This window comes from Streptomyces sp. NPDC005004 (assembly GCF_053600675.1).
This window is the reverse complement of record NZ_JBSGAH010000002.1, coordinates 225,165-436,884: the sequence shown is the minus strand read 5'-3', so window position 1 is coordinate 436,884 and position 211,720 is coordinate 225,165. Positions and strand designations below refer to the sequence as shown.

At 72.2% G+C, this 211,720-nt stretch carries 203 protein-coding genes, 2 tRNA genes and 2 pseudogenes (1 of these 207 running past the window's edge); 78 read left to right on the top strand and 129 right to left on the bottom strand.

Annotated features, from left to right (window positions below):
- Nucleotides 1-408: 408 nt before the first annotated feature.
- The 7 genes from proC to ACWEEU_RS04375 all read right to left on the bottom strand — a co-directional run bounded on the left by proC (nt 409) and on the right by ACWEEU_RS04375 (nt 4,962).
- Nucleotides 409-1,221: a pyrroline-5-carboxylate reductase gene (proC, locus tag ACWEEU_RS04405; RefSeq protein WP_385751487.1), complete on the bottom strand. Its 813-nt coding sequence runs from the start codon at nt 1,219-1,221 to the stop codon at nt 409-411.
- A gap of 68 nt (nt 1,222-1,289) precedes the next feature.
- The gene (locus ACWEEU_RS04400; protein ID WP_451728309.1) at nt 1,290-2,051 is read right to left on the bottom strand and encodes an ABC transporter permease; all 762 of its coding nucleotides are present in this window, start codon (nt 2,049-2,051) and stop codon (nt 1,290-1,292) included.
- Complete coding sequence (locus ACWEEU_RS04395; protein ID WP_385751483.1) at nt 2,048-2,833, bottom strand: ABC transporter ATP-binding protein; 786 nt, start codon at nt 2,831-2,833, stop codon at nt 2,048-2,050. Before ACWEEU_RS04395 ends, ACWEEU_RS04400 begins: the two co-directional genes overlap by 4 nt.
- A 105-nt stretch (nt 2,834-2,938) precedes the next feature.
- Nucleotides 2,939-3,727: a class I SAM-dependent methyltransferase gene (locus ACWEEU_RS04390; RefSeq protein ID WP_385744350.1), complete on the bottom strand. Its 789-nt coding sequence runs from the start codon at nt 3,725-3,727 to the stop codon at nt 2,939-2,941.
- A gap of 70 nt (nt 3,728-3,797) precedes the next feature.
- A complete protein-coding gene (locus ACWEEU_RS04385) occupies nt 3,798-4,310 on the bottom strand; it encodes an EamA/RhaT family transporter (protein ID WP_451728305.1) in 513 nt (170 codons plus the stop codon).
- Nucleotides 4,311-4,353: 43 nt separating this feature from the next.
- Nucleotides 4,354-4,695, bottom strand: coding sequence for an SH3 domain-containing protein (locus ACWEEU_RS04380; protein WP_451728302.1), 342 nt, complete (start codon nt 4,693-4,695; stop codon nt 4,354-4,356).
- Between the two features lie 21 nt (nt 4,696-4,716).
- A complete protein-coding gene (locus ACWEEU_RS04375; RefSeq protein ID WP_451728299.1) occupies nt 4,717-4,962 on the bottom strand; it encodes a peptidase in 246 nt (81 codons plus the stop codon).
- A 183-nt stretch (nt 4,963-5,145) separates the two neighbouring features.
- Here ACWEEU_RS04375 and ACWEEU_RS04370 point away from each other — a divergent pair, with 183 nt between their 5' ends.
- Nucleotides 5,146-7,278, top strand: coding sequence for a serine/threonine-protein kinase (locus tag ACWEEU_RS04370; protein ID WP_451728296.1), 2,133 nt, complete (start codon nt 5,146-5,148; stop codon nt 7,276-7,278).
- A 55-nt stretch (nt 7,279-7,333) separates the two neighbouring features.
- Here the strand turns inward: ACWEEU_RS04370 and ilvD are convergent, their stop codons facing one another.
- The 4 genes from ilvD to ACWEEU_RS04350 form a co-directional block, all read right to left on the bottom strand.
- Nucleotides 7,334-9,187: a dihydroxy-acid dehydratase gene (ilvD, locus tag ACWEEU_RS04365; RefSeq protein WP_385744344.1), complete on the bottom strand. Its 1,854-nt coding sequence runs from the start codon at nt 9,185-9,187 to the stop codon at nt 7,334-7,336.
- Between the two features lie 216 nt (nt 9,188-9,403).
- Nucleotides 9,404-10,009: a TetR/AcrR family transcriptional regulator gene (locus ACWEEU_RS04360; RefSeq protein ID WP_451728292.1), complete on the bottom strand. Its 606-nt coding sequence runs from the start codon at nt 10,007-10,009 to the stop codon at nt 9,404-9,406.
- Entirely contained in the window at nt 10,006-10,818 is an 813-nt protein-coding gene (locus ACWEEU_RS04355) for a sugar phosphate isomerase/epimerase family protein (protein ID WP_385744340.1), read from the bottom strand. The genes ACWEEU_RS04360 and ACWEEU_RS04355 overlap by 4 nt, the downstream gene beginning before the upstream one ends.
- A 111-nt stretch (nt 10,819-10,929) precedes the next feature.
- Complete coding sequence (locus tag ACWEEU_RS04350) at nt 10,930-11,862, bottom strand: Ppx/GppA phosphatase family protein (protein ID WP_385744338.1); 933 nt, start codon at nt 11,860-11,862, stop codon at nt 10,930-10,932.
- Between the two features lie 71 nt (nt 11,863-11,933).
- On the opposite strand from ACWEEU_RS04350, the gene ACWEEU_RS04345 reads away from it, so the two are divergent.
- Entirely contained in the window at nt 11,934-12,791 is an 858-nt protein-coding gene (locus ACWEEU_RS04345; RefSeq protein WP_451728288.1) for a hypothetical protein, read from the top strand.
- A 74-nt stretch (nt 12,792-12,865) separates the two neighbouring features.
- Here the strand turns inward: ACWEEU_RS04345 and ACWEEU_RS04340 are convergent, their stop codons facing one another.
- The gene (locus ACWEEU_RS04340) at nt 12,866-14,554 is read right to left on the bottom strand and encodes a BACON domain-containing protein (protein WP_451728285.1); all 1,689 of its coding nucleotides are present in this window, start codon (nt 14,552-14,554) and stop codon (nt 12,866-12,868) included.
- Nucleotides 14,555-14,805: 251 nt separating this feature from the next.
- Between ACWEEU_RS04340 and radA the strand changes: the two genes are divergently transcribed.
- Both radA and disA read left to right on the top strand, forming a co-directional pair.
- Entirely contained in the window at nt 14,806-16,215 is a 1,410-nt protein-coding gene (gene radA / locus ACWEEU_RS04335; RefSeq protein ID WP_385747153.1) for a DNA repair protein RadA, read from the top strand.
- Between the two features lie 79 nt (nt 16,216-16,294).
- Nucleotides 16,295-17,419: a DNA integrity scanning diadenylate cyclase DisA gene (gene disA / locus ACWEEU_RS04330; protein WP_385747155.1), complete on the top strand. Its 1,125-nt coding sequence runs from the start codon at nt 16,295-16,297 to the stop codon at nt 17,417-17,419.
- A gap of 164 nt (nt 17,420-17,583) precedes the next feature.
- Here the strand turns inward: disA and ACWEEU_RS04325 are convergent, their stop codons facing one another.
- A complete protein-coding gene (locus tag ACWEEU_RS04325) occupies nt 17,584-18,432 on the bottom strand; it encodes a hypothetical protein (protein WP_451728281.1) in 849 nt (282 codons plus the stop codon).
- 181 nt (nt 18,433-18,613) lie between these two features.
- Between ACWEEU_RS04325 and ACWEEU_RS04320 the strand changes: the two genes are divergently transcribed.
- From ACWEEU_RS04320 to cseC, 5 genes are all read left to right on the top strand, one after another.
- Nucleotides 18,614-19,489: an HhH-GPD family protein gene (locus ACWEEU_RS04320; RefSeq protein WP_385747159.1), complete on the top strand. Its 876-nt coding sequence runs from the start codon at nt 18,614-18,616 to the stop codon at nt 19,487-19,489.
- A gap of 267 nt (nt 19,490-19,756) precedes the next feature.
- Nucleotides 19,757-20,296 carry a SigE family RNA polymerase sigma factor gene (locus ACWEEU_RS04315; RefSeq protein WP_199587552.1) on the top strand — a complete coding sequence of 180 codons (540 nt, stop codon included), beginning with the start codon at nt 19,757-19,759 and terminating at the stop codon, nt 20,294-20,296.
- A 41-nt stretch (nt 20,297-20,337) separates the two neighbouring features.
- Nucleotides 20,338-20,934, top strand: a complete 597-nt coding sequence (locus ACWEEU_RS04310; RefSeq protein ID WP_385747162.1) for a hypothetical protein — start codon at nt 20,338-20,340, stop codon at nt 20,932-20,934.
- Nucleotides 20,935-20,990: 56 nt separating this feature from the next.
- Nucleotides 20,991-21,692, top strand: coding sequence for a two-component system response regulator CseB (gene cseB / locus ACWEEU_RS04305; RefSeq protein ID WP_385747164.1), 702 nt, complete (start codon nt 20,991-20,993; stop codon nt 21,690-21,692).
- A gap of 11 nt (nt 21,693-21,703) precedes the next feature.
- Nucleotides 21,704-23,062 carry a two-component system sensor histidine kinase CseC gene (gene cseC / locus ACWEEU_RS04300; RefSeq protein ID WP_451728275.1) on the top strand — a complete coding sequence of 453 codons (1,359 nt, stop codon included), beginning with the start codon at nt 21,704-21,706 and terminating at the stop codon, nt 23,060-23,062.
- Between the two features lie 66 nt (nt 23,063-23,128).
- On the opposite strand, the gene ACWEEU_RS04295 is transcribed toward cseC, so the two are convergent.
- The 3 genes from ACWEEU_RS04295 to ACWEEU_RS04285 form a co-directional block, all read right to left on the bottom strand.
- A complete protein-coding gene (locus tag ACWEEU_RS04295) occupies nt 23,129-23,575 on the bottom strand; it encodes a VOC family protein (protein ID WP_385747168.1) in 447 nt (148 codons plus the stop codon).
- A gap of 36 nt (nt 23,576-23,611) precedes the next feature.
- A complete protein-coding gene (locus ACWEEU_RS04290) occupies nt 23,612-24,076 on the bottom strand; it encodes a helix-turn-helix transcriptional regulator (protein WP_385747170.1) in 465 nt (154 codons plus the stop codon).
- Between the two features lie 97 nt (nt 24,077-24,173).
- Nucleotides 24,174-25,766, bottom strand: coding sequence for an MDR family MFS transporter (locus ACWEEU_RS04285; protein WP_451728270.1), 1,593 nt, complete (start codon nt 25,764-25,766; stop codon nt 24,174-24,176).
- Nucleotides 25,767-25,885: 119 nt separating this feature from the next.
- Between ACWEEU_RS04285 and ACWEEU_RS04280 the strand changes: the two genes are divergently transcribed.
- A complete protein-coding gene (locus ACWEEU_RS04280; RefSeq protein WP_451728267.1) occupies nt 25,886-26,485 on the top strand; it encodes a TetR/AcrR family transcriptional regulator in 600 nt (199 codons plus the stop codon).
- 61 nt (nt 26,486-26,546) lie between these two features.
- Here the strand turns inward: ACWEEU_RS04280 and ACWEEU_RS04275 are convergent, their stop codons facing one another.
- Nucleotides 26,547-27,095 (bottom strand): M23 family metallopeptidase, encoded by a 549-nt coding sequence (locus tag ACWEEU_RS04275; RefSeq protein ID WP_385747176.1) that lies wholly within the window; start codon nt 27,093-27,095, stop codon nt 26,547-26,549.
- Nucleotides 27,096-27,570: 475 nt separating this feature from the next.
- On the opposite strand from ACWEEU_RS04275, the gene ACWEEU_RS04270 reads away from it, so the two are divergent.
- A complete protein-coding gene (locus tag ACWEEU_RS04270) occupies nt 27,571-28,182 on the top strand; it encodes an HAD family acid phosphatase (protein ID WP_385747178.1) in 612 nt (203 codons plus the stop codon).
- Nucleotides 28,183-28,275: 93 nt separating this feature from the next.
- Here the strand turns inward: ACWEEU_RS04270 and ACWEEU_RS04265 are convergent, their stop codons facing one another.
- The gene (locus tag ACWEEU_RS04265; protein WP_385747180.1) at nt 28,276-30,804 is read right to left on the bottom strand and encodes an ATP-dependent Clp protease ATP-binding subunit; all 2,529 of its coding nucleotides are present in this window, start codon (nt 30,802-30,804) and stop codon (nt 28,276-28,278) included.
- Nucleotides 30,805-31,234: 430 nt separating this feature from the next.
- Here ACWEEU_RS04265 and ACWEEU_RS04260 point away from each other — a divergent pair, with 430 nt between their 5' ends.
- Entirely contained in the window at nt 31,235-31,900 is a 666-nt protein-coding gene (locus ACWEEU_RS04260; RefSeq protein ID WP_451728262.1) for an SCO3374 family protein, read from the top strand.
- Between the two features lie 5 nt (nt 31,901-31,905).
- Here ACWEEU_RS04260 and ACWEEU_RS04255 read toward each other — a convergent pair whose 3' ends face one another.
- From ACWEEU_RS04255 to ACWEEU_RS04210, 10 genes are all read right to left on the bottom strand, one after another.
- The gene (locus ACWEEU_RS04255; RefSeq protein ID WP_385747184.1) at nt 31,906-32,241 is read right to left on the bottom strand and encodes a histone-like nucleoid-structuring protein Lsr2; all 336 of its coding nucleotides are present in this window, start codon (nt 32,239-32,241) and stop codon (nt 31,906-31,908) included.
- A gap of 203 nt (nt 32,242-32,444) precedes the next feature.
- Nucleotides 32,445-32,996, bottom strand: coding sequence for an amino-acid N-acetyltransferase (locus ACWEEU_RS04250; protein ID WP_385747186.1), 552 nt, complete (start codon nt 32,994-32,996; stop codon nt 32,445-32,447).
- Between the two features lie 9 nt (nt 32,997-33,005).
- A complete protein-coding gene (locus tag ACWEEU_RS04245; RefSeq protein ID WP_385747187.1) occupies nt 33,006-33,410 on the bottom strand; it encodes a BlaI/MecI/CopY family transcriptional regulator in 405 nt (134 codons plus the stop codon).
- Between the two features lie 426 nt (nt 33,411-33,836).
- On the bottom strand, nt 33,837-34,010 hold the full coding sequence (locus ACWEEU_RS04240) for a hypothetical protein (protein WP_385747189.1): 174 nt from the start codon (nt 34,008-34,010) through the stop codon (nt 33,837-33,839).
- A 103-nt stretch (nt 34,011-34,113) separates the two neighbouring features.
- Nucleotides 34,114-35,043, bottom strand: a complete 930-nt coding sequence (locus tag ACWEEU_RS04235) for a hypothetical protein (RefSeq protein WP_451728257.1) — start codon at nt 35,041-35,043, stop codon at nt 34,114-34,116.
- A 97-nt stretch (nt 35,044-35,140) separates the two neighbouring features.
- Nucleotides 35,141-35,938 carry a type III pantothenate kinase gene (locus tag ACWEEU_RS04230; protein WP_199587565.1) on the bottom strand — a complete coding sequence of 266 codons (798 nt, stop codon included), beginning with the start codon at nt 35,936-35,938 and terminating at the stop codon, nt 35,141-35,143.
- 4 nt (nt 35,939-35,942) lie between these two features.
- Entirely contained in the window at nt 35,943-36,926 is a 984-nt protein-coding gene (nadC, locus tag ACWEEU_RS04225) for a carboxylating nicotinate-nucleotide diphosphorylase (protein ID WP_385747195.1), read from the bottom strand.
- A gap of 43 nt (nt 36,927-36,969) precedes the next feature.
- Nucleotides 36,970-38,667 (bottom strand): L-aspartate oxidase, encoded by a 1,698-nt coding sequence (locus ACWEEU_RS04220; protein ID WP_451728253.1) that lies wholly within the window; start codon nt 38,665-38,667, stop codon nt 36,970-36,972.
- The gene (gene panC, locus ACWEEU_RS04215) at nt 38,664-39,665 is read right to left on the bottom strand and encodes a pantoate--beta-alanine ligase (RefSeq protein ID WP_451728250.1); all 1,002 of its coding nucleotides are present in this window, start codon (nt 39,663-39,665) and stop codon (nt 38,664-38,666) included. The genes ACWEEU_RS04220 and panC overlap by 4 nt, the downstream gene beginning before the upstream one ends.
- Complete coding sequence (locus ACWEEU_RS04210) at nt 39,662-40,618, bottom strand: Rossmann-like and DUF2520 domain-containing protein (protein ID WP_385747200.1); 957 nt, start codon at nt 40,616-40,618, stop codon at nt 39,662-39,664. The genes panC and ACWEEU_RS04210 overlap by 4 nt, the downstream gene beginning before the upstream one ends.
- 161 nt (nt 40,619-40,779) lie before the next feature.
- Between ACWEEU_RS04210 and ACWEEU_RS04205 the strand changes: the two genes are divergently transcribed.
- Entirely contained in the window at nt 40,780-41,982 is a 1,203-nt protein-coding gene (locus ACWEEU_RS04205; RefSeq protein ID WP_451728246.1) for a threonine aldolase family protein, read from the top strand.
- A 91-nt stretch (nt 41,983-42,073) separates the two neighbouring features.
- Here ACWEEU_RS04205 and ACWEEU_RS04200 read toward each other — a convergent pair whose 3' ends face one another.
- Nucleotides 42,074-42,286 (bottom strand): hypothetical protein, encoded by a 213-nt coding sequence (locus tag ACWEEU_RS04200; protein WP_385747204.1) that lies wholly within the window; start codon nt 42,284-42,286, stop codon nt 42,074-42,076.
- A 99-nt stretch (nt 42,287-42,385) separates the two neighbouring features.
- Here ACWEEU_RS04200 and ACWEEU_RS04195 point away from each other — a divergent pair, with 99 nt between their 5' ends.
- Nucleotides 42,386-43,492 carry a DUF5937 family protein gene (locus ACWEEU_RS04195; RefSeq protein WP_451728242.1) on the top strand — a complete coding sequence of 369 codons (1,107 nt, stop codon included), beginning with the start codon at nt 42,386-42,388 and terminating at the stop codon, nt 43,490-43,492.
- A 51-nt stretch (nt 43,493-43,543) separates the two neighbouring features.
- On the opposite strand, the gene ACWEEU_RS04190 is transcribed toward ACWEEU_RS04195, so the two are convergent.
- On the bottom strand, nt 43,544-44,215 hold the full coding sequence (locus tag ACWEEU_RS04190) for a response regulator (RefSeq protein ID WP_199587573.1): 672 nt from the start codon (nt 44,213-44,215) through the stop codon (nt 43,544-43,546).
- A 59-nt stretch (nt 44,216-44,274) separates the two neighbouring features.
- Nucleotides 44,275-45,480: a sensor histidine kinase gene (locus ACWEEU_RS04185; RefSeq protein WP_385747208.1), complete on the bottom strand. Its 1,206-nt coding sequence runs from the start codon at nt 45,478-45,480 to the stop codon at nt 44,275-44,277.
- 211 nt (nt 45,481-45,691) lie between these two features.
- On the opposite strand from ACWEEU_RS04185, the gene ACWEEU_RS04180 reads away from it, so the two are divergent.
- Together ACWEEU_RS04180 and ACWEEU_RS04175 are read left to right on the top strand one after the other, a co-directional pair.
- On the top strand, nt 45,692-46,525 hold the full coding sequence (locus ACWEEU_RS04180; protein WP_451728238.1) for an NAD(P)H-binding protein: 834 nt from the start codon (nt 45,692-45,694) through the stop codon (nt 46,523-46,525).
- Between the two features lie 69 nt (nt 46,526-46,594).
- Nucleotides 46,595-47,620 (top strand): SAM-dependent methyltransferase, encoded by a 1,026-nt coding sequence (locus ACWEEU_RS04175; RefSeq protein WP_451728235.1) that lies wholly within the window; start codon nt 46,595-46,597, stop codon nt 47,618-47,620.
- A 21-nt stretch (nt 47,621-47,641) separates the two neighbouring features.
- Here the strand turns inward: ACWEEU_RS04175 and ACWEEU_RS04170 are convergent, their stop codons facing one another.
- The 3 genes from ACWEEU_RS04170 to ACWEEU_RS04160 form a co-directional block, all read right to left on the bottom strand.
- The gene (locus ACWEEU_RS04170) at nt 47,642-48,790 is read right to left on the bottom strand and encodes an NADH-quinone oxidoreductase subunit D (RefSeq protein ID WP_385747214.1); all 1,149 of its coding nucleotides are present in this window, start codon (nt 48,788-48,790) and stop codon (nt 47,642-47,644) included.
- Between the two features lie 97 nt (nt 48,791-48,887).
- Nucleotides 48,888-50,198 carry a hypothetical protein gene (locus ACWEEU_RS04165; protein ID WP_451728230.1) on the bottom strand — a complete coding sequence of 437 codons (1,311 nt, stop codon included), beginning with the start codon at nt 50,196-50,198 and terminating at the stop codon, nt 48,888-48,890.
- 96 nt (nt 50,199-50,294) lie between these two features.
- The gene (locus tag ACWEEU_RS04160; protein WP_385749776.1) at nt 50,295-51,428 is read right to left on the bottom strand and encodes an alpha/beta hydrolase; all 1,134 of its coding nucleotides are present in this window, start codon (nt 51,426-51,428) and stop codon (nt 50,295-50,297) included.
- A 204-nt stretch (nt 51,429-51,632) separates the two neighbouring features.
- Here ACWEEU_RS04160 and ACWEEU_RS04155 point away from each other — a divergent pair, with 204 nt between their 5' ends.
- The 6 genes from ACWEEU_RS04155 (at nt 51,633) to ACWEEU_RS04130 (ending at nt 56,779) form a co-directional block, all read left to right on the top strand.
- A complete protein-coding gene (locus ACWEEU_RS04155; protein WP_385749779.1) occupies nt 51,633-53,471 on the top strand; it encodes a phosphatidylglycerol lysyltransferase domain-containing protein in 1,839 nt (612 codons plus the stop codon).
- Between the two features lie 126 nt (nt 53,472-53,597).
- Complete coding sequence (gene folP, locus ACWEEU_RS04150; RefSeq protein ID WP_451728225.1) at nt 53,598-54,500, top strand: dihydropteroate synthase; 903 nt, start codon at nt 53,598-53,600, stop codon at nt 54,498-54,500.
- A complete protein-coding gene (locus ACWEEU_RS04145) occupies nt 54,497-55,027 on the top strand; it encodes a nuclear transport factor 2 family protein (protein WP_385749783.1) in 531 nt (176 codons plus the stop codon). Before folP ends, ACWEEU_RS04145 begins: the two co-directional genes overlap by 4 nt.
- A 233-nt stretch (nt 55,028-55,260) precedes the next feature.
- Nucleotides 55,261-55,620: a dihydroneopterin aldolase gene (folB, locus tag ACWEEU_RS04140; RefSeq protein WP_199587583.1), complete on the top strand. Its 360-nt coding sequence runs from the start codon at nt 55,261-55,263 to the stop codon at nt 55,618-55,620.
- Nucleotides 55,617-56,228, top strand: coding sequence for a 2-amino-4-hydroxy-6-hydroxymethyldihydropteridine diphosphokinase (gene folK, locus ACWEEU_RS04135; protein ID WP_385749785.1), 612 nt, complete (start codon nt 55,617-55,619; stop codon nt 56,226-56,228). The genes folB and folK overlap by 4 nt, the downstream gene beginning before the upstream one ends.
- Nucleotides 56,229-56,290: 62 nt before the next feature.
- Nucleotides 56,291-56,779: a DUF3180 domain-containing protein gene (locus tag ACWEEU_RS04130; RefSeq protein ID WP_385749788.1), complete on the top strand. Its 489-nt coding sequence runs from the start codon at nt 56,291-56,293 to the stop codon at nt 56,777-56,779.
- 3 nt (nt 56,780-56,782) lie between these two features.
- On the opposite strand, the gene ACWEEU_RS04125 is transcribed toward ACWEEU_RS04130, so the two are convergent.
- The 7 genes from ACWEEU_RS04125 to dacB all read right to left on the bottom strand — a co-directional run bounded on the left by ACWEEU_RS04125 (nt 56,783) and on the right by dacB (nt 65,803).
- Nucleotides 56,783-57,775 (bottom strand): hypothetical protein, encoded by a 993-nt coding sequence (locus ACWEEU_RS04125; RefSeq protein ID WP_451728220.1) that lies wholly within the window; start codon nt 57,773-57,775, stop codon nt 56,783-56,785.
- 69 nt (nt 57,776-57,844) lie between these two features.
- A complete protein-coding gene (folE, locus tag ACWEEU_RS04120; protein WP_361778873.1) occupies nt 57,845-58,450 on the bottom strand; it encodes a GTP cyclohydrolase I FolE in 606 nt (201 codons plus the stop codon).
- Between the two features lie 109 nt (nt 58,451-58,559).
- On the bottom strand, nt 58,560-60,599 hold the full coding sequence (gene ftsH, locus ACWEEU_RS04115; protein WP_385749793.1) for an ATP-dependent zinc metalloprotease FtsH: 2,040 nt from the start codon (nt 60,597-60,599) through the stop codon (nt 58,560-58,562).
- 192 nt (nt 60,600-60,791) lie between these two features.
- The gene (hpt, locus tag ACWEEU_RS04110) at nt 60,792-61,352 is read right to left on the bottom strand and encodes a hypoxanthine phosphoribosyltransferase (protein ID WP_451728215.1); all 561 of its coding nucleotides are present in this window, start codon (nt 61,350-61,352) and stop codon (nt 60,792-60,794) included.
- Between the two features lie 86 nt (nt 61,353-61,438).
- Nucleotides 61,439-62,506: a tRNA lysidine(34) synthetase TilS gene (gene tilS, locus ACWEEU_RS04105; protein ID WP_385749796.1), complete on the bottom strand. Its 1,068-nt coding sequence runs from the start codon at nt 62,504-62,506 to the stop codon at nt 61,439-61,441.
- Nucleotides 62,507-62,734: 228 nt separating this feature from the next.
- Nucleotides 62,735-63,868, bottom strand: coding sequence for a zinc-dependent metalloprotease (locus ACWEEU_RS04100; RefSeq protein WP_385749800.1), 1,134 nt, complete (start codon nt 63,866-63,868; stop codon nt 62,735-62,737).
- A gap of 363 nt (nt 63,869-64,231) precedes the next feature.
- Nucleotides 64,232-65,803, bottom strand: a complete 1,572-nt coding sequence (gene dacB / locus ACWEEU_RS04095; RefSeq protein ID WP_451728212.1) for a D-alanyl-D-alanine carboxypeptidase/D-alanyl-D-alanine endopeptidase — start codon at nt 65,801-65,803, stop codon at nt 64,232-64,234.
- Between the two features lie 124 nt (nt 65,804-65,927).
- Here dacB and ACWEEU_RS04090 point away from each other — a divergent pair, with 124 nt between their 5' ends.
- Together ACWEEU_RS04090 and ACWEEU_RS04085 are read left to right on the top strand one after the other, a co-directional pair.
- Entirely contained in the window at nt 65,928-66,419 is a 492-nt protein-coding gene (locus tag ACWEEU_RS04090) for an inorganic diphosphatase (RefSeq protein ID WP_018547987.1), read from the top strand.
- A 119-nt stretch (nt 66,420-66,538) separates the two neighbouring features.
- Nucleotides 66,539-68,191 (top strand): threonine/serine ThrE exporter family protein, encoded by a 1,653-nt coding sequence (locus tag ACWEEU_RS04085; protein WP_451728210.1) that lies wholly within the window; start codon nt 66,539-66,541, stop codon nt 68,189-68,191.
- Nucleotides 68,192-68,218: 27 nt separating this feature from the next.
- Here the strand turns inward: ACWEEU_RS04085 and ACWEEU_RS04080 are convergent, their stop codons facing one another.
- Entirely contained in the window at nt 68,219-69,244 is a 1,026-nt protein-coding gene (locus tag ACWEEU_RS04080) for a VTT domain-containing protein (protein WP_451728207.1), read from the bottom strand.
- A 141-nt stretch (nt 69,245-69,385) separates the two neighbouring features.
- Between ACWEEU_RS04080 and ACWEEU_RS04075 the strand changes: the two genes are divergently transcribed.
- On the top strand, nt 69,386-69,751 hold the full coding sequence (locus ACWEEU_RS04075; protein ID WP_385749208.1) for a YbjQ family protein: 366 nt from the start codon (nt 69,386-69,388) through the stop codon (nt 69,749-69,751).
- Between the two features lie 12 nt (nt 69,752-69,763).
- Here ACWEEU_RS04075 and ACWEEU_RS04070 read toward each other — a convergent pair whose 3' ends face one another.
- The gene (locus tag ACWEEU_RS04070; protein ID WP_451728203.1) at nt 69,764-70,525 is read right to left on the bottom strand and encodes a MerR family transcriptional regulator; all 762 of its coding nucleotides are present in this window, start codon (nt 70,523-70,525) and stop codon (nt 69,764-69,766) included.
- Between the two features lie 121 nt (nt 70,526-70,646).
- Between ACWEEU_RS04070 and ACWEEU_RS04065 the strand changes: the two genes are divergently transcribed.
- Together ACWEEU_RS04065 and ACWEEU_RS04060 are read left to right on the top strand one after the other, a co-directional pair.
- Nucleotides 70,647-71,930, top strand: a complete 1,284-nt coding sequence (locus ACWEEU_RS04065; RefSeq protein WP_451728200.1) for an ion channel protein — start codon at nt 70,647-70,649, stop codon at nt 71,928-71,930.
- Nucleotides 71,931-71,952: 22 nt separating this feature from the next.
- The gene (locus ACWEEU_RS04060; protein ID WP_385749199.1) at nt 71,953-73,359 is read left to right on the top strand and encodes a glutamate decarboxylase; all 1,407 of its coding nucleotides are present in this window, start codon (nt 71,953-71,955) and stop codon (nt 73,357-73,359) included.
- 69 nt (nt 73,360-73,428) lie between these two features.
- Here ACWEEU_RS04060 and ACWEEU_RS04055 read toward each other — a convergent pair whose 3' ends face one another.
- From ACWEEU_RS04055 to ACWEEU_RS04045, 3 genes are all read right to left on the bottom strand, one after another.
- Nucleotides 73,429-73,983, bottom strand: a complete 555-nt coding sequence (locus tag ACWEEU_RS04055; RefSeq protein ID WP_385749197.1) for a DinB family protein — start codon at nt 73,981-73,983, stop codon at nt 73,429-73,431.
- 122 nt (nt 73,984-74,105) lie between these two features.
- Nucleotides 74,106-75,566, bottom strand: a complete 1,461-nt coding sequence (locus tag ACWEEU_RS04050) for an aldehyde dehydrogenase family protein (RefSeq protein ID WP_451728196.1) — start codon at nt 75,564-75,566, stop codon at nt 74,106-74,108.
- 115 nt (nt 75,567-75,681) lie between these two features.
- Entirely contained in the window at nt 75,682-76,515 is an 834-nt protein-coding gene (locus tag ACWEEU_RS04045; RefSeq protein WP_451728334.1) for a helix-turn-helix domain-containing protein, read from the bottom strand.
- Nucleotides 76,516-76,848: 333 nt separating this feature from the next.
- Here ACWEEU_RS04045 and ACWEEU_RS04040 point away from each other — a divergent pair, with 333 nt between their 5' ends.
- On the top strand, nt 76,849-77,367 hold the full coding sequence (locus ACWEEU_RS04040) for an ATP-binding protein (protein WP_451728193.1): 519 nt from the start codon (nt 76,849-76,851) through the stop codon (nt 77,365-77,367).
- A 66-nt stretch (nt 77,368-77,433) separates the two neighbouring features.
- On the opposite strand, the gene ACWEEU_RS04035 is transcribed toward ACWEEU_RS04040, so the two are convergent.
- Nucleotides 77,434-77,700, bottom strand: coding sequence for a DUF397 domain-containing protein (locus tag ACWEEU_RS04035; RefSeq protein WP_199587597.1), 267 nt, complete (start codon nt 77,698-77,700; stop codon nt 77,434-77,436).
- 435 nt (nt 77,701-78,135) lie between these two features.
- Here ACWEEU_RS04035 and ACWEEU_RS04030 point away from each other — a divergent pair, with 435 nt between their 5' ends.
- Both ACWEEU_RS04030 and ACWEEU_RS04025 read left to right on the top strand, forming a co-directional pair.
- The gene (locus tag ACWEEU_RS04030) at nt 78,136-78,648 is read left to right on the top strand and encodes a hypothetical protein (RefSeq protein ID WP_451728189.1); all 513 of its coding nucleotides are present in this window, start codon (nt 78,136-78,138) and stop codon (nt 78,646-78,648) included.
- A gap of 202 nt (nt 78,649-78,850) precedes the next feature.
- Nucleotides 78,851-79,378, top strand: coding sequence for a DUF4232 domain-containing protein (locus ACWEEU_RS04025; protein ID WP_385749187.1), 528 nt, complete (start codon nt 78,851-78,853; stop codon nt 79,376-79,378).
- A gap of 63 nt (nt 79,379-79,441) precedes the next feature.
- Here the strand turns inward: ACWEEU_RS04025 and ACWEEU_RS04020 are convergent, their stop codons facing one another.
- Entirely contained in the window at nt 79,442-80,557 is a 1,116-nt protein-coding gene (locus tag ACWEEU_RS04020) for a DUF2786 domain-containing protein (RefSeq protein WP_385749185.1), read from the bottom strand.
- Nucleotides 80,558-80,700: 143 nt separating this feature from the next.
- On the opposite strand from ACWEEU_RS04020, the gene ACWEEU_RS04015 reads away from it, so the two are divergent.
- Nucleotides 80,701-81,492: a Clp protease N-terminal domain-containing protein gene (locus tag ACWEEU_RS04015; protein ID WP_451728184.1), complete on the top strand. Its 792-nt coding sequence runs from the start codon at nt 80,701-80,703 to the stop codon at nt 81,490-81,492.
- A 92-nt stretch (nt 81,493-81,584) separates the two neighbouring features.
- Complete coding sequence (locus tag ACWEEU_RS04010; protein WP_451728181.1) at nt 81,585-83,243, top strand: bifunctional 3'-5' exonuclease/DNA polymerase; 1,659 nt, start codon at nt 81,585-81,587, stop codon at nt 83,241-83,243.
- A gap of 71 nt (nt 83,244-83,314) precedes the next feature.
- Here ACWEEU_RS04010 and ACWEEU_RS04005 read toward each other — a convergent pair.
- From ACWEEU_RS04005 to bldG, 11 genes are all read right to left on the bottom strand, one after another.
- A tRNA-Thr gene (locus ACWEEU_RS04005) sits at nt 83,315-83,388 on the bottom strand.
- 102 nt (nt 83,389-83,490) lie between these two features.
- On the bottom strand, nt 83,491-85,128 hold the full coding sequence (locus ACWEEU_RS04000) for an alpha/beta hydrolase (RefSeq protein ID WP_451728178.1): 1,638 nt from the start codon (nt 85,126-85,128) through the stop codon (nt 83,491-83,493).
- A gap of 107 nt (nt 85,129-85,235) precedes the next feature.
- Entirely contained in the window at nt 85,236-86,441 is a 1,206-nt protein-coding gene (locus ACWEEU_RS03995; protein WP_385749176.1) for a DNA polymerase III subunit delta', read from the bottom strand.
- 180 nt (nt 86,442-86,621) lie between these two features.
- Nucleotides 86,622-89,750, bottom strand: coding sequence for a dTMP kinase (gene tmk, locus ACWEEU_RS03990; RefSeq protein ID WP_451728174.1), 3,129 nt, complete (start codon nt 89,748-89,750; stop codon nt 86,622-86,624).
- Between the two features lie 185 nt (nt 89,751-89,935).
- Entirely contained in the window at nt 89,936-92,767 is a 2,832-nt protein-coding gene (topA, locus tag ACWEEU_RS03985; RefSeq protein ID WP_385749318.1) for a type I DNA topoisomerase, read from the bottom strand.
- Nucleotides 92,768-93,004: 237 nt separating this feature from the next.
- Nucleotides 93,005-93,202 carry a hypothetical protein gene (locus ACWEEU_RS03980; RefSeq protein WP_385749320.1) on the bottom strand — a complete coding sequence of 66 codons (198 nt, stop codon included), beginning with the start codon at nt 93,200-93,202 and terminating at the stop codon, nt 93,005-93,007.
- A gap of 262 nt (nt 93,203-93,464) precedes the next feature.
- Nucleotides 93,465-94,982: a DUF7059 domain-containing protein gene (locus ACWEEU_RS03975; RefSeq protein WP_451728169.1), complete on the bottom strand. Its 1,518-nt coding sequence runs from the start codon at nt 94,980-94,982 to the stop codon at nt 93,465-93,467.
- A gap of 126 nt (nt 94,983-95,108) precedes the next feature.
- Entirely contained in the window at nt 95,109-95,699 is a 591-nt protein-coding gene (locus ACWEEU_RS03970; RefSeq protein ID WP_385749325.1) for a small secreted protein, read from the bottom strand.
- A 258-nt stretch (nt 95,700-95,957) separates the two neighbouring features.
- Entirely contained in the window at nt 95,958-98,366 is a 2,409-nt protein-coding gene (locus ACWEEU_RS03965) for a sodium-translocating pyrophosphatase (RefSeq protein ID WP_451728165.1), read from the bottom strand.
- Between the two features lie 442 nt (nt 98,367-98,808).
- Nucleotides 98,809-99,246: an ATP-binding protein gene (locus ACWEEU_RS03960; protein ID WP_385749329.1), complete on the bottom strand. Its 438-nt coding sequence runs from the start codon at nt 99,244-99,246 to the stop codon at nt 98,809-98,811.
- A gap of 151 nt (nt 99,247-99,397) precedes the next feature.
- Nucleotides 99,398-99,739 (bottom strand): anti-sigma factor antagonist BldG, encoded by a 342-nt coding sequence (gene bldG, locus ACWEEU_RS03955; protein WP_018547960.1) that lies wholly within the window; start codon nt 99,737-99,739, stop codon nt 99,398-99,400.
- 82 nt (nt 99,740-99,821) lie between these two features.
- On the opposite strand from bldG, the gene ACWEEU_RS03950 reads away from it, so the two are divergent.
- Nucleotides 99,822-102,368, top strand: coding sequence for a DEAD/DEAH box helicase (locus tag ACWEEU_RS03950; protein ID WP_451728160.1), 2,547 nt, complete (start codon nt 99,822-99,824; stop codon nt 102,366-102,368).
- Here the strand turns inward: ACWEEU_RS03950 and ACWEEU_RS03945 are convergent.
- The 7 genes from ACWEEU_RS03945 to ssd all read right to left on the bottom strand — a co-directional run bounded on the left by ACWEEU_RS03945 (nt 102,338) and on the right by ssd (nt 107,463).
- Nucleotides 102,338-102,772, bottom strand: a complete 435-nt coding sequence (locus ACWEEU_RS03945) for an Rv3654c family TadE-like protein (protein ID WP_451728157.1) — start codon at nt 102,770-102,772, stop codon at nt 102,338-102,340. The genes ACWEEU_RS03950 and ACWEEU_RS03945 overlap by 31 nt on opposite strands.
- A complete protein-coding gene (locus ACWEEU_RS03940; RefSeq protein WP_451728154.1) occupies nt 102,769-103,125 on the bottom strand; it encodes a TadE family type IV pilus minor pilin in 357 nt (118 codons plus the stop codon). The genes ACWEEU_RS03945 and ACWEEU_RS03940 overlap by 4 nt, the downstream gene beginning before the upstream one ends.
- Nucleotides 103,126-103,147: 22 nt before the next feature.
- A complete protein-coding gene (locus ACWEEU_RS03935; protein ID WP_385749336.1) occupies nt 103,148-103,348 on the bottom strand; it encodes a DUF4244 domain-containing protein in 201 nt (66 codons plus the stop codon).
- A gap of 78 nt (nt 103,349-103,426) precedes the next feature.
- Nucleotides 103,427-104,263, bottom strand: a complete 837-nt coding sequence (locus ACWEEU_RS03930) for a type II secretion system F family protein (RefSeq protein ID WP_451728150.1) — start codon at nt 104,261-104,263, stop codon at nt 103,427-103,429.
- The gene (locus ACWEEU_RS03925; RefSeq protein ID WP_385749341.1) at nt 104,260-105,135 is read right to left on the bottom strand and encodes a type II secretion system F family protein; all 876 of its coding nucleotides are present in this window, start codon (nt 105,133-105,135) and stop codon (nt 104,260-104,262) included. The genes ACWEEU_RS03930 and ACWEEU_RS03925 overlap by 4 nt, the downstream gene beginning before the upstream one ends.
- Nucleotides 105,128-106,360, bottom strand: coding sequence for a TadA family conjugal transfer-associated ATPase (locus tag ACWEEU_RS03920; RefSeq protein WP_451728146.1), 1,233 nt, complete (start codon nt 106,358-106,360; stop codon nt 105,128-105,130). Before ACWEEU_RS03920 ends, ACWEEU_RS03925 begins: the two co-directional genes overlap by 8 nt.
- On the bottom strand, nt 106,357-107,463 hold the full coding sequence (gene ssd, locus ACWEEU_RS03915) for a septum site-determining protein Ssd (RefSeq protein WP_451728143.1): 1,107 nt from the start codon (nt 107,461-107,463) through the stop codon (nt 106,357-106,359). The genes ACWEEU_RS03920 and ssd overlap by 4 nt, the downstream gene beginning before the upstream one ends.
- Before the next feature lie 582 nt (nt 107,464-108,045).
- On the opposite strand from ssd, the gene ACWEEU_RS03910 reads away from it, so the two are divergent.
- Nucleotides 108,046-108,879 carry an HAD family hydrolase gene (locus ACWEEU_RS03910; RefSeq protein WP_385746761.1) on the top strand — a complete coding sequence of 278 codons (834 nt, stop codon included), beginning with the start codon at nt 108,046-108,048 and terminating at the stop codon, nt 108,877-108,879.
- Between the two features lie 372 nt (nt 108,880-109,251).
- On the opposite strand, the gene ACWEEU_RS03905 is transcribed toward ACWEEU_RS03910, so the two are convergent.
- Entirely contained in the window at nt 109,252-110,076 is an 825-nt protein-coding gene (locus ACWEEU_RS03905) for an oxidoreductase (RefSeq protein ID WP_451728139.1), read from the bottom strand.
- A gap of 144 nt (nt 110,077-110,220) precedes the next feature.
- Between ACWEEU_RS03905 and ACWEEU_RS03900 the strand changes: the two genes are divergently transcribed.
- Complete coding sequence (locus tag ACWEEU_RS03900) at nt 110,221-111,201, top strand: ATP-binding protein (RefSeq protein ID WP_451728136.1); 981 nt, start codon at nt 110,221-110,223, stop codon at nt 111,199-111,201.
- A 37-nt stretch (nt 111,202-111,238) separates the two neighbouring features.
- Here the strand turns inward: ACWEEU_RS03900 and ACWEEU_RS03895 are convergent, their stop codons facing one another.
- On the bottom strand, nt 111,239-112,504 hold the full coding sequence (locus ACWEEU_RS03895) for a hypothetical protein (RefSeq protein WP_451728133.1): 1,266 nt from the start codon (nt 112,502-112,504) through the stop codon (nt 111,239-111,241).
- 374 nt (nt 112,505-112,878) lie between these two features.
- Here ACWEEU_RS03895 and ACWEEU_RS03890 point away from each other — a divergent pair, with 374 nt between their 5' ends.
- The 6 genes from ACWEEU_RS03890 (at nt 112,879) to ACWEEU_RS03865 (ending at nt 120,910) form a co-directional block, all read left to right on the top strand.
- Nucleotides 112,879-115,338 (top strand): SulP family inorganic anion transporter, encoded by a 2,460-nt coding sequence (locus tag ACWEEU_RS03890; RefSeq protein WP_451728130.1) that lies wholly within the window; start codon nt 112,879-112,881, stop codon nt 115,336-115,338.
- Between the two features lie 125 nt (nt 115,339-115,463).
- Nucleotides 115,464-117,419: an acetate--CoA ligase gene (gene acs, locus ACWEEU_RS03885; protein WP_385746752.1), complete on the top strand. Its 1,956-nt coding sequence runs from the start codon at nt 115,464-115,466 to the stop codon at nt 117,417-117,419.
- A gap of 230 nt (nt 117,420-117,649) precedes the next feature.
- Nucleotides 117,650-119,050, top strand: a complete 1,401-nt coding sequence (gene nhaA, locus ACWEEU_RS03880; protein WP_451728126.1) for a Na+/H+ antiporter NhaA — start codon at nt 117,650-117,652, stop codon at nt 119,048-119,050.
- A 105-nt stretch (nt 119,051-119,155) separates the two neighbouring features.
- On the top strand, nt 119,156-119,659 hold the full coding sequence (locus ACWEEU_RS03875; RefSeq protein ID WP_385746748.1) for a phage holin family protein: 504 nt from the start codon (nt 119,156-119,158) through the stop codon (nt 119,657-119,659).
- Nucleotides 119,656-120,591, top strand: a complete 936-nt coding sequence (locus tag ACWEEU_RS03870) for an alpha/beta fold hydrolase (RefSeq protein WP_385746745.1) — start codon at nt 119,656-119,658, stop codon at nt 120,589-120,591. The genes ACWEEU_RS03875 and ACWEEU_RS03870 overlap by 4 nt, the downstream gene beginning before the upstream one ends.
- A gap of 139 nt (nt 120,592-120,730) precedes the next feature.
- Nucleotides 120,731-120,910 carry a hypothetical protein gene (locus ACWEEU_RS03865; RefSeq protein WP_385746743.1) on the top strand — a complete coding sequence of 60 codons (180 nt, stop codon included), beginning with the start codon at nt 120,731-120,733 and terminating at the stop codon, nt 120,908-120,910.
- A gap of 93 nt (nt 120,911-121,003) precedes the next feature.
- Here ACWEEU_RS03865 and ACWEEU_RS03860 read toward each other — a convergent pair whose 3' ends face one another.
- The 3 genes from ACWEEU_RS03860 to nth form a co-directional block, all read right to left on the bottom strand.
- Nucleotides 121,004-122,203, bottom strand: coding sequence for a MarP family serine protease (locus ACWEEU_RS03860; RefSeq protein WP_451728121.1), 1,200 nt, complete (start codon nt 122,201-122,203; stop codon nt 121,004-121,006).
- Nucleotides 122,204-122,323: 120 nt separating this feature from the next.
- A complete protein-coding gene (locus ACWEEU_RS03855) occupies nt 122,324-123,019 on the bottom strand; it encodes an NUDIX hydrolase (protein ID WP_451728118.1) in 696 nt (231 codons plus the stop codon).
- A gap of 49 nt (nt 123,020-123,068) precedes the next feature.
- The gene (gene nth, locus ACWEEU_RS03850) at nt 123,069-123,947 is read right to left on the bottom strand and encodes an endonuclease III (protein ID WP_451728331.1); all 879 of its coding nucleotides are present in this window, start codon (nt 123,945-123,947) and stop codon (nt 123,069-123,071) included.
- Between the two features lie 275 nt (nt 123,948-124,222).
- Between nth and ACWEEU_RS03845 the strand changes: the two genes are divergently transcribed.
- Both ACWEEU_RS03845 and ACWEEU_RS03840 read left to right on the top strand, forming a co-directional pair.
- The gene (locus ACWEEU_RS03845) at nt 124,223-124,897 is read left to right on the top strand and encodes a Crp/Fnr family transcriptional regulator (RefSeq protein WP_018547939.1); all 675 of its coding nucleotides are present in this window, start codon (nt 124,223-124,225) and stop codon (nt 124,895-124,897) included.
- A gap of 164 nt (nt 124,898-125,061) precedes the next feature.
- A complete protein-coding gene (locus tag ACWEEU_RS03840) occupies nt 125,062-125,904 on the top strand; it encodes a nucleotidyltransferase domain-containing protein (RefSeq protein WP_451728114.1) in 843 nt (280 codons plus the stop codon).
- A gap of 44 nt (nt 125,905-125,948) precedes the next feature.
- On the opposite strand, the gene ACWEEU_RS03835 is transcribed toward ACWEEU_RS03840, so the two are convergent.
- The 4 genes from ACWEEU_RS03835 to ACWEEU_RS03820 form a co-directional block, all read right to left on the bottom strand.
- Nucleotides 125,949-126,779 carry an MBL fold metallo-hydrolase gene (locus ACWEEU_RS03835; RefSeq protein ID WP_451728111.1) on the bottom strand — a complete coding sequence of 277 codons (831 nt, stop codon included), beginning with the start codon at nt 126,777-126,779 and terminating at the stop codon, nt 125,949-125,951.
- Nucleotides 126,776-127,651 carry an NUDIX hydrolase gene (locus tag ACWEEU_RS03830; protein WP_451728108.1) on the bottom strand — a complete coding sequence of 292 codons (876 nt, stop codon included), beginning with the start codon at nt 127,649-127,651 and terminating at the stop codon, nt 126,776-126,778. The genes ACWEEU_RS03835 and ACWEEU_RS03830 overlap by 4 nt, the downstream gene beginning before the upstream one ends.
- Nucleotides 127,652-127,772: 121 nt before the next feature.
- Complete coding sequence (locus tag ACWEEU_RS03825) at nt 127,773-128,237, bottom strand: RidA family protein (protein WP_385746728.1); 465 nt, start codon at nt 128,235-128,237, stop codon at nt 127,773-127,775.
- Nucleotides 128,234-128,392, bottom strand: coding sequence for a DUF4177 domain-containing protein (locus tag ACWEEU_RS03820; protein ID WP_018547934.1), 159 nt, complete (start codon nt 128,390-128,392; stop codon nt 128,234-128,236). Before ACWEEU_RS03820 ends, ACWEEU_RS03825 begins: the two co-directional genes overlap by 4 nt.
- 72 nt (nt 128,393-128,464) lie before the next feature.
- On the opposite strand from ACWEEU_RS03820, the gene ACWEEU_RS03815 reads away from it, so the two are divergent.
- Nucleotides 128,465-129,442, top strand: a complete 978-nt coding sequence (locus ACWEEU_RS03815) for an ArsA family ATPase (protein WP_451728103.1) — start codon at nt 128,465-128,467, stop codon at nt 129,440-129,442.
- Nucleotides 129,439-130,806 (top strand): ArsA family ATPase, encoded by a 1,368-nt coding sequence (locus ACWEEU_RS03810; protein WP_451728100.1) that lies wholly within the window; start codon nt 129,439-129,441, stop codon nt 130,804-130,806. The genes ACWEEU_RS03815 and ACWEEU_RS03810 overlap by 4 nt, the downstream gene beginning before the upstream one ends.
- Before the next feature lie 541 nt (nt 130,807-131,347).
- Here the strand turns inward: ACWEEU_RS03810 and wblA are convergent.
- A complete protein-coding gene (wblA, locus tag ACWEEU_RS03805; protein WP_018547931.1) occupies nt 131,348-131,686 on the bottom strand; it encodes a transcriptional regulator WblA in 339 nt (112 codons plus the stop codon).
- Nucleotides 131,687-132,206: 520 nt separating this feature from the next.
- Between wblA and ACWEEU_RS03800 the strand changes: the two genes are divergently transcribed.
- Entirely contained in the window at nt 132,207-134,531 is a 2,325-nt protein-coding gene (locus tag ACWEEU_RS03800; protein ID WP_385746722.1) for a transglycosylase domain-containing protein, read from the top strand.
- Between the two features lie 87 nt (nt 134,532-134,618).
- Here ACWEEU_RS03800 and ACWEEU_RS03795 read toward each other — a convergent pair whose 3' ends face one another.
- A complete protein-coding gene (locus tag ACWEEU_RS03795; RefSeq protein ID WP_385746720.1) occupies nt 134,619-135,086 on the bottom strand; it encodes a GatB/YqeY domain-containing protein in 468 nt (155 codons plus the stop codon).
- Nucleotides 135,087-135,226: 140 nt separating this feature from the next.
- On the opposite strand from ACWEEU_RS03795, the gene ACWEEU_RS03790 reads away from it, so the two are divergent.
- From ACWEEU_RS03790 to ACWEEU_RS03770, 5 genes and pseudogenes are all read left to right on the top strand, one after another.
- Nucleotides 135,227-136,153, top strand: a complete 927-nt coding sequence (locus ACWEEU_RS03790; protein WP_385746718.1) for a metallophosphoesterase — start codon at nt 135,227-135,229, stop codon at nt 136,151-136,153.
- Nucleotides 136,154-136,236: 83 nt separating this feature from the next.
- Nucleotides 136,237-136,998: a Pr6Pr family membrane protein gene (locus tag ACWEEU_RS03785; protein ID WP_451728095.1), complete on the top strand. Its 762-nt coding sequence runs from the start codon at nt 136,237-136,239 to the stop codon at nt 136,996-136,998.
- 76 nt (nt 136,999-137,074) lie between these two features.
- A tRNA-Pro gene (locus tag ACWEEU_RS03780) sits at nt 137,075-137,148 on the top strand.
- A 212-nt stretch (nt 137,149-137,360) separates the two neighbouring features.
- Nucleotides 137,361-137,507 (top strand): annotated as a pseudogene (locus ACWEEU_RS03775) (serine/threonine-protein phosphatase); the annotation flags it as partial.
- Nucleotides 137,504-137,626 (top strand): annotated as a pseudogene (locus ACWEEU_RS03770) (serine/threonine-protein phosphatase); the annotation flags it as partial. The pseudogenes ACWEEU_RS03775 and ACWEEU_RS03770, both read left to right, overlap by 4 nt.
- Nucleotides 137,627-137,880: 254 nt before the next feature.
- Here ACWEEU_RS03770 and ACWEEU_RS03765 read toward each other — a convergent pair.
- Nucleotides 137,881-138,261, bottom strand: coding sequence for a hypothetical protein (locus ACWEEU_RS03765; RefSeq protein WP_451728092.1), 381 nt, complete (start codon nt 138,259-138,261; stop codon nt 137,881-137,883).
- A gap of 262 nt (nt 138,262-138,523) precedes the next feature.
- Nucleotides 138,524-138,982 (bottom strand): lactococcin 972 family bacteriocin, encoded by a 459-nt coding sequence (locus ACWEEU_RS03760; RefSeq protein ID WP_451728089.1) that lies wholly within the window; start codon nt 138,980-138,982, stop codon nt 138,524-138,526.
- 210 nt (nt 138,983-139,192) lie between these two features.
- Here ACWEEU_RS03760 and ACWEEU_RS03755 point away from each other — a divergent pair, with 210 nt between their 5' ends.
- Complete coding sequence (locus tag ACWEEU_RS03755) at nt 139,193-139,897, top strand: nucleotidyltransferase domain-containing protein (protein WP_451728086.1); 705 nt, start codon at nt 139,193-139,195, stop codon at nt 139,895-139,897.
- A 110-nt stretch (nt 139,898-140,007) separates the two neighbouring features.
- Complete coding sequence (locus ACWEEU_RS03750) at nt 140,008-140,832, top strand: alpha/beta fold hydrolase (RefSeq protein WP_451728083.1); 825 nt, start codon at nt 140,008-140,010, stop codon at nt 140,830-140,832.
- Nucleotides 140,833-140,835: 3 nt separating this feature from the next.
- Here ACWEEU_RS03750 and ACWEEU_RS03745 read toward each other — a convergent pair whose 3' ends face one another.
- On the bottom strand, nt 140,836-141,276 hold the full coding sequence (locus tag ACWEEU_RS03745) for a hypothetical protein (protein ID WP_451728080.1): 441 nt from the start codon (nt 141,274-141,276) through the stop codon (nt 140,836-140,838).
- Nucleotides 141,277-141,328: 52 nt separating this feature from the next.
- Entirely contained in the window at nt 141,329-142,531 is a 1,203-nt protein-coding gene (locus ACWEEU_RS03740) for a low temperature requirement protein A (protein WP_451728077.1), read from the bottom strand.
- 95 nt (nt 142,532-142,626) lie between these two features.
- On the opposite strand from ACWEEU_RS03740, the gene ACWEEU_RS03735 reads away from it, so the two are divergent.
- Nucleotides 142,627-143,097, top strand: coding sequence for a nuclear transport factor 2 family protein (locus ACWEEU_RS03735; protein ID WP_385742753.1), 471 nt, complete (start codon nt 142,627-142,629; stop codon nt 143,095-143,097).
- Here ACWEEU_RS03735 and ACWEEU_RS03730 read toward each other — a convergent pair.
- On the bottom strand, nt 143,067-144,752 hold the full coding sequence (locus ACWEEU_RS03730) for a CocE/NonD family hydrolase (RefSeq protein WP_451728072.1): 1,686 nt from the start codon (nt 144,750-144,752) through the stop codon (nt 143,067-143,069). The two genes, ACWEEU_RS03735 and ACWEEU_RS03730, sit on opposite strands and share 31 nt — an antisense overlap.
- Nucleotides 144,753-144,890: 138 nt before the next feature.
- Here ACWEEU_RS03730 and ACWEEU_RS03725 point away from each other — a divergent pair, with 138 nt between their 5' ends.
- Nucleotides 144,891-145,619, top strand: a complete 729-nt coding sequence (locus ACWEEU_RS03725) for a TetR/AcrR family transcriptional regulator (protein WP_451728069.1) — start codon at nt 144,891-144,893, stop codon at nt 145,617-145,619.
- 32 nt (nt 145,620-145,651) lie between these two features.
- Here ACWEEU_RS03725 and crcB (ACWEEU_RS03720) read toward each other — a convergent pair whose 3' ends face one another.
- From crcB (ACWEEU_RS03720) to ACWEEU_RS03685, 8 genes are all read right to left on the bottom strand, one after another.
- A complete protein-coding gene (crcB, locus tag ACWEEU_RS03720) occupies nt 145,652-146,026 on the bottom strand; it encodes a fluoride efflux transporter CrcB (protein ID WP_451728066.1) in 375 nt (124 codons plus the stop codon).
- On the bottom strand, nt 146,023-146,376 hold the full coding sequence (locus tag ACWEEU_RS03715) for a DUF190 domain-containing protein (RefSeq protein ID WP_451728063.1): 354 nt from the start codon (nt 146,374-146,376) through the stop codon (nt 146,023-146,025). Before ACWEEU_RS03715 ends, crcB (ACWEEU_RS03720) begins: the two co-directional genes overlap by 4 nt.
- Nucleotides 146,373-146,858 carry a fluoride efflux transporter CrcB gene (crcB, locus tag ACWEEU_RS03710; protein WP_451728060.1) on the bottom strand — a complete coding sequence of 162 codons (486 nt, stop codon included), beginning with the start codon at nt 146,856-146,858 and terminating at the stop codon, nt 146,373-146,375. Before crcB (ACWEEU_RS03710) ends, ACWEEU_RS03715 begins: the two co-directional genes overlap by 4 nt.
- A gap of 214 nt (nt 146,859-147,072) precedes the next feature.
- A complete protein-coding gene (locus ACWEEU_RS03705; protein WP_385742741.1) occupies nt 147,073-147,837 on the bottom strand; it encodes a TIGR03943 family putative permease subunit in 765 nt (254 codons plus the stop codon).
- Entirely contained in the window at nt 147,834-148,886 is a 1,053-nt protein-coding gene (locus tag ACWEEU_RS03700) for a permease (RefSeq protein ID WP_451728057.1), read from the bottom strand. Before ACWEEU_RS03700 ends, ACWEEU_RS03705 begins: the two co-directional genes overlap by 4 nt.
- Before the next feature lie 84 nt (nt 148,887-148,970).
- Nucleotides 148,971-149,444: a carboxymuconolactone decarboxylase family protein gene (locus tag ACWEEU_RS03695; RefSeq protein ID WP_385742737.1), complete on the bottom strand. Its 474-nt coding sequence runs from the start codon at nt 149,442-149,444 to the stop codon at nt 148,971-148,973.
- Between the two features lie 97 nt (nt 149,445-149,541).
- Nucleotides 149,542-150,348: a TIGR03943 family putative permease subunit gene (locus ACWEEU_RS03690; RefSeq protein ID WP_451728053.1), complete on the bottom strand. Its 807-nt coding sequence runs from the start codon at nt 150,346-150,348 to the stop codon at nt 149,542-149,544.
- Complete coding sequence (locus ACWEEU_RS03685; RefSeq protein WP_451728050.1) at nt 150,345-151,361, bottom strand: permease; 1,017 nt, start codon at nt 151,359-151,361, stop codon at nt 150,345-150,347. Before ACWEEU_RS03685 ends, ACWEEU_RS03690 begins: the two co-directional genes overlap by 4 nt.
- A gap of 156 nt (nt 151,362-151,517) precedes the next feature.
- Here ACWEEU_RS03685 and ACWEEU_RS03680 point away from each other — a divergent pair, with 156 nt between their 5' ends.
- Nucleotides 151,518-153,311, top strand: a complete 1,794-nt coding sequence (locus ACWEEU_RS03680; protein ID WP_385742779.1) for an NAD-binding protein — start codon at nt 151,518-151,520, stop codon at nt 153,309-153,311.
- Between the two features lie 414 nt (nt 153,312-153,725).
- On the opposite strand, the gene ACWEEU_RS03675 is transcribed toward ACWEEU_RS03680, so the two are convergent.
- A complete protein-coding gene (locus ACWEEU_RS03675; RefSeq protein ID WP_385742732.1) occupies nt 153,726-155,522 on the bottom strand; it encodes a S9 family peptidase in 1,797 nt (598 codons plus the stop codon).
- Between the two features lie 95 nt (nt 155,523-155,617).
- Here ACWEEU_RS03675 and ACWEEU_RS03670 point away from each other — a divergent pair, with 95 nt between their 5' ends.
- The gene (locus ACWEEU_RS03670) at nt 155,618-156,433 is read left to right on the top strand and encodes an SURF1 family protein (RefSeq protein ID WP_385742730.1); all 816 of its coding nucleotides are present in this window, start codon (nt 155,618-155,620) and stop codon (nt 156,431-156,433) included.
- Here the strand turns inward: ACWEEU_RS03670 and ACWEEU_RS03665 are convergent.
- From ACWEEU_RS03665 to ACWEEU_RS03635, 7 genes are all read right to left on the bottom strand, one after another.
- A complete protein-coding gene (locus ACWEEU_RS03665) occupies nt 156,403-157,926 on the bottom strand; it encodes a hypothetical protein (RefSeq protein WP_451728046.1) in 1,524 nt (507 codons plus the stop codon). The two genes, ACWEEU_RS03670 and ACWEEU_RS03665, sit on opposite strands and share 31 nt — an antisense overlap.
- The gene (locus ACWEEU_RS03660; protein ID WP_374100152.1) at nt 157,923-158,627 is read right to left on the bottom strand and encodes a SigE family RNA polymerase sigma factor; all 705 of its coding nucleotides are present in this window, start codon (nt 158,625-158,627) and stop codon (nt 157,923-157,925) included. The genes ACWEEU_RS03665 and ACWEEU_RS03660 overlap by 4 nt, the downstream gene beginning before the upstream one ends.
- 340 nt (nt 158,628-158,967) lie before the next feature.
- Complete coding sequence (locus ACWEEU_RS03655; protein WP_385742726.1) at nt 158,968-160,023, bottom strand: aspartate-semialdehyde dehydrogenase; 1,056 nt, start codon at nt 160,021-160,023, stop codon at nt 158,968-158,970.
- Nucleotides 160,023-161,300, bottom strand: a complete 1,278-nt coding sequence (locus tag ACWEEU_RS03650) for an aspartate kinase (RefSeq protein WP_018547903.1) — start codon at nt 161,298-161,300, stop codon at nt 160,023-160,025. The genes ACWEEU_RS03655 and ACWEEU_RS03650 overlap by 1 nt, the downstream gene beginning before the upstream one ends.
- Before the next feature lie 191 nt (nt 161,301-161,491).
- A complete protein-coding gene (locus ACWEEU_RS03645; RefSeq protein WP_385742724.1) occupies nt 161,492-162,154 on the bottom strand; it encodes a DUF5063 domain-containing protein in 663 nt (220 codons plus the stop codon).
- Entirely contained in the window at nt 162,147-162,746 is a 600-nt protein-coding gene (recR, locus tag ACWEEU_RS03640; RefSeq protein WP_361665160.1) for a recombination mediator RecR, read from the bottom strand. The genes ACWEEU_RS03645 and recR overlap by 8 nt, the downstream gene beginning before the upstream one ends.
- A gap of 51 nt (nt 162,747-162,797) precedes the next feature.
- Nucleotides 162,798-163,139, bottom strand: a complete 342-nt coding sequence (locus tag ACWEEU_RS03635; protein ID WP_026248919.1) for a YbaB/EbfC family nucleoid-associated protein — start codon at nt 163,137-163,139, stop codon at nt 162,798-162,800.
- A gap of 247 nt (nt 163,140-163,386) precedes the next feature.
- Here ACWEEU_RS03635 and ACWEEU_RS03630 point away from each other — a divergent pair, with 247 nt between their 5' ends.
- On the top strand, nt 163,387-164,124 hold the full coding sequence (locus ACWEEU_RS03630; RefSeq protein WP_385742722.1) for an SLATT domain-containing protein: 738 nt from the start codon (nt 163,387-163,389) through the stop codon (nt 164,122-164,124).
- 35 nt (nt 164,125-164,159) lie between these two features.
- Here ACWEEU_RS03630 and ACWEEU_RS03625 read toward each other — a convergent pair whose 3' ends face one another.
- On the bottom strand, nt 164,160-164,753 hold the full coding sequence (locus tag ACWEEU_RS03625; RefSeq protein WP_385742720.1) for a hypothetical protein: 594 nt from the start codon (nt 164,751-164,753) through the stop codon (nt 164,160-164,162).
- A 222-nt stretch (nt 164,754-164,975) separates the two neighbouring features.
- Here ACWEEU_RS03625 and ACWEEU_RS03620 point away from each other — a divergent pair, with 222 nt between their 5' ends.
- From ACWEEU_RS03620 to ACWEEU_RS03610, 3 genes are all read left to right on the top strand, one after another.
- On the top strand, nt 164,976-166,364 hold the full coding sequence (locus tag ACWEEU_RS03620; protein ID WP_385742718.1) for an aspartate aminotransferase family protein: 1,389 nt from the start codon (nt 164,976-164,978) through the stop codon (nt 166,362-166,364).
- Nucleotides 166,365-166,367: 3 nt separating this feature from the next.
- Nucleotides 166,368-166,946 carry a GNAT family N-acetyltransferase gene (locus ACWEEU_RS03615; RefSeq protein ID WP_451728037.1) on the top strand — a complete coding sequence of 193 codons (579 nt, stop codon included), beginning with the start codon at nt 166,368-166,370 and terminating at the stop codon, nt 166,944-166,946.
- A gap of 71 nt (nt 166,947-167,017) precedes the next feature.
- Nucleotides 167,018-167,719 (top strand): GntR family transcriptional regulator, encoded by a 702-nt coding sequence (locus ACWEEU_RS03610; protein WP_199581401.1) that lies wholly within the window; start codon nt 167,018-167,020, stop codon nt 167,717-167,719.
- A gap of 77 nt (nt 167,720-167,796) precedes the next feature.
- On the opposite strand, the gene ACWEEU_RS03605 is transcribed toward ACWEEU_RS03610, so the two are convergent.
- The gene (locus ACWEEU_RS03605; RefSeq protein ID WP_451728033.1) at nt 167,797-168,018 is read right to left on the bottom strand and encodes a hypothetical protein; all 222 of its coding nucleotides are present in this window, start codon (nt 168,016-168,018) and stop codon (nt 167,797-167,799) included.
- Nucleotides 168,019-168,145: 127 nt separating this feature from the next.
- Nucleotides 168,146-168,535 (bottom strand): hypothetical protein, encoded by a 390-nt coding sequence (locus ACWEEU_RS03600; protein WP_385742712.1) that lies wholly within the window; start codon nt 168,533-168,535, stop codon nt 168,146-168,148.
- 155 nt (nt 168,536-168,690) lie between these two features.
- Here ACWEEU_RS03600 and ACWEEU_RS03595 point away from each other — a divergent pair, with 155 nt between their 5' ends.
- Nucleotides 168,691-169,341 (top strand): hypothetical protein, encoded by a 651-nt coding sequence (locus tag ACWEEU_RS03595; protein WP_451728030.1) that lies wholly within the window; start codon nt 168,691-168,693, stop codon nt 169,339-169,341.
- Here the strand turns inward: ACWEEU_RS03595 and ACWEEU_RS03590 are convergent.
- The gene (locus ACWEEU_RS03590) at nt 169,334-169,747 is read right to left on the bottom strand and encodes a hypothetical protein (protein ID WP_385742708.1); all 414 of its coding nucleotides are present in this window, start codon (nt 169,745-169,747) and stop codon (nt 169,334-169,336) included. The genes ACWEEU_RS03595 and ACWEEU_RS03590 overlap by 8 nt on opposite strands.
- Before the next feature lie 116 nt (nt 169,748-169,863).
- On the opposite strand from ACWEEU_RS03590, the gene ACWEEU_RS03585 reads away from it, so the two are divergent.
- The 3 genes from ACWEEU_RS03585 (at nt 169,864) to ACWEEU_RS03575 (ending at nt 173,091) form a co-directional block, all read left to right on the top strand.
- A complete protein-coding gene (locus tag ACWEEU_RS03585) occupies nt 169,864-170,715 on the top strand; it encodes a helix-turn-helix domain-containing protein (RefSeq protein ID WP_451728027.1) in 852 nt (283 codons plus the stop codon).
- The gene (locus ACWEEU_RS03580) at nt 170,712-170,954 is read left to right on the top strand and encodes a DUF397 domain-containing protein (protein WP_451728024.1); all 243 of its coding nucleotides are present in this window, start codon (nt 170,712-170,714) and stop codon (nt 170,952-170,954) included. Before ACWEEU_RS03585 ends, ACWEEU_RS03580 begins: the two co-directional genes overlap by 4 nt.
- 304 nt (nt 170,955-171,258) lie before the next feature.
- Nucleotides 171,259-173,091: an OmpL47-type beta-barrel domain-containing protein gene (locus ACWEEU_RS03575; protein WP_451728021.1), complete on the top strand. Its 1,833-nt coding sequence runs from the start codon at nt 171,259-171,261 to the stop codon at nt 173,089-173,091.
- A gap of 61 nt (nt 173,092-173,152) precedes the next feature.
- Here the strand turns inward: ACWEEU_RS03575 and ACWEEU_RS03570 are convergent, their stop codons facing one another.
- A complete protein-coding gene (locus ACWEEU_RS03570) occupies nt 173,153-174,436 on the bottom strand; it encodes an adenylosuccinate synthase (RefSeq protein ID WP_385742701.1) in 1,284 nt (427 codons plus the stop codon).
- A gap of 207 nt (nt 174,437-174,643) precedes the next feature.
- On the opposite strand from ACWEEU_RS03570, the gene ACWEEU_RS03565 reads away from it, so the two are divergent.
- Both ACWEEU_RS03565 and ACWEEU_RS03560 read left to right on the top strand, forming a co-directional pair.
- The gene (locus ACWEEU_RS03565; RefSeq protein ID WP_385742699.1) at nt 174,644-175,453 is read left to right on the top strand and encodes a diacylglycerol kinase family protein; all 810 of its coding nucleotides are present in this window, start codon (nt 174,644-174,646) and stop codon (nt 175,451-175,453) included.
- A gap of 72 nt (nt 175,454-175,525) precedes the next feature.
- Nucleotides 175,526-176,407 carry an SDR family oxidoreductase gene (locus tag ACWEEU_RS03560; RefSeq protein ID WP_451728016.1) on the top strand — a complete coding sequence of 294 codons (882 nt, stop codon included), beginning with the start codon at nt 175,526-175,528 and terminating at the stop codon, nt 176,405-176,407.
- 96 nt (nt 176,408-176,503) lie between these two features.
- On the opposite strand, the gene ACWEEU_RS03555 is transcribed toward ACWEEU_RS03560, so the two are convergent.
- From ACWEEU_RS03555 to ACWEEU_RS03545, 3 genes are all read right to left on the bottom strand, one after another.
- Nucleotides 176,504-176,695 carry a hypothetical protein gene (locus tag ACWEEU_RS03555; protein ID WP_385742777.1) on the bottom strand — a complete coding sequence of 64 codons (192 nt, stop codon included), beginning with the start codon at nt 176,693-176,695 and terminating at the stop codon, nt 176,504-176,506.
- Between the two features lie 103 nt (nt 176,696-176,798).
- Nucleotides 176,799-178,400: an ABC transporter permease gene (locus tag ACWEEU_RS03550; RefSeq protein ID WP_451728013.1), complete on the bottom strand. Its 1,602-nt coding sequence runs from the start codon at nt 178,398-178,400 to the stop codon at nt 176,799-176,801.
- Nucleotides 178,397-179,320: an ABC transporter ATP-binding protein gene (locus tag ACWEEU_RS03545; RefSeq protein ID WP_385742693.1), complete on the bottom strand. Its 924-nt coding sequence runs from the start codon at nt 179,318-179,320 to the stop codon at nt 178,397-178,399. Before ACWEEU_RS03545 ends, ACWEEU_RS03550 begins: the two co-directional genes overlap by 4 nt.
- Before the next feature lie 73 nt (nt 179,321-179,393).
- On the opposite strand from ACWEEU_RS03545, the gene ACWEEU_RS03540 reads away from it, so the two are divergent.
- Nucleotides 179,394-179,897 carry a GbsR/MarR family transcriptional regulator gene (locus ACWEEU_RS03540; protein WP_385742691.1) on the top strand — a complete coding sequence of 168 codons (504 nt, stop codon included), beginning with the start codon at nt 179,394-179,396 and terminating at the stop codon, nt 179,895-179,897.
- A gap of 22 nt (nt 179,898-179,919) precedes the next feature.
- Here ACWEEU_RS03540 and ACWEEU_RS03535 read toward each other — a convergent pair whose 3' ends face one another.
- On the bottom strand, nt 179,920-180,339 hold the full coding sequence (locus ACWEEU_RS03535; protein WP_451728009.1) for a VOC family protein: 420 nt from the start codon (nt 180,337-180,339) through the stop codon (nt 179,920-179,922).
- Between the two features lie 108 nt (nt 180,340-180,447).
- On the opposite strand from ACWEEU_RS03535, the gene ACWEEU_RS03530 reads away from it, so the two are divergent.
- Nucleotides 180,448-181,446: a helix-turn-helix transcriptional regulator gene (locus ACWEEU_RS03530; RefSeq protein ID WP_451728007.1), complete on the top strand. Its 999-nt coding sequence runs from the start codon at nt 180,448-180,450 to the stop codon at nt 181,444-181,446.
- A gap of 9 nt (nt 181,447-181,455) precedes the next feature.
- Nucleotides 181,456-181,866 carry an Imm10 family immunity protein gene (locus ACWEEU_RS03525; protein ID WP_451728005.1) on the top strand — a complete coding sequence of 137 codons (411 nt, stop codon included), beginning with the start codon at nt 181,456-181,458 and terminating at the stop codon, nt 181,864-181,866.
- Nucleotides 181,867-182,012: 146 nt separating this feature from the next.
- On the opposite strand, the gene ACWEEU_RS03520 is transcribed toward ACWEEU_RS03525, so the two are convergent.
- The 5 genes from ACWEEU_RS03520 to ACWEEU_RS03500 form a co-directional block, all read right to left on the bottom strand.
- Nucleotides 182,013-182,453: a DUF6086 family protein gene (locus ACWEEU_RS03520; protein ID WP_451728002.1), complete on the bottom strand. Its 441-nt coding sequence runs from the start codon at nt 182,451-182,453 to the stop codon at nt 182,013-182,015.
- A complete protein-coding gene (locus ACWEEU_RS03515; protein ID WP_451727999.1) occupies nt 182,450-182,731 on the bottom strand; it encodes a hypothetical protein in 282 nt (93 codons plus the stop codon). Before ACWEEU_RS03515 ends, ACWEEU_RS03520 begins: the two co-directional genes overlap by 4 nt.
- Before the next feature lie 95 nt (nt 182,732-182,826).
- On the bottom strand, nt 182,827-183,492 hold the full coding sequence (locus tag ACWEEU_RS03510; protein WP_385742680.1) for a response regulator: 666 nt from the start codon (nt 183,490-183,492) through the stop codon (nt 182,827-182,829).
- A complete protein-coding gene (locus ACWEEU_RS03505; protein WP_385742678.1) occupies nt 183,489-184,853 on the bottom strand; it encodes a sensor histidine kinase in 1,365 nt (454 codons plus the stop codon). The genes ACWEEU_RS03510 and ACWEEU_RS03505 overlap by 4 nt, the downstream gene beginning before the upstream one ends.
- Before the next feature lie 336 nt (nt 184,854-185,189).
- Nucleotides 185,190-186,398 carry a cytochrome P450 gene (locus tag ACWEEU_RS03500; protein WP_451727994.1) on the bottom strand — a complete coding sequence of 403 codons (1,209 nt, stop codon included), beginning with the start codon at nt 186,396-186,398 and terminating at the stop codon, nt 185,190-185,192.
- A gap of 128 nt (nt 186,399-186,526) precedes the next feature.
- Between ACWEEU_RS03500 and ACWEEU_RS03495 the strand changes: the two genes are divergently transcribed.
- On the top strand, nt 186,527-186,748 hold the full coding sequence (locus ACWEEU_RS03495; RefSeq protein WP_385742672.1) for a DUF7489 domain-containing protein: 222 nt from the start codon (nt 186,527-186,529) through the stop codon (nt 186,746-186,748).
- A gap of 53 nt (nt 186,749-186,801) precedes the next feature.
- Here ACWEEU_RS03495 and ACWEEU_RS03490 read toward each other — a convergent pair whose 3' ends face one another.
- The 3 genes from ACWEEU_RS03490 to ACWEEU_RS03480 all read right to left on the bottom strand — a co-directional run bounded on the left by ACWEEU_RS03490 (nt 186,802) and on the right by ACWEEU_RS03480 (nt 189,914).
- The gene (locus ACWEEU_RS03490) at nt 186,802-187,668 is read right to left on the bottom strand and encodes an alpha/beta hydrolase (protein WP_451727990.1); all 867 of its coding nucleotides are present in this window, start codon (nt 187,666-187,668) and stop codon (nt 186,802-186,804) included.
- 199 nt (nt 187,669-187,867) lie between these two features.
- Nucleotides 187,868-189,061 carry a kynureninase gene (kynU, locus tag ACWEEU_RS03485; protein ID WP_385742668.1) on the bottom strand — a complete coding sequence of 398 codons (1,194 nt, stop codon included), beginning with the start codon at nt 189,059-189,061 and terminating at the stop codon, nt 187,868-187,870.
- Nucleotides 189,054-189,914, bottom strand: coding sequence for a tryptophan 2,3-dioxygenase family protein (locus tag ACWEEU_RS03480; RefSeq protein ID WP_385742666.1), 861 nt, complete (start codon nt 189,912-189,914; stop codon nt 189,054-189,056). The genes kynU and ACWEEU_RS03480 overlap by 8 nt, the downstream gene beginning before the upstream one ends.
- Nucleotides 189,915-190,280: 366 nt before the next feature.
- Here ACWEEU_RS03480 and ACWEEU_RS03475 point away from each other — a divergent pair, with 366 nt between their 5' ends.
- Both ACWEEU_RS03475 and ACWEEU_RS03470 read left to right on the top strand, forming a co-directional pair.
- Nucleotides 190,281-191,684: a glycosyltransferase family 39 protein gene (locus ACWEEU_RS03475; RefSeq protein ID WP_451728327.1), complete on the top strand. Its 1,404-nt coding sequence runs from the start codon at nt 190,281-190,283 to the stop codon at nt 191,682-191,684.
- Between the two features lie 52 nt (nt 191,685-191,736).
- Nucleotides 191,737-192,156: a DUF3151 domain-containing protein gene (locus tag ACWEEU_RS03470; RefSeq protein WP_385742664.1), complete on the top strand. Its 420-nt coding sequence runs from the start codon at nt 191,737-191,739 to the stop codon at nt 192,154-192,156.
- Nucleotides 192,157-192,196: 40 nt separating this feature from the next.
- Here ACWEEU_RS03470 and ACWEEU_RS03465 read toward each other — a convergent pair whose 3' ends face one another.
- The 6 genes from ACWEEU_RS03465 to ACWEEU_RS03440 form a co-directional block, all read right to left on the bottom strand.
- Nucleotides 192,197-193,693: an MFS transporter gene (locus ACWEEU_RS03465; protein WP_385742662.1), complete on the bottom strand. Its 1,497-nt coding sequence runs from the start codon at nt 193,691-193,693 to the stop codon at nt 192,197-192,199.
- Nucleotides 193,694-193,798: 105 nt separating this feature from the next.
- On the bottom strand, nt 193,799-194,821 hold the full coding sequence (gene fbaA, locus ACWEEU_RS03460; RefSeq protein WP_385742660.1) for a class II fructose-bisphosphate aldolase: 1,023 nt from the start codon (nt 194,819-194,821) through the stop codon (nt 193,799-193,801).
- 157 nt (nt 194,822-194,978) lie between these two features.
- A complete protein-coding gene (pyrE, locus tag ACWEEU_RS03455) occupies nt 194,979-195,530 on the bottom strand; it encodes an orotate phosphoribosyltransferase (RefSeq protein ID WP_018547839.1) in 552 nt (183 codons plus the stop codon).
- 9 nt (nt 195,531-195,539) lie between these two features.
- Nucleotides 195,540-196,328: an aldose epimerase family protein gene (locus ACWEEU_RS03450; protein WP_385742658.1), complete on the bottom strand. Its 789-nt coding sequence runs from the start codon at nt 196,326-196,328 to the stop codon at nt 195,540-195,542.
- Between the two features lie 54 nt (nt 196,329-196,382).
- Nucleotides 196,383-197,213, bottom strand: a complete 831-nt coding sequence (locus ACWEEU_RS03445) for an SRPBCC family protein (protein ID WP_451727982.1) — start codon at nt 197,211-197,213, stop codon at nt 196,383-196,385.
- Between the two features lie 11 nt (nt 197,214-197,224).
- Nucleotides 197,225-198,556, bottom strand: coding sequence for an RNA-guided endonuclease InsQ/TnpB family protein (locus ACWEEU_RS03440; RefSeq protein WP_385742654.1), 1,332 nt, complete (start codon nt 198,554-198,556; stop codon nt 197,225-197,227).
- On the opposite strand from ACWEEU_RS03440, the gene ACWEEU_RS03435 reads away from it, so the two are divergent.
- Nucleotides 198,527-198,808, top strand: a complete 282-nt coding sequence (locus ACWEEU_RS03435; RefSeq protein ID WP_385742652.1) for a toxin-antitoxin system HicB family antitoxin — start codon at nt 198,527-198,529, stop codon at nt 198,806-198,808. The genes ACWEEU_RS03440 and ACWEEU_RS03435 overlap by 30 nt on opposite strands.
- A gap of 75 nt (nt 198,809-198,883) precedes the next feature.
- Here ACWEEU_RS03435 and ACWEEU_RS03430 read toward each other — a convergent pair whose 3' ends face one another.
- Together ACWEEU_RS03430 and ACWEEU_RS03425 are read right to left on the bottom strand one after the other, a co-directional pair.
- On the bottom strand, nt 198,884-200,515 hold the full coding sequence (locus ACWEEU_RS03430; RefSeq protein WP_451727978.1) for a polyamine aminopropyltransferase: 1,632 nt from the start codon (nt 200,513-200,515) through the stop codon (nt 198,884-198,886).
- Between the two features lie 115 nt (nt 200,516-200,630).
- Nucleotides 200,631-201,155 carry a DUF2617 family protein gene (locus tag ACWEEU_RS03425; protein WP_451727975.1) on the bottom strand — a complete coding sequence of 175 codons (525 nt, stop codon included), beginning with the start codon at nt 201,153-201,155 and terminating at the stop codon, nt 200,631-200,633.
- Between the two features lie 1,015 nt (nt 201,156-202,170).
- On the opposite strand from ACWEEU_RS03425, the gene ACWEEU_RS03420 reads away from it, so the two are divergent.
- Nucleotides 202,171-203,355, top strand: coding sequence for a pyridoxal phosphate-dependent aminotransferase (locus ACWEEU_RS03420; protein WP_451727972.1), 1,185 nt, complete (start codon nt 202,171-202,173; stop codon nt 203,353-203,355).
- A 25-nt stretch (nt 203,356-203,380) separates the two neighbouring features.
- On the opposite strand, the gene ACWEEU_RS03415 is transcribed toward ACWEEU_RS03420, so the two are convergent.
- The 3 genes from ACWEEU_RS03415 to ACWEEU_RS03405 all read right to left on the bottom strand — a co-directional run bounded on the left by ACWEEU_RS03415 (nt 203,381) and on the right by ACWEEU_RS03405 (nt 205,048).
- On the bottom strand, nt 203,381-203,737 hold the full coding sequence (locus ACWEEU_RS03415; RefSeq protein ID WP_451727970.1) for a hypothetical protein: 357 nt from the start codon (nt 203,735-203,737) through the stop codon (nt 203,381-203,383).
- A gap of 38 nt (nt 203,738-203,775) precedes the next feature.
- On the bottom strand, nt 203,776-204,327 hold the full coding sequence (locus ACWEEU_RS03410) for a TetR/AcrR family transcriptional regulator (RefSeq protein ID WP_451727967.1): 552 nt from the start codon (nt 204,325-204,327) through the stop codon (nt 203,776-203,778).
- Nucleotides 204,328-204,511: 184 nt separating this feature from the next.
- Nucleotides 204,512-205,048, bottom strand: coding sequence for a type III secretion system chaperone family protein (locus ACWEEU_RS03405; protein WP_199581440.1), 537 nt, complete (start codon nt 205,046-205,048; stop codon nt 204,512-204,514).
- A gap of 252 nt (nt 205,049-205,300) precedes the next feature.
- On the opposite strand from ACWEEU_RS03405, the gene ACWEEU_RS03400 reads away from it, so the two are divergent.
- A complete protein-coding gene (locus ACWEEU_RS03400) occupies nt 205,301-205,615 on the top strand; it encodes a hypothetical protein (RefSeq protein WP_451727963.1) in 315 nt (104 codons plus the stop codon).
- A gap of 75 nt (nt 205,616-205,690) precedes the next feature.
- On the opposite strand, the gene clpB is transcribed toward ACWEEU_RS03400, so the two are convergent.
- On the bottom strand, nt 205,691-208,288 hold the full coding sequence (gene clpB, locus ACWEEU_RS03395) for an ATP-dependent chaperone ClpB (protein WP_385750053.1): 2,598 nt from the start codon (nt 208,286-208,288) through the stop codon (nt 205,691-205,693).
- 114 nt (nt 208,289-208,402) lie between these two features.
- Here clpB and ACWEEU_RS03390 point away from each other — a divergent pair, with 114 nt between their 5' ends.
- The gene (locus ACWEEU_RS03390; protein WP_385750051.1) at nt 208,403-208,801 is read left to right on the top strand and encodes a pyridoxamine 5'-phosphate oxidase family protein; all 399 of its coding nucleotides are present in this window, start codon (nt 208,403-208,405) and stop codon (nt 208,799-208,801) included.
- Nucleotides 208,802-209,347: 546 nt separating this feature from the next.
- On the opposite strand, the gene ACWEEU_RS03385 is transcribed toward ACWEEU_RS03390, so the two are convergent.
- The gene (locus ACWEEU_RS03385) at nt 209,348-209,683 is read right to left on the bottom strand and encodes a Rieske (2Fe-2S) protein (RefSeq protein WP_199581444.1); all 336 of its coding nucleotides are present in this window, start codon (nt 209,681-209,683) and stop codon (nt 209,348-209,350) included.
- 301 nt (nt 209,684-209,984) lie between these two features.
- Here ACWEEU_RS03385 and ACWEEU_RS03380 point away from each other — a divergent pair, with 301 nt between their 5' ends.
- Nucleotides 209,985-210,995 carry a helix-turn-helix transcriptional regulator gene (locus ACWEEU_RS03380; protein ID WP_385750049.1) on the top strand — a complete coding sequence of 337 codons (1,011 nt, stop codon included), beginning with the start codon at nt 209,985-209,987 and terminating at the stop codon, nt 210,993-210,995.
- 37 nt (nt 210,996-211,032) lie between these two features.
- Here ACWEEU_RS03380 and ACWEEU_RS03375 read toward each other — a convergent pair whose 3' ends face one another.
- Nucleotides 211,033-211,720, bottom strand: the 3' portion of a protein-coding gene (locus ACWEEU_RS03375) for a helix-turn-helix transcriptional regulator (protein WP_385750047.1). It continues 332 nt past the right edge of the window; only the last 688 of its 1,020 coding nucleotides appear in the window; the start codon falls outside the window, past its right edge — the gene reads right to left on this strand; it ends in the stop codon at nt 211,033-211,035.

Below are 211,720 nucleotides of genomic sequence, written 5' to 3'. Positions count from 1 at the left end.
CGACTCTATCAGATCTTTTTCCGATCCGATTTCCTCGGTGCTTTCCAGGTTCTCGCTTTCGCGTTTCCCTTTCCGGCGGTTCCGACTCTATCAGATCCTTTTCGGTGTCTGACCCCCAGTCAGCGGGGTTTGTCTTCCCGGCCTCGCGGCCGTTCCGACGAGTGAGACTTTAGCGGATTCCCGGCCCCCGAAGCCAATCGGGGTCCTGCGCTCTTTCGAACACGGATTCCTCATTTCGCAAATGCGCACAACGAAACAAGCGGCGCGGAAGCGCCGATGTCGAGTGGGCCTTGCGGAATGGCTGTCCGGGGACCGACCGGAGTCGGCTCTCACGTCGGACAACTCGGAGAACACTACGCACCTGGGGAGGGGGTGTCAACCCCCTCCTGCGAAGAATCTTGGTGCGGGTCAGTCCTTCTTGCCGGAGGCCAGCTCACGGCTGCGGTCGCGGGCCGCCTCCAGGGCGGCGATGAGGGCGGCGCGCACCCCGTGGTTCTCCAGCTCACGGATGGCGTTGATGGTCGTACCGGCGGGCGAGGTGACGTTCTCACGGAGCTTGACCGGGTGCTCGCCGCTGTCGCGGAGCATCGTGGCGGCGCCGATGGCGGACTGGACGATCAGCTCGTGCGCCTTGTCGCGGGGCAGGCCGAGCAGGATGCCCGCGTCGGTCATCGCCTCGACCAGATAGAAGAAGTACGCCGGGCCCGAGCCTGACAGGGCGGTGCAGGCGTCCTGCTGGTTCTCCGGGACGTGCAGGGTCTTGCCGACGGCGCCGAAGATCTCCTCGGCCGTGGCGAGGTGGGCGGCGGTGGCGTGGCTGCCCCCGGAGATGACGGACATGGCCTCGTCGACCAGGGCGGGCGTGTTCGTCATGACGCGCACGACGGGCGTGCCCTCGGCCAGGTGCTCCTCGACGAGCGAGGTGGGGATCCCGGCGGCGCCGCTGATGACCAGGCGGTCGGCGGGGACGTGCGGGGCCAGTTCGGCAAGCAGCGTGCCCATGTCCTGCGGCTTGACCGTGAGGATCAGGGTGTCGGCGGTCTTGGCCGCCTCGGCGTTGGTGACCGGGGTGACGCCGTGGCGGGCGCGGAGTTCTTCGGCGCGCTCGGGGCGGCGGGCGGTCACCAGGAGGTCGGCGGGGGCCCAGCCCGCCCGGATCATTCCGCTGAGCAGGGCTTCGCCGATCTTGCCGGTGCCGAGGACTGCGACTTTCTGGCTCATGCGGTTCATCCTCGCATCGGGGGCGCCGGGTGCGGGGTGCTGTCCGGTGGGCGGACCTCCGTCGGGGTTCAGTCCGTGCGGCGGCGCAGGGTGGCGGCGCCGAGGGTGAGGACCAGGAGGGCGCAGCCCGCGACGATCAGGATGTCGCGGAGGAAGGTCGCCGTCATGTCGGTGTGGTGGAGGACCTCGTTCATGCCGTCGACGGCGTACGACATGGGGAGGACGTCCGAGACGGCCTCGAGGGCGGGGTGCATGTCGGGGCGTGGGGTGAACAGGCCGCAGAGCAGGAGCTGGGGGAAGATCACCGCGGGCATGAACTGGACCGCCTGGAATTCCGAGGCCGCGAAGGCCGAGACGAAGAGGCCGAGGGCCGTGCCGAGCAGGGCGTCCAGGAGCGCGACCAGGAGGAGCAGCCAGGGCGAGCCGGTGACGTCGAGACCGAGGAGCCAGACGGCGAGGCCGGTGGCGAGGGCGGACTGGACGACGGCGACGGCGCCGAAGGCGAGGGCGTAGCCGGCGATCAGGTCGGCCTTGCCGAGCGGCATCGCCAGGAGGCGCTCCAAAGTGCCGGAGGTGCGTTCGCGCAGGGTGGCGATGGACGTGACCAGGAACATCGTGATCAGCGGGAAGATCCCGAGCAGGGACGCGCCGATGTTGTCGAAGGTGCGGGGGCTTCCGTCGAAGACGTAGCGCAGCAGGACCAGCATCAGGCAGGGGACCAGGAGCATCAGGGCGATGGTCCGGGGGTCGTGGCGGAGCTGGCGCAGGACGCGGGCGGCGGTGGCGGTCGTACGGCCGGGGTTCAGCGCGGCCGCGGTGGTCGTGCTCATCGGGTCGGCTCCTTGGTGCGGTCGGTGGCGGCGGCCTGGTCGACGAGGTGCAGGAAGGCGGCCTCGACGGTGTCCGTGCCGGTGCGGGTGCGCAGGTTCTCCGGGGTGTCGTCGGCGAGCACACGGCCGTCGCGCATGAGGAGGAGGTGGTCGCAGCGCTCGGCCTCGTCCATGACGTGGGAGGAGACGAGGAGGGTGGTGCCGCGCTCGGCGGCGAGGGTGTGGAAGAGGGTCCACAGGTCTCGGCGGAGTACGGGGTCGAGACCCACGGTCGGTTCGTCCAGGACGAGGAGTTCGGGGGTGCCGAGGAGGGCGACGGCGAGGGAGACGCGGCTGCGCTGGCCGCCGGAGAGGTTTCCGGCGAGGGCGTCGGCGTGGGAGGTGAGGTCCACGTCGGCGAGGGCGCGGGTGACGTGGGTGTGGCGACGGTCGGCGGCGGCGCGGCCGGGGTCGAGGATCGCGGCGAAGTAGTCGAGGTTCTGGCGGACGGTGAGGTCGTCGTAGACGGAGGGGGCCTGGGTGACGTAGCCGAGGCGGTGGCGCAGGGCGGGGTGTCCGGCCGGCCGGCCCAGCACGTCGAGGGTGCCGGTGACCTTGGCCTGGGTGCCCGCGATGGCGCGCATCAGCGTGGACTTTCCGCAGCCGGAGGGGCCGAGGAGGCCGGTGATCCGGCCGCGGGGGACGGTGAAGCCGAGGGCGTGGAGGACGGTGCGGGGACCGCGTACGACGGTGAGGGCGTCGGCGTGGACGGCCGCCGGGACCGGCGGAGGCTCATTATTCATCACCTGATGAATAATTCTCCTGTGGCGTGGCGTCGTCAAGGGCCGGGGCATACGAAACGGCGGCCCGGTACCGGTACCGGGCCGCCCTTCGTGGGTTCGGGGGTGTCACTCCTTGCGGGCGACGATCAGGTGCACGTCGTAGGTCTCCTCGACGACGCCGTCCGGGAAGACCTTCAGCAGGTGGGCGCGCTCGTCGGCCAGGAAGGCGGTGCGGTCCTCCGGCGGGGCGAGGAGGAGGGCGGAGTGACTGCCGATGTTGGCGAGGTGGACGTCGACGGGGACGTGGCGGCTCCAGCGGACCACGCGGCGCTCGAAGGCGAGGCGGCCGCTGGGGTCGGCCAGTTCCGTGCGGTCCACCGCCTTGCGCTTCTCGGCGGGGATGTCGAGGCCGAAGAAGCGTGCGGCACGCTCACCGGCCTCGGAGATCCACTCCACGTCGACGGCGTCGGTGTTCCACCACAGCGCCAGCGCGCCGCCGGGTCGCAGGACGCGCAGCGCCTCCGGGACCGAGCGGGCGGTGTCGGTCCAGTGCCATGCCTGGGCGTAGGTGATGAGGTCGGCGTGGTCGTCGGCGACCGGGAGGGCGTTGCCGTCGCCCCGGACCAGGGGGACGTCCGGCAGTGTCCGGCGGAACTCGGCGGCCATGCCCGCGCCGGGTTCGACGGCGAGGACGCGGGCGCCGCGCTCGTGCAGCAGGCGGCTCGCGATGCCGGTGCCCGCGCCGACGTCCACGACCCGCGCGCCGGCCAGGGGGCGGCCGGACAGTTCCTCCAGCGCGTCCAGGAGGGCGGGCGGGTAGGAGGGGCGGTTCGCGGCGTACTGGGCGGCCGCGGCGTTGAAGGAGTGGGCGCGGGCGGAGGCGGGCGGCTCCTGGGCGGCTTCGCGTGTGGTCATGCCGCTCATGGTGCGCGGTGTGGGGCGGGAGGGGACAGGGGATATCCGGCGGGAGGTACCCCCTGGTGCCTTACTTGCCGCGCTTCTTCTTCGCCGGGTTGCCCGTGCGGCGGGAGCGGGTGCGGTCGTGTTCGGCGCGGGCCTTGTCGTACTCGGCGCGAGCGAGCTTCTCGCCGGGGGCCTCCAGGAAGGAACGGCAGGCGTAGGCGAGGAGGGAGCCGACGAAGCCGATGGTGAGGAGGCCGCGCTGGGACGCCTGGCGGTCGGGGTCGGGGCGGCGTTCGTAGCTCTGCCAGGTGTTGCCGAAGGCGAGCGCGCTGCACACGGCGAACATGCCGACGACCAGGACGGTCACGAAGGAGCCGGTGCCCGCGATCTGGAGCCCCTGGTAGGCGAAGCGCAGGACCAGGCAGGCGACGGCCGCGGCGGCGACGGCACCGAGGGCGGTGCCGGCGCGGCGAGCGGCGTAGCCGTCGGTGTGGTCGACCCAGGAGGTGCCGTAGAAGCGCAGGGGTTCGGGGCGGGGGCCCGCGTCGCCGCCCCCGGCGCGGGTCTCGGGACTGGTGCCGGTTTCGTCGCTCACGGGATGATTATCGCGGGCGGGGGCGGCGGGGCGGGGACGGGGGTCAGGCGCAGCGGGGGGCGACGTAGCCGTCGCTGCCGGTGTGCACGTAGGCGTCGGAGACGAACTCGCCGCTGCCGATGTTGTCCCAGATGTTCGAGGTGCCGTAGTAGCCGTTCACCGTCGTGCCCGGGGTCTGGCAGTAGATCGACACGGACGAGCCTGCGGGCAGCACACGGATGATGCTGTAGCCGGTGCCGGGACCGCTGCGGACGTCGAGGCTGACGCCCGGGGCCACGGGATACGCGGCGGCCGTGGCGCTCGCCGGCGCCGCGAGGCCCGTCACCAGGAGCAGGGCTCCTGCGGCAGCCCCCAGCAGAGCGCCTCTGCGGTGGAGTGAGGTCATGTCGTTGCCTTTCTGGTGGGGTCAGCCACAGCGGCCGGCGACGTAGCCGTCGCTGCCGGTGTGCACGTAGGCGTCGGAGACGAACTCGCCGGGGGCGATGTTGTCCCAGATGTTCGAGGTGCCGTAGTAGCCGGTGACGATGGTGCCCGGGCTCTGGCAGTTGATCGAGACCTGGGCGCCCTCGGGCAGGACGCGGACGAGCGCGTAGCCGGTGCCGGGGCCGCTGCGGACGTTCAGACGGACGCCCGGGGCGACGGAGTAGGACATGGTCAACCTCCCCCATGACGCCCTCGGCAGGTGCGGGGGCGCCGGTGATTTTTCGCGGAACTGCACGTCCCCGCACAGGTGTTCGGGGCGCGCACGCGGAGAGTAGCAAGCCTCCGCCGTCTCGTACGGGCGATCGACTAGGCTCCGAGCGACGCGCGCGGACGAATGGCACGGGGGTGGTCCATGGCGCCACAGCTCAGCTCCGGGCCGGACGCGGAACCGGAACTTCCGGAGTACGCCGGTCACTACCGTCTGGAGTCGCGGCTCGGGTCGGGCGGCATGGGTGTGGTGCACCTGGCCCGCAGTGGTTCCGGGATGCGGCTCGCGGTGAAGGTCGTGCACGCCGAGTTCGCGCGGGACGAGGAGTTCAGAGGGCGTTTCCGGCAGGAGGTGGCGGCGGCCCGGCGGGTGAGCGGCGCCTTCACCGCGCCGGTGGTGGACGCCGATCCGGAGGCCGGGCGCCCCTGGATGGCGACCATGTTCATCCCCGGTCCGACGCTCGCCGAAGAGGTGAAGCGGAACGGCCCGATGGCACCCGGCGAGGTACGGCGGCTGATGGCCGGGCTCGCGGAGGCGCTGCGGGACATCCACCGGGTCGGGGTGGTGCACCGGGATCTCAAGCCGGGCAACGTGCTGCTGGCGGAGGACGGTCCGAAGGTCATCGACTTCGGCATCTCGCGCCCCAAGGACAGCGAACTGCGCACCGAGACGGGCAAGTTGATAGGGACGCCACCGTTCATGGCGCCCGAGCAGTTCCGCCGTCCGCGTGAAGTGGGCCCTGCGGCGGACGTGTTCGCCCTCGGCTCGGTGATCGTGCACGCGGCGGCCGGGCGGGGTCCGTTCGACTCCGACAGCCCCTACGTCGTCGCGTACCAAGTGGTGCACGACGAGCCGGACCTGACCGGCGTGCCCGGAAACCTCGTTCCACTGGTGCGGCGCTGCCTGGCCAAGGAACCCGAGGACCGGCCCACGCCCGACGAACTCATGCGCGCGCTGCGGTCGGTGGCGGCGTCGTACGACACTCAGGCGTTCATACCGGCTCAGCGGGAGGTGCCCCCGGCCGAGGAGGCCGAAGAGGCCGAGGACCACGCGGGGCGCGCCGAGGCCGAGGAGCCGGACAAGGACGCGGCGGGGCGGCCGCGGTGGTGGACGCGTGGCCGGGCCGCGCTCGCGGCGGGCGCGCTTGTGCTGGCGGGGAGCGTGGGGATCACCGCGGTGCACTGGTCCGGCGGCGAGCGGGCACCCCGGGTGCGTCCGACGGCCACCGGGGACCGGATCACCGAGTGGCGGTCCACGACCCTCACCGGGGGCACCGGCACGCCTCGATGCACCTACGGAGCAGGCGAGTTGCTGTGCACCGCCCCGGGCACGGCGGCCGGGCTCGACCCGCGTGACGGCACGGTGAAGTGGCGGCGCTCCTTCACGGGCGTCCGGTGGAGCGATCCGCCGGTCGTGTCGGGCGGGCTGCTCCAACTGCGCGACCAGGACGGCCGGGTGACGGCACTCGATCCGTCCTCGGGCGAGACCCGGTTGCGCCGCCGACTGCCCCGGGACACCGGGACGCTGTACGCGGACGGCATCCGTCTGGTGAGCGACACGGACGGCCGGATCACCGGCACGGACAGCGCCTCGGGGCGGACGGTGTGGCAACACGCTTTGCCGGACCGGGCGTTCACCCGCCTCTACGCCTTCGGTGCGGGCACCGGGACTGTCACCGCGTATGCGACGGCCGCCTCCGCCGACGGGAGCGGTACGCGGGTCACCGCGCTCGACCCCGCCTCGGGTGGGCGGCGTTGGAGCGCGGAGCTGTCCGGTGTGCTCCAACCCGTTGGCGCGGAGGGCGACTTCGTCTATTTCCTCGCCGCCGATCCGGTCCACGGCGACACGGACGCGGTGGTGCGCTACTCGGTGAAGTCCGGCGCGGTGCGCCGCGTGCCGCTCCCGGCCGTTTCACACGGCGCCCGGGCCGTCGTCCGGGACGGGGTGGTGTACCTGCTCTCGACGAACGGTGGGCTCGACGCCGTGGACGCGGGTGCCGGCAAGCGGCTGTGGCATCTGGAGACCTCGGTGAGCTGGGGCTCGGGGCCGGTCGCCGACGGCCGGTATCTGTACTTCTCCGCCGCCGACGGACGGCTGCTCGCCGTGGACGTCCGGCGCGGGAGCCTCGCGGGGCAGACGCGGCCGCGTTTCGGGGCGCGCACGGACCTGGTGTCGGCGGGGGTGCCGGTGCCGGTGGTCGCCCGGGGAGCGGTGTACGCGGCGGCTCCCGACGGGACGGTGTTCGCCCGGGACACGCGCGATCCCTCCGGCTGGTGACGACGACACGAAGGGGGCCGGTGTCGCGCACCGGCCCCCTCTCGTTGTCGTCCGGTCAGCCCAGCAGGGTCACGTCGCGCACGGCGCCGCGGTCGGCGCTGGTGGCCATCGCGGCGTAGGCGCGCAGGGCGGCGGAGACCTTGCGGTCGCGGTCGGCGGGGGCGTAGACGCCGCCCAGTTCCGCCTCGCGGCGGGCGAGTTCGGACTCGTCCACGAGGAGTTCGATGGTGCGGCCGGGGATGTCGATGCGGATGCGGTCGCCGTCGCGGACCAGGGCGATGGTCCCTCCGGAGGCGGCCTCCGGGGAGACGTGGCCGATGGAGAGACCCGAGGTGCCGCCGGAGAAGCGGCCGTCGGTGATCAGGGCGCAGGTCTTCCCGAGGCCGCGGCCCTTGAGGTACGAGGTCGGGTAGAGCATCTCCTGCATACCGGGACCGCCCTTGGGGCCCTCGTAGCGGATGACGACCACGTCGCCGTCCTTGACCTCCTGGGTGAGGATGCGGCGGACGGCCTCCTCCTGCGACTCGCAGACCACGGCCGGGCCCTCGAAGGTCCACACCGACTCGTCCACGCCCGCGGTCTTCACCACGCAGCCGTCGACGGCGAGGTTGCCCTTGAGGACCGCGAGGCCGCCGTCCTTGGAGTAGGCGTGCTCGGCGGAGCGGATGCAGCCGCCCTCGGCGTCGTCGTCCAGCGCCTCCCAGCGCTCGGACTGGGAGAACGCCTCGGCGGAGCGGACGCAGCCGGGCGCGGCGTGCCACAGCTCGACCGCCTCCGGGGAGGGCGAACCGCCGCGCACGTCCCAGGTCTTGAGCCAGTCGGCGAGGGACGGGCTGTGCACAGCGTGCACGTCCTCGTTGAGCAGTCCGGCGCGGTGCAGCTCGCCGAGGAGGGCGGGGATGCCGCCCGCGCGGTGCACGTCCTCCATGTAGTACGTGCGGTTCTTCGCGACGTTGGGCGCGACCTTGGCCAGGCACGGGACGCGGCGGGAGACGGCGTCGATCTGCTCCAGGCCGAAGGGGACGCCCGCTTCCTGGGCGGCGGCGAGCAGGTGCAGGATCGTGTTGGTGGAGCCACCCATGGCGATGTCCAGCGCCATCGCGTTCTCGAACGCCTGGAAGGAGGCGATGGAGCGGGGCAGGACCGTCTCGTCGTCCTGCTCGTAGTAGCGGCGGGTGATGTCCATGACCGTGCGGGCCGCGTCCTCGTACAGCGCCTTGCGGGCGGTGTGCGTGGCGAGGACCGAGCCGTTGCCCGGCAGGGAGAGACCGATGGCCTCGGTCAGGCAGTTCATCGAGTTGGCGGTGAACATGCCGGAACAGCTGCCGCAGGTCGGGCAGGCGTTCTCCTCGATGCGGAGGATGTCCTCGTCGGAGATCTTGTCGTTGACCGCGTCGGAGATCGCGTCGACCAGGTCGAGGGTGCGGACCGTGCCGTCGACCAGGGTGGCGCGGCCGGACTCCATGGGGCCGCCGGAGACGAAGACCGTCGGGATGTTCAGGCGCAGGGCGGCCATCAACATGCCCGGGGTGATCTTGTCGCAGTTGGAGATGCAGACCAGGGCGTCGGCGCAGTGGGCCTCGACCATGTACTCCACCGAGTCCGCGATCAGGTCGCGGGAGGGCAGGGAGTAGAGCATTCCGCCGTGGCCCATGGCGATGCCGTCGTCCACCGCGATGGTGTTGAACTCGCGCGGGATGCCGCCCGCCTCGCGGATCGCCTCGCTGACGATGCGGCCGACCGGCTGGAGGTGGGTGTGGCCGGGGACGAACTCGGTGAAGGAGTTGGCCACCGCGATGATCGGCTTCCGGCCGATGTCCGCACCGGGTACACCCGAGGCGCGCATAAGGGCGCGGGCGCCCGCCATGTTGCGTCCGTGGGTGACTGTGCGGGACCTCAGCTCGGGCATCGTCGCTCGCTCCTTCGGAGAATGACGGTCAGAGAGGCTTCTGACTGCTGCCGAGCGTACGCCGGTCATCCAGCGGGCGGGACGATGTGTCCGGAATGCGGGACGGGTGTCTTGCGGCGCACCGTGTCGTACGGCGCTCCGAGGTGGTCCGCGGGCTCCGTCGTACGGCGATCCCGGGCGGGCCGGGGCTCAGTCGTACGCCGTCCACGCCACCGCTCACGTGCCCGTGAGATGCCCCTGCACCACCGGCGCGAGGCGCTCCACGATCCGCTCCACGTCCGCCGAGGCCAGCGGCTCCACCTTGATCACGTACCGCAGCATGGCCGTGCCGACCAGTTGGGCGGCCGCCAGCTCGGCGCGCAGCTCGGCGTCCGGACCGCCCAGGCGCCCGGCGATGCGGTGCAGGAGCTGCGCGGCGACCAGCCGGCGGAAGACGGCGGCGGCGACCTCGTTGTTCACCGCCGAGCGGACGATGGCGAGCAGCGGGGCACGGGTCGCGGGGTTCTCCCAGATGCCGAAGACGAAGCGGGTGAACCGCTCCCCCACCGTGTCCATCGGGCCCTCGGCGATGGCGTCCGGGGCGGCGAGCGCGGGCGCGAAGGAGACGGTGACGGCCGCTTCGAAGACCTGCTCCTTGGTACCGAAGTAGTGGTGGACCAGGGCGGAGTCGACGCCCGCGGCCTTGGCGATGCCGCGTACGGAGGTCTTCTCGTAGCCGCGCTCGGAGAACTCCTCGCGGGCGGCGGCGAGGATGCGGTCGCGGGTGTCGCCGGACTCGGTACGCGGGGGACGGCCCCGGCGGCGCGCCGTGCCGTCGCTCACGGCCGGGACACCCGGGCGTCGGCCGCGAGGTGGCGGCGGGTGAACTCCAGTGCCTCGGCGAGGTCCGCCTCGCGCTCGGCGCTGGACATCGCGCGCCGGGTGTTGACCTCCAGGACGACATGGCCGTCGAAGCCGGTGCGGGTCAACCGGTCGAGGACCTCGGCGCAGGGCTGGTTGCCCCGGCCGGGGACCAGGTGCTCGTCCTTGGCGGAGCCGCGCCCGTCGGCGAGGTGGACGTGGCCGAGCCGGTCGCCCATGCGGTCGAGCATGTCGAGCGCGCTGGTGCGGGCGGTGGCGGTGTGGCTGAGGTCGATCGTGAAGTGCCGGTAGTCGTCCTTGGTGACGTCCCACTCGGGGGCGTAGGCGAGCATCTCGCGGTCGCGGTAGCGCCAGGGGTACATGTTCTCGACGGCGAACCGTACGTCCGTCTCGTCGGCCATGCGCCAGACGCCCTCGACGAACTCGCGGGCGTACTGCCGCTGCCAGCGGAAGGGCGGGTGGACGACGACGGTGGAGGCACCCAGCTTCTCGGCAGCCGACTGCGCCCGGCGCAGCTTGGTCCACGGGTCGGTGGACCAGACCCGCTGGGTGATCAGCAGACAGGGCGCGTGCACGGCGAGGATCGGCACACCGTGGTGGTCGGAGAGCCTGCGCAGGGCCTCGATGTCCTGACTGACGGGATCGGTCCAGACCATGACCTCGACACCGTCGTACCCCAGGCGCCCGGCCATCTCGAAGGCCGTCGCCGTCGACTCCGGGTATACGGAGGCCGTCGACAGGGCGACCTTCACGTCCCTTGGTTCAGCCACGGGGACACCTTACGGGGTGGGGTGAGGGGGGTGCGGGGTGTCCCCGGGCGGGTGTGGGGCAGCACACGGCGGCGGGACCTCACCGGGCGGGTGCGGGCCCACCCGACGACCTCACCCCACGCCCATGTGGTCCAGCCGCCGCAGGATCACGCCCTCGCGCAGGGCCCAGGGGCAGATCTCCAGGCTTTCCACGCCGAAGAGGTCCATCGCGCCCTCGGCGACCAGGGCGCCGGCGAGGAGCTGGCCGGAGCGGGACTCGGAGACGCCGGGGAGTTCGGCGCGCTGTTCGGCGGACATGGCGGCGAGGCGGGGCACCCAGGCTTCCAGGGACTCGCGCTTGAGTTCCCGCTGCACGTACAGCCCGTCGGCGTCGCGTGCGGCGCCCGCGAGGCGGGCGAGCTGCTTGAAGGTCTTCGAGGTGGCGACCACGTGGTCGGGGGCGCCGAAGCGGCTGAACTCCCCGACGGTGCGGGCGATCTCGGTGCGGGCGTGGCGGCGCAGGGCGCGTACGGCGTCCGGGTCGGGCGGGTCGCCCGGCAGCCAGCCCGCGGTGAGGCGGCCCGCACCGAGCGGCAGGGAGACGGCGGCGTCCGGCTCCTCGTCCAGGCCGTAGGCGACCTCCAGGGAGCCGCCGCCGATGTCGAGGACGAGCAGCTTTCCGGCGGACCAGCCGAACCAGCGGCGCACCGCGAGGAAGGTGAGCCGCGCCTCCTCGGCGCCGCTGAGCACCTGGAGCCGTACGCCGGTCTCGTCCTCGACCCGGGCGAGCACGTCGTCGGCGTTGCGGGCGTCGCGCACGGCGGAGGTCGCGAAGGGCAGCAGGTCCTCCACGCCCTTGTCCTCGGCGGCCTCCAGCGCCTCCCGTACGACCGCCACGAGCCGCTCGACGCCCTCGGCCCCGATGGCCCCGTCCCCGTCGAGGAGCTGAGCCAGCCGGAGGTCGGCCTTGTGCGAATGCGCGGGCAGCGGGCGCGCACCGGGATGCGCGTCCACGACCAGCAGATGCACCGTGTTCGAACCCACGTCCAGGACACCGAGTCTCATATACGGAACGCTACTGCCAATACGCCTGCGGACGGCCCCGATCAGGGGTTCCGTCCACTTACCCTGGACCTGTGCCAAAGACGAAGAAGGCGAAGGACGAGAAGGCCACCAAGCGCGACAAGGCGGACAAGGCGCCCAAGGCGCGCAAGAACGCCGCACCGGTGGACGACGAGCAGGGGCTCGACTTCGCGCGGGCGTGGGTGGAGTTCCCCGACCCGGCGGACGACGAGCAGGTCTTCCGCTGCGATCTGACCTGGCTGACCTCGCGCTGGAACTGCATCTTCGGCAGCGGCTGCCAGGGCATCCAGGCGGGCCGCGCGGCCGACGGCTGCTGCTCGCTGGGCGCGCACTTCTCCGACGAGGACGACGAGAAGCGGGTCGCGGAGCACGTGGCCCGGCTGACCCCGGACATCTGGCAGCACCACGACGAGGGGCTGCGCGGCGGCTGGGTCGCCGAGGACGACGAGGGCTCCCGGCAGACCCGCCCCTTCCAGGGCTCCTGCATCTTCCAGAACCGCCCCGGCTTCGAGGGCGGCGCGGGCTGCTCGCTGCACATCCTGGCCCTGAAGGAGGGCCGCGAGCCGCTGGAGACCAAGCCGGACGTGTGCTGGCAGCTGCCGATCCGGCGGACGTACGAGTGGATCGACCGCCCGGACGACACCCGGGTCCTCCAGGTGTCCATCGGGGAGTACGACCGCCGGGGCTGGGGTCCTGGCGGTCACGACCTGCACTGGTGGTGCACGTCGGCCACCTCGGCGCACGGCGCGGGCGACCCGGTCTACGTCTCCTACCGGGCCGAGCTGACCGAGCTGATGGGCAAGGCGGGCTACGAGCGGCTGGTCGAGCTGTGCGAGCAGCGGCTGGCCTCGCGGCTGCCGCTGGTGGCCCCGCACCCGGCGGACCCGGCGCGGCCGGGCGAGTCGGGCTGAGGGCGCCGGCCCCGGGCGCTCCCGGTCAGCACGTCTGATCAACCGGCCGGACGGTCGGCCGATCGGCGGCCCGGTCAGTCGGCCGCCGGGATCGACGGGTCCTCGTCGTCCGGCGGCGGTGTCTGCGTCGGCGGCGGCGAGGTCGGCGTGTCCGACGGGTCCGGGCTCGGGCTGTCGCTCGTCGGGGGCGTGCTGCTCGGCGGGTCCGTCGGCGGCGGGGTCGGGGAGGCCGGGGGCGTGCTGCTGGGCGGAGCCGAGGTGGGGGGCGGGGTCGTACGGGCCCTGCCGTACCCGGTGATGGTGACGACCGCGCCCGCCGGGGCGACGGCGACCCGGGCGCGCCAGTGCCCGGCGGGTTCGCGCAGGTGGTCCACGTACACCCGGACCGTGAGCGTGTCGCCGGGGGCGAGGGTGCCCGAGGAGCGGCTGAGGTAGAGCCAGGGCTGCCGGGTGGCGGCGGACCAGTGGACGGGCCCCGAGCCGGAGGCGCGCAGGGTGATCAGCGTGGTGTCGCCCTCGGTGGCCGCGCCGACGGTGAGCTGTCCGGCGCCCTTCTTGCCCGCGCCGGAGACGCTGACCACCTCGACCGAGACGTCCGGGTCGGCGGCGCCGCCCGGGCCCGGCTCGGGCTTCACGCTGGCGTTGCCCGCGTTCTCGTACGCCCCGGGGCGGTCGCCGTCGAGGGTGTCCGGGCCGCTCGCGCCGGGTGCGGCGGAGGGGCGGCCGTCGTCGGCGGTGGGGGCGCCGCGATAGGCGGCCCACAGGGCGAGGACGGGCGCGGCGACGACGGTGGCGACCACCGTCGTGGTGACGGCCCGCGCGCGCAGCCGGTCGCGGCGGGCCGCGCGGTCCTTGGGGTCCATGGGGAAACCGCGCCGGTCGAAGCGCGGCAGGGCGGCGCCCCGCGCGCGGGGATGGCTCGCGAGCGCCGCGTGCAGGGCGGCGCGGGGGGCCTGGAGGACGGGCAGCTCGGCGGGGGTGACCGTGGCACCGGGCCAGCGGCCGGGCACCGCGCGCTCGGCGGTGCGGCGGCAGCGCGGGCAGTCGTCCACGTGCCGGACCAGTTCGCGGCGCAGGGCCGCGCTGAGGACGAGGCGGCTGTCGCCGGTCAGATGGGCCACGCTCGGGCAGCCGCCGGTCTCGACGACGGCGAGCGCGGCGCGGGTGCGCTCGACCTCGCAGGCGGCGGAGGAGAGCAGGTCCCGGGCGGCGGCGGGCTCCAGGCCGAGCACGGCGGCGACCTCGGGGGCGGCGAGCCGGTGCCGGACGGCCAGCTCCAGGGCCTCGCGCTGCTCGGGTGTCGTACCGGCCGCCTCCGGCCACGCGAGCAGGGCGAGTTCGCGGCGGCGCCGTTCCTGGACCTCCGGGGAGGGCTGCGGCGCGGCGGACCCGGCGGGTTCGGCGCCGTGGGCGGGGCGGCCGGCCGCGTGGGTGGCCTGGCGCGTACGGCGGGCCTCGGCGAGCCCGCGCAGACAGGCCCAGCGGGCCAGCGCGTACAGCCAGGCCCTGCGGTCGGCGGTGGTCCTCGGGACGCGCGGGCCGCGCCGCTCGGCGAGGGCGAGGACCTCCCCGAGGGCGGCGGTGGCCGCGTCATGGTCGCAGAGCACCGAGAGGCAGTAGGTGAACAGACCATCCAGATACGGCTCGTGGCACGCCGAAGGGCGCCGGGCGATGTTCCGCGCGGCGGCTCGGTCACGCGCCTCCCGGTGCGCCCGGTGTGCGCCGGTCGTGCGGGTCGTGGTCTCCGGACTGCTGCTCCTCACCTGTGCGACCGTAGGCGCCCGCGGAGTGCCCCTTCTTGCACCTTGAGCACTTTTAATCCGTACGGGTGAAACGATCCCTCATAAGGGGACACGGATGCTCCGCCCGGCGGCTCCCGACCGGAGCATCCGGACCTGCCCCGGACCACCCGCGTGCACCCGGACGCCCCGCGTGCGCCCCTGGGCGACGGGGACGGCCTTCCGGAGGAGGCGGGCCAGGGCCCGTTGTCAGTGGGGCCGACTACGGTGTCCGCATGGCTGCCCGTACCAAGACCACCAAGGACCGTCCGTCCTACCGCTGCACCGAGTGCGGTTGGCAGACGGCCAAGTGGCTCGGCCGCTGCCCCGAGTGCCAGGCGTGGGGGACGGTCGAGGAGTACGGCGCGCCCGCGGTGCGGACGACGGCTCCCGGCCGGGTCACCAGCTCCGCGCTGCCCATCGGCCAGGTCGACGGCCGCCAGGCCACCGCCCGCCCCACCGGCGTGCCCGAGCTGGACCGGGTGCTCGGCGGCGGACTCGTGCCCGGCGCGGTCGTGCTGCTCGCGGGGGAGCCCGGCGTCGGCAAGTCGACCCTGCTCCTCGACGTGGCGGCCAAGTCCGCGAGCGAGGAGCACAAGACCCTCTACGTCACCGGTGAGGAGTCCGCCAGCCAGGTCCGGCTGCGCGCGGACCGCATCAACGCCCTGGACGACCACCTCTATCTCGCCGCCGAGACCGATCTGGCCGCCGTTCTCGGCCACTTGGACGCGGTGAAGCCCTCGCTGCTGATCCTGGACTCGGTGCAGACGGTCGCCTCTCCGGAGATCGACGGCGCCCCGGGCGGCATGGCCCAGGTCCGCGAGGTGGCCGGCGCCCTGATCCGCGCCTCCAAGGAACGCGGCATGTCCACGCTGCTCGTCGGCCATGTCACCAAGGACGGCGCCATCGCGGGCCCGCGCCTGCTCGAGCACCTGGTGGACGTGGTCCTGCACTTCGAGGGCGACCGGCACGCGCGCCTGCGCCTGGTCCGCGGCGTCAAGAACCGGTACGGCGCGACGGACGAGGTCGGCTGCTTCGAGCTGCACGACGAGGGCATCACCGGGCTCGCCGACCCCAGTGGCCTGTTCCTGACCCGGCGCGCCGAGCCGGTGCCGGGCACCTGTCTCACGGTGACCCTCGAAGGCCGCCGCCCGCTGGTGGCCGAGGTGCAGGCGCTGACCGTGGACTCGCAGATCCCCTCCCCGCGCCGGACCACCTCGGGACTTGAGACCTCCCGGGTGTCGATGATGCTGGCGGTCCTTGAGCAGCGTGGCCGGATCAGCGCGCTCGGCAAGCGGGACATCTACTCCGCGACCGTGGGCGGGGTGAAGCTCTCCGAGCCCGCCGCCGACCTCGCGATCGCGCTCGCGCTGGCCTCGGCCGCCAGTGACACCCCGCTGCCGAAGAACCTCGTGGCGATCGGCGAGGTCGGCCTCGCCGGTGAGGTCAGACGGGTCACGGGCGTCCAGCGCAGGCTCGCGGAGGCGCACCGGCTGGGCTTCACTCATGCGCTGGTCCCCGGCGATCCGGGCAAGATCCCGCCCGGGATGAAGGTCCTCGAAGTGGCGGACATGGGTGACGCCCTGCGGGTGCTGCCCCGCTCGCGTCGCCGGGAGGCCCCTCGGGAGGCGGAGGAGCGCCGGTAGACTTTGTGCAGGTCTCGCCCGTCCGTACGAAACGCGCGTCGGACGGGAGCGCGTCAGAACCTGCGACCGGAGGAGTGCAGTGGCAGCCAACGACCGGGCAGCAGCTCCCGGAAAGTCCGGTGGGAGTGGCGGTCCCGATGGCCTGATGCGCGCCTCACTGAGCGCCGTGGCACCTGGTACGGCCCTGCGCGATGGTCTGGAACGGGTCCTGCGCGGCAACACCGGCGGTCTGATCCTGCTCGGCTGGGACAAGACGGTCGAGGCGATGTGCACCGGCGGCTTCGTGCTGGACGTGGAGTTCACCGCGACCCGGCTGCGCGAGCTGTGCAAGCTCGACGGCGGCATCGTGCTCTCCTCGGACCTCTCCAAGATCCTGCGCGCCGGAGTCCAGCTCGTCCCGGACCCCACCATCCCCACCGAGGAGACCGGCACCCGGCACCGCACCGCCGACCGCGTCTCCAAGCAGGTCGGCTTCCCGGTCGTCTCCGTCTCCCAGTCGATGCGCCTGATCGCGCTCTACGTCGACGGTCAGCGCCGGGTCCTGGAGGACTCGGCCGCGATCCTCTCCCGCGCGAACCAGGCGCTCGCCACCCTGGAGCGGTACAAGCTCCGCCTGGACGAGGTCGCGGGCACGCTGTCCGCGCTGGAGATCGAGGACCTGGTCACCGTCCGGGACGTCTCGGCGGTGGCGCAGCGCCTGGAGATGGTCCGCCGCATCGCCACGGAAATCGCCGAGTACGTGGTCGAGTTGGGCACGGACGGACGTCTTCTCGCGCTCCAGCTGGAGGAGTTGATCGCGGGGGTCGAGCCGGACCGCGAGCTGGTCGTACGGGACTACGTGCCCGAGCCGACGGCCAAGCGGTCGCGCACGGTGGAGGAGGCGTTGTCCGAGCTGGACGCGCTCACCCATGCCGAGCTGCTTGAACTGGGGACCGTTGCGCGGGCGTTGGGATACACCGCGTCTCCCGAGTCGCTGGACTCCTCTGTCTCGCCCCGGGGATTCCGGTTGCTGGCGAAGGTTCCCCGGCTGCCCGGCGCGATCATCGACCGGCTGGTCGAGCATTTCGGAGGGCTTCAGAAGCTGCTCGCGGCCAGCGTGGACGATCTTCAGGCCGTGGACGGGGTGGGAGAGGCCCGGGCTCGCAGTGTGCGGGAGGGGCTCTCGCGGCTTGCCGAGTCCTCGATTCTCGAGCGGTACGTCTAGGTTTCTCGCGGTCGGTTCTCGGGTGCGGGTTCTTTGTGGCTTGTCGCGCTGTTCCCCGCGCCCCTCAAACGCAGCCAGTTGCCCGTTGCCCGCCAGGAAGTCCTGGGGCCTGTCCGACCATTCCCGTCGTCGCCCGGAGGCAGACGAGAATCGTCAGACAGGCCCTAGTCCGCCGACAGTACGAACGACGTCTGCGTCTTCTTGAAGCCCGGGGTCCGGGCTTCAAGAAGGTACGTGCCCGGCTTGGCCTTGTCGGGCCGGGGGGTTTCGCACTTGTCGGTCGTCTGGGCTCGGTCCCACTTCAGGGTGTAGGTGATGCTCTGGCCGGCCGGGACCTTGTAGAAGCGGGCGGCCGCGTTCTCCGGGCAGTCGTCCGAGGACCAGAAGGGGTCGTCGCCGTCGGCCGGGGTGATCGTCAAGATCGTGTGCTTGGGACCGAGGTCGGTCTTGCAGGCGGCGGAACCGGTGTTCTTGACGACCAGTTCGAAGGTCGGGGTCTGGTCGGGCGAGTACGAGTTGTGGACGCTGCGCAGGCTCAGGGTGACCGCGCCGGGGGCGCAGTCGGGCAGCGAGGAGGACGCGGGGATCGTCTCGGCCGTACCGGCACCGCCGCCGGAGCCGGAGCCCGTACCGACCGAGCCCGAGCCGGAACCCGAGCCGCCGGTGCCCGAGCCGCCGGAACCGCCGGAGCCGTCACCGCCGTCCGCGCCGGAGCCGCCGGAACCCGAGCCGGAGCCCTCGTCGCCGCCGGAGCCGTCACCGCCGCTCGACTCGTCGCGGCCGCCGGGGTGTTGGCTGATCGCGGGGCCGGAGGAGGAGGGTCCGGGGGTGATGGTGTGCGCGGGATTCTTGCCGTTCGAGCCGTCGGCGTCCTTCTTGCCGCCACCGCCGCCCGACGTGACGATCCAGGTGACCAGGAGCGCCAACACGGCGACCACGGACACCAGTACGACCCTCCGTCGCCAGTAGATGGACGAGGGAAGCGGCCCGATCGGATTGCGCAGAGATCCCACGAGCGAACTCTACGAGAGATCACCCCGCCGGGCGGCGTCCCCCGCCGCCCCGACGCCAACTTTTCCGGATCATCATCCCGGTAACTGCCGCCCGGCGTCGGCCTCTTGCACAAGGTCCGACGCTCCGTGCGCGGACGGTCACCGACGATGACCGCGTCGGCCGTGGCAGGATCGGAGGGTCATGACTGAGAAGCTGCACGCCCCCGTGATCGAGTGGTTCGACCTCCACGCCCGCGACCTCCCCTGGCGCCGCCCGGAGGCGGGGCCGTGGGGCGTGATGGTCAGCGAGTTCATGCTGCAGCAGACCCCGGTGAACCGGGTGCTGCCCGTCTACGAGCAGTGGCTGGCCCGCTGGCCGCGCCCGGCCGACCTCGCCAAGGAGGCGCCCGGCGAGGCGGTGCGCGCCTGGGGCCGGCTCGGCTATCCGCGCAGGGCGCTCAGGCTGCACGGCGCGGCCGTCGCCATAACGGAGCGGCACGGCGGTGACGTGCCCACCGACCACGCCCAGCTCCTCGCACTGCCCGGCATCGGCGAGTACACGGCCGCCGCCGTGGCCTCCTTCGCCTACGGCCAGCGGCACGCCGTCCTCGACACCAATGTGCGCCGGGTCTTCGCGCGCGCGGTGACGGGGGTGCGGTACCCGCCGAACGCGACCACGGCCGCCGAGCGGCGCCTGGCGCGCGAGCTGCTGCCCGAGGACGAGAAGACGGCGGCGCGCTGGGCCGCCGCCTCCATGGAGCTGGGCGCGCTGGTGTGCACGGCGAAGAACGAGGGCTGCGGAAGCTGTCCGATCTCGGACCAGTGCGCCTGGCGGCTCGCGGGCAAGCCGGAGCACGACGGGCCGCCGCGGCGCGGGCAGACGTACGCGGGCACGGACCGGCAGGTGCGCGGGAAGCTCCTCGCGGTGCTGCGGGAGGCGCACGTGCCGGTGCCGCAGGCGGCGCTGGACCGGGTGTGGCACGAGCCGGTGCAGCGGGCCCGCGCGCTGGACGGGCTCGTGGCGGACGGGCTCGTGGAGCCGCTCGCGGGCGGTCTCTACCGGCTGCCGCTGAGCTGACACACCGGTACGTCACAGGCCGCGGGTCCGTGTGACGGAAGGGCCGGACCGACAGAACACCGTGAAACGGGGCAAGGTGACCGTCCTCCTTACCCCGGGCCTACTTCCGTTACACAACCGACGTACAGCCGAGTGCCGGTCGCAGGCTGCTCCGCACAGCCCCGTGACAACGGCTCCGTAGGTTTCTCCCGTGCCCGGCGGACCACCGGGCCGCAAATGTCAGGCGGGAGCCTGGGCGGGACAACGGGGAGACGGAGGCGGTCGATCATGGCGCAGGGTGAGGTGCTCGAGTTCGAGGAGTACGTGCGTACCCGGCAGGACGCGCTGCTGCGCAGTGCGCGCCGGCTGGTGCCGGACCCCGTGGACGCCCAGGACCTGCTCCAGACGGCGCTGGTGCGGACGTACGGCCGCTGGGAGGGCATCGCCGACAAGCGGCTCGCGGACGCCTATCTGCGCCGGGTCATGATCAACACGCGGACCGAGTGGTGGCGGGCGCGCAAGCTGGAGGAGATCCCCACCGAGCAGCTCCCCGACGCGTGCGTCGAGGACGCCACCGAGCAGTACGCGGACCGCTCCCTGCTGATGGACATCATGAAGGTGCTGGCTCCCAAGCAGCGCAGTGTCGTGGTGCTGCGACACTGGGAGCAGATGTCCACGGAGGAGACGGCCGCGGCCCTCGGCATGTCGGCGGGCACGGTCAAGAGCACGCTGCACCGGGCGCTCGCCCGGCTCCGCGAGGAGCTGGAGGCCCGCGACCTGGACGCACGCGCGCTGGAGCGTGAGGAGCGGGAGCGTTGCGCGGCCTGAGCGGCGGCGGGTCCGGCGGGGCCCGGCGGAGTTCACAGGCGGTGATCACGGCTGCGGCCGCGCTCACCGCCGTCGCCCTTTTCGCCGCCGCGTGCGGCACGGGGGGCACCGGCGCGCGGGACGAGGGTCCGGCGCACGCCTCGGCGGTGGCCGGGGCCGCCTCTCCGACGCCGAGCCCGGCCGGTACGTACAAGCGGGTGGACGCGGTGCGGCTGCTGAAGGCCGATCCGGGGGTCTCCGCGGCGGTGAAGAGAGAGCTGAAGCCGTGCGGCGGGGACGACTACCCGGTGGACGTCTCCTATGGCGATCTGACCGGCGGCGCCCGCGACGATGTCGTGATCAACGTGTTGACCTGCACGGACGCGGTCGGGATCGGGTCGTATGTGTACCGGGACGACAGCGGCTCTTACAAGAACGTCTTCCGGACCGAGGAGTCGCCGGTCTACGCGGAGATCGACCAGGGCGTGCTGAGCGTGACCAAGCAGGTGTACCGCAAGGGCGACCCCATCTCCAGCCCGTCCGGGGAGGACGTGATCCCGTACCGGTGGAAGACCGGCCGGTTCGTGCAGGGCAAGCCGGTCCACACCGACTACAGCGGTGCCGTCGGCGGGCAGCCCAGCCCCGTCCCGGCCGGCTGACGCCCCCACCGAGCCGACCACGAGCCCGAGACGACCACGAGACGGAGAGCATCCGGATGCCAGAGCAGACCCACGTCCTGTTCGTCGAGGACGACGACGTCATCCGTGAGGCCACCCAGCTCGCCCTGGAGCGGGACGGCTTCGCGGTGACCGCCATGCCGGACGGGCTGTCCGGCCTGGAGGCGTTCCGGTCCGACCGGCCGGACATCGCGCTCCTCGACGTCATGGTGCCGGGCCTGGACGGGGTGAGCCTGTGCCGCCGTATCCGGGACGAGTCGACGGTGCCGGTGATCATGCTGTCGGCGCGGGCCGACTCCATCGACGTGGTGCTCGGCCTGGAGGCGGGCGCGGACGACTACGTGACCAAGCCGTTCGACGGGGCGGTGCTGGTGGCCCGCATCCGGGCGGTGCTGCGCCGCTTCGGGCACGCCGGGCACACGGCGGACGGTCCGGGGTCAGAGGCGGATTCCGACGGGATGCTCGCCTTCGGGGACCTGGAGATCGACACCGAGGGCATGGAGGTGCGCCGGGCCGGGCACCCGGTGGCGCTCACCCCGACCGAGATGCGGCTGCTGCTGGAGTTCTCCGGCGCGCCGGGCACCGTGCTCTCCCGCGACAAGCTCCTGGAGCGGGTCTGGGAGTACGGCTGGGGCGGGGACACCCGGGTCGTGGACGTGCATGTGCAGCGGCTGCGGCAGAAGATCGGGCAGGACCGGATCGAGACGGTCCGCGGCTTCGGCTACAAGCTGCGGGCCTGAGCGGAGCCGACATGCCGGGATTCGTGCGGCGCCCGGTGCGGCGCGTGGCGGGAGTGGGCCTCAGAACGGGGCTGCGATGGAAGCTGAGCGCGGCGATCGCGCTGGTCGCGGGTCTGGTGGCGATCGGACTGAGCCTGGTCGTGCACAACGCGGCCCGGGTCTCCATGCTCGACAACGCCCGCGACCTCGCCAACCAGCGGGTGCAGATCGCCCAACGCAACTACGAGCTGTCCGGGCGGCCCAACTTCCCCAACATCAAGATCGACGACCCGCTGCTGCCGGATCCGCTGCGGGACAAGGTGGAGGAGGGGCGCCGGGTCAGTTACGTCAGCGACCAGGGCAGCGGGGAGCCCGACATCTGGGCGGCGGTGCCGGTCAAGGGCGGGCATGTGCTGTCCCTGCACAGCTCCTTCCCGGACCGCTCGACCGACATCCTCACCGACCTCGACCAGGCGCTGGTCATCGGCTCCATCGCGGTGGTGCTCGGCGGCAGCGCGCTCGGCGTGCTGATCGGCGGGCAGCTCTCCCGGCGGCTGCGCAAGGCGGCGGCCGCCGCCAACCAGGTCGCCAAGGGCGAGACCGACGTCCGCGTGCGCGAGGCCATCGGCGGGGTCGTCCGGGACGAGACCGACGACCTGGCGCGCGCGGTCGACGCCATGGCGGACGCGCTCAAGCAGCGCCTGGAGGCCGAACGCCGGGTCACCGCCGACATCGCGCACGAGCTGCGCACCCCGGTGACGGGTCTGCTGACGGCCGCCGAGCTGCTGCCGCCCGGGCGCCCCACGGAGCTGGTCCTGGACCGTGCCAAGGCCATGCGCACCCTGGTGGAGGACGTGCTGGAGGTGGCCCGGCTCGACGGCGCCTCCGAGCGGGCCGAGCTCCAGGACCTCATGCTGGGCGAGTTCGTCGCGCGGCGGGCGACCGCCAAGGACCCCGACATCGTCGTACGGGTGGTGCACGAGTCGGAGGTCACCACCGACCCCCGGCGCCTTGAGCGGGTGCTGTTCAACCTGCTCGCCAACGCCGCCCGGCACGGCAGGCCGCCCATCGAGGTGACCGTCGAGGGCCGGGTGATCCGCATCCGCGACCACGGCCCCGGGTTCCCCGAAGAGCTGCTCGCCGAGGGCCCGCGCCGTTTCCGCACCGGCAGCGCGGACCGCTCCGGGCAGGGGCACGGGCTGGGTCTGACCATCGCGGCGGGACAGGCGCGGGTGCTGGGCGCCCGGCTCACCTTCCGCAACGTACGTCCCCCGGGCGCGCCGCCGGGCATCCCGGCCGAGGGCGCGGTCGCGGTGCTGTGGCTTCCGGAGCACGCGCCGACGAACACGGGGAGCTATCCGGTGCTGCCGCCGTCCGGGGGCGCGGGATGAGTTCACGGGCCCGGCGCGCGACGGTCGCGCGCCGGTGGGCACGTGCTCAGCCGCTCCGGTCGCCGGTCAGCAGGCCCAGTCCTGGTCCGGGTCCAGGCCGTCCGCGCGGGGCTGCGTGAACGAGAACCAGTTCCCGGAGTCGTCGCGCAGCAGCGCCTCCGTGCCGTACGGGCGCTCCTGCGGCTCCTGGAGGAACTCCACGCCGCGGTCCTTGAGCCTCTTGTAGTCGCCGTGGATGTCGTCGGTGGTCAGCACACCGGCTCCGAGCACCCCCTTGGCCACGAGCTTCTTCACCATCTCGGCGGACTCGGGGTCCATCGCCGGCGGCTGCGGCACCATCAGCGTCAGTTCGACGTCGGGCTGCTCCGGGGAGCCGACGGTGAGCCAGCGCATCCCGCCCTCGCCCATCGTCAGGTCCGTACGGACCTCCAGGCCGAGCTTCTCGGTGTAGAACTCCTTCGCCCGTTCCTGGTCGAGTACCCAGACGGTCGCGATCTTGAGTCCCTTGATCATGACGTGCTCCTGCTGTTCGTGGTGATCGGCTCCTGCTCAGTCACCGTAAGGAGTGGAGTCGTCGCCGTGCTTCTCCGGAATTGCGCTCTCCGCCCGGTCCGCACCGGGGCCGTTTCCGAACCCGCCCGCCCAGAGCATGGCGTAGCACCCGGGTATGAGGGCGGCTCCGCGCCCCACGTGCCGGGCCCGGTACTCGCTGGGGGTCAGCCCGGTCCGCGCCTTGAACCGGGTGGAGAAGGTGCCCAGGCTGCTGAATCCGACGAGATGGCAGATCTCGGTCACCGACGGGCCGGCGGTGCGCAGCAGGTCCTGCGCCCGTTCGATCCGCCGGTGGGTCAGGTACTGTCCGGGCGTCTCGCCGTAGACGTCCTTGAAGGCGCGCAGGAAGTGGAACCGCGAGTACCCGGCGTGCGCCGCGACCGCGCTCAGGTCGAGGCCGGGGTCGGCCCAGCCCCGGTCCATGGCGTCCTTGGCCAGGCGCATACGGCGCACTTTGTCCATGCGGCCGATGGTGACACGGGGCACTGACAGTGCCCGGGCACGACGAAGGCCCCCGGGGCGGACACGCGCCGGGGGCCTTCGGTCTGGAGTGCGGGGGTCAGACCGCTTCGACGACCGGGAGCGGGGCGGCGTCGGCGCCGTCCGCGTCGGTCTTCTGGGGGCCGCCGCGCAGCGGGACCTCCTTGACGAACAGGGACGCGACCAGGACCACGACCGCGACCACCGCGCCGAGCAGGAAGGCGGAGTGGATTCCGGCGGAGACCGCGTGCTTGTACGCGTCCTGCAGCGGGACCGGAAGCAGGCGCAGGTGCGCCGCGTCGAGCTGCGCGGACTTCTCGGTGACCTTGCGGGCCATCGCGCCGCCGCGCTCGGCCATGGTGTCGTTCACCCGGTTGTTGAACAGCGCGCCCATGACCGCCACGCCGAACGAGGAGCCGAGGGTGCGGAACAGGGTGGCGGAGGACGAGGCGACGCCCATGTCCTTCATCTCCACGCTGTTCTGCGCGACCAGCATGGTGATCTGCATCAGGCAGCCCATGCCGGCGCCGACCACGGCCATGTAGATGCCGGAGGTCACGCGGGTGGTGTCGACGCCCATGGTCGACATCAGGTAGAGGCCGACGATCATCAGCGCGCCGCCCACGATCGGGAACGCCTTGTAGCGGCCGCTGCCCGTGGTGACCCGGCCCGCGACCATGGAGGTCACGAGCATCGCGCCCAGCATCGGCAGGAGCAGCAGGCCGGAGTTGGTGGCGGACGCGCCCTGCACGGACTGCTGGTACAGCGGCAGGAAGAGCGTGGCGCCGAACATCACGAAGCCGGTGATGAAGCCGATGAGGGCCATCAGGGTGAAGTTGCGGCTCTTGAAGATGTGCAGCGGCAGCACCGGCTCGGCGGCCTTGGTCTGCCAGAACACGAACCCGACCAGCGAGACCACGCCGAGCGCGATCAGCTCCATGATGCGCGCCGAGGTCCACGCGTACTGCGTGCCGCCCCAGGTGGTGACGAGCACGATGGAGGTGATGCCGACGGTCAGGAGCACGACACCGAGGTAGTCGATGCCGGCCTTGGCCCGCTTCTTCGGCAGGTGCAGCACGGCGGTGACCAGCGCGAGCGCGACGGCGCCGAGCGGCAGGTTGATGTAGAAGGTCCAGCGCCATCCCCAGTTGTCGGTGATGGTGCCGCCGACCAGCGGACCGCCGATCATGGCGAGCGCCATGACACCGGCCATCATGCCCTGGTACTTGCCGCGCTCACGCGGCGGAATCAGGTCGCCGATGATCGCCATGACGCCGACCATCAGACCGCCGGCGCCGAGACCCTGGATGGCGCGGAAACCGATGAGCTGGCCCATGTCCTGGGCCATGCCGCTCAGCGCCGAACCGATCAGGAAGATCACGATCGAGCTGAGGAAGGCGCCCTTGCGCCCGAACATGTCGCCGACCTTGCCCCAGACGGGGGTGGAGGCCGCGGTCGCGAGCGTGTAGCCCGTGACCACCCAGGACAGGTGTTCCAGGCCGCCGAGGTCGCCGACGATGGTCGGCATCGCGGTGCCCACGATCATGTTGTCCAGCATCGCGAGCATCATCGCGATCATGAGCGCCATCAGAACGACGCGTACGCTCTTCGGCTGCTTCTCGGGTTCCGCGGGTTTCCCCTGGTCCGCGGGGACCGTCTGTGTGTCCGCCATCTCTCCCACTCCCTTGCGACAGGTACTTACTTGCCGCCCGGCTAGTTCACTACACTGAAGGTAGCCAGTTTACTAGCCGGGCGTCAAGTAAGTTTCCCGGGAGCGCGAGGAGTACGAGGATGGGTGGCACGATGGACGGCACCAAGCAGCAGCGCCGCGGCAACACCCGCCAGCGCATCCAGGACGTGGCGCTCGAGCTCTTCGCGGAGCAGGGCTACGAGAAGACGTCTCTGCGCGAGATCGCGGAACGCCTCGACGTGACCAAAGCGGCCCTGTACTACCACTTCAAGACCAAGGAAGAGATCATCGTCAGCCTCTTCCGGGATCTGACGCAACCGATCGAGGACCTGATCGAGTGGGGACAGGGGCAGCCGCACACCCTGGAGACCAAGCAGGAGATCGTCCGGCGCTACAGCGAGGCGCTGGCCGGAGCGGAGCCGCTCTTCCGGTTCATGCAGGAGAACCAGGCGACGGTACGGGAGCTGCGCATCGGCGAGACCTTCAAGGACCGGATGCGCGGCCTCAGGGACATCATCATCGACCCCGAGGCCCAGCTCACCGACCAGGTCCGCTGCATCAGCGCACTGTTCACGCTGCACGCGGGGATGTTCGTGATGCAGGACCTGGAGGGCGACGCCGAGAAGAAGCGCCAGGCCGTTCTCGAGGTCGCCATCGACATGGTGACGCAGGCGCACGAGAGCGCCCGCGACGGGAAGTGATTCCGGCGCCCCGACGTCAGGGCGCCGTCACCGGCACGTCCCGGTCCGGGACGCGGGCGGCTCAGACGTGGACGCCGTGAGCGCGCAGGAAGACGACCGGGTTGACGGCGGAGCCGTAGTTCGGCGTCGTACGGATCTCGAAGTGCAGGTGCGGGCCGGTGGAGTTGCCGGTGCTGCCCGAGAGGGCTATGTGCTGGCCGGTCTTGACGACCTGGCCGACGCGCACGTCGATCCGGGACAGGTGGGCGTACTGCGAGTACAGACCGTTGCCGTGCTTGATGACGACGGCGTTGCCGTAGGCGGGACCGTCACCGGCACCGTTCGGGCCGGCCTTGACGACCGTGCCGCCGTGCGCCGCGAGGACGTTGGTGCCGGTGGGCACCGCGAAGTCCTGACCGCTGTGCTTGTGGGCCCAGTGGCTGCCGGCCTGGGCGAACCCGGCCGAGAGCTTGTAGTGCTGCACCGGGTCGACCCAGGAGGTCGCGGGGGCGGTCGCGGCGCTCGCGACCCCGCCGCCCAGCACGGCCGCGGCGCCGACTCCGGCGGCCATGACGGCCACGCGGCTGCGGAGGGACGTACGGGCGGAACGAGACATGGAACGCTTGAACATCTATACCTCGTGAACTCGGGGGACAGAGAGCCACCCGGCACACGGATGTTTCACCGATTCGCCGGGCGGGACTCCACATTGGTAACCCGGCATTCCATTCACACTCAAACCCCCCTCACTACGGCAGGGGTTAGTAGAACCTTCCAAAAACACCCATCTCTTGACAGAACCCTCCACCACGGACGCCGACTGCGCCGACGTCGGCATATCACCCTGAGTTCCGAGTCGAATGTCCCATTTTGGTGGGATTAACTTTCCCACTATCCGGTGTAGTAACGGACATTTCGCCTGTGCCCCATGTCACCGGCGGCGGTATTCACCAAAGCCTTCAATGTGACCCGCGCCTCTGGTCACCTACCCCTCGGTAACCCTACGGTTCCCCTCGCGCCACCCACTTCACAAAGCATGTCCCTGACACTTCCGGTCTCCGGGACCCGCCCCTGCCCCGTACGGACGCGAGAGGAACCCCCCACCGATGACCAGACGCCCCTTAGCCCGCCGGACCGCCACCACCGCCGTCTGCCTGGCCGCGCTCACCGCCCTGGCCGCCCCCGCCCAGGCCGCCGAGGCGGCCCCCGGGACGGCTTCCGCCGCCGTCGACTACGCCACCTGGCAGCGCGACTGCGCGGCCGTCATGGAGCAGGCGCTGCCCTACCTCCAGAACCGCGTCGCCGCCGCCCCCGCCGGCGAACGCCAGGCGATCGTCTTCGACATCGACAACACCACGCTGGAGACGGACTTCGGGTTCAGCTACCCGCAGCCCGCCAACGAGCCCGTCCTGAACGTCGCCCGCTACGCCCAGGACCACGACGTCGCCCTCTTCTTCGTCACCGCCCGCCCCGGCCTCCTGTACCTGCCCACGCGGTACAACCTCGCCCACGACGGCTATGACGTCACCGGCCTGCGCGTCCGCGGCCTCACCGACCTCTTCAAGGACGTCGCCGCCTACAAGACCGCCCAGCGCGCCGACATCGAGGCCCACGGCTACACGATCATCGCCAACATCGGCAACAGCCCCTCCGACCTCACGGGCGGCCACGCGGAGAAGACCTTCAAACTCCCGGACTACGAGGGCCAGCTGTCGTAGCGGGCCGACTGTCAGAGCCCCCGCGCACGCGAAAGGGCCGGTGCTCGAAAGCACCGGCCCTTTCGGGGTTTCGTCAGGCGATCCCCCGGAGGGTCACGCGTCCTTGCTCAGGTTCGGACCCGCGCCGCCCGCCGCCTGCTCGATCGGCGGAGCGTCGGGGAGGGCGGACTTCTCTTCGCCTCGGAAGGTGAAGGTCTGGTTGTCGCCCTCGCCCTCCGTGTCCACGACCACGATGTGGCCGGGGCGGAGTTCGCCGAAGAGGATCTTCTCCGAGAGGGTGTCCTCGATCTCGCGCTGGATCGTGCGACGCAGCGGACGCGCGCCCAGCACCGGGTCGTAGCCCTTCTTGGAGAGGAGCTCCTTGGCGGACTGGGAGAGCTCGATGCCCATGTCCCGGTCCTTGAGGCGCTCGTCCACCTTGCCGACCATCAGGTCGACGATCCGCAGGATGTCGGCCTGGGTGAGCTGCGGGAAGACGACCACGTCGTCGACACGGTTGAGGAACTCGGGGCGGAAGTGCTGCTTGAGCTCGTCCGAGACCTTGTTCTTCATGCGCTCGTAGTTGGTCTTCGTGTCGCCCGAGGCCGCGAAGCCCAGGTTGAAGCCCTTGGAGATGTCCCGGGTGCCGAGGTTGGTCGTCATGATGATGACCGTGTTCTTGAAGTCCACGACCCGGCCCTGGGAGTCGGTCAGGCGACCGTCCTCCAGGATCTGCAGCAGCGAGTTGAAGATGTCCGGGTGGGCCTTCTCGACCTCGTCGAAGAGGACGACCGAGAAAGGCTTGCGGCGCACCTTCTCGGTGAGCTGGCCGCCCTCCTCGTAGCCCACGTAGCCGGGGGGCGAACCGAAGAGACGCGAGACCGTGTGCTTCTCGCTGAACTCCGACATGTCGAGGGAGATCAGCGCGTCCTCGTCGCCGAAGAGGAACTCCGCGAGCGCCTTGGACAGCTCGGTCTTACCGACACCGGACGGACCGGCGAAGATGAACGAGCCACCGGGACGCTTCGGGTCCTTCAGACCGGCGCGCGTACGGCGGATGGCCTTCGAGAGCGCCTTGACGGCGTCGTTCTGGCCGATGACCCGCTTGTGCAGCTCCTCCTCCATGCGGAGCAGGCGGCTGGACTCCTCCTCGGTCAGCTTGAAGACCGGGATGCCGGTGGCGGTCGCGAGGACCTCGGCGATCAGCTCGCCGTCGACCTCGGCGACGACGTCCATGTCGCCGGCCTTCCACTCCTTCTCGCGCTTGGCCTTGGCGGCCAGGAGCTGCTTCTCCTTGTCGCGCAGGGAGGCGGCCTTCTCGAAGTCCTGCGAGTCGATCGCGGACTCCTTGTCCCGGCGGACACCGGCGATCTTCTCGTCGAACTCGCGGAGGTCCGGCGGCGCGGTCATCCGGCGGATGCGCATCCGGGAACCGGCCTCGTCGATCAGGTCGATCGCCTTGTCCGGCAGGAAGCGGTCCGAGATGTACCGGTCGGCCAGGGTGGCGGCCTGGACCAGCGCCTCGTCGGTGATGGAGACGCGGTGGTGCGCCTCGTACCGGTCGCGCAGGCCCTTGAGGATCTCGATCGTGTGCGGCAGCGACGGCTCCGCGACCTGGATGGGCTGGAAGCGGCGCTCCAGGGCCGCGTCCTTCTCCAGGTGCTTGCGGTACTCGTCCAGCGTGGTCGCACCGATGGTCTGCAGCTCACCGCGCGCCAGCATCGGCTTGAGGATGGAGGCGGCGTCGATCGCGCCCTCGGCGGCGCCCGCACCGACCAGCGTGTGCAGCTCGTCGATGAACAGGATGATGTCGCCGCGGGTGCGGATCTCCTTGAGCACCTTCTTCAGGCGCTCCTCGAAATCACCGCGGTAGCGGGAGCCGGCGACCAGGGCACCGAGGTCCAGGGTGTAGAGGTGCTTGTCCTTGAGGGTCTCGGGCACCTCGCCCTTGACGATGGCCTGGGCGAGGCCCTCGACGACGGCGGTCTTGCCGACGCCGGGCTCACCGATCAGCACCGGGTTGTTCTTGGTGCGGCGGGACAGCACCTGCATGACCCGCTCGATCTCCTTCTCGCGCCCGATGACCGGGTCGAGCTTGGTCTCACGAGCGGCCTGGGTGAGGTTCCGGCCGAACTGGTCCAGGACGAGGGAGGTCGAGGGCGTGCCCTCGGCCGGACCGCCCGCGGTGGCCGCCTCCTTGCCGCCCTGGTAACCGGAGAGCAACTGGATGACCTGCTGCCGCACCCGGTTGAGGTCTGCGCCCAGCTTGACCAGGACCTGGGCGGCGACGCCCTCGCCCTCGCGGATCAGGCCGAGCAGGATGTGCTCCGTGCCGATGTAGTTGTGGCCCAGTTGAAGGGCCTCGCGGAGCGACAGCTCCAGGACCTTCTTGGCACGGGGGGTGAAGGGGATGTGGCCGGACGGGGCCTGCTGGCCCTGACCGATGATCTCCTCCACCTGCTGGCGGACCGCCTCAAGCGAAATGCCGAGGCTCTCCAGGGCCTTAGCGGCGACACCTTCACCCTCGTGGATGAGACCCAGGAGGATGTGCTCGGTGCCGATGTAGTTGTGGTTGAGCATCCGGGCTTCTTCCTGAGCCAGGACGACAACCCGCCGCGCGCGGTCGGTGAACCTCTCGAACATCGTTAATCGCTCCTCAGAGCGGTCAGGCAGTGGGGGGAACTTCCCCTCCCTGTCCTTCCGCAGCTTAGTCCCGCAAGCGGGGACCGCTCATTCCAACTGCCGACACCGTCGATGGCCTCCTGACCCCTGACGTCGACATCTGCTCCAACCCGATGGTGCGAGACGATGTTCCCGCAGGCCAGGCAGTTACCCCAGTCGCCAGTACGCCGATGGCGAACGTGAGACGCCCCGTTCTGCGTGTCGCCCCCTCCCACTAGGCATGTCTTACCCGCGGGGACCGACAGTCCATGCCGCGCGCCCCCCATCCCTCCGCTATGGGCGAACAACCTTGTGCCCCCGTGCGCTCCCACCCACTCCCCGCAGGTAGGCGCTCCGGGATCACCCGACTGCCCAGCGTAACCAGCGGGCGGGGTGTGAGGTTGCTCCGTACATGTCCTCGCCGCTTCCGACGTCCGCGATTCCCGGACCCCGGCGTCCGCCCTCCGGTCCCGCCTCCGGTCCCGCCTCCGGGACGGGTACGGGGGCCTCCGCGGCCCGGCGGTGGTACGAGGGGGTGCTGGGGTGGCCGACGGCCCCGGGGGAGCCGCTGCGGCTGGTGACAGGGGTGCGGTTCGACGCGCTGGACGTGCCGGCCGAGGCGGGCGCGGCGGCGCTGCGGCATCTGGGTCCCGGTTCACCGGTGGCCCGGTGCGGCGGGCGGATGCTGCTCCTGGTGGCCGCGGGCTCGGCGGAGGAGCTGCCGGGGCTGCTGGAGTGGCTGGAGTGGGCGCCGCTCCCACTGGATCTGCGGGCGCTGGGCGCGGGCGGCCTGATGGCGGCGCCCGCACCTCCCGTGCCGCCCGGACACCCCCCTGAGGGGGCGCGGCAGCAGCCCGGCACGGCGTGGGGAACCGCCGCGTGGCTGCGGCCCCCCGAGCCGGGTCACGGGGTCGAGGCCGCACTGCCGGCACTGCCGGCCGTGGGGGGCGCCGGGGGTGCCCCCGATCTCATCCGGCTCGTGGGCACGGTCGCGGCGGAGTGCCACCGCGTCCGGCTGCGGCGCGCGGGCGCCGGGTCGGACGGCCGCGCGCGGGCCCGGTCGTCGGACCCTCGGTAGGCGGATCAGCCGTTGGCCTTCTCGTACGCCTCGCGGATGGAGGCGGGGACGCGGCCGCGGTCGTTCACGTCGTAGCCGTTCTCCTTGGCCCAGGCGCGGATCGCCGCGGTGTCCTGGCTGCCGCCGGAAGAGGCGCGGGACTTTCCGCGGCCGGCGGAGGAACGGCCACCGGTACGACGGCCACCCTGGACATACGGACCGAGAAGGTCGCGCAGCTTGTCCGCATTGGCGGTCGTCAGATCGATCTCGTAAGTCTTGCCGTCCAGCGCGAACGTCACCGTCTCGTCCGCCTCGCCGCCGTCGAGGTCGTCGACAAGAAGGACCTGAACCTTCTGTGCCACCGGATTTCCTTTCATCGATAACGTGAGTGCGGGGAGGTGCGCGGCGTCGCCGTTTTGCCACCCCTGTTATATGCAGTGCTGCAGTACGCCGGAAAGCAAACCGCTTTTGCCGGAAAAACACAAACCCTCGGGGAGAGGGGTGCGGAGGCGGACCCGTCCGGAAACGTGCGCGTTTCGGACATAGGGAACCGGGGCAATGGCGATCACAGATGCAGAAGCATCCGGCTGTTGCCCAAGGTGTTCGGTTTCACTCGTTCGAGACCGAGGAACTCCGCGACACCCTCGTCATAGGAGCGCATCAGCTCCGCGTACACATCGGTGTCGACGGGAGTCTCGCCGATCTCGGTGAAGCCGTGCTTGGTGAAGAAGTCGACTTCGAAGGTCAGACAGAAAACGCGGCGAACACCGAGCCAGCGTGCGGTCTGGAGCAACTTCTCCAGCACCAGGTGGCCCACCCCCGAGCCCTTCAGCCCCGGCTGCACGGCGAGAGTGCGGACTTCCGCGAGGTCTTCCCACATCACGTGCAGGGCGCCGCAGCCGACCACCTCGGCGTTGTCGTCGCGTTCCGCGACCCAGAACTCCTGGATGTCCTCGTAAAGCGTGACCGTGGCTTTGTCGAGCAGGATGCGCTCGTCCGCGTAGAGGTCGAGGAGTCGGCGTACGGCGGGAACATCGCTGGTCCGGGCGCGGCGGACGGTGACCGCTTTCCCGCGGCCGGTGGCTTTCCCGGGTACTTCGGGGCGCTCTGCTGACATGAGCGGACGCTATCGCCCGTCGGTGTCCTCCGCCGAACCGGGGTTCTCCTCTCGGGAGGGTTCCCTGGGTTCCCTGGGTTCGCGTGTTTCCGGTCCCTGGACGATACGGATGGCGTCACTGAGTGCCTGGCGTTGTTCCTCGCTCATCATGCCGAAGAAGGCGACGAGAGCGGCGGCGGGGTTGTCGCTCTGGGTCCAGGCGTCGTTCATGAGCGCGGCGGCGTAGGCGGCTCGGGTGGAGACGGCCTCGTATCGATAGGCGCGGCCTTCCGCCTCGCGGCGTACCCAGCCCTTCTGATGGAGATTGTCCAAAACGGTCATGACCGTGGTGTACGCGATGGTGCGTTCCCGCTGGAGGTCTTCCAGGACTTCTCGAACGGTCACCGGGCGGTTCCACTTCCACACCCGCGTCATGACTGCGTCTTCGAGTTCTCCCAATGGGCGAGGCACGCTTAGAACAATAGTGGGAGATCCCGCCAATGGCGTGCGGGACGTGCGCTTAGGTGCGAAACAGGATCAAAAGGGACGGGAATGCCCGTGCCGCGGGGTGCCTGCGACGCGGGGCGGAGGCGTACGGCGCGGGGTGCGTGCCCTGCGCGGGGCCTGCGGCGCGGGCAGGCGTCCGTGGCGGTGGTGCGGGGGCCTCTGCGTGAGCAGGCGGCGCCTCACCCGCCTTTGTCGGCGCGCCTTCGGTGCAGGAAGAGGGGGCCGTGTGCGGCGCGGGTCAGGCGTCCGAGCGTCCTGAAGGGCGCCCTCGGTGCGGGCGGCGGCGCGTGCACGGCGGCGCCTTCCTCGCTCTCGGCGGCGCGGATACCGGCGGGAGCGGGTGGAGGCGGGGGCTCAGGCGTCCGTGGCGGCCTGGCGGGCGGTCTCCGCGCGGGCCAGTGCCGCGTCCACGGCCGCGTCTTCCTTGGTCTTGGCGGCGCCGCCCTGGGTCTTCACGATCACCCGGACCACACCGATGAACAACGCGGCCATGACGACCGGGGGAACGAGCGCGGAGACGTATTCCATGCGACCAGAGTAGCCAGCGGAGGTGGGGCGTATGGGGCGGGGTGCCCGGATACCTCCGCCGCCCCCGGAGGGATTCCTCAGGGGGCGGCGGAGGCGTGGGAAGTCAGCCCGCCGCGAGCTGCTCGGACGTCGGGTCCGGGGGCGCGGTGGGCTTGCGGGGCGGGAAGACCTCGCCGGGGGTCGGGACCGGGCGCTTCGGCTGCTCGGGTTCCGTCGCCGGCCGCTCGGGAGCGGGCGTTCCCGGCTTCCGGCCCGGCTTGGCGGGATCGGCCGCGCCGCCCGGGAGCGCCAGGAGGCGGGTCCGGGAGACCGGCAGCTCGATCACGGCGGGCACGAGCGCGGAGGCCGGAAGCTCCGAGGCCAGGATGGCGGCGGCCGGAACGCCGGGGACGGGTGCGGCCGAGGCCGGGAGCACGGACGAGGACACCAGGACCGCCGGGACCGCGAGGGCCGGGGTGGAGAGGGCCGGAGAGGGCGCCCTGCGCGCCGGGGCGGCCGGGGCGGGGACCTCGGAGGCTGAGGTGGCCGGAGCCGGAGCCGGCAGAGTCGAAGAAGCCGTTCCCGCGGAAGTCGGCGCTTTCGGCGTCGCGCTCGCGTCGGCGGGGACCGTCGGGGAGGGGACCCCGGCGGTCGTCCGGGAGGTGTGCGGGCCCTGCTGTTGGACCGGGACTCCTCGGCAGTGGGCCAGGAGGGTGGCGGCTCGGGGGTTGCCGCTCAGGGCTCTGAGGGCGGCCACGTCGTCGGGGGTGGGGCGGTGGCCGGTGTCGAGCGCCTCAGCGAGGAGGGAGAGGTAGCCGGTCGCCGTGGCCGGGAGGGCCGCTCGGTAACGGCCGAGGTCGGCCAGCAGGAAGGCGCGCAGCCGCGCCGCTTCGGCCAGCGCCTCGTCGAGCGACTCGGCGAGGCGGAAGCAGTCCTGGACGTCCTCGGCCGAGGCGGGTCCGGGGTGGAGGGCGAGGGCGAGGGCACGGCGGAGCACACGCAGCTCCTCCGTGCCGAACGCCATGCCGCCGCGAGATCCGTATGGCGTGGGCATGGGGCGACGGTACCGGTAATCGGACAAAAGTGACGAAACACATCGTTGTGTCGACGCGTGTCGCCCCCCGGTTACTCCGGCCGGCGCCGCCCCCCGCTCACCGCCGCGGCACGTTCCGCTCGTAGACCAGCCGCAGCCCGATCAGCGTCAGCCACGGCTCGTGCTCGTCGATCACCGAGGACTCGCCGAGCACCATGGGCGCGAGCCCGCCCGTGGCGATCACCGTGACGTCGTCCGGATCGTCCGCCAGTTCACGGGCCATTCGGGTGACCACGCCGTCGACCTGGCCCGCGAAGCCGTAGACGATGCCGGACTGCATCGCCTCCACGGTGCTCTTGCCGATCACGTTGCGCGGCCGGGCCACCTCGATCTTGCGCAACTGGGCCGCCTTGACGCCCAGCGCTTCCACCGAGATCTCGATGCCGGGGGCGATCACCCCGCCGACGTACTCCCCGCGCGCGGAGACCGCGTCGAAGGTGGTCGCCGTGCCGAAGTCGACGACGATCGCCGGGCCGCCGTACAGCTCGTTCGCGGCGACCGTGTTGATGATCCGGTCGGCGCCGACCTCCTTGGGGTTGTCGAACTGCACGGGGACGCCCGTCTTGACGCCGGGTTCGACCAGCACGGAGGGCACGTCGCCGTAGTAGCGCCGGGTGACCTCGCGCAGCTCGTGCAGCACCGACGGCACGGTCGCGCAGATCGCGATGCCGGTGATGCCGTCGCCGAGACCGCTGCCGAGCAGCGGGTGGGTGCCCATCAGCCCGCGCAGCAGCACCGCCAGCTCGTCGGCCGTACGGCGCGGGTCGGTGGACACGCGCCAGTGCTCGACGATGTCCTCGCCGTCGAAGAGACCGAGGACGGTGTGGGTGTTGCCGACGTCGATCGTGAGCAGCATCCCGTCACTCCGCCGCGCGCAGGTCCAGGCCGATGTCCAGGACCGGCGCGGAGTGGGTGAGGGCGCCGACGGCGAGGAAGTCCACCCCGGTCTCGGCGTACGCGCGCGCGTTCTCCAGCGTGAGCCGCCCGGACGCCTCCAGCTGGGCCCGCCCGGCGACGAGGGCCACGGCCTCCTCGCACTCCCCCGGCGTGAAGTTGTCCAGCAGGATCAGGTCGGCGCCCGCGTCCACGACCTCGCGCAACTGGTGCAGGGTGTCCACCTCGACCTCGACCGGCACGTCGGGGAACGCCTCGCGTACGGCCTTGAACGCCTCGGCGACGCCGCCCGCGGCGACCACGTGGTTGTCCTTGACGAGGGCCGCGTCGGAGAGCGACATGCGGTGGTTGACGCCGCCGCCGCAGCGGACCGCGTACTTCTCCAGCGAGCGCAGCCCCGGCGTGGTCTTGCGGGTGTCGCGGACCCGGGTGCGGCTGCCCTCCAGCAGGTCGGCCCACGCGCGGGTGGCGGTGGCGATGCCGGACATGCGGCCGAGGATGTTCAGCGCGCTGCGCTCGGCGGTGAGCAGGTCGCGGGTGCGGGCGGTGACCGTGAGGAGCTTCTGCCCGGCCTCGACCAGGTCGCCGTCCTCGACGTGCCGCTCGACCTCGAACTCGTCCTCGCAGACCACGGAGAGCACGGCCTCCGCGACCCTGAGCCCGGCCACGACGCCCGTCTCGCGGGCGGTGAAGTCACCGGTGGCGCGCGCGTCCTCGGGGATGGTCGCGACGGTCGTCACGTCGACACCGCCGGCCAGGTCCTCCTGGACCGCGACGTTGGCGATGTCCTCGACCTCGACCGGGTCGAGCCCGGCCTCGGCCAGCAGGTCGGCGAGCGCGGGGTCGAGCCCGCACTCCAGGTACTCCTCGCCCTCCTCGCCGCCCGCGCCGCAGGCGCAGCCGTCACCGCAGCCGCCGGTGGAAGCGAGGGGAAGGTCTTCGGTGCTCACGTTCGTCACTGCTCCTGGGGACGCGGATGGATGCCGGAGGGTGTTACCGGGTCGGGGGGAAGTCTGCGGTCTCGGTGACATGCTCGGCCAGGGAACGGTCCGGGCGGAGCGTCACCACGATGTGGCGGCGCCAGTGGTCGTCGTCGCGCTCGGGACGGTCCTCGCGCCAGTGGCAGCCCCGGGTCTCCTCGCGCAGCCGGGCGGCGGCGACCAGGACGCGGGCGACGTCCAGGAGGTTGGTCGCCTCCCAGGTGTCCACACCGGGCTCGGGGGTCTTGCCGTCGGTCTCCAGGGCCTCGCGCGCCTCGGCGTGCAGCTGCCGCAGCCGCTCGGCGGCGGTCGCGAGGGAGTCCGCCGAGCGCAGCACGCCCGCGCCCTCGGTCATGATCCGCTGGACGGCGAGGCGCGCCTCCGGCGCGAGCAGCGGGTGCGCGGGGCGGTCGGCGTGAGACACGGGGGCGGGCACGCGTGCGGCGAGGGTGCCGTCGGCGTGGGCGGCCGCGAGGTCGGCGGCGATGCGCTCGGCGTAGACGAGCCCTTCGAGCAGGGAGTTGGAGGCGAGCCGGTTGGCGCCGTGGACGCCGGTGCAGGCGGTCTCGCCGCACGCGTACAGGCCGGGGACCGTCGTACGGCCGCGGTCGTCGGTGCGGACGCCGCCGGAGGCGTAGTGGGCGGCCGGGGCGACCGGGATCGGTTCGGTGACCGGGTCGATGCCGTGGGCGCGGCAGGCGGCCAGGATGGTCGGGAAGCGCTGCTCCCACATCTCGGCGCCGAAGTGCCGGGCGTCGAGGTACATGTGCTCGGCGCCCTTCTCCTGCATACGCCGTGTGATGCCCTTGGCGACGATGTCGCGAGGGGCCAGCTCGGCCAGTTCGTGCTGGCCCAGCATGAAGCGCACGCCGTCGGCGTCGACCAGGTGGGCGCCCTCGCCGCGCACCGCCTCGGAGACCAGCGGCTGCTGGCCCTCGGCGTCGGGGCCGAGGAACAGCACGGTCGGGTGGAACTGCACGAACTCCAGATCGCTGACCTCGGCGCCCGCGCGCAGCGCCAGCGCGACGCCGTCACCGGTGGAGACGGCCGGGTTGGTGGTCGCGGAGAACACCTGACCCATGCCGCCGGTCGCGAGGATCACGGCGGGCGCGTGCACGGCGCCCACCCCGTCGTGCTGGCCCTCGCCCATGACGTGCAGGGTGACCCCGGCGGTGCGGCCCTCGGCGTCGGTGAGCAGGTCGAGCACGAGCGCGTTCTCGATGGTGCGCAGGCCGCGCTCGCGGACCGCCTCGACCAGCGCGCGGGAGATCTCCGCGCCGGTGGCGTCCCCGCCCGCGTGCGCGATACGGCGGCGGTGGTGGCCACCCTCGCGGGTGAGCTCGATGGTGCCCGCGTCGTCGGTGTCGAACCGGGCGCCGGTCGAGATCAGCCGCCGTACGGCGCCGGGACCGTCGGTGACCAGGAGGCGTACGGCCTCCTCGTCGCACAGGCCCGCGCCCGCGACCAGGGTGTCGTCCAGGTGCTGCTCGGGCGTGTCGCCCTCGCCGAGCGCGGCGGCGACGCCGCCCTGGGCCCAGCGGGTCGAGCCGTCGTCCAGGCGGGCCTTGGTCACGACGACCGTGGTCAGTCCCGCCGCCTCGCAGCGCAGGGCGGCGGTCAGGCCGGCCACGCCGGATCCGACGACCACCACGTCGGCCGGGATGGCCCAGCCGGGGGCGGGCGCGTGCAGTCGTATGCCTGTGCTGGTCACGAGGCGGCTCCGGGGGTTCCGAAGGTGAGTGGGATGTTGTCGATCAGCCGGGTCGAGCCGACCCGGGCGGCGACGGCCAGGACGGCCTCGCCGGTGAAGCCGTCGCCGATCTCGGTGAAGTCGGCGGGGTCGACCAGGGCGAGGTAGTCCAGGACGAGCGGCGGCTCGAAGTGGGCGCCCTCGTCCAGGATCTGGCGGGCGGCCGCGCGGACGGCGGCCGGGCCGCCGGGTACGGCGGTGGCGACCGCGTGCGCGTCGGCGGCGGCGCGCGACTCGCCTATGGCGCTCAGTGCCTCGGCGCGCGCCTGCGTGGACGGCACCTCGCGGGCGCGGGCGCGCAGCGCCTCCTGGGCGGCGTGCCGGTCGCGGCCCGCGAACAGCGCGCGGGAGAGCGTGAGGGCGGTGTCGCGCTCCTCGGGCGAGAGGTAGCGGTTGCGGCTGGAGAGGGCGAGGCCGTCCTCCTCGCGGACGGTCGGCACGCCGACGATCTCCACGCCGAAGTTGAGGTCGCGCACCATGCGCCGGATGAGGGCGAGCTGCTGGGCGTCCTTCTGGCCGTAGAGGGCCACGTCGGGGCGGGTGAGGTGGAGCAGCTTGGCGACGACGGTGAGCATGCCGTCGAAGTGACCGGGGCGCACGGCGCCCTCCAGACGCTCGCCCATGGGGCCCGCCGTGACGCGGACCTGGGGGGCACCGCCCGGGTAGACCTCGTCCACCGAGGGCGCGAACACGGCGTCGGCTCCCGCGCGTCCGGCGAGCGCGAGGTCGGCCTCCAGGGTGCGCGGGTAGCGGTCGAGGTCCTCGCCCGCGCCGAACTGGAGCGGGTTGACGAAGACGGTGACGACGACCTCGCCCTCGGGCCCGGCGATCTCGCGCGCGGCGCGGATCAGCGTGGCGTGGCCCTCGTGCAGGGCACCCATGGTCATCACGACGGCACGGCGGCCGCGGCGCACGCGCGCGTGCAGCTCGTCGGCGGTGCTCAGCAGAGTGGTGGTCATCGGGCGTTCCCCTCGGGGCCGTTCGTTCCGTTCGTTCCGCCGGGGCCGTCGGCGGTGGGGGCGAGCGCCCCCAGCAGGTCCTCGGCCAGTTCGGGCTTGAGCAGCCCGGAGGCGAGGGCGCGGTCGGCGGTGGCGCGGGCCATGGCGAGGTATCCCTCCACCGTGTCCGGGGCGTGCTTCCTGAGCTGGTCGAGGTGCGCGACGACCGTGCCGGCGTCGCCGCGCGCGACCGGTCCGGTCAGGGCCGCGTCGCCGGAGCGCAGCGCGTTGTCCAGGGCGGCGCCGAGCAGCGGGCCGAGCATCCGGTCGGGGGCGTCGACACCGGCGGTGCGGAGCAGCTCCATGGACTGCGCGACCAGGGTGATCAGGTGGTTCGCGCCGAGGGCGAGGGCCGCGTGGTAGAGCGGGCGGTTCTCCTCGGCGATCCACTCGGGCTCGCCGCCCATCTCGATCACCAGGGCCTGCGCGGCCAGCCGCAGCTCCTCGGGCGCGGTGACGCCGAAGGAGCAGCCGGCCAGGCGCTGGACGTCCACGGGGGTGCCGGTGAAGGTCATCGCCGGGTGCAGCGCGAGGGGCAGTGCGCCCGCGCGCAGGGCGGGCTCCAGCACGGAGACGCCGTACCGCCCCGAGGTGTGCACCAGGAGCTGGCCGGGGCGGACGGCGCCGGTCTCGGCGAGGCCCGTGACCAGTCCGGGCAGGGCGTCGTCGGGGACGGTCAGCAGGACCAGGTCGGCGCGCTGGAGGACCTCGGCGGGGGGTACCAGCGGCACGCCCGGGAGCATCGCCTCGGCGCGCCTGCGGGAGGCGTCGGAGACCCCCGAGGCGGCGACCGGGACGTGCCCGGCGAGCTGGAGGGACGCGGCCAGCGCGGGGCCCACGCGTCCGGCGCCGACGACGCCCACGGTGAGCCGCGCGGGGCGGTCCTTGTTGTCTGGCTGGTGGACTGTACTCACGCGACCGTGGCCTTCCCGTTCCAGTCCGCTCTGGGTACCGGACGATTTCTCGTCATGTTAACGCTATCCGGGGACGCGGCCCCGGTTGTCCACAGGCTGTGGGCGGCGGGGGCGGAAAACTCCGGTGCCCGGGGGCGGGGGCGCGGGGCATCATCGGCCGTATGACGGATACGGCGGGGCAGGGCGGCCAGGGCGGGTTCGGGGACGAGGGACACGGTGCCTGCGAGGAGCCCTCGCTGCGGGAGCGGCGTGCGGCGGCGCAGCGCGGGGCGCGGCGGGTGCTGTCGCGCGCGGGCTGGCGGGGCACGCTCCGCGAGCGCCTGGGGTATCTCCAGGAGGCGGCGCCCGGGGTGTACGACCTGGACGAGCCCGCGGACGTGTACGGCGACCGGGTCGTGGGCGCCCTGGAGGAGCGGGTTGCGGCGCTGCTCGGCATGGAGTCCGCCGCGTTCTTCCCGACCGGGACGATGGCCCAGCAGGTCGCGCTGCGCTGCTGGGCGGCCCGTACCGGCAACCCCGTCGTCGCGCTGCACTCCCTCGCCCATCCCGAGCGGCACGAACGCCATGCGCTGAGCCAGGTCGCGGGGCTGCGGCCGGTGATCCTCACGACCGAGCACCGGCCGCCCACGGCAGCGGAGGTCGCGGAGTTCCCCGAGCCCTTCGGCACGCTGATGCTCGAACTCCCGCTGCGGGACGCCGGATTCCTGCTGCCGACCTGGGAGGAGCTGACGGAGACCGTCGAGGCGGCGCGTGAACGGGACGCGGTGGTGCACTTCGACGGGGCACGCCTGTGGGAGTCGACCGTCCGCCTCGGCCGCCCGCTGGAGGAGATCGCGGGCCTCGCGGACAGCGTCTACGTGTCGTTCTACAAGTCCCTCGGCGGCTTCGGCGGCGCCGCGCTCGCCGGTCCCGCCGGCCTGATCGAGGAGGCCCGCACCTGGCGGCACCGCTACGGCGGCAACATCTTCCAGCAGTTCCCGACCGCCCTGTCCGCCCTCGCCGGTCTGGACCGCGAACTCCCCCGCCTCCCCGCCTACGTCCACCACGCGCGCGTGGTCGCCACCGCCCTGCGCGAGGGCCTCGCCTCCGCCGGTCTCCCCTGGTCCCGCGTCCACCCCGAGGAGCCCCACACCCACGAGTTCCAGGTCTGGCTCCCCTGCACCCCCGACACCGCCGGGGAAGCGGCAGTCCGCCAAGCCGAGGAAACGGGCACGATGCTCTTCGCCAACGGCTGGGACACGGCGGGCCCGGGCCTCGCGGTCACCGAGGTGACCGTCGCAGAGGCGGGCCTCGACTGGACGGCGGAGGACGTGAAGCGGGCGGCAGTGGACTTCGCGGAACGGGTACGGCTGCCGCGGGGGTGACGCTGGACGCACCCCCGGCCGGTCGGCCACGCACGGCACCGTCCACCTGCCCACGGGCGTCCGCCGCGCGCTCCGCGCCCGCGCGGGAGACTCACGGCGTCCGGGGACGGCGCCCCGACCGCCCGACCAGCACCGCGCGCCACCGCCCCCTCGCCGGACGCCCCGCCAGGACCGCCCGGAAGCGGCGGCGGTCGCGGACCGTGCGCAACAGGGCCGGCACTCCGGTGCCGAAGGCAGGCGGTTCGGGGGCGTCGTGCGCCCGGGCTCGGTACGTGTCGAAGAGGTGCTGTTGCGTGATGCTCATGGGGTCACGTTGCTCAGCGGGCGGAGACGGCGTCCCGTCGATTGACGGTCCGGGTCAATCCATCGCCGAACCGCCGGAGGCACCCGGCACGATGGGGCCATGAGCGTGACGATCGACATCGACGGGCTGGCCAGGGAGCGGATCACCGCTGTGCCGTCGCCGTTGGCGGAGCTGGGGATGGCGTTGCACGCCCTCAGCGAGACGGGCCATCATCCGCAGTTGCACGGCTGGGCGACGGGGGTGAGCGGACGCCTTGAGGCGGGTCTCGCGGACCGGCTGTGCGAGGCGGAGTTCCTGTGGCGGACGTCGATCGCGGACGTCTTCTGGCCGTTCGCCGGGGTTCCCGGGCGACGGACGCTCCCGGGAGCCACACTGCTCGACGAGCTGGAGCTGCTGGACAAGCTGACGGACGACCAGTTCGTGCTGGCGGCGACGGAGTTCAGCTGTATGCCGTACCGGCACAGCCGGCCGGAGGCGAGCCCGCTCACCGATCCGGAGGCCCGCTGCCGGGCGCTGGAGCTGGCGGCGGCGCGGGGGGCGCCTCAGGAGCGGTTCACCCGGCGGCTCCTGGACGATCCGCCCGCCGTACGCGCCTGGTTCCGCAGGCTGGTGCTCGACTGCGAGGAGGCGTTCTTCGCGGACCTGTGGGCGCGCACCCAGACCCAGCTCGCGGCGGACGCCCGGCACCGCACCGAGCTGCTGCACCGCAAGGGCGCCGCGGAGGCGCTCTCCTCGCTGTCCAACGCGATCACCGTGGACGAGGACACGCGCACGGTCACCGTCGACAAGCTCCTGGTGGGCCGCACCGCCACCGGCGACGGCGGTCTGGTCCTGGTCCCGACCGGCATCGGCTGGCCGCACGTCCTGGTGCTGCACCGTTACGACTGGCAGCCCGTGATCATCTACCCGGCCCAGGCGTCCCGCCCCCAGGCCCCCACCGTCGAACAGCTCACCCGCCGCCTGGCGGCGCTCGCCCACCCCACCCGGCTGCGGCTGTGCCGCCATCTGGCGCGCGGCCCGCACAGCACCGGCGAACTGGCCGACGCGCACGGCATGTCCGCGCCGGAGATCTCCCGGCACCTGGCCGTGCTGAAGAAGGCAGAGCTGATCACGAGCTGCCGGAGCGGCCGGTACGTGCGCCACCAGCTCGACCTGTCGGCGGTGGCCCGGCTCGGCAGCGACTTCCTGGAGGGCGTCCTGCGCTGACTCCCGCGCTGAAACGTTCCGCCCAGGACGCCCCCGCCCCCGCGCCCCGCCTCAGCCGTTCCCGCCCGCCCGTACGAGCCCCGTCTCGTACGCCAGCACGACCACCTGCACCCGGTCCCGCAGCCCGAGCTTGGTCAGGATGCGGCCCACATGCGTCTTCACGGTCGCCTCGGACAGGACCAGGCGCGCGGCGATCTCGCCGTTCGACAGCCCCTGCGCGACCAGGACCATGACCTCGCGCTCGCGGTCGGTCAGCCGGCCCAGCTCCTTGTGCCGGGGCTGCGGTCCGGCGGCGGGCAGCATGGGTGCGAAGCGGTCGAGCAGACGGCGGGTCGTCGAGGGGGCGACCACCGCGTCGCCGCTGTGCACCGCGCGGATCGCGCTCAGCAGCTCGCCCGGCGGCACGTCCTTCAGCATGAAACCGGAGGCGCCCGCCTTGAGCCCGGAGAAGGCGTACTCGTCCAGGTCGAAGGTGGTCAGGATGAGCACCTTCGGCGGGTCGGGCTCCAGACAGATCCGACGGGTGGTCTCCACGCCGTCCAGCTTGGGCATCCGCACGTCCATGAGGACCACGTCGACCTCGGTGGCGGCCAGCACCTGAAGTGCCTCCACGCCGTCGCCCGCCTCCGCGACGACCTCCATGTCCGGCTGGGCGGCGAGCACCATCCGGAACCCGGTGCGCAGCAGCACCTGGTCGTCGACGAGCATCACGCGGATCGTCATGAGTCCTCTTCCGGTATCGGTCGGGTCGGTGGGCGGGGGGCGGGGGGCGTACGACGGGATCAGTGCGCCGGTTTGAGCGGCAGGAGCGCGCTGATGCGGAAGCCGCCGCCCGGCCGCGGCCCGGCGTCCAGGGTGCCGCCGACCATGCCGACCCGCTCCCGCATCCCGATGAGCCCGTGCCCCTGCCCGTCGGCGCCGCCCTCCTCGTACAGCTCGTGCGGCGCGCCTTTGCCGTCGTCCTCGACCAGGAGGCCGAGCCCGTCGTCGAAGTAGACGAGCCGCACACTGGCGCCCGCCTCGGGACCGCCGTGCTTGCGCGTGTTGGTCAGCGCCTCCTGCACGATGCGGTACGCCGTCAGCTCGACCCCGCTGGGCAGCGGGCGCGGGGTGCCCTCGACCTTGAAGTCGACCGGCAGCCCCGAGGTGCGGCACTGCTCGACCAGGTCGTCGATCTGGCCGACGTCGGGCTGCGGGACGTACTCCCCGCTCTCCTGGTGCTCCCCGGTGCGCAGCACGCCCAGCAGGCGGCGCATCTCGGCGAGGGCCTGGCGGCCGGTGGAGGAGATCGTCTCCAGGGCCTTCTTCGCCTGGTCGGGGGCGGCGTCGAGGACGTAGGCGGCGCCGTCGGCCTGGACCACCATGACGGAGACGTTGTGCGCGACCACGTCGTGCAGCTCGCGGGCGATCCGGGCGCGCTCGGCTGCCACCGCGACCTTGGACTGCGCCTCGCGCTCCTTCTCCAGGCGGGCCGCGCGCTCCTCCAGTTGGGCGAAGTAGGCGCGCCGGGTGCGCATCGAGTCGCCCAGCACCCAGGCGAGCGCGAACGGCACGGTCTGGAACACGGCGAGCGCGATCTGCCCGAGCCCGCTGGTGTGCTCGTTCGGCCAGCGCACCTGCGCCAGCGAGGCGGCGACCAGGCTGCCGGCGAGGGCGAGGCGCGAGGCCCAGCGGGCGCCGGTCGCGGCGACCGTGTACGTGATCACCAGCATCGCGAAGTCGGCGGCGACCGGCTGGACGTCCAGGACGAGCTGGGCCACTCCGGTGGCGAGCACCACCAGCAGCATCGCCTCGGGCACGCGCCGGCGCAGGGCCAGGACCGCGCAGAGGATCACGGAGACGGTCCAGGCCGCGGCGTAGGAACCGTGGTGGTTCGGGGTGCCGTCCATGTTCACGACGCTCACGCCGGAGACCCCGAGCAGGACGACGGCCCAGAAGCAGTCGACCCACGTCGGGTGGCGACGGAGGAAGTCATAGAGACGCTGCACGTAACCCAGAGTAGGTAGCGCGGGCGCACCCGGGGGTCAGCCGGAGGGGCGATCCGTACGCGATACGTGTACGCCGCAAGGTGGATGCCGTGGCCCTGGGGCCAAAGTCGGAGACGCGCCGGTCCGCAGGGCGGATACCCGCCGCCGGTCCGTCCTTCTAGGCTCGGCCGCGCCAGACCAGGACGATCCACCCGAGCCCCAGGAGGCCATCGTGATCGCAGTGACCGGCGCCACCGGCAATGTCGGACGCGCCCTTGTCGAACGGCTCGTCGCGGCGGGCGAACCGGTGCGGGCCCTGACCCGCGACCCGTCACGCGCCGACCTCCCCGAGGGCGCCGAGGTGGTCCGCTTCCGGCCAGACGACCCGGGCACGGTGTTCGACGGGGTGACCGGCCTGTTCCTCTACGTCCAGGCCGGGGGCGGTGACATCCCGGGGCTGCTCGCGGCCGCCCGGGGCGCGGGCGTACGGCACGTCGTGCTGCTCTCCTCCGGCATCGTCGGCGGCGGCGACGAGAGCCACCCCATCCACGTCATGCACGCCACGGCCGAGCGGCAGGTCCGCGACAGCGGGCTCACCTGGACGTTCCTGCGTCCCAACGCGTTCGCCACCAATGCCCTCCAATGGGCGCCGCAGCTCCGCGCGGGCGACACCGTGCGCGGGGTCTTCGCGGACGCGCTCACGGCGCCCATCCACGAGGACGACATCGCCGCCGTCGCCGAACGCGCGCTGCTCGACGACGGCCACGAGGGCGCCGTCCACCGCCTCACCGGGCCGGAGGCGACGAGCAACACCGACCAGGTCGCCGCGATCGGCCGGGCGACCGGACGCGAGCTGACCTTCGTGGAGGTGTCGCCGGAGCAGGCGGGACCCGAGCTGTTCCCGCACGCCCCGCCCGAGTTCGTCCAGGCGCTGCTGAAGGGCTTCGCGGAGTCCGTGGGCGTCCCGCCGGAGATCACCGACACGGTGGAGAAGATCACCGGCACCCCGGCCCGCTCCTTCGGGCGGTGGGCCGAGGACCACGCGGGCGACTTCCGGAAGGGCTAGGGGGTGCGTCCCCGGTCCCACGAAGATCGGAGGGACACCCCCTGCTCGTAGGCGACCTAGGCTGTCCCGGTGACGAAAGAACCCGGCGCGGAGAACGCGTGGCGCGGCTGGCGGGCGGCCACCGAGGACGCCCTGTACGGCCCCGGCGGCTTCTACCGGCGCCCCGAGGGACCCGCCGGGCACTTCCGCACCTCCGTGCACGCCTCGCCGCTGTTCGCGGGCGCGGTGGCCCGGCTGCTGTGCCGGGTGGACGCGGCGCTGGGGCGGCCGGATCGGCTGGACTTCGCGGACCTCGGCGCGGGGCGCGGCGAGCTGGTCACCGGGGTGCTCGCCGCGCTGCCCGCCGAGGTGGCGGCCCGCACGCGCGCGTACGCCGTGGAACTCGCGGACCGCCCGGCGGGCCTGGCCGAGCGGATCGACTGGCGGGACGAGCTGCCGGACGCCCTCACCGGGCTGCTGTTCGCCAACGAGTGGCTGGACAACGTCCCCGTGGACGTGGCGGAGACGGACCCGGCGGGTGTCCCCCGGTACGTCCTGGTCGCACCGGACGGCACCGAGCGGCTCGGCGACCCGGTCGACGGTCCCGCGGCCGACTGGCTGGCCCGCTGGTGGCCCCTGTCCGCCGAGCCGGGCGCGCGGGCGGAGCTCGGACTCCCTCGCGACCTGGCCTGGGCCGCGGCCGTGCGCCGGGTCGAGCGCGGGCTCGCGGTGGCCGTGGACTACACCCACGCGCTCGGCGCCCGCCCCCCGTTCGGCACCCTCACCGGCTTCCGGGAGGGCCGGGAGACGGCCCCGGTGCCGGACGGCACGTGCGACATCACGGCGCATGTGGCGCTGGACGCGTGCGCGGCGGCCGGGTCGGCGCAGGCGAACACCGCCGGAGCCGCCCCCCGCCTGCTCACCCAGCGCGACGCCCTCCGCGCCCTGGAGGTGACCGGCGCACGCCCCCCGCTCACACTCGCCTCCACGGACCCCGCCGGATACGTCCGCGCCCTCGCGCGCGCCGCAGAGGCCGCCGAACTCACCGCGACGGGCGGCCTCGGCGACTTCGGCTGGCTCCTCCAGCCGGTCGGGGTCGACCAGGCACCGCTGTAGCCAACTCCCCTGCCAGAGCGCCTACTTGTCGATGTCTCCCACCACGAAGAACATCGACCCCAGGATCGCCACCATGTCCGCCACCAGCGTCCCCGGCAGCAACTCGCCCAGCACCTGGATGTTGTTGTACGACGCCGAGCGCAGCTTGAGCCGGTACGGCGTCTTCTCGCCCTTGCTGACCAGGTAGTAGCCGTTGATGCCGAGCGGGTTCTCGGTCCAGGCGTAGGTGTGGCCCTCCGGCGCCTTGAGCACCTTGGGCAGCCGCTGGTTGACCGGACCGGGCGGCAGCTCCGCGAGCCGGTCCAGACAGGCGTCCGCGAGGTCGAGGGCGTTGTGGGTCTGCTCCAGGAGCACCTCGAAACGGGCGAGGCAGTCGCCCTCGGTGCGGGTGACGACCTTGAGGGTGTCCTGGAGTTCGCCGTACGCCAGATACGGCTCGTCACGGCGCAGGTCGAAGTCGACGCCGGACGCGCGCGCGATGGGCCCGCTCACGCCGTAGGCGTGCACGGCCTCGGGGGCCAGCGCGCCCACGCCCCGCGTGCGCCCCCGGAAGATCTCGTTGCCGAGCACCAGGTCGTCGAAGACGTCCATGCGGGAACGGACGGCGGCGACGGCGTCCCGGGCGCGGCCGGTCCAGCCGTCGGTCAGGTCCTCCTTGAGGCCGCCGACCCGGTTGAACATGTAGTGCATCCGCCCGCCGGAGACCTCCTCCATGACGTTCTGGAGCACCTCGCGCTCCCGGAACGCGTAGAACACGGGCGTGATCCCGCCCAGCTCCAGCGGGTACGAGCCGAGGAACATCAGATGGTTGAGCACCCGGTTCAGCTCGGCGAGCAGCGTGCGGATCCACACCGCGCGCTCGGGCACCTCCATGCCGAGCATCCGCTCCACCCCGAGGACGACGCCCAGCTCGTTGGAGAACGCCGACAGCCAGTCGTGGCGGTTGGCGAGCATGATGATCTGGCGGTAGTCGCGGGCCTCGAAGAGCTTCTCGGCACCCCGGTGCATGTAGCCGATCACCGGCTCCGCGCGCTGGATGCGCTCGCCGTCCAGCACGAGCCGCAGCCGGAGCACACCGTGCGTGGACGGGTGCTGGGGGCCGATGTTGAGCACCATGTCGGTGCTCTCGGCGGCGCCGCCGATCCCGACCGTGGTCTGGGTCGCTGTCATGGTCCCAGTCTCCCCTACGCGCGCGCGGGTGGCGGAAACGGGCGAGCCCGGCGCTCCCTGGTCGGGAGGGCCGGGCTCGCGGGCGCCGCGCCGCCGGTCAGGAGACCGCGCTGCGCAGCCCCTGTACGTCGATGTGCTCCGTCTCGTCGTGCGCGGTCAGGTCGATGACCTGGCCGGCCGCGCCGGCTGCGGGCTTGTAGCCGGACTCCGCGTCCGCCTTGTGCAGCGCGAGCGCCTCCTGGCCGACGACGTCCGCCAGGTCCTCGTTCTGCACGGCGCCCAGGGCGGGCGTCGCGGTCTCCTTCTGGGTGCCGAAGAAGTCGAACCCGCCCTCGACGCCCGGGCGCCGGGTGGGCTGGGGCGATACGACGGCCACGGCGGTCGGCACGGTGAAGTGGCCGTCGCGGCGCGCGTGCCGGGCCGAGACGGGCGCCTCGGCGGCGGGCTCGGGCGCGGCTTCGGCTCGGGTGTGGGTGTCGGGCTCGGCGTCGGAGTCGGAGTCGGCTTCGACGGCCGTGCCGCTCTCGGGCGCGCCGGTCGTCCCGTCGCCGTCCGCCGCGGGGGCGGTGTCCGCCACGGGCTCCGCCTCGGCGGGGTCGGGCTCCGCGGACTCGGGCTCGACCGGCTCGGACGTGGCCGTCTCGGCGCGCACGGACTCCGCCTTCGCGGCGTCGCCCTTGGCCGCCCTGGCCTGCGCCGCCTCGGCCTTGGCCGCCTCGCGCTCCCGGTCGCGGTCGAGCCGCGCGAGCGCCGTACCGGCCCGGCGGTACAGCTCCGCGCCCTCGGCGGAGAACGCCCCGGCGGCCACGGCTATGGACTCCGGACGGGATGCCGCCACGTCCTCGGTCTCCGCGGCGACCTGAGGCTCCGCCGGCTCCACGGCAGCGGCGGCCTCTTCGGTCTCCGTACCCGTGCCCGTCCCCGGCGGCAGCGCGAGCGCGTCGCCGGAGTCGCCCGACTCCAGTTCGAGCAGCCGGCGTCCCTCCAGGGCGCTGGCGCGCTCGGTCTCGGCCGTGGCGTACCGGCGCAGCAGGGAGGCGTGTTCGTTGCGCAGCCCGGCCAGTTCGGCACGCTTGGCGCGCAGCCGTCGCTCCAGCTTGGCGCGCACCTCGCGCGCCTCCTCGAGGTCGGTCTCCAGTTCGGCGACGCGTTCCTCGAAGCGCCACTCGTCGCTGGCCCGCGCGCGCGTGAGGTCGGCGACCTGCTTGCCGGCCTGCGCGTCCCAGCGGCGCATCACGACGGCACCGGCGACGGCCGTCAGCGCGACGACGGCGGACAGCGCCCGCAGCACCCCCATACCGGCGAACACCCAGGGGGCCAGCGCGCAGACGACGGAGACCCCGGCGATCGCCGTCGAGGGCAGCAGCCGGTGCAGAGGCGGGGAATGACGGTGGCGTCCACGTGGCATGGCCAGAAACTTACCGCGCGTAGGCGGCTGGTGGACCCGGGTGGCCTAAAAATCCGGCCACACCGCTTGCGTCACCGAGTGTCAGGTTGTCCTATTTCAGCGGTCGGTGAGCTGTCCGCTGAGCCACTGCAGGGCCGGGGGGATCTCCCGTCGCCAGGTGTTGAAGTTGTGGCCGCCGCTGTCCAGGATGATGGAGGAGATCCTGGTCCGGTCGGTGGCCCGGACCTCGCTGATGAAGTTCAGGGTGTCCTTGTAGTTGTGCTCGCCGACCCGGCTGCTGGTGACGAGCAGCGAGGTGTCGGGCGCCGGCTCGTGCTTCAGCAGCCAGCGCAGGTCGGCGTGATCGCGCAGGTTCCGGTCGCCGTGGAAGAGGTCGCCCGTGGTCGGGTCGAGGGGCGCGGAGTAGTACGCCGAGAGGCCGACGGCGGCCGCATAGGTGCCCGGGTGACGCATCGCCAGCTTCAGCGCGCAGTAGCCGCCGGTGGAGTCCCCGATGACGCCCCAGCCCCCGGGGCGCTTGCCCACGCGGTAGTGGGCGACCAGCGCGTCGGGCAGGTCCTTGGCGAAGAAGGTCTCGGTCTGCGGCCCGCCCGGCACGTCCACGCACTCGGTGTCGCGCGGCGGCGCGAGGGTCGGCCGCAGCATCACCAGGATCATCGGCTGCATCCGGCCGTTCTTCGCCAGATCCCGCGCGGTGCGCGGGTAGTGCAGCTTGGAGACCAGCGCCTCGGCCGTACCCGGGTAGCCGGTCAGCACGACGGCGGCGGGGAAGGTGCGGGTGCGGTACTGCGGCTGGAAGTACTCGGGCGGCAGATAGACGTACGCCGGAGTGGCCAGGTGCGAGGTCTGGCCGACGATCTGCACCTTCTGGATCTGACCCGCCGTCTGCGGATCGGTGTCCGAGCCCGAACCGCCCTTCACCCGCGCGGTGGAGACGACCTGGAGCGGGCCGCCCGTGCCGCTGTTGGCGGACTGGTCGACGACGATGCCCTGGTTGGTCTCCGTGCCGAACAGGTCGGCCCACCCGGCGTAGAAGCCGAACGCCTGGTTCGCGGCGAGCCCCAGACAGCAGATGAGCGCGAACTGGGTGGCGAGGAGAAGTCCGGCGCGGCCGAGGAGGGCCCGCCAGTGCGACCGGGCCAGCCGTGGCCACAGCCACAGCGTCACGCAGAAGAGCGCGACGGCGAACACGACCGCCAACAGCAGCAGTTTGTTGCTCGTGAGACCCATGGGGTGAATTCCTGTCCGCGTTTGCCGCCCCCGGCCGCCACGCTTCGTCGCGCGGTCTTGCCCGGGGCTTTCCCTGACCTTTGACCCGGCTTTCCGAAGAGGAGTGAACCTCTGAGTCCGGCACACCGTCCTAGAAGGCGCAATGTGACCGGATGCCCCGATCGGCACCGGGTTTCAAGGTCTCTCGCAGAACTACGGGATGCGATGTCTGTCAGGATAGATGGGGAAAAGTCAGGCCAGGTTCCAGGCCGACCGAGCCGGGCGCGGCGCTTCCCGCGCGGCCCGCGTCCGGAGGCGGTTCCCGTCCTGACGGGCCGGGCGTGCGCCCTCGTGGGCGTCGTGGACATCGCCGCGGGGGTGTTCCCGCGCTTCCGTCACAGCCGTATGCACGCCCTCGCCGAGGTGCTGCCCGGCTCCTTCGGTCCGTTCGCGGCGGCGCTCTCGCTCAGCGCGGGCGTGCTCCTGCTGCTGCTCGGACACGGGCTCAAACGGCGCAAGCGGCGAGCCTGGCGGGCCGCCGTCGCCCTGCTTCCGGCGGGCGCGGTCGCCCAGTTCCTGTACCGGCACTCGCTCATCGGCATGTTCATCTCGCTGGTGCTCTTCACGGTCCTGCTCTGCTACCGCCGTGAGTTCGCCGCGCTGCCCGACCCGCGCAGCCGCTGGTGGGCGCTGGCCAACTTCGTGCTCATGAGCGCGGGGTCCCTCGCCCTCGGACTGGTCATCGTCAGCGTCCACCCCGGCCGCACGATCGGCGACCCGAGCCTGGCCGACCGGCTGACGCACGTCGTCTACGGCCTCTTCGGCTTCGAGGGCCCGGTGGACTACCGGGGCAGCACCTCCTGGACGGTCGCCTTCTCGCTCGGCGCGCTCGGCTGGCTGACCGCCGTCACCACCAGCTATCTCGCCTTCCGCCCCGAACACCCGGCCGCCCGCCTCACCGAGGAGGACGAGTCCCGGCTGCGCGCCCTCCTGGAGCGGCACGGACGCCGCGACTCCCTCGGCCACTTCGCGCTGCGCCGCGACAAGGCCGTCGTCTTCTCCCCGAGCGGCAAGGCCGCCGTCACCTACCGCGTCGTCTCCGGCGTGATGCTGGCCAGCGGCGACCCGATCGGCGACGTGGAGGCGTGGCCCGGCGCCATCGAGCGCTTCATGGACGTCGCCAAGGCCCACTCCTGGGCACCCGCCGTCATGGGCTGCTCGGAGACGGGCGGCGAGGTGTGGACCCGCGAGACCGGTCTCGACGCCCTGGAGCTGGGCGACGAGGCGGTGGTCGACGTGGCGGATTTCTCGCTCGCCGGACGCGCGATGCGCAACGTGCGCCAGATGGTCAAGCGCATCGAGCGGGCCGGCTACGAGACCCGGGTACGGCGGGTGCGTGACCTGGGCGAGGCCGAGCTGGAGCGCGTCCGCCGCGCGGCGGAGGACTGGCGCGGCACCGACACCGAGCGCGGCTTCTCCATGGCGCTCGGCCGCATCGGCGACCCCTCCGACGGCGACTGCCTGATCGCCACCGCCCACAAGCAGGACGAGGTGCCCGGTCCCTACGGCGATCTCAAGGCGATCCTGCACTTCGTGCCCTGGGGGCCGGACGGCGCCTCGCTCGACCTGATGCGCCGCGACCGCTCCGCCGACCCCGGCATGAACGAACTCCTCATCGTCGCCGCCCTCCAGGCCGCACCCCGCTTCGGCATCGCCCGGGTCTCGCTGAACTTCGCGATGTTCCGCTCCGCCCTCGCGCGCGGCGAGAAGATCGGCGCGGGCCCGGTGCTGCGCGCCTGGCGCGGGCTGCTGGTGTTCCTCTCGCGCTGGTTCCAGATCGAGTCGCTCTACAAGTTCAACGCCAAGTTCCAGCCGCGCTGGGAGCCGCGCTTCCTCGTCTACCGCGCCTCCGGCGACCTGCCCCGCATCGGCTTCGCCGCCATGCAGGCGGAGGGTTTCGTCAACCTCGCGCTGCCCCTGCCGCGCTTCCTGCGCGGCCGTCGCGCCACGACCCCGCGTCCCTGCGGGCACGCCGCCGCCGAACACGACGTACGCGCCGCCTGACCGGCACCGCGCACCCCCACCGAGCCGGCACCACGGCCCGGACCGGGACACGGCCCCCTTTCACCGGGCCGCCCCGGTCCGGGCCGTCGCGCGAGCGGGGCGCCCTTCGGGGCCTACGCTGAACGTATGAACAACCACAGCGGACGCGGCCGGGTGGCGGGCCTGCCGGAATGGGACCGGTGCGCGGTCATGGGGGTCGTCAACGTGACCCCCGACTCCTTCTCCGACGGCGGCCGCTGGTTCGACACGACCCACGCCGTCAAGCACGGCCTCGACCTGGTGGCCGAGGGTGCCGACCTGGTCGACGTGGGCGGCGAGTCCACCCGCCCCGGCGCCACCCGGGTGGACGAGGCGGAGGAGCTGCGCCGGGTCGTCCCCGTGGTGCGGGGACTGGCCGCCGAGGGCGTGGTGGTCTCCGTGGACACCATGCGCGCCTCGGTCGCCGAGCAGTCCCTCGCCGCGGGCGCCGCGCTCGTCAACGACGTCAGCGGCGGCCTCGCCGACCCCGCCATGCTCCCGGTGGTCGCCGCCACCGGGGCCCCCTTCGTGGTGATGCACTGGCGCGGCCTGCTGGAGGGCGACAACGTCCGGGGGCACTACGCCGACGTCGTCACCGAGGTCGTGGACGAGCTGCGCGCGCGGGTGGAGGCCGTCCTCGCCGCCGGGGTCACCCAGGACCGGATCGTGGTCGACCCGGGCCTCGGCTTCTCCAAGGACGCGGCCGACGACCTCGCCCTCCTCGCCCATCTGGACGAGCTGCGCGCGCTCGGCCACCCGCTGCTGGTGGCCGCCTCCCGCAAGCGCTTCCTCGGCCATGTGCTGGCCGGACCCGACGGCGTCACCCCGCCCGCCCGCGAGCGCGACGCGGCCACCGCCGCCGTCTCCGCGCTGGCCGCGCAGGCGGGCGCCTGGGCCGTACGGGTGCACGAGGTGCGCGCCACCGCCGACGCGGTGCGCGTGGCCCGCGCGGTCGAGGCGGCCCGGGAACAGCGCCCCGCCGCCGGTACGCCGTCGGAAGGAGACCGGTGAGCGCGCCGCATCTGGACGTCGAACAGGTGTCGGCCGCCAACACGGCCTTCTACGAGGCACTGGAGCGCGGCGACTTCGAGGAGCTGGCCGGTCTCTGGCTCACCCCCGCCGACCTGGGCGTGGACGAGGAGTACCACGACCCCGCCGACGCGGGCGTGATCTCCTGCGTGCATCCCGGCTGGCCGGTGCTGACCGGGCGCGGCGAGGTCCTCAGGTCGTACGCGCTGATCATGGCGAACACCGACTACATCCAGTTCTTCCTGACCGACGTGCACGTCTCCGTCACCGGCGACACGGCGCTGGTCACCTGCACGGAGAACATCCTCAGCGGGGGTCCTGCCCCGGAGGAGGGCGAGGAGCTGGGTCCGCTGGTCGGCCAGCTCGTCGTCGCCACCAACGCCTTCCGGCGCACCCCGGCGGGCTGGAAGCTCTGGTCGCACCACGCCTCCCCCGTGCTCGCCACCGCCGACGAGGACGAGGAGGAGGGCAACGGCTCCAACCCGGACGACGACGGCACGCTCGCCTGAACACCCCGGGCGGGAGTGGTTGGAATCACCCCCGCCCGGGTAGGTGCGGACACCAGTCGGCGGCGCGGCCGGAATTCACCGGGTTCCCACCCTGTGAACGATCTTCGCCCGGCACGGGCCGACACCCCGTGGCCCGGCCCTGTCGGTGCCCGCAGGTAGATTCGTCCAAGGCCGGTGCGCCGCCCGCTCGCGGCACCGACCGGCCGTTCCCGACGATTGCAGGAGTGATTCGCGTGGATCGTGTCGCGCTGCGCGGCCTGAAGGCCCGTGGGCACCACGGCGTGTTCCCCAGGGAGCGCGAGGAGGGCCAGACCTTCATCGTGGACCTCGTCCTCGGCCTGGACACCCGGCCGGCCGCGGCCGACGACGACCTGGCGAAGACCGCGCACTACGGCCTGGTGGCCGAGGAGGTCGTGGCCGTCGTCGAGGGCGAGCCGGTGAACCTCATCGAGACCCTCGCCGAGCGGATCGCCCAGACCTGCCTGAAGCACGACGCGGTGCGGGAGGTCGAGGTGTGCGTCCACAAGCCGGACGCGCCGATCACCGTGCCCTTCGACGACGTGACCGTCACCATCCTCCGGAGCCGAGCATGACCCGACCTTTCGCCAAGGGTCAGAGCGACCCGACCGTCCAGCCGGTCCCCGCGTCCGTCGTCGAGAAGGTGGACGAGGCCGACTCGACCCTGCACAACCCCCAGTGGGCGGTGCTCTCCCTCGGCGCCAACCTGGGCAACCGCCTGGAGACCCTCCAGGCCGCCGTGGACGCCTTCGAGGACACCCCGGGCGTACGCGTGAAGGCCGTCTCCCCGGTCTACGAGACGGAACCGTGGGGCGTCGAGCCCGGCAGCCAGCCCGCCTACTTCAACGCGGTCGTCCTGCTGAAGACCACCCTGCCCCCGTCCTCCCTGCTGGAGCGGGCGCACGCCGTGGAGGAAGCCTTCCACCGGGTCCGCGACGAGCGCTGGGGCCCGCGCACCCTGGACGTGGACATCGTCTCCTACGCCGATGTCGTCTCCGACGACCCCGAGCTGACGCTCCCGCACCCGCGCGCCCACGAGCGGGCCTTCGTGCTCGCCCCCTGGCACGACGTGGACCCCGGCGCCGAACTGCCGGGCCGGGGCGCGGTGGCGGAGCTGCTGTCGGCCGTCACCCGTGAGGGCGTCGCCCCGCGCGCGGATCTGGAACTCCGACTGCCCGAGTAGTCGTTAAGGTCAGGACGACCACGGCCGGGACCGGACCGGTCCGGGGGAGCTGAAGGGACACCGTGAAAGAGCTGCGCATCAGGGTGCTGGCCGGCGTGTTCGTCGTGGCCGGCGTCCTGTCCTGGGCGGGCGCCCGCCTGTGGAACTCGCTCGGGACGCTGCCCGGCGTGCCGCTCGCCGCGCCCATCGTCCTCGCGCTGATCGCCGTGGTGCTCTTCGCCACGGGGCTCTCGCTGCGCGGCCGCTTCAAGGCCCAGCGCGAACGCCGCCCCGGCGCCAAGGGCGTCGACCCGATGATGGCCGCCCGCGCGGTCGTCTTCGGCCACGCCAGCGCCCTCGTCGCCGCCCTCGTCTCCGGCATCTACGGCGGCACCGGCGTCTTCCTCCTGGAGCTGCTCGATCTCCCGCCCCGCCGCGACCAGGCCATCTACGCCGGCTTCTCGGTCCTCGCCGGCATCGCCGTCATAGCGGCCGCCGTCTTCTTGGAGCGGGTCTGCCGGCTCCCGGAGGACGACGACGAGAACAACGGCCGCCCGCATCCGGTGGCCTGAGGGCTACCCACCCTGACGCACCAGGTACCCATTGACGAGGAAGCCTGGGTAGGGGTCCAGCCGATAGCTGTAGAGGGTGAAGGGCTTGGCCCCCTCGGCCCTGCGCGGACGCACATCCCGTACGTGCGCCCAGGTGATCTCGTCCGGTTCCAGCGGGTGGTGCTCGGGTTGGAAGGTGCCTCGCCGCTGCCAGCGGTCAGTGACGACCAATGCAGACGTACGCCCCCTTGGCTGTGGCGTGAACCTCGCGCCGATGATTCGAGCCAGTTCAGCGAGGAAGGGCACATTGGCACTGACCACGGTGCGCCCATCCCACTTCTTGTGACGGAAGCCGTCTCCCTCGATGTATCCGTCAAGGAAGCCCTCGAAGGTGTCGATGTCACGGAGGACCACACGCGGAAGCTTCTGCCTCATATGGTGCGCATCACCGCCGGCATACTGCCGCATCGCGTCAGCCAGGTAGGACGAAACGACCCGTACCCGGAAGCCCGGGAGATCCCGCTTGAGATACCCGGACGGACGAGTGACTGGCTCCAACCGCGCCGCGAGTCCAGTAGACCTGGTCAGGCAGTCGGCATACCGGCCGGCAAAGTCCTGCTCGTTTACCACGAGAGACACATAGTTCTTGCCGACCGTCCCATCAGCACACGTGGCACCGACGAAATAGCCGAAGTCGTAGCCGGGCCGAATCGTCAGCCGCTCTCGGCACAGCTTCTTCGTGTGCGTCCGAGCGAGCATGGCCCCGGACGCGCGCACCGCAGTCACCCATCCGTCCGGAGTGCTCAACTCCTGTCCCGCGGCCACAGTGAACGTCACGCGATCGGCCACCACGTCCACGACTTCGCGCGCCTTGACGCCCGTAACCTCAACGACAGTTGTATGCACCGTGCGCGTACCGTCCAGGCTCCACAACTTGGAACCTACTTCAATGTGCCTGGCCTGTCGGCACCCGCCAACGACACTCACCAGTTGCTTGCTGGTCACCCCGTATGCCATCGGACACCTCCTTGATCAGCGGTCAATTCCACTGATCAAGGACGCTATCGGGCACCACCGACAATCGGGTCAGCGCGCCAGTATCAGGCTCATGGCCTCGGCCCGGGTCGTCGCGTCACGGAGCTGCCCCCGCACCGCCGAGGTGGTCGTCTTGGCGCCGGGCTTGCGAATTCCCCGCACCGACATGCACATGTGCTCAGCCTCGATGACGACGATCGCACCACGCGCCTCCAGGATGCCCATGAGGGAGTCGGCGATCTGCGTGGTGAGTCGTTCCTGCACCTGCGGACGGCGGGCGAAGACCTCGACCAGACGCGCCAGCTTCGACAGACCGGTGATCTTGCCCGTTTCCGCAGGAATGTAACCGATGTGCGCCACACCGTGGAACGGCAAAAGATGATGTTCACAGAGGCTAACGATCTCAATGTCCTTCACCAGGACCATCTCGTCATGCCCCAGGTCGAACGTCGTCGTCAGGACTTCCTCGGGCTTCTGCCACAACCCCGCCAGCAATTCCCGGTATGCCCGCGCCACCCGCGCCGGAGTCTCCCTCAGCCCCTCGCGCTCCGGGTCCTCGCCGACGGCGATCAGCAGCTCGCGCACCGCGTTCTCGGCGCGCTTCTCGTCGAACTCGCCGACGGTGCCGTCACCGGCCAGCGTCACGGGGTCGGTCATCTGTTGCCTCGTTCCTGTACGTCTCGCCGCGCGGACATGGCGAAATGCCGCGCCCCCCAGGCTAGAACCCAGGGGGCGCGGCATACATTCCGGCCAGATGGCCGAAGGATCAGCTGTCGGTGCGGTCCTCGGGAGACTGCTCCGTGACCGGGGCCGACTCGGCGGCCGTGGACTTGATCGTGCTGATCGCGGCCGTGGAGCCGTTCGCACCGTTGGTCAGTGCCAGCTCCTTGGGGGAGAGCACCGGCGGACGGGTCGAGGGCGTACGACGGGAGGAGCCGGTCCACGCGGGCCGCGGCGGGCGCTTGTGGATCGGGGCGAAGATCTCGGCGATCTCCTCCTTGCCCAGGGTCTCCTTCTCCAGGAGGGCCAGGACCAGGTTGTCGAGGACGTCTCGGTTCTCGACCAGGATCTCCCACGCCTCGTTGTGCGCGGTCTCGATGAGCTTCTTGACCTCTTCGTCCACCAGCGCGGCGACCTCTTCCGAGTAGTCGCGCTGGTGAGCCATCTCACGGCCCAGGAACGGCTCGCTGTTGTCGCCGCCGAACTTGATGGCGCCGAGCCGCTCGGTCATGCCGTACTGGGTGACCATCGCGCGGGCCACGTTGGTGGCCTTCTCGATGTCGTTCGCGGCGCCGGTGGTCGGGTCGTGGAAGACCAGTTCCTCCGCCGCGCGACCGCCCAGCATGTAGGCGAGCTGGTCGAGCATCTCGTTGCGCGTGGTCGAGTACTTGTCCTCGTCCGGGAGCACCATCGTGTAGCCCAGGGCACGGCCGCGGGACAGGATGGTGATCTTGTGGACGGGGTCGGAGTTCGGCGAGGCCGCCGCGACCAGGGCGTGTCCGCCCTCGTGGTACGCGGTGATCTTCTTCTCCTTGTCCGACATGATCCGGGTCCGCTTCTGCGGGCCCGCGACCACACGGTCGATCGCCTCGTCCAGCGCCTTGTTGTCGATCAGCTTCTGGTCGCTGCGCGCGGTGAGCAGCGCGGCCTCGTTGAGCACGTTGGCCAGGTCGGCGCCCGTCATGCCGGGGGTACGGCGGGCGACGGCGGCCAGGTCGACGTCGGGCGCGACCGGCTTGCCCTTCTGGTGGACCTTGAGGATCTCCAGGCGGCCCTGGAGGTCCGGCGGGTCGACCGCGATCTGCCGGTCGAACCGACCGGGACGCAGCAGCGCCGGGTCCAGGATGTCGGGCCGGTTCGTGGCGGCGATCAGGATGACGCCGCCCTTCACGTCGAAGCCGTCCATCTCGACCAGGAGCTGGTTCAGCGTCTGTTCGCGCTCGTCGTGACCACCGCCGAGGCCGGCGCCGCGGTGGCGGCCGACCGCGTCGATCTCGTCGACGAAGACGATCGCCGGGGCGTTCGCCTTGGCCTGCTCGAAGAGGTCGCGGACGCGGGAGGCACCCACACCGACGAACATCTCGACGAAGTCGGAGCCGGAGATCGAGTAGAACGGCACCCCGGCCTCACCGGCGACGGCACGCGCGAGAAGCGTCTTGCCGGTACCGGGACGGCCGTACAGCAGCACGCCCTTGGGGATCTTGGCGCCGACGGCCTGGAACTTGGCCGGTTCCTGGAGGAACTCCTTGATCTCCTGGAGCTCCTCGACGGCCTCGTCGCAGCCCGCGACGTCGGAGAAGGTCGTCTTCGGCGTGTCCTTGGTGATGAGCTTCGCCTTGGACTTGCCGAAGTTCATGACCCGGGAGCCGCCGCCCTGCATCTGATTCATCAGGAACAGGAACACGACGACGATCAGGACGAAGGGCAGCAGCGAGAGCAGGACGCCGACGAACGGGTTCTGCTTCGAGGGCGAGACGGTGTACCCGTTCGCGATCTGCTTGTCCTGGTACTTGTTCTGCAGCGTCTGGGCGATCGCCACGCCCTGGTCGCCGATGTAGCTCGCCTGGATCTTCGAGCTGCCGTCGACCTTGACGCCGTCCTTCAGCGTGACCTTGATGGTCTGCTCGTCACCGGTGGTGACCTTGGCCGACTGGACCTTGTTGTCGTTGATCGCGGCGACGACCTGGCCTGTGTCCACCGTCTTGTAGCCGCCGGACTGGCCGACGACCGTCATCAACACGACCACGGCAAGGACGGCCAGCACGATCCACATGACCGGCCCACGGAAGTATCGCTTCACGTCCATCCATACGGAGCGGTGCCGCCCCGTCCCTCCTGCCATAGTGAGTTTGATAAGACAGTTCTTCTGACGGTACCCCAGCATGGGTGCCCGCAGCCGCACGGAGCGGTGCGGACGGACTGTGGTCCGCCTCTCCTTGCTCCAACGGCGCGAGCCCCGCCGGGGTTCCCGATCTTCGGACGGACTGATCCGCTCGGGTCAGCCGCCGTAGACGTGGGGCGCGAGCGTACCGACGAACCGCAGGTTGCGGTACTTCTCGGCGTAGTCGAGGCCGTAGCCCACGACGAACTCGTTGGGGATGTCGAAGCCGACCCACTCCACGTCGATCGCGACCTTGGCCGCCTCGGGCTTGCGCAGCAGCGTGCACACCTTGAGCGAGGCGGGCTCGCGGGAGCCGAGGTTCGAGATCAGCCAGGACAGGGTCAGGCCGGAGTCGATGATGTCCTCGACGATCAGGACGTGACGGCCCTTGATGTCGGTGTCGAGGTCCTTGAGGATGCGGACCACGCCGGAGGACTGGGTGCCCGCGCCGTAGGAGGACACGGCCATCCAGTCCATGGTGACGGGGGTGGACAACGCCCGGGCGAGGTCCGCCATCACCATCACCGCGCCCTTGAGGACGCCGACGATGAGCAGGTCCTTGCCCGCGTACTCCGCGTCGATCTTCGCGGCCAGCTCCGCCAGCTTCGCGTCGATCTCTTCCTTGGTGATGAGCACCGACTTGAGGTCCGCACCCATGTCTTTCGCGTCCACCCGCATCACTTTCGGTCGTCCCGCACTTACGGCCGCACTGTGGCGGCCGGCGGCCCCGGCCGCCTGGGAGGGTCGCTCCCGGGGCCGGAACTTTAGCCTTGCCGAATCACCAGTCTGCCACCCTGACGCTGGGCGACTACCTTGCCGGGCAGGTTGATGGCTCCCTGACCACGCCAGCCGGTGATCAGACGGTCGACTTCCTCGATGTGCCGGGCGAAGAGGGAACCGGCCGGAGCGCCCGCCTCGATGGCCGCCCGGCGCAGCACCCGGCGGCGCACGGCGGGGGGCAGCGCGTACAGCTTGGCGCACTCCAGCAGGCCCGCGTCGTCCCGTACGGAGGACTCGGCCTGGCCGGCCCAGACGTCGAGGGCGTCGGCGTCGTCGCGGGAGAGCTGGGCGGTGCGGGCGAGGGCCTCCACGACACCCTTGCCGAGCGCCTTCTCCAGCGCGGGCAGGCCCTCGTGGCGCAGCCGGGAGCGGGTGTAGGCGGGGTCGGTGTTGTGCGGGTCGTCCCAGACCGGCAGCGACTGGACCAGGCAGGCCTTGCGGGCGGTCTGCCGGTCGAGCTGGAGGAAGGGGCGCCGGTAACGGCCGCCGGCCCCCGAGACCGCGGCCATTCCGGACAGGGAGCGGATGCCGGAGCCGCGGGCGAGACCGAGCAGGACGGTCTCGGCCTGGTCGTCGCGGGTGTGGCCGAGCAGGACGGCGGCGGCGCCGTGGCGTTCGGCGACGGCGTCCAGCGCGGCGTACCGGGCGTCGCGGGCGGCGGCCTCGGGTCCGCCCTCGCGGCCGACGCTGACGGCGACGGTCTCGACGGGGGCGAGGCCCAGCTCGCGCAGCCGGAGAACGACCTCCTCGGCACGCAGGGCGGAGCCCTCCTGGAGTCCGTGGTCCACGGTGACGCCGCCGGCGCGCACGCCGAGGCGGGGAGCCTCGAAGGCGAGGGCGGAGGCGAGGGCCATGGAGTCGGCGCCGCCGGAGCAGGCGACGAGCACGAGGGGGGCGACCGGGTCGGCGGGCGGGCCCTGGTCGCGGGCGGTCCGGCCGGCCGGTGCGAGGGTGGTGGCCGCCTCGGGGCGGCGGCTGTGTTCGGTGATGACGTCGTGCAGTACGCGGCGGACCGCCAGGCGTATCGCCGCGACCGCGGGGTGGGGCCCCATGTCCGGTTCCCTTCATGGAGTTTCGGGAGTGAGCCCGGGTCGGTCACTCAGAGTGCGTCGATGGTGACAGAAGCGGGCCCTTCCCCGAGCATCGCACGCCTACGCATGGCTGACGGTCCCTCGGACGGGTGATAGGAGCGGCGTCCGCCTGCCGTCTTCCTGCCGTCCGTTCGAGGGAGTCCATGGGGGTGTGCTTGCTTGTGTCGAGCGGGGTCGGCGCTTACCCGGCTACTCGGTCCTGCCGTGCACGCGCGCGACCCAGTCGGCCGGTTTGGCGATCTCGGCCTTCGTGGGCAGCGTGTTGGGCGAGGTCCAGACGCGGTTGAAGCCGTCCATGCCGACCTCGCCGACGACGGCGCGCACGAAGCGCTCGCCGTCGCGGTACTGGCGCAGCTTGGCGTCCAGACCGAGGAGTTTGCGCAGGGCGAGGTCGAGGCGGGAGGCGCCCTTGGCGCGGCGCTGCTGGAACTTCTCGCGGATCTCGGCGACGGACGGCACGACGTCGGGGCCGACGCCGTCCATGACGAAGTCGGCGTGTCCCTCCAGGAGGGACATCACGGCGGTGAGACGGGCGAGGATCTCGCGCTGGGCGGGGGTCTGCACGAGCTCCACCAGGGAGCGTCCGCCGTCGTCCTCCTCGCCCTCGGGGCGGCCGCCCGCGAGGGACTGGACGGCGTCGCGGACGCGCTCCAGGAAGGTCACCGGGTCGACGTCGGTCTCCGCGAGGAAGGACTGGATCTCGCCCTCCAGGTGGTCGCGGAGCCAGGGCACCGCCGTGAACTGGGTGCGGTGGGTCTCCTCGTGGAGGCACACCCAGAGCCTGAAGTCGTGCGGCTCGACGTCGAGTTCGCGCTCGACGTGGACGATGTTCGGCGCGACGAGCAGCAGCCGTCCCCCGCCGGGGGCGCCCGCGGCCGGGAGGTCGGCGGTGGCGGGGGCGAAGGTCTCGTACTGCCCGAGGACGCGCGAGGACAGGAACGACAGCAGCATCCCCAGCTCGACGCCGGTCACCTTGCCGCCGACGGCGCCGAGGACGGCGTTGCCCGGGCCGTTGCCGCGCCGCTCCTGCATCTTCTCCAGCAGGGGGCGCAGGATCTCCCGGAACCCGGCGACGTTGGCCCGCACCCATCCCGGCCTGTCGACCACGAGCACGGGGGTGTCGTGCACGTCCTCGGTCCCCATACGAGTGAAGCCCCGGACGTGCGCCTCCGAGGCCTTGGCGTGCCGCCGCAACTCCGCGACCACGGCCCGCGCCTCGTCCCGGCTCACCTCCGGCCCCGGCCGCACGAGCCGAGTCGCGGTCGCCACCGCGAGGTTCCAGTCGACCATCCCGGAAGATGCGGTCCCGCCGAAGCTCGTCATGCGTCAACGGTACGTGAGCGGACGCCCTCCGGGCAGGCTGTACGGGGGCTCTGCGTGGGGCACGCGGTGAGGCTGGGTCAGGTGCGCGGGGCGCGTGTCGTGGGGCACGTGAGCACGGGGGCGCGCGGTGAGCGGGGGCAGGCGGTACGGCCCGGCATACCGGTGCGCGGTCCCCCGCCCGGGCCGCACCGGAGCCGTCGTCGGCCCTCCGCGCATGCAGTGGCGGACAGGCAGTGGCCGCCTCTCGGCAAGCCCCGTCGGCGGGAGCCGCCGCGAAGCAGCCGCGCCGCGGCACCCGGGGCGGAGAGGAGGGCGCCGCCGTCGGACGCCCCGGAACCAGGTTCCCCCCGCTCGCGCGGAGCGCTAACCGCAGCCGCAGGCCGACAACGCCGAGGCGGTGTGGTCCAGGGCTGACTGGGCCGCCTCGGGGTCGGTGGTGTCTGAGGCGAGGAACGCGAAGGAGAGGAGGCGGCCGTCGGCGTCGACGACCGTGCCGGCGAGGGTGTTGACGCCGGTCAGGGTGCCGGTCTTGGCGCGGACGACGCCGGCGGCGCCGTCGGTGTAGCGCTCGGCGAGGGTGCCGGTGAAGCCGCCGACGGGGAGGCCGGTGAGGACCGGGCGCAGGCCGGGGCGGGTCGGGTCGGCGGCCTTGGCGAGCAGGGAGGTCAGGAGGTCGGCCGTAAGGCGGTCGTCGCGGTTGAGGCCGCTGCCGTCGTGGAAGGCGGCGCCCTTCATGGGGAGCCCGAGCTTGGTGAGCCGGGCGGCGATCGCCTGGGCGCCGCCCGCGAAGCTGCCCGGGCGCCCGGAGGCGAGGGCGGTCTGGCGGGCGAGGGCCTCGGCGATGTCGTTGTCGCTGTTGGTCAGCATCCGTTCGACCAGGTCGGACAGCGGCGGCGAGGAGACGCTCGCGAGGGTCTGCGCGCGGCCGGTGGCCTTGGAGGGGCCGGGCGGGGTCGCGGTGACCCCGGCGTCCTTCAGGAACCCGGCGAAGGCGCGGGCCGCCTCGGCCGCGGGGTCGGCCACCCGGGTCGCGGGACCGTGGTCGGAGCCGTCGGTGCGGCCCTCGTCGGCGGTGAGCGCGGTGACGGGGGCGAGGTTGTCGTTGACGCCGATGGGGTGCAGGGAGGGACCGGAGAAGAGCGTCGTGTCGTAGGAGAGCGTGATCTTGCGGATGCCGCGCTTCTCCAGGGCGACGGCGGTGTCCCGGGCCAGGGTGCGCAGGCTCGCCCACTCGCCGGGCGACTTGTGCGCGGTGAGGGTGGGATCGCCGCCGCCGACCAGGACCAGTTCCCGCGTGTCGGGTTCGAGCGCGGTGCGCGTGGTGAGCCGGTGGTCCGGGCCCAGCGCGGACAGCGCGGCCACGGCGGTCGCGATCTTGGTGGTGGAGGCGGGAGTCAGCGCCTTGCCGCTGTCGGCGCCGTAGAGCCGTTTGCCGGTGCTCATGTCGACGACGGCCGCCGCGTGCCCGGCGGAGAGCGCGGGGGCGTCCAGGAGGGGCTCCAGGACCTCCGCGAGCGGCTTGCCGCCCTTCGCCGGGTCCTTCTCGGGGGACTTCCCGTTGTGCGCGCCCGCCGCGGCGCCGCCCAGCGCGGTCAGCACGGGCGGGGCGCTCGGCGCGACGCCCGCGCCGCCCGCCGAGACGTCCGTGTCACCGTGATCTGCGCCACCCGGCAGCTCCAGGGCGACGGCCCGGTCCCGCTCGGCCGTACGCTGACCGGTGGCGTCCCAGGGACCGGCGAGGGCCACCGCTCCGGCGGCCAGCGCGAGTCCCGCGGTGGCGGCGCCCGCGGTGTACCGCAGGGTCCGGGCGTGCGGCGTCCGGGCGGTGCGGGGCGCCGCGGTCCGTACGGCGTCCGTCAACCGCGCGAACCGCGGTCCTGCGGCCGCCGTCGCGCGCGCCAGAGGGGCCCGCAGGGTGTTCGCGAGCCGTGCCACCTGCGGTCCTACGGCTCGCCAAGGTCTCAGCTCCGGCACGACCACCAGCCCCTTTCGCGATCACACTCCTGCGTGAGGGACACTTAATCACCAGAACTATGTCCTGATCATGGAGGAGCCACCGGTGGAGTTCGACGTCACGATCGAGATCCCGAAGGGTTCGCGGAACAAGTACGAGGTGGACCACGAGACCGGTCGGATCCGCCTGGACCGTCGCCTCTTCACCTCGACCGCCTACCCGACCGACTACGGCTTCGTCGAGAACACTCTCGGCGAGGACGGCGACCCGCTGGACGCGCTGGTCATTCTTGACGAGCCGACCTTCCCGGGCTGCCTGATCAAGTGCCGCGCGATCGGCATGTTCCGGATGACGGACGAGGCGGGCGGCGACGACAAGCTGCTGTGCGTTCCGGCGACCGACCCGCGTGTGGAGCACCTGCGCGACATCCACCACGTGTCGGAGTTCGACCGCCTGGAGATCCAGCACTTCTTCGAGGTCTACAAGGACCTGGAGCCCGGCAAGTCGGTCGAGGGTGCCAACTGGGTGGGCCGCACGGACGCCGAGGCGGAGATCGAGCGGTCGTACAAGCGTTTCAAGGAGACCGGCGGCCACTGATCCGGCCGGTCCTGTCCGCGAGCGGGCCGCGTCACCCCGGCAGGGGGCGACGCGGCCCGCTCGCGTGATCATGCGCATACTGAAGCTAACGGAATGCGTCGTTCAGGAAGCGGTGTGAGGTGTCGGAGGCGGAGGACCGCAAGCCCCGGTCGGACGAGGCGCGGTACGACCCGGAGATCACGTCCGAGTTCGCCATTCCGGAGGGGCTCGACCTGGATCGGGGCGGCGAGTCCGAGACGACCTCGGAGTTCTCCCTGCCCAGGGGCCTGGAGACCCCGCAGGCGCCCGCGCCGGAGCCGGAGGGCTCGGCGTTCAACACCCCGCACACCTACAGCGCGAAGCACGCCCCGCCCGCCTTCACCCCGGCGACCGGCGTCCCGATGCTCACCCTGATCACGGACGCCCCGTGGCAGGACCGGATGCGCACCATGCTGCGGATGCCGGTGGCCGACCGCCCCGCCCTGGAGCCGATGGCGCGCGCCGAGGAGGACGGCCCCGCCGTTCCGCGCGTGCTCGACCTGACCCTGCGTATCGGCGAGTTGCTGCTCGCGGGCGGCGAGGGCGCCGAGGACGTGGAGGCCGCGATGTTCGCGGTGTGCCGCTCCTACGGCCTCGACCGCTGCGAGCCGACCGTCACCTTCACCCTGCTGTCGATCTCCTACCAGCCGTCCCTGGTCGAGGACCCGATCACCGCCTCGCGCACGGTCCGCAGGCGCGGCACCGACTACACCCGGCTCGCGGCCGTGTTCCGCCTGGTGGACGACCTGACGGACGCGGAGACGCACGTCTCCCTGGAGGAGGCGTACGGCCGCCTGGCGGAGATTCGGCGCAACCGGCACCCCTATCCCGGCTGGGCGCTGACCCTGGCCAGCGGTCTGCTCGCGGGCGCGGCCTCGGTGCTGGTCGGCGGTGACCTCATCGTGTTCGTCGCGGCGGCGGTCGGCGCCATGCTCGGCGACCGGCTGGCGTGGCTGTGCGCGGGGCGCGGGCTGCCGGAGTTCTACCAGTTCACGGTGGCCGCGATGCCGCCCGCCGCGATCGGGGTGGCGTTCGCGCTGGCGCACGTGGACCTGAAGGCGTCGGCGGTGGTCACCGGTGGACTCTTCGCGCTGCTGCCCGGGCGGGCCCTGGTGGCGGGCGTGCAGGACGGTCTGACGGGCTTCTACATCACCGCGGCCGCGCGCCTGCTGGAAGTCATGTACTTCTTCGTCGGCATCGTCATCGGCGTGCTGACCGTCCTGTACTTCGGCGTCCAGATCGGCGGCCGGCTGAACCCGGACACCGCTCTGCACATCTCGCAGCGGCCGCTGCTCCAGATCGCGGCCTCCATGGTGCTGTCGTTCACCTTCGCGATCCTGCTCCAGCAGGAGCGCGCGACGGTCCTGTGGGTGACGCTCAACGGCGGTGTGGCCTGGTCGGTGTACGGCGCGATGCACATCACAGGGGGCTTCTCGCCGGTGGCGTCGACGGCCGTGGCGGCGGGTCTGGTGGGGCTGTTCGGACAGCTCATGTCGCGCTATCAGTTCGCGTCCGCGCTGCCGTTCACGACGGCGGCGATCGGTCCGCTGCTGCCCGGTTCGGCCACCTACTTCGGGCTGCTGTCGATCGCGCAGAACGAGATCGACAAGGGTCTGGTGTCGCTGGCCAAGGCGGTCTCGCTCGCCATGGCCATCGCGATCGGCGTCAACCTCGGTTCGGAACTCTTCCGGCTGTTCCTGCGGGTCGGCTCGCCGGGCAAGCGCCGGGCGGCGAAGCGGACCAGGGGCTTCTGAGGCCCCGGGCCCGCCGCGCGGCACCGGTCAGGGGGCGCGGTGGCCGCCCTGGTCGTAGCCGTAGGGGTACTGCTGCTGGTGGTCGCCGTAGCCCTGACCGTCGTACCGGGGCTGCTGCTGGGGATGCTGACCGCCGTAGTACGGGTCGTGGCCGCCCTGCTGTCCGTAGCCGCCCTGGTCGGGGTAACCGCCGTGGCCGTAGGGCTGGTTGGGCTGGTTGCCGTACGCGGGCCGGGGCTGCTGCCGCGGCTGGCCGTAGTCCTGCGGCCAGTACTGCTGCTCGGGGTGACCGGGCTGCTCGTAGGGCTGCTCGTGCGGCTCGGGCTCGATGCGGCGCAGGCGGGTGGTGGCGTCGTCCATGGCCGGGGGCTGCGGGTAGGACTGCCGGGCGGCCTGGACGGGCTCGGGCTGTCGGGGCTCCTCGGCGCGGGCCTTCTTCTCCTTGGAGCGGGCGCGCAGGAACTCGATGGCGATCGGCACGACCGAGATGAGGACGATGAGGATGAGCATCGCCTCGATGTTGTTCCGGACGACCGGGATGTTGCCGAGCCAGGAGCCCAGCAGGGTGACGCCCGCGCCCCACAGGACGCCGCCGATGACGTTGAAGATCAGGAACGAGCGGTACTTCATCCCGCTGACGCCCGCGATGATCGGCGTGAACGTGCGCACCACGGGCACGAAGCGGGCCAGGATCAGGGACTTGGGGCCGTGCTTCTCGAAGAACTCGTGCGCCTTGACGACGTTCTCCTGCTTGAACAGGCGTGAGTCCGGACGGTTGAAGAGGGACGGGCCGACCTTCTTGCCGAACATGTAGCCCGCCTGGTCGCCGAGGATCGCGGCGAGGCAGATCAGGGCGATGGCGCCCCACAGCGGGAAGTCCATGTCCCCGGAGGTGATGAGCAGACCGCAGGTGAACAGCAGCGAGTCACCCGGCAGGAAGAACCCGATCAGCAGGCCCGACTCCGCGAAGACGACGAGCAGCAGGCCCCAGATGCCGTACGTGTTGAGCAGGTTGCCGGGATCGAGCCAGCTCGGGCCCAGTGCAAGAGTCATAGCGGTACGGGCTCCCGAGGGGTGAGGGCGGCTGTGGCGTCGTGTGCGGCCGCACAAAGCTATCAACGCGTCGTGACCGGCTCAGGTTCCACCGGTGGTTCCAGAATGCACTGTGGGGAGACTGGGGCAAAGCTGTGGGTCATGGGACTCGATGACTACGGCGGCGGCCAGGGGCCCGAGCCGGACGTACTGGTCGTGACGGCGAACGACGTGCCCGGACACCGGGTGGAGCGCGTGCTCGGCGAGGTCTTCGGCCTCACCGTCAGGTCGCGGCATCTGGGCAGCCAGATCGGCGCCGGGCTGAAGTCGATGATCGGCGGCGAGCTGAAGGGGCTCACCAAGACGCTGGTGCAGACCCGCAACCAGGCCATGGAGCGCCTGGTGGAGCAGGCACGCGCGCGGGGTGCCAACGCGGTCGTGGCGTTCCGCTTCGACGTCACGGAGGCGGCCGACCTCGGCACCGAGGTGTGCGCGTACGGCACGGCGGTGGTCCTGGCCCGGGAGTGAGCCAGGACCGACCTAGGCGGAGTGCCGGGCGGCGTTGGCGGCGATGGCCGCGTTCAGATGCGCGGCGACACCGGGGCCGAGGGCGTCGTAGTACGCGGTGAAGCGGTCGTCGGCGACGTACATCTCGCCCAGACAGCGGTGCATCGAGTACGGACAGTCGTAGAACCAGCGGCCGATGTGGTTGCGGTGTTCCTCCGCGAGGTCCATCGCCGCCGCGTCGGACGGCGGGACGCCGTCGGCCACCAGGGCGGAGTAGCGGTGGTTCCAGTCCTCCGACTCCGCTCGCATCCGCTGCCAGTCGGCCTTGGTGTGGCGGGCGGCGCGGCGCTGCGACTCGGCGTACGCCTCGGTGCCGCCCCAGCGCTGTTCCGCCTCCTCCGCGTACCGCTCGGGGTCGTTGTCCCCGAACACCTCGAACCGTTCCTCCGGGGTGAGGTCGATGCCCATCCTGCGTGCCTCCATGGCGTGTTCCACGGCCGCGGCCATCTGCCGCAGCCTCTCGATGCGGGCGGTGAGCAGCTCGTGCCGACGGCGCAGATGCGTGTGCGGGTCCGCGTCGGGGTCGTCGAGCAGCACGGCGACCTCGTCGAGGGGGAAGCCGAGTTCCCGGTAGAAGAGGACCTGCTGGAGCCGGTCGAGGTCGGCGCCGGTGTAGCGCCGGTGGCCGGCGTGGGTGCGCTCCCCGGGGACCAGCAGTCCGATCTCGTCCCAGTGGTGCAGGGCCCGCACCGTGACCCCCGCGAACCCCGCGACCTGTCCCACGGAGTACCCCACGTCCCGCTCCCGTCGTCGTACGTCTGCGCCCGGGGAACACGTTCGTACCTCACGTCGCGTGAGGTGCAAGCCGGATTCCGTTCGGGATGTTGTGTCCGCTTGATCCGTTTATGGTGTGCCCGTGGCCCAGGACACCGCGCGGCAGCCGCGCCCGACCTCACCGGCCCCGGCGCGTGCCCTGCTCCCGCTGATCCTGCCCGCCGTGCTGGTGGGGGTGGTCGCGAGCCTGGTCTTCGTCGGGGTGAGCGCGGCGGCTGAACGGCTCCAGCACGTGCTGTGGGGACCGCTGCCGGACGCGCTGGGGATCGGCCGGTACTCGGTGGCGTGGATGTTCGTCATGCTGGTCGGCACGGGTGTCGCGGTGGGTCTGGTGGTGTGGCTCGTGCCGGGGCACGCCGGTCCCGACCCGGCCACGCTGGGTCTCGACGCCCCGGTGCTGCCCCCGGTGGTCCTGCCCGGCCTGGTGGTGGCGGCCGCGCTGATGCTGGCGGGCGGCCCGAGCCTCGGCCCGGAGAACCCGATCATCGCCGTGAACGTCGGCCTCAGCATGTGGCTGGGCAGCCGGTTCCTGCCGAGGCTGCCCGGCGCGCTGTGGCCCACGCTGGCCGAGGCGGGCACGATCGGCGCGCTGTTCGGCACGCCGGTGGCGGCGGCGCTGGTCATCTCCGAGGCGCTGACCACGCGCCCGCTGCCCGGACGGCTCTGGGACAACCTCTTCGCGCCGCTGACCGCCGGAGCGTTCGGCGCCATGACGACGACCCTGGTGGCCAAGCCGACCTTCGACCTCGGTCTGCCGCCCTTCGGGCGCCCCGGCTGGACCGACGTGCCCGCCGCCATGGCGGTGGCCTCGTCGGCGGCGCTGCTCGGCCTGTGCGCGGTGTACGTCTTCCCGTACGTCCACCGCGCCTTCGGGCGGTTGCGGCATCCGATGCTGATGCTTCCGGCGGGCGGCGCGGTGCTCGGCGCGCTCGCGGCGGCGGGCGGTCATCTGACGCTGTTCAAGGGGCTGACCGAGGTCGCGGAGCTGGCGCGTGACCCGGACGGCCGTACGGCGGGGCAGTACGCCGTGCTGGCGGTGGTGAAGGCGGCCGCGCTGGTCGTCGCCGCGTCCTCCGGATTCCGGGGCGGGCGGATCTTCCCGTCCGTGTTCGTGGGGGCCGCGCTGGGGCTGTGCGCGCATGCGCTGGTCCCGGCGGTGCAGCCGTCGCTGGGCGTGGCCTCCGGCGTGCTCGGCATGCTCCTGGCGATCACCCGGCAGGGCTGGGTGAGCCTGTTCACGGCCGCCGTCCTGGTGGCCTCGCCGGCCCTCCTCGCCCTGCTGTGCGTCGCCTCGCTGCCCGCCTGGCTGCTGGTGACCGGACGGCCGCAGATGCAGCTCCACGCGGACGGCACCCCGGTCCGCTGAATCCCCGTCTGGAGGCATGTCGATGGCTCTGCACAAAGGTTCCGGCGAACGCGACGAGCGGCCGGTGTCGGTCAACCCGTTCTTCGGTGAGGCCAATCCCGTCAGCGGGATGACCGAGGCGCCGCCCACGCACCGGCTGCCGGACACCCCGCTGCCGCCCACCACCGCCTACCAGCTCGTGCACGACGAGCTGATGCTCGACGGCAACGCGCGGCTGAACCTCGCCACCTTCGTCACCACCTGGATGGAGCCGCAGGCCGGGGTGCTGATGGCGGAGTGCGCCGACAAGAACATGATCGACAAGGACGAGTACCCGCGCACCGCCGAGCTGGAGCGGCGCTGTGTGGCCATGCTGGCCGAGCTGTGGAACGCGCCCGACCCGTCGTCCGTCATCGGCTGTTCCACCACCGGCTCCAGCGAGGCGTGCATGCTCGCCGGACTCGCGCTCAAGCGGCGCTGGTCCAAGAAGAACGCCGACCGCTATCCGGGGGCGCGGCCCAATCTCGTGATGGGCGTCAACGTCCAGGTGTGCTGGGAGAAGTTCTGCGACTTCTGGGAGGTCGAGGCGCGCACCCTCCCCATGGAGGGCGACCGCTTCCACCTCGACCCGCACGAGGCGGCGGGGCTGTGCGACGAGAACACGATCGGGGTCGTGGGCATCCTCGGCTCCACCTTCGACGGCTCCTACGAACCGATCGCCGAGCTGTGCGCCGAACTGGACGCCCTCCAGGAGCGCACCGGGCTCGACGTCCCGGTCCACGTCGACGGCGCCTCGGGCGCCATGATCGCCCCGTTCCTCGATCCGGACCTGCTCTGGGACTTCCGGCTGCCGCGCGTTGCCTCCATCAACACCTCGGGCCACAAGTACGGCCTGGTCTACCCCGGGGTCGGCTGGGCCCTGTGGCGCGATGCCGAGGCGCTGCCGGAGGAGCTGGTCTTCCGGGTGAACTACCTCGGCGGCGACATGCCCACCTTCGCCCTCAACTTCTCCCGCCCCGGCGCGCAGGTGGTCGCGCAGTACTACATGTTCCTGCGCCTGGGCCACGAGGGTTATCGCGCGGTCCAGCAGTCCACCCGCGACGTGGCCCGTCATCTGGCCGACCGCATCGAGGCGTTGGGCGACTTCCGGCTCCTCACCCGGGGCGACCAGCTCCCCGTGTTCGCGTTCACCACCGCCGACCACGTCACGTCGTACGACGTGTTCGACCTCTCCCGGCGGATGCGCGAGCACGGCTGGCTGGTCCCGGCGTACACCTTCCCGCCCGACCGGGAGGACCTGTCGGTGCTGCGGGTGGTCTGCCGCAACGGCTTCTCCCGCGACCTGGCGGACCTGTTCCTGGCGGACCTGGCCCGCGAACTGCCCGGGCTGCGGCGGCAGGAGCGGCCGGCGACGCGGGACAAGGGGGCGGCGACGGGGTTCCATCACTGACGGGGTGTCCCGTCAGTGAGGGGCGGTTCCCGCCACCGACGGGGGGCTCGGGCAGGTGCCGTCCGGCGGTCAGCCGGCCTCGTCGGCCTGCTGCCGCTCCAGGGCGACCAGTTCGAAGGCCGTCTGGCCGTCGAGCGACTCACGGATGATGTCGGCGTGGCCGGCGTGCCGGGCCGTCTCGCGGATCAGGTGCAGACACACCCAGCGCAGCGAGACACGCTCGTCCGGCGGGAACCAGGGCGCCTCGGGCAGCGGGAAGGTGTCGTCCAGGCTCGGCGCGGAGCGGATCAGCTTCTCCGTGCCGGCGGCGACCTCCTCCCAGTACGCGAGCCGGGAGGCGACCGTCTCGCCCTCCAGCAACTGGAAACACTCGTGCCAGTTGGACTCGTCCCGGTGGATCGCGGGCGGCTCCTGGCGGGCCCGGGCGATCCAGGTCTGCTCGACCTCCACGACGTGCTTGAGCAGCCCGCCGAGCGACAGCTCGCTCGCGCTCGGCCGGGAGCGGGCCTGCTCCTCGGTCAGCCCCAGCACCGCCCGGCGGATGCCGCCGCGCTGCTCCTCCAGGAACGCGAGGAGTGCCCCGCGCTCGTCGCCCGCCGCCTCGGCTCGTACGTGCGTGACCATGGTCGTCCACCCTTCTCCGGGTCCGTTGCCCTGACACGGAGGACGCTACGGACCATCGAGGACAGATTCTGTCCTCGATGGTCCGTGGCGTCGTGTCGTATCGGCCGGAGGGGCCGGTCGCCTCAGAACGGGAAGCCGCTGCGCCCGTGCTGGACCGAGATCCACTTGGTGGTGGTGAACGCCTCCAAGGTCGTCTCGCCGTTCAGCCGGCCGAGGCCCGAGTGCTTCTCGCCGCCGAAGGGCACCAGCGGCTCGTCGTGCACGGTGCCGTCGTTCACGTGGAACATCCCGGTGTCGATGCGCCGCGCGAAGGCCACGCCGCGCTCGATGTCCCCGGTGTGGACCGCGCCGCTGAGCCCGTACGGCGTGTCGTTGACGATGCGCACCGCCTCCTCCTCGCCGTCGAACGGCACCAGGAAGACGACCGGACCGAAGACCTCCTGCCGCAGCAGGGGCGAGTTCCCGGGCAGGCCGGTGAGCACGCTGGGCGCGACCAGGTTGCCCTCGACGGTGCCGCGCACCAGGGCGGTGGCGCCCTCGGCGAGAGCCTGCTCGACCACCTGGGCGAGGGAGTTCGCCTGGGCGGAGTTGATGACCGGACCGATGACGGTGCCGGGGTCGCGCGGGTCGCCCACCGGCAGCGAGCGGACCTTGGCCACGAACTTCTCGGTGAACTCCTTGGCCACCGAGCGGTCGACGAGCACCCGGTTGGCCGCCATGCACACCTGGCCCTGGTGCACGAACCGGCTGAAGACCGACGCGTCCACCGCGTAGTCGAGGTCGGCGTCGTCCAGAACCACCAGGGCGCTGTTGCCGCCCAGTTCGAGCACCGCTCGCTTGAAGTGGGCGGCGCAGACGGTCGCCACGTGACGGCCGGTCTTGTCGGAGCCGGTGAAGGAGATCACCCGGGGCACGGGGTGTTCGATGAAGGCGTCCCCGATCTCCGCGATGTCGGTGACGACGACGTTGAGCAGCCCGCCGGGCAGCCCCGCGTCCTCGAAGAGCTTCGCGATCAGGGTGCCGCCCGCGACGGGGGTGTTCTGGTGCGGCTTGAGGACGACGCCGTTGCCGAGCGCGAGGGCCGGGGCGACCGACTTGATCGACAGCAGGAAGGGGAAGTTGAAGGGACTGATCACGCCCACGACGCCCACCGGCTCGCGGTAGACGCGGTTCTCCTTGCCGTCGGTCGGGGAGGGCAGGATCTTCCCCTCGGGGCGCAGTGCCAGGTGGATCGACTCGCGCAGGAACTCCTTGGCGAGGTGCAGTTCGAAGCCCGCCTTCACCCGGGTGCCGCCGAGTTCCGCGACGATCAGCTCGGCGATCTCCTCCTCGCGCTCCTCGATCAGCGCGAGCGCCCGCTCGAACACCGCGCGGCGGGTGTAGGCGTTGGTCGCGGCCCACTCCTTCTGCGCGCGTTCGGCGGCGCGGTAGGCGTCGTCGACCTCCTCGACGGTGGCGACCGTGATCGAGGCCAGCTTCTCGTCGTCGTAGGGGTTGAAGTCGATGACGTCCCAGGAGCCGCTCCCCGTACGCCATTCACCGTCGATGTACTGCCGGGCCAGTTCCTCGAAATAGGACGCCATGTGATCCCTCACTCGCTAGCGGACGACACTGCCACGCCGGGTTCTGATCACAGGCAATCGTACTGACGCGCCACGCGACACGGAGACACACGTGTGCCCCAACAGCCGCTTTCCGTCAGGTGAGTTGAAGGATTCCCCGGAGGATGTCCCGGCTCTCCGCCGGTCCCGGGCTGTCCTGCTGGAGCTCCTTGAGCGCCTGCTCGTACTGGATGACGTCCTCGCGCTTGTCCAGATAGAGCGCGCTGGTGAGCTGCTCGACGTAGACCACGTCGGACAGGTCGGACTCGGGGAAGCTGAGGAGGGTGAAGGCGCCGCTCTCCCCGGAGTGCCCGCCGAGGCCGAACGGCATGATCTGGAGCCGCACGTTGGGCCGCTCGGACACCTCGATCAGGTGCTTCAACTGGCCCCGCATCACCTCGCGGTCGCCGTACGGGCGGCGCAGCGCCGCCTCGTCCAGGACGATGTGGAACTCGGGGGCGCCGTCCGGGTCGTCGGCCAGCAGATGCTTCTGCCGCTCCAGGCGCAGCGCCACGCGGCGCTCCACGTCGGCGGTGCTCGCACCCTTCATGCCGCGGCGGACCACCGCTCGCGCGTACTCCTCGGTCTGGAGCAGGCCGTGCACGAACTGGACCTCGTAGACCCGGATGAGATGGGCGGCGCCCTCCAGGCCGACGTAGGTGGGGAACCAACTGGGCAGCACGTCGGTGTAACTGTGCCACCAGCCCGCCACGTTGGCCTCCCGGGCGAGGGAGAGCAGCGATTCGCGCTCCGCCTCTTCGTCGACGCCGTAGAGCGTCAACAGGTCTTCGACGTCCCTGGTCTTGAAGCTCACGCGGCCGAGCTCCATCCGGCTGATCTTGGACTCGGAGGCGCGGATCGAGTACCCCGCCGCCTCGCGCGTGATGCCCCGCGCCTCCCGCAGCCGCCTGAGTTGCGAGCCGAGCAGCATCCGCCGCACCACCGATCCGGGCTCTCCCGCGCTCACTTCGCCAGCCTCCCCAACCGTCTTCAGATGCCGCAGTCTGCCACTAAAACACTTCGAGCAGTACTCGTTCGGTTACAGAAACGGAAAGAGGTCAACCGTTTCTCCTATGCCAGGGTCACGGTCCGGGACCGAAGTTGGGCCCAAGATGGCGGAAAAAATGGCCAAGAAGCGGTACGCGCGGGAGCAATTCGGCCTCGTGCACGTGCATCTGCCCTTGCATCTGCTGTGCGCATCCGAAACCATGGGGCCGCGCCACCGCTGCATCGCAACGACCGCGAATTCCCGGGAGTGCCTCGCATGGGAACGAATGGATCGACCATGCTCAAGCCGTTACGGCAGGGCCTTCCCCCGCTGGACCCCGGCGCCGTCTCCGAGGCAGCCTCCTGTGCCCTGCCCGCCCGCTACGAAGCGGTGCGCGAGGCCAGGCGCTTCACCCGGGCCACCCTGGAATCCTGGGACGTGGGCGAGCGCTCCGAGGACATCGCGCTCGTCGTCTCCGAACTCGTCACCAACGCGCTGCGGCACGCGCTGCCCGGCGACGCCGCGGACGGGAACGCGGACGGCACGCCCGGCTCCTCGCCGGTGCGGCTGCATCTGATGCGCTGGCCGGGGCGGCTGGTGTGCGCGGTGCGCGACCCGAGCCACGACACCCCGGTGGCCCGCGAGTCCGACGACTTCTCCGCCGAGTCGGGCCGGGGGCTGTTCCTCGTGGACTCCTTCGCGGACGGCTGGGGCTGGCATCCGCTGGCCGGCTCACTGAACGGCAAGATGGTGTGGGCACTGTTCCTGCTGCACGCGGGTGAGCCGGCGGACTGATCCGGCTCCGCGCACACGCGCCGTTCCCGACATCGTTGCCAACGCCCGTGCCCTGCGAGCCTGTTGTCAGCTCGCCGTCAGATGGTCGAACTCGCCGTCCTTGATGCCGAGGAGCATCGCCTCGATCTCGGCACGCGTGTAGACCAGCGCGGGACCGTCGGGGAAGCGGGAGTTGCGGACGGCCACCTCGCCGCCGGGCAGGCGCGCGAACTCCACGCAGGATCCCTGGGAGTTGCTGTGCCTGCTCTTCTGCCAGGCCACGCCGACCAGCAGCGTGGCAGCCATGCCGTTGTACACGTCGTACCCGTACACGCTGTCAACGTAGTGGTCCACAGGTCGCTCCCCGGTGGTGCACTGTCTGATGTGGCACAAAGGCCGTGGTCATTGGTGCTGTGGTCAGTAGATGCTGCGGTCAACCGACCCGGATCATAACCCTGTTCACATGCAGATGAATGAGCAGATGCACGTGCACGCGGGGTGTTCCCGCGATTACAGCTTTGACGACCGCTTTACCGAAGCCTTTCCCCGCCTGCCCGGGATACGACGGCACATGCGGCCCTGTCCACGCACCAGGAAGAGACGCACCCGGGGCCGTTCCTGTTCCGCGCCGAACCGGCCAATTCCGGCCGCCTGCGCAGGGGTAACGGCTGGTAACTTGCTGCGCGGTCCGCGGGCTCCCGCCCCGGGCGACCCGCTACGGCTTGGGAGCGTGACGTGACTGGGGCTACGGCTACGGCTACGGCTACGGCGAGGGGCAGGGGTACGGACATGCGCGCGGCGCGTGTGCGAGCCGGTGCGGCGGCGGCCGGGGTGATCGGCGCGCTGGTGCTGAGCGGGTGCGGCGGAGGTGACGGGGGTGGCACGTCCTCGGACGGCTCTCCCACGGCGAGCGCGGCGCCCACCGCCACGGGTTCCGCGACCGACGGCGGCTCCGAGGGCGGTGCCGGGGGCGCCGTCCCGGAGATCCAGGGCAGTTGGATCACCACCAGCGGCGGCAGGATCGTGGCCCTGGTGGTCACCGGCAAGCAGGCGGGGCTCTTCGCGACGGGCGGCGCGGTGTGCAGCGGCACGGCGGGCGAGGAGTCCGGGATGCGGATGATCCACCTCACCTGCAAGGGCGACTCCGAGCACCGGAGCACGGGCATGGTCGACTCGGTGAGCAAGAACTCCCTGAAGATCACCTGGTCTGGGCGGGCCGGGAAGGAGACGTACACGAAGGCAGAGGGCGGAACGCTGCCTTCGGGGCTGCCGTCCGGGCTGCCTTCGGGGCTGGGGCAGTAGACCTACGGGGCGGGGCGGCAGGGCGGGCGGCCGGGTGCGGGCGCCTGCCCGGCGTCCGGCCATACGCGGTCCGGGCACCCCGCGCCCGGCGCTGCCCGGAATCCTGCCTGAAGCGGTGAATCCGCCGGGGGCGCGTACTCGGGGTGCGCGCGCAGGGGCGATGATGCGGGGAGACCGTCACGACCCTCGATGGGACCAGTTCATGCGCGCCATTCCGCTCACCCTCACCGCCCTCGCCGCCGCTCTCGCCCTGACCGCCTGCGACAACGGCGGCGGCAGCGGGGCGGGCGGCTCCGAGAGCAAGGCAGGCGCGGCCTGCGCGGCCGGCTCGGTCTCGCTCCAGGTGGGCTCCGCGAGCGTCGCCCCCGCCGCCGGGGACAGCGGCCAGGTGCCGGTGAGCATCACCAACCAGAGCGCGCCCTGCACCCTGGACCACTTCCCCGGCGTCACCCTCCACCAGGGCGGCCGCACGGAGAAGCTGCCCGTCCAGGAGGGCGCCACGGCGCAGAAGCTGAAGCTCGCCAAGGGCGACTCGGCGAGCTTCACCATCAGCTACGTGCGCGGCGCGGACGCCGGCGCCAAGGGCGCGAAGGCGGCCACGGTGGAGATCACGCTGCCGGGCGGCGGCGAGCCGCAGAGCTTCCCGTGGAAGTACGGCCCGGTCGCGGCCAAGGCCGGCAAGGCCACCCCGGACGCGTCGGTCGGCGCCTTCCAGCAGGTCGGCGACTGAGGACGCCGTACGGGCCGGCCGGGCCGGCCGCTCCAGCCGGGGCTGCCGCCCCGGTGGGAGCCGTCAGTCCAGTCGGCGCCGGGCTCGCACCTGCGCCTCGTCCGCCGCACGGGCACCCTCCGTCCACCCGGCAGCGTCGCTGACGCCGCGCAGCCGGGTCGTGGTGGTCTCCGGGAACAGGCGCTCCATCCGGTCGGTGACGGCTATGTCCCGGGTGGCCAGGACCGGCAGGAGGTCCTGGGTCACCTGGGTCTCGGCCACGGCGGCGAGCCGGTCGCCGACGCGGTGGGCGTAGGCCGCGAGGAACGACTGCCGGAAGGTCTTGGTGCGCTTGCGTCCGCCCGCCCGCTGCGCCGCCTCCGCCTTGGCCATCGCGTGCGTGGCCTGCACCAGCAGCGAGGTGTAGAGCAGCTCGACCGCCTCCAGGTCCGCCTCGAAACCGACGACCGTGGAGAAGGCGAACGGCTCGTTCCACACCGCACGGCAGTGGTTGGCGCGGGCGACGGCGTCGAGCAGGACGGCCTTGGCCTGCTCGTACGGCGGCTCGACGCCTATCCGGCAGGCGCCGGGGGCGTCCGGCGCGGGCGCGGCGGCGGCGAGCAGCGCCTCGTCCACGCTGTAGCGCGCCGTCAGCTCCTGCGCCTTGGCGGTCAGGGCCTCCGCCTCCTCCGGGTAGGGGGTGGCCTCGGCCTTGGCGAGCAGGGCGCGGATCCGGCCGAGCGTGCGGGACGCCTCGGGGCTCGCGGCACGGCGCGGCTCCTCCAGCGGTTCCAGGGCGGGCAGCCGCAGCAGCAGGCGGTACAGCTCCAGGACGGCCGTGGCGTGCGAGAAGCGGTCGCTGCCGCGCGCGGGCGCGGCCGTGTGCTCGCGGAGGGCGTCGAGCTGCGCGGCCCAGCGGTGCCCGCGCGCTCGGTCCTCACCCGCCTGAGCCTGGATCAGGGCGGCCGCGAGCCGTGTGTGGAGGTCGTCCAGCTCCCGCCGTACGAGCCGTACGACGTCGGCGGGCTGCCAGCCGCGACGCCAGGCCGTGGCGACGAACTCCTCGCCGCGCCGGGCGAGTTCCGCGTCGGCGGCGGGGTCGGCGGCGAGCAGGGAGGCGCCGGTGTCGAGGCCGGAGTCGGTGTCGTCGTAGAGGGCGGCCCGGAAGGCGCGCTCGACGGTGCTGGCAGTGCTGGTCACGCCGTCGATCGTGTCACGCCGGGCCGACAGCCCGCCAAAATTTGTCCACAGCCTGTGGACGGACGACTTCCTTCCGGAAATCCACCCCGAACATGTGTCAACTGCTAGTTGACAGCGAAGGGGTGTCAACTTACGGTTGACACATGGCGACCAACCCCGACATCACGTCATCCGTGCGCCTCGACGACCTCATCGCGGCCATCAAGAAGGTGCACCCCGAACCCCTCGACCAGCTCCAGGACGCGGTGATCGCCGCCGATCACCTCGGTGACGTGGCCGACCATCTGATCGGCCACTTCGTGGACCAGGCCCGGCGCTCGGGCGCGTCCTGGACCGACATCGGCAAGAGCATGGGCGTGACCCGGCAGGCGGCACAGAAGCGGTTCGTCGCGAAGGAGTCGGCGGACCTCGACCTGAGTCAGGGCTTCAGCCGCTACACCCCGCGTGCGCGGGCCGTGGTCATGGCCGCGCACAGCGAGTCCGTCGCGGCCCGCAATCCGGAGGGCCGCCCCGAGCACCTGGTCCTCGGACTGCTGGCCGAGCCGGAGGGTCTGGCCGCGAAGGCGATCGTCGACCAGGGCGTGCTCCTGGACGCCGTACGCCAGGCCGCGACCGCCGCGCTCCCGCCCGAGGCCGAGGAGGTCCCCGACCTCGTCCCCTACGGGCCTGCCGCCAAGAAGGTCCTGGAACTGACCTTCCGCGAGGCGCTCCGCCTCGGCCACAACTACGTCGGCACCGAGCACATCCTGCTCGCTCTGCTGGAGCACGAGAACGGCGAGGGCGTCCTCAGCGGGCTCGGCATCACCAAGGACGCGAGCGAGCAGTACGTGAACCGGGTCCTCGCGGCCGTCCTGGAGCAGAGCACCGCGGCCTCCGCGGCGGCGGAGGCGGCGGTGCACCCGGACGACACGGACGGGGACGCGGCGCGGGGCTGACCGGCTACGGCGGACGGCTCCGCACGGGGACGCCCGCCACCCCGATCCCGTAGGCAGTCCCGTTGTCAGACCCTCCTGGCACACTCGCGTACATGGCCGACCGGTGGGCGCTCGCTCCGGCCGAGGACGGTGGCGTGGACGTCGCCCCCCTCGGTCCGGACGGGCTGGCCGCCGGTCCGGTGCGTCGCGAGAGCGATCTCGCCGAGGCGGTGCGGAGCCGCCCGGAGGTGACGCGCTGGGTGTGGCGGTCGACCGCCGAGGTCTACCCGCGACTGCTCGCCACGGGGGTGCGAGTCGAGCGGTGCTACGACGTCGAGGACGCCGAGACACTCCTGCTGGGCCACGAGGGACGTCACGGCGAGCCGCGCTCGGCCGCCGCGGCCCTGGCCCGCCTCCGGGGCGGCCCCGTGCCACCCGACCCGCCGCACCGCCCGGCGGACCGGGGCGCGCAGTCGTCCCTCTTCGAACCGGCGGCCACCCACATGCCCCTCCAGGACCTCCTGGAGGTCTACGCCGACCAGCACCGAAGACACGACCGCACCGCGCACCCGGACCGGATGCACCTGCTGACCACGGCCGAATCGGCCGGGATGCTGGTGGCGGCCGAGATGAACCGCACGGGCCTGCCCTGGAGCGCCGAGGTCCACCGCGAGGTACTGCGCGACCTGCTCGGCGAGCGGTACGCGGGCGGGGGCGAGCCGCGCCGTCTCGCCGAGCTGGCGGACGAGGTCTCGGCGGCCTTCGGCCACCGGGTGCGCCCCGACCTGCCCGCCGAGGTGGTCAAGGCGTTCGCGAAGGCGGGCATCAAGGTGACCTCCACCCGCCGCTGGGAGCTGCGCTCGGTGGACCACCCGGCGGTGGCACCTCTCCTCGAGTACAAGCGGCTGTACCGCATCTGGGTGGCGCACGGCTGGTCCTGGCTGCGCGACTGGGTGCGCGACGGCCGCTTCCGCCCCGAGTTCCAGGCGGGCGGCACGGTCACCGGCCGCTGGGTGACGAACGGCGGGGGCGCGCTGCAGATCCCCAAGGTGATCCGGCGCGCGGTGGTGGCCGACCCGGGCTGGCGGCTGGTGGTGGCCGACGCCGACCAGATGGAACCCCGCGTCCTGGCGGCGATCTCCCGCGACCCGGCGCTCATGGAGGTGGCCTCCCGCGAGAGCGACCTCTACCAGTCCGTCTCCGACCGTGCCTTCTCCGGCGACCGCGACCAGGCCAAGCTCGCGGTGCTCGGCGCGATGTACGGCCAGACCTCCGGCGACGGGCTGAAGAACCTCGCCGCCCTGCGCCGCCGCTACCCCGCGGCCGTCGCCTACGTGGACGACGCCGCCCGCGCCGGCGAGGAGGGCCGCCTGGTCCGCACCTGGCTCGGCCGCACCTGCCCACCCGCGATGACGTCCCCGGACGCGGCGGAGGAGGCGGGCATCCCCCTCGACGACTCCCCCGCCCACGACGGCGGGGGCGCCCGCGCCCGCGGCCGCTTCACCCGCAACTTCGTCGTGCAGGGCAGCGCCGCCGACTGGACCCTCCTTCTCCTGGCCGCCCTCCGCCGCGCCTGCGCCCCCCTCGCCGCCGAACTGGTCTTCTTCCAGCACGACGAAGTGATCGTCCACTGCCCGGCCGATGAGACGGCCCAGGTCGTCCAGGCGATCCAGGACGCCTCGACCCTGGCGGCCCGCCTCACCTTCGGCGACACCCCGGTCCGCTTCCCGTTCACGACGGCCGCGGTGGAGTGCTACGCGGACGCGAAGTGAGCGGGCGGACACCGCGCCCCCGGAAACGACAGGAACCCCGGGCCGACACCGGCCTGGGGTTCCTGGTACTGAGCCGCTTTCGGGATTCGAACCCGAGACCTACGCATTACGAGTGCGTTGCTCTGGCCATCTGAGCTAAAGCGGCGTGCTGCGCGTGCACCGGGGTGCGTGGCAACGTCGGTAAGTCTACACAGGTTCGAGGGGTGGTCGTACCGGCCCCCGGGCGGGGGCCGGTGAGCCGGGGAGGTCAGGTGCAGCGCTTGCCCTGGGCGGGCGGGGTGCCCTTGAGGAGGTAGGTGTCGATCGCTGAGTCGATGCAGGTGCTGCCGCGGCCGTAGGCGGTGTGGCCGTCGCCCTCGTAGGTCAGGAGGCGGCCCGAGGCGAGCTGGCGGGAGAGGGACTGGGCCCAGCGGTAGGGGGTCGCGGGGTCGCGGGTCGTGCCGACGACCACGATCGGGGCGGCGCCCGCGGCTTCGATGCGGTGCGGGGTGCCAGCGGCCCTGACCGGCCAGTAGGTGCAGTTCAGGGAGGCCCAGGCGAGGCTGGTGCCGAAGATCGGGGACGCCTTGCGGAACTGCGGGACGGCCTTGGCCACCTGGTCCGGGCCGGAGAAGGCGGGCGGGAGGTCCAGGCAGTTCACGGCCGCGTTGGCCATCATGAGGTTGCTGTAGTGGCCCTTGGCGTCGCGCTCGTAGTAGAGGTCGGCCAGAGCCAGCAGTCCCGCGCCGTCGTGCTCGTCCATGGCCGACTTCAGGGCCTCGCGCAGTTGCTCCCACAGGCCCTGGTCGTACATCGCCGCGACCACGCCGATGGTCGCCAGCGACTCGCCCAGCTCGCGGCCGTCCGCGTCGCCCGTCGGAAGGGGGTGGGCGTCGAGCTGCCGGAAGAACGACTGCAGGCGCTGTCCGACCTGGTCCGGGGTGTGGTCCTTGCTGTTCAGCGGGCAGTCGGCCCGCTTCACGCAGTCCCGGGAGAACGCCTGGAAGGCCGTCTCGAAGCCCGTCGTCTGGTCCAGGTTCACCTGGCGGGCGTCCAGGGCGGGGTCGATCGCGCCGTCCAGCACCAGGCGGCCGGTGCGCTGCGGGAACAGCCCGGCGTAGGTCGCGCCCAGCAGCGTGCCGTACGAGGCGCCCACGTAGTTCAGCTTCTTGTCGCCGAGCAGGGCGCGCAGGATGTCCATGTCACGGGCCGCCTCGACGGTGGAGACGTGCCGCAGCAGCCGCGCCGAGTGCGCGCCGCAGCCCTCCGCGAAGCCCTTGTCCGCCGCGACCAGCGCGTCCGTCTCCTCCGGGCTGTCGGGGGTCAGGTCCGTCTCGGTGAAGGCGTCCATCTGACGGCCGTCGAGACACTCGACCGGATCGCTGCGGCCGACCCCGCGCGGGTCCGTGCCGACCATGTCGTACCGGGCGCGGACCTCGGCCGGATAGCCGAGCGCCGCGTACTGCTGGAGGTAGTCGATCGCCGAGCCGCCCGGACCGCCCGGGTTCACCAGCAGGGAGCCGAGCGGCTTCGCCTTGCCGGTGGCCTTCTTGCGGACGACGGCCAGCTTGACGTCGCCGGAGGACGGCTTGTCGTAGTCGAGCGGCGCCTTGAAGGTCGCGCACTGGAAACCGGCGGCGCCGCACGCGCGCCAGCTCAGCCGCTGGGAGTAGTACGGCGCGAGCGCGGCCGGAGTCGCCTTCGGCAGCGGGGGCAGCACCGCGCCCTGGACCGTCCCGGCGGCCGAGGCGTCGGTCGGGCCGGTGGCCGAGCAGGCGGTCAGCAGCAGCGCGGCCGCCGCGAGGAGAGCCGCGGTGGCGCGGGCACGGGTGCCGGCGGTACGGGGCGCGCGCGGCCCCGGGGACAGCGTCCGGGAGAACCGGCGCGGAGAAGGCTCGGTCTGCATCAGGCGAGCGTAACCTTGCGCGACGGTACGGACACGTTGGGTGCCGCGCGTGCCTCGTACGGGGGACGGCGCCGTGTGGCGGTGACCCCCCGCCTCGCGCCCCCGGCTCACCCCGCCCGCAGCGCCATGGTCATCGCCTCCACCGCGAGCAGCGGAGCCACGTTGCGGTCCAGCGCCTCCCGGCACGCGGCGATCGCCTCGATGCGGCGCAAGGTGGACTCGGGGGAGGTGGAGCGGGCGATGCGGTCGAGCGCGTCCTCGGCGTCGGTGTTGGCCAGCGCGATGCGGGAGCCGAGCTGGAGGGCGAGGACGTCGCGGTAGAAGCCGGTGAGGTCGCCGAGGGCCACGTCGAGGCTGTCGCGCTGCGTACGGGTCCTGCGGCGCTTCTGCATGTCCTCCAGGTCCTTCATCACGCCCGCCGTGCCGCGCGGCAGCCGCCCGCCCTGGACCGCGCCGAGCGCCGCCTTGAGCTCCTCGGACTCCTTGCCGTCCATCTCCTCGGCCAGTTGCCTGGCGTCCTCGGCGGCGGCGTCGACCAGCTCCTGGGCGGCCTTGAGGCAGGCTCCGACCTCGCTCAGGCGCAGCGGCAGCCTGAGCACGGCGGCGCGGCGCTCACGGGCCGCCGGGTCGGTGGCCAGACGCCGGGCGCGGTCGACGTGCCCCTGGGTGGCGCGCGCGGCGGCAGCGGCGACCTCGGGCTCGATACCGTCGCGGCGCACCAGCATGTCGGCGACGGCGTCCACGGGGGGCGTGCGCAGGTTCAGGTGGCGGCAGCGGGAGCGGATCGTGGGCAGTACGTCCTCGATGGAGGGCGCGCACAGCAGCCACACCGTGCGGGGGGCGGGCTCCTCGACGGCCTTGAGGACGGCGTTGGCCGACTTCTCGTTCAGCCGTTCGGCGTCTTCCACGAGGATGATCTGCCAGCGGCCGTTCGCCGGGGCGGTGAAGGACTTGCGGACCGTGTCGCGCATGTCCCTGACCAGGATCTCCGCGCCCACTGCGGCCACCGAGGTGACGTCCGCGTGGGTGCCGAGCAGCGCGGTGTGGCAGCCGTCGCAGAAGCCGCAGCCGGGCACGCCGCCGAGGGCGCGGTCGGGGCTCACGCACTGGAGGGCGGCGGCGAAGGCGCGCGCCGCCTGGTTGCGGCCCGCGCCGGGCGGCCCCGTGAACAGCCAGGCGTGGGTCATCCGCGACGACTCCGGAAGCGGCTCGGAGGCGGAGGCGGCCGTGACGAGCGCGTCGGCGTCCCGCGCGGCGCCCTCGAGCACCGCGCCGACCTTCTCCTGCCCGACGAGGTCGTCCCATACGGTCATGGGTCACGCCGCCCTTCCGTCACACCGCGCACGCCGCACCGCGCGGATCCGGCCTCCATTGTGCGGGGGAGCACCGACAACCCCGACAACGAGCGCCGGGCAGGCAGCGGAAAAGGCGGCGCCCCCGAAGCCGTGAAGTGGCTCCGGGGGCGCCGCCCCTGTCCGGTGGACCCGTGCCGCTCAGCGACGGCGGTTGCGGCCGCGCCGCCCCTCGTCCTCGCCACCGGCGCCGTACTCGCGCTCGTCGTACGAGCCGAGCAGTTCGTCCGCCAGCGACGGCAGGTCGTCCAGCGGGGTCTCCTCGGCCCAGTCGGGGCGCGGGCGGCGCGGGCGGCCGTCGGCGTCGAGCTGGGGCATCTCGCGGGTGCTGTCGTCGGCGCCGGACCGCGCGTCGCGGAAGGAGCCGGACGGCACCTGCGGCAGCACGGCCGTCTCGTCCGTGGCGCCCGCCGGGGGCCTCGGCACCTCGGCGGTGACCTCGGCTTCGCGGCGCTCGTCGCGCACCGGGGGCAGCACGGCCGTACGGTCGGCGTCCGGGTCGACGACCGGGGTCGGGACCGTCTCGTCCACCGCGCGGGGCGCGGAGCGCGGCGCGTCGTCCTTGTTCAGTGAGATCACGGGCGTTGGCATGGTCGTCGCCTCCGGGGGCGTGGACCGGTCGGCCGGCCGCGGGGCGCCACGGCGGCGGGCCGCCTCCTGGGCCGCCGCGGCCGCCTCGGCGGCGTGCCGACGGGCCTCCTCGGCGCGCAGCAGGGCCTCCTCGGCCTTGCGCTGCTTCTCCAGGCGCAGGGCCTCGGCCTCGGCACGCAGCCGGGCCTCCTCCTCGGCCTCGCGGCGGCGGCGCTCCTCGTCCGCCCTGCGGCGCGCCTCCTCGGCGGCGCGGGCCTTCTCCTCGGCGAGCAGCCGCTGCCGCTCCTCCTCGGCGCGCCGGTGTGCCTCCTCGGCCCGGCGCCTGGCCTCCTCCGCCTGCCGCTCGGCCTCGCGGCGCTGGGCCTCTTCCAGCTCGCGCCGCTTGCGCTCCTCCTCCTCGGCGCGCAGCCGGGCCAGCGCCTCCTGGCGCTCGCGCTCCTGGCGCTCCTCCTCGGCCTTGCGCGCGGCCTCCTCCTCGGCCTTGCGGCGCGCGTCCTCCTCGGCCTTCTTCCGGGCCTCCTCCTGAGCCTTGATCTCGGCCTCGGAGAGCGGGAGGACGACGTCGAGCCGGTGCCGGATCACGGTGGTGACGGCCTCGGGCTCCTGCCCCGCGTCGACGACCAGATAGCGGCCGGGGTCGGCGGCGGCGAGGGTGAGGAAGCCGGAGCGCACGCGCGCGTGGAACTCGGCGGGCTCCGACTCCAGGCGGTCCGGCGCCTCGGTGAACCGCTCGCGGGCGGTCTCCGGCGGCACGTCGAGCAGCACGGTCAGATGCGGGACCAGTCCATGGGTGGCCCAGCGGTTGATGCGGGCGATCTCGGTCGGGGAGAGATCACGGCCCGCGCCCTGGTAGGCGACGGACGAGTCGATGTAACGGTCCGAGATGACGACCGCGCCGCGCTCCAGGGCGGGCCGTACGACGGTGTCCACGTGCTCGGCGCGGTCGGCCGCGTAGAGCAGGGCCTCCGCGCGGTGGGACAGGCCCGCCGAGGACACGTCGAGCAGGATCGAGCGCAGCCGCTTGCCCACGGGGGTGGCGCCCGGCTCGCGCGTGAGGACGACCTCGTGGCCCTTGCCGCGGATCCACTCGGCGAGCGCCTCGGCCTGGGTGGACTTGCCGGCGCCGTCGCCGCCCTCCAGGGCGATGAAGAATCCGTTCGCCGCGGGGGCCGTCACCGGGTCGTCCCCGCCGAGCAGGGCGTCCTTGAGGTCCTGGCGCAGCGGGATGCCGGAGCGGTCGTCGACCTTGGCGAGGACCAGCACGGCGATCGGCAGCAGCAGCGCGCCGACCAGCATGAGGGTGAACGAGGCGCCGCCGTGCGCGAAGACGAAGCGGCCGCTCTCCAGCCGGTGGCGGCCGATGAGCCCGGCGACCACGGGGGCGATCAGGACGCCGAGCGCCATGAAGACGCGGACCACCGCGTGCAGGTGCTCGGTGATCCGGGCCCGGCGCGACTCCTCGGTCTCCTGGTCGAGCAGCGCGTGCCCGGTGTTCGCGGACACGCCCGCGGCGACACCGGCGAGGGTGACCAGGAGCAGCACCGTGGTGACGTCCGGGACGAGACCCGCGGCCAGCAGGGCGATGCCGGTGACCGCTATGGCCAGCGCGAGGAACCTGCGGCGCGAGAGGGAGGACAGCAGCGCGGGCGCGGTGCGGATGCCGACGCCGACGCCGACGGTCAGGCCGAGCACCAGCAGGCCGTAGAGCACCGGGCCGCCGCCCAGGTCGGTGGCGTGCAGCACGCACACCGAGACGGCGGCGGCGATGGCCCCGGCCACGGCGGCGCACGCGATGACGAGCGGCAGCACGGCACCGGTGCGGCCCTTGTCCACACCGGCGGCGGTGCGCGGACGGCGCAGGCCCTCCAGCGGCGACCGCGCGCGCGGGGTGCGCGTGCCGGGCAGCTTCAGGGCGCTGAGCACGGACAGGGAGGCGGCGAACAGTCCGGCCGCCACGTACGACGCGAGCGCCGCGTGGTGCTGGTCGAACCAGGTGATGCCGGTGGCCAGCAGGTTGTTGAACAGGGAGGCGACGACCAGCGCGGCGGCCGCCAGCGGGACGGCGAGGAAGCCGGTGCGCAGCGCGAGGCGGCGCAGGGCGTCCAGGTGGTCCGGCAGCGGGCGCACGGTCGCGCCCTCGGGCGGCGGGGCGGGCAGCAGCCCGGGGGCCGCGCTCTCGCGGCACACCGTCCACAGCCGCTCGGCCACACCGGTGACGAAGGCGGTGACGAGCAGGACGGCGAGCGCGTTGTCCGGCGTCCAGTCGATCCACAGGGGCGCGACCAGCAGCAGCGCGGCGCGCACGGCGTCGGCGCCGACCATGGTCCAGCGGCGGTCCAGCGGGCCGTCCGGCGCGGTCAGGGTGCTCATCGGGCCGAGCAGGACGGCGCCGAAGAGCAGGGTGGCCAGCACGCGCACCGCGAAGACGACCGCGACGGCGAAGGCCACGCCCCGGTACCCCCCGCCGAAGGCGCTCTGCGACACCGCCGCCTGGAGGACGAGGAGGACCAGCACGAGCAGGGCCAGGGCGTCGCCCGTACCGCTCACGAGGTGTGCGCCGCACAGGCGTCGCAGGTCCGGTCGGCGCAGCAGGGAACGGACGGCGCGTTCGCGGGAATCCGCGACCAGTGCGTCGTCCGGTGCTGGGGTGGGGGCCGTTGGCTGCTCGGCTCGCGTCATGCGTTCAGCCTATCCGCAGCCGCCGACACCCATGCCCTCCTTGCCCCCTCGGTCCCGCTCTGCCCCGGACGTGCACCGGGTGCTCACATCCCGGCGACACGCCGACGCCCCGGCACCGCGCGGGCGGGTACCGGGGCGTGGGGAGAAGCGTCCCCGAGGCTCGTACGGGAGGTGTTCCCGCGGGCTCAGTCCTCCGTGCCGGAGGAGCCGGAGGAGGCCGTCTTCTTGGCGGCCGCGGCGGTCTTCTTCGCCGTGGTCGTCTTCTTGGCCGTCGTCTTCTTCGCCGTCGTCTTCTTGGCGGCGGTCTTCTTCGCCGGGGCGGTCTTCTTGGCGGTGGCCTTCTTCGCCGTCTTCTTGGCGGGGCCCTTGGCCCGCTTCTCGGCGAGCAGTTCGAAGCCGCGCTCCGGGGTGATCTCCTCCACGCTGTCGCCGGAGCGCAGGGTGGCGTTGGTCTCCCCGTCGGTGACGTACGGACCGAAGCGGCCGTCCTTGACCACGACCGGCTTGCCGGAGACCGGGTCCTCGCCCAGTTCCTTCAGCGGGGGCTTGGCGGCGGCCCGGCCACGCTGCTTGGGCTGGGCGTAGATCGCCAGCGCCTCCTCCAGGGTGATCGTGAAGATCTGGTCCTCGGAGGTGAGCGAGCGCGAGTCCGTGCCCTTCTTCAGATACGGGCCGTAGCGGCCGTTCTGCGCGGTGATCTCCACGCCCTCGGCGTCGGTGCCGACCACGCGGGGCAGCGACATCAGCTTCAGGGCGTCGTCGAGGGTGACCGTGTCGAGCGCCATGGACTTGAAGAGGGACGCCGTGCGCGGCTTGACCGCGTTCTTGCCGGTCTTCGGGGTGCCCTCGGGGAGCACCTCGGTGACGTAGGGGCCGTAGCGGCCGTCCTTGGCGATGATCTGGTGGCCGGTGACCGGGTCGGCGCCCAGCTCGAAGTCGCCGCTGGGCTTGGCCAGCAGTTCCTCGGCCAGTTCGACGCTCAGCTCGTCCGGCGCCAGGTCCTCGGGGACGTCGGCGCGCTGGTGCTGCTCGGTGTCCTTCTCGCCCCGCTCGATGTACGGGCCGTAGCGGCCCACGCGCAGCACGATGCCGTCGCCGACAGGGAAGGAGGACACCTCGCGGGCGTCGATCGCGCCGAGGTCGGTGACCAGTTCCTTGAGGCCGCCGAGGTGGTCACCGTCGCCGTTGCCCGCGTCGGCGGCGGCGCCGGAGTCCTCCAGGCCCTCGCCGAAGTAGAAGCGCTTGAGCCACGGCACGGACTGGGCCTCGCCGCGTGCGATGCGGTCGAGGTCGTCCTCCATGCGGGCGGTGAAGTCGTAGTCGACGAGCCGGCCGAAGTGCTTCTCCAGCAGGTTGACCACGGCGAAGGAGAGGAAGGACGGCACCAGGGCCGTGCCCTTCTTGAAGACGTAGCCGCGGTCCAGGATCGTGCCGATGATCGAGGCGTAGGTCGACGGGCGGCCGATCTCGCGCTCTTCCAGCTCCTTGACCAGGGACGCCTCGGTGTAGCGGGCCGGGGCCTTGGTGGCGTGGCCGTCGACCGTGATCGAGTCGGCGGCCAGCGGGTCGCCCTCGGCCACCTGGGGCAGCCGGCGCTCGCGGTCGTCCAGCTCGGCGTTCGGGTCGTCGGCGCCCTCGACGTACGCCTTGAGGAAGCCGTGGAAGGTGATCGTCTTGCCGGAGGCGCTGAACTCCACGTCCCGGCCGTCGGACGAGGTGCCGCCGATCTTGACGGTGACGCTGTTGCCGACCGCGTCCTTCATCTGGGAGGCGACGGTGCGCTTCCAGATCAGCTCGTACAGCTTGAACTGGTCGCCGGTCAGACCGGTCTCGGCGGGCGTGCGGAAGCGGTCGCCGGAGGGGCGGATCGCCTCGTGCGCCTCCTGGGCGTTCTTGACCTTGCCCGCGTAGGTCCGCGGCTGCGGCGGGAGGTAGTCGGCGCCGTACAGGTGGGTGACCTGCGCACGAGCCGCGGCGACAGCGGTGTCGCTGAGCGTCGTGGAGTCGGTGCGCATGTAGGTGATGTAGCCGTTCTCGTACAGCTTCTGGGCGACCTGCATGGTCGCCTTCGCGCCGAAGCCGAGCTTGCGGCTGGCCTCCTGCTGCAGCGTGGTCGTACGGAACGGGGCGTACGGCGAGCGGCGGTACGGCTTGGACTCGACCGAGCGCACGGAGAACCGGGTGGTCTCCAGGGCGGCGGCGAGCGCGCGGGCGTTCGCCTCGTCCAGGTGGAGGGTGTTCGGGCTCTTGAGCTGCCCGAGGGAGTCGAAGTCGCGGCCCTGCGCGATCCGGCGGCCGTCGACCGTCTGGAGGCGAGCGACCAGGGACGACGGGTCCGAGGGGTCACCGGCGCGGCCGGTGGCGAAGGTGCCGGTCAGGTCCCAGTACTCGGCGGAGCGGAAGGCGATGCGGTCGCGCTCGCGCTCGACGATGAGCCGGGTGGCCACCGACTGGACGCGGCCCGCCGACAGCTTCGGCATGACCTTCTTCCACAGGACCGGCGAGACCTCGTAACCGTAGAGGCGGTCGAGGATGCGGCGGGTCTCCTGGGCGTCGACCAGCTTCTTGTTCAGCTCGCGCGGGTTGGCGACGGCCTCGCGGATCGCGTCCTTGGTGATCTCGTGGAAGACCATCCGCTTGACGGGGATCTTCGGCTTGAGGACTTCCTGGAGGTGCCAGGCGATGGCCTCGCCCTCGCGGTCCTCATCGGTGGCGAGGAAGAGCTCGACGGAGTCCTTCATCAGGTCCCGGAGCTTCTTTACCTGTGCCTTCTTGTCCGCGTTGATGACATAGATCGGCGCGAAGTCGTGGTCCACGTCCACACCGAGGCGGCGGACCTCACCGGTGTACTTCTCCGGCACCTCCGCGGCGCCGCTGGGAAGGTCCCGGATGTGCCCGACGCTCGCCTCGACTACGTAGCCGGGGCCGAGGTAACCCTTGATCGTCTTCGCCTTGGCAGGCGACTCGACGATGACGAGTCGGCGGCCGCCCTGTGCGGTCTCGCTGGTCGGGGACAACTTCGCTCTTCTCTCCGGTCGACGCTGTGGCCTCCCCAGGGCCTTGGTCCCGGGGTCGCGGCGTGCTTCTGGCACGTGTGACGCTGCGGAGTGTGACGGTACATCCCGCCCCCGTGTCAAACGGGAAAAGCCCACAACGGCCACTCGAACGGTAACCCGACTACCGGTATTCCTGCCGCCCGGAGTGCCCGGCAGGTCCATGGCCCGCGTCCGGAGCGCGACGCTCCGCCCCGGATGTCACAGACGGGTGAGGCAGTACGCGGCGAGTCCGAGCGCCACGGCTCCACCGGCTCCGGCGAGGCTCGCCGACAGGGTCTGCCCGACCCCCTGGGCCACCGGCTCCCCCCGGCGTACCCGGACCCCGGTCCACACCAGCAGACCTCCTCCGAACAGCGCGAACACCACTCCCGCGAACACCGCCGGACCGCTCTCCATGCCCCGCCCGCCCCTCTCTTCCCCGCTTCGGCCTGCTTCGGCGCGGGGAGCGTGCCACGGGCGATCGACAGGGGGGCGACATCCGGGTGAACGGCCGGCTCCGCCCGGCCGGGGCGAGGTCGGGGGCGCGTCTTTCCGGCCGTTCTCCCGCCGTTTCCGGCGCGCGGCACGGAGTCTCCGGCGTACGGCGAAGATCGGGTGGCGGTTACGCAGGCGCGGCGAGGGCGGCTACGGCAGCCGTACCCGCCCTTTTCCGTGCCGGTCAGCCGACCGGTTCCAGGAAGCCCTGCTCCACCAGCAGCCGGATCTGGGCCGGGGTGCGGTCGCGCAGGGCCACCGGGTCCTCGCCGACGAGCTGGGCGATCGCGTCCAGGATGCGGCCCGCGCTCAGCGTGCCGTCGCAGACGCCCGCGAAGCCCGCGCCGACGGTGTCGACCTTGGTGGCGCGGCACATGCCCCGGTGCTGACGGAGCACCACATGCTCGGGGTCCTCGGCACCGGGGAGCCCGACCTGTTCCTGGACCACCTCGGCGGCCAGCTTGAAGTGCCCCTCCAGCAAAGCGGCGTCGTCGTGCTCGCGCAGATGGGCGACGCGCTCGCAGTGCGCCCGGATCGCGTCGCCGAGGGGCTGTTCGACCGCGTGCGGCCACTCCTCCACGACGATGGACGGCTCGGCCGCCGAGGTCTTGCGCAGGGTGATCCAGCCGAAGCCGATCCCCTTGACCTTGCGCGCCTCGAACTCGTCGAGCCAGGCGTCGTACCGCGCCTGATACTCCGCCGGGTCCTCGCGGTGGTCCCCGGCGTCCCGCAGCCACAGCTCGGCGTACTGCGTGACGTCCTGCACCTCGCGCTGCACGATCCACGCGTCGCACCCGCGCGGCACCCACGACCTGAGCCGCTCCTGCCAGTCCTCCCCCTCCACGTGCTGCCAGTTGGCGAGGAACTGCGCGAACCCGCCCTCGTTCAGCCGGTCCCCCGCCTGCTGCACGAGCGTGCGGCACAGATCGTCCCCGCTCATCCCGCCGTCGCGGTAGGTAAGGCGGGCGCCGGGCGAGATGACGAAGGGCGGGTTGGAGACGATCAGGTCGAACGTCTCGTCCTGGCGCACCGGTTCGAACAGCGAGCCCTCGCGCAGATCGGCGGCGGGCGCGCCGGAGAGCGCGAGGGTGAGGGCGGTGATGTGCAGCGCGCGCGGGTTGAGGTCGGTGGCCGTCACGCGCGTGGCGTGCTGGGCGGCGTGCAGCGCCTGGATGCCGGAGCCGGTACCGAGGTCGAGCGCGGAGCCGACGGGCGTGCGCACGGTGATCCCGGCCAGCGTCGTGGAGGCGCCGCCCACACCGAGGACGACGTTCTCGGCGCGCTGTCCGATGCCGCCCGCGCCACCGACCGCGCAGCCCAGGTCGGACACGATGAACCAGTCCTCGCCGTCCGGACCGCCGTAGGGCCGCACGTCCACCGTCGCGGCCACCTCGTCGCCCACGCGCGTGAGCCAGCCCGCGTCCACCGCGTCGTCGACGGGGAGGACGCCGGCCAGACGCGCGGACGGCACGGGCTGCTGGAGCAGGAAGAGCCGCACCAGCGCCTCCAGCGGCGTGTCGCCGCGGGTCGCCCGGAGCGCGGGCACGGTCTCGCTGCGGGCCAGCGCGGCGTACGCGGGGGCACCGAGCAGGTCGAGCAGACCGTCGGCGGTGAAGGAGGCCGCGAGCAGGGCGTCACGCAGCAGGGCGGTGGTGCCGGGGCGGTCGGCGGCGGGCAGGGGAGCGGAGCCGGTGTCAGTCACGTCCCCATTGTGGCCCGCCGCACCGGGGTGACCGGTGTCGCCCGGCCGGGGCGTCCGGACTCCGGGCGGGGCGCCGGGCAGCGGGCTTGGGCGGCTTCGTCGCGCGCCCGGCCCGCGGCGCCGCCGTCAGCCCGCCTGCGCGGGCGCCGAACCCGAGGACTTGCAGCTCGGCTGCTCCGCGATCGCCTCGCGGACGTCGCCCTGCTCCAGGCGCTTGAGCGCCTCGGTGCCGCTGTCGCTCTGCCGGCCGATCGCCTTGGTGCGGTCGGCGACGTCGTGCAGGCCCTTGGCGAACTCGCCCTGGTCCTTGGTGTCCAGGTCGTCGACCTTCTTCTTCAGGTCGGCGTACGACGTGGACAGGTCGTTGAGGTTCTTCACCGCGTCCTGCTGGCGCTTGGCGCCGTCCTGGACGCCGGGGGGCGCGCCGGCGTGGCTGATGGCGTCGGCGATCGCCTTGTAGCCCTCGGACATGTCCTGGAACGCCTGGGAGTAGGTCTCCTTGGCGTCCTTCGGCGCGAGGTCGCTGTCGGAGGCGATCTTCGCGATGGAGGCGTTGGCGGCGCTGATCTTCTTGTCCTGAGCGGGTACGGCGTCGCACACCGACTTGGCCCAGACCCCCAGCTTGGGGTCGGGTCCCTCGCTCTTGCCGCCGCATCCGGTCAGCGCGACTATGAGTACCGCACCGCCGGACAGCGCGGCCGCGAGCTTCTTGTTCACAGGATCGTTCCCTTCCCTGGCTCTCGGCCCCCGGAATCTACACGCCGGACCACACCTTCCCCTTGGCGAACGCCCCCTACGTCGGCTTTTGTCATGCTTCGCACCGCAGGAGAGAAGGCTCACGGCGTGCGGATGCCCACAGGAGACGTGCCGGGCGCCCACGGGGAGGGGGAGCGTGCCGTCCCCACACGCGACGGGCGGGCGGTACGTCAGCACGTACCGCCCGCCCGCCCGTTGACCGGGCTGTCCCCACGTCCCCTACGAAACGACCGCCGGGGGCGTCGAGTTGGATATCTCGCCCTCGTCCTCGTCGTCCCCGTCGCCCACCGCGATGCCGCGCCGCTTGGACACGTACACCGCGACGACGATCACCGCGAGCGCGAGCACCGCGACCACGACCCGTACGGCCGTGCTCTTGTCGGCGCCGTAGGAGAACTTGATCACCGCGGGCGCGATGAGCAGCGAGACCAGGTTCATGACCTTCAGCAGCGGGTTGATGGCCGGGCCCGCCGTGTCCTTGAAGGGGTCGCCCACCGTGTCGCCGATCACCGTGGCCGCGTGGGCCTCACTGCCCTTGCCGCCGTGGTGGCCGTCCTCCACGAGCTTCTTGGCGTTGTCCCAGGCGCCGCCAGAGTTGGCGAGGAACACCGCCATGAGGGTGCCCGCGCCGATGGCGCCCGCGAGGTAGGCGCCGAGCGCGCCGACGCCGAGGGTGAACCCGATGAAGATCGGTGCCATGACGGCGAGCAGTCCTGGCGTGGCCAGCTCCCGCAGCGCGTCCTTGGTACAGATGTCGACGACGCGGCCGTACTCCGGTTTCTGCGTGAAGTTCATGATCCCGGGCTTCTCGCGGAACTGCCGCCGCACCTCGAAGACCACCGAACCGGCCGACCGGGACACGGCGCTGATGGCGAGTCCGGAGAAGAGGAAGACGACCGCGGCGCCCGCGATCAGACCCACGAGGTTGTTGGGCTGGGAGATGTCCATGGACAGGGTGAGCGGCGAGCCCGGCCCGCTCAGCCTCTCCCCCACGTCCCGCACGTTGGTGGTGATCGCGTCCCGGTACGACCCGAAGAGCGCCGACGCCGCGAGGACGGCGGTGGCGATCGCGATGCCCTTGGTGATCGCCTTGGTGGTGTTGCCGACCGCGTCGAGGTCGGTGAGCACCTGGGCGCCCGCGCCCTCGACGTCGCCGGACATCTCGGCGATCCCTTGCGCGTTGTCGGAGACCGGCCCGAAGGTGTCCATGGCGACGATCACGCCGACCGTGGTGAGCAGCCCGGTGCCGGCCAGGGCGACCGCGAACAGGGCGAGCATGATCGACGTACCGCCGAGCAGGAACGCGCCGTACACGCTCAGCGCGATCAGCAGCGCGGTGTACACCGCCGATTCCAGACCGATGGAGATGCCGGAGAGCACGACGGTGGCCGGACCGGTGAGCGAGGTCTTGCCGATGTCGCGGACCGGGCGGCGGGTGGTCTCGGTGAAGTAGCCGGTGAGCTGCTGGATGACGGCGGCGAGCAGGATGCCGATGGCCACCGCGACCACCGCGAGGATGCGCGGGTCGCCGTCCTTGGCACGGATCGCGACGTCGGTGACGCCCTTGAGGTCCGCGTAGCGGGAGGGCAGATAGGTGAAGACGGCGGCGGCGACGAGCGCCAGGGAGATCACCGCCGAGATGAAGAAGCCCCGGTTGATCGCGCTCATACCGCTGCGGTCGGCGCGGCGCGGGGCGACCGCGAAGATGCCGATCATGGCGGTGACCACGCCGATGGCGGGCACCAGCAGCGGGAAGGCGAGGCCGGCGTCCCCGAAGGCGGTCTTGCCGAGGATCAGCGCGGCGACCAGGGTGACGGCGTAGGACTCGAAGAGGTCGGCCGCCATGCCCGCGCAGTCGCCGACGTTGTCGCCCACGTTGTCCGCGATGGTCGCGGCGTTGCGCGGGTCGTCCTCCGGGATGCCCTGCTCGACCTTGCCGACCAGGTCGGCGCCCACGTCGGCGGCCTTGGTGAAGATGCCGCCGCCCACACGCATGAACATCGCGATGAGCGCGGCGCCGAGGCCGAAGCCCTCCAGCACCTTGGGCGCGTCGGCCGCGTAGACCAGCACCACGCAGGAGGCGCCGAGCAGGCCGAGGCCGACGGTGAACATGCCGACGACGCCGCCCGTGCGAAATGCGATCTTCATCGCCGTGTGCGATACGACGGTGAGATCCTTTTCCGGTTCACCCCGCGCGGGAGTGGCCCGCCGGGCGGCCGCGGCGACGCGCACATTGCTGCGCACCGCGAGCCACATGCCGATATATCCGGTGGCCGCGGAGAACACCGCGCCGATCAGGAAGAACACGGATCGCCCGGCCCGCTGATTCCAGTCGTCGGCGGGCAGCAGCAGAAGCAGGAAGAAGACGACCACGGCGAATACGGCGAGTGTGCGCAGCTGCCGTGCGAGATACGCCTTGGCGCCTTCCTGGACCGCCTCCGCGATCCGTTTCATCGACTCGGTGCCCTCGTCGGCGGCCAGCACCTGGCGCACCAGGATGCCCGCGACGACGAGCGCGGCCACGGCGACGGCCGCGATCACCGCGACCATGATCCGGTTGTCGTCGGTCAGGACCGCTGCCGCGAGGGGTATGGAGTGTTCCGGCTGAGGGAGGGAAAGCCCCGCCATTCGTCCTCCTTGAGGCTTGGGCTGAGCTCGTAATGATCAGCACAGGGCACGGTAAACAGAATTGCCCGGCACCTGCTCTTTAGCAAATGATCGGGACCGGAACAAGGACCGAGAACCCGAACGGCGTAATAGCGCTGAGGCATTTCCGGCGGGGTCCCGACGGGGTTTCGGCGAAGTGCCGGCAGGGGTTTCCCTTGATCGGAATTACTCGTGAATTCCTTCACGAATTCCGGGACCGGTGGGCGGGACGGCGCAAGGAGTGCCCTGCGGGGCGGCGCGGTGGGGGTGTGGCGGTGCCGGGGGCTCGCGAGACGGCAGGCGGGGCGGGTGCCGGGAGGCGCGGAAGAGGGGGCGCGCGTGGCGGCGTGGCAGCGCGGGGGCAGCACGAAGGGCCCTGCTCGGCAGGGCCCTGGGTGGTGATGCGTGTGCGGCGGGGGTGGGGTCAGAGAAGCGGGGTGACCGGGGGAACCGTCGGCCAGGACATGCGGATCAGACCGCCGTCCGGGCCGGTGGTGACCTTGACGTCGTCCACGAGGCCGCTGATGACCGCGAGGCCCATCTCGTCCTCCTCGGCCTCCACGTCCGCGTCGGACGCGGGACCGCCCGCCACCCGCTCGGCGGCGACCGCGTGCGGGGCCTCGTCGCCGACCTCGATGGAGAACAGCTTCTCCTCCTCGATCAGCGCGACCTTCACCGGTTCGGTGATGCCCCCGCTCTGATGCAGCCCGACGGCGCGGGAACAGGCCTCGCCCACGGCGAGCCGGACCTCGTCCAGCACGGCCTCGTCCACTCCGGCCCGGCGCGCCACCGCTGCCGCCACGAGACGGGCGGTACGGACGTGCTCGGGCAGCGCGCTGAAGCGGAGTTCGACGGTGGCCATGCATCCCCCTCGCGACTACGGGCGTGCGATACGGGGGCGGGGCAGCCGAAAGCCCGCACCCCACGTTGTACTTCTGTGCCCCGGCACACGGCACGGGACAGGACCGGCCAGGTCCGGGCCGCGGGGCCCGGACTCGGCGAACGGTCCGGAATCAGTCGGTGGCCTCCACCGCTTCCTCGACCGAGGTGTGAATCGGGAACACCTTGGTGAGACCGGTGATGCGGAAGATCTTCAGGATGCGCTCCTGGTTGCACACCAGGCGCAGCGAGCCCTCGTGGGCACGCACCCGCTTCAGGCCGCCGACCAGCACGCCGAGACCGGTGGAGTCGAGGAAGTCCACGCCCTCCATGTCGACGACGAGGTGGAAATTCCCGTCGTTCACCAGCTCGACCAACTGCTCGCGCAGCTTGGGCGCGGTATACACATCGATTTCGCCACCGACCTCGACGACCGTGCGATCGCCGACGGTACGGGTCGACAGGGACAGGTCCACGGAACCTCCAGCACCTTGCTATCGAGCGGTCGTCCCTCGGGACATCTCGGCTTGCGGCCCCCGGGACGCAACGCCAGCCGCGATGGCATTCAATCACTTACCGGCAGGTGTGCACGACGCCTTGGCTCCATTGTCCGTCAAGCCGGTGACACACTCGGTGCCGATGGCCAAGAATCACCGACCCGACCGATCCCAGCCGGACCCGGCGTCCCACCCGTCCCCGGGGACGGTCCTGGGCAGGCTCGCCTCCGGCCCGAGCAGGTCCGCGCGCATCACTCATACGGAGCACTTGCCCCCGCGTGCGGGCCGCCATGCCGTCTGGCCCGACCGGATTCGCCCCGAGGTCGTCGCGGCCGTCCAGGCGTGCGGGATCGAGCATCCGTGGGCCCACCAGGCACGCGTCGCCGAGCACGCGCTGGACGGCGATTCGGTCGTCGTCGCCACCGGTACCGCCTCCGGCAAGTCCCTGGCCTACCTCGTCCCGGTGCTCTCCGCGCTCCTGGACGGCTCCGAGGCGCCGAACGGCCGCGGCGCGACCACCCTGTACCTCTCCCCCACCAAGGCCCTGGCCGCCGACCAGTGCCGCGCGGTGCGCGAACTCGCCCGCCCGCTCGGCACGGCGGTGCGCGCAGCCGTCTACGACGGCGACACCCCCTTCGAGGAACGCGAGTGGGTCCGCCAGCACGCGAACTACGTGCTCACCAACCCCGACATGCTCCACCGGGGAATCCTCCCCGCCCACCCCCGCTGGTCCTCCTTCCTGAAGTCGCTCCGGTACGTCGTCATCGACGAGTGCCACACCTACCGGGGCGTCTTCGGCTCGCACGTCGCCCAGGTGCTGCGTCGGCTGCGCCGTCTGTGCGCCCGCTACGGCTCCTCCCCCGTCTTCCTGCTCGCCTCGGCCACCTCCGCCGAGCCCGCCGTGTCCGCCGGGCGGCTGACCGGGCTGCCGGTGGTCGAGGTCGCCGACGACGCCTCTCCGCGCGGCGAACTCGTCTTCGCCCTCTGGGAGCCCCCGCTCACCGAGCTGCACGGCGAGAAGGGCGCCCCAGTGCGGCGCACGGCCACCGCCGAGACAGCCGACCTGCTGACCGACCTCGCCGTGCAGGGCGTGCGCTCGGTCGCCTTCGTCCGCTCCCGGCGCGGCGCCGAGCTGATCTCGGTCATCGCCCAGGAACGGCTGGCCGAGGTCGACCGCTCGCTGGCCGGGCGGGTCCGGGCCTACCGGGGCGGCTACCTCCCCGAGGAACGCCGCGCCCTGGAGCGTGCCCTGCACTCCGGCGAACTCCTCGGGCTCGCCGCCACCACCGCCCTGGAACTCGGCGTGGACGTCTCCGGCCTGGACGCGGTGGTCATCGCGGGCTACCCCGGCACCCGGGCCTCCCTGTGGCAGCAGGCGGGCCGCGCCGGCCGGGCCGGGCAGGGCGCGCTGGCGGTGCTGGTCGCCCGCGACGACCCGCTGGACACCTACCTCGTCCACCACCCCGAGGCCCTGTTCGACCGTCCGGTGGAGTCCACGGTTCTGGACCCCGACAACCCCTACGTCCTCGCCCCGCACCTGTGCGCCGCCGCCGCCGAGATCCCGCTCACCGAGACCGACCTCGACCTCTTCGGCCCCGCGACCGCCGAGCTGCTGCCCCAACTGGAGGCCGCGAAGCTGCTGCGCCGCCGCACCCGCGCCTGGCACTGGACCCGCCGCGAACGCGCCGCCGACCTGACCGACATCCGCGGCGAGGGCGGACCCCCGGTGCAGGTCGTGGAGGAGGGCACCGGGCATCTGCTCGGCACGGTGGACGCGAGTTCCGCGCACTCCACCGTCCACGAGGGCGCCGTCCACCTCCATCAGGGCCGCACCTATCTCGTGCGCTCCCTCGACCTGAAGCACTCCGTCGCCCTGGTGGAACGGGCCGACCCGCCCTACTCCACCGTCGCCCGTGACACCACCTCGATCTCCGTCCTGGAGACGGACACCGAGATCCCGTGGGGCGACGGGCGCCTTTGCTACGGCTCCGTCGAGGTCACCAACCAAGTGGTCTCCTTCCTGCGCAGACGCCTGATCACCGGTGAGGTGCTCGGCGAGACGAAACTGGACCTCCCTCCCCGCACGCTGCGCACCCGCGCGGTGTGGTGGACGGTCACCGAGGACCAGCTCGACCAGGCGGGGATCAGCCCGGAGATCCTCGGCGGCTCGCTGCACGCCGCCGAACACGCCTCGATCGGCATGCTCCCCCTCTTCGCCACCTGCGACCGCTGGGACATCGGCGGCGTCTCCGTCCCCCTCCACCCCGACACCCTGCTGCCCACCGTCTTCGTCTACGACGGCCACCCCGGCGGGGCGGGCTTCGCCGAACGCGCCTTCCACACCGCCCGCTCCTGGCTCACCGCCACCCGCGAGGCCATCGCCTCCTGCGAATGCGACGCGGGCTGCCCGTCCTGCATCCAGTCCCCCAAGTGCGGCAACGGCAACGACCCGCTGCACAAACGGGGGGCCGTGCGGTTGCTGGGGGTGCTGCTGCGGGGGGCGTCGGAGACGGAGGACGCGGGGGCGGCGGCCGGGGCGAACGGTGCCGAGGCGGAGGTGGCCGAGAAGGCCGGCCCTCAGCCGGGTGGGGAGCGCGTCGGCGAGTGAGCGGGCGGCACGGCCGCCTCGCGGTCTGCCTCCGGCCCCGCGGACCCCACCGGCGGACCCGCCCTCGATCTGACCTCCGCCGAGAACGGCTCCCGTCCCGCACCCGCGCTCACGTCCGAGATCTCCCCGGAGATCGCGCACCGCACGAGGCGCGCGCCCTGTGCGGTGGCCACCCGCTCGGCCCGGGCGCACGCCGCCTCGGCGCCCTCGGCCCAGTGGTCCGCCGCCGCGAGCGCCGCGAGGTCCGCCGCGCCGGCCGCCCGGTGCCGTACGACGACGGCGTGCCCGAGGGCGAGCACCGCGCCGAACACCACACACAGCACCGCGACGGCCCCGAGGCTCCAGACGGTCGCGGAGCCACGGTCGCCCCGCCCCGAACGAGCCGTACCGTCCCGGCACTTCATCGCTCACTCCCTTCCCCGGCCGGTGTCCCCCCGCCGCCGACGGCGTCCTCCGCATCGGCCACCGCCTCCTCCCGTACGTCGAACGGCAGCCCGCTCAGCACCGGAGGTCTGGCCACCACGGTCACCCGGACGTGGTCACCTTCGCGGCCGACACTCACCTCGGCGCCCTCCGGTGCCGTCTCGCGGGCCACTCGCAGCACCGCGTCCCGCGGGTCCTGCCGGGCGGCGGCCCGGGCGCCCGCGCGGGCGGCGTCCACGCACCGGATCTGGGCGGCGACCACGAGCAGCCCCCAGACCAGCGCCATGACGAACGCCACCAGCACGGACAGCGCCATGGCCGCCTCGGCGGTCACGAACCCCCGGTCCCCGCGCGGCTCATGTGTGCGCACTGAGCGCCCGTTTCACGATGCCCTGGAGCTCCGCCTTGACCTGCCCGCTGGTGACGACCTCGTAGAGGAGCAGCGCGAACCCGACCGCCGCGATGATCCCCATGGCGTACTCGGAGGTCACCATTCCGGCGTCCTCACGACACCGCTCCCGCAACCGCCGCCACACCCGTCCTGCCTTCTGTCGCATCTCAAGTTCCCTTCCTGCGAAGCCTGTCCAACTCTTCTTGTGTTTCTGTCTGCGTCCGCGATCACTCACCTCTGCTCCTCAGCGACCACCCCCTCCCAGCACCCCGCCCGCCAGCCCGATCACCACGGGCAGCACGCCGATGGCGATGAACGCGGGCAGGAAGCACAGCCCCACGGGCGCGGAGATCAGCACGGCCGCCCGGCGGGCCCGGGTCGTCGCGGCGCGAGCCGACTCCGCCCGGGCGTCGGAGGCGATCCGGGCCGCCGGAGCCGCCGCGGGCAGGCCCGACTCGGACGCCCGTTCCAGCAGCCGGGCGAGTGGACCCGCGCCGGGCAGCGCGGTCAGCCGGCGCCAGGCGCCCGCCGGTTCACCGCCGAGGCGCACCTCGGCCGCACCCCGCGCCAACGCGTCCCCGACCGGTCCGCGAAGGGCGTCCCCTACCGCCTGCGCGGCGACCACGGGCTCCGCCCCGGCCACCACACAGGCCGCCAGCAGCTCTGCCGCGAGGGGGAGTTGGCGGGTCGCCGCCACCGGATCGACCGTCTCGGCGGGTTTCCGGGCGTCGTGCTCGCGGCGCCACCGCCACAGTCCCGCCGCGACCCCGAGCCCCACGAGGAGGCCCGCGGTTCCGCCGACCAGGACCCACGCCCCGCAGACTGCTCCGGCGAGAGGTGCCCACGGCCGTACGGCTTGCGCCAGGTCGGTGACGGGAGACCTGCGAGCCGATCCCCGTACGGCTGTGCGACCGACCCGCATCGCTGATCCATCCGACCCGCTCCCGGCCGCCACCAGCCCCGCCGCTCGCTGCCTCTCCCTCCGCCCCCGCCGAGCCGAATCCGCCCACCGCACCACCCACACCAGGGTCGCCACCAGGAGCGCGGTCACCCCCAGCCTGTGGACAGAGTCACCGTTCATGCCGCCTCAGCTCCCCGCACGATCCGGTGGGACCACCAGACCCCGGCCGCCTCGAACGCCGCTCCGGCCGCAAGGCAGCCGAGCCCGGCACCGGTGTGCAACAGCACCCGTAGCGGGTGGGCGCCCATGGCGGCGCCGAGCAGCAGACCGAGGACGGGAAGCGCGGCCAGCAGCAGGGCGGTGGCGCGGGCGCCGGACAACTGGGCTCGGAGGTCGGCGCGTTGGTCGCGTTCGGCGCGCAGGGCGCCGTCCAGCCGGTCCAGGCCGTCGGCGAGTCCCGCGCCCTGGTCCACGGCGACCCGCCAGCACGCGGCGAGCCCCAGCAGCCCCTCGGCACCCGCCCGCCGTGCGGCAAGGGCGAGGGCACCCGGCACGTCACCGCCGAAGCGGGCGGCGGCGACCACGGCCGCCTGCGTGTCGCCCAGGCCGCCGCAGTCCCCCTCGGCCCGCAGCAGGGCCTCCCCGGGCTGCCGTCCGGCGCGCACCTCTCCCGCCATCGCCCCGCACAGGGCGATCACCGCTTCCGCCCGGCGCTCCTCGGCCTGCCGACCCTGCCGGGCGATCCGCAAGCGGCGCAGCAGCGGTACTCCGGCCGCCCCCGCGACCACCGGAATCACCGAGGCGCCCAGGAGCCCCAGCAGCAGGCCGGCCGCGAGCGACCACCACTCGACATCCAACCTGCCGGTCAGCCGCCGCAGTTCGGCCACCACCCACTCCCCGGAAGGCGGTCCGGTCGCCACGGCCCCGCCGCCCGCCAGCAGCCACCGCGCCCGTCGCACGCCCTGTTGCCGTGTGCAGTACAGCCACCCGACGCCTCCCAGGCACACCAGCGCCGCGCCCGTGCCCAGCTCGCCCATCCCGACCTCACCCATCGCCGCCACTTCCTCCGCCGCGACCGCTCGCACGGTCCTCCAGTCCCTGGAAACGCCCGCCGCCCAACAGCTCCCGCAGCCGCCCCCACCCCCGCTCGGCGACGAACGCCCGCTCGCCCCACCGCAGCGCGGGCACCGTCCGCACCAGGCCGGAGGCGTCCCGCTCCAGGACGTGCACCTCGGCGATCCGGCGCCGTCCGGTCCGGTCGCGCACGAGGTGGAGCACCACGGAGAGGGCGGCCGCCAACTGGCTGTGCAGCGCTGCCCGGTCGAGCCCGGCCGCCGTACCCAGTGCCTCGAGGCGGGCCGGTACGTCGCCCGCCGCGTTGGCGTGCACGGTGCCGCAGCCGCCCTCGTGGCCCGTGTTGAGCGCGGCCAGCAGATGCACCACCTCGGGGCCGCGCACCTCCCCGACGACCAGCCGGTCGGGCCGCATCCGCAGCGCCTGGCGGACCAGGTCCTCCAGCGTGACCAGACCGGCGCCCTCCTGGTTCGCCGGCCGGGTCTCCAGCCGTACGACGTGCGGATGGTCGGGTCTCAGCTCGGCCGAGTCCTCCGCGAGCACGATCCGCTCACGGGGTCCGACCAGACCGAGCAGTGCGCTCAGGAGCGTGGTCTTGCCGGTGCCGGTTCCGCCGCTGATCAGGAAGGACAGCCGGGCGTTCAGCAGCGCGCGCAGGAGCCGGTCGCCGCTGGGCGGCAGGGTCCCCGCGTGGGCCAGTTCGGCGAGGGTGAAGGCGCGGGGCCGCACCACGCGCAGCGAGAGGCAGGTGCAGCCGACGGCCACCGGGGGCAGCACGGCGTGCAGCCGGGTGCCGTCGGGCAGCCGGGCGTCCGCCCAGGGCCGCGCGTCGTCCAGGCGGCGCCCGGCGACGGCGGCGAGCCGCTGCGCGAGGCGTCGTACGGCCGCGGGGTCCGGGAAGGTCACCCGGGTCAGTTCCAGTCCGCCGCCCCGGTCCACCCACACCCGGTCCGGGGCGGTCACCAGGACGTCGGTGACCGCGGGGTCCGCGAGCAGCGGTTCCAGCGGGCCGGAGCCGACGAGTTCGGAGCGCAGATGCTCGGCGGCGCCGAGAACCTCGGCGTCACCCAGGACCCGGCCCTGTTCGCGCAGGGCCTGGGCGACCCGGGCCGGGGTGGGTTCGGCGCCGCTCTCGGCCAGGCGGCGCCGAACGCCGTCCAGAAGGGCCGCGCCGTCGGCCCGGTCGAGTCCGGGGAGGGTCATCGGACTCCTCCCGTCTCGGCGAGGGCCTGCTCCCAGAAGGCGGTGCAGAACCGGGCCAGCGGGCCGCGTCCGCTCGCGCCGGGCGGCTTGGCGGTGGCGCGCGGCCGCGTCAGGGCGGGTTCGAGGGGCACGGTGCCGGCCAGGGGGAGGTCGAGCAGCCGCGCCACCTCGCGGTCGTCGAGTCCGGGCGCACACGGCCCGCGCACCGCCACGCGCAGATCGCGCACGACCATGCCGACGGCGGAGGCGACTCGGCCGGCGGCAGCCATGGCGCGCAGTTCGGCCGGGACGACGAGCAGGGCCAGGTCGAGCTGGGCGAGGACTTCCGCGACCCCGTCGTCCAGGCGGCGAGGGAGGTCGACGACGACCGTGCCGCCGCGTCGCCGGGCGGCGGCGAGCACCGCGCGGACGGCCTGGGGCGGGACGGCCACGCAGTCTCCCCGGTCCCAGCTCAGCACGCGCAGGGCGTGCAGTTCGGGCAGGGACTCCTCCAGGGCGCCGCCGCCGACCCGGCCGCGCGAGGCGGCGAAGGCGGGCCAGCGCAGGCCCTCGGCGGTCTCGCCGCCCAGGAGCACGTCGAGTCCGCCGCCCAGCGGATCGGCGTCCACCAGAAGGGTGCGGACGCCCTGGCGGGCGGAGGTGACGGCGAGGGCGCAGGCGAGACTGGAGGCCCCGGCGCCGCCCCGGCCGCCGATGACCCCGACGGTGAGGGCGGGGCGGCCGACCCCCTCGGCCACGTCGGCGATGCGGTCGACGAGCCACTGTTCGCCGTCGGGCAGCATCAGGACGTGGTCGGCGCCGATCTCGACGGCGCGTTTCCACACGTCGGGGTCGTCCTGGTCGCGGCCCACCAGCACCACTCCTCTGCGGCGCGCGGCCCCGCGCACCCGGCGGGCGGCGTCGTCCCCGACGAGCACGAGCGGCGCGGCCGACCAGCCACTGCCGTGGTCGGGGACGCCGTGATGAACCTCGGGAGTGGCCCCGGCCGCCGCGCACAGGCGCAACAGGTCGTCCAGGAGCAGGGCGTCCTCGGTGACGATGAGCGGGCGGCCCGCCCGGTTTCCGGCGGCGGGTGGCGGATCGTGGGCGACGGCATTCGTCATGGCGGATTCCCTTTCGCTGCATGGTGCGCGCGGCCCCCTCGGGCCCCGCGATTCCCCGACTTGTGGAGAACCGGTAAAGGTCTCCATATGAACGGCCGACAGGAACCGGCCAAACGCGTCCGGCATTGCGATCAGGCCATCGAGCTGCCCGATCCGGAGCGCGGTGGAATCACGATGCGGCGAACCCGGAAATAATGTGGATCTTGGTCCAAAACTGTGGACACTGAAGGGCCCTGTGAATATCTCCGTCACCCAAACCGGTGACGCGGACACGGTTCGTGTACGACTTCCACAGAGCGCCCTGTTGATTACCCTATGTAATCAATCATGGGCATGACGAAACGGCGGCCAATTGTCGGCCGCCGCTGGCTCCACACCGGACGAAGAAGGAGAAACCCCATCTGGACATGCGACGACCCCCGCCGGGGGGGAGAGCGGGGGTCGTCCCCACGGTCCGACTCGGGGGGGGAGGAGCCGGACCGGGTTAGCACGGTCGCGAACGATCCGTGACTTTCATGGTGTACCCGAGAGCCTTCTCAGGCAAACCCACGCGCCACACCTTACGCCGAATGGTGGGCGCCTATGCTCAGGGACGTGGAAAACCACTCCTTGCCCCGCGCAGCGGCCTTCTTCGACCTGGACAAGACGGTCATTGCGAAGTCGAGCACACTCACCTTCAGCAAGTCCTTCTACCAAGGCGGACTGATCAACCGCAGGGCCGCGTTGCGTACCGCGTATGCCCAGTTCGTCTTCCTGGCCGGAGGTATGGACCACGACCAGATGGAGCGGATGCGCGAGTATCTGTCCACGCTGTGCCGCGGCTGGAACGTGCGACAGGTCAGGGAGATCGTGGCCGAGACGCTCCACGACCTGATCGACCCGATCATCTACGACGAGGCCGCCTCGCTCATCGAGCGCCACCACGCCGCCGGACGCGACGTGGTGATCGTGTCCACCTCGGGCGCCGAAGTGGTGGAGCCGATCGGCGAGCTGCTCGGCGCCGACCGCGTGGTGGCCACGCGTCTGGTCGTCGGCGAGGACGGCTGCTACACCGGCGAGGTGGAGTACTACGCCTACGGCCCCACCAAGGCCGAGGCCGTCCGGGAGCTGGCCGCGTCCGAGGGCTACGACCTCGACCGCAGCCACGCCTACAGCGACTCGGTGACCGACCTGCCGATGCTCCAGGCGGTGGGCCATCCGCACGCCGTGAACCCCGATCGCGCGCTGCGCCGCGAGGCGGTCGCGCGCGGCTGGCCGGTCCTGGAGTTCCGCAAGCCAGTCCGGCTCAAGCAGCGGCTGCCCGCGCTCTCGGTGCCGCCGCGGCCCGCGCTCGTCGCGATGGCCGCCGTCGGCGCCGCGGCGGCCACCGCGGGGCTCGTCTGGTACGCCAACCGCCGCCGCACGACGACCGGGTGACCGTTTCTCCTTGATACGCACCGGTTCACCCGGGAATCAAACCTGAAATCCAGGATGGGCTCATAAGCAAAGAAGTGCGGCCAGGGGTTCCGATTTCTCCACATTTGCAGTACAAAGGAGTCAACGGCCCGCGAGACCAAAGGACATCCGCGAGGATTCCCTGTTACTACGCACTTGGCCCCACGGACCTTGCATGAACACCGGGCACCCACGCGACGTCGGACCGTCGATTACGGGCCTGCTGCACCAGGGCCGGGCAAAGCACCCCGACCTGATGAGCAACACACGAGGACGCTTGGTAACCCGGGTGGACATGCCAGCGGCGGTACGAGAGGGATTCGTACCGCCGCAACCCTTGTCCGGGCCGCCGGCTCAGGCCGCGCCGCGCTGAAGCGCCTCGCACACGGCCGTCGACTCACGGGCACCGAGCTCCACCGCGCGGCCGCAGTGCGCGATCCACGCCGCCATGCCGGCCGGAGTGCCCGAGACGTATCCGTCCAGCGCGCCCAGGTAGGCCGCGCGGCCCAGTTCGGCGTGGCCGACCTCGGAGGGGCACACCGCCTTCGGGTCCAGACCGCTGCCGATCAGCACGATGCGCTCGGCCGCGCGCGCGACGAGCCCGTTGTGCGACGTGAAGGGGCGCAGCGCGAGCAGCTCGCCGTGCACCACGGCGGCCGTCACCAGCGCGGGCGCCGCACTGCCCGCGATGATCAGCTCCGCGAGCCCGTCGAGCCGGCCCGAGACCTCGGGGGCGTCCGGCAGCGGCAGCTCGATCAGCGGCTCGTCCGCCTTCTCACCGGCGTGGCGCGGCCGGCCCACCTCGTCGCCGTCGCTCGCGGCCGCCACCAGGTGCAGCCGCGCCAGCACCCGCAGGGGCGACTGCCGCCAGATGGACAGGAGCTGGCCCGCCTCGGCGGTCAGCCGCAGGGCCGCGCCCATGACGCGCGCCTCGGGGTCGGCACTGAAGTCCGTACGCCGCCGTACCTCCTCCAGGGCCCAGTCGGCACCGGAGAGCGCGGCCGAACCACGCGCCCCGCGCAGCGCCGCCTCGGAGGTGATCGCGTTGCTGCGGCGCCGCATGATCCGGTGCCCGTAGACCCGGTCCACGGCCTTGCGCACGGACTCCACGGAGTCGGCCACGCCGGGCAGCGATCCCAGGGCGGCGAGCGGGTCGGCGGTCGCACCAGTCGTACTCATGCGTACGACCCTACGCGTCCGCCTCCCGCCCGGACCCGCACCCCTGGGGAAGCCAGGTGACCGACAGGCGACCGTTCCCCGAAGGAGTGGACTTCCCGGGACTTCCTGACACGCACAGCGATGGAGCGACTACCTTTCGTGAACATGAAAATTGCTTTCGTCGGGAAGGGCGGCAGCGGCAAGACCACGCTCTCCTCCCTCTTCATCCGCCATCTGGCGGCCGCCGGAGCCCCGGTGGTCGCGATCGACGCCGACATCAACCAGCACCTCGGCCCCGCCCTCGGCCTCGACGAGGCGGAGGCGGCCGCACTGCCCGCCATGGGCGACCGGCTGCGGCTCATCAAGGACCACCTGCGCGGAGGCAACCCGCGTATCGCCTCCGCCGAGACGATGATCAAGACGACCCCGCCCGGGGAGGGTTCGCGCCTGGTCCGGGTGCGGGAGCCCAACGCGATCTACGACGCCTGCGCCCGCCCGGTGGAACTCGACGGCGGCGCCGTCCGTTTGATGGTCACCGGCCCCTTCACCGACGCGGACCTGGGGGTCGCCTGCTACCACTCCAAGACCGGAGCGGTGGAGCTGTTCCTCAACCACCTCGTCGACGGCCCCGACGAGTACGTGGTGGTCGACATGACCGCCGGTTCCGACTCCTTCGCGTCCGGCATGTTCACCCGGTTCGACATGACGTTCCTCGTCGCCGAGCCGACGCGGAAGGGGGTCTCGGTCTACCGCCAGTACAAGGAGTACGCCCGCGACTTCGACGTCACACTGAAGGTCGTCGGGAACAAGGTGCAGGCGCAGGACGACGTCGACTTCCTGCGCAAGGAGGTCGGGGACGACCTGCTGGTGACGGTCGGGCACTCGGACTGGGTGCGCGCCATGGAGAAGGGGCGTCCGCCCCGCTTCGGGCTCCTGGAGGAGACCAACGCGGCCGCGCTGCACCGGCTGAGAAGCGCCGCCGACGCGACGTACGCGCTGCGCGACTGGGAGCGCTACACCCGCCAGATGGCGCACTTCCACCTGAAGAACGCCGAGTCGTGGGGGAACGAGCGCACCGGGGCCGACCTGGCGGCGCAGATCGACCCCGGCTTCGTGCTGGGCGAGGGTGTCGCGACCCTCGCCTGACATCTGCGGCCGGGCGGCGCCTACGGCCCGGCCACGACTACTGCCTGGCCGCCGGCGCCCCGGGCACGCCCTTCGGCGCCGGTGCCGGGCGGCCGGAGAGGAAGGACGCCCAGCCCTGCTTGGGTGCCTCCCCGACCTCCAGCGTGCGCAGCTTGGCGAGGGTCTGCGGGTCCTGCGCGTCCAGCCAGTCGGCCAGTTCGTGGAAGGAGACGCAGCGCACGTCCGGCTTTCCGCACACCGTCTTGACGACGTCCTCGATGGCGCGCATGTAGGTGCCGCCGTTCCAGGACTCGAAGTGGTTGCCGATGATCAGGGGGGCGCGGTTGCCGTTGTAGGCGCGGTCGAAGCCCTTGAGCAGACCGTCACGCATCTCGTCGCCCCACAGGCCGAACTTGTCGGGGTCGCCCTGGGTCTGGGTGCCGGACTGGTTGACCATGAAGTTGTAGTCCATGGTCAGTTGCTCGAAGGTGTGGCCGGGGAAGGGGACCAACTGCATGGACAGGTCCCACAGGCCCTCCTTCTTCTTGGGCCAGAGCTGGTTGTTCACGCCGCTGGAGTCGTAGCGGAAGCCCATCTGGCTCGCCGCCTTCACGAAGTTCTTCTGCCCCTCCAGACAGGGGGTGCGGGCGCCGATGAGTTCCCTGTCGTAGTCGAAGGGCAGCGGGGAGGCGTTCTTCAGGCCGGAGTTGGTCTTCCAGGTCTTCACGAACTGCTTGGCCTGGCTGATCTCGCTCTTCCACTCGTCCACCGACCACTGGCCGACTCCGCCGTCGGGTCCGCAGAAGTGGCCGTTGAAGTGGGTGCCGATCTCGTTGCCCTCCAGCCAGGCGAGGCGGGCCTGCTTGGCGGTGTCGGCGATGCCCTGGTCGTCGTTGAAGCCGATGTCGGAGCGGCCCGGGGAGTGCTGCGGCGGCTTGTAGAGGTCGCGCTTGGCCTCCGGCAGCATGTAGACGCCGCTGAGGAAGAACGTCATGTTGGCGTGGTTGTCCTTGGCGACCTTGCGGAAGTGCGAGAACAACTTCTGGCTGTCCTCACCGGCGCCGTCCCAGGAGAACACCACGAACTGCGGGGGCTTCTGACCGTGCTTCAGTTTTTCGGGGCTGGGCAGGTGCGGCTGCGACCCGGTGTAGGCGGTGGACCCGTCACCGATCAGGCGGACCACGCTCTTGGGGGCGGCGAGCCCCTTCTGCGGGCCGGGCGCGCCCTCTTTTTCGGGGTGGGAGCCGGCGGCGCAGCCGGCGAGGGACGCGGCACCGGCCGCGGCGACCATGGCACAGACGGCGATCCTCTGGGTGGCGGCCATGTTCCGCCCACCTTCTTCCTTCTCTCAGGCGCTTCTCTCGGGCGAGCTGACGACGGCTTTTGTGCGGATACGCCGGGTTCGCCCCGACGGCGCCGCCAAGGTCGCACGGGGCCGAGAAGGAATTAGTAAGACAAGCCGACAAAACGCCCTCTTCACTCGGGCGAGTGGAGATATGCGCCATTTGCCTCGAAAGGCTATGCGGGACATTTACCCGCCATTACGATTCATTTACCGAAATTTGATTCATCCCGCCACTGCACGCCGTGACCCACGGCCGCGACCGAACATCCGCCCCATTTCCCGCCGTCACACGGCGGAGAAGGGGCGAGCCACCCCAAGTCCGCGACCGCGTAGCCCCGGAGGAGACGGGAACCATGTCAGCCAGCGTCCCCACCCGAGTCCACTCGCCTTCCCCGCCCACCGACCCACCGCCCCGGCACCGCCGTCTCGCCGTCGCGGGTGCCGATCTGTCCGCTTCCGTCGCCGTGTTCCTCATCGCCCTGCCGCTCTCGCTCGGCATCGCGCTCGCCACCGGCGCGCCCCTGCAGGCCGGTCTGGTCGCCGCCGCCGTCGGCGGGATCGTCGCCGGCCGGATCGGCGGCTGCCCGCTCCAGGTGAGCGGTCCCGCCGCGGGGCTGACCGTGGTCACCGCCGACCTGATCCACCGCTACGGCTGGCGGGCGACCTGCGGCATCACCGTCCTCGCCGGACTCGCCCAACTCGGCCTGGGCTGCCTGCGGGTGGCGCGCGGCGCGCTCGCCGTCAGCCCGGCGGTCGTCCACGGAATGCTCGCGGGCATCGGCGTCACCATCGCCGTGGCCCAACTGCACATCGTGCTCGGCGGCAATCCGGACAGCTCGGTGCTGACCAACCTGCGTGCCCTGCCGAACCAGTTGGCCCATCTGGACCCGGCGGCCGTCTCGGTGAGCGCCCTCACCCTGACGCTGCTGCTGGCCTGGCCGCGCCTGCCCGGCGCGCCGGGGCGTCTGCTGCGCAAGGTCCCGGCCCCGCTCGTCGCGGTCACCGGCGCCACGGCGGCCGCCCTGCTCACCGGTCTCAGTCTGCCCCGCGTCGACCTGCCCTCCTGGAGCAGTCACGCGCTGGCCGGGCTCCCGGAGGGACCGGCGCTCGGCGTCGTGGCCGCCGTCCTCACCACCACCCTGGTGTGCAGCGTGCAGTCACTGCTCGGTGCGGTCGCCGTGGACAAGATGGCCGCCGCCCGCACCGGCCCCCAGGCCCGGCTCGGCCGCTCCGACCTCGACCGCGAACTCCTCGGTCAGGGCGCGGCCAACATCGTCTCCGGCGCCCTCGGCGGCCTGCCCGTCGCCGGAGTCGCCGTCCGCAGCACGGCGAACGTGAACGCGGGCGCGGTGAGCCGGAACTCCACGATGCTGCACGGCGTCCTCGTGGTGATCGCCACGCTGCTGATGGTCCCGCTCCTGGAGCACATCCCGCTCGCCGCCCTCGCCGCCCTGGTGATGGCCGTCGGCATCCAGATGGTGTCCCTGCACCACATCCGCACGGTGAACCGCCACCGCGAGGTCCCGGTGTACGCCGCCACCACACTCGGAGTCGTCGTCCTCGGCGTCCTGGAGGGCGTGCTCCTCGGCGTCGCCGTCGCCGTCGTCCTCGCCCTGCACCGCCTCACCCACACCCGCATCACGCACGAGGAGCAGGAAGGGGTCCACCATGTGCACGTACGGGGCCAGTTGACGTTCCTCGCCGTGCCCCGGCTCAGCAGAACCCTGCACCGCGTGCCCCAGGGCGCCCACGCGGTCGTGGAGCTGGACGGCACCTTCATGGACCACGCGGCGTACGAGGCACTCCAGGACTGGCGGACCTCGCACACCGCGCGCGGCGGATCCGCCGAACTGACCGGCGGACACGGCACGTTCCACCGCGCCGGGACACCGTCCCCCACCTGCCGCTGCCGCCCCTGGACACCGTGGCGCAACCACCAGTGCGCGATGCCGTCCGGCGGTCCGGCGGAGAACGCGGACCCGCGGGCAGCACACGCGCGGGGGACGGGTGCACCGGAAACGGCCTCGCCGGGAACCGCCGGAGGCCCGGCGCCGGGGCCCGCGGCCCTCACCCCGACCAGCGGCCCGGCCGACGCCACGACCACCACCCCCGACACCTACCCCCACGAACTCGCCCGGGGCATCAGCTCGTTCCAGCGGAACACCGCCCCGCTGGTGCGGGACGAGCTGGCACGGCTCGCGCGGGAGGGGCAGCGGCCCTCGCAGCTCTTCCTCACCTGTGCCGACTCCCGGCTGGTCACCTCGATGATCACGGCGAGCGGTCCCGGCGACCTCTTCGTGGTGCGCAACGTGGGGAACCTGGTCCCGCCGCCGGGCGAGGAGCACGGCGACGACTCGGTGGCCGCCGCCATCGAGTACGCGGTGGATGTCCTCGGGGTCCGCTCGATCACGGTGTGCGGGCACTCCGGGTGCGGCGCGATGCAGGCGCTGCTGACGGCGGAGCCCGGCGTGGCCGCGCCACCCACCCCGCTCAGACGCTGGCTGCGGCACGGGCTGCCGAGCCTGGAACGGATGGCCTCCGGCGACGGCACGGCACCCCGGCTGGCGGAGCGGCCGGCCGTCGACGCGGTGGAGCGGCTGTGCCTGACCAACGTGGTCCAGCAGCTCGCGCATCTGCGGGCGCACGAGTCGGTGGCCCGGGCGCTGGCTGCCGGCGCGCTGGAGTTGCACGGGATGTATTTCCACGTGGGTGAGGCGCGGGCCTATCTGCTGGGCGGCCCGGCGGGGGAAGGGGTGTTCCACGACGTCAGAGAGGACATGAGAGAGGTGGAAGAGGTGTGCGGTCCCGCGTGAGCGGGCGCCCCGGGTGCGCCGCAGAAAGGTCTAAACCAATTCTGCGGTCCACCCTTGTCATCGGCCTCCTGGTCTGATGAGGTGTGGCTCGGGACACAACGGACACCCTGGGAAAGGGAGATGTCGTGAGCAACGAGAGCCTGGCCAACCTCTTGAAGGAGGAGCGCCGCTTCGCGCCGCCCGCTGACCTGGCGGCGAACGCCAACGTCACGGCCGAGGCGTACGAACAGGCCAAGGCTGACCGGCTCGGCTTCTGGGCCGAGCAGGCCCGGCGGCTGAGTTGGGCCAAGGAACCGACCGAGACGCTGGACTGGTCGAACCCGCCGTTCGCGAAGTGGTTCCAGGACGGCGAGCTGAACGTCGCCTACAACTGCGTCGACCGCCACGTCGAGGCCGGGAACGGCGACCGGGTCGCCATCCACTTCGAGGGCGAGCCGGGCGACAGCCGCTCGATCACCTACGCGGAGCTGAAGGACGAGGTCTCCAAGGCCGCCAACGCCCTCCTGGAGCTGGGTGTCCGCAAGGGCGACCGGGTCGCGATCTACATGCCGATGATCCCCGAGACCGCGATCGCGATGCTGGCCACCGCCCGCATCGGCGCCGCGCACTCGGTCGTCTTCGGCGGCTTCTCGGCGGACGCGCTGGCCACCCGCATCAAGGACGCGGACGCCAAGGTCGTCATCACCTCCGACGGCGGTTTCCGGCGCGGCAAGCCGTCCGCGCTCAAGCCCGCCGTGGACGAGGCGGTCGCCAAGTCCGGCACGGTCGAGCACGTGCTCGTCGTGCGCCGCACCGGGCAGGACGTGGCCTTCGACGCCGAGCGGGACGTCTGGTGGCACGACCTGGTGGGACGCCAGTCGGCCGAGCACACCCCGGAGGCGTTCGGGGCGGAGCACCCGCTGTTCATCCTCTACACCTCGGGCACCACGGGTAAGCCGAAGGGCATCCTGCACACCTCGGGCGGCTACCTCACCCAGGCGGCCTACACCCACTGGGCGGTCTTCGACCTCAAGCCGGAGACGGACGTCTACTGGTGCACGGCCGACGTCGGCTGGGTCACCGGGCACTCCTACATCGTGTACGGCCCGCTGGCCAACGGCGCGACCCAGGTGATGTACGAGGGCACCCCGGACACCCCGCACCAGGGCCGGTTCTGGGAGATCGTGGAGAAGTACCGCGTCTCGATCCTCTACACCGCCCCGACGGCGATCCGCACGTTCATGAAGTGGGGCGACGACATCCCCGCGCAGTTCGACCTGACCTCGCTGCGTGTCCTGGGTTCGGTGGGCGAGCCGATCAACCCCGAGGCGTGGATCTGGTACCGGAAGAACATCGGCGCCGACCGCACCCCCGTCGTCGACACCTGGTGGCAGACCGAGACCGGCGCGATCATGATCTCGCCGCTGCCCGGCGTCACCGAGACCAAGCCCGGTTCCGCGCAGCGCCCGCTGCCCGGCATCAGCGCGACGGTCGTCGACGACGAGGGCAACGAGGTGCCGAACGGAGGCGGCGGCTACCTGGTCCTCACCGAGCCGTGGCCGTCGATGCTGCGCACCATCTGGGGCGACGACCAGCGGTTCCTGGACACCTACTGGGCGCGCTTCCCCGACAAGTACTTCGCGGGCGACGGCGCCAAGAAGGACGACGACGGCGACATCTGGCTGCTCGGCCGGGTGGACGACGTGATGCTCGTGTCCGGGCACAACATCTCCACCACCGAGGTGGAGTCGGCGCTCGTCTCGCACCCGGCGGTCGCCGAGGCGGCGGTCGTGGGCGCGGCGGACGAGACCACCGGCCAGGCCATCGTCGCCTTCGTCATCCTGCGCGGGAACGTGACCGAGGACGACAAGCTCGTCGCGGAGCTGCGCGACCACGTGGGCGCCACGCTCGGCCCGATCGCCAAGCCGAAGCGCGTCCAGCCGGTCGTGGAGCTGCCCAAGACCCGCTCCGGCAAGATCATGCGCCGTCTGCTGCGCGAGCTGGCGGAGGACCGCGAGCTGGGTGACGTGACGACCCTGGCCGACTCCACGGTCATGGCGCTCATCCAGAGCCGGATGCCGTCCAAGCCCAGCGACGACTAGGCACGGTACGGCCGACGAGGGGTGCCCGGTGCGCGACAAGCACCGGGCACCCCTCGCGCGTACGGGTCGCGCGCCCCACGAGGACCACGAGAGCCGGGCACTGCCCCGTGGTGCGCCGGCCCGCGAGCTTAGGTAAAGTAAGCAAAATCGGCACGTGCTGCGTGCCCAAGGTGCGCCGGGAAGTCTGGTCGGCAAGCGTTTCGTCCTGCCCACGACCGGAAGGCCCCGCGATGACCGCGCCCCGCACCCCGAACGCCACCCGCCGGGCTCTGGGCCGCCTCTCCCTGCCCGAGCGGACCGCCGTGGCCGACGCGCTGCGCACCGAGACCGTGGGCGGAGTCCTCGTCCTCGTCGCGGCCATCGCCGCCCTCGTCTGGGCGAACGTCCCCGCGCTCCACGCCAGCTACGAAGCCGTCAGCCACTTCCACCTCGGCCCCGCCGCGCTCGGTCTCGACCTCTCCGTCGCGCACTGGGCGGCCGACGGCGTGCTCGCGGTGTTCTTCTTCGTCGCCGGGGCGGAACTCAAGCGCGAACTGGTCGCCGGGGACCTTCGCGACCCCAGGGCGGCCGCCCTGCCCGTGGCGGCAGCCCTGTGCGGGATGGCCGTACCCGCGCTGGTATACACCCTCACCGGCATCGCGGGGGGCGGCTCACTGGCCGGGTGGGCGGTGCCCACGGCCACCGACATCGCCTTCGCGCTCGCCGTGCTCGCGGTCATCGGCACCTCGCTGCCCAGCGCCCTGCGCGCCTTCCTGCTCACGCTCGCCGTCGTCGACGACCTCTTCGCCATCCTGATCATCGCGGTGTTCTTCACCGGCCGGATCGACTTCGCCGCGCTCGGCGGCGCCGTGGCCGCCCTCGCCGTCTTCTGGGTGCTGCTGCGCAGGGGGGTGCGCGGCTGGTACGTCTACGTGCCGCTCGCGCTGGTGACCTGGGCGCTGATGTACCGCAGCGGGGTGCACGCCACCATCGCGGGCGTCGCCATGGGGCTGATGCTGCGCTGCACGAGCCGGGAGGGCGAGGAGCGCTCGCCCGGGGAGCGGATCGAGCATCTGGTGCGGCCGCTGTCGGCGGGGCTCGCGGTGCCGCTGTTCGCGCTGTTCAGCGCCGGGGTGCCGGTCTCCGGCGGCGCGCTCGCGCAGGTCTTCACCCGGCCGGAGACGCTCGGCGTGGTGCTCGGCCTGGTCGTGGGCAAGACGGTCGGCGTCTTCGGCGGCACCTGGCTCACCGTGCGGTTCACCCGGGCCACGCTCGGCGAGGGACTGGCGTGGGCCGACGTGTTCGCGGTCGCGACGCTCGCGGGGATCGGTTTCACCGTCTCGCTGCTGATCGGCGAGCTGGCCTTCGCGGACGACACGGCGCTGACCGCCGAGGTCAAGGCGGCCGTCCTCGTCGGATCGCTGATCGCGGCCATCTGTGCGACCGTGCTGCTGAAGGTACGCAATGCGAAATACCGCGGGCTGTGCGAGGACGAGGAGCGCGACGAGGACGAGGACGGCATTCCCGACGTCTACGAGCAGGAGGACCCGGCGTACCACCTGCGCATGGCCGCGATCCACGAGCGCCGGGCCGCCGAGCACCGTCGGCTGGCCGCCGAGAAGGCCGCCGCCGCGCGGGACGCGCGTGCGTAAGTACCCGGCGGGGCAGGCGGGCAGAACGGTCGTCCGGCATGATCTGACGAGACGGTACAAAACAAGCGGTACACCAAGACGGCACCACTTCAGAGGGAGAACGCGATGAGCGCACCCGACGGCAGCCCGGTCGGCGCCGAACACAGCATCGGCCAGTTGTTCGCCTCGGCGTCGACCGACTTGTCGGCGCTGGTGCACGACGAGATCGCCCTGGCCAAGGCGCAGCTCAAGCAGGACGTCAAGCGCGGTGCGATGAGCGGCGGTTCGTTCTCGGTGGCGGGCGCGCTGCTGCTGTTCTCCCTGCCGATGCTCAACTTCGCGCTGGCGTACGGCATCCGCACGTGGAGCAACTGGAATCTCGCGATCTGCTTCCTGCTCTCCTTCGCGGCCAACGTGCTGATCGCCGGGCTCCTCGCGCTCGCCGGCCTGATGCTCGCCAAGAAGACCAAGAAGAGCAAGGGCCCGCAGAAGGTGGCCGCTTCGATGAAGGAGTCGGCGGGCGTGCTCCAGAACGCCAAGCCGCACCCGCGCGGAACCGGCCCGCAGCACCCGCGCGCGCTGCCTCCGGGGGAGCGGGCGCGCAAGGCTGTGGCACGCTCGTCCTCATGACGGAACCCGCCGCCGCCCCGGCCGTACGCATCGGCATCCCCTCCGGGGAACAGGTCACCCACCGGGACGTCGCCGCCAACGGCGCACGCTTCCACATCGCCGAACTCGGCGACGGACCCCTGGTGATGCTGCTGCACGGCTTCCCGCAGTTCTGGTGGACCTGGCGCTATCAGCTCTCCGCGCTCGCCGCCGCGGGCTATCGCGCCGTCGCCATGGACCTGCGCGGTGTCGGCGGCAGCGACCGCACCCCGCGCGGCTACGATCCCGCGAACCTCGCGCTGGACGTGACCGGTGTGATCCGTTCGCTGGGCGAGCCCGACGCCGCCCTGGTCGGCCACGACCTGGGCGGCTATCTGGCGTGGACGGCCGCGGCGATGCGGCCCAAGCTGGTGCGGCGGCTCGCCGTGGTGTCGATGCCGCACCCCAGACGGTGGCGGGCCGCGATGCTGCGGGACGCCCGCCAGACGGCGGCCAGTTCCTACATCTGGGGGTTCCAGCGGCCGTGGATCCCCGAGCGGCGGCTGACCGCCGACGACGGGGCGCTGGTGGGCCGGCTGATCCGGGACTGGTCCGGGCCGCGCCTGCCGGAGGACGCGGACGTGGAGACGTACCGGCGGGCCATGTGCATCCCGTCCACCGCGCACTGCTCGGTCGAGCCGTACCGCTGGCTGGTGCGCTCGCTGGCGCGACCCGACGGCATCCAGTTCAACCGCCGGATGAAGCGGCCGGTACGGGTGCCGACGCTGCATCTGCACGGTTCCCTCGACCCCGTCATGCGCACGCGCAGCGCGGCCGGTTCGGGCGAGTACGTGGAAGCGCCCTACCGCTGGCGGCTGTTCGACGGTCTGGGGCACTTCCCGCACGAGGAGGACCCGGTGGCGTTCTCCACCGAGCTGATCAACTGGCTGAAGGACCCCGAACCCGACCGGTGACCGTACGGGCGCGCGGAGTGCCCCTTTTCCCGACCGTTCCTGAACACTTGTCCCCCGAACGGCCACATGCCTGACGCATAGGCCGATCGGTGGGCACGGAAGCGGTTATCGACCTTGGGACGGGGGCACACGTCGGGGTATGGGCTGGACGCACGACTACAGTGACGCACCCCGCGACCGCCGCTCTCTCGCCGGACTCGGTCCGGCGCGGCGAGGGACACCGCAACTGGCGGAAGCGGACCCGAGGGTGGGGATTCCGCGCATTCTGCGCCGCAGGGCCCGCTGGGTCTCGGTACGGCTGCGTCACCCGAGGGGCTGACGCGGCCGCGGCCACCGGACCGCGCCGAAGCCGTCACGGCGGCCGCACCGGCCCACGCCGAGCCCCACACCCCCGGACCTCACAGCCCGGGCCTCACAGGGCGCAGTTGTCCGTGCCCACCTGCTCGGCGGCGGTGCGCCCCTTGGCGATGTCGGTGCGGATCTCGTCGGCCGTGAGGGCGTAGCCGGTCTGGGCGTCGTCCAGGGACTTGGCGAACACCACGCCGTACACCTTCCCCTGGGGGGTGAGCAGCGGGCCGCCGGAGTTGCCCTGGCGGACGGTGGCGTAGAGCGAGTACACGTCGCGGGCGACGGTGCCCCGGTGGTAGATGTCCGGCCCGTTGGCCGTGATGCGCCCGCGTACGCGCGCCGCGCGCACGTCGTACGAGCCGTTCTCCGGGAACCCGGCCACGATCGCGCCGTTGCCGCCGTCCGCGTCCTGGGCGGAGAACCGCAGCGCGGGCGCCTTCAGATCGGGCACGTCCAGGACGGCGATGTCGCGCCGCCAGTCGTAGAGCACGACCTTGGCGTCGTACTTGCGGCCCTCGCCGCCTATCTGGACGGTGGGTTCCTCGACGCCGCCCACCACGTGCGCGTTGGTCATCACGCGGCGGTCGCCGAAGACGAAGCCGGTGCCCTCCAGGACCTTGCCGCAACTGTGCGCGGTGCCCGTGACCTTGACGATGGAGCGCTGGGCCCGCACGGCGACCGCGCCGCGCGCGAGGGCCGGGTCGGGTGGCTGGACCTCCTTGATGGGCTCGTTGGAGAACGGGCTGAAGACCTGCGGGAAGCCGTTCTGGGCGAGGACGGAGGTGAAGTCCTTGAACCAGATGTCGGCCTGACCCGGCAGCATCTGGTCCATGCCGACCAGCACCCGGGAGTCGCGCACCTCGCGGCCGACCGTCGGCAGCGTGGTCTGCGCGAGCGCGGAGCCGAGCAGCCAGGCGACCAGCAGCATCGCGGCGACGTTGACGAGCGCGCCGCCGGTCGCGTCCAGGGCACGCGCCGGTGACCACGTGATGTGGCGGCGCAGTCTGCCGCCGAGGTGCGTGGTCAGCGCCTGGCCGACCGAGGCCACGACGATCACGACGACCACGGCCACCACGGCGATCGCGGTGCCGACCTTGCGGCCGCCGGTCAGGGCGTCCCAGATCACCGGCAGCGCGTAGACGGTGACGAGACCGCCGCCGAGGAAGCCGGTCACCGACAGGATGCCGACGACGAAGCCCTGGCGGTAGCCGACGACGGCGAACCAGGCGGCCGCGGCCAGCAGGAGGATGTCGAGCACGTTCACCGCTTCTGGACCCGCCCCATCACTTTCGCTCCGGCCCCGGCGGCTCGGCCGGGGGCCCGGGGAGCGGCGGCAGGTCCGCCGATGTCGTGCCCCCGGGGAAAACACCGCACGGACACCCTGTCACGACCGCCGGTCGAGCGGGACCTGCCGGGACCTGTCCCAGGGCAGCTCCCAGCCCGCGTAGTGCAGCAGCCGGTCGATGACTCCGGCGGTGAATCCCCACACCAGGGCCGATTCGACCAGGAACGCCGGGCCGCGGTGGCCGCTGGGGTGGATGGCCGTGGCACGGTTGGCGGGGTCCGTGAGATCCGCCACGGGCACGGTGAAGACCCGCGCGGTCTCGTTGGGGTCGACGACGCCGACCGGGCTGGGCTTGCGCCACCAGCCGAGCACGGGCGTGACGACGAACTCGCTGACCGGGATGTAGAGCGCGGGCAGCACGCCGAAGAGCTGCACGCCCGCCGGGTCGAGCCCGGTCTCCTCCTCGGCCTCGCGCAGCGCGGCCCGCAGCGGCCCGTCGGTCTTCGGGTCGCCGTCCACCGGGTCGAGCGCGCCGCCGGGGAAGGACGGCTGGCCGGCGTGCGAGCGCAGCGAACCGGCGCGCTCCATGAGCAGCAGTTCGGGGCCGCGCTCGCCCTCGCCGAAGAGGATCAGCACCGCCGACTGGCGGCCCGAGCCGTTCTCCGGCGGCAGGAAGCGGCTGAGCTGGAGCGGCTGGACCGTCTCGGCGGCGCGTGCCACCGGCTCCAGCCAGTCCGGCAGACCTTCCCGGCGCAGCGCCACCGGCCCCTCGTGCGTGTCCCGCGTGTACGTCATGCCCGCCCCCTCGCCGTCGCCGTCGTCCGTGCTCCTCGTGCCCCTGCCGTCATCCGGCCCCCAGCGGCGGGGCCGGGATGCCGCCCGCGTCCAGGTACGCCTGCGGCGGGTTCAGCCGCTGGCCGGGGAAGCCGCCCTTCTCGTACTTGAGGAGCTTCCTCGCCTTCTCCGGGTCCGTCTCGCCCTCGCCGTACGAGGGGCAGAGCGGGGCGATGGGGCAGGCGCCGCAGGCGGGCCTGCGGGCGTGGCAGATGCGGCGGCCGTGCCAGATGACGTGGTGGGACAGGTCGGTCCAGTCCTTCTTGGGGAACAGCTCCGCGACGGCCGCCTCGATCTTCTCGGGCTCGGTCTCCTCGGTCCACTTCCAGCGCCTGACCAGCCGCTGGAAGTGGGTGTCCACGGTGATCCCGGGCCGCCCGAAGGCGTTGCCGAGGACCACGAAGGCGGTCTTGCGGCCGACTCCGGGCAGCTTGACCAGGTCCTCGAACCTGCCGGGCACCTCGCCGCCGAAGTCCTCCACGAGGGCCTTGGAGAGCCCTATGACCGAGCGCGTCTTGGCCCGGAAGAAGCCGCAGGGCCGCAGGATCTCCTCGACCTCCTGCGGGTCGGCGGCCGCGAGGTCCTCGGGGGTGGGGTACTTGGCGAAGAGCGCCGGAGTCGTCTGGTTCACGCGCAGGTCGGTGGTCTGGGCCGACAGGACCGTGGCGACCAGGAGCTGGAAGGGGTTCTCGAAGTCCAGCTCGGGGTGGGCGTAGGGGTAGACCTCGGCCAGCTCGCGGTTGATCCGGCGGGCGCGGCGGACCAGGGCGGTGCGGGACTCGCCGGTGCCGGACGTTCCGGGGACGCGGGAGCCGGCCTTCTTCGCCGCCGCAGCCTTTTTTACGGTTTTCACCTTTTTGCCACTTCCATCGGAACCCTGTTCGCCCACGGCGGAATCGCGGCGCACCGTCACCCGTTCAGCCCCCTCGGCCTGTGCTCTCACCGGCTGTTTGGACACCCGGCCAGCCTAAAGCCCGGCACCGTCATCCGCCCCGGACCCGGAGGATCAGCCCCCGATTGGACCCCTGCCGCTCACGTTGGGACACGTGTGCGGCATCCTTGTGACAGATCACACTGTTTGGACGGTCCGGCAAAATGGGGAGCACGGTCCCCTGGCACGTGGGGGAGAACCATCCCCTGAGCAGGTCGACAAGGAGAGAACTCGTGGACGACGTTCTGCGGCGCAACCCGCTCTTCGCGGCTCTCGACGACGAGCAGTCCGCGGAGCTTCGCGCCTCCATGAGTGAGGTGACCCTCGCCCGTGGAGACTCCCTGTTCCACGAGGGGGACCCCGGTGACCGGCTCTACGTCGTCACGGAGGGCAAGGTCAAGCTTCACCGCACCTCCCCCGACGGGCGGGAGAACATGCTGGCCGTCGTCGGCCCCGGTGAGCTGATCGGCGAGCTGTCGCTGTTCGACCCCGGCCCGCGCACGGCGACCGCCACCGCGCTGACCGAGGTCAAGCTGCTCGGCCTCGGCCACGGCGACCTCCAGCCCTGGCTGAACGCGCGCCCTGAGGTGGCCACCGCCCTGCTGCGCGCGGTCGCCCGCCGGCTGCGCAAGACCAACGACGCCATGTCGGACCTGGTCTTCTCCGACGTTCCGGGCCGTGTCGCGCGCGCCCTGCTCGACCTCTCCCGCCGCTTCGGCGTGCAGTCCGAGGAAGGCATCCACGTCGTCCACGACCTCACGCAGGAAGAGCTGGCCCAGTTGGTCGGCGCCTCCCGCGAGACCGTGAACAAGGCGCTGGCCGACTTCGCCCAGCGCGGCTGGCTGCGCCTGGAGGCGCGCGCGGTGATCCTGCTGGACGTGGAACGCCTGGCGAAGCGCTCGCGCTGACCCACCACACGCGCGGTGACAAGGGCCCTGCCGGACGGCGGGGCCCTTTCCCGTGGGCGCGGGGCCCCTGCCTGTGACCCTGTCGACGGCCTCGCCCGGAGCGGCCCGTCGTATTCGCCGTAATTCGGCTGATCGCAGGTGCCCCGGCGGGGCAGAGTGCGGGTATGCCCGAGCCTCAGCGCCTTCCCGCCCCGCACGGACTGGACCCCGACGGGTTCATCGCGCGCGAGGGCTCCCTCGCGCGGGTGCAGCCCGCCTTCCGCCCGGTCGTGGCCGCCACGCGCGAGCGCGTCGTGGCCGCCTGGGGCGACCGGCTGGACAGCGCCTACCTCTACGGCTCGATCCCGCGCGGCACCGCGCGGGAGGGCCGCAGCGACCTGGACCTGCTGATCGCGCTGCGCACCGAGCCGACCGAGGCCGACCGGACCCTGGCGGACGCCCTCTCGGCCTCCCTGGACCGCGAGTACGGCGTGATCGACGGCGTGGGCACCCTGTTGTACGGCCGGGAGCGGCTGCTGAGCGAGCGTGAGCGGCACGACCTGGGCTGGTTCCTGTCCTGCCTGTGCACCCCGCTCCTCGGGGACGACCTGGCCGCCCTCCTCCCCCGCTACCGTCCGACCTCCCTGCTCGCCCGCGAGACCAACGGCGACCTCGCCCGGCTGCTGCCCCGCTGGCGGACCCGGATCGCGGGCGCGCCGGACACCGAGGAGGCCCGCAGACCGCTGGTGCGCTTCATGTCCCGCCACCTCGTGCGCACCGGCTTCACCCTCGTCATGCCCCGCTGGCAGGGCTGGACGAGCGACCTGAACGAGATGGCGGAGGTCTTCGGGGCGTACCACCCGCAGCGGGCCGCGCCGATGCGTGTGGCGGCGCGCTACGGCCGGGAGCCCGCCGGGGACGCGGGGGTGCTGCGGCTGTACGTGGACGACCTCGGCCCCTGGCTCGCCGCCGAGTACGCGCGCGTGCACGGCGAGAAGGTCCTCCGCGAGGAGGAGACGACGCCCTGAGCGGGGCTCAGGTCCTGGACCGGCCCTCGGTCGGGACAGGGCGCTCAGATCAGCCCGTGCTCACCCAGATAGTCCAACTGGGCGCGGACGGACAGTTCGGCCGCGGGCCACAGGGAGGGGTCCACGTCGGCGTAGACGTGGGCGACTATCGCGGGCGCGGTGCGGTGACCGTTCTCCACGGCCGTCTCGACCTGGGCGAGCCGGTGGGCGCGGTGGGCGAGATAGAACTCCACGGCGCCCTGGGCGTCCTCCAGGACCGGACCGTGGCCCGGCAGGACGGTGTGCACGCCGTCGTCCACGGTGAGCGAGCGCAGCCGGCGCAGCGAGGCCAGGTACTCCCCCAGACGGCCGTCGGGGTGCGCCACCATGGTCGTGCCGCGTCCGAGGATCGTGTCGCCGGTCAGCACCGCGCGGTCGGCCGGGAGATGGAAGCTCAGCGAGTCGGCGGTGTGCCCGGGGGTCGGTACGACCCGCAGTTCGAGGCCGCCGGTGGTGATCACGTCCCCGGCGGCCAGGCCCTCGTCGCCCAGGCGCAGCGCCGGGTCGAGGGCACGCACGCGCGTGCCGGTCAGTTCCGCGAAGCGGGCGGCGCCCTCGGCGTGGTCGGCGTGGCCATGGGTGAGCAGGGTGAGGGCTATGCGGCGCCCGGCCTGTCCCGCCGCGTCCACGACCGCGCGCAGATGGCCCTCGTCCAGGGGACCGGGGTCTATGACCACAGCCAGCCCCGAGTCGGGCTCGGCGACGATCCAGGTGTTGGTGCCGTCCAGGGTCATCGCGGAGGCGTTCGGCGCGAGGACGTTGACGGCCCGTTCGGTCGCGGGGCCCGAGCGGACCACGTCGCGGGGCTGTCCGGGCAGTACGGCGGCGTCGGTCATGCCGCACCTCCGCCGGGGACCGCCGGGACGTGTTTGGTGAACTCGTCGTGCCCGGGCCAGCTCAGCACGACCTCGCCGTCCCGCAGCCGGGCGCGCGCCAGCACCGGGGACATGTCCCGCTCCGGCGCGGCCGCGAGCGCCTCGGCGGCGGTGCCGTACGGGAGCAACTGGCGCAGGGTGGCGATGGTGGGCGGCATCATCAGCAGCTCGCCCCGGTCGTATCCGGCGGCGGCGTCCCCGGGGCGGGTCCAGACCGTGCGGTCGGCCTCGCCCGAGGTCTCGCGGGTGCGCTGGCCCTCGGGGAGGACGGCGACGAAGAACCAGGTGTCGTAACGGCGGGTCTCGAACTCCGGGGTGATCCAGCGGGTCCAGGCGCCGAGCAGGTCGGAGCGCAGCACCAGACCCCTGCGGTCCAGGAACTCCGCGAAGGACAGCTCGTGGGCGATCAGGGCGGCGCGGTCGGCCTCCCAGTCGTCGCCGCTGGTGTCGCCCACGACCGCGTCGGGGCCGCTTCCGGCGAGCAGGACGCCCGCCTCCTCGAACGTCTCCCGCACGGCCGCGCAGACGACGGCCTGCGCGCCGTTCTCGTCCACCCCGAGCCGGTCGGCCCACCAGGCGCGCGAGGGGCCCGCCCAGCCGATCTCACGGTCGTCGTCGCGCGGGTCGACCCCACCGCCCGGATACGCGTACGCGCCTCCGGCGAAAGCCATGGAGGCGCGTCTGCGCAGCATGTGCACGGCCGGCCCGGCCGGCGTGTCCCGCAGCAGCAGGACGGTCGCCGCGCGCCTGGGCGCCACGGGAGTGAGCGTGCCGTCCGCGAGCGCGCGGATGCGGTCCGGCCACTCCGGGGGGTACCACTGACCGTTCGCCATGGCCGGAGGCTATCCCGGACAGAGCGAATGTTCGAGAGGTGGCCGGGGGTCGTGCGGGAGGTTTGACGTGGGGGTCACGCAAGGGGCCCCCACCTGGGCCGGGGAGGCGGCTCCGCCTGGCCTACGGAAGCAGCTCCACCTGGATCTCGACCTCCACCGGCGCGTCCAGCGGCAGCACCGCGACGCCCACCGCGCTGCGGGCGTGCACGCCCCGGTCGCCGAGGACCTCGCCGAGCAGTTCGCTGGCGCCGTTGAGCACGCCGGGCTGGCCGGTGAAGTCGGACGCGGAGGCCACGAAGCCCGTGACCTTCACCACGCGGGCGACGCGATCCAGATCACCCACGACGGACTTCACGGCGGCCAGCGCGTTCAGCGCGCAGGTGCGGGCGAGGTCCTTGGCCTCCTCCGCGGTGACCTCGGCGCCCACCTTGCCGGTGACCGGGAGCTGCCCGTCCACCATCGGGAGCTGGCCCGCGGTGTAGACGTACGAACCGGACAGCACGGCCGGCTGGTAGGCGGCCAGCGGCGGCACGACCTCGGGCAGGGTCAGCCCCAGTTCGGCCAGCCGGGCGTCCACCGCGCTCACGCCTGCTTCTCCCGCTTCAGGTAGGCCACGAGCTGCTCCGGGTTGGGCCCGGGAACGACCTGGACCAGCTCCCAGCCGTCCTCGCCCCAGTTGTCCAGAATCTGCTTCGTGGCGTGGACGAGCAGCGGCACGGTCGAGTATTCCCACTTGGTCATGGGGCCGACTGTAGTCGCTGTTATCCACAGCCTCCCGCGTGACTGTGGCCCAGACTGGTTAGTCTCGAAGACGTGAGCAGGCTCCAGGTCGTCAGCGGCAAGGGCGGGACCGGAAAGACGACGGTCGCCGCCGCCCTCGCGCTGGCCCTCGCGACCGAGGGGAAGCGGACGCTTCTCGTGGAGGTCGAGGGCCGGCAAGGCATCGCACAGCTCTTCGAGACCGAAGCGCTGCCCTACGAGGAGCGGAAGATCGCCGTCGCTCCCGGGGGCGGGGAGGTGTACGCACTCGCCATCGATCCCGAACAGGCCCTTCTGGACTATCTCCAGATGTTCTACAAACTCGGCGGCGCGGGCCGCGCCCTGCGAAAACTGGGCGCCATAGACTTCGCGACCACCATCGCGCCCGGTCTCAGAGACGTCCTGCTGACCGGCAAGGCGTGCGAGGCGGTGCGCCGCAAGGACAAGAGCGGCGCGTTCCTCTACGACCACGTCGTGATGGACGCACCCCCGACCGGTCGCATCACCCGCTTCCTCAACGTCAACGACGAGATGGCGGGCCTCGCCAAGATCGGGCCGATACACAATCAGGCGCAGGCCGTGATGCGGGTGCTCAAGTCGCCCGAGACGGCCGTGCATCTGGTGACGCTGCTGGAGGAGATGCCGGTCCAGGAGACCGCCGACGGCATCGCCGAACTCCGCGCGGCGGGGCTCCCGGTGGGCGAGATCATCGTCAACATGGTGCGCCCCGAGGTGCTGGACGCGTCCGACCTGGAACTGGCCCGGACGGTCCCGCACGCCGCCGTCGCCCGCGCGCTGTCCGCGGCCGGGCTCGGCGGCGCCCGCCGGGGCGGAGGCGCCGAGCGGCTGGTCGACCCGCTGCTGAACCAGGCCGCCGAGTACGCCGAGCGGTACGCGCTGGAGCAGGAGCAGCGCGCGGTCCTCGCCGAACTGGGCCTGCCGATGCGCGAACTGCCGCTGTTCGCCGAGGGCATGGACCTCGCGGGCCTGTACGAACTCGCCACCGAGCTGCGGAAGCAGGGGTTGTCATGAGTGTGGACCCGGCACGGCCCAAAGCCGCCGGAGCGCCCGCCGAGGACGGCGAGCGCCCCGGTCTGTCCCCCGCCCGCACGCTCGACGTGGACGCCCTCCTGGACGACCCCGGGACCCGGATCGTGGTGTGCTGCGGCTCCGGCGGCGTCGGCAAGACCACCACGGCGGCGGCGCTCGCGCTGCGCGCGGCCGAGCGGGGCCGCAAGGTGGTCGTCCTCACCATCGACCCGGCCAAGCGGCTGGCGCAGTCCATGGGCATCGACTCGCTGGACAACGTGCCGCGCCGGGTGAAGGGCACCGAGGACCGCCGTCCGGACGCCGGGTCCGACGACACCCCGGGCGGCGAACTGCACGCCATGATGCTCGACATGAAGCGCACCTTCGACGAGGTCGTGGAGGCGCACGCGGACCCCGAGCGGGCCGCCCAGATCCTGGCGAACCCCTTCTACCAGACGGTCTCCGGAGGTTTCGCGGGCACGCAGGAGTACATGGCGATGGAGAAGCTCGGCCAGCTCCGCGCCAAGGACGAGTGGGACCTGATCGTCGTCGACACCCCGCCCTCCCGCAACGCGCTGGACTTCCTGGACGCGCCCAAGCGGCTCGGCTCGTTCCTGGACGGCCGGCTGATCCGGGTCCTCACCGCCCCGGCGAAGCTCGGCGGCCGCGCCGGGATGGCCTTCCTGAACGTCGGCATGTCGATGATGACCGGCACGCTCGGCAAGCTGCTGGGCGGTCAGCTCCTGAAGGACGTACAGACCTTCGTCTCCGCGATGGACACCACCTTCGGCGGGTTCCGTACGCGCGCGGACGCCACGTTCAAGCTCCTCCAGGCGCCCGGTACGGCGTTCCTCGTGGTCGCCGCGCCGGAGCGGGACGCGCTGCGCGAGGCGGCGTACTTCGTGGAGCGCCTCGCGGCGGAGAAGATGCCGCTGGTCGGACTGGTCCTCAACCGCGTGCACGCGAGCGGGGCCGGAGGACTGTCCGCCGAGCGGGCGCTCGCGGCCGCGGAAAATCTTGCGGAGGACCGCATTGTCGATCAGGGGGACGGGAAAGCTGGATCTCGTAACTCTCCCGACATGTACGGAAGTTCAGACTCCGCTCCCGAGGAACCGGCCCCCGGCGCAGGCTCCCCCGCCACCGATCCGGACCGGTCCGTCGACGAGCTGACGGCGGGCCTGCTCAGGCTGCACGCCGACCGGATGCAGTTGCTCGCACGCGAGCAGCGCACCCGGGACCGCTTCGTCTCCCGCCACCCCGAGGTGGCGCTCGTCGAGGTCCCGGCCCTCCCCGGCGACGTACACGACCTGGCGGGCCTGCGCGACATCGGAGACCGTCTCTCCGAGGGCCGCACGGAACTGAGCTGACGGGGCCCTGGCCGGGCGGGCTGCCGACACAGGGCCCGCGCCCCGGGCGGACGAGGCGACCGGCGTAGGCCGTGACGGCCCCTCGGCGCGGCACGGCGGTATCGGCACGTCGGCACCGGGACGGTGCCGACGGCATCCCGGTCGCGGGCGCACGCCCCGCAGGACACCGGCCACAGCCCGACGCCACCGATCACGTCGCATCCCACGGCACGCACGGCGGCCCCAGCCGTATGCGGGCCACGGCGACCGCCCACGGTGCGGCAGCCACGCTTCCGGCGCCGCAGACGCTCGCGACCCCACACGGGTACGAGCAGCGGAGGCACCATGGAACCCGGCGACCGCCCAACACCCGCGGGACGCAAGGGAAGCAGCCGCCTCACCTTCGGCTGCGGACCCTCCAGGCCCCGCAGTCACACGCCTGCCACCGCGGCACTCCGGCCGGATCACCCGTGCCCAGCGCACTCACGGCAAGGATGTCCCCGGGCGAACCCCCGCGGAGCGCCCCGCACATGCCCCTCCGGCCTATGCCGGAGGCAAGCCCTCAGCTCACCGCCGCGTAGTTCTCGTACACCTCGTCGTTGTCGAGGGGCACGATTCCCGCGCCGCGCTCGTACTCCGAACGAGCGGTCTCCAGCAGGCGTCGCCAGGAGGTGACGGTGGGGCGCCGGCGCAGCAAAGCGCGGCGCTCGCGCTCCGTCATGCCTCCCCACACACCGAACTCCACGCGGTTGTCCAGCGCGTCCGCCAGGCACTCCGTCCGCACCGGGCACCCGGTGCACACCGCTTTCGCCCTGTTCTGCGCTGCTCCCTGAACGAACAGTTCATCCGGATCGGTAGTGCGGCAGGCGGCCTGCGCACTCCAGTCGGTAACCCAGCCCATACCGGCGCCGTCCTCTCCCGAATCGAGGCTCCCCCACGGCGGCAGCGGCATATTCACCGCCGCCAGTTGAGGACGTTACGGAAGGCGCGGACAGCGCAACACCCCCTTCGGGCCCAATCTTGAATGGCCCGAACGGACTATGGGTAAGCGGCAGATCACCCGGAGGAGTGAGCTGACGACATGCGTGATCATCCCGGCGAAGCGGGACGGTTGTGGTGCGCCACAAGGGGCGTCCGGTGACACACGAGGCGGATTCGGACACGGCCCGCCGGAAAGTGGGGGTACTCCCGGAACGATTCGGGGTCGCCGGACGTATTGCTCCATGACCGCACCGCTGTGACAGTTGAGAGCAGCTTAGGCCAATGCCTGTGCGCGTGTCCGGCGAATGAACACGGACGCGCCCCGCCGCGCCCTGCCGTAACGCGCCGTGCCACCGGCGTACGTCACGATCCTGCACCCGAACATCCCGAAGGACTGTCGGTCCATCGGAACGCTCATCAGTACGGATTAGGCTGCCCCCATGCCAAAGAAGCGCTCCGGCGGTGGCCTCTCGACGACGCAGCAGGCCGCCAAGTTCCTCGGTGTCAGTGTGCTGGCGGGGGCGGTGCTCGCGGGCATCGCGCTGCCCGCCGCGGGGGCGCTGGGCCTCGCGGCGAAGGGCTCCGTCCAGGGGTTCGACGAGATCCCCGCCAACCTCAAGAGCCCTCAGCTCAGCCAGCGCACGACGATACTGGACAGCCGGGGCCACCAGATCGCGACCGTCTACTCCCGCGACCGCACGGTGGTGGACCTCAAGGACATCTCGCCGTACATGCAGAAGGCGATCGTCGCGATCGAGGACTCGCGCTACTACCAGCACGGCGCGATCGACCTCAAGGGCGTGCTGCGCGCCCTGAACAAGAACGCGCAGGAGGGCGGGGTCGCCCAGGGCGCCTCCACGCTCACCCAGCAGCTCGTGAAGAACTACTTCATCGAGGAGGCGGGCGACGACCCGACCAAGGTCGCCCAGGCCACCCAGCAGACCCTCGGCCGCAAGGTCCGCGAGCTGAAGTACGCGATCCAGATCGAGGAAAAGCTCGGCAAGAAGAAGATCCTGGAGAACTACCTCAACATCACGTTCTTCGGCGAGCAGGCGTACGGCGTCGAGGCCGCCTCGCAGCGTTACTTCTCCAAGCACGCCAAGGACCTCGACCTCCAGGAGTCCGCGCTCCTCGCCGGCATCGTCCAGTCCCCGAGCCGCTACGACCCGGTGAACGACGAGGCCGAGGCCACCAAGCGGCGCAACACCGTGCTCCAGCGCATGGCCGAGGTCGGCGACATCTCCCAGGCGGAAGCCGACGCCGCGATGGAGAAGCCGCTCGGGCTGCACGTCAGCCAGCCGAAGAACGGCTGCATCACCGCGACGCACGGCTCGGCGTTCTTCTGCAAGTACGTCGAGAACGTCTTCCTGACCGACCCGACCTTCGGCAAGACCCGCGAGGCGCGCGCCAAGCTCTGGAACAAGGGCGGACTGACGATCCGTACGACCCTGGACCCGCAGGCCCAGGACTCCGTGCAGGCATCGCTCAAGGACCACGTCTACAAGTCCGACAAGGTCGCCGCGGCCGCCACCCTGGTCCAGCCGGGCACCGGCAAGGTCCTGGCGATGGGCCAGTCGAAGCCGTTCGGCTACGCCAAGGACGAGACCGAGTACAACTTCTCGGTGGACAAGGCCTACGGCGGCTCCAACTTCGGCTTCCCGACGGGCTCGACGTTCAAGCCGTTCGTGGCCGCGGCCGCCATCGAGGGCGGCAAGCCGCCGACCCAGTCGTACTCCGCGCCGTACAAGATGAACTACCCGAGCCCCGTGCAGCGGTGCTCCGGCGGGCCGTACGTCAACACCAGGAACGAGACGGTGGAGAACGAGAACGAGTCCGAGAAGGGCCCGTACCGCATGAAGGAGGCGATGGCCAAGTCGGTCAACACCTACTTCGTGCAGCTCATCTCCGACATCGGTCTGTGCCCGGTGGTGAAGATGACCGACGCGCTGCACGTGGTGCAGGGCGACGGCTCGAAGCTGCCGCAGACCCCCTCCATCGCGCTCGGCTCGATCGGCCTGTCGCCGCTGACCATGGCGAGCGCGTACGCGACCTTCGCCTCGCGCGGCACCTACTGCACGCCGGTCGCCATCGAGTCGATCACCCGGAGGTCCGGCACCGAGGAGACCTCGCTCCCGGTCCCGAAGACGACCTGCTCGCGGGCGATGAGCCAGAAGACCGCGGACACGGTGAACACGCTGCTGCGCGGCGTGGTCGACTCCGGTACCGGTAAGGAAGCGGGTCTGACCGACCGCGAGAGCGCGGGCAAGACGGGCACGACGGACGAGCGCAAGAACGCCTGGTTCGTCGGCTACACGCCGAACCTGGCCGGTGCGGTCTGGGTCGGCAGCGCCCAGCAGAACGTGAAGATGACCGGCGTCACCATCGGCGGCGTCTACCGCCCGCTGGTCTACGGCGGCGAGGTCCCGGGCCCGATCTGGAAGGACGCCATGGCGGGCGCCCTCGTCGGAAAGGCCGCCCCGGACTTCCAGCTCGTCGACATCCCCGACGACGAGGACGACGACCACGGCAGGGACGGCGGCCGCGACCACGGCGACGACCACGGCCGTACGGGCGGCAATCACCGGGGCAATCCGGGCGGCGGCGGTCTGATCGGCGGACTCTTCGGCGGGCTGACGAACGGCGGCGGCACGGGGACGACGGGCGGCACCGGCGGTCGCACTCCCGGTACGACGAATCCGACCGTCACGGCGCCCCGGACCCCGACGCAGGGGCACGGCGGGGCGAACGGCGGCCGCCGGAACTGAGGAACCGAGGACCGTACGACGGCGGGGCCGCACCTACTGCGCGAGCAGGGGGTGCGGCCCCGAAGTCGTATCAGGGGGTGAGCCGGCTCAGCCCTGGAGGAGCTTCTTCACGACGGCGGCGACGCGGCCGCCCTCGGCCAGCCCGGCGACCTTCGGGTTCACGATCTTCATGACGGCGCCCATGGCGCGCGGGCCCTCGGCACCGGCGGCCCTGGCCTCCTCGACCGCCTGGGCGACGATCGTGTTCAGCTCGTCGTCGGAGAGCTGCTTGGGCAGGTACGTGGCGAGGATCTCGCCCTCCGCCTTCTCCCGCTCGGCCGACTCCGCACGACCACCCTGCGCGAACGCCTCGGCCGCCTCGCGACGCTTCTTGGCCTCCTTGGTGATCACCTTGAGGACCTCGTCGTCGGACAGCTCGCGCTTCTCCTTGCCGGCGACCTCTTCCTTGGAGATCGCGGCCAGGGTCAGCCGGAGCGTGGAGGAGCGCAGCTCGTCGCGCTCCTTGATCGCGGCGTTGAGGTCGTCGTGCAGCTTCGCCTTGAGCGTGGTGGTCATGGTCCGATTGTCGCAGGTGCGGTGCTCGGGACGCGCCCCGATTTCACGGCCCGGCCTCCCGGTCCTCTCCGGCCCGAACTCCCTGTGCTCCAAAGGGCTCCCGGTCTCGCCGCCCGGCGGGGGTCTGACACGATGGTCGTATGCGCGCGCGATATGGAGTACCCCTGGGGATCATGGCGGCAGGCGCCGCCGGAGTGGCGTACGCGGCGGGGTTCGAGGCCCGCTCCTTCCGCCTCCGACGAGTGACGGTGCCGGTGCTGCCGCCGGGTATGCGCCCGCTGCGGGTGCTCCAGGTCTCCGACATCCACATGGTGAGCGGCCAGGGCAAGAAGCGGCGCTGGCTGCAGTCGCTCGCGGGTCTGCGTCCCGACTTCGTGATCAACACCGGCGACAACCTCTCGGACCCCGAGGGCGTCCCCGAGGTGCTGGACGCACTCGGCCCGCTGATGGAGTTCCCGGGCGCGTACGTCTTCGGGTCCAACGACTACTACGGCCCCAAGCTGCGCAACCCCGCCCGCTACCTCCTGGAGAAGGTCAGCGGCAACCACGGTCTGAACGGCAACGCGCCCGCCACCGGCGTGGTCCACAACCCCTGGGAGGACCTGCGGGACGGCTTCGACTCCGCGGGCTGGCTCAACCTGACCAACACCCGGGGCACGCTGAAGATCGACGGCTCCTCGATCGAGCTGACCGGCCTGGACGACCCGCACATCAAGCGCGACCGCTACGCGCGGGTGGCCGGCGGTCCGACGGCCGGCCACGACTTCTCGATGGGCGTCGTCCACGCGCCGTACCTGCGCACCCTGGACGCGTTCACCGAGGACGGCTATCCGCTGATCCTGGCCGGTCACACCCATGGTGGCCAGCTCTGCATCCCCTTCTACGGCGCGCTGGTCACCAACTGCGACCTGGACACGGACCGGGTGAAGGGGCTGTCGACGCACTCGGTGGACGGCCGGACCTCGTATCTGCACGTGTCGGCGGGGTGCGGGACGAACCGCTACACGCCGGTGCGGTTCGCGTGTCCCCCGGAGGTCACGTTGCTGACGCTGGTGGGACGGGTCTAGCGATCCTGGGGGCTTGAGGGCGGTGTACCCCTCCCGGAGTACGCCGAATAGCCCCATTCATCCCTCGTGCCTAGCGTGAGGGCATGACCGCACCGATACCCAGGGAGATCCCGGACCTGCCGGCGATTCCCAGCCCGCCCGTGCTCCAGCCGTCGCCGGTGCCGGTGACGGCGGTGGTGGCTCCGATCCGACGGCCCTGGGTGGCACTGTTCCGCCTGGGAACCGCGCTGCTCGCGGTGGCCGGGATCGCTCTGGAACTCATGATCGGCGCCCCTTCCCGCATCCTGAGCTACTTCGGCGTCCAGGCCGCTGCCCTGCTCGCGGTGGTCATGCTCCTGTCGGCGTCGCGCTCGTGGCGGGCACGGAGGGCGCTGCCGTCCGGGCTGTCGGGAGCGGCACTCCTCTACATGGTGACGAGCGCCCTGGCGTACCACGTGCTGCTCGCCCACACGACGCCCCCGTTCACGATGACGGGCACGTCGGCGATACCGGAACGCTGGCACGCCCAGTGGGGCGCGCTCCAGATCCTGTACACCGTGCTGCCGCTGGCGGCCCTGCTGGACTGGCTCCTCTTCACCCCGGCCCCCCGCCTGCACCTGCGCCAGGCGGCGGCGTGGCTGCTGTACCCGCTGGCGTACCTGATCTTCACGCTGACACGGGCGCTGTTCATCCCCTCGGACGGCACACGGGGCCGCTACCTCTACCCCTTCCTGGACGCCGCCGCCCACGGCTACCGCAGCACCCTCGCGAACGCCCTCCTGATCGGCCTCGCGATCTACGCCCTCGCCCTCCTCCTGGTCGCCCTCGACCACACCCGCCCGACCCCCACCCGCCGCCGCGTCTGACGCCGCCCACAACCGGATTTCGCCCTCAGCCCCCGGTGGGCTAAAGTAAACGACGTCGCCGCGACAGCAGCGACATCGGGGTGTAGCGCAGCTTGGCAGCGCGCTTCGTTCGGGACGAAGAGGTCGTGGGTTCAAATCCCGCCACCCCGACAGCCGTAAGACCAGGTCAGGCCCGGTGCTGAGAGATCAGCACCGGGCCTGACCTGCTGTATGCCTCCGCTGTGGGAGCAACCTCTTGCCAACTCGCTCACCCAGGTGCCGAGATTCGCAAGCTCTCCCCCGCCGAGCGCCGTTTCACCGGCCCGCAGCAGCTGACCGGCGCAGCCGCTTCCCGTTGCGGCCGACGTACGGTTGAACTACCGGACAGCGTCGATGAACACGACCGCCGCCTACTGCGCAGGGTCGCCGGCCTGGTGGCCGACCTACTGGTGACCAAGCACAGCTACTCCGACCTCTTCTTCGGTGTCCGACGCGGTGAACCGATGAGCGTCGTAGCCGAGATCCATTGGAGAGAACCGGCCGCGGAATCCGGGCGATGGCGCGCTCCCTGTCCCACGCGCTCATGCAGGCGCGGGGTGGACACACCACGGACGACGCGACGCTGCTCCTGGTGGAGTGGCGCGGCTGACCTCACTCCGGCGGTACCTCGGCGCTTCCGGTGTCGATGAGGATCTGATTCACCTGGGTGACGTTGCCGGCCCGGGCGTGCCTGGGCCATCGCGGCGGGGGCGGCCTCGGGCGCTGTGTGGGTCCAAATCCCGCCACCCCGACAGCCGTAATACCAGGTCAGGCGGGTACTGGATTCAGTACCCGCCTGACCTGTCCGGCTGGGATGGGTGGGCCTCCGGTCCGGAGGCCCACCCGAGGGCTGTCGGGAGTCCCTCAGGGGCCGACGCCCGCCTCGGCGGAGGGGGCGCGGCGGGAGCGCCACCACGTCCAGGCCGTGTGGCTCACGAGGGCGACGGCGACGGCGACGGCCGTGAAGCGGACGGTGGTCCAGGTGGCCAGGACGACCTGGCTCGGTCCGCGGGACTCCGTCTCCAGGCGCATGGTCGTCTCGTAGAAGGCCACCAGGGGAATGAGCAGCCGGAAGAACAGGCCGCCGATTCCCGGTACCCGCGCGATGTTTCCCAGGAGCCCGAGGGGTGCTCCGAAGACGAGTGCCAGCACGCCCCAGAGGGCGATTCCCGACGATCCCGCGCCCGAGGATTCCAGTCCGCCCAGGGAGGCCAGGCTCGCCTTGGTCAGGTAATAGGTCACCACACCGATGGCCAGTCCCAGAGGCGCGAGAACGACCGATTCGATTCTGGACCGGCGGAAATAACCCACCAGGAACGCGTAACAGGCCCACGGCCACCCACCGGTGAAAACGGCGCCCACGGCCACGCCCGGAAGTCCGCCCCCATGTTCGGCGGCAGGTCCCGCCAGGCCGAGAAACAAGCCGAGTGCGAGTGGCACCGCACACGACACGGCCCGAGCACCCCAAAAATTCACTGTAGGTCAACCCTCGTCACGGCGGACAGATTCACGCGTTGTCGTAGTACGCGAAGCAGGTCCATGCCGCACCCTGGGTCGAGTTGGCGTAGGAGGTCTCCCCCTTCGCCACCCAGCCACTGGAATGGTCGACGTTCTGGACCCTGACCGTCGACTTGTGCTTCACGTTCGCGATGTAGTTCGAGTAGCACTTCTTTCCGGCCGACACCAGATCGTACCCGTAGCACCATTTGCCGTGAGTCACGTTCTCGCAGGTATTGCCTTTCGGCTGCACGCCCGAATTCTTGATTTCCAGCCGTACCACGCCCCACTCGGAGGGGTTGCCCAGCTCCGCGGGCGGCTTGACGCCGTCACCCCTTTTATGGATGACGGGCTTCCCGGGTACGAGGCTGCCCTGCGACCCCTGGGCGGACGCCGGGGTGGCAAAGCCGGAAACCGCGAGCGCGGCGCCTGAGATACCGAAAAGTATTGCCTTTCCAAACTTCTTCATGTTGTCCCTTCCCCGTTCCCCGCTGTCGCGGGTTCCAAGGGATCTTCTACGAGGGTGCCGGGGCGGTCAAGGCTTGGCCGATTTATGGCCACGAAACGGCCAGAAATGATTTTCGGGGGCGTTATCCATGGGCGTGGTCGGGTACGCACGGACCTCGCCCCGTCCCGAAATTTCGCTGCGGGTGGCGGGTGGAGCGCCGATAGTGGGCGGATGGAGCTGGTGGAGATCGCGCGGCGGCTGGTGGGGGAGCGGCATCCCGGCGCTCGGGCCGCGTTTCTCGGGGGCAGTGTCGTGACGGAGCGGCGGACGGCGATGTCGGATCTCGACGTCGTGGTGCTGCTGGACGGGGAGCCCGCGCCGTATCGGGTCAGCCTTCGGTGGTCGGGGTGGCCGGTGGAGCTGTTCGCGCACACCGAGGCGTCGTGGGAGGCGTACGTCGGGCGGGAGGTGAGGCGGGGGCGGTCGCCGCTGCTTTTCATGTGCGCCGAGGGGGAGTTGCTGTTCGACGTGGACGGAGTGGGGATGCGGATCGCTGCGGAGGCGCGGGAGTTGGTGGATGCCGGGCCCCCCGCGGTGTCACGGGAAGAGGTCGACGACCTTCGGTATGCCCTCACCGATCTGCTCGATGACCTCGCGGGGAGCGGGGATCGGGCTGAGCGGTTGTTCATTGCCACCGAATTGGCGCGCAGGAGCGGGGAGTTGGCTCTGGTCGTCCGTCGGTCCTGGCGTGGAGGCGGGAAGTGGCTCGCTCGGCGGTTGGAGGTGGCTGTGCCGGGGCTGGGGGATCGGCTGGGGCGCGGGGTGAGGGAAGTGCTGCACGGGCGGGACGAGTTGCTTGTCTCCGTTGTGGACGAGGTGATGGCAGAGGTGGGTGGGCGGTTGTGGGTCGGGTACCGGCGGGGTGGGGCTGTCTGACGAGTCACCGGAACTCCGTTTTTTCGCCGCGGCGTTGAGCATCCCGGCGGGCGCCTTTACGCTCGGCTGCCACCCGTGGGGGAACCGCCCCGAGCCTGAAGGAGCCGCGCGTGCCCTTGATCGACGTCAATGGTGTCCCGGTCCACTACACCGACACGGGGGCGCCGCCCGGGAAGCCCGAGGCGCCTGCCGTCGTCTTCGGGCACGGATTGCTCTTCAGCGGGTGGATGTTCCATCCGCAGGTGGCGGCGCTGCGGGATGACTACCGGTGCGTGACCGTCGACTGGCGGGGGCAGGGGGAGACTCCGGCGGCGCCGGGCGGGTACGACATGGACAGCCTCACCGCCGATGCGGTCGCGCTGATCGAGGCGCTCGGGCTCGGCGCCGTGCATTACGTCGGGCTCTCCATGGGCGGCTTCGTCGGGCAGCGCATCGCGGCCCGGCACGGGGAGTCGCTTCGGTCGCTGACGCTGCTCGACACCAGCGCGGAGGTCGAGGAACCCGCGAGGGCCGGGGAGTACCGGCTGCTGGCCAACGTCTATCGGGTCACCGGGGTCCGGCCGGTCCTGAGCAGGGTGAAGGCGGAGATGTTCGGGCCCGGATTCCTCTCGTCACCGGAGAGCCGGCCAGTGGTCGACGAGTGGTTGCGGCGGCTGCGGCGCTGTCGGCGGTCGGGCATACGGAAGGCCGTGCTCGGGGTGGTCGAGCGCACGGGCATGAGCGGCGAACTCGGCCGTATCTCCGTGCCCACGCTGGTAGCCGTCGGTGCCGACGACACCGCCACTCCCGCCGTCGAGTCGGAGCGGATCGCGGCGGGTGTGAAGGGCGCTCGGCTGGAGGTGGTGCCCGGGTCGGGGCACAGCAGCACGGTGGAGCAGCCTGCGGTGGTGAACGGGCTGATCAGGGACTTCCTGGCAGCGGTCGACGGTGAGTGAGCGTCACGCGTGTGCCGGCCCGCTGTCCGCCCGCCGCAACTCCCCCGTCGCCAGGATCGAGTACGCCGCGCCGGTGTAGAGCAGTCCCGGCACGGCGAGCCAGTCGTGGTGTCCGTTCGTCGGGCTGGTCATGAGGTTGGGGGCAAGGAGGGCGATGCCCACGAGGAGGGCGGCGCCCAGGGCGAGTTGGACCTTCACGGGGAGGCAGCGGAAGGCCAGCCAGGTGGTGCGGTGGTCGGCCGGGGCGAGATAGGCGCGGATCAGGGCGGACAGGATGGTCGGGACGAGCAGGGCGAGGATCGCTGTCGTCGGCCAGGCCGGAAATCCGGTGGCCGGACGTACCGGAAGCGCCCTGTCGGGCAGTCGCCCGAGGGCTGTCAGTACGAGCAGAATCGCGCCCAGCGCGTAGGCGAAGGCGCCGTGCGCCTTGAAGGTCCACCCCATGGCGGGAGCTTGGCACACGGCCGGCGTCCGTCATCGTCCCGACCAGGATCTCTTACTCGTTCTCAGCGGGCTGAGCGGGTCGGGTCCTCGTCCGCCTCCGCTCCCCCAGCACCACCACCGCCCCCACCAGCACCGACATCACGCACCCCGTCGCCAGCACCGGACTCGGAGTGAACGTCACCGCCAGCACCGCGAGAATCCCGGCGCCCCACACCACGTCCGCCGCGCCGCAGCGCCCGTGGCGGTGCAGAAGGCGCAGGACGAGGAGGTACAGGGCCACCGGCACGGTGTACGCCGCCGCCACCGCGAGCCGGCTCAGATGGGCGTGGCCGGTCAGGTGGGCGATCTCGACCGCGAGGCCCGCGCCCGCGGCCGCCGCGGAGGCGAAGACGACGTAGTGGCCGTAGCCCCACAGGAGGGCCGTGCGCAGGGAGGTGAGGCGTTCGGCGGCGTCCTGGGTGAAGTAGAGCCACCACATCGCGAAGACGGTGAGGATGCCGCCGACGACCAGGGGGGCGATGTCGCCGAGGGAGACCGCGGTGTCGAGGGCGGTGCGTACGGTCGCGGTCGCGGCGGTGATCGACTCGCCGAGCACGATGAGGGTGAACAGGCCGTACCGCTCGGCGATGTGGTGCGGGTGCCAGGTGGTGCGTTCGGCGCGCTCGGCCCAGGCCGGTACGGCGAGTTCCGCGACGACGAGGACGAGGAAGGACGGCAGTCCCCAGCCGTGGGGCAGGGCGAGCCTCGCCACCCAGCCGATCTGGACGACGAGGATGCCGACGGCGTAGCGCAGGCTGGAGCGGCGGCGCCCGGGGTCGGAGCGGGCCGCGCGCAGCCACTGGCTGACCATGGCCAGCCGCATGACGACGTAACCGTAGGTGACGACCGTGAAGTCGTAGTGCTCCAGGGCATTGGCCGCGCCGGCCGCCATGACGAGGGCGCCGGTGATCTGGATCAGGGTGAGGACGCGGTACGGCACGTCGTCGGTGTCGTAGGCGGAGGCGAACCAGGTGAAATTCATCCACGCCCACCAGATGGCGAAGAAGACGAGCGCGTAGCCGAGCACGCCGTGTCCCGTGTGGCCGCCCGCCAGCTCGTGCTCGAACGCCGCGGCGGCCTCCGCGACCGCGGTGACGAAGCAGAGGTCGAAGAACAGCTCCAGGACGGTGGAGACGCGGTGCCGTTCGTCGGTGGGGCGGGCCACCATGGGGCGGTACCAGGACCGGCCGCTTCCGATGGGTGGTGACTGGTTCATGCCGGACACGGTAGTGGGGGCACCCGCACCGGTCTCGAATGCGATCACTCGCCGTCGCGCGGTGGAATGGAGTAACCCCAGCCCCTGGAGCTCTCATGGCCGACGCCCGCCCGCCCCTTCCCCCCTTCACCCGCGAGACCGCCGTCGAGAAGGTACGCCTCGCCGAGGACGGCTGGAACTCGCGCGATCCGGAGAAGGTCGCCCTCGCCTACTCGCCCGACAGCCGCTGGCGCAACCGCGCGGAGTTCCTGCGCGGCCGGGACGAGATCGTCGCCTTCCTCACCCGCAAGTGGGCCCGCGAACTCGACTACCGGCTGATCAAGGAGCTGTGGGCCTTCACCGGCGACCGGATCGCCGTACGGTTCGCGTACGAGTGGCACGACGACTCGGGCAACTGGTTCCGGTCCTACGGCAACGAGAACTGGGAGTTCGACGAGGACGGGCTCATGCGGGTCCGGCTCGCCTCCATCAACGACCTGCCGATCGGCGAGGACGACCGCGAGTACCACTGGCCGCTCGGCCGACGGCCCGACGATCACCCGGGGTTGTCGGACCTCGGGCTCTGAAGTCCGGGAAGCCGCAGCTCCGAGTCCGCGTGGAGGGTGATGCGCACCGGTACGAACGTGGTGGCGTCGGCCGGGAGGTCGCCGGTGCCGGTGGAGCGGGCGTAGCGCGGGTGGGCGCCGCCGCTGATCTGCCAGCGGACGCGGTGCCCGGCGGGGAAGCGGTGGGCGGTGGTGCCCATCGGCACGTCGAGCCGCGCGGGGGTGCCGTCCGCCGTACGGGCCCGGCCGAGGCCGTCGCAGACGTTGACCGAGCGGCCCTCGGGGTCGACGTCGCACAGCCGGGTGAAGACGTCGGCGTACCCGGTGTCGGTGGAGACGCCGATCCGCGCGGTGACCGGGCCGAGGATGTCCAGTGGTTCGGTGAGCGGCGGTCCGGTGAGGGTGAGGACGTCGGCGCGGGCCTCCAGGGGACGGTTGTCCCGGGGCCCGGCGCCGGGTGAGAGCAGGGGACCGCCGAGGGACGGGGTGGGGTCGTCGGGGTCGTAACGGAAGGACGCGACCGGGGAGTCGTCCCCGGGGGACTGGCGGGTGAGCCGGGCGCCGGAGAGCGGGTACCAGGAGGTCGCCTCCGTCTTCACCGGCCAGCCGTCCAGGTCCCGCCGGCTGCCGCCGAGGTGGACGCGCACCTCGGTCGGGCGCAGCTCGGAGCGGTCCTCGCACAGGTGGGCGCGCAGCCACGCGAGGCTTTCCGCGAACACCTCGGGCCAGCCCTGCTGGAGGGCGGAGGAGTGGGTCCAGGGGCCGACGAGCAGGGCGGTCTCACATCCGGCGCGGCGCAGGCGCTCGTACTGCTCGAAGGTCTGGTCGGCGAGCGCGTCGTGCCAGCCGGAGATCAGGCAGGTGGGGACGCGGAGACGGTCGGCCACCGCCGCCAGTGAAGCGCCCTCCCAGTGGGGGTCGTTGGCGTCCGGGTGGGTCATCATGCCGTCGAGCCAGGGCAGTTCGCCGAGGGCGGTCCGGTAGGCGCCGCGCAGCGGGCGGGCGCCGGTGATGCCGCCCAGGTGGCGCTTCAGACGCAGGGTCGCTCTCACGAACGGTATGACGCCCCGGTGTTGGTAGGTGAAGCCCACCCCGCAACTGAGGGCGTTCTCCAGGTGCAGGGCGCCGTCGGTGTGGAAGACGGCATGCGGGTCGTGCAGGGCGACCTGGAGCACCATCGCCTTCAGCTCCGGCGGCGGGTCGAGGGCGAGGGCCCACTGGGTGTAGCCGAGGTAGCTGGGGCCGATGGTGCCCAGCCTGCCGTCGAACCAGGGCTGTTGGCGCAGCCAGGCGACCGTCGCCTGGGCGTCGGCGGGCTCGTTGCGCCAGAAGTCGAAGGTGCCGCCGGAGCCGCCGGTGCCCCGGCAGCTCTGGACGACGACGTGGAAGCCCTGTTCGGCGAAGAGCAGGCCGTACATCGCGGACCACGGCAGGCCCCGGCCGTAGGGCGAGCGGACCAGCAGGGTGGGGAATTCGCCCTCGGCGCGCGGAACGTAGTGGTCGGTGAGCAGGGGGCTGCCGTCGGCGGCGGGTACCGGGATCGCGGGCTCGTACCCCACGGGGTGGCGCGGGTCCGGGAGCCCCCGGAAGGTCGCTCGCAGCAGGCGCGCGGACAGCGGCGGACGCCCCTTGGGCGAATGCGCCGCGCTCCCGGTGCCGGGCGTGGAAGATGACATCGGTCCCCTCCTCATTGTTCCCTCCCCTTTTCCGTACGGTGCACGAGAATAGGGGGTGCTTGGATGACCTTGGCAAGGGCCGACGCCGGCCGGCGGGGTAAAACCAAGGGAAAGCAAGGGAAAGGGAGCGCGGAAGACGTGCCGCACGACAAGGGAACGGGCGCCTTCGGCGTCGACCCGGAGCGGCTGTGGCTGGGGCCCACGGCGGAGCCGGCCGGGCCGCGCCGGGGACGGCGGCCGACGTTCAGCCGGACGGCGATCACGACGGCGGCGGTCGCTCTCGCGGACGCGGAAGGGCTGGACGCGGTCACCATGCGGCGGGTCGCCGCCGAGGTCGGCGCGGGCGTGATGTCGCTCTACACCTACGCCCCCGACAAGGAGACCCTCCTCGCGCTGATGGCCGACCACGTCTGCGGCGAGCTGCCGCTCTCGGACCCGCGCACCGGCGACTGGCGGACCGACCTGAAGACGCTGGCCCACCGGCAGCGCGACCTCATGCTCCGCCACCCCTGGCTGGCGGCCACGCTCGTCACCGGCACCACCCCCGGGCCGCGCGCCCTGGACTTCCTGGAGCGTGCCCTCGCCGCGCTCCGGCCGAGCGGGCTCGACGGCGCGGCACGGCTTGAGGTGTTCGCGCAGCTCACAGCCTTCGTGGCCGGGCATGTCCGTCATGAGCTGGCCCGGTCGGCGGCCTCGGGCTCACCCGGCTGGAGCGCGGCCGAGGCCCGCTACCTCACCGCCGTGGCCGCCGACGGCGACCACCCCGAACTGGCCGAGGCACTGGCCGCGCCGGGGCGCCCGGTCACCCCCGAGGCGACCTTCGACCGGTTCCTGAACCGGTTGGTCGACGGGCTGGACACCGCCTGACAGCGGTGCCCGCCCGCACCCGCCGCCGGTCCTCAGACCCAGATCGCCTGCGCCAGCGCCGTCCCCACGAACGCCGCCCCCAGGCCCGCCACCAGGCTTGCGATGACGTTGGCCGCGGCGAGGAAGCGGGCGCCGTCCTCTGCCAGGCGGAGGGTTTCGAAGGAGAAGGTGGAGTAGGTCGTCAAGGCGCCGCAGAGCCCCGTGCCGAGCAGGAGCTGGACGTTGTGGGAGGCCGCGCCGGCGACCACCGCGCCGGTCAGGAGGCCGAGGACGAAGCAGCCGAGGACGTTGACGGTGAAGGTGCCCCAGGGGAACACGGCGTCGTGACGTCTCTGTACGAAGCGGTCGGTCAGGTAGCGCAGCGGGGCGCCCGCCATGCCTCCGACGATCACCAGCAGCCAGTTCACGCGTGCCTCTCCTCGCCCACGTAGCGGATGACCTCGCAGTCGTCCAGGATCACCAGTCCCGAGGACACCAGCTCGTCCAACTGGGGCAGGAACGCCCGTACCCGGTCCTCCGTGTCCACGATCACGACGGCCACCGGCAGGTCCTCGTTGAGGGACAGCAGCCGGGCGGTGTGGATCAGGGAGGTCGCGCCGAAGCCCTCGATGCCGCGGAAGACGCTCGCGCCCGCGAGTCCAGCCGCGTGCGCGCGGTGGACGATCTCGCTGTAGAGGGGCTTGTGGTGGTAGGTGTCGTGCTCGCCGATGAAGATCGTCACCCGCAGGGCGTCTCCGGTCAGCCGTGTCGCCGTCATGACTGCCTCCAGGCGAGGACGCGGCGCGTGGCCGTGACCGCGAGGGCCACCGCGCCGAGGGCCGCGAACAGGGTCGCGGCCAGGTAGAGGAGGGCGGTGCGTGCCTCGCCCGCGTCCACGAGCCGTTCGATCTCGACGGCGTACGTCGAGAAGGTGGTGTACCCGCCGAGCACGCCGGTGCCGAAGAAGGGGCGCAGCAGGCGGTGGGCCGTCCACACCTCGCTGACGAGGACCAGGAAGACGCCGATGACCGCGCAGCCGGTCACGTTGATCAAGAAGGTGGTCCAGGGGAACCCGCCGGCGGCCGTGGGCCACAGCAGCGAGCCCGCGTACCGCGCCGTCGCGCCGATCGCGCCGCCCACCGAGACGACGGCCACGACGGGCGCCTGGGCCCGCCAGGACCGCGCGGGTTCGCGGGGTGCGCGCAGATCGGCGTCGGGGTTCACGGGTTCCTTCGCCGCGGCGGATCGCGATGCTGTCATGCAGGTACGTCTCCCTACTCGCCCGGGGCCCGCGCACACGGGCACACTCCATCGCAAGCAGGGACTGTCGGCGGCGTCGATGCCGCGGTTCGGGTACGGCGAGCCCCACCGCCGCGCCGCACCCCGGGGGGCACGGCAGGTCACCCAGCCTACCCGGGGCCCGCCATGAGTGACCACGTCACCGGCGGGGCCCGGCTGCTGCGGCTCTCCCGCTCTACGAGCCGACGGTCAGCGGCAGGTCGTCCGTGTAGGCGTTGATCGGCTGGGCCACGGGGTGGGTCTCGTGGACGTCCAGCGCGGCGGCCGCCGACTTGGTGCCGAGGATGCCGGCCGGGTGCCAGGTGCCGGTGACCGAGAGCCAGGTGTCGGCGGGCGGGGACTCGGCGCCGTACATGCGGAGCTTGACCGTCTGGGCGTCGGCCGCGCAGCAGGTGAAGATGATCCGGGTCAGGTACCAGCCGCCGTCCGCGCCGCCCGGCGTGACGAACCCGGTCAGCTGGACCGCGCGGCCCCTGAGCGACCTCGCCGGGTCCTGCCGGACCCGGTTGGTGAAGCCGGTCAGGGTCAGGGGGACGGGGGCGGTGGACACCGGGAGCGGCTCGAAGCGGGTCCGCTTCACCGGGGGTGCCGACTTCGTGCTCGCGTGGGAGGCGGTGTAGGCGCCGAGGGCCGGTGGGGCGTAGATCAGGAGGCTGAGAGCGGGGAGGGCGAGGAGCCAGGCGACCTTGGGGGCGCGGGAGTGGTCGTGCCCATGGTCCCCGTGGTCGTGGTCCGCGTGGTCGTGGCCGTCCGACGACCACCCCCGCAGCTCCAGCACCAGGTTCACCACCCCGAGCACGATCAGCACGGCCCCCGACGCCACGAGCAGCGGACGCAGCCCCTCCTTCACGTAGCGCAGATACAGCGTCGTGAAGAGGGCGCAGTGGAGCAGCCCCGCGCCGGTCAGCAGCAACAGGGCGCTCTGTACCGTCCGTCTCACAGCAGCCCCCCTCCGACCAGGACGCTCGCGGCGACCGCCACGACCGTCGTCGCCGCCGAGAAGCGGAGCGCGAACGCGCGGCCGAAGGTGCCCGCCTGAAGGGCGATCAGTTTCAGGTCCACCATGGGGCCGACGACCATGAAGGTCAGACGCGCGACCGGCGAGAACCCGGTCAGCGACGCCGCCACGAACGCGTCCGCCTCCGAGCACACCGCGAGCAGTACGGCGAGTCCGGTGAGGAAGGGCACCGCCAGCCAGGGCGAGCCGGAGAAGGTGTCGAGCACGGAGCGCGGGACGGCGACGTTGAAGGTGGCGGCGGCCATCGCGCCGAGGACCAGGAAGCCGCCCGCGTGCAGGAAGTCGTACTGGAAGCCGTGCCGGAACTCCGTCCAGCGGCTCCGCCCGTGCTCGTGTCCCAAGTGCCGTACGGCGGGACGCAGCCACTTCTCCTTGCCGAAGCAGAGCCACAGCCAGCCCATCACGGCGGCGGTGGCCAGCGAGGCGAGCAGCCGGGCGGCGACCATCGCGGGGTTGCCCGGGAAGGCGACGGCGGTCGCGGTGAGCACGACCGGGTTGATCGCGGGCGCGGAGAGGAGGAAGGCGAAGGCTGCGGCGGGGGTGACACCCCGTCTGATCAGGCTGTTCGCCACCGGTACGGAGGCGCACTCGCACCCCGGCAGCACCGCCCCCGCCACCCCCGCGACCGGCACCGCGAGCGCGGCCCGCTTGGGCAGCACCCGGGTGAACAGGTCGGCGGGGACGAAGGCGTTGATGGCGCCGGACAGGGCGGTGCCGAGCAGCAGGAAGGGCAGCGCCTGGACGGCGATGGCGAGGCAGACGGTGCGCCACGCCTGGACGGCGGGCTGGTCGAGCCATCCGGTGCCGGCGAGCAGCAGCACCACCGTGCCGAGGACGGCCGCCGCGAGAAGGGCCACGGCCAGGGGGCGCGGCCGAAGCCGGGGGCGTACGACGGGGGTGCGCACCGGCGGGGCGGCCACGACCGTTCGCGTCCCGTCGACCACACCCACCAGTTCATCCGTTTTTCCCATTTTCGCTCCGGATGTCGGGTGTGGCCGACCTTATGCGAGCGGCGTGCGCGCGACCGTGCGCACACGCCGTCTCACAGGTTCCGCTCAGACCAACTGACCCACCTGATAGTCCCCGGCGGGGAGCTGGAGCATCACGTTCATCCGGTTGTACGCGTTGATCAGCGCGATGAGCGTGACCAGCGCGAGCAACTGCTCCTCGTCGTAGTGCTTGGCCGCGTTCGCCCACACCTCGTCCGGGACGCCGCCGCCCGCGTCCGCGACGCGGGTGCCCTGCTCGGCCAGCTCCAGGGCGGCGCGCTCGGCGTCGGTGAAGACGGTGGCCTCGCGCCACCCGGCGACCAGATGCAGCCGCTGATGGGTCTCGCCCGCGTGCACGGCCTCCTTGGTGTGCATGTCGAGGCAGAAGGCACAGCCGTTGATCTGGCTGGCGCGGATCTTCACCAGTTCCTGCGTCGAGGCGGGCAGCGCGGACTCGGAGACCGCGCGCCCGGCGGCGCCGAGATGCTTGATGACCTTGCCGGAGATCGGGTTGGCGAAGACGTCGAGTCGGGCTTCCATGCCGTGCTCCCTGGTGCCGTTTCCGATGGATACACCGTTACGACGGAGGGCGGCGCCGGAGTGTGACACGGCGCGATGTGACCCGCGTCGCCCCCGCCTACTTGTTCCAGGTCTCGTCGTACGGGTCGCGCGGCGTCGGCACCGGCTTGGTGGACGTGACCTCCAGATACGGGATCGGGCCGCCGTTCACCGGGTCACGGGTCAGCCCCGGGCGGTAGGTGCCCTTCACCTCCAGCCACGCGTCCGGGCGCAGGACGGGCGGGAGCTGCCCGGTCAGGGCGATCTTGACCGGCTGGGCGTCGGCCGCGCAGCAGTTGAGCGCCATGCGGACGAGGTACGGCTTGCCGGAGCCGTCCAGGGACAGGAAGCCGGTGACGCGGACGGCGCGGCCGTGCAGCGTGTGGCCGTGGCCGTAGGCGGCGCGGGAGGCGTAGTCGACCACGCTCAGCGGGACGGGGTCGCTCGCGGGCAACGGGTCGTAACCGAAGGGCTTTTGGAGCGCGGTGCCGGTGCGCAGGGCGCTGTAGGAGCCGAGGGCGGGCGGGGCGACGAGGATGAGGGCGAGGAGCGGGAGGACGAGGAGCCAGGAGACGCCGGGTTCGGGGTGGGCGTGACCTTCGTGTCCCTCGCGCGCCTCGGGTTCGCCGTGCTCCCCGTGCTTCTCGTGCGCCTCGCGCTCCGGGTGGCCCGGCTCCTCCGAACCACCGCTCGCGGGAGCCGACTTCCCCCGCCGCCACTCGTACCAGACCGTCGCCGCCGCCGTCACGAGCAGCACCACCCCCGCCGCGAGCAGCAGCGGCTGGAGCCCCGCCTTGACGTACCGCAGGTACAGATCCGTCGTGCCCGCGTGCAGCAGGGCGCCGCCGAGCAGGAAGAGGACCGCCGCCTGGGCGTGCCGGTTCACAGGAGCACCGCCCCGGTCAGGAGCGCGCCCGCGACGGCCGCCGCGAAGGTGGCGGGGGCGAAGCGGAGCGCGAAGCCTCGGCCGAACGTGCCCGCCTGCATGGCGAAGAGCTTGAGGTCGATCATCGGGCCCACCACCAGGAACACGAGCTTGGCCGTCATCGAGAACTGGGTCAGTGAGGCCGCGACGAACGCGTCCGCCTCCGAGCAGATGGAGAGCAGCACGGCGAGGACGGCGAGCGCGAGCACCGACAACGCCGGGTTGTCGGCGGCCAGCCGGAGCCAGGTCGCCGGTACGACGGCCTTCAGCGTGGCAGCGGCCATCGCGCCGAGCACCAGGAAGCCGCCCGCGTGGACGGTGTCGTGGCGTACGGAGTTCCAGAACGTCTCGCCCCTGGTCGCGCCCTCGTGGGCGCCGTGGGCACGGGTGCGCAGCCAGTCGGTGCGGCCGAGCCGCTGCCAGAGCCAGCCCATGCCGCAGGCCACGAGAAGGCTCGCGCCGAAGCGGGCGACCACCATCTCGGGGTTGTTCGGGAAGGCGACGGCGGTCGCGGTGAGGACGACCGGGTTGATCGCGGGCGCGGAGAGCAGGAACGCGAAGGCGGCGGCCGGGGTCACGCCCCGGCACACCAGCGCGCCCGCGACCGGCACCGAGGCGCATTCGCAGCCGGGCAGGACGGCGCCCGCGAGTCCGGCGACCGGAACGGCGAGCGCGGGTCTGCCGGGCAGCGCGCGGGCGAAGAAGGAGGCGGGCACGAACACCGCGAGGGCGGCGGACAGGAGCACGCCGAGGACCAGGAAGGGCAGCGCCTGGACGGTGACGGCCACGAAGACGGTCGTCCAGCTCTGCATCACCGGGGTGCCGAGCGCGCCGCGGATCGGGGACTGGGCGAGGACGGCGAGCAGCAGGATCAGCGTCAGGACGAGCGGCGAGCTGAGGCGCGGGCGGCCCTCCCCGCCGGGCTCCCCCGCACCGCCCGCGCGTGTGGGCGGGGCGTCCTCGGTGATGGCCACGGGTGTTCCCTCCGGATCGGTACTCCTTCGGGGCGGTACGCGCCCCGGGGCGCGCCCGTTCACGCCATCCCTGGAACCGGGCCGCTCCTTGGGGCACTCTTTTCCCTCGTGGGGAGCATTCCTGGGCAGGGCGGGGCGGGCGGAGCGTCCGGGCACATGGTGGTGTGCGGCGACGACGGGCTCGCGCGCCGGCTGACCGCCGAACTGCGCGGAGTCTACGGCGAGCAGGTCGTCCTGGTCGTACCGCCGGGCGCGGACACGGCCGGACCGCCGATGGTCGGGCCGCCGCGGTCGGCGTCGGCGGCGCTGTTCGACCGCGTGGTGAACGCGGCGGTCGGGCGCGCCGGGGCGAACGCGGCCGTGCCGCCACCGGCGCCTCAACGCTCCTACGGTGAACGCGTGTTGGAGGCTCCGGCCGCCACCGAGGCCGTGCTCGCGGAGGCGGGGGTGGAGCGGGCGGCGGCGCTGGCGCTGGTGTACGAGGACGACGAGACCAACATCCGGGCGGCGCTGACCGCGCGGCGGCTGAACCCGCGGGTGCGGCTCGTCCTGCGGCTCTACAACCGGCGGTTGGGACAGCACATCGAGGAACTCCTCGATCAGGCGGCCGCGTTGGCCGCCGGGGACGACGAACTCGGCCTGCCCGACGGCTCGACCACCGTGCTGTCCGACGCCGACACCGCCGCGCCCGCGCTGGCCGCCACCGCGCTCACCGGGACCAGCCGGGTCGTCCACACCGACGGACTGATGCTGCGCGCGGTGGAGCGGGCGGCTCCGCCGGAGGGCGCGCCCGGGCTGTGCACGCTGGCGCTGCTCTCGGCCCCCGAGGCGGCGGACGGCTCCCCCGACCAGCGGCCCCGGATGCTGCCCGACGACGAGGAGGTACGGCGGGCCGGGAACCGGGCGCGGATCGTGCTCGAACAGGTCTCCGCGAGCACGGGACAGGCGGCCGGGGCCGGGCTCGGCATGGGGGTGGTGCCGCCGCTGGCCTCGCTGTTCTCGCCCCGCCTCCGGTGGTCGCTGGCGGGCCTGGCGGCCTGTGTCCTCGCGCTGGCGGTCGCGCTGTGGCTCGTCACCGGCATCCATCCGCTCGGCGCGTTCTACCTCACGCTCCTGGACCTGTTCGCGATCGACGACCCCGCGCTCGGCAAGTCGCTCGGCCGCCAGATCCTCCAACTCCTGTCCGGGCTCACGGGGTTGCTGCTGCTGCCGGTCCTGCTGGCGGCGGTCCTCGAGGGGCTCGGCACGTTCCGCACGGTGGGGGCGCTCCGCAAGCCGCCGCGCGGGCTCGGCGGGCACGTCGTGCTGCTCGGCCTCGGCAAGATCGGCACGCGGGTGCTGGTACGGCTGCGGGAGCTGGACATCCCGGTGGTGTGCGTGGAGTCGGGCCCGGAGGCGCGCGGGCTCGCGGTGGCACGGCGGCTGCGGGTACCGGTGGTGCTCGGTGACGTCACCCAGGAGGGCGTCCTGGAGGCCGCCAAGATCCACCGCGCCGCCGCCCTGCTCGCGGTGACCAGCGCGGACACCACCAACCTGGAAGCCGCCCTCTACGCCCGCTCACTGCACCCGAACGTCCGGGTCGTCCTGCGCCTCTACGACGACGACTTCGCCACCGCCGTCTACCGCACCCTCCGCGCCGCCCACCCCCAGGCCACCACCCGCAGCCGCAGCGTCACCTACCTGTCCGCCCCCGCCTTCGCGGGCGCGATGCTCGGCCGCCGCGTCCTGGGCGCCTTCCCGGTGGAGCGCCGAGTCCTCCTCTTCGCCTCGGTGGAAGTCACCGGCCACCCCGAACTGGAGGGCCACACCCTCGCCGAGGCCTTCCGCCCCGGTGCCTGGCGCACCCTCGCCCTGGAGGGCTACCCGGACGTCCCCCCGAACCACGTCCTCCGCAAGGGCGACCGCGTGGTGATCGCGGCAACGCGAAGGGGGCTGGCGGAACTCGGCTGAGTCCCGTCCGGGGGCTTCACCGGCCACCCCGTCCGTTGCCGATACGGCGCACGGCGCTGCGGCGGGCCGCCACGGGCGCCGGGGCCACGCGCCTTCCGCCCCGACGGGGCGGTGCGGCAACGGGGCGATGGGCAGCGAGACCGCCCGTGCGCCGGGCCGCCGGTGTGAGTCGCCCCGGCCACCGAGCCACCGGACCACGCGGGCTGCCGGTGCGCCCGCTGGGGCGGGGAGAGCTCGCAGCCCCCGTCCGCGTCGATGCGCGCCGGGCGCCTCGTGCGCGCGAGCGCCGCGGCGGGCGCTCGTGTGCGCAAGCGGCGGCGGGGCGCAGGAGCCGCGCGGGGACGTGGGGCCGCCGTCAGCCCCCGGCGACGCCGGCGCGCGCCCGCCGGGGGAGTGGGCGTCCCGGCTGTGGAGTCAGCCCTCACCCCCCAGGTGCCGTCGCGCGAAGTCCATCTCCAGGGCCACCTGCTTGATCCGTTCGTCGACCACCAGGGAGCCGTGACCGGCGTCGTAGCGGTAGACCTCGTGGGCCGCGCCGCGTTCGCGGAGGCGGTCCACGTAGTTGTCGACCTGGCGGATGGGGCAGCGGGGGTCGTTGACTCCGGCGGAGATGTAGACCGGGGCCTTGACCTGGTCGACGTAGGTCAGCGGGGAGGACGCCTCGAAGCGGTCGGGGACCTCTTCCGGGGTGCCGCCCAGGAGCGTGCGGTCCATGGCCTTGAGGGCTTCCATCTCGTCGTGGTACGCCGTGACGTAGTCCGCGACCGGGACCGCCGCGATGCCGACCGTCCACGCCTCGGGCTGGGTGCCGAGGCCGAGGAGGGTGAGGTAGCCGCCCCAGGAGCCGCCGGTGAGGACGAGGCGCTCGGGGTCGGCGAGGCCGGAGGAGACGGCCCACTCACGGACGGCGGCGACGTCCTCCAGCTCGATCAGGCCGACCCGGTGCTTCAACGCGTCGGTCCAGGCGCGGCCGTAGCCGGTGGAGCCGCGGTAGTTGACGCGGACCACCGCGTACCCCTGGTCCACCCAGGCGGCGGGGCCCGCGGCGAAGGAGTCGCTGTCGTGCCAGGTCGGGCCGCCGTGGAGGTCGAAGACCGTCGGCAAGGGCCCCGTGCTTCCCGCGGGCTTCTGGATCAGGGCGTGGACGCGGCCGCCCGGACCCTCCACCCACACGTCCTCCACCGCGACCGACGGCGGGCACTTCATGCCGGGCGGGTCCAGGACGATCTCGCCCGAGGTGGAGCGGACCACCGGCGGCTCGGCCGCCGACGACCACAGGTACTCCACGCTGCCGTCGGGACGCGCCGTCGCCCCCGAGACCGTGCCCGGCGGGGTCGGGATACGGGTCAGCGTGGAGTCCGCGAGGTCGTAGCGGAACAGCTCGCTGCGCGCCTCGAAGCCGTGCGAGATCAGCAGCGCGCTGCCGTCCGGGTACCACTCGGCGGCCACGTCGCCGGGCAGGTCGAGCGCGAGGTCGGTCTGCGTGCCGGTCGCCACGTCCCACACCAGCGGCTCCCAGCGGCCCCGGCGCTGGTGCCCGATGAGCAGCCGGGTGTCGCCGTCGACCGGGGCGAAGCCCAGCACCTCCAGGCCCAGCTCCTCGGTGCCGCCGCGCGTGTCGTCCAGCTCCGCGACGGTGCTGCCGTCGGGCCGCAGGACGCGCAGCGCCGCGTGCATGGCGTCGCCGTGCTCGGTGTGCTCGATCGCGATCAGCGAGCCGTCGTGGGAGAGGTCCCCGACCCCGGCGGACTCCCGGTCCTGGTACAGCAGCACCGGCTCCTCCCCGGCGCGCGCCAGGTGGATCGTGGTGCCGTCCTCGTCCGTGGACCGTCCGACGACCGCCGTACGCCCGTCCCGGCCGAGGGCGAGCCCGGCCGAGTAGGCGGGCTCGATGCCGGGGACGGCGGGCTCGTCCGGGCCGCCCGCGAAGGGCTGGCGGCGCCAGACGCCGAACTCGTCGCCGTCCTTGTCGTCGAACCACCAGATCCACGCGCCGTCCGGGGTGAGCACCCCGTCGGTCGTGCCGTTGGGCCGGTCCGTCACCTGCCGCTGGTCACCGCTCACGCGGTCCCAGGCGTACAGCTCGTACGTGCCGGTCGCGTTCGACACGAACAGCGACCGCTCCGGCGCGTCCTCGGCCCAGTCGGGCAGCGAGACGCGCGGCGCCCGGAACCGCTTCTCCCAGTCGGGCATCTCCACAGCTTCACTCATGCCCCTAGCATCCCCGACCGGGCAATCCCGCGTCGGCACGAGCGCACGCGGGCCCCCGGCGAAGGCACCCCGGCGGGCCGCCGTACCGTTGGGGTGTGTACCGGTTCCTGCTGACACCCCGCTGGTGGGGCATCAACGTCTTCGTGCTGCTCGCCGTCCCGTTCTGCGTGTTCATGGGGTCCTGGCAGCTCAGCCGGTTCGAGGGGCGGGTGCAGGACTCCCGCACCGCCACCGAGCAGGCCGCCTCCGACCACAGCGAGACGGCACGGCCGCTGGCCGAGATGCTGCCCGTGGACAAGCGGACCTCGGGCGAGCGGGTCACCGCGAGCGGGCGGTACGGCAAGCAGTTGCTGGTCCCCGACCGGCAGCTCGACGGCCGCACCGGGTACTACGTGCTGACCCTGCTGCGCACCGGCACCGGCCAGTCCCTGCCCGTCGTACGCGGCTGGCTGCCGGGGAAGGCCGACGCGCACACCGCGCCCGAGCCGCCCACCGGCGAGGTCACCGTCACCGGCGCGCTCCAGGCGCCCGAGACCCCCGGGGACAACGGCGTCAGCGCCCAGGGCGGGCTGCCCGCCGGGCAGACGGGCGCGATCAGCCCGGCCTCGCTGGTCAACCTGGTGCCGGACAGGCTGTACGACGCGTGGGTGACCCTCGACCACGCCGACGCGGGGATGAAGGCGGTCCCCGCCACCGCGCCCGCCGGTACCGGGCTCGACCTGAAGGCGTTCCAGAACCTCGGCTACACCGGTGAGTGGTTCGTCTTCGCGGGCTTCGTGATCTTCATGTGGTTCCGGCTGCTGCGCCGCGAGGCCGAGGCCGTGCGCGACGCGGAACTCGGCATCCTGCCGCCTGAGCCGCAGGACGCCGAGCCTCGGGTTCAGGCCCCCGGAACCATCCCGGTGAAGTAGACCGTCCCGGCGCACGCGTTCGGGACCGTCGCGGAGGCGCTCGGCGTGCCGCCGACGCCGCTGTACGTCACGAGCACGCTGCCGTCGGCGGGGGCGCCGTCGGCCACGAGCTGGGGTGCCACGCCCTCCGTGCCGGTGTTCTCGGCGCCGCCGCTCGCGCTGCCGTCCTGGCCGCCGGTCGGGGTCGGGTCGGGCGTGGGGTCGCCACCGCCCGTGCCGCCGGTCGCGCCGCCCTGGACGGGGCAGGTCTCCGACGGTACGAACCCGAACTTCTCGGCGTACGACGCGCCCGGCTGGAGCACCAGCGTGGACACGATCAGACCGGGCGCGGGCAGCGCCGCCGCCGCGTCGCCCGGTACGTGCATCGCGGTCGCGACCTTCGCGGGGTCGGCCGCGCCCTGGGCGCTCGCGCCGACGTACCCGGTGCCGGTGACCGTGCAGGCGGTACCGGAGGTGTTGGTGACCCGGAAGGTGCCGTAGACGACGCCGGAGGAGTCGGGGGCGTCGGTGGCGGCGGTCGCGCTGAGCTGCCCTGCCGTGCAGGCGGGGCCGCCGGAGGCGAGGGTCGCGGAGGGGTCGGCGCCGCCGGTGGAGCCGGCGCCCCCGGAGTGCTTCCTGCCCCGCTCGCCCTTGTCGCCGTCCTTCCCGTGCTGCCCGGCGGTGGTGCCCGCCTGACCGCCGGTGCCCTCCGTGGCGCCACCGCTGCTCCTGCCCTTGCCCTGGCTGCCCTGGGCGTCGGAGGACTGGCCCGCCATGGCGGTGTTGGGGTCGGTGCCGCCCGCGTTGGAGACGTGCACCAGGGCGGGGACGGCGGTGCACAGGAACAGCGCGGCCGCCGCCATGCCCACGGCCGCCTGCCGCTTCCTGGCCCGCCGCGCGGGTACGGCGTGCCGCAGCCGGTCCAGCGAACCGTCCCTCGGCGCGATGTCGTCCACCGCGGAGTGCAGCAGCCGCCGCAGCGCCAGCTCGTCCGACCCGAGCCCGGTCTCCACGTCCTGCGGTCCGCCGAGGTCGTCCAGCCCCGGCAGCCCACTCAGCCCGGTGAGCGCCGCCAACTCGGCGAGCCCGTCACCGGAGGAGTCCGCGGGCGCCTTCTTGGCCGGCTGCTCGTCCGGGGTCTGGGGCAGCACCCGGGTGGGCCGGTCGTCCGGCTTCTCGACGCTCCCGGGAGCCTTCGCGGCGGAGGGCGTCTCGTCGGCCTTGGACATCACGACCGTCTCGGCGGCCTCGGGCGCCTCGGAGTCTTCGGTCGTCTCCGAGTCCTCGGCCGACTCCACGGCACCGGAAGCCTCGCGCGTCCCGGCAGCGTCAACCGCCTCGGAAGCCTCGGCGTCTTCCGTTGTCGCCGAAACCGCCGTGGGCGTCTCGCGTTCCTCGCCGGTGGTCCGGCCGTCCCCCTCGGGGCCGTGCTTCACAGTTCCGTTCCCAGCGTGCGTAGGCGTGTCGTCGTGGCCGGTGTCCGGCTCGCGCGGCGGTTCCGCGCTGCCGCTCATGTCTTCGCCCCCATCGACACCCGCAGCGCGGCGATGCCACGAGAGCCGTACGCCTTGACCGAGCCCAGCGAGATGCCGAGCGTCTCGGCGACCTGAGCCTCCGTCATGTCGGCGAAGTAGCGCAGCACCAGGACCTCGCGCTGACGGCGCTGGAGGCCCTTCATCGCCTTGATGAGGGAGTCGCGCTCCAACTGGTCGTAGGCGCCCTCCTCCGCGCTCGCCATGTCGGGCATCGGCTTAGAGAGGAGCTTCAGGCCGAGGATGCGCCGGCGCAGGGCGGAGCGGGAGAGGTTGACGACCGTCTGCCGGAGATAGGCGAGGGTCTTCTCGGGGTCCCGCACGCGTTTGCGCGCCGAGTGCACGCGGATGAACGCCTCCTGCACGACGTCCTCGCAGGACGCGGTGTCGTCGAGCAGCAGCGCCGCGAGCCCCAGCAGCGAGCGGTAGTGCGCGCGGTAGGTCTCGGTGAGATGGTCGACGGTCGTGCCGGCGGCCGCGTCGGCCGCCTGGTCCTCCGAGCCGTCGCGCTGTCCGGGTATGCGGGTCTGCCGTCCCGTGGGCATCGGCGCGATCACCGGCATGTCGCCGAACGCGCGCGGCCGAAGGACGGCGCGGGGCGGACGGAGCGCCGCGGCGCCGCCTGCCGTTGGGGATACGCCCTGCTCGAAGAGCATCGGGGCGAATTCGAGTACCTCTGCCACGTCAGTTGGACACACGCACCCCCACAAGGGTTGTACGTGCCGGGCGTCACATGTGCGACGACCGACGGTTCCTCAAGTGCCGCCATGCGTCCCGCTCATCCCCTGTGTCCTCGTCGAACGGGCGTCACGCGCCCCCGATCACGGCGCCCCCGCGCCGGACTCCCGCGCTTCCCGGCCCACACGGTGACCGCAAAGACGCTCCCCGCCCTCCGCGTGGTTGCGGAGGGCGGGGAGGAAATCCTCTGTTGCCGTGAAGCCGGGGTTCAAGTGCTTTGGACCATGGTTCCGGCCACATTTCTTAAAATAATCCTACGGAACTCACAGGATTCCCCCACCGCTCCTACAGGGTCCCGGCGGCGAGCAGCTCCGCGATCTGCGCGGTGTTGAGGGCGGCGCCCTTGCGCAGGTTGTCGCCGCAGACGAAGAGTTCGAGCGCGGCGGGGTCGTCGAGCGCCCGCCGGACCCTGCCCACCCAGGTGGGGTCGGTGCCCACCACGTCCGCGGGGGTGGGGAATTCGCCCGCGGCGGGGTCGTCGCACAGCACCACACCGGGCGCGGTCGCGAGGATCTCGCGGGCGCCGTCGACGGTGACCTCGTCCTGGAAGCGGGCGTGGACGGTCGCCGAGTGGGCGGTGACCACGGGGACGCGGACGCAGGTGACGGCGACGGGGAGGTCCGGCAGGCCGAGGACCCTGCGGGACTCCTCCCGCACCCCCAGCTCCTCCGAGGACCAGCCGTCCGCGCCGAGCGACCCGGCCCACGGCACGACGTTGAGCGCGACCGGCTCCGGGAACGGCCCGGTCAGCTCGCCCGCTGCCCGCCGTACGTCGCCGGGAGCGCCGCCGAGTTCCGTACCGGCGACGAGGGACAGCTGGGCGCGCAGCGTCTCCACCCCGGCGCGTCCGGCGCCGCTGACCGCCTGGTACGAGGAGACGACCAGCTCGCGCAGGCCGTACTCGGCGTGCAGGGCGCCGAGGGCGACGATCATCGACAGGGTCGTACCGCCGGGGCTCGCGACGATGCCGCGCGGCCGGCTGCGTACGGCGTGCGGGTTGATCTCGGGGACGACGAGCGGCACCTCGGGGTCGGCCCGGAAGGCGCCGGAGGTGTCCACGACGACCGTGCCGCGCGCGGCGGCGAGCGGCGCCCACGCGGCGGCGACCTCGTCGGGCACGGCGAAGAGCGCCACGTCGATCCCGTCGAAGGCGTCCTCGCCCAGCGCGCCGACCTCGACCTCCTCCCCGCGCACGGTCAGCTTGCGGCCGGCCGAGCGCGGGGAGGCGAGCAGTCTGATCTCGCCCCACACGTCCGCGCGCTGGGACAGGATCTGGAGCAGGACGGAGCCGACGGCGCCGGTCGCCCCCACGACCGCGAGGCCCGGGGCGGGGCGGTTCATCAGCGGCCCGTGCCTCCGTAGACCACGGCCTCGTCGCTGTCGGAGTCCAGGCCGAAGGCGGTGTGCACGGCGCGCACGGCCTCGGTGACGTCGTCGGCGCGGGTGACGACCGAGATGCGGATCTCGGAGGTCGAGATCAGCTCGATGTTGACGCCCGCGTCGCTCAGCGCCTCGAAGAAGGCGGCGGTGACGCCCGGGTTGGTCTTCATCCCGGCGCCGACGAGGGAGATCTTGCCGATCTGGTCGTCGTAGCGCAGGGAGTCGAAGCCGATGCCGGGGCGGTTCTTCTCCAGGGCGTCGATGGCCTTGCGGCCCTCGGTCTTCGGCAGGGTGAAGGAGATGTCGGTCAGGCCCGTGGAGGCGGCCGACACGTTCTGCACCACCATGTCGATGTTGATCTCGGCGTCCGCGATGGTGCGGAAGATGGCGGCGGCCTCGCCCGGCTTGTCCGGCACGCCGACGACCGTGATCTTGGCCTCGGAGGTGTCGTGCGCGACACCGGAGATGATGGCCTGCTCCACCTGCTGTTCCCCTTGCTCGATCGGCTCGCTGCTGACCCACGTGCCCTTGAGTCCGCTGAAGGAGGAGCGGACGTGGATCGGGATGTTGTACCGGCGGGCGTACTCCACGCAGCGGTGGAGCAGCACCTTGGAGCCGGACGCGGCCAGCTCCAGCATGTCCTCGAAGGAGATCCAGTCGATCTTCCGGGCCTTCTTCACCACGCGCGGGTCGGCGGTGAACACGCCGTCCACGTCGGTGTAGATCTCGCAGACCTCGGCGTCCAGGGCGGCGGCCAGCGCCACGGCCGTGGTGTCGGACCCGCCGCGCCCCAGCGTGGTGATGTCCTTCTTGTCCTGGCTGACGCCCTGGAACCCGGCGACGATCGCGATGTTGCCCTCGTCGAGCGCGGTGCGGATGCGGCCGGGCGTGACGTCGATGATCCGGGCTTTGTTGTGGACCGAGTCGGTGATGACGCCTGCCTGGCTGCCGGTGAACGACTGGGCCTCGTGGCCCAGGTTTTTGATCGCCATGGCCAGCAGGGCCATGGAGATACGCTCTCCGGCGGTCAGCAGCATGTCGAATTCACGTCCGGCAGGCATCGGAGAAACCTGCTCGGCGAGATCGATCAGCTCGTCCGTCGTGTCGCCCATCGCGGAAACGACGACAACCACCTGGTTGCCGTTCTTCTTCGCTTCCACGATCCGCTTGGCGACGCGCTTGATGCCCTCGGCATCGGCTACGGAGGAGCCTCCGTACTTCTGCACGACAAGGCCCACGTGCGCTCCTCGCTCGGTTCGTTTGTGTCGGCTCAGTCTATCGAGCGTCCGAAATCGGCCACCGTGCTCCCGCATGGTGAGACATCGTGTCCGCCCCGTCCGAACCTGCCCAGCTCACCGGCCGCCACGCGGAAAGTGCCCCGGGTCACAGCACGCGGGTGACCCGGGGGCGGCCCCGGGTCACCCGGTGGTCAGCCACCCTGCCGGATGCCGAGCGGGGTGCCGATCTCCTCCTCCATCACGCGTCCCGCCTCGCGCTCCAGGAGGTCGTCGCCCATGGGCTCCTGGTCGGTGTCGAGGCCGTCCAGCTCCTCCAGGGGCTGGTCCAGGCGGACGTGGATGAGGACGGACTGGAGGGCGCGCAGGACGGCGGACGCGGTGGGGCCCCAGTTGGAGAAGTAGGAGAACTGCCACCACCACAGCGCCTCGGTGGCGCGGCCCGCGCGGTAGTGGGCCATGCCGTGGCGCAGGTCGGTGATGACGTCCGCGAGGTCGTCCGAGATACGGGCGGGCACGGGCGCCCTGCGGGGGGTGTACGGGTCGAAGACCTCGGAGTAGACGTCCACCGGGTCCAGCAGCCGGGCGAGGTTCTCGCGCAGCTCGTCGACGTCCGGCTCGGGGCCGGGGTCCGGCTCGTAGCGCTCGTCGGGCACGAAGTCCTCGTGCGCGCCGAGCCGGCCGCCCGCCAGCAGCAACTGGGAGACCTCGAGGAGCAGGAAGGGGACCGTCGAGCCGGGCTCGTCCCCCTTCGCCACCTCGGTGACGGCGACCAGGAAGCTCTCGACCTGGTCGGCGATCTGGACCGCGAAGTCGTCCGGGTTCCGCGTCGTGGCGTGCAGCGTGGCGTCAGACATCTAGGAGTCGTCTCCCCTCGAAGGCGCGGCCGAGGGTCACCTCGTCCGCGTATTCCAGGTCACCGCCGACCGGGAGGCCGCTGGCCAGGCGGGTGACCTTCAGACCCATGGGCTTGATCATGCGGGCCAGGTACGTCGCCGTCGCCTCGCCCTCGAGGTTGGGGTCGGTGGCGAGGATCAGCTCGGTGACGGTGCCGTCCGCGAGCCGGGCCAGGAGTTCCCTGATGCGCAGGTCGTCCGGGCCGACGCCCTCGATGGGGCTGATGGCGCCGCCGAGGACGTGGTACTTGCCCCGGAACTCGCGGGTGCGCTCGATGGCGACCACGTCCTTGGGCTCCTCCACCACACAGATGACCGACGGGTCACGGCGCGGGTCACGGCAGATGTTGCACAGCTCTTCCTGTGCCACGTTGCCGCAGGCCGCGCAGAACCGGACCTTGGCCTTGACCTCCAGGAGCGCCTGGGCGAGCCGTTTGACGTCCGTCGGCTCGGCCTGGAGCACGTGGAAGGCGATCCGCTGCGCGCTCTTGGGACCGACGCCGGGCAGTCGCCCCAGCTCGTCGATGAGGTCCTGGACCACGCCTTCGTACAACGGACTGCCTTTCCTGGAGACCTTTCGGTACGTACGGTAGTTGCCCCGGCGTCAGAACGGCAGACCGGGGATGCCACCGCCGCCGAGCCCCTGGGCCAGCGGGCCGAGCTTCTGCTGCTGGAGGGTCTGCGCGTTCTCGTTGGCCGCCTGCACGGCCGCGACGATCAGATCGGCGAGGGTGTCGGTGTCCTCGGGGTCGACCGCCTTCGGGTCGATCTTCAGACCGCGCAGCTCGCCGGAGCCGGTCACGGTGGCCCGCACGAGGCCGCCGCCCGCCTGGCCGTCGACCTCCGTGGCCGCGAGTTCCTCCTGGGCCCGCTGGAGGTCCTGCTGCATCTTCTGGGCCTGCTGGAGCAACTGCTGCATGTTGGGCTGGCCACCACCGGGAATCACGATCAGCTCCTGTCCTTTCCGGCGCCGCGTACGCCGCTCTGGCACGAGCCTACGTGCTCCGGGCGGCCCTCGCCCCGCCACTCTTTCGAGTGAGAACGACCGCGGCCCTATACCTGATCAAGACCCTCTTACGGGCGGATTGCCCGGGAAAGCCACCACTTGGCCACCCATTGGGCGGTAGGAAGGGTGGCGCGCGCGTCATGGAGTGGGTCGTTGTGGAGTGGGTCGTTTCAGTAGGGAGTGCCGGGTGGGTCAGGCGGAGATGCAACCCGAGGGTCCGCCGCAGGACGGGTGGGGCGGGGGCGCGACCGGGGCGGCCGACCTGACGGGCCGGGCGTTCCCGCTGGGTGACTGGGGGGAACCGGCGGAGCGGCTGGACGAGCTGTACCGCTGGGTGGAGGACGGCGCGCTGCGCACGGCGGCCTGGTACCTCCGCGACCGCCTGTGGCGCCGCCGCACGGCCCGCCTGCTGCGCCTGGGCACGACGGCGGGGGTGGCGACGGGTTCGGTGCTGCCGCTCCTGGACCTGACCCACGCCGTACCGGGCGCGGCTCCCTGGGGGTACGTGGCGTTCGTGGTGGCCCTCGCCTGCACCGGTCTCGACCGCTACTTCGGCGTCTCCTCCGGCTGGATGCGGGACATCGCCACGGCGCAGGCGATCCAACGCCGCCTCCAGACCCTCCAGTTCGACTGGGCCTCGGAGTGCGTCCGCGAGGTCCTCGGTCCGGCCGAGGGCACGGCGGCCGAGGCCGCCGACCGCTGTCTGAACGTCCTGCGCCGTTTCTCCGACGACGTGACGGACCTGGTCCGCGCCGAGACCTCCGACTGGATGTCCGAGTTCCGGGCGGCGCCTTCCCCGCTGACCCCGCACACCACGCCCCGCCTTCCGCACCCCGACCCGTCCGTCCCGCCGCCCCGGCCGCTCCACTCGCCGCCGGGCCCCCGCCCGAACATGCCCCGGCAGCGACCGCCGGAGCCCCGCTGACGGCCGCGCCGGGCCGCAGCGGGGGTTTGGGGGTCTCACCGTCTCGTGAACGTGCGGCTCCCGCCGCCCGCCGTCGGGGTGCTTCTCAGGCGGCCGTCGGACAGGAGGGTCAGGACCGCGGGGGTGCCGGGGGAGCAGGAGGAGAGGGGCGCGCCGGAGGCGAGGGTGGGGGTGCCGAAGCGGAGGGAGTGCGGAGCCGCGCCCGTCAGGGGTGCCGTGGATACACAGTGGCGGGCCGGGGTGTCGGTCACCAGGGTCAGGACGTCGTCGCCGATGCCGCCCTGGGTGAGGGTGAGGCGGTGGCCGGGGGACCGCCAGGTGCCGAGGTAGGCGGAGGGGACCGCCGGCGCTGCCGGGGAGTCGACGGGCGGGGTGGCCGTGGGGCTGCCCCCGTGGAGGAGGGCGTAGACCGAGCCGCCCGCGCCGAGGACGACGACGAGGGCCACGACGACGAGGAGGACGGTGGAGCCGCTGCCGCGACGGGGAGCGGGCGGGGCGGCCGGGCCGTGGGAGTGGGCCTGGGGATGGGGATGGCCGTAGGGGCCCTGGCCGCCCTCGGCGGCGGTCGGCCAGTGCTCGCCGTCGCCCACCGCTCCGTGCTCGACTTCCTCCGGCCCCCAGCGATCCACGACAGCCCGCCCTCCCCCAAGGCGCGCACCCCCGTACGCGCGGCCCGGCGCACGCGGGACATCCCCCGCACGTGCGCGGATTCCGAGAATAGTGGGGCGGCTCCGGCCGGGGGCCGGCTCGCGGGGACGGCCGCAGAACAGACAGTCTGTCGCGCGTCGCGGCCACCGGGCAGGCAGCCCGCCGATGTCGCGGGCCACCCCGCGCCGCATACCCTCCCCCGCATGACGTCACAGCCGCAGGCACAGCCACAGCCGCACGCGACCCCCGACCCCGCCACCGGCCGCGCCGTAAAGGCCGCCGACCGCGCCCACGTCTTCCACTCCTGGTCCGCGCAGGAGCTGATCGACCCGCTCGCCGTGGCGGGCGCCGAGGGCTCGTACTTCTGGGACTACGACGGCAAGCGCTACCTGGACTTCACCAGCGGGCTCGTCTTCACCAACATCGGCTACCAGCACCCGAAGGTCGTCGCCGCGATCCAGGAGCAGGCGGCGCGGATGACGACGTTCGCGCCCGCGTTCGCCGTCGAGGCACGCTCGGAGGCGGCCCGGCTGATCGCGGAGCGGACCCCCGGCGAGCTGGACAAGATCTTCTTCACCAACGCGGGCGCCGACGCGGTCGAGCACGCGATCCGGATGGCCCGGCTGCACACCGGGCGCCCGAAGGTGCTCTCGGCGTACCGCTCGTACCACGGCGGCACCCAGCAGGCGGTCAACCTCACCGGCGACCCCCGGCGCTGGCCCTCCGACAGCGGCACGGCCGGTGTCGTCCACTTCTGGGCGCCGTTCCTCTACCGCTCCCGCTTCTACGCGGAGACCGAGGAGCAGGAGTGCGCGCGGGCGCTGGAGCACCTGGAGACGACGATCGCGTTCGAGGGGCCCGGCACCATCGCCGCGGTGATCCTGGAGACGATCCCGGGCACCGCCGGGATCATGGTCCCGCCGCCCGGCTACCTCGCCGGAGTCCGCGAGATCTGCGACCGCCACGGCATCGTGTTCGTCCTGGACGAGGTGATGGCCGGGTTCGGCCGTACCGGCGAGTGGTTCGCGGCGGACCTCTTCGACGTCGTCCCGGACCTGATGACCTTCGCCAAGGGCGTGAACTCGGGATACGTGCCGCTCGGCGGGGTCGCCATCTCGCCGGAGATCGCGGACACCTTCGCCACGCGCCCGTACCCCGGCGGGCTGACCTACTCCGGGCACCCGCTGGCCTGCGCGGCCGCCGTCGCCACGATCAACGTCATGGCGGAGGAGGGCATCGTCGAGAACGCCAAGCGGCTCGGCGAGACGGTCCTGCGTCCCGCCCTCGCCGCGCTGGCCGAGCGCCACCCGAGCGTGGGCGAGGTGCGCGGCACCGGCATGTTCTGGGCGCTGGACCTCGTCCGGGACCCCGAGACCCGCGAACCGCTGGTCCCCTACAACGCCTCCGGCGGCTCCAACGCCCCCATGGCCGCCTTCACCGCCACCGCCAAGCAGCACGGCCTGTGGCCCTTCGTGAACATGAACCGCACCCACGTCGTCCCGCCCCTCAACATCACGGAAGCGGAACTGAAGGAGGGCCTGGCGGCGCTGGACGCCGCGCTGACCACGGCAGACGACCACGTGATCGGCTGACCGGTGTCTCATGGGCGCCGGCCGCGCCGCGGTGCGCCGGTGCCCTGGCCCGCCGCCGCTCCCCTCGCCACACCCCGCCTCCGCCTGGAGCCCCTCCGCGTGGAGCACGCGCGGGAGGCGTTCGCGTTCCTGGACGACGTACGGCTGCACACCTGGACGGGCGGCACGCCGGGCACGCCGGCGGAGCTGGAGGCGCGCTACGCCCGCCAAGCCGCGGGCCACTCCCCGGACGGCGGCCAGGGCTGGCTGAACTGGCTGCTGCGGCGCAGGACGGACGCGCGGCTCGTCGGCACCGTGCAGGCGACGCTGAGTCGCGTGGCCGGCGGCGGCACCGAGGCGGTGCTGGCGTGGGTGACCGGTACGGCGTATCAGGGCGAGGGGTATGCGCGAGAGGGAGCGTCGGCGATGGCGCAGTGGCTGCGGGCAGGCGGAGTGAGCGCCCTCGTGGCGTACATCCACCCAGGTCACGCGGCCTCCGGCGCGGTGGCCCGGCGGTTGGGGCTCGTTCCCTCGGACACCGTTGTCGACGGCGAGGTCCGCTGGGAGGACCACGGCTGCCGGCCGGCGGAGTCGAACGCGTAAGGTTTCTTGCTCGTAAGAGTGAAGAGCAGGTACGACGACCGCGCCCGATCGTGTGAGGAGACTCCCGGACGATGGCCTTCACCGGTGCCGTGACGCGCAGCACGCTCCGCCAGCAGATCGCGGACGCGCTGCGTGACGAGGTGCTGGCCGGGCGGATGCGGCCGGGCCGCGCCTTCACGGTCAAGGAGATAGCCGACCAGTACGGCGTCTCCGCCACGCCGGTGCGCGAGGCGCTGGTGGACCTCTCCGCGCAGGGCCTGCTGGAGGCGGACCAGCACCGGGGCTTCCGGGTCCCGGAGTACTCGCTGGCCGACTACCGCTCCATGATCGAGGCCCGCAGCCTGATCACGGAGGGCATGTTCCGCGCGCTCCTTGACGGCCACACCGCGTTCGCGCACCCCGAAGACCCGTGCACGGCGGCGGCGTTGGCGGCGGTGCGCCGCCGGGGCGAGGAGGCGAAGCGGGCGAACGCCGCGGGCGACCTGACCGTCCTCGTCGGCTACGACCTCCGCTTCTGGCGCGAGCTGAGCGTCCTGTTCGGCAACCCCTATCTCGCGGACTTCCTCCACCGCCTCCGCCTGCGCTCCTGGGTCTGCGCGGTCCAGCACCTGCGCCGCCGTCCCGAGCCGCACGAGGTGCGCGGCCGCCTGTGGGCGGGCCACACGGACCTCATAGACGCCCTCTCCCGCCGCGAGGCGGAGGTCGCCCGCTCGATCGTGGCGGCGGCGAACGCGCACTCGCTGTCCCTGGTGGAGCGCCTCGCGGCGGAGTGACGCCGTCTGCTCCGTGAACATGCCGATCAGGTGGTACGGCGTGTTCTCGCCCAGGTGTGCGGGTTCCCGCCCCGGACCTACTCGCCCGGCATGACCCGGACGAAGCCGCTGGTCCACTCGTCCTCGTCCAGCTCGTACGGGTCGTAGGAGAAGCAGTCCGGTTCGTCGCGGAAGCCCGGCAGCAGCCGGGCCTGCCTCAGCCGCTCCTCCACCCGCTCGACGCTCGAGTAGATGCCGAGCAGCTTCAGGTCATCGCCGTCCAACTCGTCGCAGAACACGCCGTCTTGATCGACGTGCACGGTAGAACCGTCTTCGCCGGCCTCGTTCTGGTGGCCCACATGCCACAGGGGATAAACGATCACGGCGGCGAAGCTAGCAGCGCCCTCGCGTCGGGGCGACTCGGTTTGAGGGCGTCGGGACGGACGGTCAGGCGTCGGGGTCGACTTCGGGGTGCGTGAACCGCAGGGGCTTGCCCAGCGACCGGGCATAGGCGATCTCCGCTCGGGTGCTGTCTCCGATATAACCGCCCACCACGAGCACCTCGTCGGCCAGTCGGATCTTCGCCCGGTGCAGATCGTCGAGTCGGACCTTCAGCGCCTCGGCCTCGACGGGATCGGACCAGAGTTCGTGCGGCGACTTCATGTCACAGCCCGGCTTGACGACGATCCTGCCGTCTCCGGTCTCCCGCAGATCGGCCTCGGCCATCTCGGCCATGAAGCGGGTGGAGCCGCAGATCGCGACGATACGCGGGAGGCCCAACAGCGCCTTCGCGTCGGCGAGTCTCTCCTCGGGGGTGAGCGGTCGCGGGTCCGACACGGGGTCCTCCTCATGGTGCGGTCCCAGTGGTGTCCGCGGAGACGCTCGACCCACCCGGGACGGAATCCCATCTCTTTCGAGAGAGGAAGGATGTCAAGCATTACGCTTGTCAACCCCGTGACACCCGACGCGCCCCGACGTGCGAGGAGCTTTCCTTGGCCTGCGACCTGTGGCTGGTCCCTCTCGTGGACGTGCTGTGCCACGCCCCGGACAACCCCTTCGCCGAGGAACTCGCGCACTACAACAGCGCGCTGACCGACGCCGGGCTCCCCTCGGTGCCGGTCTTCCCCTACATGCCGGGCCTGTCGGGCGACGTCGCCCCGGTCGCCGGTTTCGACTACGACGCCCTGCACTTCCTGCGCCGCGTCTACCTGCTCCAGGTCTGCGGCCTGCCCATCACCCCGGTGGACGAACTCGGCGGCGACTACGAGCAGTTGCTGGAGATGTTCGAAACCACCGCCCAGCAGTCGCACCTGGTCTGGCACTACGACCACGCGGGCGCGTACGTCCCCGTGGACTTCCCGCACCCACTGTCGAACGACGAACTCCTCGCGGGCGGAGGCCCCTTGGGCTCCACCCACTCCCTGCTGCGCGAGCTGGAGCACATCGCCCCCGCCCTCGGCATCGACCCCGCCAACCCCCCGGCTGCCCCCCAACCTCCTGCGGCACCGACCGAGTTGGAAGAAGCCGCCGCCCCCGCGCCCTACGACCCCAGCCCCTTCGCCCGCGAACGGCATGTCTGGCTCGGCCTGCACGCCGCCGCCACCCGCTCCCTCGCCCAGGGCTCGATGATCGTCTTCAGCTGAGCGCGTCCGGGCTGTCGAGCAGGGCCGTGCGCAGCAGCATCGTGTGCACGAACCGGTCGGCCGCCGTCGGCGGAAACCGCCAACCCAGTGGCCACGTAGGCCCGTTCAGCGCGGGCACCGGAATGTAGCTCACCCGGAACGGCCCGCTCGTCAGCCGGGTGACCTCCGGCGGCCACGCGTGATGCGCCGTACTCCCCGCCTCCACGAGGAAGTACACGCTCCGCCGCCCGCTCCCCGACTCCACCACCGGTCCCGGATCACCCCCCGTCATCCGCGCCAGCCGGTCGGCGATCCGCCGCCCCGGTTCACCGTCCAGCCGTACCGCGTCGAACTGAACCCCCGCCTTGCGGAGATGAATGCCGCTGGCGGGAAGCCATGGGATCGCCAGGTGACTTTGCGTATTCATGGGGACAGTGTCAGTGGCGGGCGCTACGGTTTTCCATGACTCTCCGTCGATACGTAGAAACAGTCGGGCATGGGCGGTGAGGCGTGGTGACCGGTTGAGTTCGGTTGAGTCCGGGGGTGACCGCATTGGCGCGGGCGGCGAACAAAGCCCAGGCGGGTGGTGCGGCGCGCATGGTCGCCGCCCTCGCGAAAGCACTACGGGAACAGCTCGGTCTGACGCAGGAAGAACTGGGCAGGATGACGGGCTACACCGCGTCCGCCATCAGCGCGATGGAGACGTGTGCGCAGCCCGCGAGCGACGCGATGCTGGTGGCGCTGGAAAAGGCGATCGGTGGCGGGCTGGGCCTCTTCGAGAAGGCCCGCAAGCTCATGCTGATGGACAAGTACCCGCCGCAGTTCAAGGACTTCGCCCTCATGGAGGCGGAGGCGGTGACGTTATCCTCGTACCAGACGTACGTGATCGATGGCCTGTTTCAGACCCCTGCCTACGCGCGTGCTCTGATCGGAGGGGGCTTCCCCCAGCTACCGAATGTCCAAGTGGATGAACTGGTAGAAGCCCGCATCGCTCGCCGGGCTCTCTTCGAACGAACCAACCCGACTCCCATGGTGGAGCTGATCCTTGACGAGGCAGCACTTCGGCGGACGATCGGGAGTGAGGACATTCAGCGCGACCAGCTCCACGCGCTCGCAGACGACGCCGAGCGGGAGAACGTGAGTCTCCAAGTGGTCCGCCTGAACAGGGGCGCAAGGGGTAGTCACGCGGGCACCCGAGGCGACATGGTGTTGGTCGTGACCAAGGATCACGAACACGTCGTCTACCTGGAGATTGAGGACGAGAGCACCCTCATCAGTGACCCGGTCAAGGTGGCGCGTCTCAATCACCGGTATGCGAAGATCCGGTCACAGGCTTTGAGCCCGGACGAATCGGTGAGCTTTATCCGGAAGTTGGCGGGAGAAGAGCGGACATGACCAGCACCCTGCGGTGGTTCAAGTCGAGCTACAGCAACGACAGCGGCGGCCAGTGCCTGGAAACCGCCTACACCTGGCACAAGTCCTCGTACAGCAACGACAGTGGCGGCAACTGCCTAGAAGTCGCCCCCTGCCCCCACGACATCCACATCCGCGACTCCAAGGTCCCCGACGGCCCCCACCTCACCGTCTCCTCCACGGCGTGGACCTCGTTCCTCACGGGCGCCCGACGAGTCTGATCACCGGCGGCCACAGCACCCCCGCCGCCATCAACAGGGACGGCCCCAGATGCAGCGGGCAGACCGCCAGCGGCGCCCGTCCATGCCGTACGACCTCGAACACGGCGGGATCCCCACACTCCGGCCCGTCGCCGGGGGAAACATCCTCCCCGCCGTAGGGCCCCCGGCACAGCACACCCCGCTCGCCGCTCATACCCCGATCGCACCCCGCCCGACGGCGCCCCGCACGCAGCGGACCGCCAGCAGAGTGACTGTACGACGAGCCATACCGGGCGAATACTGAGCGTAGCCCTAACGTGCGGCCATGAGAACACAGCGTCACCACAGGCGCACGTCGCTGGGCGTCCTCGCCCTGGCCGTCGCCCTGCTCACGCTGGCGGCGGCCGGAGCCTCGGCCGCCGCGCAGCGCGCCGGCACGCTGCTGACGGTGAGGTTCACCAACAACAGCGACCGCGACCTGACACTGGGGCCCAACAGCTACAACGGTTGCCCCGCGGCTCTGCCGGAGCGCATCAACGCGGGCGCCACGGCCAGCTGGAACCTCGATGCCTGCGGGGACCCCCGCGGCAACTTCGGAAGCGTCAGTTTCAACATCTACCGGGAGCCCAACCGCACCCAGATCACCTGGGACGCGCCCGTCGTAGGCGACGCCAGTTACACCCAGTCGGCGCCGTCCGGCTATGTGATCAGCCGCAGCGGCGGACAGGGGTTCAACCCGACCGTCGACTTCACCTTCGACTGCAACTCCACGACCTGCGACGGCATCCCCGACAGCTGGAAGCGGAACGGCATCTACATCAACCCGGCCAACGGCAGCGCTCACACCGCACCCGGGCCGGGACTGAAGTTCATCGACCTGCCCGCGATGGGGGCGACCGTCAACAAGCCGGACGTCTTCGTCCAGCTCGACTGGATGGCGAACGACAGCCACAGCCACGCGCTCGCCCCCGCGGCGATCAAGCAGGTGGTCGACGCCTTCGCGAACTCGCCCTACTCACGGCACTCGCCCTCCACCGGCATCAACCTGCACGTGGACGCGGGTCCGGACAGCATCATGAACTTCGCGGACAACACGACCTGGGGCACGCTGAGCACGGCCAGGAAGCTCACGGAACAGACCAACCTGGGAACGTCGGTCAACGGGATGTACCAGTGGAACGCCTTCAACACGATCAAGAACCAGACCGGCGGCTTCACCAGCACCGGCCGGGCGCCGATCTTCCACTACGCCATCTCGGCCCACAACCTCGAGTCCGGCAGCAGCTCCAGCGGCATCGCCCCCACTCCGGGCAGTGACCTCATCGTCAGCCTGGGCAGCTTCGCCAACCAGGTGGGCACGGTCGCCGAGCAGGCCGGCACGTTCCTGCACGAGCTGGGCCACAACCTCAACCTGGAGCACGGCGGCAATCAGAACGTCAACAACAAGCCGCAGTACTTCAGCGTCATGAACTACCTGTACCAGTTCGGTCTGACCTCCGGCACCACCACCGGACTCACCGACCTCTCCCGCCGGAACGCCTCGCTCGACGAGGACAGCCTGGACGAGGAGTCGTACCCCGCCAGCAGCGGGAACTACGACGTCCGGCACTGGTGCCCGGGCAGCAACGGCGGCTCCTTCGTCATGGTGCCCGCCGCCGACGGCCAGGTCGACTGGAACTGCAACGGGATGATCGAAACCGAGCCGGTCAGCTTCGACGTCAACAACGACGGGCAGCGCACGACGCTCACCGGCTACAACGACTGGGGCAACCTCCTGCTCCGCGTCGGCGCGGTCGGCCGCACGCAGGCTTCGGGCGACGTACCTCCGCCCACCCGCGAGGACGAGCTGACCCCGAGCGACGCCAAGCTGAACCTCCCCCTGGACACCGAGCCGCCGGTCACCAAGGCCCGCGTCGCACCGTGCCGCTCCGGGTACGGCGACCACCGCTCGGACGTGTGCGTCACCCTCACCGCCAGGGACCGCGTCTCCGGCGTGGCCAGGACCGAGTACCGGCTCGACGACGGCAAGTGGAGGAAGTACGTCTCCCCCGTCACGGTGCACGGCAAGGGCAAGCACGTGCTGAAGTTCCGTTCGGTGGACTACGCCCAGAACCACGAGAAGACGAAGTCGGTCACCATCGACATCAAGCGCCACTGAACCGGGAGCGCTCAGGGGAACGGGCCCGCACCGACCGGTGCGGGCCCGTTCTCCTGTCCCCTTACAGGAACGAGTTGATCTCGATCGTCTCGTCGCGGCCCGGGCCGACACCGATCGCGGAGATCGGCGCGCCGGACATCTCCTCCAGCGCCTTGACGTAGTTCTGCGCGTTCTTCGGCAGGTCGGAGAAGGACTTCGCCTTGGTGATGTCCTCGGACCAGCCCGGCAGCGTCTCGTAGATCGGCTTCGCGTGGTGGAAGTCGCTCTGGGAGTACGGGAGTTCCTCGACGCGCTTGCCGTCGATCTCGTACGCGACGCAGACCGGGATCTCCTCCCAGCCGGTGAGCACGTCCAGCTTGGTGAGGAAGAAGTCGGTGAGGCCGTTGACGCGCGTGGCGTAGCGGGCGATCACCGCGTCGAACCAGCCGCAGCGGCGGTCGCGGCCGGTGGTGACACCGCGCTCGCCACCGATGCGGCGCAGCGCCTCGCCGTCCTCGTCGAACAGCTCGGTCGGGAACGGACCGGAGCCCACACGGGTCGTGTACGCCTTGAGGATGCCGATGACACGGCTGATCTTCGTCGGACCGACGCCGGAGCCGGTGCAGGCACCGCCGGCGGTCGGGTTGGAGGAGGTGACGAAGGGGTACGTGCCGTGGTCGATGTCGAGCAGGGTGCCCTGACCGCCCTCGAACAGCACGACCTTGTCGTCCTCCAGCGCCTGGTTGAGGACCAGGACGGTGTCGGCGACGAACGGCTTGATCTGCTCCGCGTAGCCCAGCAGCTCCTCGACCACCTGCTCCGCGGCGATGGCGCGGCGGTTGTAGAGCTTGGTGAGCATCTGGTTCTTGACGTCGAGCGCGGCTTCCACCTTCTGGAGGAGGATCGACTCGTCGTAGAGGTCCTGGACGCGGATGCCGACGCGGTTGATCTTGTCGGCGTAGGTCGGGCCGATGCCGCGGCCCGTGGTGCCGATCTTGCGCTTGCCGAGGAAGCGCTCGGAGACCTTGTCCATCGTCACGTTGTAGGGCGTGATGATGTGCGCGTTTCCGCTGATGAGGAGCTTCGACGTGTCGACGCCGCGCTCGTTCAGACCGCTCAGCTCGGAGAGCAGGACCGAGGGGTCGACGACGACACCGTTGCCGATGACCGGCGTACAGGTGGGTGAGAGGATTCCGGAAGGGAGGAGGTGGAGCGCGTACTTCTGGTCGCCCACGACGACCGTGTGGCCGGCGTTGTTGCCGCCCTGGTAGCGCACTACATAATCCACCGAGCCACCGAGCAGGTCGGTCGCCTTCCCCTTGCCTTCGTCACCCCACTGAGCACCGAGCAGCACAAGTGCGGGCACGCGCGTACACCCCTTCCGGGCGGGGCATGTCCAAGGTCGGGGGCGTGGGCGCGAGGTTTGATCGCCTCGTCGCCGCGTACCGCCGCGACCGTCATTGGCCGCACAACCCGTCGGACCGGATGCCCCGGAATAGACGAAGCCCCTGGCGCAATAGCGCAAGGGGCTCTTGCACAAAGATGCTACCCGAGGAAGCGAGGCAGGACCGAGGTGGCGACTTCCGCGACGTCCGATCAGCTCCTGGTGATCATCGACCCGGCGGCACGGCAGGGGGACGGGGAGTCCGTACGGATAGCGAAGGACGTGCTCAGCGCGGGTGCGGCGGCGAAGGTGTGTCTGCCGGACGGTCCGGAGGAATTCGCCCGTGCGCTCGGCAGACGGGGGTCCCGGCGGCCGGTCGTGATCGGGGACGACGCGGCGCTGGTGCGTGCGGTCGGTCTGCTCCACCGGCACCGGGAGCTGGCGGACTGCGCGCTGTCCGTGGTCCCGGTGGGGTCGGCTTCGCTCGCCGGGGCGCTGGGCGTGCCGGTGGGGGCGGTCGCGGCGGCGCGGGCGGTCCTCGAGGGCGGGGAGCGGCGCCTGGACCTCCTGGTGGACGACAGCGACGGGGTCGTCCTCGGCTGCCTGGGCATACCGCCGACCTCGCCGCGCTCCCTGGTCCCCGAGCCGGTCGGCGCCCCGGCCCACCATCCCTGGCTCCGCTCCACCTACCGCACCCTGGTCCGCACTCTGGGCTCGCGCCCGGCGCGGCTCCGGGTGGATCTCGACGGGGAGACGGTGACGGACCTGGACCGTCCGGTGGAGGCGGTCTCGGTGACGCCCTCCGGGCACGGTGTGGCCTCGGTGGAGATACACCCCTTCGCGGATTCCGGCCCCTCCGTCGTCGCCTCCGCCCGCACGATCACGGTGACCGGTGAGGACTTCCACTACCGCGCGGACGCGGTGACCTCCGGTCCGGTGCGGCGGCGGACCTGGCGGGTGGCGGAGGGGGCGTGGGGGCTGGTGGTGCCGCGGGGGTGAAGGGCCGCTGTTTGAGGGGGGTGCGGGCGGAAACCCGGGTGGCCTTCGATCCCTCGGGCGCGGGAGGCAGCCGTGAGCAACAGCCCCTTGCAGGGTCGTACCGTGGTGGTGACCGGGGCGGCGCGTGGGCTGGGGGCGGCCCTCGCGCGTGACGTCGCCGCGCGGGGCGCGAGGGTCGCCCTGCTCGGTCTCGAGGGGGAGCGGCTGGCCGTCGTCGCGGCGGGGCTGCCGGTGCCGGCGCTGGCCGTCGAGGTGGACGTCACCGATCAGCTCGCGCTGGAGCAGGCGGCGTCCGAAGTACGCGGGGAGCTGGGGCCGCCGTCCGTCGTCGTGGCCAACGCGGGGATCGCCGAGGGCGGCCCGTTCCTCACGTCCGACCCCGCGTCGTGGCGCCGGGTGATCGACGTCAACCTCAACGGCAGCGCCTGCACGGCCCGGGCGTTCCTGACCGACCTGACGGCCACGGCCGGCTACTTCCTCCAGGTGGCGTCCCTCGCGGCGTTCGGCACCGCGCCCATGATGAGCGCCTACTGCGCCTCCAAGGCGGGCGTGGAGTCCTTCGCGCACGCCCTCCAGGCGGAGGTCGCGCACGAGGGCGTCGCCGTGGGCATCGCCTACATCAACTGGACCGACACCGACATGACCCACGACGCGGAGCAGTACCCCGTCCTGCGCGAGCTGAAGGCCAACATGCCGCTGCCCGCCCGCAAGGTCTACCCGGCCGATGTCGTGGCCGCCCGCCTGGTCCACGCGGTGGAACGCCGCCGCACCGCCGTCTACGTCCCCGCCTGGCTCCGCCTCGCCCAGATCTTCCGCGCCGCCCTCCCGCCCCTGGTCCTCCGCCGCGCCCGCCGCACCCTCCCGGACATCCACCCCCGCCTCTCCGCGACGGGGCTGCTCGGCGGCGGGGGCTTGGCGGACGAACGGCGACGGGAGGGGCGGGACGGCACCTGAGCGGTTCAGCTCAGCTCAGCTCAGCGGGGCCAGCGGGCTGTCACGGCGGCGGTCCCCCGTACCGCTCCCGCGCACCGGGCCGCCGGGAGACGCCCCCTAGGCTCGCTGAGCGGCGAACAGTTCCAGGTGGGCGCAGGCGGGACACCGCCAGGCATCGATCTGCCAGCGCGGCCGGCCCATCCTCTTGGCATTGCCGAGCGGACCTCGCTGCAGGGGTCCCGCGATCCACCGCGCGAACCCGCGAGCGCCCTCCCCGCCGTCCTCGACGAAGCCCGGCTCCAGCCCCACCGCACCGCATTGGGTGCACCGTATGTTGTTCATCGTCGGAGTTTATTGAGCGGCCGCGGGCGTTGATCAAGGGAACCGTACGAGCGGCCCGGGGCTCGCCCCCTCAGCCCGCCAGGTCGCGTCTCCGGATGCCGGTCAGCCCCGCGCACGTCAGGACGACCGTCACACCCAGGAGGGCTGCCACGGGGCCCCACTCCATCGGGGCGGACGGGAGCTTGGGGAGGTGGGCGTACGGGGAGAGGTCCAGGAGGGGTCGGGGGGCGTTCAGGGCGGGGCCGATCCAGCCGAGCAGGAGGGTGGCGCCGGCTGCGGTCCAGGACAGGGCCGAGGCTCTGGGGAGGACGCCGTGGAGGAGGACCGTCAGGGCGCCCAGTGTCCAGATCGCGGGGAGTTGGATCAGGCAGGACGCGAGGAGGGCGAGGGGGCGTCCGCCGTAGCCCGCCATGAAGCCGAGGGAGGCCAGGAGCATCAGAGCGGTCGAGCCCGCGAAGGAGATCGTCAGGTGGCTCGCCGCCCAGCGGAGGCGGCTCACCGCGCAGGCGAGGACCGGTTCGGCCCGGCCCGAGGTCTCCTCCGAGGCGAGGCGGAGGACGGAGGAGACGATGTAGAGCGCGGCGACCAGGCCCAGCATCCCGGTCATCGCGGAGAGGAACGCGTCCTCCGCGCCGGACCGGCCGCCCATCCGCTCCAGAATCCGCCGTACCCCCTCGTTGTCGCCCATCATGGCCGTCGCGCCCTGGGTGAGGCCGCCGTAGACGACCCCGGCCAGGAAGAACCCCACACCCCAGCCGAACAGCGCACCCCGCTGGAGGCGCCAGGCCAGACCGGCCGCGCTGCCGAGGCGCCCCCGGGCCGGGCCCGGACGGGTCGGCAGGAAGCTCATCCCCAGGTCACGGCGGGCCGCGAGGGTGAAGGCGAGCGCGCCGAGGGCGAGGATCGCCGCCGCGAACAACGGCAGCACCCACCACCGCTCCCCCGCGTAGGGCCGCAGGTTCTCCTGCCAGCCCAGCGGCGACAGCCAGGTCAGCGCGGAGGAGCCGTCCGCGCGGGCCGAGTCGCCCGCCGCGCGCAGGACGAACGCCGCTCCGAGGACCGCCGAGGTCAGCCCCCGCGCCAGCCGCGCGCTCTGCGTGAACTGCGCCGCGACCGCCGCGACCCCGGCGAAGACGAGACCGGTCCCCGCGACGCCCAGCGCGAGCGCCAGCGCGCCCGGGACGCCGTACGTCGCCATCCCCGCGAGAAGCAGCAGCGCCAGCGCGCCGTTGGCGACCACCGCCGCGAGCAGCGCCGCCGTCAACGGGGCCCGGCGGCCCACCGCCGCCGACGCGACCAGCTCCGCGCGCCCGCTCTCCTCCTCGTCCCGGGTGTGCCGTACGACGATCAGCAGGCTCATCGCGGCGGCGAGCAGCCCGGCGTACACGCCCGCGCGCCACGCCGTCATCCCGCCGACAGAGTCGTCGAGGAGAGGTCCGGTCAGGGCGCGCAGCGAGGCGTTGGCGGTCATCTGCTCCCGCAGGGAGGCGCGTTCGGCCGCCGTGGCGTACAGGCTCTTCAGGGTGCCGGGCATGGAGAGGACCATCAGGGCGTTCACCCCCGCCCAGAGAGGGATCTGGACGCGGTCCCGGCGCAGGGCGAAGCGGAGCAGGGTGGGGGCGGCGGTGAGGGTGGAGGCGGGGTGCCCGGTCTCCGGGGCCGTGGTGGTCATCGCGCGGCCACCTCCGCGTCCGTCGTCGTCTGCGCCGGGGTCTCCTCGTAGTGCCGCAGGAACAGCTCCTCCAGCGTCGGCGGGGTGGAGGTCAGCGAGCGGACGCCGACGGCGGTGAGGGCGCGCAGGACGCCGTCGAGCCGGTCGGTGTCCACCTGGAGGTGGACACGGCGGCCCTGGACGTCGAGGTCGTGCACGCCGGGGAGATCCGTGAGTCCGGCCGGGTCGCCGCGCAGCTCCGCGCGGACGCTGGTCCGGGTCAGATGCCGCAGCTCGGCGAGCGAACCGGTCTCCACCGTGCGCCCCTTGCGCACGATGCTGACCCGGTCGCACAGCGTCTCCACCTCGCTGAGGATGTGCGAGGAGAGCAGGACGGTACGGCCCCGGTCCCGCTCCTGTGTCACACAGGACTGGAAGACCTCCTCCATCAGGGGGTCCAGGCCCGAGGTCGGCTCGTCCAGGATCAGCAGGTCCACGTCCGAGGCGAACGCGGCGACCAGGGCGACCTTCTGCCGGTTGCCCTTGGAGTACGTACGGCACTTGCGGGTCGGGTCCAGCTCGAACCGCTCGGTCAGCTCCGCGCGGCGCCGCTCGTCCAGACCGCCGCGGAGTCTGCCGTACAGGTCGACCACCTCGCCGCCGGAGAGGTTGCGCCACAGGGTCACGTCGCCGGGGACGTACGCGATGCGGCGGTGGATCTCCACGGCGTCGGTCCACGGGTCGTGACCGAGCACCTGCGCGGCACCGGCGTCCGCGCGCAGGAGACCGAGCAGGACGCGGATGGTGGTCGACTTCCCGGCGCCGTTCGGCCCGAGGAAGCCGTGCACCTCTCCGCGCTCGACGCTCAGGTCGAGACCGGTGAGGGCGTGGGTACGGCCGAAGGACTTGTGCAGTCCCGAGACCGTGATGGCCTTCGTCATGGAGGCGAACGTACGCTTCTTTCAGAATTTTGTGAAGTTAAGGAATCGTATGAAGCGGGGCTAGGGTGGAGACATGACGAAGGCGAAGGTGGAGAGTGCGGACGGCCGCGACCCGGAGGTGGTCTCGCGCTTCGTGGAACGGTTCGCCGCGCAGCTGGTGGAGGCGGGTGTGCCGCGTATGCCGGCCCGCGTCTTCGCGGCCCTGCTCTCCTCCGACACCGGCTCCCTCACCTCCGCCGAGCTGGGCGAACAGCTCCGCATCAGCCCCGCGGCGGTCTCCGGCGCCGTCCGCTACCTCTCCCAGGTCCACCTCGTCTCCCGCGAACGCGAACCCGGCTCCCGCCGCGAGCGGTACCGCGTCCACAGCGACCAGTGGTACGAGGCCCTCACCAACCGCGAGGCCATCATCAAACGCTGGGAGGAAGCCCTGCGGGACGGCGTGACGACCCTCGGCGCGGACTCCCCCGCGGGGCGGCGCCTGTCCGAGACCCTGGAGTTCTTCGAGTTCATCGAGAAGGACGTGGCGGGCCTGATGGAACGGTGGCGGGCCCACCGGGACGCGCGGCGCGCGGGCTGATCAGGGCGCGGCGACCCACGGGTCACTCCCCGGTGGTGACAGCGCTTGGTGCCGGTGCCGTGGCGTCGGCGCTTGGCGTGCCCGGGGTGAAGAAGTTGACGAGGTTGCCGTCGGGGTCGCGGAACAGGAGCGAGCGGTTGCCCCAGGGCATGGTGGTGGGCTCGTTGACGAAGTCCTCGACGAAGGCGCCGAGGTTCTCGTGGACGCTGTCCACGTCGTCCACGCGGAACTCGAGGATGACGCTGTGGTTGTCGGCGGGGCGGGCGGAGCCGGGCGCGAACAGGGGGACGGTGCGGGTGGAGCCGATCGCGAGGGTGGCCGAGGGGGTCCTCAGCTCCGCGAAGTCCTCGGTGGCCCAGGTGGCGGGTACGCCGGTGGCGCGCTCGTAGAAGCGGACGAGACGGGCGACGTCGTCGGTGATGACGCGGGTGGAGACGAACACGGGGCTACTCCTCTGTCGTAGGGCGCTGGTGGCCCGATGACCTGGTGACCGCACGCTACGACCGATACCGGACAGAACCCGTCCGCTATCCGCGGAAGAATTCCGGCCATGCCCCGACCCCTCGCCCGCGTCCTCACGCTCCTGGAGCTGCTCCAGTCGGGCGGCACCCGGACCGTGTCCGAACTCGCCGGCCGCCTGGGCGTCGACGAGCGCACCGTACGGCGCTACGCACAACAGCTCCTCGACCTCGACATCCCCGTGGAGTCGGTACGCGGCCGCCACGGCGGCTACCGGCTCGGCCCCGGCTACCGCATACCGCCGCTGATGCTGAACGACGACGAGGCACTGGCGGTACTGCTCAGCCTGGCCACGGACAGGGCGAGCGACACGGCGGGCGAGACGGCGAGGGAGACGGCGGCGGCCAAGATCCGCCGGGTCCTGCCCCACCGACTGCGCGGCAAGCTCGACGCGGTACTCGCCTCGCTCGCCTACACGGCCCCGCCGGCGAGGACAGCCCCCGCCCCCGCCCCCGACCCCGCGATCCTCCTCCCGATCGCCGACGCGGTGCACCACCACCGCCCCGTCTCGATCCGCTACACCGCCGCCGACGGCCACCGCACGGAACGCACCCTGCATCCTTACGGCGTCGTCGCCCACGCGGGCCGCTGGTACGTGACGGCGGCGGACCTCCTCTCCGGCGAGGACCGCACCTTCCGCCTGGACCGCATCACCGACGCCCGCACCCTCCCCGGCTCCTTCACCCCGCCCCCCGACCCCGCCCCCACCGCCCGCGTCCTGAACGCCCTGGCCACCGCCCCCCACCCCCACGCGGTCACCCTCCACGTCCAGGCCACCCCCACCCACATCCACACCCACCTGCCCCCGGGCCTGGCGACCGTGACGCCCCCCGTCGCCCCGGACACCTGGTGCCGCGTCGACCTCCACGTCACCCACCTCGACTGGCTTCCGGCCGCCCTCGCCGCCCTGGACCGCCCGTTCACGATCGAGCGGCCAGCCGAACTCCGCACGCTGGTAGCGGAGTTCGCGGCACGCCTGCTGGACTCCGCCCGCCCGGCTCCGCATCCACGCGGAGGCGATTCCTGCTAGAACCGCGCCATGACACACAGATTCACCGCCCGTGCAGCCGTGGCGGAGATCGACCCCGACAACAACCTGATACAGGCGGGTGTCGCCGAAGACGAGGACGGCGACGGCTTCTTCCTGCTCTTCATGAGCACCCTGACCGAACCGTCCCGCCAGAACGTCACCCTCGGTCTCGACAGCCACTGCCTCGTCACTTCGGAGGGGGGAACGGCGTACGGCTGCGTCCACGAGATCACTCTCTCGGACAGGCGGCTCACGGTCTCGCTGGACCCGTCCTCGCTGGACGACCTGGGACTGGACGACCCTGAGATCGAGGGGGAACTCGCCGTCCCGGACGAGGACATCGAGCGGCTGCGGGAGGTCCTGGCCCGGGTGCTGGCGTTCGGGCGGGCGGGGGCGCGACCTCGGCGGGTGGACCTGTAGGTCCGGGGAAGCCGCGAGATCACCCGGCAGCCGCCGACGGCGAGGACGCGCCGCGGGGCCACCCGCGGGTGACGACGAAAGTTGTACGGGTGGTGCGGACGGGAACCGAGACCCGGCCGGAGGCCGGGTACCGCAGGCGACAGCGGTCAGCGGGCCATACGGCGGCTCAAGTACGCCGCCCTCTCCCGCAGCGCCCCCGCCCGGGCGTCCGGTTCCGCAGGTGTCGCCATGCCCGTGCCCGCGCCGACCTGTACGTCGGACCGCGCACCCTGCGGCATCGCCGCCAACTCCGCCCAGTCCACGGCGACTCCGGCGCGTTCCGCCAGGACCAGCACCGTCGCCGTGAAGCCCTCGGACAGGCTCAGGATGACGGCGTGGCTGGTGCGGCAGTGTCGGGCGAGGAGGGCGTGGACGAAGGGAGTGAAGAGGGAGAGGTCGAGCTGGGACTCGTCGCCGCGCATGGGGCCGATGCCTGACGGGAGATTCAACTCCGCCTCGAAAACCTCGACTTGGCGGCAAAACAGCCGCGCCGCCCCGTTCGACGGGTTCCACAGGGTCTCGTCGCCGAGGAGGAAGTCCTGGCTCATGCCGTGAATCCCCGGAGGTACAGGCGGAACCGGGTCGTGTCCTCCGCCTCGAAGCAGACCTCCTGCCCCCAGTGGGCAGTGAGCCGCCGCGCGACCGCGATCAGGCGGCGGCGGTCCTCGGGGGTGTGGGCGGGGTAGCGGGCCCAGCCGTGTTCGGAGATCTGGTGGCCGAGTTCGCTGAACAGGAGGTTGTGGTAACGGAGTTCCTCCTCGTCGGTCAGCGGGGTGACGGCGTCCTCGGCGGGTCGTATCTGGACGTTGTGGAGGTCTCGGATCACGGCAGCACACGCTCGCACTCTGCTGGGGGAAGGTCCGACGCAGGCTATCGGCCGGGGGGAATCGCCGTCCGTCCTCCCGCCGGAGGCACCCCGCCTCAGCCCGGTGTCACCAGCCTCGCCTCGTACGCGAAGACCGCTGCCTGGGTGCGGTCCCGCAGGCCGAGTTTGACGAGGATGCGGCTCACGTGGGTCTTCACCGTGGACTCCGCGACGATCAGGCGGGTGGCGATCTCGGAGTTGGAGAGGCCCTGGGCGATGAGGATCAGGACCTCGGTTTCGCGTTCGGTGAGTTCGCCGTAGGCCGCGTGGGCGGACGGCATGAGGCGGGGGGTGTCGGAGAGGCGGGAGAACTCGTGGATGAGGCGTCGGGTGACGGAGGGGGCGAGGAGGGCCTCGCCGGAGGCCACCACCCTTACCGCTTCCGCGAGTTGCCGGGCCGAGGCGTCCTTCAGGAGGAAGCCGGAGGCGCCCGCGCGCAGCGCCTGGTACACGTACTCGTCCAGGTCGAAGGTGGTCAGCACGAGCACCTTCGCCGCCGCGTCCGCCGCGACGATCTCGCGGGTCGCCTCGATGCCGTTCAGTTCGGGCATACGGATGTCCATCAGGACGACGTCCGGGGCGAGTTCGCGTACCCGCGTCACCGCCTCGCGCCCGTTGACCGCCTCGCCGACGACCTCGATGTCCGGCATCGCGTTCAGCAGCACGGAGAAGCCCTCGCGGACCATCATCTGGTCGTCGGCGATCATCACCCGGATCGTCATGCCCGGTCCTCGTACAGCTCGATCTCCGTGCCCTTCGCCGGGACCGGCAGGAACACGGTCACCTCGTAACCTCCGTCGGCCGTCGGGCCGTCGGTCATCTCGCCGTTCAGCATGGTCACCCGCTCCCGCATACCCGTGATGCCGTGCCCGGCGCCCGGGGAGGGCTTGATCAGACTCGGCGCGGGCGGCGGGCCGTTGACCACGCGGATGCCCAGCCCACCGAGTACGTAGGCGATCTCGACGCGCGCCGTCGCCCCCGGCGCGTGCCGGAGCGTGTTGCTGAGCGCCTCCTGCACGATGCGGTACGCCGACAGCTCGACGCCCTGGGGGAGTTCGCGCACCGCGCCGGTCACCGTCTTGCCGACCTCCAGGCCGGTGTCCCGCACGTTGGCGAGCAGGGTGCCGAGGTCGGCGAGGGTGGGCTGCGGGGCGTCCGGAGCCTCGTAGTCCTCCGCGCGGACGACACCGAGCACCCGGCGCAGTTCGGTGAGGGCGGCCACCGCGTTCTCCCGGATCGTGGCGAACGCCTTCTCCAGCTCCGGCGGCGGGTTCTGCACCCGGTACGGCGCGGCCTCCGCCTGGATGGCGACCACCGACATGTGGTGGGCGACCACGTCGTGCAGCTCGCGGGCGATGGTCGAGCGCTCCTCCAGCAGGGTGCGCCGCGAGCGTTCGTGCGCGGTCGCCGTCTGCTGCGCGGTCACCTCCTGGCGGGCCCGGCGGTGCGTGTGCCGGACCGTGACGGCGAGCAGGATCAGCGCGGACAGGAACAGCATCGGCGCGACGTCGGAGGACTCGTGCCAGGCGGAGCCGGTCTGCGCGAGGAAGCCGTACACCGCGGTGATCGCCCACATCCACGCGGCGGTGCGCGGGCGGGTGCGTATCGCGACGACCGTGAGCACGGTCAGGTGGGAGAGGAAGCTGCCCGGCAGCCACGGCCAGGCGCTCCAGTCCCCGCCCATCGCGACCGCGGCCACCGTGGTCGCGAGGAGCGACAGCCAGAAGGCGCCCACCGGACGCGCCAGGGTGAGCAGGACCGGCGCGAGGGCCAGCAGCGCGCACAGCAGGGCGGCCGGTCCCCCGAAGGTACTGGCCAGGGACACCAGCGCCGCGAACCCGCCGAGGGCGGCGACGGTGAGGTGCGGCGCCCACGCCGTGTACTCCTTGAGCCGGCCGGGCAGCGCGCGTCCCAACGGACCGTCGACGGTCGCGCGGGGCATCGGGCGGTACGCGAAGGCGCCGCTGAACAGGTCCTGCCGCAGCCCGCGCAGCGCGTCCGCGGCGAGCCGGAACTCCGGGCTGCGGGGTCTGTCCTCACCGCGCGGGGGCGGAGTCTGCGTGTGGGTCGTCGTCTCGGTCACGGGAGAGACGGTAGGCGGGGCGGCGGGTGCGGTCGTCCCCTCGCAGGGGGGTTTCCTGGGGTCCGCCTCAGGTACTACGCGGCCGACGCCGTCGGGCGGCTCAGCGGTGCCGGCCCGCCGTCCCGTGCGTCGCCTCAGCGGTGCCGGACCAGCTTTCCGGCCTCCGGCGGAAGGCCGCCCCTCGCGTCGGCGGCGACGAAGGGGACGTCTCCGGGCGCGTCCTCCAGCGCGATGGCGACACCGGGGCGCACAGCGCCACGACGGCTGCCGCCAGGAACGCCCTTCGGTACTGCCTCATCCGCGACACCCCTCCGCCGGTCCGGTCGGTCACGCTCCTCAGACGACGGAGACCTCCAGTTCGTTCAGGCCGCGCAGCACGAACCCCGGTTTGCGGCGCGGCTCCGCCGCCAGGGTGAGGGTGGGGGACCGGGTGAGGAGCGCGCGGGTGGAGGCGGCGAGTTCGAGGCGGGCCAGGGGGGCGCCGATGCAGTAGTGGATGCCCGCGCTGAAGGAGATGTGGGGGTTGTCGCGGCGGGTGAGGTCCAGGCGGGCGGGGTGGTCGAAGACGGCCGGGTCGTGGTTGGCGGAGCCGAAGAGGAGGGCGAGTTCGGCGCCGCGCGGGATGCGGGTGCCGTCGATCTCGATGTCGTCCAGGACCCAGCGTTCGAAGAGCTGGAGCGGGGTGTCGTAGCGGAGCAGCTCCTCCACGGCGGACGGGATCAGGGCGTGGTCGGCGCGGAGGGCGGCGAGCTGGGCGGGGTGGCGGAAGAGGGCGAGCCAGCCGTTGGCGGTGGCGTTGACGGTGGCCTCGTGGCCCGCGTTGAGGAGGAGGACGGCGGTGGAGACCAGTTCCTGCTCGGTGAGACGGTCGCCCTCGTCGTGGGCGGCGATCAGCGCGGAGATCAGGTCGTCGCGGGGGTCGGCGCGGCGGGCGGCGATCAGCTCGCGCAGGTACGCCGAGAACTCCTCCGACGCCCGTACCGCACGCGCGGCCACCTCCGGCGCCGGGTTCAGCTCGTACATCCCGCAGATGTCCGCCGACCACGGCCTGAGCGGCGCCCGGTCCCCCTCGGGAATGCCCAGCATCTCCGCGATCACCGCGACCGGAAGTGGCTCCGCCACCTCCGCGACGAGATCCCCGCCGCCCCGCGCGACCAGCCCTGCCACGAGCGTGTCGGCCAGCTCCTCCACGTACCCGCGCAACCGCTCCACGGTCCGTGGTGTGAACGCCTTCGCCACCAGGCGCCGGATCCGCGTGTGGTCCGGCGGCTCCAGGTCCAGCATCCCGTGATCGTTGAGCGTGTGGAACGGCTCGTGCTCCGGCGAAGGCGGTGTCCGCCCGAACTCCTCGTGGGAGTAACGGTGTTGATACGTCCGCCCCAGCCGCCGGTCCCGCAGCAGCGCGGACACGTCGGCGTGGTGGGGCACGAGCCACTGGTTCGTCGGCTCGTACCGGATCACCCGGCCCCGGGCGCGGAGTTCGGCGTAGGCGGGGCAGGGGTCGGCGAGGAAGTCCGGGGAGGCGGGATCGAAGGTCGCTGACATGGGGGGACGTTAGCCCGTGGGGCGGGGCGGCGGTAGATATGACCTCGCTCGCGGGATGACATGTGTCATCCCCGGAAGATGCCCCTGGACACTGCCTCCGCCGTCGCCCGCCTTCCTAGACTCCGACCATGTTCACATCTCGCAAACCCGGACAGGACGACTCCTGGGAAGGCGTCGTCACCGACAAGTCCCGAGGCATGTTCGACGGCTCGAACATGTACCACCTCGTCGAACTCCGCCTGGCCGACGGCGAGTCCAGGAAGGTCAGAATCCCCCGCCGCCTCTGGAAAGAGGTCACGGTCGGCGACCGGCTGGTCAAGCGCCCGGGGTCCGACCCGGTGAAGGAGTAGCGGCTCGCTCCGGCAGCCCTCGGCGTGTTCGACCGCCGAGCGGAAGCCACTTTCTACCAGGCCAGTTGAGCGATCTCCTCCGCCACCACCGCGCACGCGTCCGCCGCCGGGTCGATCAGCGGGAAGTGGCCGACGTCCTCCAGAAGGGTGAGGCCGACGACCTCGCCCGCCTTGGCCGCCGCGTCGGCGAAGGCGTCGGAGAGGGGTTCGGGGACATCGAGGTCGGAGCGGCCCTGGACGAGGGTGGTGGCGATGCCGGTGGGGAGGAGGAGAGAGGGGTCCGCGCGGGGGAGGCGGTCGGTGAAGTGGTCCGGCCCCCCGAGGAGTTGGACCGCGGCGTTGGCGCAGACCTCCAGCTTCGCCGCGAGGGTGAAGTCCGCGATCGGGGCGAGGGCGACCACGCCCCGCAGCGGGGCGGGGTGGGCCGTGCGCCAGGGGGAGTCGGCGGGCAGGACGTGACGTGCCGCCGCCCACAGGGCGAGGTGGCCGCCCGCCGAGTGGCCGGTCAGGACCATCCGGCGGGTGTCCGCCCGGGGAAGCCTCTCGCGAGCCAGTCCGGGGAGGGCGTCCAGGGCGGCGGCCACGTCGTCGAAGGTCTCCGGCCAGCGGCCGGCCTCGTCTCCGTCGGAGGAGGAACTCCCGCGCCGGTACTCCACGTTGGCCACCGCGAAGCCCCGCCGGGCCAGGTAGTCCGCGAACGGGGTGATGTGGCGGCGGTCGTACCGGGCCCGCCAGGCACCGCCGTGCAGGACGACGATCAGGGGCGCCGGTGAAGCCGTCTCCGTCCGCGGCGCGTAGAAGTCGATCACCTGGTCCGGGTGGTCGCCGTACGCGGCCGTGGCATCCGGCTCGACCGGCTCGTGCGAGAACGCCGACTCCTCCTCGGCGGCGGCGCGGGCTGCGGCGGCGTCGTCCGGCATGTCCAACCTCTCAGCGTCGGAACGGAATTCGGGGGGATCGGGTACGGCGACCACCCCGCCGTTGGCCGGACGGTACCAGGCCGGTCACCGCCCCTCACATGCGGATGTCACGCACGGTCACCCAATGGGGGCACCTGCCGGTTTTGTACCGCCGCCGGGTCGGGGGACCGCCGCGCGGACGGCCCCCGGACCCACCGGTCTACGTCAGCGCCCCCGCCAGCACCCGCGCCGCCCGCTCCGTCTCCGCGAAGCCCACGTACAGCGGGGTGAAGCCGAAGCGGAGCACGTCGGGATGGCGGAAGTCGCCCACCACTCCCCGTTCGATCAGCCGGGGCATGACCTCGGCGGCGTCGGAACAGCGCAGCGCGATCTGACTGCCCCGCTCCTCGTGCCGCAGCGGCGTGACGCACTCCACCCGGCCCGGCTCGGTGTACTCCGTCACGCAGCGCAGGAAGAAGTCCGTCAGCGCGAGCGACTTGGCCCGCACCGCCTCGACCGGGACGCCGTCCCACACGTCGAGCGCCGCGTCGAGCGCCAGCATGGAGAGGATGTCCGGCGTCCCGACCCGCCCGCGCGGCGCACCCGGCGCCGCCCGGTACTCCGCGCTCATCCCGAACGGCTCCGCGTGCGAGTTCCAGCCCGGCAGCGGGGAGTCGAAGCGGGGCTGGAGATCGCGGCGGACGTAGAGGTACGCCGGTGAACCGGGACCGCCGTTCAGGTACTTGTAGGTGCAGCCGACCGCCAGGTCCACCCCGTGCGCGTCCAGACCGACCGGCAGCGCGCCCGCGCTGTGGCACAGGTCCCAGACGACGAGGGCACCGGCGTCGTGGACCGCCGCCGTGAGCGCGGGGAGGTCGTGGAGGCGGCCGGTGCGGTAGTCGACGTGGTTCAGCAGGACCGCCGCCGTACGGGTGCCGAGCGCGGCCGGGATCTCCGCCGGGGTCAGCGCGCGGAGCGTGCGGCCGGTCATGCGGGCGGCCGACTGAGCGATGTAGCCGTCGGTGGGGAAGGTCGTCGCGTCGACCAGGATCTCGTCCCGGTCGTCCCCGGCCATGCGGACGGCGGCCACAAGTGCCTTGAAGACGTTGACGCTTGTCGAGTCGCCCACGACGACCTGCCCCGCAGCCGCGCCGATCAGCGGTGCGATCCGGTCACCGATCCGCTCCGGCGCCGTCCACCAGCCCGACTCCTCCCAGGAGCGGATGCGCAGCTCGCCCCACTGGCGGCACAGCACGTCCCGCATCCGGTCGGGGACGTGCGCGGGCAGGGCGCCCAGCGAGTTGCCGTCCAGATAGACCACGTCGTCCAGGGTGAACTTCTCACGCAGCGCGCGCAGTTCGTCGGCGGCGTCCAACTTATCCGCCACCAGCGCCAGTTCGTTCGACTCAGACATACGACCTCGCCGTCCACAGCTCGGGGAACACGGTGTTCCGGGCCCGCTTCTCCAGCCACGCCACCCCGGCCGAACCGCCGGTGCCGGCCTTGGCGCCCATCGCGCGGCGGGTGGCCACCAGGTGGTCGTTGCGCCAGCGCCACACCAGCTCGGCCACGTTCGTCAGCGCCTCGCCGAGGCGGGCGGTCTCGGTGTCCGGGTCGCCCAAGTACACGGCCGTCCAGGCCGCCTCCACCTCCGGCGCGGGCTCGTACCGCTTCGACACGTCCCGGCGCAGCACCGCGGCGGGGATGTCGTGGCCCCGGCGCGCGAGGAGCCGTACCGCCTCGTCGTACAGGCTCGGCTCGTGCAGCGCCTTCTCCAGCTCCGCGTGCACGCGCGGGGTGCCGCGGTGCGGGACGAGCATCGAGGCGGACTTGTCGCCGAGCAGGAACTCCATCCGGCGGTACATCGCGGACTGGAACCCGGAGCCCTCGCCCAGGGCCGAGCGGTAGGAGTTGAACTGGGCCGGGGTGAGCTGCGCCAGCGGGCGCCAGGACGCGTTCAGCGCCTCCAGCTCGCGCACGGATCGCTTCAACGCGGCGATCGCGGTGGGCACGTCGTCCGAGCGGAGCGCCTTGGCGGCGGTCTCCCACTCGTGCGTGATCACCGTGAACCACAGCTCCATCACCTGGGTCGTCACCAGGAAGACCATCTCGCCGGGGTCGTCGGAGAGAGTGTGCTGGAGGTGGGTGAGCACGTCGGCCCGTACGTAGTCCTCGTACGGGGTCGTGCCGGCGAAGTCGAGATGCGGGGTCTCGGGCTCAGCGGCCTCTTCGGGGGCCTGGGAAGGGGGGTGAGCCTGGTGGGACATCGCTGTCTCCTGTCGAGCTACGGGTAGCGGTCCGCCCCTGCCGATGCCGGCACGGGGGCCCCGGTCCCCAGATCGAATCCTGCGTAATCCCTCCGGATACGGCAAGGGCTGTCTTCCTCACCTGCCGCCCCGGGGACCCCATGCGTCCCGAAAGCCCATTCCCCTGCCGAACGTGATCGCCTATCGTCGCGGCGGGGATCACGGGGGACGAACGGCCACGGGGAACGCGGGGGGAACGCGATGCCGCACACGCGCGCACGGACGGCGGGGCAGGGCGGCACGACGGGACCGGACCGCCCCGGCACCACCACCCAGCCCACGCCCGCGTCCCCGCTCCCGCGCCGGACACCGCTCTGGCTCGTCCCCATGCTGTGGACGACCGCGCTCGGCCTGTGGGGACTGTCCCGGCGGCACAGCCTGTGGCGCGACGAGGCGGCGACCTGGCAGGTGGCCCTGCGCGACACCGCCGACATCTGGCACATGCTCGGCCAGGTCGACGCCGTCCACGGCGCCTACTACCTCCTGATGCACGCCCTCTTCGCCTGCTTCGGCCCCGGCACCACCACCCTGCGGCTGCCCTCGGTCCTGGCGATGGCGGTGGCGGCGGCCTGCGTGACGGCCGTCGGCGCACGGCTGGCGGGCCGCTGGACGGGACTCGGCGCCGGGCTGGCACTCGGCCTGCTCCCGGCGGTGCAGTCCTACCTCCAGGAGGGCCGCCCGTACGCCCTGGTCGCCGCCGGTGCGGCCCTCTCCACGCTGCTCCTGGTGACCCAGCTGACGGGCCGCCCCCGTACGGCACGCTGGACGGCCTACGGCGCCACGCTCCTCCTGTGCGGCCTCCTCAACTGGCTCTCCCTCCTCATCCTCCCCGCCCACGCCCTCACCCTCGCCCTGTCCCGAGCGGGCCGCGGTCCGTGGACCCGCTGGTCGGCGGCCTCCGCCGTCGCCGTGGCCGGTACCGCGCCCCTGGCCCTCTTCAGCCGCGAGCAGTCCGCCCAGATCTCCTGGATACCGCCCCTGACCTGGCACATGCTGATCGGCCCGGCGGTACTGGTGGGGGTGGGCTGCCTGGCGGCCCTGGCGGACCGGACCCGCACCGGCCACCGCCCCACCCGCCTCTCCCCCGCCACCGTCGGACTCCCCCTCCTCGTCGTCCCCCAGCTCGGTCTCGTGCTCCTCTCGCTGGTCAAGCCGCTGTTCCTGGACCGGTACGTGCTGTTCAGCCAGCTCGGGCTCGCGTTGCTGGTCGGGGCCGGGACGGGCGCGGCCGTGCGGGCGGTGCGGCCGCGCTTCCCCAGGGCCGCCCCCTGGGTGCTCCCCGTCGTCCTGGCCGTCGCCGTGACCGCCCTGCTGCCGTACTCCCTCGCCAAGCGGGAGCCCGCCAGCCGGGTGGACGACGTGTTCGCGGTGGCGGGGCGGGTGGCGCGGTTGAAGCGGGACGGGAACGCGGTGCTGTTCGTGCCGGCCGCGCGCCGCGACACGGCGCTGGTGTCCCCGGGCGCCTTCGCCGGGCTGCGGGACATCGCGCTCGCGGAGGGGCCCGTGGAGTCGGGGACGCTGAAGGGGGTGGAGGCGGGTCCGGGGCGGATACGGGACGCGATGCTGCGTGAGCGGCGCATCCTGCTGGTCACGGACGCGCCGGAGGTCGCGCGGCCGGTGGCGGGGCGGCGGGACAAGGCGAAGCGGGACGTGCTGGAGCGGTACTTCACGCCGGTCGCGGACGAATGGGTGCGCGGGCGCCGGGTGACGGTCTACGAGCGGTCGGTGTGACCTCCGGCGCGACCCCCGGAGGGCGCCGCTCTCCCAGTGGCAGACTTCACCCATGACGACGCACAAGAACCTGCTCGGCGGCCCGGAGCCGACCCACCTCCCGGAGAACGAGGAGGCGTACCGGCTGCTGGCCGAGGACTCGCTCGCCCCGGCCGAGGTCGTGGCCACGTACCCGACCTTCTCCCTGGCCTGGGCGACGCTCGCCGACGACGCCTTCGAGGCGGGGCGCGTGGTCGAGTCGTACGCCTACGCCCGTACGGGTTACCACCGCGGCCTCGACCAGTTGCGCCGCGCGGGCTGGAAGGGCCACGGCCCCATCCCGTGGAGCCACCGCCCCAACCGCGGCTTCCTGCGCTGCCTGGCCGCCCTCACCCGCGCCGCCGACTCCATCGGCGAGAAGGACGAGGCGGAGCGCTGCCGCCAGTTCCTGCGGGACAGCAGCGAGGAGGCGTACGAGGAGCTGATGCGGTAACCCGGTGGACTCGCGGGCGGCACCGGGTGTCCGGTGCCGCTCAGCCCCGGCCCGCCGCCCCGCCCGCCTCCGCCCCGCCCGCCTCCAGCGGCGGTGTCGTGAGGTTGCCGTGGGTACGGCACTCCGGGTGCGGGCACTCCGGCGTCGGACGCCGTCTGACCAGGGCGAACGCGAGGATGGAGCCCAGCACCAGGACACCCGCGCAGATCGGCATCGCGCGGTCGAAGGACCGGTCGAAGGCGACCGCGGAGCGATACGCCTCCGGGCCCATCCCCGTGAGCAGCGGGAGCGCGGCGACCGCGATCAGACCCGCCGCGCGCGCCGCCGCGTTGTTGATGCCGCTGGCCACCCCCGCGCGGGCGGTGTCCACCGAGGCGAGGACGGTCGCGGTCAGCGGCGCCACCAGGGTGACCATGCCGGTGCCCATGACCACCAGCGCGGGCAGCACGTCGGTCGGGTAGTTCGCGTGCGGGCCCACCCGCAGCATCATCAGCATCGCCGCCGCGCACACCAGCGGACCCACCGTCAGCGGCAGCCGGGGCCCGATCCGGTCCGCCAGCGCGCCCGAGCGGGACGAGAACAGCAGCATCAGGACGGTCGTCGGCAGCAGGGCCGTGCCCGCCTCGAGGGGTGAGTAGCCCGCCACCACCTGGAGCTGGAGCGCGGTGAGGAAGAAGAAGCCGCCGAACGCCGCGTACACGCACAGCGTGACGACGTTGACCGCCGTGAACTGCCGCGAGGAGAAGATGTCCAGCGGCAGCATCGGATCTGCCCGGTCCTTCTCGACGTACACGAACGCCACCCCCGACGCGACGCCCGCGACGGCCGTCACCACCACCCCCACCGACGCCGTGCGCGCCTCGATCAGGGCGTACGTCAGCAGCGCGAGCGCCAGCGCGCCGAGGAACGCGCCGAGCACGTCGAACCGGCCCGGGGGCGCGCCCTCGCCGGAGGTCTCCGCGTCCGACTCGGGCACGTGCCGCAGCGCCACGGGGACGCACACCAGCGCGAGGGGCACGTTCAGCAGGAACACCCAGCGCCAGCCGGGGCCGTCCACCAGCCAGCCGCCCAGGAACGGGCCCACCGCCGCGCCCACACCGCCGAACCCCGACCACAGGCCGACCGCGCGGCTGCGGTCGTCGGGGTGGAAGGACGCCTGGATCAGCGCGAGCGAACCCGGAGTGAGCAGCGCGCCGCCGACGCCCTGGAGGGCGCGGGCGCCGATCAGCACGGCCGGGTTCGGCGCGAGTCCGCACAGCAGCGAGGCCGCCGCGAACCACACCACGCCGATCATGAAGACCTTGCGGCGGCCGTACCGGTCGCCCAGCGAGCCGCCGAGCAGGATCAGCCCGGCCAGGGTGAGCATGTACGCGTTGACCGTCCACTGCAGAGCGGCGAGGCTCGTGTCCAGGTCACGGCCGATGCGGGGCAGCGCGACGTTGACGACCGTCGAGTCCAGCAGGGCCATGCTGGAGCCGAGCACGGTGGTGAACAGGATCCATCTGCCCTGGGGCGAGGCCAGCCGGACATCGGGCATGACCCCAGATATACCCCAGAGACGCGCGATGGACCCGGTGCCAAAAGGAGGCACCGGGTCCACCACGGGTGTCCCTGAGGGAGTCGCCGCCGACTCCCCTCAGGGCTACTTCATCTTGTTGCCCGCCGACCGCAGGTTGTTCGCCGCGACCACGACACGCGCGGCCATCGACGCCTCGGCCAGCTTGCCCCAGGTGCGCGGGTCGTAGGCCTTCTTGTCGCCGACCTCGCCGTCGATCTTCAGGACGCCGTCGTAGTGCGAGAACATGTGGCCCGCCACCGGACGGGTGAACGCGTACTGCGTGTCCGTGTCGATGTTCATCTTCACGACGCCGTTCTCCAGCGCGGTGAGGATCTCCTCCTCCGAGGAGCCGGAGCCGCCGTGGAAGACGAAGTCGAACGGGGACTGCTTGCCGAACTTGGCGGCCACGCCGTCGTTCAGCTCCTTCAGCAGCTCGGGGCGGAGCACCACGTTGCCCGGCTTGTAGACGCCGTGCACGTTGCCGAAGGACGCGGCGAGCAGGTAGCGGCCCTTCTCTCCCAGGCCGAGCGCCTCGGCGGTACGGATCGCGTCGTCCACCGTGGTGTAGAGGGAGTCGTTGATCTCGTGCGAGACGCCGTCCTCCTCACCGCCGGTCGGGGTGATCTCGACCTCAAGGATGATCTTCGCGCGGCGGGCCTGCTCCAGCAGCTCCTGGGCGATCGCCAGGTTGTCCGCGAGGGTCTCGGCGGAGCCGTCCCACATGTGCGACTGGAACAGCGGGTTGCGGCCCGCCTTCACCCGCTCCTCGGACAGCGCGAGCAGCGGACGCACGTAACCGTCCAGCTTGTCCTTGGGGCAGTGGTCGGTGTGCAGCGCGATGTTGACCGGGTACTTCTCCGCGACGATGTGCGCGAACTCCGCGAGCGCGACCGCGCCGGTCACCATGTCCTTGCTGTACTGACCGCCGAGGAACTCCGCGCCGCCGGTCGAGATCTGGACGATGCCGTCGCTCTCCGCCTCGGCGAAGCCGCGCAGCGCCGCGTTCAGGGTCTGGCTGGAGGTGACGTTGATGGCCGGGTAGGCGAACTTGCCTGCCTTCGCCCGGTCGAGCATCTCGTTGTAGACCTCGGGGGTTGCGATGGGCATCTGTCCGCTCCTCGTGTTGCGGGTTGGCGTTCTGCGTGGCGGCCCTGAACTTGGACCCAGGGGGCGACGACGTCAGCGTCGTGCCCATCTTTCCAGACATGGCCCGGCGGACCGTCTGGCGGTCGAGGCCAGGAAGAGTCCACGCCGTGGCGGGCCGTCAGTCCAGACCCAGTTCATCCTTCGAGAAGGCGAACCGGTACGGAACGCCCGCACCGGCCTCGATCTTCTCCGCGGCGCCGGTCGCGCGGTCCACGATCGTCGCCACCGCGACGACCTCCGCACCGGCCTCGCGCACCGCCTCGACGGCGGTCAGCGGCGAACCGCCGGTGGTGGAGGTGTCCTCGACCACCAGCACGCGCCGGCCCGCGATGTCCGGGCCCTCCACACGGCGCTGGAGACCGTGCGCCTTCGCGGCCTTGCGCACCACGAAGGCGTCCAGCCTCTTCCCCCGCGCGGCGGCCGCGTGCAGCATCGCCGCGGCCACCGGGTCGGCGCCCATGGTCAGACCGCCCACCGCGTCGAAGTCGAGGTCGTCGGTGAGGTCCAGCAGGACCTGGCCGACCAGCGGGGCGGCCTCGCCGTCGAGGGTGATGCGGCGCAGGTCGACGTAGTAGTCGGCCTCCAGACCCGAGGAGAGGGTCACCTTGCCGTGCACCACGGCCTTGTCCTTGATCTGTTCCAGCAGTTCGCCACGTGCGTCCGTCGTCATACCGCCAGCTTAGAGGCGGCGCCAGCGCCAGGTCGTGGACGCCTCCAGCGGCTCCAGCGGGGTGACCAGGCGGGGCATCGTGTTGAGCCCGTTGGGCGGCCCGGTCTGCGGCTCCACGCACACGGCGGCGTCCTGCTCGTCGTAGACGACGGCCCACTGCTCGCGGCTGGTCAGCCTCAGTTCGAGCTGCTCCGGCCAGGTCAGGGTGACGTCCACGCCGTCGGGCATCCCGAAGCAGTCGTCCCAGGGACCCGGCGCGGGGTCGATCCGGTTGCCGGTCGGCAGGTGGTCCTCGCCGCGCTCCTCCTGCCAGGCCGGGGAGAAGTCGATGCGCACGCCCTCGCCGCCCAGGCTGCGGTTGAACCAGGGGTGCCAGCCGATCTGCGCCGGGAACGAGTCCTCGTACGTCTCCACCGACATGGTCAGCGTCAGGCTGTCCTCGCCGAGGCTCACGATCTGGGTGACCTTGCCGGGGTGCGGCCAGGGGTCGGTCAGCTCGAACGTCAGGACCGCCTCGTCCGCCGAGACGCGGGCGGTGCGCCAGGCGCCGTCACGGGTGGTGCCGTGGATGGCGTGCGGCGGGGAGTTGAGCGGCATCTGCCGTACGACACCGCCGTCCAGGAACCGGCCGTCCCTGATCCGGCCGCACCAGGGGACCATCGGGAAGCACCCGAACCGCTCGCCCTGGCGCAGCAGCTGCGTGCCGCCGACCTTCAGCCCGGCGACCCGTCCGCCGTTGCCGGGCCGGACCACGACCTCCGCGTCACCCGCGGTCAGCACAATGTCTTCGTCACTCACGGGACGACCCTACTCGGGTACGGGCACCCCGCCCGTGGTGCCCGGCCCGCCGCCTCAACGGCGCTTGCGCAGCGCCCGGGTGACGACGATCGCGGAGGCGAGCGCGAAGGCGGCGGCGGGGGCGGCCCAGCGCAGGGTGGAGTTCGCGGTGACCGTCTGGGGGGCGGGCACGGGGGCGTAGCGTCCGCGCGGCGGGGCGTGGTCCACCTCTTCGGCGCTGCGGCCGATCATCGTGCGGCGCGCGTGCGCGGCTTCCGCCGGGGGCCCGGCGGGGGGTTCGGCGGAGGGCTCCGCGGGGGCGGCGAAACCCGCCGGGGTGTCCTCGGGGCCGGGGGCGAGGGAGGGCGGGGGGACCTCGGTGTCGAAGACGGAGGTGTGGGCGTCGGAGGCCGTCGGCTCGGAGCCGGGCCGCTCCGGCGTCTCCGGCTCCTCCGGGGGCGGCGGCGAGACCGGCTCCTGCGGCTCCTCGGCGAGTCCCTCCAGGAAACGGGTCAGCAGGCGGGCCGCCGCCGAGGCGAGCTGGTCCGCGGGGAGTTCGGCCGTACGGGCGCCCGTCGTGGCCGTCGCCGTCGCGGTCAGGTCCGCCGTCGTACCGTCCGCGGCCTCCGCGAGCCGTACGGTCACGGTGAACTCCGCGCTGCCCGTGCCCCGGGACTCGGTCGCCTCACCCTTGACGGTGTAGCTGCCGTCCTCGTGCCGGGTGACCCCGGCGGTCCCCCGGTACGTCACCGAGTGCCCGCCCACGCGCAGCTTCAGCCGCCCGGTCAGCGGGTCGGCGGTGGCGTCCTGCTGAAGCCCGGGTACCGCCCGGGCGACCCGCACGGGGTCCGCCAGGGCCTCCCTGAGCCGGTCGGCCGGAACCGGGACGAAGACCTGGTGCTCCATGTCGCCCGAGCCTACCCATTGACATCCTCCCCCTCACTAAAAAAGAGGGGGATTCCAACCCAGGTGGGTTGAGGTTCACGGACGCTCGGCCCCTTGGGAGGTGTCGTCCCTCCGGCACCGGCTGATCGCCGGGGGCGGGGGATTCCGCCCTGTCCTGCCGCGACGTTGCTTGCTGCGTTGGTGTCCGCGTTGCAGGTGAAACCGCAGGAGGAACAGACGAACTCGGCTTGGCTCTTGCGCGAGTTCTTGTCGATCCATCCGCAGGCACTGCACCGCAGGGATGTGTAGGGGGCGGGTACGTCCTCGACCCGGCCGGGGGCCTTGTGCTCGGTGCGCTGCCGGAGCAGACCCCAGCCCTGGGCGAGGATCGCCCGGTTGAGTCCGGCTTTGGCAGAGCGGCCGTTCTTGAGGGACTGGCCGGACTGGTCGGGGTCCGGTTTCGCCTTGGCCTTGGCAGTCATGGTCTTGATGTTCAGCTTCTCGAACCGCACGAGGTCGTAGGTGCGGGCGAGCATGGTGCTGGTCTTCTCGCACCAGTCCTTGCGCCGGTTCGCCTCCCGCGCCTTGAGCTTCGCCACCTTGGCGTATTCGGTGGCCTTCGCCGGGCTGCCCTTCGGGGCGCGGGCGGCGCGCCGCTGGTGCTTGCGGATCTTTGCGCGTTCCTTGATGGTGAGCTGGGGGCAGTTCAGGGTGCGGCCGTCGGACAGGGCAGCGGTGATGGCCACGCCCCGGTCGACGCCGACGACCTCGCCTGTTCCGGGAGCACTGATCGGCTCGGGGATGACGGCGAAGGCGATGTGCCACTGGCCGTTGCGGTAGGTGACCCGGAACGTCTTCGCCCGGGGCAGCTCCGCCCGGGTGAGCCGGAAGCGCACCCAGCCGCAGCCGGGCACCTTGACCCGCGCCCACCTGCGGTTCAGCTTCCGCACCACCACCGACCGGCCCATGACCTGCTTACCGGTCTTCACGTTCAGCTTTGCCGAACCGTCCTCGTCGTACTCGGGCACGCGGTCGTCGCCGATGGCACGGAAGCCCTCGTGCCGGTGCTTCTTGCGCCAGGTCGGATCCCCGAAACCGGAGGTGAAGCGGGCGTTCTTGGCCTGCGCGAAGTCCTTCAGGGCCTGGACCTGGACGGTCTGATTCCCCGCACGCAGCCACTCACAGGCGGCACGAGCCTCGGTGAGCTGGCGGCACTGCTCGGCGAAAGAAGGCGCCGGCTTTCGCCCCTTGCGCCAGTGCGAGTGCTGCTCGACCGCCAGGTTCCACACGTACCGGGCGTGCGCACAGTGCAACAGCATCTGCTGCTCCTGCTCATGCGTCGGATACATCCGGAACCGGCCCATGGGCCCATCATAGCTACACAATGGGACCAATGCCAGAATGGGACCATGACCAAGCATGTGAACCTTCGTCTCCCCGACGATGTGCACGCGGCGGCTGTAGTCGCCGCCGCGGCTGACGACCGCTCCCTGAACTCGTGGCTGATCTCCGTCGTGCGACGCGCTGCCCAGCCCTCCGGCACGCCGGACCGCCCTGACGGCGACCCGGCTACCCCTGCCTCGCTCCGCAGGACCGGGAATTCACCCCGGCCCTGAAGGACCGGGGCACCCCGCCCGGAAAAACCGCGGCGCGGGTTTTCACCCCGGAGTGCGGTCGGCCCGGCGCGGCCCTCAATACCTCGGGTGCGCCAGCGTCGACGCCACCAGTCCCGTCACGCGCGTACGGCGGGCCGCGTGGGCGTCGGCCGTCAGCTCGGCGGGCGTCAGGGTGCGGGGGCGGGGGCCCGTGAGGCGGAGGCGCGGGACGGACGGGCCCGCAGTCGCCAGCAGGAAGCCCCAGTCGGGTGGGGTGCCGGCGCGGGCGGCGGAGCGGTCGGGGCCCGCCGGAAAACCGGAGTCCTGGCCGAGGACGCGGTAGGGGGCGGCGGAGAAGCCCGCCGCCCGCAGGGTCGTCGCGACCGTCCAGAAGACGCGGGGGCGGGTGGTGACCGGGCCGGCATGGACGACCAGACGCCCGCCGGGGGCGAGGGCGCGGCGGGCGAGACCGTAGAACTCCTGGGAGTACAGCTTGGTGCTGGCGGTGATGCCGGGGTCGGGGAGGTCCGCGATCACCACGTCGTACCGCCCGGCGGGGGTGAGGCGCAGCCGGCCGAGCGCGTCGGCCGCGGTGACGTGGACACGGGGGTCGGCGAGGGCGTGTCCGTTGAGCGCGGCGAGACCGGGGTCGTTGCGGGCGAGCCGGATCAGCCCGGCGTCCAGCTCGACCACGTCGACGCGCTCGACCCCGCCGTACCGCAGCACCTCGCGCGCGGCCAGCCCGTCGCCGCCGCCGAGGATCAGCACGCGTGCGTGCGGGCCGGACAGCGCGGGGCGGACCAGCGCCTCGTGGTACTGCCGCTCGTCCCGGCCGCCGACCCTCAGGCGCCCGTCCAGGAAGAGGTCGAGCGGCCGGCCGTCGGTGCCCCCGGCGAGGACGACCTCCTGGACGTCGGTCTGGAGCGCGACCCGTACGTCACCGCCGTACACCGCCTGGCGCGCGGCCCGTTCGAAGTCACCCGCGAGGGCGGCGGCCGAGGCGAGGACGCCGAGCACCGCGAGGCCCACGACGAGCAGCGTCCAGCGCGCGCGGCGGCTCAGGTCGCGGCGGAACAGACCGAGCACCAGCGCGCTGCCCGCGACCACGTTCACCGAGCCGGTGAGCAGCGCGCCGGTCAACTGGCCGAGGAACGGCAGGAGAAGAAAGGGGAAGGCGAGACCGCCGACCAGCGCGCCCACGTAGTCCGCGGCGAAGAGGTCGGCGACCGCACCGCCCGCGTCCTGGCGCCGGATGCGCTGGATCAGCTCCATCAGCAACGGCACTTCGGCGCCGACCAGTAGCCCGATGGCCAGCGAGAACCCCACCAGCAGACAGCGCGGGCCGTCCGCCCACATGCCGCCCCAGCCGCCGGTCCACGCGAAGACCGCGTACAACGCCATCGCACTGCAGCCGCCGACCAGCGCGAGCGCGGTCTCGATCGCCCCGAAGCCGACGGCCGCGTGCCAGCGCAGGCGTTTGGCGGCGAGGGAGCCGATGCCCATCGCGAACACCATCACGGACAGCACGACGGACGCCTGGGTGACGGAGTCACCCATCAAGTACGAGGCGAACGCGACGAGTTCCAGCTCGTACACCAGTCCGCAGGCCGCGCAGACGAAAACGCACGCGAGGACCAGGAACCGCCCGGTGCCGGGCCGCACGGGCAGCCACGCGGGCTCGGCCCAGGGCGGGGCACCCGGGGACACGGGGGCGTGGGGTTCGATCACGTTGCGACGTTACGTCACGGCGTACGTACGCTTCGTCACCCACACGTGTGGAACTCGGGCGCCTGGCTGCGCGATCGGTTTACGACGGCCGGAGCGGGTTGACCCGGGTCCGGGATCAGCCGGGCTGCCCGGCGGGAACGCGTACGCCGACGCGGGTCCTGGTCGCCACCAACTGCCCGTCCTGCGGGTAGGCGTGCCAGGTGCGCCAGTGCACCTGACCGCCCTGCCACTGGGCGATCAGCGCGGTGAAGGCGTGCGGGCTGCCGGGGAAGACACCGGCCAGGCCGTGCGGGTGGTCGGAGACCAGCGCCAGCAACTCCTGTGCGCGGCCCGCGAACTGGCCCGGCGTCAGCATCTCCACGCGCGCCGCGAACTCGTACTCCCAGTCGCCGATCCGCTTGGCGACGCCGAGCGGGAGGGGAGTGCTGGAGCCGGGCATACACGCCACGGTCTCCGAGCAACTGCCGTTCTCCTCTTCGAGGAGGACCTGGTGGGAGGCGCCGAGGAGCCTCAACTGGAGTCTCGCCCCGCTCAGTTCGAGGTCGAGGGTGGCCAGGGCCGGGAGCGGTTCGCGTCCGAGGGCCCAGGCGAGGTCGGCAGCGCGCGTATCTGTGTAGGAGGTGTTCAGGGTCGTGAGCATGGATCGGCTCCGCTAACACGCATGAGGGAGAGGGCAGTCCGGCGCACCTCGGCGGACACCGGGGCGGTCGGCCCGCTCGGCCCGGCTGGAGGGGGTGTCCTTGGGACGCCCGAGGGCTGCGGTGGTGATTTAGAGGGAATCATGAACTGTGGCCGTGCCACAGCGTTTTTACCCAACTTCGGAGGGTTTCCATCCCTCAGAGGGCCCCACAGCTCAACTGTTCAACGATCCCCTCCGGGGACTGACCGGGAGCCCGGGGAGGGGCGCTGACGGGGCCGGAGTGGAGCGTGGTGACGGTGGGCCGAGGTGGGCGTCACGGCCGGCCCCGCGGGTCTCGCCCCGCACCCCGGCTCGCCCACCGTCACTGCGGCACCCCGCCCCCGGCTACACCGCTCCTCGCCCGGCCCTCACCCTCAGCTGCCGCCTCCGCAGCCGCCCCCGCCACCGCAGGACGAACCGCCCCCGCACGACGAACCTCCGCCGCAGGACGAGCCGCCCCCGCACGAGGAGTGGCCGCCGCCGCAGGAGTGGCCCCCGTGGTGGCCACCGTGGTGGCCACCGCCACCCGACGAGCCGGAGTCGTTTCCGGCCACCCACCAGCTCGTCCCGGCGTCCGACGAGGACGACGACGAGCGGTGCGACGACCGCGACCCCGCGCCCGGGCGCCGCTTGCCGAGCGAGACCCTCCCCCGGGCACGCCGCCGCGCGCGCGACCTCGCCGTCGCCGTCACGACGATCACCAGCGCCACCAACAGGACGATGCCGATCACCATGGCGCCATCCCCCTTCCGTTCCCCCGAAGCGGCCCCCCGTGGGCGCCTCGCTCCCCGCGCCGTGCGACGCGGTGACCGGGGGATGCCCGGCGCGCCGCGCGGCCAAAGCAGAGTTGAGCAACTTCTGAGGGTGGCGTCCGGCGAACGGCTCCCGACCTGTGCCGGAGTCCCGGCGTGCGGCCGCTCCGAGCGTCCGTCGCGCCGGGGACACAGGTTGAGGAAGCCCCCCGCCGAGGCGCAGGATGGCCCGCATGACCTCCAGCGCACGTCCGTACCTCAACCGCCGCCTCGCCGAGTTCGGGACGACGATCTTCGCCGAGATGTCGGCGCTCGCCGTGGCGACCGGATCGATCAATCTCGGCCAGGGGTTCCCCGACACCGACGGTCCAGAGGAGGTCAGGGAGGCGGCGGTGCGGGCGTTGCGGGACGGGCGGGGCAACCAGTACCCGCCCGGACCCGGCGTGCCGGAGCTGAGGAACGCGATCGCCGCCCACCAGCGGCGCAGGTACGGGCTGACGTACGACCCCGACACCGAGGTACTGGTGACGGCGGGCGCCACGGAGGCCATCGCCGCGACGCTGCTGGCGCTCCTGGAGCCGGACGACGAGGTCGTGGCCCTGGAGCCGTACTACGACTCCTACGCCGCGAGCATCGCGATGGCGGGCGGGCGACGGGTGCCCGTCACGCTGCGCCCCGACGCGGGCCGCTTCACGCTCGACCTCGACGAGCTGCGCGCCGCCGTCACCGACCGCACCCGGCTGCTGCTGATCAACACCCCGCACAACCCCACCGGCACCGTCCTCACCCGCGCCGAATCGGCCGCCATCGCCGAACTGGCGGTGGAGCGTGACCTGTTGGTCGTCACCGACGAGGTCTACGAGCACCTGGTCTTCGACGACGCCGAGCACATCCCGCTCGCCACGTTCCCCGGGATGCGCGAGCGCACGGTGACCATCGGATCGGCGGGGAAGACGTTCTCGTTCACCGGCTGGAAGGTCGGCTGGGTGACCGCCGCGCCGGGGCTGGTGAGCGCGGTGCGCTCCGCGAAGCAGTACCTCACCTTCGTCTCGGCGGGCCCGTTCCAGTACGCGGTGGCCGAGGCGCTGGCGCTGCCCGAGTCGTACTACGACGACCTCCGCCGCGACATGAGCGCCCGCCGCGACCTCCTCGCGACCGGGCTGACCGAGGCGGGCTTCGACGTCTTCCGTCCCGCCGGCACCTACTTCGTCACCGCCGACATCCGCCCCCTCGGCGAGAAGGACGGCTTCGCCTTCTGCCGCGCCCTCCCGGAGCGCGCGGGCGTCGTCGCCATCCCCAACGCGGTCTTCTACGACGACCGCGAGGCGGGCGCACCGTTCGTCCGCTTCGCGTTCTGCAAGAAGGAGGAGGTGCTGCGCGAGGCGGCGCAGCGGCTGCGGGGCATGTGAGCGGCCCACACCCGCGGACGCCGCCTCAGCGTGCCACGAGCGCCCGCTCGATGAGGTCCACCGTCGCCCGGGGGTCGTCGACCTCGACCACGAGACGGGCGTAGCGCTCGTCGGCGAGTTCGACGACCACGGCCCTGGCGCCGTCCTTGACGTCCCAGAAGACCCACTCGCCCCCGGTGTGGAACGAGCCCGCGACGAGGAGACCGGGGAAGTGGGAGCCCGGGGCGCGAACCCCCTTGGGTTCCTTGACGATTCCCGGGTCGGCGGTGGCGCCCCGGACGTTCGCCAGCGGTATGTCCAGCCGGCTCTTGAGCGCCCAGAGCTTGTCCAGCCCTTCCATCTCCACGACCAGGGTGGAGCCCTCGACGGTGATGCGTGCCATGTCGGCCTCTTTCGGTGAACGGGGTGGGTGGGGACGGCTCAGCCGCGGAAGGTGAGGCTCCGCGCGAGGGCGGTCCCCGCGAGCAGCACGTCGTCGTTCGAGGCACCGGCCCTGGCCCGGACGCGCAGCCCGAGCAGGGTGGCGGTCACCGCGGTCGCCGCACCCGGAGGGTCACCGCCGTCCCCGGCGTGCGCGGCGGTGCCGAAGGCCCCGTCCAGCGCGGCGAACGCCCTGGCGACGAGTTCGCCCACCTCGGGGTCGACGGGGGCCCGCTCGACCGCGGCCATCAGCAGCAGGTCGACGCCGTTGTCCGCGCCGGGACCGGCGAGGGCCTCCTCGATGGCGCCCCGCACCCCCGCGTGCCGGGCGAGACGGTCGGCGAACGGCGTGAAGAGCTGCTCGACGGACCAGCGCAGCGCGGCCAGATAGAGCCCGCGCTTGCTGCCGAAGGTCTTGTACAGGCTGTTGCGGTGCACGCCGAGGTGCGCCACCAGGTCGTCGATCGACGTTCCGTCGTACGCCCGCACCGAGAAGAGCGCGGCCGCCCGGCGGACCACCTCGGCCTCGTCGAACCCTCTTGGTCGTCCCATGCGCCGACCGTAGCCATTCAAGGAACGATCAGTCAAGAACAATCGTTCCTTAATTGCCGGGGCGGAGGGGAGGGCGGCAGTGCGCCGGCACGGCGTGCGGGCACGACAAGCGCGGGTACGGCAAAGGGGCCCGGGGTGACATCACCCCGGGCCCCTCGAAGCCCGCGTACGGACCGGCGGGGACTTAGTCCTCGTCCTCGCCCGGCTTCTCCTCGTCGATCTCGTCGACCTCCTGCTCCAGGCCGAGCTGCTCCACGATCCACTTGTCGAACTCGATCGCGGCGCGGACCCAGCTCACGGTGGAGGACACGAAGTGGTTGAGGTCCACGCCGGTACCGACCAGCATCTGGGCCTCGCCGATGAGGCGGACGGTGCCGTCCTCGTGGGTGTGGGTGTACACCTTCGGCCACAGGGTGCGGCGGTTCCACTCGTCGACGGTCTCGAGCAGCTGCGGCTTCTCGTCGATCTTGTGGGGACGGTCGTAGAAGGTCCGTACCGAGAAGACCGCCTGCTCGTCCTCGCCGCGGAACATGAAGTACGTGCGGAACTGCTCCCACGGAGCCGCGAGGTCGCCCTCCTCGTCCACGACGAACTTCAGCTCCATCTGCTCGAGGAGCTGCTTCACAAGGTCCTGATCCGGGACGACGGGGCCCACCGGTCCCTGGGGCTGCGGTTCGGGCTGGCCCCCGAAGTTCGGAATCGAGGACGGGTCGATGCTCACCGTGTTTTTCCCTTCGTACGGATACCGCCATCCTCCCTCAGAGGGGGAGGCCCCTGGCAAGCCCCGCCGCGCCCTGTAAGCCCTCGGCGGACACGAAGTCCCCGGACCGGCTGCGGCCGTCCGGCATGATTCCGCCATGCGCATACCAAGAGTGTTGCGATGGGTCCTGTGGACTCTGTGGTTCGGCTGTCTCCTGTTCGTCATCTGGTTCGCGTGGGAGGCGTGGGCCTCCTTCCGGGAGGCCGAGTCCTGGTGAGCGGGCGAATCCCGGCCTGGATCGTCCTGGCGCTGTCCACGCCGCTGCTGATCGGGGTGGGTTCCGTGGTGGCGGTGACCGGCTGGGGACTCGCCAGCTTCCGGGTGCCGCGCGCTGACCTGCGGAGCTGGCTGAAGGCCACGTACCCGGACGCGCCGGAGCCGTCCGCGCACTGCCGTCCGCCCTACGACCTCTGCCTCGGCCTGGGATTCTCCGAAGGGGACGGCGTCGAGGCGGACGCCGGGGAGGTGGACGCGTGGTTCACGAAGACGGGCCAGGCCGAGGTGGTGTTCTCCGCGTTCGCCGGGTGAGACACGGCCGACGGGCGACACGACGGCGGCCCGCCCCCTTTCGTGAGGGGGCGGGCCGCCGCGTCGTGCGGTCCGTCAGAGCGACTTCGCCGTCGCCGGGCCCACGATCAGCTCGTCGCCGAAGCGGTCCACGCGTACCGTGTCGCCGTCCTTGATCTCGCCGGAGAGGATCTCCTTGGCGAGGCGGTCGCCGATCGCGGTCTGGACGAGGCGGCGCAGCGGGCGGGCGCCGTACGCCGGGTCGTTGCCCTCCTGCGCGAGCCAGGCCAGGGCGTCGGGGGTGACGTCCAGGGTGAGGCGCCGCTCGGCGAGCCGCTTGGCGAGCCGGTCGATCTGGAGGCGGGCGATGCGGGCCAGCTCCTGCTCGTCCAGCGCGGAGAACACCACCAGGTCGTCAAGGCGGTTCAGGAACTCCGGCTTGAAGGAGGCCCGGACCACGTCGAGGACCCGCTGCCGCTTGTCCGTGTCGTCCAGCGCCGGGTCGACCAGGTACTGGCTGCCCAGGTTGGAGGTCAGCACCAGGATGGTGTTGCGGAAGTCGACCGTGCGGCCCTGGCCGTCGGTGAGGCGGCCGTCGTCCAGCACCTGGAGCAGGATGTCGAAGACCTCGGGGTGGGCCTTCTCGACCTCGTCCAGGAGCACGACGGTGTACGGGCGGCGCCGGACGGCCTCGGTGAGCTGACCGCCCTCCTCGTAGCCGACGTACCCGGGAGGCGCGCCGACCAGGCGGGCCACGCTGTGCTTCTCGCTGTACTCCGACATGTCGATGCGGACCATGGCCCGTTCGTCGTCGAAGAGGAAGTCCGCGAGCGCCTTGGCGAGTTCGGTCTTGCCGACACCCGTCGGACCGAGGAACAGGAAGGAGCCGGTGGGACGGTCCGGGTCCGCGATGCCCGCACGCGAGCGGCGCACGGCGTCGGACACGGCCTGCACCGCCTCGCGCTGGCCGATGAGCCGCTTGCCCAGCTCGTCCTCCATGCGCAGCAGCTTCTGCGTCTCGCCCTCCATGAGGCGGCCCGCCGGGATGCCGGTCCAGGCGGCGACGACGTCCGCGATGTCGTCGGAGCCGACCTCCTCCTTGACCATGGTGTCGCGGGCGGCCTCCTCCTCGGCCTCCGAGGCGGCCTCCAGCTCCTTCTCCAGTTGCGGGATCTGCCCGTAGAGCAGCTTGGCGGCGGTGTCGAAGTCGCCGTCGCGCTGGGCGCGTTCGGCCTGGCCGCGCAGGTCGTCCAGGCGCTCCTTCAGCTCACCGACCCGGTTGAGGGACTGCTTCTCCTTCTCCCAGCGGGCGTTGAGGTGACGCAGCTCCTCCTCCTTGTCCGCGAGGTCGCGGCGCAGCCGCTCCAGACGCTCGCGGGAGGCGGGATCGGTCTCCTTGCCGATCGCCAGCTCCTCCATCTTCAACCGGTCGACGGAGCGCTGGAGTTCGTCGATCTCGACGGGCGAGGAGTCGATCTCCATGCGGAGGCGCGAGGCGGCCTCGTCGACGAGGTCGATCGCCTTGTCGGGCAGGAAGCGGGAGGTGATGTACCGGTCGGAGAGGGTCGCGGCGGCCACCAGCGCGCTGTCCGCGATCTGCACCTTGTGATGCGCCTCGTACCGGCCCTTGAGCCCGCGCAGGATCGCGATGGTGTCCTCGACGGTGGGCTCCGCGACCAGCACCTGCTGGAAGCGGCGCTCCAGGGCGGGGTCCTTCTCGATCCGCTCGCGGTACTCGTCCAGGGTGGTCGCGCCGACCATGCGCAGCTCGCCGCGGGCCAGCATCGGCTTGAGCATGTTGCCCGCGTCCATCGCGGAGTCGCCGCCCGCGCCCGCGCCGACGACCGTGTGCAGCTCGTCGATGAAGGTGATGATCTGGCCGTCGGAGTCCTTGATCTCCGAGAGCACGGCCTTGAGCCGCTCCTCGAACTCGCCGCGGTACTTGGCGCCCGCGACCATCGCGCCGAGGTCGAGCGAGACCAGGCGCTTGTTCTTCAGGGACTCGGGGACGTCGCCCTTGACGATGCGCTGGGCGAGGCCCTCGACGACGGCGGTCTTGCCGACGCCCGGCTCGCCGATGAGGACGGGGTTGTTCTTCGTACGGCGGCTCAGCACCTGCACGACCCGGCGGATCTCGTGGTCCCGGCCGATGACCGGGTCCAGGCGACCCTCGCGGGCGGCGGCGGTGAAGTCGGTGCCGAACTTCTCCAGGGCCTTGTACTGGCCCTCGGGGTCGGCAGTGGTCACGCGGCGTCCTCCCCTGGCCTTCTGGAAGGCCTCTTGCAGCTTCTTCGCGGCGGCGCCCTGCTTCTGGAGCACCTCCGCGGCGGCGCCGCCCTTCGCGGCGATGCCGATCAGCAGATGTTCGGTGGACAGGAACTCGTCACCGAGTTCCCTGGCCCGCTGGTCCGCGTCCGCGAGGACCGCGAGGAGGTCCCGGCTGGGCTGGGGCGGGGCGACGGTGGAGCCGGTCACGCTGGGCAGTCCGGCGACGACGCGCTCGGCACCGGCGCGGACGGCGGCCTGGTCGGCTTCGACGGCCGCGAGCAGGTCGGTGATGTTGTCGTTGTCCTGCCCCGCGAGCAGCGCGAGGAGCAGGTGAGCGGGCGTCAGATCCGGATTCCCCTCGGTCACGGCCCGCTGGCTGGCCGCGTTGATCGCGTCCCGGCTCCTGTTGGTCAGCTCGGCGTCCACGTTCGTGTTCTCCTCCTCGACGCAGCTCCACTGATGACTTCATCAGTGTACACAAACTTGAGCCGGGTGCACTCAATTAAGCGGAGGTGGTTTGAGGTTGGCTAGGTTTCGGCCATGAGCCCCGTGAACGCCGACGAGCCGTACCTCGCCTTCTGGCGTGAACGGCACCTGTGCACCCTGACGACCCTTCGCCCCGACGGCAGCCCTCACGTGGTCCCGGTGGGCGTGACGTACGACCCGGCCGCCCGCGTCGCCCGCGTCATCACCGACGCCGCCACCGCCAAGGCCGCCCACATCCGCGCCGCCGGAGCCCCCGGCGCCCGCGTCGCCGTCTGCCAGGTCGACGGCCGCCGCTGGGCCACCCTGGAAGGCCGCGCCCACGTGGTGACGGACCCCGCCCGCGTCGCCGACGCCGTCCACCGCTACGCGGAGCGCTACGGCCGCACGCCCCGCGAGAACCCCACGCGGGTGGTGCTGGAGATCGCGGTGGACCGGACACTGGGACACGGCTGAGGGGCGCCTCCGGCGGCTCGGGAGCCTGGCGACCGGGGGACCGCGGCGGCCCGCGGGCGACAGCCGGCCAGGGGCGGGTGATGACCGCCGGGCAGGACCGGTGCCGACACGGGCGCCCGCAAGGCCGCCGAGGCGCGGTGGAGACGGCGGTCGCGGAGCGGGTGCCCGTGGCCCTCGAACACGTCCGAGCCGGAGGCCGGCCATGACTCGGGCGGCGGACCGGCCCGCACGGAAGCGACGGGAGGGGTCTCGGCAAGTCCCAGGACAGGTGCCGCACGCCACTCGCGCGCCGTCGAGGGGCACGCACTCCACGTACAACGCCACTCGCGCGCCGTCGAGGGGCACGCACCCCACGCACAACGGCACTCGCACCGCCCGCCCCCGGCACCCCACCGAAACCGGCGATGAACAGTTTCGGCCAGTTGGCCAGGGGGTCCGTACCCCGAAATATCCGCAGAAACTGCAGCGGCGTCACCGTGTTCAGGTCACGGTGACGCCGCTGCGGGGGGAAGCGCCTGAGCGATCTTTTACGACGGGGGAATCGCGTCAGGCACTGCGGGGGGTGGCCGAGATGGTTCTCAGGTCGGCGACCTCCGGGGAGGTGAGCCGGTGGTCGCGCTGGTCCAGGTTGACGAAGATCATGCCGTACCGGACGGCACACCGCACCGGCTGCGGCGCCCCGCGCGGCTTGCGCAGACACCGGTAGGCGCGGACGTCCTCGTCCTCGTCGCGGGTGACCACGACCGGTTCGCCGAACACCGTCACCATCAACGAGTCACCACTGTGGGGGAGAGCGGTGACCAGGTCGATGAAGTGCCAGCCGGACCGGTAGGCCGTGGCCATCTCTCGCCGGAAGGAACGGTCGTCGGGCGGAGTCGTCATGTCAGGACCAGATACTGTCGTTCGGCTTGTACACCGTGCCGGCGTCGTCCGTACTCGCCGCATGGGGCGCCACCACGGACCAGATACTGTCCGCCCGTACGTCACTCTTCCCCGCGGAGAGGCCACTCAGAGTCCCGAAGGCCACAACGGCGGAGAAGACGGCGACAAACACCGAGCGAAGCATTCTCTTACGCATAGTCGGCTTCGTCCTCACTTGAAGGTCCCCTCACTCCCCCGTCGGATAAGACGATGTCTCATTCAGGCACGTCATCGCCACACAATCAGTGCATCATGTTCCTGCATGTTCAGGACCCTGGGGGGTGGAGATTTGACGCTAAATCCGGCAGATGCGACACATCCCCATGCGCTCACAGAACTGTGCGCCGAGGGAAGGCGGCTGTACGCCACCGCACTGCGCACCGGGCACATCGCGCGCGCGGACGCCGAGAAGGCTCCCTGCCTCATGGAATTCGCCCTGCTCCACCCGGACCTGGACGACGCGAACCTGATGCGCCCGGTCGCCCCGTCCGTCGCTCTGGCCCAGCGGCTCAACCCCATCGAGCGGGAGATCTCCGAACGCAGACGCACCTCGATAGAGCTGGCGGAGGCGTTCGAGCCGTTCATGGCGCTCACCGCGCAGGGCGCGACCCCCACCCACTCCATCACCGTCCTGGAGGGCCTGGACCGCATCAACGCGGCCCTCGACCTGGCCACCGACCAGTGCCGCTCCGAGATGCTGACCGTCCAGCCGAGCGCCCGCCACCCCGAGCGCCGCGTCATCGAGGGCCTGGAGCGCGACCGCACCCTGATCGAACGTGGTGTGCGCATCCGCACCCTGTACCAGCACACCGCCCGCTACAGCCCGGAACGCCTCGCGTACGTCGACCGGTTCGCGGACGGGAAGGTGGAGTACCGCACGATCGACGAGCTGGTGGAACGCCTCGTCATCTGCGACGAGACCGTCGCCTTCATCCCGATACGCGACGACCGCCAGGTCGCCCTGGAGGTCCGCCACCCCGGCCTGGTCCTCTACCTCACCAAGGTCTTCGAGTTCATGTGGAACCGCGCGGTCCCGCTGACCGCCGGCACCCCCTACGAGACCGCGCCCGACGGCATCACCGAGATCCAGCACTCCATCGCCAAGCTCCTGGTGGAGGGCCATGTCGACGAGGCCATCGCGCGCCGCCTCGGCATGAACGTGCGCACCTGCCGCGCCCACATCGCCAAGCTCGCGCAGGCGCTCGGCAGCGGCAGTCGCGCCCAACTCGGCTTCCTGATCGCCCAGTCGGGCATCCTGAACCAGGAGAACTGACCGGCCTTCCGCGCCCCTCACGGCCTGCCTGACCGCCTCACGCCTCCCGGTCGAGCCCCGCCGCCGCGGCGGTGCGCGGAGGCCCCTCCAGGCCCGCCTGGGCGATCCGTACGCCCAACTGGGTACGGCTCGTCGCGCCCAGGGTCTCCGAGAGGCGGGCGATGTGCGCCCGGCAGGTGCGCACGCTGATGCCGAGCCGCTCGGCGATCACCGCGTCCTGGTGGCCCTCGGCGAGCAGCGCGGCGATGGAGCGCTCGCGGTGGGAGATGCCCTCGATGCCGGTGTCGGGCAGCGCCGCGGTCAGCGGGATCGCGAGCCGCCACAGCCGCTCGAAGACGGTCACGAGATATTCGACCAGCGCCGGGTGGCGCAGCTCCAGCGCCATCGTGCGGTCGGTGTTGGCCGGGATGAACGCCACCGTGCGGTCGAAGAGGATGAGCCGGTCGATCACCTCGTCCAGGCTGCGCGCCTCGACCGCGTCGCCCATCAGCTCCAGGTAGGTGAGCAGCCCCTGCCCGTGCCGGGCGACATGGGTGTAGAGATCCCGCATCCGGACGCCCCGGCCGCGCAGTTCCAGCGCCCGGTGCAGACCCTCCGTCAGCTCGGCCTCGCGCCGGATGCCGCCGGGCTGCACGGTGAGCACCTCCGTGGTGCACGCCTGGGTCGCCGCGTCCATCGCGGCCTGGATGCGGGAGAGCCCGTCCAGGACGCGGATCGCGGTGCCC

What these genes read in the sequence shown, in the direction of transcription:
- ACWEEU_RS03380 (WP_385750049.1), top strand. Translation starts at nt 209,985, where the DNA reads ATGTTCAGGACCCTGGGGGGTGGAGATTTGACGCTAAATCCGGCAGAT.
- ACWEEU_RS03840 (WP_451728114.1), top strand. Translation starts at nt 125,062, where the DNA reads ATGCCCGAGCCTCAGCGCCTTCCCGCCCCGCACGGACTGGACCCCGAC.
- ACWEEU_RS04190 (WP_199587573.1), bottom strand. Translation starts at nt 44,215, where the DNA reads ATGACGATCCGCGTGATGCTCGTCGACGACCAGGTGCTGCTGCGCACC.
- folK (WP_385749785.1), top strand. Translation starts at nt 55,617, where the DNA reads ATGACCCGACCTTTCGCCAAGGGTCAGAGCGACCCGACCGTCCAGCCG.
- ACWEEU_RS03920 (WP_451728146.1), bottom strand. Translation starts at nt 106,360, where the DNA reads ATGACCCTCCCCGGACTCGACCGGGCCGACGGCGCGGCCCTTCTGGAC.
- ACWEEU_RS03755 (WP_451728086.1), top strand. Translation starts at nt 139,193, where the DNA reads ATGGAGCTGGTGGAGATCGCGCGGCGGCTGGTGGGGGAGCGGCATCCC.
- ACWEEU_RS03760 (WP_451728089.1), bottom strand. Translation starts at nt 138,982, where the DNA reads ATGAAGAAGTTTGGAAAGGCAATACTTTTCGGTATCTCAGGCGCCGCG.
- ACWEEU_RS04275 (WP_385747176.1), bottom strand. Translation starts at nt 27,095, where the DNA reads ATGTTCAAGCGTTCCATGTCTCGTTCCGCCCGTACGTCCCTCCGCAGC.
- cseC (WP_451728275.1), top strand. Translation starts at nt 21,704, where the DNA reads ATGCCGGGATTCGTGCGGCGCCCGGTGCGGCGCGTGGCGGGAGTGGGC.
- ACWEEU_RS03890 (WP_451728130.1), top strand. Translation starts at nt 112,879, where the DNA reads ATGTCAGCCAGCGTCCCCACCCGAGTCCACTCGCCTTCCCCGCCCACC.
- ACWEEU_RS03550 (WP_451728013.1), bottom strand. Translation starts at nt 178,400, where the DNA reads ATGACCACCACGGCCCCGGAGACCGGGCACCCCGCCTCCACCCTCACC.
- ACWEEU_RS04075 (WP_385749208.1), top strand. Translation starts at nt 69,386, where the DNA reads ATGGGACTCGATGACTACGGCGGCGGCCAGGGGCCCGAGCCGGACGTA.
- ACWEEU_RS04350 (WP_385744338.1), bottom strand. Translation starts at nt 11,862, where the DNA reads ATGAGACTCGGTGTCCTGGACGTGGGTTCGAACACGGTGCATCTGCTG.
- ACWEEU_RS03965 (WP_451728165.1), bottom strand. Translation starts at nt 98,366, where the DNA reads ATGGCGGGGCTTTCCCTCCCTCAGCCGGAACACTCCATACCCCTCGCG.
- ssd (WP_451728143.1), bottom strand. Translation starts at nt 107,463, where the DNA reads ATGACGAATGCCGTCGCCCACGATCCGCCACCCGCCGCCGGAAACCGG.
- ACWEEU_RS03795 (WP_385746720.1), bottom strand. Translation starts at nt 135,086, where the DNA reads ATGACCACCACGCTCAAGGCGAAGCTGCACGACGACCTCAACGCCGCG.
- ACWEEU_RS03680 (WP_385742779.1), top strand. Translation starts at nt 151,518, where the DNA reads ATGGTGGTGTGCGGCGACGACGGGCTCGCGCGCCGGCTGACCGCCGAA.
- ACWEEU_RS03895 (WP_451728133.1), bottom strand. Translation starts at nt 112,504, where the DNA reads ATGGCCGCCACCCAGAGGATCGCCGTCTGTGCCATGGTCGCCGCGGCC.
- ACWEEU_RS04285 (WP_451728270.1), bottom strand. Translation starts at nt 25,766, where the DNA reads ATGGCGGACACACAGACGGTCCCCGCGGACCAGGGGAAACCCGCGGAA.
- ACWEEU_RS04000 (WP_451728178.1), bottom strand. Translation starts at nt 85,128, where the DNA reads ATGCAGACCGAGCCTTCTCCGCGCCGGTTCTCCCGGACGCTGTCCCCG.
- ACWEEU_RS04250 (WP_385747186.1), bottom strand. Translation starts at nt 32,996, where the DNA reads ATGTCAGCAGAGCGCCCCGAAGTACCCGGGAAAGCCACCGGCCGCGGG.
- ACWEEU_RS03540 (WP_385742691.1), top strand. Translation starts at nt 179,394, where the DNA reads ATGACGAAGGCGAAGGTGGAGAGTGCGGACGGCCGCGACCCGGAGGTG.
- ACWEEU_RS04290 (WP_385747170.1), bottom strand. Translation starts at nt 24,076, where the DNA reads ATGGACAAAGTGCGCCGTATGCGCCTGGCCAAGGACGCCATGGACCGG.
- ACWEEU_RS04055 (WP_385749197.1), bottom strand. Translation starts at nt 73,983, where the DNA reads ATGGTCACGCACGTACGAGCCGAGGCGGCGGGCGACGAGCGCGGGGCA.
- ACWEEU_RS04400 (WP_451728309.1), bottom strand. Translation starts at nt 2,051, where the DNA reads ATGAGCACGACCACCGCGGCCGCGCTGAACCCCGGCCGTACGACCGCC.
- ACWEEU_RS03500 (WP_451727994.1), bottom strand. Translation starts at nt 186,398, where the DNA reads ATGTCAGCGACCTTCGATCCCGCCTCCCCGGACTTCCTCGCCGACCCC.
- ACWEEU_RS03945 (WP_451728157.1), bottom strand. Translation starts at nt 102,772, where the DNA reads ATGAAGTGCCGGGACGGTACGGCTCGTTCGGGGCGGGGCGACCGTGGC.
- ACWEEU_RS03580 (WP_451728024.1), top strand. Translation starts at nt 170,712, where the DNA reads ATGACCAGCACCCTGCGGTGGTTCAAGTCGAGCTACAGCAACGACAGC.
- ACWEEU_RS03545 (WP_385742693.1), bottom strand. Translation starts at nt 179,320, where the DNA reads ATGACGAAGGCCATCACGGTCTCGGGACTGCACAAGTCCTTCGGCCGT.
- ACWEEU_RS04200 (WP_385747204.1), bottom strand. Translation starts at nt 42,286, where the DNA reads ATGAGCATCACGCAACAGCACCTCTTCGACACGTACCGAGCCCGGGCG.
- ACWEEU_RS03475 (WP_451728327.1), top strand. Translation starts at nt 190,281, where the DNA reads ATGCTGTGGACGACCGCGCTCGGCCTGTGGGGACTGTCCCGGCGGCAC.
- ACWEEU_RS03830 (WP_451728108.1), bottom strand. Translation starts at nt 127,651, where the DNA reads ATGGCGAACGGTCAGTGGTACCCCCCGGAGTGGCCGGACCGCATCCGC.
- ACWEEU_RS03800 (WP_385746722.1), top strand. Translation starts at nt 132,207, where the DNA reads ATGCCAAAGAAGCGCTCCGGCGGTGGCCTCTCGACGACGCAGCAGGCC.
- ACWEEU_RS04370 (WP_451728296.1), top strand. Translation starts at nt 5,146, where the DNA reads ATGGCGCCACAGCTCAGCTCCGGGCCGGACGCGGAACCGGAACTTCCG.
- ACWEEU_RS03435 (WP_385742652.1), top strand. Translation starts at nt 198,527, where the DNA reads ATGCGTCGGATACATCCGGAACCGGCCCATGGGCCCATCATAGCTACA.
- ACWEEU_RS03470 (WP_385742664.1), top strand. Translation starts at nt 191,737, where the DNA reads ATGACGACGCACAAGAACCTGCTCGGCGGCCCGGAGCCGACCCACCTC.
- ACWEEU_RS03530 (WP_451728007.1), top strand. Translation starts at nt 180,448, where the DNA reads ATGCCCCGACCCCTCGCCCGCGTCCTCACGCTCCTGGAGCTGCTCCAG.
- ACWEEU_RS03950 (WP_451728160.1), top strand. Translation starts at nt 99,822, where the DNA reads ATGGCATTCAATCACTTACCGGCAGGTGTGCACGACGCCTTGGCTCCA.
- ACWEEU_RS03735 (WP_385742753.1), top strand. Translation starts at nt 142,627, where the DNA reads ATGGCCGACGCCCGCCCGCCCCTTCCCCCCTTCACCCGCGAGACCGCC.
- ACWEEU_RS03655 (WP_385742726.1), bottom strand. Translation starts at nt 160,023, where the DNA reads ATGAACCGCCCCGCCCCGGGCCTCGCGGTCGTGGGGGCGACCGGCGCC.
- ACWEEU_RS04060 (WP_385749199.1), top strand. Translation starts at nt 71,953, where the DNA reads ATGGCTCTGCACAAAGGTTCCGGCGAACGCGACGAGCGGCCGGTGTCG.
- tmk (WP_451728174.1), bottom strand. Translation starts at nt 89,750, where the DNA reads ATGACGCGAGCCGAGCAGCCAACGGCCCCCACCCCAGCACCGGACGAC.
- ACWEEU_RS03525 (WP_451728005.1), top strand. Translation starts at nt 181,456, where the DNA reads ATGACACACAGATTCACCGCCCGTGCAGCCGTGGCGGAGATCGACCCC.
- ACWEEU_RS03910 (WP_385746761.1), top strand. Translation starts at nt 108,046, where the DNA reads ATGCTCAGGGACGTGGAAAACCACTCCTTGCCCCGCGCAGCGGCCTTC.
- ACWEEU_RS03520 (WP_451728002.1), bottom strand. Translation starts at nt 182,453, where the DNA reads ATGAGCCAGGACTTCCTCCTCGGCGACGAGACCCTGTGGAACCCGTCG.
- ftsH (WP_385749793.1), bottom strand. Translation starts at nt 60,599, where the DNA reads ATGGACGTGAAGCGATACTTCCGTGGGCCGGTCATGTGGATCGTGCTG.
- ACWEEU_RS03930 (WP_451728150.1), bottom strand. Translation starts at nt 104,263, where the DNA reads ATGAACGGTGACTCTGTCCACAGGCTGGGGGTGACCGCGCTCCTGGTG.
- ACWEEU_RS03905 (WP_451728139.1), bottom strand. Translation starts at nt 110,076, where the DNA reads ATGAGTACGACTGGTGCGACCGCCGACCCGCTCGCCGCCCTGGGATCG.
- ACWEEU_RS04050 (WP_451728196.1), bottom strand. Translation starts at nt 75,566, where the DNA reads ATGGCGTCCTATTTCGAGGAACTGGCCCGGCAGTACATCGACGGTGAA.
- ACWEEU_RS03480 (WP_385742666.1), bottom strand. Translation starts at nt 189,914, where the DNA reads ATGTCCCACCAGGCTCACCCCCCTTCCCAGGCCCCCGAAGAGGCCGCT.
- kynU (WP_385742668.1), bottom strand. Translation starts at nt 189,061, where the DNA reads ATGTCTGAGTCGAACGAACTGGCGCTGGTGGCGGATAAGTTGGACGCC.
- ACWEEU_RS03730 (WP_451728072.1), bottom strand. Translation starts at nt 144,752, where the DNA reads ATGTCATCTTCCACGCCCGGCACCGGGAGCGCGGCGCATTCGCCCAAG.
- ACWEEU_RS04380 (WP_451728302.1), bottom strand. Translation starts at nt 4,695, where the DNA reads ATGACCTCACTCCACCGCAGAGGCGCTCTGCTGGGGGCTGCCGCAGGA.
- ACWEEU_RS04025 (WP_385749187.1), top strand. Translation starts at nt 78,851, where the DNA reads ATGCGCGCCATTCCGCTCACCCTCACCGCCCTCGCCGCCGCTCTCGCC.
- ACWEEU_RS04280 (WP_451728267.1), top strand. Translation starts at nt 25,886, where the DNA reads ATGGGTGGCACGATGGACGGCACCAAGCAGCAGCGCCGCGGCAACACC.
- ACWEEU_RS04205 (WP_451728246.1), top strand. Translation starts at nt 40,780, where the DNA reads ATGACGGATACGGCGGGGCAGGGCGGCCAGGGCGGGTTCGGGGACGAG.
- ACWEEU_RS03700 (WP_451728057.1), bottom strand. Translation starts at nt 148,886, where the DNA reads ATGGGAAAAACGGATGAACTGGTGGGTGTGGTCGACGGGACGCGAACG.
- ACWEEU_RS03865 (WP_385746743.1), top strand. Translation starts at nt 120,731, where the DNA reads ATGGGCTGGACGCACGACTACAGTGACGCACCCCGCGACCGCCGCTCT.
- ACWEEU_RS04395 (WP_385751483.1), bottom strand. Translation starts at nt 2,833, where the DNA reads ATGAATAATGAGCCTCCGCCGGTCCCGGCGGCCGTCCACGCCGACGCC.
- ACWEEU_RS04245 (WP_385747187.1), bottom strand. Translation starts at nt 33,410, where the DNA reads ATGACGCGGGTGTGGAAGTGGAACCGCCCGGTGACCGTTCGAGAAGTC.
- nhaA (WP_451728126.1), top strand. Translation starts at nt 117,650, where the DNA reads ATGACCGCGCCCCGCACCCCGAACGCCACCCGCCGGGCTCTGGGCCGC.
- ACWEEU_RS03980 (WP_385749320.1), bottom strand. Translation starts at nt 93,202, where the DNA reads ATGGAGAGCGGTCCGGCGGTGTTCGCGGGAGTGGTGTTCGCGCTGTTC.
- ACWEEU_RS03420 (WP_451727972.1), top strand. Translation starts at nt 202,171, where the DNA reads ATGGCCCGCATGACCTCCAGCGCACGTCCGTACCTCAACCGCCGCCTC.
- ACWEEU_RS04265 (WP_385747180.1), bottom strand. Translation starts at nt 30,804, where the DNA reads ATGTTCGAGAGGTTCACCGACCGCGCGCGGCGGGTTGTCGTCCTGGCT.
- ACWEEU_RS03610 (WP_199581401.1), top strand. Translation starts at nt 167,018, where the DNA reads ATGGCCTTCACCGGTGCCGTGACGCGCAGCACGCTCCGCCAGCAGATC.
- panC (WP_451728250.1), bottom strand. Translation starts at nt 39,665, where the DNA reads ATGACCACCACTCTGCTGAGCACCGCCGACGAGCTGCACGCGCGCGTG.
- ACWEEU_RS04270 (WP_385747178.1), top strand. Translation starts at nt 27,571, where the DNA reads ATGACCAGACGCCCCTTAGCCCGCCGGACCGCCACCACCGCCGTCTGC.
- ilvD (WP_385744344.1), bottom strand. Translation starts at nt 9,187, where the DNA reads ATGCCCGAGCTGAGGTCCCGCACAGTCACCCACGGACGCAACATGGCG.
- ACWEEU_RS03415 (WP_451727970.1), bottom strand. Translation starts at nt 203,737, where the DNA reads ATGGCACGCATCACCGTCGAGGGCTCCACCCTGGTCGTGGAGATGGAA.
- ACWEEU_RS03960 (WP_385749329.1), bottom strand. Translation starts at nt 99,246, where the DNA reads ATGGCCACCGTCGAACTCCGCTTCAGCGCGCTGCCCGAGCACGTCCGT.
- ACWEEU_RS03995 (WP_385749176.1), bottom strand. Translation starts at nt 86,441, where the DNA reads ATGACCGTATGGGACGACCTCGTCGGGCAGGAGAAGGTCGGCGCGGTG.
- ACWEEU_RS03935 (WP_385749336.1), bottom strand. Translation starts at nt 103,348, where the DNA reads ATGCGACAGAAGGCAGGACGGGTGTGGCGGCGGTTGCGGGAGCGGTGT.
- ACWEEU_RS03495 (WP_385742672.1), top strand. Translation starts at nt 186,527, where the DNA reads ATGTTCACATCTCGCAAACCCGGACAGGACGACTCCTGGGAAGGCGTC.
- tilS (WP_385749796.1), bottom strand. Translation starts at nt 62,506, where the DNA reads ATGGGGCCCCACCCCGCGGTCGCGGCGATACGCCTGGCGGTCCGCCGC.
- ACWEEU_RS03575 (WP_451728021.1), top strand. Translation starts at nt 171,259, where the DNA reads ATGAGAACACAGCGTCACCACAGGCGCACGTCGCTGGGCGTCCTCGCC.
- ACWEEU_RS03790 (WP_385746718.1), top strand. Translation starts at nt 135,227, where the DNA reads ATGCGCGCGCGATATGGAGTACCCCTGGGGATCATGGCGGCAGGCGCC.
- wblA (WP_018547931.1), bottom strand. Translation starts at nt 131,686, where the DNA reads ATGGGCTGGGTTACCGACTGGAGTGCGCAGGCCGCCTGCCGCACTACC.
- fbaA (WP_385742660.1), bottom strand. Translation starts at nt 194,821, where the DNA reads ATGCCCATCGCAACCCCCGAGGTCTACAACGAGATGCTCGACCGGGCG.
- ACWEEU_RS03745 (WP_451728080.1), bottom strand. Translation starts at nt 141,276, where the DNA reads ATGGGGTGGACCTTCAAGGCGCACGGCGCCTTCGCCTACGCGCTGGGC.
- ACWEEU_RS04170 (WP_385747214.1), bottom strand. Translation starts at nt 48,790, where the DNA reads ATGACAGCGACCCAGACCACGGTCGGGATCGGCGGCGCCGCCGAGAGC.
- ACWEEU_RS04045 (WP_451728334.1), bottom strand. Translation starts at nt 76,515, where the DNA reads ATGCTGCTCGGCTCGCAACTCAGGCGGCTGCGGGAGGCGCGGGGCATC.
- ACWEEU_RS03740 (WP_451728077.1), bottom strand. Translation starts at nt 142,531, where the DNA reads ATGAACCAGTCACCACCCATCGGAAGCGGCCGGTCCTGGTACCGCCCC.
- ACWEEU_RS03510 (WP_385742680.1), bottom strand. Translation starts at nt 183,492, where the DNA reads ATGACGATCCGGGTGATGATCGCCGACGACCAGATGATGGTCCGCGAG.
- ACWEEU_RS04195 (WP_451728242.1), top strand. Translation starts at nt 42,386, where the DNA reads ATGAGCGTGACGATCGACATCGACGGGCTGGCCAGGGAGCGGATCACC.
- hpt (WP_451728215.1), bottom strand. Translation starts at nt 61,352, where the DNA reads ATGCGGGTGGACGCGAAAGACATGGGTGCGGACCTCAAGTCGGTGCTC.
- ACWEEU_RS03590 (WP_385742708.1), bottom strand. Translation starts at nt 169,747, where the DNA reads ATGAATACGCAAAGTCACCTGGCGATCCCATGGCTTCCCGCCAGCGGC.
- ACWEEU_RS03620 (WP_385742718.1), top strand. Translation starts at nt 164,976, where the DNA reads ATGACGTCACAGCCGCAGGCACAGCCACAGCCGCACGCGACCCCCGAC.
- ACWEEU_RS04320 (WP_385747159.1), top strand. Translation starts at nt 18,614, where the DNA reads ATGACTGAGAAGCTGCACGCCCCCGTGATCGAGTGGTTCGACCTCCAC.
- ACWEEU_RS04155 (WP_385749779.1), top strand. Translation starts at nt 51,633, where the DNA reads ATGTCTGTCAGGATAGATGGGGAAAAGTCAGGCCAGGTTCCAGGCCGA.
- ACWEEU_RS03855 (WP_451728118.1), bottom strand. Translation starts at nt 123,019, where the DNA reads ATGACGTACACGCGGGACACGCACGAGGGGCCGGTGGCGCTGCGCCGG.
- ACWEEU_RS04260 (WP_451728262.1), top strand. Translation starts at nt 31,235, where the DNA reads ATGTCCTCGCCGCTTCCGACGTCCGCGATTCCCGGACCCCGGCGTCCG.
- ACWEEU_RS04165 (WP_451728230.1), bottom strand. Translation starts at nt 50,198, where the DNA reads ATGCCACGTGGACGCCACCGTCATTCCCCGCCTCTGCACCGGCTGCTG.
- ACWEEU_RS04390 (WP_385744350.1), bottom strand. Translation starts at nt 3,727, where the DNA reads ATGACCACACGCGAAGCCGCCCAGGAGCCGCCCGCCTCCGCCCGCGCC.
- ACWEEU_RS04315 (WP_199587552.1), top strand. Translation starts at nt 19,757, where the DNA reads ATGGCGCAGGGTGAGGTGCTCGAGTTCGAGGAGTACGTGCGTACCCGG.
- ACWEEU_RS03490 (WP_451727990.1), bottom strand. Translation starts at nt 187,668, where the DNA reads ATGCCGGACGACGCCGCCGCAGCCCGCGCCGCCGCCGAGGAGGAGTCG.
- crcB (WP_451728060.1), bottom strand. Translation starts at nt 146,858, where the DNA reads ATGACAGCATCGCGATCCGCCGCGGCGAAGGAACCCGTGAACCCCGAC.
- ACWEEU_RS03665 (WP_451728046.1), bottom strand. Translation starts at nt 157,926, where the DNA reads ATGAGCGGCAGCGCGGAACCGCCGCGCGAGCCGGACACCGGCCACGAC.
- ACWEEU_RS03875 (WP_385746748.1), top strand. Translation starts at nt 119,156, where the DNA reads ATGAGCGCACCCGACGGCAGCCCGGTCGGCGCCGAACACAGCATCGGC.
- ACWEEU_RS04235 (WP_451728257.1), bottom strand. Translation starts at nt 35,043, where the DNA reads ATGCCCACGCCATACGGATCTCGCGGCGGCATGGCGTTCGGCACGGAG.
- ACWEEU_RS04160 (WP_385749776.1), bottom strand. Translation starts at nt 51,428, where the DNA reads ATGGGTCTCACGAGCAACAAACTGCTGCTGTTGGCGGTCGTGTTCGCC.
- ACWEEU_RS03925 (WP_385749341.1), bottom strand. Translation starts at nt 105,135, where the DNA reads ATGGGTGAGGTCGGGATGGGCGAGCTGGGCACGGGCGCGGCGCTGGTG.
- folP (WP_451728225.1), top strand. Translation starts at nt 53,598, where the DNA reads ATGAACAACCACAGCGGACGCGGCCGGGTGGCGGGCCTGCCGGAATGG.
- ACWEEU_RS04015 (WP_451728184.1), top strand. Translation starts at nt 80,701, where the DNA reads ATGGCGACCAACCCCGACATCACGTCATCCGTGCGCCTCGACGACCTC.
- ACWEEU_RS03445 (WP_451727982.1), bottom strand. Translation starts at nt 197,213, where the DNA reads ATGGAGCACCAGGTCTTCGTCCCGGTTCCGGCCGACCGGCTCAGGGAG.
- ACWEEU_RS03900 (WP_451728136.1), top strand. Translation starts at nt 110,221, where the DNA reads ATGAAAATTGCTTTCGTCGGGAAGGGCGGCAGCGGCAAGACCACGCTC.
- ACWEEU_RS04100 (WP_385749800.1), bottom strand. Translation starts at nt 63,868, where the DNA reads ATGACGAGCTTCGGCGGGACCGCATCTTCCGGGATGGTCGACTGGAAC.
- proC (WP_385751487.1), bottom strand. Translation starts at nt 1,221, where the DNA reads ATGAGCCAGAAAGTCGCAGTCCTCGGCACCGGCAAGATCGGCGAAGCC.
- ACWEEU_RS04080 (WP_451728207.1), bottom strand. Translation starts at nt 69,244, where the DNA reads ATGACTCTTGCACTGGGCCCGAGCTGGCTCGATCCCGGCAACCTGCTC.
- ACWEEU_RS04125 (WP_451728220.1), bottom strand. Translation starts at nt 57,775, where the DNA reads ATGGCATACGGGGTGACCAGCAAGCAACTGGTGAGTGTCGTTGGCGGG.
- folE (WP_361778873.1), bottom strand. Translation starts at nt 58,450, where the DNA reads ATGACCGACCCCGTGACGCTGGCCGGTGACGGCACCGTCGGCGAGTTC.
- ACWEEU_RS04295 (WP_385747168.1), bottom strand. Translation starts at nt 23,575, where the DNA reads ATGATCAAGGGACTCAAGATCGCGACCGTCTGGGTACTCGACCAGGAA.
- ACWEEU_RS04030 (WP_451728189.1), top strand. Translation starts at nt 78,136, where the DNA reads ATGCGCGCGGCGCGTGTGCGAGCCGGTGCGGCGGCGGCCGGGGTGATC.
- ACWEEU_RS04040 (WP_451728193.1), top strand. Translation starts at nt 76,849, where the DNA reads ATGGGAACGAATGGATCGACCATGCTCAAGCCGTTACGGCAGGGCCTT.
- ACWEEU_RS04375 (WP_451728299.1), bottom strand. Translation starts at nt 4,962, where the DNA reads ATGTCCTACTCCGTCGCCCCGGGCGTCCGTCTGAACGTCCGCAGCGGC.
- ACWEEU_RS04230 (WP_199587565.1), bottom strand. Translation starts at nt 35,938, where the DNA reads ATGCTGCTCACGATCGACGTCGGCAACACCCACACCGTCCTCGGTCTC.
- pyrE (WP_018547839.1), bottom strand. Translation starts at nt 195,530, where the DNA reads ATGACGACGGACGCACGTGGCGAACTGCTGGAACAGATCAAGGACAAG.
- ACWEEU_RS03675 (WP_385742732.1), bottom strand. Translation starts at nt 155,522, where the DNA reads ATGAGTGAAGCTGTGGAGATGCCCGACTGGGAGAAGCGGTTCCGGGCG.
- ACWEEU_RS03390 (WP_385750051.1), top strand. Translation starts at nt 208,403, where the DNA reads ATGAGCCCCGTGAACGCCGACGAGCCGTACCTCGCCTTCTGGCGTGAA.
- ACWEEU_RS03810 (WP_451728100.1), top strand. Translation starts at nt 129,439, where the DNA reads ATGAGTGTGGACCCGGCACGGCCCAAAGCCGCCGGAGCGCCCGCCGAG.
- cseB (WP_385747164.1), top strand. Translation starts at nt 20,991, where the DNA reads ATGCCAGAGCAGACCCACGTCCTGTTCGTCGAGGACGACGACGTCATC.
- ACWEEU_RS03715 (WP_451728063.1), bottom strand. Translation starts at nt 146,376, where the DNA reads ATGACGGCGACACGGCTGACCGGAGACGCCCTGCGGGTGACGATCTTC.
- ACWEEU_RS03695 (WP_385742737.1), bottom strand. Translation starts at nt 149,444, where the DNA reads ATGGAAGCCCGACTCGACGTCTTCGCCAACCCGATCTCCGGCAAGGTC.
- ACWEEU_RS03870 (WP_385746745.1), top strand. Translation starts at nt 119,656, where the DNA reads ATGACGGAACCCGCCGCCGCCCCGGCCGTACGCATCGGCATCCCCTCC.
- ACWEEU_RS03425 (WP_451727975.1), bottom strand. Translation starts at nt 201,155, where the DNA reads ATGCTCACGACCCTGAACACCTCCTACACAGATACGCGCGCTGCCGAC.
- ACWEEU_RS03385 (WP_199581444.1), bottom strand. Translation starts at nt 209,683, where the DNA reads ATGACGACTCCGCCCGACGACCGTTCCTTCCGGCGAGAGATGGCCACG.
- ACWEEU_RS03465 (WP_385742662.1), bottom strand. Translation starts at nt 193,693, where the DNA reads ATGCCCGATGTCCGGCTGGCCTCGCCCCAGGGCAGATGGATCCTGTTC.
- ACWEEU_RS03440 (WP_385742654.1), bottom strand. Translation starts at nt 198,556, where the DNA reads ATGGGCCGGTTCCGGATGTATCCGACGCATGAGCAGGAGCAGCAGATG.
- ACWEEU_RS04010 (WP_451728181.1), top strand. Translation starts at nt 81,585, where the DNA reads ATGGCCGACCGGTGGGCGCTCGCTCCGGCCGAGGACGGTGGCGTGGAC.
- ACWEEU_RS03645 (WP_385742724.1), bottom strand. Translation starts at nt 162,154, where the DNA reads ATGTCTGACGCCACGCTGCACGCCACGACGCGGAACCCGGACGACTTC.
- ACWEEU_RS03835 (WP_451728111.1), bottom strand. Translation starts at nt 126,779, where the DNA reads ATGACCGACGCCGCCGTACTGCCCGGACAGCCCCGCGACGTGGTCCGC.
- ACWEEU_RS03785 (WP_451728095.1), top strand. Translation starts at nt 136,237, where the DNA reads ATGACCGCACCGATACCCAGGGAGATCCCGGACCTGCCGGCGATTCCC.
- radA (WP_385747153.1), top strand. Translation starts at nt 14,806, where the DNA reads ATGGCTGCCCGTACCAAGACCACCAAGGACCGTCCGTCCTACCGCTGC.
- ACWEEU_RS03410 (WP_451727967.1), bottom strand. Translation starts at nt 204,327, where the DNA reads ATGGGACGACCAAGAGGGTTCGACGAGGCCGAGGTGGTCCGCCGGGCG.
- ACWEEU_RS04240 (WP_385747189.1), bottom strand. Translation starts at nt 34,010, where the DNA reads ATGGAATACGTCTCCGCGCTCGTTCCCCCGGTCGTCATGGCCGCGTTG.
- ACWEEU_RS03820 (WP_018547934.1), bottom strand. Translation starts at nt 128,392, where the DNA reads ATGACCAAGTGGGAATACTCGACCGTGCCGCTGCTCGTCCACGCCACG.